Here is a 230,686-nt window from a genome sequence, read left to right as displayed (position 1 = left end):
TTAATTCGATTCATAATTTGCATGGCGGCATCCCGCCTCATTTCACTGTAAATTAGTGTTTCTTCAGCATTTGAACCCAAAATTCTATTGTTATTCACTGTAAGTTGCCGGGTTACTGAAACCTGGTTGGAGGACATTAAGGGTTCACCATTTGTTTTAACCAGAGAATAGTGGACCGTGTAAATGAGCTGATATTGACGGGGCGTTGTGCTTGCCCCTACGCTCGTGATTTGCTCCTGAATACTATCTTTTTCTAGAATAAGCATAAAGGAAGAACCTTTTGCATTAGGCAGAACGCGTATTCCATAGGATTGAAGTTGATCCTTTAGTTGCAGATGCAAGTCAGGTTGTGCACCCTGGTTTATCAGTGCAACATTGTTAAACCAGGATGGAATGTCAAAGGACCCGCGCAATTTGAAACCACAGCCCGCCAGCAAGAATAATAATGGAATCAGAACGTAGCGTTTAAGCATTAGCTGACCACCAGATTAATCAACTGACGATGCGTGACAACAATTGCTTTCCTGACCGCTTTGCCTTCAATGAAGGCATGGGCTTCTTTCTTTGCGGTGTCTATCAGTTCCTGTTCAGGAGCATCACTTTGTGCAGTAAACTGCGCTCTTAATTTACCATTTACCTGAACAACGAAATCAACCTGATCTGTTTTTAATGCGCTCTTATCCACTTTAGGCCATGAGGCATCGATAATTGCTTTCTCATATCCAAGTTGTTGCCAGAGGTGATGGCAGATATGCGGTGTTATTGGTGCAAGCAAGCGCAATAGAATACTCATACTGGAGTGGATAAAGTATTTATCATGCTCAGTTTCAATTGAGTAATCGGATATTTCATTAAACAGCTTCATGCAGCCCGATACGACCGTATTAAACTGCTGTTTTTCATAATCATTGGACGCCTGAGCAAGAATCTGATTCACCGCCAGACGCGATTTTTTTAATCGGTTATCCGCTTGTTGCCAATCGACATTGCCATTTCCATTGCAGATCGCATTATTCACTTCAATAAATAGCTGATTGTTTTTGTGCGCAAAAGCCCAAATACGTTTTAAGAAGCGATGAGCACCCTCAACCGCTGTATCAGACCATTCCAGTGATTGCTCGGGCGGAGCGGCAAACATTACAAAAAGACGGGCCGTATCTGCGCCATATTTTTCAATCAAATGATTGGGGTCAACAACATTACCCAATGATTTTGACATTTTATGGCCGTCCTTCAGAACCATACCCTGGGTTAGCAGCGCTTTGAATGGCTCATCGGAATTAACCAGGCCTTCGTCACGCATTAGCTTATGAAAAAAACGGGCGTATAGCAGATGCATTACAGCGTGCTCAATACCACCGATATATTGATCAACGGGTGTCCAGTATTTGGCGCGATCATCAAGCATGGCATTGTCTTGCCCCTTGCAGGCAAAACGGGCGTAGTACCAGGAAGACTCAATGAATGTATCGAAAGTATCCGTTTCCCTGGTCGCATCTTGTCCGCACTTGGGGCATTGTGTATGTAAGAATTTGGCTGATTGCGCCAGGGGAGAGCCGCTTCCCGTAAATTCAATGTCATCCGGCAGGGTGACAGGCAAATCTTGCTCGGCCACTGGTACAATGCCGCATTCCTCACAGAAAATCATGGGAATGGGTGTTCCCCAGTAGCGTTGACGGGAAACACCCCAGTCCCGCAAACGGTAATTGACAGTAATTCTGCCCAATTCCCTGGTTTCAAGGTAATTGGCAATGGTGACGACAGCCTGAGATGAGCTGAGGCCGCTAAACTCCCCGGAGTTAATAAGCTCGCCTTCCTCTATAAAAGCCGATTTATTGTAGTCATGCCCAGTATTATCAATTGGTTTAATGACTTCTTTGACAGGCAAATTATATTTGTGGGCAAATTCCCAATCACGCTGATCATGGGCTGGAACTGCCATGACTGCGCCGGAGCCGTATTGCATTAATACAAAATTGGCGATCCAAACGGGGATGGATTCGCCGGTAATGGGGTGAGTAGCAGAAAAATGGGTTGCAATCCCTTTTTTCTCCATGGTGGCAAGATCAGCTTCTGCCATGCGAACACCCTGACAGCTTTGGATAAAATCACGAACAGCAGAATCATGATTAGCCGCTTCTTTAGCCAAGGGGTGGTCCGGTGCCACTGCAAGATAAGTGACCCCCATTAAGGTGTCAGGCCGAGTAGTATAAATTTTAAGTTTTTTAGGATAGTCGTTAACAATAAAGCCAATCTCGCAACCCTCAGAGCGGCCAATCCAGTTGCGCTGCATTTGCTTGACCTGTGCAGGCCATTCCTCAAGGCTGTCTAAATCCTTAAGCAGTTCATCGGCATATGCGGTGATTTTAATGAACCATTGCGAAATCTCGCGCCGTTCAACCAGGGCACCCGAACGCCAGCCGCGTCCATCCACGACCTGCTCATTAGCAAGAACGGTTTGATCGACAGGATCCCAGTTAACAATGGCATTTTTTTTATAAACCAGGCCTTTTTCATAAAGCTTTATGAAAAACCATTGTTCCCAACGGTAGTAGTCCGGATCACAGGTTGCAATTTCGCGTTTCCAGTCATAGGCATTACCTAGACGCAAGAACTGCTCTTTCATGGAGGCAATATTCTTTTTGGTCCACTCTGCAGGATGGATCCCATGTTTTATCGCTGCATTTTCAGCAGGCAGGCCAAATGCATCCCAGCCAATTGGCTGCAGGACATTTTTGCCCAATGCGCGCTGATATCTGGCGATTACATCACCAAGAGTATAATTCCTGACATGCCCCATATGGAGCGTTCCGCTTGGGTAGGGGAACATGGACAGACAATAGAACTTTTCTTTGTTTAAGTCCTCAGTCACATTGAAGCATTGCTTCTTATGCCAATACTGCTGCGCCTGTTCTTCTACTTCTTGTGGTTTATAACTAATATCCATAGTCACTACATTAGATTTACTCAAGCTGCTTAGGATACCCCCTCTTGTGCTTAGCAGCAATAGTTTACTGATGCTGTTTCTTAGGAAATCCTTTTATCAAAGCCCAGAGAAAAATACAGAAAGAGAGAATCAGTATCGGCCAGTCGCCAAACAGAACCCAGGGGGTGCTGCCGCTTGCAGGAAAGATGGATGCTTTAAGCAAGCCGGCATTAAATGCCGGGAGTGAAGCGATTATATCTCCTCGGGTATTAATTACTGAGGAAAGGCCATCATTATTGGATACTACCTGATACCGCCCAGTTTGCAGGGAGCGGACCTGGGCAATCTGCTGCTGCTGATACATAGCCAGCGAATGGCCAAACCAGCCGTCATCACTGATTGAAACAATCCATTCAGCACGTGGGAATTGCTTGCGCAGCAATTCCCCATACGCCAGTTCATAGCATATCAGTGTAGCGACAGGATGTTTATGCACCTTAATCAGCGACTGCGAATCTTTTCCTGCTTTCAAATTGGCATCCGGGATCTGCAGCCAGTTCATCAGCGGTTGAAAAACACCGGGTATGTATTCGCCAAATGGCACCAAATGCTGTTTTAAATAAAACCCTTTGGCTTCTCCGAGGCTGATAAGCGCATTAAAATATACGTCAGCATCAAGCGTTATGGGCTCCGGGATACCCAGAAGAATACCAGTCCCGGCTTTTTTGGCTTTTTCCCGTAAGTCTTCCAGAAAATCACTAATGTAAGAAGAGGGCAGCGGAATCGCAGATTCAGGCATAACAATAAGCTGAGTACCCAGCAGACTGATTATATCCTGTTGATATCGATCCAGGAGTCTCCAAAAGAGGCTTTCGTCCCATTTGTCCCGCATCGACAGATTGGCCTGAATCACTCCGATTGAAACTGGCGTTTTTCCAATTTCAACCCATTGTATTGGTTTTAATGCGAGAGGGGCCAGAATAATAAAGACAAATAGAGCGAGTTGAAGAAATTGCTTCCTTCGATCAGACCAGAATGCATTGACCAGGACTGTGGCTGCAAAAACAGTTAAAAAACTGGCTCCGTAAACGCCTAACACCGGTAAAATATATTTAACCGGTGCATCAAACTGGCCAAAACCAAGTAATAACCAGGGAAAACCGCTCAGAAGAGTGGCGCGTAAAAACTCTCCGATGACCCAGAGTGAACTAAAAAGAAACCCGGCAGCCAATCCAGGACGCCGTGGAGAAAGGTAAGTAAAGGCAAGTGCTGCAAGTGCCGGGAAAGATGAAAGATAGAGAGTAAAAAGCAGGGTGATAAAAGCGGATATCAGAGGGTTCAAATGGCCATATTCATTGATGCTGACATAAATCCAGGACACCCCCAGTCCGAAAAACCCCAATCCAAAAAACAGGCCGCGAAGGAAGCTGGAGCCTTTGGAGTGAACACAAAGTCCATGATAAAACAGGGCAATACCCAGAATAGCCATTCCAGGAATATGGAAGGGTGCAAAACCAAGAGGTAATAGCAAACCATATATAAGAAACTGTAAATAATGCTTCCAGGTCATTTTTTTTGCTTTAATCTGCAATTGCTTTACAGTTGTGGCTTATCCGAGTATCAGCAATAGCTAGAAATAGTATTTGGCGTTAAATTCTGAATGAGGTGATTTATACAGAGATATTGGCCGTTAAGCAAGCTCATCATGATTGACGGCAGGCCGGACAGGCAGCAGACAGAAAAACATAGCTAAAAATAATTTGAGTAAATGACACGCAGTTTAAGATGAACCGTCTATACTTGTCTTGTTTTTGATCATTATATCCGGGTTGTTATTACTACATAAAAATCGTTTTTCAAAGGTATGCAAATTGGTTTTATTTGTGTAGGATGAACAACTGTTTTCAAACGGAAGGGAATAACTATGTATAATGTTATGATTACAGGTGCAGGTAAAATTGGAAGTCTCATCGCTTGTTTACTGGCGAGCAGCAAGGATTACCAGATTCACCTGGCAGATTTGGAGTTTTCTGGTACAGATGTGACGCGCTTGCTGCAAACAATGCCGCAGGTCAAAACGGTCGCACTGGATGTTACTGATGAAGAGTCAACCCAATCCTATATTGAAAAAAATAAAATCGTTGCTGTCATTTCAAGCCTCCCTTATTTTCTGAATACGCATGTTGCCAGAGCGGCCAAACTTGCAAAAGCACACTATTTTGATCTCACTGAAGATACTTCAGTAACCGATGCAGTCAAGCAAATTGCTGAAGGTGCTGAAACTGCGTTTGTTCCGCAATGCGGACTTGCCCCTGGATTCATCAGCATTGCAGCGAATAGCCTGATGCAGGAGTTCGATGAGTGTTTTCATGCAAAACTTCGAGTAGGCGCCTTGCCCCAGCGCGCAAATAATGCCTTTCACTATTCCTTAACCTGGTCTACGGATGGGGTCATTAATGAATATGGAAACCCTTGCTATGGGATTGAAGGAGGCAAGCCAGTGGTTGTCCAGCCTCTGGAAGGTCTGGAATCCATTCAGATTGATGGTTGCGAGTATGAAGCATTCAATACATCCGGTGGATTAGGCAGTCTGGCCGATCTTTACAGGGGAAAAATTCAAACCCTGAATTATAAAACAATGCGCTATCCGGGGCATTGCGAAAAAATGCGTCTGTTAATGAATGATTTAAAACTAAATGAAGACAGGGGCACATTAAAACGTATTCTGGAAAAGGCTATTCCTAAAACCTATCAGGATATTGTTATTGTGTATGTGACTGTTGAAGGAATTAAGCACGGCGAGTTAACTGAGAAAAGCTACGTCAAAAAGGTCTATCCAGAAAATATTCTGGGCCTGGAGTGGTCAGCTATTCAGGTCAGTACCGCATCGGGTGTTTGTGCGGTAGTGGATTTGGTTCTGGGACAGGCTAATGAATACCATGGATTTGTCCTCCAGGAAAAGTTCCATTTGACCGACGTGCTGTCCAATCGCTTTGGTAAATATTACGCTTAGGAGAAATTAATGGATTTTTTGAAGCATTTAGGCATCCAGGATACAAATGCCGGCGCATATAGCGGCCAGGGTTGGCAGAGCGAATGTGAAGGTGAAAAGCTGATTTCCTATTCTCCGGCTACTGGAGAAAAAATTGCTGAAGTCGCTGCCTGTTCTATGGATGACTATCAAAAAATTATGAACCGGGCTGAAGAAGCTGCCCTGGCCTGGCGTAAGTACCCCGCACCGAAGCGGGGAGAAATTATCCGGCAAATGGGACAGGCTCTAAGAGAGCATAAAGACTGGCTTGGAAGTCTGGTCTCCCTTGAAATGGGCAAATCCAAACAAGAGGGCGATGGTGAAGTTCAGGAAATGATTGATATTGCTGATTTTGCAGTCGGCCAGTCCCGTATGCTTTATGGTAATACCATGCATTCAGAACGTCCCAACCACCGGATGTATGAACAATGGCATCCTTATGGTGTGGTAGGTGTGATTTCTGCTTTTAATTTTCCAGTTGCTGTCTGGTCCTGGAATGCATTTTTAGCAGCCATCTGTGGGAATGTGACCCTATGGAAACCTTCTGCGAAAACCCCGCTTTGCGCTGTAGCGGTGCAAAACATCTGCAATAAAGTACTAAAGGCCAATAATTGCCCGGAAATTTTCAGCCTGTTTATCCCTTCAAGCCATGATGTGGTTGATGCGATGGTTGAAGATAAGCGTATTCCCTTAATTTCATTCACCGGTTCAACTGCAGTAGGCAAAATAGTGGCTGCCAAAGTCGCTGCCCGACTTGGCAAAACAATTCTGGAACTGGGGGGGAACAACGCGATTATTCTCGACGAGTCCGCCGATCTTAATCTGGCGATTCCAGGTATTGTTTTCGGTGCTGTAGGAACCGCTGGACAGCGTTGTACCACTACAAGACGCTTATTTGTCCACCAGTCCATGTATAAAGAAGTAGTACGAAGACTCCAGCATGCTTATGAGCAAATAACCATAGGCGATCCATTGGATCCGAAAAATTTAATGGGCCCTTTAATTGATGAGCAGGCCGTATCTCAGTTCAGCAAAACCATTTCACGCATTAAAAAAGCAGGCGGACAAATTGTAGCAGGAGGGGACAGTCTAAATCGGGCAGGTTATTTTGTTCAGCCAACGCTTGTCACTGATGTTGAAAACAATTGGGATGTGGTTCAGGAAGAAACATTTGCGCCTATTTTATATGTCATGCCTTTTGACAGTATCGAAGAAGCGATTGAGTTGCAAAATGGCGTACCGCAGGGGCTTTCCTCGGCCATGTTTACTCAGAATCTTAAACATGCAGAGCGTTTCCTCAGTGCAATGGGCAGTGATTGTGGTATCGCTAATATCAATATTGGCACATCCGGTGCTGAAATCGGCGGTGCCTTCGGCGGAGAAAAAGAAACCGGCGGCGGCAGGGAGTCTGGTTCAGATTCGTGGAAGGCGTATATGCGTCGTCAAACCAATACCATTAACTGGGGAAATGAGCTGCCTCTTGCCCAAGGTATTAAGTTTAATTTATCCTGAAATTCTTCAATACTCGTATGCATCCAGGCCGTCGGGTTGTTTCCCGACAGGCCAGGATTATAACTGGCGTTTAAGCTTTCAACAGGTCGTTTAGGCCAATCACTCAATCTGATAAAAGGATATGATTATGCAGGAACCATTTTATATAAAAAAAATTGCCGTTTTGGGCGCCGGTGTCATGGGAGCACAAATCGCTGCCCATTGCGTTAATGCCGGTATATCCTGTCTCTTGTATGATTTGCCGGCGAAAGATACGAATAAAAACAGCCTTGTTGAAAAAGCAATTGCTAACCTCGCTAAATTGAAGCCAGCCCCCTTAGGGACTGCCAGAGTTGCAGCTCAGTTAATGGCCAGGAATTATGATGAGGATTTGGAAGAACTTAAATCCTGCGATTTAATTATTGAAGCCATCGCCGAGAGAATGGATTGGAAAGAAGCGCTTTATAAGAAGATTGCTCCATTTCTTGATGAGAAAGCTATTCTGGTTAGCAACACATCCGGATTAAGCATTAATGCTCTGGCGGGCGTATTGCCTGTTTCATTGCATGAACGTTTTTGCGGCGTACACTTTTTTAATCCACCTCGCTATATGCATCTTGCTGAATTAATTCCGACTTCAGCGACATCAACTACTTTATTAACACATTTGGAAACCTGGTTAACAAGTTATCTGGGCAAAGGCGTAATCCATGCCAAAGATACACCGAATTTTATTGCCAATCGCATAGGTGTTTTCTCTTTATTAGCCACTTTACATCATGCTGAAGCGATGCAGATTGGATTGGATGAGGTGGATGCCATTACTGGTTCTTTATTGGGGCGCCCCAAGTCGGCAACTTTCCGAACGATGGATGTTGTAGGCCTGGATACAATGCAGCATGTTGTGCATACAATGTATGAGCAGCTCAAAGATGATCCATGGCATGGTCGTTTCGTGCTGCCTTCCTGGCTGGAAAAAATGATTGAGCAAGGTCATCTTGGTCAGAAGTCAGGACAGGGGATTTACCGGAAAGCAGGCAAAGTTATCGAGGTTTTTGACCGCCAGACAGAGGAGTACCGTCCTTCTGCTGGTGAAGTCAGCCCGGAACTTAAATCAATTATGACTGAGAGGGAACCCCAGAAGCGTATGGCAGCCTTGCTCTCCTCACAAGACCGTCAGGCCCAGTTTTTGGCTGCATGTTTTATTGATCTATTCCACTATTGTGCTTTTCACCTTGAATCAATTGCTAATAATGTGCGCGATGTCGATTTGGCCATTCGCTGGGGATTCGGCTGGGCACAGGGCCCGTTTGAAACCTGGCAACAGGCGGGACTTGAGTCTATGATGACGTCGATAAGAGAAGCGATAGCGAAAGGCTCTTCAATGAGCCAGGCTGATTTGCCCGCATGGCTTTCCCGCGTGCATCAATTCTATCATGAGGGCGGCGCCTTTTCTCCTCAGAGCATGAGTTTTATTCCGAGAAGCTCGCTTTCTGTATATCACAAGCAATATTTCCCTGAGCTTGTTTTAACAGAGCATCCCGAAAAACTGGATAAATTATTTGAAAACGATGGGCTGACTTTATCACGCTTCAAAAATGATATTGGTTTAATTTCCTTCAAAAGTAAGTCAAATACAATTGGACAGGCAGTACTCGATGGTTTTGCAGCAGCAATGGATGTCGCTGAAAAACATTGTCGAGGGCTTATCGTTTATCAGCATGATGCTGGAAATTTCAGTTCAGGAGCCGATCTGAAGGGGGTTGGTGGTCTGATACAGAACAATGATTTTGACGCATTGGAAAAAATGCTGGAACAGTTCCAGCAAACGGTCCTGCGTTTGAAATACAGTCCCATTCCGGTAATTGCTGCGTTACGAGGGCGTGCTTTGGGCGGTGGTTGTGAGTTGTTAATGCACTGTGATGCTGTTGTTGCTGCTTTTGAATCCTATCCTGGTTTGGTTGAGGCGGGAGTCGGTCTAATTCCTGCTGGCGGCGGAACAAAAGAAATGGCTATGCGCGCTGCAGAAAAAGCGCAGGATGCGGATTTAATGGTATTTCTAAGCCCTTATTTTCAGCAAATTGCTACAGCGGCTGTTGCTGGAAGTGCTATGGACGCGCAGCAATTAGGTTATCTGAAAGCCACTGATACCTGGGTCATGAATAGCCACGAGGTATTATTTGCAGCACTCGCAAAAATGGAATCTCTACTGGCAAATAATTATCAGCCACCCATTCGAGGCGGCGTTTTTAAAGTCGCTGGAAGAGAAGGTTATGCCAGACTGCAGGCGGGTTTGGTTAATTGGATGGAAGGCGGATTTATCTCTAAATACGATTATTATCTTGTCAGCCAGCTTGCATTTGCTATCTGTGGGGGTGATGTTAATAACGGTACGCTGGTTAATGAAGACTGGATGCTTAAGCTTGAACGTGAAGCATTTATGAAATTGGCACGCAATCCATTAACCCATGCAAGAATCAGCTCTTTGCTGGAAACAGGGAAGCCATTGCGCAATTAATAGGAGACTTGATAATGACAAATGTTTATGTAGTGGATGTATTGCGTACACCCGTTGGTAAAGCTCCTCGCGGCGTATTCAGGCATACTCTGCCAGATGATTTGCTGGCCCATACGATTAAGGCTTTAAGAAATCGAAACGTCACCGTGGATTGGGAAACTGTTTGTGACGTGGTCATTGGCTGTGCCATGCCTGAGGCCGAGCAGGGCATGAATGTCGCACGAATTGCTTCATTACTGGCTGGTATGCCGCAATCGGTACCCGCAATGACCATTAACCGCTTTTGCTCTTCTGGAGTGCAAAGTATTGCAACAGCGGCTGCATCACTTATCCAGGGCAAACATTCTTTTGCAATGGCAGGAGGTGTCGAAAGTATGTCGATGGTTCCTTTAGGTGGAAATAAATACACAGCCAATCCGTCCATTTTTGAAAATGAGCATGTCGCCATTGCATATGGTATGGGAATTACTGCGGAAAATGTAGCGAAGCAGTGGAATGTTTCCCGCGAAGAACAGGATCAATTCGCTGCTCAAAGTCATGCCAAAGCAATCGCTGCCCAGCAAAAAGGGTATTTTAATTCTGAAATTGTTCCTGTTGAGATTATTGATCGAAAGGCTAATCTGAATACACTGGAAGTTGAGCAGCAGAAGCGATTAATTGACAAGGACGAAGGACCTCGGGCTGATACATCTTATGATGTGATTTCCCGTCTAAGACCCGTTTTTGCAGCACGTGGCAGCGTGACTGCTGGAAATAGTTCGCAGACTAGTGATGGGGCAGGCATTGCTTTATTGGCAAGCGAACAGGCGCTCAAGCAATATGATCTGCAGCCTATGGGACGACTCTTAGGCTATGCTGTGGCTGGTGTTGCCCCCGAAGTGATGGGAATAGGACCTATCGCTGCGGTACCCTTGGCACTAAAGCAGGCTGGAATCACGCTTGATCAACTGGACTGGATTGAGCTCAACGAAGCATTTGCAGCACAGGCAATTGCAGTAATAAAAACACTGGGATTGCCGCCAGAGAAAGTCAATCCTCTTGGAGGCGCAATTGCTTTGGGTCATCCACTGGGGGCAACCGGTACAATAAGAACAGCAACTCTGCTTCATGGACTTCGCAGAATTAAAGGTAAATACGGTATGGTTACAATGTGTATCGGCACAGGTATGGGAGCAGCTGCAATATTTGAAGCATTGTGAGAAGACTGAGTCTGGAATTCTACACAAGTGCATGAGAATTAAAAGTTGTCGAATCCCCGCGGCTGCGACCGTGGGGTCCAATAAATCTAATTCAAAGCCCCAATTTAATAAGCAGTCCATTCAATCTGTTGCTCTGGCAGGATTGTAGTTTTTCTGAGCTCTTTTTTGAATCCACCGTGGGCCCCGCGGTCGGTGCCGCGGGGATGCGGTGGTCGGTGCAGGGGGGGGCGGTGGTCGGTGCAGGGGGGGCGGTGGTCGGTGCAGGGGGGCGGTGGTCGCAGCCGCGGGGATTCGAAGGGCTGCGCCGCGAGTTCGGGAATATATCATGTAAATCCATCAAAAATATTGGCTATAAGTTATTAAATTGGTTGAATTGTGGGCGGCATGTCCTACTCTTGTATTAATAGGGGGATTATTTCATGGAGTGTCCATGCCCATGCGTTCTTTAATTTTGGCGGCGTGCCTGGTGACCAATCTGGCATTCGCCGATGAAGTTGTTGGTTTTTCTGCATTTGAAAATGGTGACTACACCACCGCGTATCCACACTTAGTGCAATCTGCTGAAAAAGGGAACGATGACTCAATGTATTTACTGGGTCGAATGTTTCAATATGGTTATGGCGTAAATCAGGATCCTGGAAAGGCAGCAGAATGGTACCGTAAAGCAGCCGAAAAAAATAATGCGCTCGCTCAGTTAAGTCTGGGTTTTCTTTACGATACGGGCCAGGGGATGAAGCAGGATTATAAAGAAGCCTTTAACTGGTATATGAAATCCGCGGAGCAAGGCAATGCAATTGCCCAGCGGAATGTAGCATTAATGTATGCTACCGGTGATGGAGTAAGGAACCCTGACGATGCAAAGGCATTTCAATGGTTTAAAAAATCTGCAGAGCAGGGATATGCCAAGGCTCAGGTTAACCTGGGTTATCAGTACATGATGGGAATGGGAACTGATAAAGATGTAGAAAAGGCATTTTACTGGTATGACAAGGCTGCCTCCCAAGGGGACGCGAAGGGCGAATACAGTATTGCGCTTTTATATACTGGAAAATATGGCATTACCGAGGATCAGGCTGCAGCAACCTATTGGTTTTCAAAAGCAGCAGTTCAGGGGCATCGAAACGCACAGGCTTATCTGGCCTACCAATATTTAAATGGATTGGGTATCGCGGCAGATTCCAGAAAAGCGGCATACTGGTATCAGTTGGCTGCTGAAAAGGGCCACTCCCAGGCTCAGACCGAACTGGGGCAGTTGTTATTAAGCGGTAATGGTATCGACAAGGATTATCAGCAGGCCGCTTATTGGTTTACCAAGGCCGCGGCACAGGGCAATGTGACCGCACAGGGTAAACTGGGCTATTTGTATTTGGCGGGTTTAGGCGTTGCACAAGACAATTCTAAAGCCTATGCCTGGTTAAAACTGGCATCAATTAATAACAATGAGCAGGCCAAGAAGGAATTAGCTCGTCTGGAACCTCGTTTAACTTCGAACGAAAAACAATCCGGGGATCAGCTTTATTATGTTCTTAAAAATACCAAGCCAGTTCCTGAAGGTCAGGAAGATGAGTAGCGAAATCTGATTCCTTGTATAGATACCGCGCATAAAGCGCGGTACGTGGGAACTCCTATGGTGTGTTCAATTTTGTGAGGATCTCAGCACCATTCGCAGCATCCATGCTCTACCCTCGACTTCCCGCGACCTGTTCGGGATCCAAATCTTAGCTCCCAGGGCTCTCACAAGCTATTAATACTTTCACTAATCAGACTAATCGAAAGCTTTCCATCTTTATTCTTTTGGCGTTTAAAAATAGAATAGCTCACCATATTTAAATCCTCGCCGCTTACAGAAGCTACGCTTAGAAAGAATTCACTTTCAATGGTAATAAGCTCGGTACGGATATTCAATTTTTGCAACAACTTTGTTACTTTCTTCAAACTGGTAAACCCTTTTTCACCGCGGGCTTCAATGATCTCATTAACCTGATTTTTGTCCAGATTATTTCCCAATGCGGCGAGCACTGGCCGGGTAGCTGTGTTTAAGTTAATGGTAGTAATTTCTGGCAGACTAATTGTATAGGGTTCTAAAGCCTTATAAACAGTTGCATCGACCCCTTTTATTAAGCGTAACTCGGTCACACTGGTTATGAATTGCTGGCTTGGATAGTAGGGGGGGTTTTGTTTTAAATAATAGGATACAAACTGATCTTGCCCGCGTCCTGGTTGATAAGGGCTAATCCATTGCTGAATGGCATCGGCGATTGCCAAGCGCTGTGGCTTGTTTAACTTAGGTAAGGTTTCTTGCAGAAGATTAAAAAACAACAAGTTATAGCGTTTATCGGCAATATTATTTAGATTAAAGCGTCCCTGTAAATCATAGAGCCCGCCCTGAATGCGGATGTCTGGATAAATTCCTTGCATTTTTGCAGGAAAATCCAATAGTTTGCCATTGGCATCAGAGGCTGAAAATTGTCTGGATTTATTGCTTAACTCGCCCATTGCCCAAAATGTTACAGCCTGGGATGCAAGATAAAGATTATCACTTTGGATTGTAATCCTAGCATGATAAATATCCAGCTGCAGCCGGCTGCTCATTGCTGTGGCAGCAATTGCTACCAGTGTCATAATGAATAATGCTGAAATCAGGGCGCTGCCCCGACGAGTCAGGGATTGCTGCTTACGCCTGTATCGTATTGAGGGATCAGGAAATTTTTGCATACAATCCTTCTGGTAAAATAAATAAGAAGCTGGCATTTCCCCAATCAGAAAGTGTTATTTTCAGCTGTACTGCCTTAGGCAAGACAGGTGTATTGCCTGGGCTTGTCACATTGGCTTCCCGCCATTCGGATAAGATCTGCAGATTCTGATCCAGATAGCCAAACTTACAGGTTTTAACATTTACCAGCATTGTTTTATCGTGATAATTATTACGATTGGTGGTATCCAGCACATCCCAGTTTCTTCTGACTAATTTACCATCCTTGCAAAGCCAGGCAACCCGGCTCATGCTGCTTTTTTTCTCAACACTAAACGGATTGGTTAAACCGCCGCGAGTCAACTCAATATAGAGAGGCTGGCCTGTAAACGCGGGGAATAAACGCATTTCATTACCTCGCACGGGACGGGTGATAACCTGTTCTGTGTCTCTTTCTATCATTATAATTGCCATCTGCAATTCAGATAGGCGTTCAGCTTGTTCAGTGACTCTGCTTCGCGTGTTGAATGCATAATACATGGCGGATGAGGTAAGGGTCGCCAGAACAGCGAATACCACCAGTGCAATTAAAATTTCAATTAAAGTAAAGCCCTGCTTATTACTCATTTCCATATCTGAACGCCATGACTGGATTTGTAAACGGCCCAGCCTGATTTTTACTGGTAGTAATAATTAATTGTTGTACTGATTTAATTGGGGTTTGAGCCAGTTTGACCCGCCAATACCAGCGCTGTCCAAACATTGTGGTCACCTGGGTCACCTCCTGTGTCGTGCTGACGGATAAAAGCCCTAGCTGTACCATGGCAATTCCCTGTGTACTAATCCATTGTGTAATCATTTTTTCTTTAAGTCGTTGCGTATGCGCTACATCCTGGGCAGTTGCTTTTACCAGTGCTGTGAGCGAGATGGCAATGACTGCCAAAGCAAGTAACACTTCAATTAATGTAAACGCCTGAACTGTGTTTCTCAGTGGAGATTTCATTTTTTCCCTGGCCTGATAATCACTTCACCGTTATGCGCCCCGATTACACTAACCAAGTCAGGTTCTGTTTCTGTGCCAAAGCTTAACGTAAAAGCAGACAGATTGCCGGTTGGGCTGATAATGATATCAGGAGATTTTGTATTGTTTTTTATAGTGGTTTTGAGACTAACGTGAATGCTTTTAGGGAATGTTTGCCAATGAAAAAGGCTTTTGCCAGGCATTGGCTCCCAGGTCTTTGCCTGCACAAAACGGTAAGTGCCATAACCATCCTTATTGATATTAACACCTAGTGTATTCATTTCAAGGATGGCGCGTTGCTGAACCAGCTTAAGATAAGTCACAAACTGCTCTGCGCTAAGCTGGACTCGACGGCTGGCACCGAAATCGCCAAAGGCAAGAAGAGTAACACTGGCTGCAATTCCCACAATCAGAATAACCACCAGTATTTCAATTAATGTAAATCCCCGCTCATTTGGCATCCCAGTTTCCGATTTCAGCATTGATCCCTGTCCCGCCTGGCTCTCCTTCAGCGCCCAGTGTAAACACATCGACATCGCCATGTTCGCCAGGGTTCAGATAGAGATAATCACGTCCCCAGGGATCTTTGGGTAAAGATTTAAGGTATTGCTTCCAATCGCGGGGAGCTGGGTTGGTTGTCGGTTTTTCAACCAAAGCCATCAGGCCCTGATCTGTGCTGGGATAAAAACCATTGTCAAGCTTATACAGATCCAGGGCATTTTGTATTGCAAGAACATCCTGTTTGGCTTTTACAACACGCGCTTCATCTGGCCTGCTGATAATCTTGGGAACAACAATAGAGGCGAGAATACCTAGAATCACGACTACAACCATAATTTCAATTAATGAAAAACCCTTTTGAAACTTCATACCTGCTCCTGGTAATGTCTGAATTTTATTATAACGTATGAAAAATGATTCTGGCTATACATGGCTAACTCACCAGCTGCTCCATTGAAAATATGGGGAGTAGGGTGGCTAACACAATGAACAATACGACAGCGCCCATAAATAAGATCACCAGGGGCTCAAGTAAGGTCAATGCCGTATCAATCAGCCGGCGGACTTCTGCATCCATATGTGATGCAGCCCGCTCCATCATGGTGGCGATCTGGCCGCTTTTTTCACCGCTTGCGATCAGATGGATTGCCATTGGATTTAAAAAACCTGTTTCTTTTAAAGCATGGCTGATTGACATCCCTTCACGTACACGGGTGGCAGCGACATCAAAAGCCTGGCGCATAACCAGATTCGTCACGAGACTTGCTGAAACGCGCATGGTTTCCAAAACGCTGACACCAGCGGCAAAAAGAATACCAAAGGTATGAATATAACGGGCTACGTTCACCGACCGGCTTAGATAGGCGATGATGGGCAGGCGCAATAACAACCGATGCCATGCAGTTTTGATTTTGATGTTCCTCAGGCTGCGCCTGAATCCAAAAATAGCAAGCGCCAATGCTCCAAGAACGTATAAGCCATAGGATTTAATAAAATCACTCAGGGTTATGAGGAGTTTTGTCATCTCTGGGAGTGATTGGCCGCTGCTGGTAAATACTTCAATAATTTTGGGTACTACGAATGCAAGGAGAAAACTAATAATCGCAGTTGAGACAATAATCATAAGAGAGGGATAAATCAAAGCCTGCTGGATCTTCTGTCTTGTTTCCTGCTGGTTTTCTGTGTAGTCAGCCAGCTTTTCAAGCACCAGGTCGAGACGTCCGGTTTGCTCGCCGGCACCGACTGTTGCCCGGTATAATTCAGGAAAGGCATGAGGAAACTCCCCCAAAGCCTGGGCCAATGAGTAACCTTCGAGGACTTTTGCCCGCACCCCGATAACCAGCTCTCTAGCCTTGTCTTTTTCGGTTTGTTCGCTAACTCCTTGCAGGGATTCTTCTACAGGGATGCCGGCAGCGAGCAAGGTCGCTAACTGACGGGTCAGTAATGATAAATCCTGGGCGGAAAGACGCCCTTTAACATGGTTTTGTTGTTTATGTACAGCTTTGATTTGAGTGGGGATTAATCCTTTTTCTCGTAAAAGCTGACGGGCCTGGCGTTCGGAATCTGCCTCGATTACGCCCTTGGTATTTGCACCGGATTTGTTTAATGCCTGGTATTGATAGGCTGCCATAACTATTTTGCATTCAATTGCTTTTGGGGAGTGTAATCTATTAGTTTTAATCTGTCACTTGGGTTACACTTTACGAAGGGCTATCTTGGAGAAGACAATGAGTAAAAAAGCAGTATTTGATGCAATAAAGGAACACGAAGCAAAATTTGTTGATCTGCGCTTTACTGACACCATAGGAAAAGAGCAGCACATCAGTATTCCGGTTTCAGCAATTGATGATGATTTTCTTGAAAATGGAAAAATGATTGATGGTTCTTCCATAAAAGGTTGGCAGAAAATTCATCAGTCTGATCTGGCGCTGGTACCTGACTGCAGCAATATTCTGCTTGACCCTTTCTACCAGGATAATACTTTAATCATCCGCTGCAATGTCGTTGACCCGCTTACCATGATGGGTTATGACCGCGATCCGCGCTCCCTGGCTCAAAGAGCGGAAGCTTATTTGAAATCTACAGGAATTGCCGATACTGCTTATTTTGGCCCTGAACCCGAATTTTTCCTTTTTGATGATGTGCGCTGGAAAACCAGCATTAACGGGGCTTTTTATGCAATTGATTCAGATGAAGCTCACTGGAACTCAGATAAAGTGTTTGAAGGCGGAAATATTGGCCACCGGCCATCGGTCAAGGGGGGGTATTTCCCTGTCCCGCCTGTTGACTCTTCTCAGGATATCCGCTCGGCAATCTGCCTGACCCTTGAATCTCTGGGCATGCATGTGGAAGCCCATCACCACGAAGTAGCGACTGGCAACCAGTGTGAAGTTGCGACCCGCTACGATTCGCTGGTCAACAAAGCGGACCAGATGCAAACTCTGAAATATGTTATTCAGAATGTCGCGCATAACTATGGCAAAACCGCCACATTTATGCCCAAGCCGCTGGTAGGCGACAATGGCAACGGAATGCACTGCCATCAGTCCTTGTCAAAGGACGGGGTGAATCTGTTTACTGGCGATAAGTATGCAGGGCTTTCCGAAACAGCGCTCTATTATATTGGCGGTATCATTAAGCATGCGCGCGCGCTGAACGCATTTACCAATCCCGCTACAAACAGCTACAAACGGCTTGTTCCTGGCTTTGAAGCGCCTGTGCTTCTTGCTTATTCTGCAAGAAACCGTTCTGCGGCAATTCGTATTCCCCATGTGAGCAATCCCAAAGGGCGCCGTATCGAAGTTCGCTTCCCGGATCCAATGGCCAACCCTTATCTTGCATTTTCGGCAATGATGATGGCGGGGTTAGATGGTATTCAAAATAAAATTCATCCAGGCCAGGCAATGGACAAGGACTTGTATGACCTGCCTCCCGAAGAGTTGGTGGATGTACCTACAGTTTGCTCTTCACTTGAAGAGGCCATTCGTCATTTGAGAGCGGATCAGGAGTTCTTGCTGCAGGGTGATGTATTCAGTAAAGACTTCATCGAAAGCTACATTGCTTTGAGAGAAGCTGAAATAGCCTTGGTGCGCAGTCTGGTTCACCCATTTGAGTTTGAGCTTTATTATAGTCTTTAAAATTCGTCTTTGCGAGCCTCTGGCGAAGCAATCCAGAACGGAGTTGAAATGTGGCACCGAAACTGGATTGCTTCACTTTGTTCGCAAAGACGAAAACTCAACAGGAAATAAACATGTGGAAATATGGATGGGGGCTGTTGCTATTTTTAACTGTCAACGTTGTGCATGCAGATATCTATAAATGGGTAGATAGTAATGGCAATGTCCATTTTACAGATAAACCGCATCCCGGGGCTGAGAAGATTGAACTGCCTGAAGCACAGACATATAGTCCCGCCACCAATCAACCCGCCGAAACTGAACAAATAGAAAAGCCGGCAGATGAGGAAGAGAAAGAGACCTATAGCTATCTCGCCGTCAGCCAGCCTCAGAATGAGGCGACTATCCGAAATAATCAGGGCTATGTGCCGATTATTATTGAAATTAAGCCTGATTTAAGAAAAGGCGATTTACTCCAGATCCTTTACGATGGCGAGCCATTGGGAGATCCGCAGGCTACAACAATTTTTGCATTGAATGATGTGAAACGCGGCAGCCATACCATAGCCGTTCAAATTGTAGACGCTGAGGGTAACGTTTTAAATACCAGCGAAGCGATCACCATCTACATGCAGCGGCCCCGTGTCGGAATGGGTCAGGTTAAACCGGTCCCTCATTAAATCCTTGTATCTTTTGTTTAAAGCTCTTGAAATTTGCATTCTAAGCCCTATATTAACCGGCAGTGCGGATTATTGTGTCTAATGGGTTTCCACCTGCGTTCAAATGACATAGTCAATCTATCAATTACACATCATTAGCTGGAGAGTGACTTAAATGGCGAGCAAGCAGCAGACAATGGGGTTTCAAACCGAAGTAAAACAAATGTTGAATATAGTGATCCATTCACTATATTCAAATAAGGAAATCTTTTTGCGGGAGTTAATCTCCAATGCCTCGGACGCACTGGATAAACTACGCTTCCTGGCATTATCCGACGCATCCCTGTATGAAGGAGATTCCGACCTCAAAATCACTATTGAATGCAATGAAAAATTAAAAACCATTACGATAAAAGATAATGGAATAGGAATGAGCTGGGATGAAGCAGTTAGTAATCTGGGCACAATTGCCAAGTCAGGTACTAAAGAATTCCTCAGCCAGTTGACTGGCGAAAAAGCAAAAGACTCTCACCTGATCGGTCAGTTTGGCGTTGGTTTTTATTCCGCATTTATTGTGGCAGACAAAGTGACGGTTAAAAGCCGTCGTGCAGGTTTAAAGACAGAGGACGGCATTGTCTGGGAATCAACAGGCGATGGCGAATTTACGATTGCCCAGGAGAATAAACAGCATCATGGCACAGAGATTACTCTCCATCTTAAAGAGGAGGATCTGGAGTTTGCTAGTGACTGGCGTATTCGCAGTATTATAACCAAATATTCCGATCATATCTGTTGGCCAATTGTCATGAAGAAAGCGGACGATGAAGAGAAAGAGTCGTCTGAGTTTGAAACTGTGAATAAAGCGACGGCATTATGGACATTGCAAAAATCTGAAATCAGCGATGAAGAGTACAAAACTTTATACAAGCATATTTCCCATGATTTCCAGGAGCCATTATGCTGGTCACATAATCATGTCGAAGGTAAGAATAACTATATCAGCTTACTTTATATCCCCTCTCATGCCCCCTATGATTTATGGCAGCAAGAAACCAAGCATGGGTTAAAATTATATGTCAAACGCGTATTTATTCTAGATGATGCTGCGCAATTTTTGCCCCGTTATTTGCGTTTTGTGAAGGGAATTATCGATGCCAGCGATCTCCCTTTAAATATTTCTCGCGAGATCCTTCAGGATAACAAGCAGGTTGATTCAATCCGTGCTGCCTGTACTAAACGTATATTGGGCATGCTTGATAAATTGGCGGAGCAGGAGCCAGAAAAATACCAGAAATTCTGGGATGAGTTCGGCCAGGTTCTTAAAGAAGGCCCCGTTGAGGATTTTGCTAATCGGGAAGCTATTGCCAAGCTATTACGCTTCACCAGTACTCATAGTAATTCTGAAAAACAAAATGTAACGCTGACTGAATACGTTTCGCGAATGAAGGAAGGACAGGATAAAATCTATTACATCACTGCTTCCAGCTATAATGCTGCAAAACATAGCCCCCATCTTGAAATATTCAGGAAAAAAGGCATTGAAGTATTATTGATGAGTGATCGGATTGATGAGTGGCTGGTAGGTTATCTCAGTGAGTTTGACGGCAAAAAGCTGCAATCCATTAGCAAGGGAAAAATCGACTTGGATGTTGAAGATACGGAAGAGGCTAAAAAAGAGGAAGAATCCTTAACACCCATGCTTAAACAAATCAAGGAGGTATTGGGTGATAAAGTTAAAGATGTCGTCATTACGCACCGCCTGACTGACTCACCAGCCTGCATTGTTGCCGATGAACAGGATATGGGCCTGGAAATGCAAAGGATTCTGCAGGCTGCAGGCCAACAGGTACCTGTTTCCAAACCAGTATTTGAAATCAATCCTCATCATGCATTAATTAAGCGTCTGCATGGCGTCGAGGATGATTCCTGGTTCGGCGAATGGGTTACCGTATTATTTGAACAGGCCGTTTTGGCAGAGGGCGGTCATTTGGACAATCCTGCTGATTTTGTCAGCCGCGTCAATAAGCTATTGCTCTCGGCTTAAGTTGGAAGAAGCCTTGATTACCCCTGCGAAGCATGGGGTAATCAAGGTATGGCGTGGGTTTGAACAATCAAGGAGGGAGTATTACTCGTCAGTTAGGCGAAAATACTTTGTACCGAAGTAACGTTGCAATTTTTTTCTGATTGTACCACGACTTATTCCCAGCATCTTGGCAGCTTGCAGCTGATTGCCACGGCGTTTTTCCATTACGGCTTTTAAAAGAGGTGGTTCGACTTCAGAAAGAATCATGTCATAGAGATCAGTTATGGATTTAGTTTTATTTTCAGCCAGAAAGCGAGTCACAAGGCTGTAAACCAAATCCTGGAGACCTTGCTCTTGTCGTGTTGTTTGAGAAGAGTTTTGTGTATCAATGACATTCATCATAACTTCCTTATTTTAGTTAAATCTATCAATCCAAATGCCTTTATAGACTAAAAGCAAAATTAATTGTACATGAAGGTTAATTGATAATCTACTACCCTTTTTCACAAAGCAAAGGGCTATTTTTGATAAAGATGAAGCTGAATTAATACAATTAAACCGATAATTTATCATCTAAAAGCCTGGCAGCCTGTTCACGGTCAAATTCATTCTCCAGGTTGGCAATCGTAATTGTGGCAATTCCATTTCCAATCAGATTGGTAATAGAACGGGCTTCCGACATAAAACGATCAATTCCTAAAATTAACACCAAGCCCTCAACAGGGAGTGTGTGCAAGGTAGACAGGGTGGCTGCTAAAACGATAAAACCGCCGCCAGTAACCGCAGCCGCGCCTTTTGAGGTAAGCATTAGAATAAGCATTAAAAGAAGCTCATCTTTTATGCTCAAATCAATATTAAATGCCTGGGCAATGAATACGGTGGCTATACCTAAATAAATGGTGGTGCCATCCAGATTGAAGGAGTAGCCAGTAGGAAGTACAAGCCCGACTACAGATTTTTCGCAGCCGAGTTTTTCCAGCTTGCTAATCATTCGCGGTAAAACAGCTTCAGAAGAAGAGGTAGCCAGAACTATCAGAAGCTCCTCTCTGATAAAGATTAGGAAACGCCAGAGACTAATACCATTCAGGCGGGCAATGCTACCCAATATAATGAATATAAACAGAAAGCAGCTGAGATAGACAGTAAGTAATAACTTACCTAGTGAAAAAAGTGTGTCGATCCCATAGGTGCCGACGGTAAAGGCCATCGCTCCAAAAGCACCAATTGGCGCCAGTTTCATAATCAGATTGACCATGGTAAACAGCAGGGAGGATAGCTCGCTGAGGTTGTTCATCAGATTCGGCAGATTTCGGTATCGGATGATGGCAAAGGCTGTCAGCAAAGAGATCAAAAGAATGGGCAAAATATCCCCTTTGCTAAATGCGGATATCAGCGTGTCCGGTATCAGGTTGAGAAAGAAGTGGGTTGAGTCGAACTGCTGTGCCTGGGACACATAGGAGGAAATCGCCTGGGTGTTAATATTCGTAATGTCGATATTCATACCAGCACCGGGCTGAAGCCACTTAGCTGTAAAGATAGCAATTACCAGAGCAAACGTAGTGATCAGTTCGAAGTAGAGAATCGCATTAATTCCTATACGTCCGACCTCTTTTATATCATTTGCCTGAGTGATCCCGGTGATTATGGTGACAAAAATAATCGGCCCAATCATCATTCGGATTAGTTTAATGAATCCATCCCCCCAGGGGCTGCATTTTAATTGCAAGGGCGGGTAAAAAATATCCCAGAAGAATTCCTGAAAAAATGCCAAGGAGAACTTTAAAATAAAGCTGATGATAGATTCGTTTGCTCATTTGTTTTTTTCGTTGACTGATGGCTTAAATAGTTTGAAAATTAAGTGATTTTATAAGGACGCTTAAGCATGTTAACCCATTCTTTAGCTGCTTTCCAATTGCAAGGACTTAATTATGAATGTTTCTGAGTGGCTTGGCCATTTAATTGCTTTTGATACCACTTCAAGAAATTCCAATCTTGAACTAATCCACTCTGTGCAGAGTTATTTGGAGTCTCATGGCCTTCATTCCTGTCTTATTCATAACAGTAAGCAGCCAAAGGCGAATCTATTCGCTAGCTTGCCGGCTGTTAATGGCAGCGTAGAAGGGGGCATTATTCTTTCTGGCCATACCGATGTAGTGCCTGTTGATGGACAGCAATGGGAAACCGATCCGTTCGAGGCCACTGAAATTGATGGAAAAATTTATGGGAGAGGCGCTTGCGATATGAAGGGGTTTATCGCAGTGGCCCTGGCAATGCTTCCCCGATTTAAAGAAATGAAGTTGAGCCATCCTGTTCATTTTGCTTTTTCCTATGATGAAGAAGTAGGCTGTTTAGGAGCTCCATTTATGATTGACCATATCAGCAATCAGGGCATTAAGCCCCTGGCTTGTATCGTTGGCGAGCCAACCAGCATGCGGCCTGTCATTGCACATAAGGGAAAGGAGTCATTCCGCTGCAGTGTGCATGGTATTGCAGCCCATTCCTCTTTAACCCAGCAGGGTTGTAATGCGATTGAATATGCTGCTGATTTAATTTGCCATATCAGGAGGATGGCCGATCGTTTCAAGCAATCGGGTAATCAGGACAGGCACTACGACATGCCCTGTACGAGTTTGACAACTAATCTGATCAATGGTGGAAACGCTTACAATACTATTCCGGCTCTGTGTGAGTTTATTTTTGAATTTCGTAATTTGCCTGAAGATAATGCGAATGAGATTCGTGGCGAAATCAGCAATTATATCGATGAGCATTTGCTGCCGCGGATGAAGAAAGAAAATCCAGCGGCCAATATCAGGCTCGACAGACTTGCGGCAACCGCCGGCCTGGATACACCAGTGGACGCTGAGCTTAGCCAATGGGCAAGAATGATTACTGGTGAACAGGAACAATTAAAAGTAGCCTATGCCACTGAGGCTGGTTTGTTCCAAAAAGCAAGTGTCCCGACGATTGTCTGTGGACCGGGAAGTATTGAGCAGGCACATCGTGCGAATGAATATGTATCCATTTCGCAACTCAATGCTTGTCAGGATTTTTTAACAAAGATGGTACAAATGAAGTTCTCCAGAGAAGCATCATGTCAATAAAAAATCTGATAATTTTTGTATGCGTTCTATTTGCGAATTCAGTCGCATTTGCTTTTACACCTAAACTTGAGCAATTTAAACTAGGCTTAAGCTGGGCATTTTGTTAAGCCCGATATTGCAGCAAGCCGTTCTGTGCCTGGTCAGAGCTCCGATCTGGCTTGCTTCTCACGGTTTGCAAAAACATTTTAACCTTGCATTTTTCCCACATTCAGCTAAATTTAATAAGCGGTTAAACGCATTAAGTTACTCCAGGTTACTCCAAACTGAGGGATTTTCCCTTTCTGTATTCCGTATTTGTACTTATTAAATCAGCTGTTTCTATATACATACATCTAACTAAGGAGTAGTTATTATGGATAATCATTCTGAAATGGTAGTAAGAACCGACGATGTAATTGGTGTGGACGTTAAATCTCCCTCCCTTGAAGATCTTGGCGAAGTAAAAGAAATCGTGCTCGATAAATTCAGCGGACAGGCTCGCTATGTAGTCGTCGGTTTCGGTGGATTCATGGGACTTGGCGAAGAATACTATGCATTTCCCTGGAAAAGCATCAGCTACAACAAAGCTGAAGAGTGTTTTATTTTGAATGTAGATAAATCCAAACTGAAACGCGAATATGGTTTTGATAAAGACAATTGGCCAGATATGGCAACTTGGCCAAATACTGTTGACAAGTATTACGTTTAAGTTTTTAAAGTAGAATCTTGATTGCGTTGCACTCCAAAAGAGACAAACGTAATCAAGGTTTTCAATCGATTAGGGCACATTCTCGTGTTGACAGTAGAATTTGCTTTCCCAATGCAGTCAAAATTCCTAGTTTATCTGCAGTCGTATACGCCGCCTTATATTTCTTTTCCAGGTCAGCAATGCATGCTTCAAGCTGCTTACTGTCATGCAAATTCAACTGCTTCATACGCTTAAAAACACGTATTACCCGGCTTAAAACAAAGCTTGCATGATAAATTCCCAGCATGGGCCGTAACTCACTTCGGATGGGTGATGAAAAACGTTCCTCTTCTTCATTTAAAATCAAAGGATCGAAAGCAAGAATTGTATTCAGGAACAAGTGCGAAGTTTCGTGTACTAAATGTTCCACTAAAAATAAGCTGGAAAGTTCTGATAGATTCCCATTTGGCGCAGACAAATATATTGCTCCGAAAAATTTGGGGGAAGTTGCACCTATATTCATGTCACTTTTAACGAGATGAATAGTAGATACCAAAGAACTAATTTCCGCAGTAATCCCACTATCGGTAGCTGATATCAGTTGTAATGCCTTTAAAACTTCGGATTGAAAGCCTTGTAACTCGTCTTGACTGGGTGTAAAAGCATTCAGTTTTTGGGGGCCAAATGCAGTAGTCACTTCCTCAGCAAAGGCTTTTTTTTCCCAGTCTTCCTGTAATCCCAAGGTTATTTGAATTTCATTGCCAGTCCATTGCGTACTATAAATTATACTGCGAATAACCAGATTGACTTCAATAACAGAATCCTTCCTCATAGCCTCTAAAAGCCAGAAATACTGAGTGTAAAGCCAGGGAGAAATATATTTTTTTTCAGTAATTTCTAATCGGTCCAATCGACTAATGAGTCCGCTATAATCCTTGTCCAAAACTTGCTGCGCATAGTCAATCAGTTTGATGAGGCTATGCAGGAATCGATGTTTATAGGCCTGATGCAAGATTCCAGGCATATTTTGCTGCGGCACAGCCGTGATTTGCTCATAGGGCAGATGGTAGAAATTCATCATTACAACCCAGGTGCACTGGCTGTAGGTGCAACAGAATGGGCTTCTTCATCCTGCTGTTCCTCTGGGCGGTCTAAAAGAATAATTATTCGATTTATCATCGTCGGAATTGTTTCCTGAAGCACATCCTCAGGAATATTTCTGAAAAATTTATTCTGATTGGAATTTGTTTTTTTATTAACTGTCATAACTACCTCCCTGATTATTCCATGAATTCTAGCAATAGTAATATCTCACTTCAAACGATTTAAAATTTAAATACTGCAGGTTGTTCCTGTGGATCGATATAACTTTAAATTAATAAAAGAAACCAATTAGACCCGTTCGGCTTGAGGAGGAGCATAGCTTCTTCTCGAAAGCTCGGGCGCAGCCAATAGCTATCTATCTACACCAATATTTTCCCCGTCCGAATCCCCGCGGCACTGACCGCGGGGCCCATGCCTGGTGGAGTAGCATGATCCTCAGACAAGTTTCAATGTTGCCAAAAATAGGGTTTAACAGGTAGTCATAAACAAGTGTGATTAACATTCAATTGGCTTCGTGTGGGCCCCGCGGTCAAAGCCGCGGGGATTCGATAGCTTTTAATTCTCATGCGCTTGTGTAGATAGCTATGGGTCGCACCCCGGGCTGAGGAATCCCCTCATTTTTATATAGTTAGCGTATGACTTAACATTGCTCAAACAGATCTATTATCGTGTCGTTTCCGCGTAGGCGGGAATCTATTTCTCAAGATAATTCTAACTTTGTTTGCAAGATGGATTTCCACCTACGCGGAAACGACATTGTTTAAAGTCATTTTGACCTAATAAGGTACGTATTTTTTGAATGAAAAAACGAGGGGATTACTCAGTCCTCAGGGCGAACGGATTGATGAATGATGGATTTGTCTGGAGTAGGTAACGACTAAAGCAGGAATATGTACCTCTTTATGGATATATTCTGCTATGGATCAATAAAAGTGTTATAATTCCATGATTAAAATACAGCATAAGCTGCCTTGAATTAGAAGCGATTACCTATGATAGACCTGCACTGCCACAGCACCTTTTCTGACGGCTTACATAACCCTGAAGAGTTATTAAATAAAGCATTACATGCAGAGCTTAAGTTAATGGCTTTGACCGATCACGACACCATAGATGGCAGTCTTGCGCTGGTTGAAATGGCATCACAGCATGCTATCCGAATAATTCCTGGAATTGAAATCAGTACAAGATGGAAGAAGTATGACATTCATATTCTTGGTTATCAGCTTGATTTGCGAAGTGAACACCTGGATGCCCTCATCAGGGAGCAGGAAGCTAATCGTCAGCATCGTGCTGTACAAATAGCAGAAAAGCTTTCACAACTTGGTATCGAAGATGTATTCAGTAAAGTCTCTGCAATTACAGGCCATGGCCGTATCGGACGCCCTCATTTTGCCCAGCTTTTGATTAATGAAGGTCTCGTGACAGACAAACAGGCCGCATTCAGCCGGTTTCTGGGAATGAGAAAACCAGCCTATGTGCCCACTCCCTGGGTGTCCATTGAGCACGCGGTACAAACAATCATCCATGCCGGTGGACAGGCAGTATTAGCCCATCCAATGAAATACAAATTAACCCGCAGCAAACTGCATGAACTGATTTCGCTTTTTAAGGAAGCAGGCGGCGAGGGGATGGAGGTAGTTTCCGGCGAAGGAATGACGAGGGAATGGCAGGAGTTGGCAGGGCTATGCCTGCGCTATGAACTCCTAGCCTCAAGCGGCTCTGATTTCCATGGTGACGGGATCTCCCGCATATCCCTTGGACGTCAGGCAAGGCTTCCCGAGCACTGCTCCCCCATTTGGGAGCAGTGGTTAGAGTAAATATTAATCAAAAACCATAATCCATGCCTGATTTCTCATCAGTCTCAATGGCTATGTCAGGGAACAAGTCATGCAGTAAGGTCTGTTGTGACGCCTGGGCGGAAAACGAATCATCGGGTGTTTTCTCTGTGGAGCTTGTTGCAATCTCAGAAGACTCAGTTAAACGGAATCTCTTGGCCGGGGAAGGGCCTTCTGCGCCAGCTCTGCGCTTGTAACCGTTAAAAAATGATTGGGGATTACGCCCGGGTGATTCTATCCCCATGGATTCTCTAAGTGCTGGCATATATTTCGCCAGAGTCAGCAGTTCCCCTTGTGGAAGACAGTATATTAACTCATCACAGTCCTGAGTCGATAGATTGAGGGCTGCCAATGATGGAGCGGCGACTTCCAGAAATAGTTTAATATCAAGAGACATACGCCTTTTCATAAAGAAGATAACATCAGCAACAGACCAGAGCCAATACGATAAGGGGAATCGCTGATTATTACAAAAGGCTATAAACTTTTCCTGTTCTGCGTTGAAACACTCCAGCATACTGCAAAAAATAATTTGGGCAGTTTGCTTTGTGAGTATTTGGACTAGCTCGGGGAAAACCAGACAGGCCTGTTGAACGTCCAGTTTTTTTAGCAGTTCAACATAAGAGTTTATTGTGGTGAAACTGCTTGAGATTTTGTCAAGTACTGCCAGAAATAATCTGCGACATTGTTCAGGGGTTAAATAAATGCTCAGCGATATAAAATCATCCAGTGTGTCAATTGACGCCGGTAAAATATCAAATATTGTATCTAAAACCAACTGACGTTCAGTTGGTTCAAGTTTTTCCAGAGATTCTAGCGTTCCACTCATAGAATACTTTGAATGCGTTAATTCAAGTTTAGGCATGATACGACGAATCTGCGCCTTGCTTAAATAAACTGAAATAGAAATTAAATCCGATAAATAAACAATTCTTTTGTGAATAAACCGCTCTAATAGTTTAAATGCATCATTTCGTTTATTGTCATCCAAATGAGCAAGAATGACGGTAATTCTTTGAGCGTTCTTATCGGTCCATCCGGTCATTCCATCTTTGAATATTTCAAATAGGGCGCCGCATTCTTTTTTTGAAAGCGCGTTATTGCTGATAAAATTCGAAAGGTCATAGAAGGAGTGGATCGATTGGGTTAATCTATACTTAAATGTTTGAAAAATATCAAGCCGCTGTTTTTCACTCAGGTATTTGAATGGTCCGCAAATGACATCACTCGCCCGCACAAACATCTTTGGCAGCAATTTCCTGCGATAGACAAAATCATTGACAGTTTGCCGTTGGCTGACTGAAAGATTGCTTAGTAAAATATTCCAGCTTTCTGCCGAATCTACAATGGTGCCCAAGTTGGGTAAAATGAACTGACTAAATAGAAATTCTCTTTGTTCAGGATTAATACTTTGAAGAACCGAGGACAGACTATAAACAGTATCCAAACCGAATTCTGGCAGGCGCTTTTGTACCTTTGAAAAAAGGGAAGCGACCTGCTCTCGTGACTTAAGCAGAAATTGACGCTGCTCCTCGCCAAGCTTTTCCTCGTGCTCGGAAGTGATTTCTGCAACTGCAGTAAGGCGGACTGGCGCAATCGCTTTATTGACAAGGCGTAATTGTTCAGTGACGACAGGTTCAATAGCGTGTCTTAAAAATTCGTAAGTCCAAATATTGTCTTCATCTGTTAATGGAATCAATAGCGAAAGATATCGATGAGGGATTGGAATCCAATATTTATCCCTTAAAGTGGTATATATTTGCGCTGGAGTGTCTATTTTTTTTAGCTTGCCAATTTCCAAAGTGTCGAGTAATTCATTAAAATGCTCGGTGGCCAGGGCTTTGTAAACGTCCAACAGGTTACGGGATGTTTCAATCCAGCCCCTTAGATGCTGTTTATATTCCGAAAACAAATTCGCTGCTTCCTCAGGGCTGAGTGAACCATAGAGGCTGATAAATCCCTTGAGCGTTTTTATATTCTCCAATTTATCTTTTAACCCCTGAGGGAATATGATCGTTCTGTGATCGGGTAAAAGCGTACCGTAAAGACGAGTAGTCTCCTTTATGTCTTTTGGCAGTTTTGGAAGCCTTGCTTTCATATCCTCGAATAAGGACTGCTTCAGCGGAGTGTCTTTTAAAATACGGGATGAATATATTTTACAGAAAGACGGGAGTGTTTTTATCGCTTTAGGCAGTTCATCCTTTATCGAATTCAAAACAACGCTTCGTTTATCGGAATCCAGTTCTCTGAGTGAGTTTGAAAATTTGCCTGTCTTTTGAATAAAAAGTTTAATGAGGTATGGTTTCAACTGCTGGCAGATAGCCTGGCATTTCTCTGTGTCCAAAGCGCTTAAAAGATGGATCAGCAAAGGAACTAAACGATCCAATATTTTTCTTTCGCGATGAAGAAGTGATTGACTTAAAGCAGTCAATAGCGCATTCATTTTGGCTGGGGAAGTGGTCAATGCAAAAAGGACAAGAGGCTCTGTATTCTCTGATTTTAGTAAGGAATCTGCTATTTCCCAATCAGCACAAATACTGGCAATTTCATCTTCTCCTAAGAGTTCAAGCACTTCAAAATCCTGGGGATGGTTAAAACTGAGTTTTAATGAAAAATAGCTCCGCAGCCCACTGGTTAAATTTAGCTTGTCCCGACCGTCTAATGGTTGCTTAAGATTGAGTTTATCCTTTAAGGCGGTTTTTGCATCCCTGAAGGATTGGACCACCTCAGCAATTAATAGTTTCTTCCTCTCATTACTGATACCGATTTTGCTTAATTCTGGAGCATGCTTTTTTATCAGTTCTTCCAGCTGATCCCCTAGGATCTTAAGGCAGGTATTGGGATCTTCCTGGTTACTTTTTTTAAAGGCATACTTTCTCAGTTTTAAAAGTAATCCCTCAACTGCTGGGGGTATATCGACTCCGGCCGCTGATTTATTGGTAATGATACCTAGCTTTAGCAGAACATCATAAATGACCTGACGTGCCTGTTCCAGTTGCTCCTGATCAGGTTCTTCCATATTCAGCAAGGGTTTGAGGGGGGCTATATAATTTTGAAATTCGGATGGCAAATTAGTAGCTGTAGTTATAATCTTACTAATTAGCTCTTTGTCGAAAGCTCTTACACTAGGACTGGTAAAATTACGTATTTTCTGGATAAAGGCTCTGATTGCCCCGGGTTCCTCACTGTGATTGTCCAGGTGATCATACCAAGCCAGGAAATCATAAATATTTTTATCAAAGAATTGACCGGCAGTAAACTCTTTCCCTACGCCATGGACGCTGTTTTCGCGCATTTTTTGGCGTAAGAGATTAAGCTGGCCTAATAAATTACCATTATCCAGAGTCAATGCATCTAGACGTTGTTTGGCTTCATAAATTGTCTGGGATTCAAGGCAGTGCTTAGATAATCGATAAATTTCATCTTTGCTCATTTCCACTGAACCGGGCTCAGTATTGTCATCGATATAGGGATTATAAATTGTGGGGCTCCCTGCATTTTCATCAAACACCAGCATAGCGCGTAATGGCAGCAAGTGAGTGCCGGCATCATTTAAAATGTGAGTGGAAAGAATATTAACCAGGTCAATATCCCACTCATTGGCTTCGTTAAGGGCAGGTGTTAAATAAGGATAGTCGTCATGAACGGATTCGACACATTGCAGGCTGGGGATTAAAAATAACAGAGGATTGGCGGGCTCGCCATTTTCGGCATGCGGTTTGTTTGAGGCGACAACTTTGGCCGCATCGCACCAGATTCTGGTGACAGGATGATGCGGTAAAGCAGTATAGCAAAGCAGGTTGCCTGTGATGACTTTCCAGTTTTCAATCAGCGCGTTTTCGAGTGCGGCTAAGGGATTTTCTGATTGAAAAACGCTGCGAAGCAGTTTGAAGCTGTGAATAGTATAGGCATGTATCGCTTTCTCATGTAGAGTATGCGCTGGGCCTGCTGCTTCAAAGTCTTCAATCAGTTGCGGAAAAATTGTCTCAATGCTATTGAATAATAATTGCTGTTGTTTATCCATTGTGCTCTTTCATGAATCTTAGTGATTGCTGATATTGCGTTATGATAATTTAGATATCCACTTTGCGCAAGAGTTGTTCAGCGGTGTCTTTTAAAGTCAAGCTGCGCATTGGCTTTAAAATCATGGTATAATTGCCGCTAAAATAGTCACTTTGAATTGAAATTCCCTGCTGGCTTACAACAATTGAGGAAATCATATGAGTTTTAAAGAGCTGGGATTAATAGAACCCCTGGTGTTATCTACCAGTGAACTGGGATATCAACAACCTTCACCTATCCAGAGCCAGGCAATTCCCGCCATTTTGCAGGGAAGGGATGTATTGGCTTCTGCGCAAACGGGAACAGGGAAAACGGCAAGCTTTGTTCTGCCTCTTCTCCAAAAAATACATGACAAGCCTCGCGCCAAACACAACCGTGCGCTGGTTTTAATACTGACGCCTACCAGAGAGTTGGCAGCCCAGGTTCATGAAAGCATCCTGCAATACGGGCGTCACTTGTCTTCGCGCGCGGCTGTCGTTTTCGGCGGGGTTAAAATCAATCCGCAGATGATGAAGTTGAGGGGAGGGGTAGAGTTTCTCGTTGCGACGCCTGGCCGGTTGCTGGATTTGCATCAGCAGCGCGCCATTTCCTTAGATCAGATAGATACTCTGGTTCTTGACGAAGCCGATCGCATGCTGGATATGGGCTTTATTCATGACATCAAACGGATTATCAATTTACTTCCCCGAAACCGTCAAAATTTATTATTCTCTGCAACGTTTTCGGATGAGATTCGCTTGCTGGTCAAAAATATTTTGAATAATCCTGTTGAAATCGATGTAGCACCTAGGAATACGACGGTAGCTGCAATCAAGCAAACCGTTCATCCCGTAGATAAAAGCCGTAAATCGTCATTACTTAGCCATTTGATCCATAAAAATAAATGGGGCCAAACGCTGGTATTCGCAAGGACAAAACACGGGGCTAACAAACTGGTTAAGCAGCTGGGAGAGCAGCAGATTTATGCAGCAGCGATTCATGGAAACAAATCGCAATCCCAGCGTACTAAAGCGCTGGCTGATTTTAAATCGGGTAAATTACATATCCTCGTAGCGACCGATATTGCCGCTCGCGGAATTGATATTGATCAGTTACCATGCGTGGTTAACTTTGATTTACCCCAGGTCGCAGAAGATTATGTACATCGAATTGGCCGTACAGGTCGGGCAGGTGCTGCCGGCCTTGCTGTTTCGCTGGTAAGTGCTGATGAAGTCGGCCAGCTCAATGCTATAGAAAAATTAATTAAACGGAAATTGAGCCGGGTTGAAATCGAAGATTTTGAGCCCAACCACAGCTTGCCGGCCTCTGCCCCTGTTACTAAACCCCCGCGCAGGAATGTTCCATTCAAAAAGAAACCAGCTAATGCTGCAAGCCAGGAAAGGCGTAAATCGTTTAGGTAGTAATGAGATTATTTCCGCTGTATTGGATATAACTTGAACCCCTACGTACCGCGCTTTATGCGCGGTATCCAGGCAATGTTTGTGATCAATAAGTATCAATACGCCTATTATGGTTACCGCGCATAAAGCGCGGTACGTAGAGAGGTGGTACGTAGAGAGGTAGGTATATAGTGCGTTACGCAAGCACTAGCAAAATACTCCACTATTTGAAAACTGGCATAGAAACAAAATTAAGTGATACAATCAGCCCCCTAAATTGTATCGCGCGTCAATGGACATTTAACAGGGGACCTTAATGAGTCAGTTTTTTGCAATTCATCCAGACAATCCACAGGCAAGATTGCTAAGAAAAGCAGCTAACATTATTGAAGAAGGCGGGTTAATTGTCTATCCGACGGATTCTGGTTACGCTCTGGGATGCCGTTTAGGCAATAAGGCCGCATTAGAGCGGATCAGACGGCTGCGTCACCTGGATAAAAACCATAATATGACACTGGTCTGTCGCGATCTTTCTCAACTAGGTACCTATGCTCGCGTTTCCAATCCGATTTTTCGTCTCTTAAAAGCGTTTACTCCTGGCTCCTATACCTTTATCTTGAATGCAACCCATGAAGTGCCGCGGCTCATGCTGCATCCCAAGAAGAAAACCCTGGGATTAAGGGTTCCTGATAATAATATTACTTTGTCTTTACTGGAATGCCTTGAAGCCCCCTTAATGAGCACCACTTTAATTCTACCTGGCGCAGATGCTCCTTTGAGCCAACCTGAGGCGATCAGGGATTTGCTTGGGAATCAGATCGATTTGATTATTGATGGCGGTGATTGTGGTCACGAGCCTACCACTGTAGTGGATTTGACGGGTGATTACCCTGTGATAATTCGGGAGGGCAAGGGTGATCCCGAGCCTTTTCGCTGATTTTTTATAACCAGAGGTTTTAGATGTCTTTATTTAGTGCTAACAAACGTGTGGTTTCCGGTATGCGTGCCAGTGGCCGTTTGCATTTGGGTCATTACCATGGTGTTCTAAAAAACTGGTTGAAGCTTCAACACCAGTATGATTGCTATTTTTTTGTGGCCGATTGGCATGGATTAACGACCTCTTATGAAGAGCCAGGATTTATTGAAAATATTTTATGGGACATGGTTGTCGATTGGCTGGCCTGCGGCATTAATCCAAGCCTGTCAAAAGTTTTCATCCAGTCCTGGGTACCGGAGCACGCCGAGTTACACCTGCTTTTATCCATGATAACCCCACTCGGTTGGTTGGAAAGAGTGCCTACTTATAAAGATCAGCAGGAAAAACTTCGCGAAAAAGACTTGTCGACTTATGGTTTTCTCGGCTATCCGCTTTTACAAAGCGCCGATGTGCTGCTCTATAATGCGGATTGGGTGCCTGTGGGTGAAGATCAGGTTGCCCATATTGAGTTGACCCGTGAAATCGCCCGCCGCTTTAACTTTATCTATGGCCGGGAACCTAATTTCGAAGTACAGGCTGCCGAAGCAATTAAAAAAATGGGAAAGAAAAATGGGGCCTTGTATAGTGAGTTGCGTAAAAAGTTTCAGCAGGATGGCTGCCATGAATCGCTTAACACGGCCAAGGCCCTGATTGGAAACCAGCATAATTTATCGATCGGTGATAAAGAGCGTTTAATGGGGTATCTTGATGGTTCAGGCAAAATCATTCTTTCTGAGCCGCAGCCTTTACTGACTGAAACTCCCAAAATGCCGGGCACAGACGGGCAAAAAATGTCCAAGTCCTATGGTAACACGATTAGCTTAAGAGAGGATTTGACCCAGGTCGAAAAGAAAATTTTTACGATGCCGACCGATCCGGCACGGGTAAAACGCAGTGATCCCGGCGAGCCTGAGAAATGCCCCGTTTGGCAGTTACATAAAATTTATTCTTCGGAAGATGTGAAAGATTGGGTTCAGACGGGTTGCCGCTCTGCAGGGATTGGCTGTATTGACTGCAAACGCCCAGTGGTGGACTCGATCAAGCAGGAACTAATTCCAATTCAGGAATCGATAAAGAATTATGAATCCGATTTGAGTTCGGTGAAGCGTTTGGTAGCAGAGGGAAGTGAGGCCGCGAGAGATGAAGCGAATAAAACCTTAAAAGATGTACGTGAAGTCATGGGTCTTGATTATTAATGCATGCAGCTGAAACTGAATTAGAGCAAACGGTATTCGCGACGATTGGGGGCAAGCCTTTTACAGACTTGCCTCCTGATTTATTTATACCGCCTGACGCCCTGGAGGTTTTGCTCGATTCATTTACTGGCCCGCTTGATTTATTACTTTATTTAATCAGAAAACAGAACCTGGATATTCTCGATATCCCCATTGCATTGATTACGCGTCAATACATGCAATACATCGAGTTGATGCAAGATCGAATGGAACTGGCGGCTGATTATCTGGTAATGGCTGCCATGTTAGCTGAAATCAAATCACGGATGTTATTGCCTCAGACAAGCACAGAAGAGGAAATGGAAGAAGATCCGCGTGCGGCACTGGTTAGAAAATTGCAATTGTACGAGCAATTCAAAGAGGCTGCGCTACAATTGGATGAATTACCACGTGAAGAACGTGATTTCTTCAATGTCAATTTGCCAGTGGATGGTGCAGAGAAGTTAAGGCTGCACCCTGATGTATCCCTTGATTCCTTAATCGAGGCAATGGCTGAGTTAATTACCCGCCAGGGCCATCAGCTGCACCACCAGATAATGCGCGAACCGCTTTCAGTTCGTGAAAGAATGGCTATAGTGCTTGAGCGTTTGCAGCAGGCTGGGGGGTTATCCTTTGTTGCCTTGTTGAACAAAGAAGAAGGGCGGATGGGAATTGCTGTGACACTCCTGGCAGTTTTGGAATTGGCTCGGCAATCAATTGTTCTTATTATCCAGACGGCCGCCTTTGAGCCCATTCATATTCGAGAGTTTGATAATGGATGAAATTAATTTAAGAGGAATTCTGGAAGCTTTATTAATGAGCTCCAACAATCCCCTAACTATCGAACAGCTACAGGCCGTTTTTGATGAATGCCCTCCTGAAAAGGAAGTGATACGGCAGGAGCTGCAAAATCTGGCTAAACAGTATGAAGAAAGTGGTATTGAGTTAAAGCAATTGGCCAGTGGTTACTGCATCCAGACCCGTGGGAAATACAGTTACTGGATTAATCGCCTGAATGCTGAAAAACCGGTTAAATATTCCCGGGCCTTGCTGGAAACGCTAGCGATTATTGCCTACAGGCAGCCCGTTACGCGTGCTGACATTGAAGAAATCCGCGGGGTTGCGGTAAGTACTGCCATTATTAAAACATTGCTGGAGCGCAACTGGATCCGCGCTGCCGGCTATCGTGATGTTCCGGGGAAACCGGCGGTGTATATAACCACCAAATTTTTTCTCGATTATTTTAATTTATCATCCATCCATCAGCTGCCTCCCTTGCCTCATTTTGAGGACATGCCAACATCAAAAAATGAGCAGCCTGAAGATGTAGAAGAAGAGTGTGTTGAATCATGAAAGAACGTTTACAAAAGATATTAAGTCAGGCAGGCCTGGGGTCACGCCGTGAAATGGAGAAGTGGATTGAGCAGGGTTTAGTTTCGGTGAATGGGCAGGTTTCCAAAATAGGCGATTCAGCCGGTGCCGAAGATAAAATTGCAGTAAAAGGCAAGCTTATTAATAACCCGCTCAAACACAAACCCCGAACCAGGGTGTTGATGTATCATAAGCCAATCGGTGAAATTTCCAGCCGCCGTGATCCCAAGCACAGTAAAACGGTGTTTGATAAACTGCCCCCTCTGCGTGAAGGGCGTTGGGTACAGGTGGGTCGGCTGGATATTAATACCTCTGGCTTACTCCTGTTTACCAATAACGGAGAAGTGGCGAACCATTTAATGCATCCCAAACATCAGTTGGAAAGAGAATATGCTGTCCGTGTGCATGGCCAGGTCAGTGATGAGGCGGTCAGCGCCTTGCTCAAGGGGGTTACGCTGGAGGATGGCTTTGCCAAATTTAAAAAAGTCGAGTACAAAGGGGGCGAGGGCAGCAATGCCTGGTACCACGTTACTCTGACTGAAGGAAGAAATCGTGAAGTCAGGCGTCTCTGGCAATCCCAGGGCGTTGAAGTAAGCCGTTTGATTCGAATCCGCTATGGACGCGTTACTATGCCGCGCTCTTTAGCAAGAGGCTGTGCCCAGGAAATGACTGATAAAGAAGTACGCGCTTTCCTGGCTTCCATTGGTATGAATGACGCCTGATTATTCAATTAGTAATGACCACGCCCTGTGTTCAGGGCCCTAAAGACAGATGTAAAATGACAAAAAATCGCCAGACTCAACCCCTTGTAACTGCAGTTATTGAAAAATTTAGCCATGATGGCCGAGGAATCGCCCGTATCAATGGCAAGACAACTTTTATCGATGGGGCGTTACCTGAAGAAACCGTATCATTTCAATATACACGTAATAAAAAAGATTACGATGAGGGGCGCCTTGTTGAGGTAATAACAGCCTCCGCCCATCGCGCAAAGCCTCGCTGTGACCATTATCAGCTATGCGGCGGTTGTTCATTACAGCATCTGGATGAAAAAATTCAGATCCTTGAGAAACAGAGTTTATTATTAGATATGCTTCAGCGTATCGGTCATTGTCAACCGGATACGATTCTTGAGCCGCTCAGTGCCGGAAGCTGGAATTATCGTAATAAGGCGCGTTTGAGTGTACGCTATGTCCAGAAAAAGCAGTCAACGCTGGTGGGCTTTCGCGAAAAAAATAATCCACGGTATATAACAGAAATCAGCCATTGCCCTGTCCTGCATAAAAAAGTGGATGACAATATTCAGGCATTGCGCAAGCTCATGGACTCCCTTGAATCGCCTGAAAAAATAGCACAGATTGAAGTGGCAGCAGGTGATGAGGAAGTGGCTTTGATTCTAAGGAATCTTTCCCCATTATCCGCTCAGGAAGAAGAGCAGTTAAGAGATTTTGCTGATGTAAGCGGTTTTATTTTTTATCTGCAGCCTGGCAATAGCGAAACGGTGAAGCGTTTTTATCCTGAATCTGATGATGAGTTTCTGCATTACGAGCTGCCGGATGAAGGAATTCATTATCAATTTCATCCCACGGATTTTACGCAGATTAACCCCGGGTTGAACAGATTGATGATTGGGAAGGCGCTTGAGCTATTACAGTTAGACAAGGATGATACTGTATTGGATTTATTTTGTGGCCTGGGAAATTTTTCATTGCCTATTGCCAGGCGTTGCCGCCAGGTCATTGGCTTTGAGGGCAGTGAGTTGATGGTCAGGCGTGCATCGATGAACGCAAGCCTGAACCAGATTGATAATGTCCAATTTCATGCGGCTAATCTTGATGAGCCGAATGTGCTGGCTAATTTTAAGCTTCCGACGATAAGTAAAATTTTAATTGACCCACCACGTTCCGGAGCACTGGAAATTATGCGGCAAATCGATAAACTTAAACCAGGGCGGATTGTTTATGTTTCCTGTAATCCAGCAACACTGGCTCGTGATAGCGATATTCTGGTGAATCAACAGGGTTATCATCTAAAGGCAGCAGGTGTCATGGATATGTTTCCACATACTTCCCACGTGGAATCGATTGCGATGTTTGAAAAGGAAAAGTAGTTATGGTAAAGGTTAAAGAAGATACTCCCTGGTTAAGCGACAGCGGTATAGATTTGGAGCAATGGCTGCATCAGTTAGGGAGCAAGGGGTATTTTCAGGATCTTGATTTGATTCGTAATGCCTGTACCTTAAGCCAGCTTGCAGGTTATGACCATGCGACTGAAACAGGAATATCCTGCCTGCAGCAAGGGCTGCAAATGGCCGATCTTTTGGCTGATCTGGAAGTAGACCAGGAAACGCTAAGCGCCGCGATTATTTTTGAAAACGTCCACTATGCCGAATTATCCCTGGATGATGTCGAAGAGCAGTTAGGCCACTCAATTGCCAAACTGGTGAAAGGCATTGAAAAAATGAGTGCCATTCATAATCTCCAGGCACTTAATAAATACCCGCAAAACAAACATCAGATTGATAATGTGCGTAAAATGCTCCTGGCAATGGTTGATGATGCGCGGGTGGTACTTATCAAATTGGCCGAACGCCTATGCGTTTTGAGAACCTGTTCACAGCTCCCTGAAGCGATACGCCGGCAAATTGCGACTGAAGTCATGGAGATATATGCGCCTTTAGCCAATCGTCTGGGTATTGGCGCGATTAAATGGGAAATGGAAGACCTCGCTTTCCGCTATCTGCATCCTGAAGAATATAAGTCGATTGCCAAAGGGTTAAAAGCCAAGCGTCTTGATCGGGACCGCTATGTTAATTTAATCGTTCAGGAACTGAATAAACGCATTAAGGCAACCGGAGCTTCTCATTTTGCTGTTTACGGACGATCAAAGCATATTCATAGCATCTATAAAAAAATGAAGCGGAAAAATGTACCCTTGGAAGAGATTTATGATGCGACTGCTGTTCGGGTTTTAGTGGAGACCAAAGAGCAGTGCTATGATGTTTTAAGCATGGTTCATGCAGTCTGGAAACAAATTCCAGCTGAATTTGACGATTATATTATTAACCCTAAGCCGAATGGTTATCAGTCCTTACATACTGCAGTGGAAGGACCGGAGGATCGCGTATTTGAAGTGCAAATCAGGACGTTTCATATGCATGATCTGGCCGAAATGGGGGTCGCTGCCCACTGGAAATATAAAGAAGGCGGGTTCCAGCAGAAGGAAAGCCACGAGCGCAAAATTGAATGGCTGCGGGATGTATTGGCCTGGCATAAAGAAATGGCCGCTTCAAGCGGGGTGTCGGAAGCAATCGAAACAGAGTTCCTGGAAGATCGGGTTTATGTGTTTACCCCTGACGGCGACGTGCTTGACCTTCCCAATGGCGTAACACCTCTTGATTTTGCCTATCATGTACATAGCCAGTTAGGGCACCGTTGCCGCGGGGCAAAGGTAAATGGTTCCATCGTACCCTTGACCTACCAATTGCAGACAGGGGATCGCGTAGAGGTTTTGGCAGGAAAGGAGTCGCGGCCTTCGCGTGACTGGATTAACCCCCATCTGAATTACTTACGTACCTCCCGGGCTCGGGCCAAGGTTTTGCATTGGTTCAAAATGCAGGATTATGACAAAAACAAGGCTGAAGGCCATGAAATTCTCGACAAAGAATTGAAAAACCTGGGCATAAAGATGGAGCGCCTTGGTGATGTAGTGTCCTCGTTTAATTTCAAGCGACTCGACGATATGCTGGCTGCATTAGGACGTGGCGATATTAAGCTGGGTCAAATATTACATCGTTTGACGCCCGCTGAAGAGGAAGAGACGCAGATACACACAATAGTCAAACCGCAGGCGATTCCCCAGGTCAAGGGCAGTGATTTGCGAATTGAGGGAGTAGGTAATCTGCTCACCAATATGGCTAGATGCTGCCAACCGCTGCCCGGAGATGACGTGGTGGGCTATATTACTGTCGGTCGCGGTGTTTCCGTACATCGCAAGGATTGCGCGAATATCCTTCATGCCAGCCCCAGGCAGAAACAGCGTTTTCTCGAAGTCTCATGGGGTTCTGCAACACGTGATCATTATGTGGTAGACGTACTTATCAAAGCCTTTGATCGTTCAGGTCTACTGCGTGATGTGACTTCATTATTATCGAATGAGAAAGCGCATGTTTATGCTTTGCAGACGTTTAGCGATAAGCAGGAGAATACCGCGACTATCAAATTAACGGTAGAAATCGACGGTTTAAACAGCCTTTCGAGATTGCTAAATAAACTTGAGCAGATTCCTAACGTTCTGGAGGCCAGAAGGCAGGTATGATGATCTGTAGGTTGGGCTGTAAAGCCCAACATCTATCGCTGGGCTTCACAGCCCAGCCTACAAAGAAGTGAACCCCTATTTACGCCCTAGAAGCGATTGATGTTCGCCCTGGGGTGGCTGTTCATCCGATTTTAACCACCCTACAATTGAGGAGAGGTTTGGTAAGCCAGAGAACTTGAAAGAGGGGCTCCAGCTTAGTCCGGCCGGCTTGGTGGTTGTTGCAGGACCGCCAGACAGTGAGGTGACCTCATGTTTTAGCACTGACTCACTTGTAATGCCGTAGTTGTACTCAAGATGCTTCTGGTATGTTGATGGAAACCCTTTTTTGATTTGATCTTTAGTCATGCTCATTGGGAATCGAATGGCAAACCAATTACGATCAGCATCAGACAAATTGACTCTAAGGGGATTCTGGTTGCATTCATCCATTGCCAAGCCGAAGACAGTAATATTATGACTTTTGAAGCCTCCAACACATTCTATTACTTCAGCGAGATATCGTGGAATAGCTTCGCCTTGAACAATTAAATAAATATGAGTATCCATTTTCTCAAAATCTGTTTTATCTGTAACTTGAATGCTGGCAAAAAACTCTGAGACACTGTTATATTTCGCTTTAAAATTCTCAAGCGCAATAAGGTTATCGAAAACGACTCCGGACTCAGATTCATTATCTGCTACAAAGAAAACCGATTGCATGTTGTTTTCATCAGAGGATTGGGCTTGTATCAATTCAGCACCCGAGAGTCCCTTGTTTGAATTATTCATATAAACTGTAAAAGGCGCCAACATGCTAACTTTTACGGGGGGTAATTGCTGTGTTCTTGATTCAAATATTGGCTGAAATGAGAGGGGTAATAGAATTGCCTCATCCCTTGATGAGCCAGAAAAGACATCATTTCCGTAAACTTTATTGTGTGATCCATTGTAAAGTTCATCTTCATTTGCAAAAGAAACAGCAGTTTGTCTGGATAACCAGCTGGGAGGAACATAAAAAGTTTGTGTTAGCATTTTATTTACTTCGATTTGAACAGGGTGTGCATTATATCATCAAAAGGTGCGTCCAATCAAATATTTGATTGCAATTTGTTCATTGCTGAGCCTCGTCATTGCGAGCCTCTGGCGAAGTAATCCAGAACGGAGCGCTGTTCGGGCACCGGACTGGATTGATTACAACAGTTTTGGCCGGTTTATTTACTGCCCCCCGAATAAGACATACCAGCAGCCGGTACCTGTCCTTCTTTCCTGGTGGGAGCCGGGGCAGCCATGAGCGTATGTTTGCTTCTTCCGGGATTAGTCAACTTTTCTGCCTCAACAAGTGCTAACTTGCTTTCCAGCTTACGTTTTTCATCATGCAGTTGTTTGAGCTGGGAATTTAACGGTTTTACTGTTTCTATCGCTGCCATTTTCTCCTTATCCAGTTCAAAACCAACGGTTCGAATGTCACAGGTATTTCTCAGCTGCTTACAAAAATCAAGGCCATAACCGATCAGAAAGAGACGTCCTGCTTTAAAGCCTGTATATTCAGGAACATAATTATCTTTTCGTGGCTTGGGGGGTTCTTTATCCACTAAAGCCATTAACGCCAAACTTGCAGGAACGTTATTTTCTAACTGGGATCGGACTTCCATCCAGGTATGGGCGCTATCGCAAACATCGTCCAGTACAACAACATGTCGTCCACCTAAGGGCACTTTGGATTCGCTGGTAATTTTGACTTCACCGCCTTCCATTTTGTTATCATAGCTGGCAACTTGCATTGTGGCAGGTGTATAGATATAGCCGCGCGAGTCCAGCTCCTTCTGCAGATCTCGCGCAAAAGGGATTCCGCCATCGAGAAGTGTGATGAGAACGGGATCTGTACCCTGTTGATAATTCTCTATCAATTGATCGGCCAATTCCTTGATCCGTGCTTGTATCTGTTCTGCAGTAAACACTACAGCGCTTTTTTCCCTCACCTCTGCCGCGTATTCTCGAGTCAGCTTATGAACTTTTTGCAGCTCAGTGCTTACGGATTTGATTTCACTATTAATTTTAGCAATTGTTTCCATTATTGTTTTTCGTCCCACAGCACACCTCATTTTTAAAATAGATATATGAAAAACAGCCTGCGGGATCTTTATTCATTCAATAAAAAATAGCAATTATTTTGAATGCTGAACGTCCAAAATAATACCTAATGCGACTCGCCTCTGCTCACTTAGCAGAACATTGTACGTGCGGCAGGCAGCACCAATCGACATGGACTCCAAACCTATCCGTTTTTGTGTTAATTGCTGCAGAATAACAGGCGGTGGAAATTTGCCTGATTGTGTATGGCCAATAATGATAATTTCCGGCTGGACAGTTAAAAAACGTTCAAGCGATTGAGCTGTCATTTCAGTGAGTTTAGCCAGCGGCCAGTCAGTTATGATTCCCTGCGCAGAGACAATGAGGCTTTGCTGGTAAATTTCATCATCGATTTTAATTTCCGAATCGCTGTAAGCTTGGACAGCAAATTTATCTGAAGTTTCCAAATGTAAGTGCATGGTTTTTAGTCACACAATAATTTATAATATTGCCATTATACCATAGAGGTGAATCATGAGTCAGTTTCCACGCATTAAACGCTTGCCCCCTTATGTATTTAATACCATGACCCAACTAAAGTCAGAGGCGAGAGCGCGCGGGGAAGATGTCATTGATTTTGGGATGGGGAATCCTGACCAGCCAACACCGCAGCATATCGTTGACAAGCTAATTGAAACAGCGCAGCGTCCGGATACCCACCGCTATTCGATGTCCAAGGGAATACCCCGGTTAAGACGCGCAATGGCTGCCTGGTACAAGCGTAACTATAATGTTGAGCTTGATAGCGAGAAACAGGTGCTGACCACTATTGGTTCGAAAGAAGGCCTGGCACATCTGGCCCTTGCAATCAGCGGCCCGGGAGATACCGTTATTGTTCCGGATCCTGCTTATCCTATCCACACCTATGGGTTTATTATTGCCGGTGCCAATGTCAAGCAAATTCCCCTGATCGATGAAAACCAGTTCCTGCAGGATATTGAAGTGGCCATTGAGCAAACCTGGCCCCGCCCCAAAGCGCTGGTTATCAATTTTCCTGCCAATCCCAGCACACACTGTGTAGAGTATGGTTTTTTTGAGAAAATTGTTGAATTAGCGAAGCGGCACCACATCTGGATTATTCATGATCTGGCCTACGCCGATATTGTATTTGACGGTTATAAGGCACCCTCCATTTTGCAGGTTCCCGGCGCTATCGACATCGCCATTGAAACCTATTCGATGTCCAAATCCTACAACATGCCGGGTTGGCGGGTTGGATTTGCCTGTGGTAATGAGGAATTGGTTGCCGCGTTAACGAGAATTAAATCCTATCTGGATTATGGTACCTTTACTCCTATCCAGGTTGCGGCAATTACTGCGCTCGAAGGTCCCGATGATTGTGTGCATGCGATCCGCGCCTTGTATGAAAAACGCCGTAATGTGCTTTGCGAAGGCTTGTGTGAAATAGGCTGGTTTGTTGAAAAACCCAAGGCTACCATGTTTGTATGGGCAAAAATTCCTCCTTTTTATCGCCATATGGGTTCCCTTGAGTTTTCCAAGTATTTGCTGCAGGAAGCGCATGTTGCTGTGTCCCCGGGAATTGGTTTTGGACCACAGGGTGATCAGTATGTACGCTTTGGTCTGATTGAAAATACTCAGCGGACTCGTCAGGCGCTTCGTAATTTAAAAACTCTGTTTAAAAAGGATGGTTACGCTGAGGCAGTATAATGGATATTATCATCAACGGATTGGCTGATGATTGTCCTTCAAATGGCAAAGCTTTAGCAACACTGGGTAATTACTGGTTCAATGTTCTGAATATTCTGGACAGCAATCCAAAAAATCCTGCACTCGGTGATTTTCTGCGCCGCTACCATCAGTTATCTGGCGATTGGATTGTTGCCTCTCCCATTCATTGGGAGGCAACGCATAACGATGCCATGATTGTGGCTATCGGCGAGATGCTGGAGTTAAGCGATGCCGAGGCCCGCGATTTATTTCAGGAAGTGCAGCAATTCTTAAAGCAGGACAATTTGACGGCTTATTTTCATGATACACACCTATGGCTTATTCAATTAAATGATAAGCCGTATTTGGCCAGTCAATCGCTTCCCCATATTTTACATCATTCCCTGCTGCCGATACTGAAAAATTTGGACGAATCCCTCTATTGGCAGCGTCTGTTTACAGAAATGCAGATGTTGTTTTCAAGCCGAAGCGGGTTAAGCCTGAAAGATGGTTTTAACGCGAATGGCTTATGGTTCCATGGCGAAGGGGAGTTTCATTTTTCAGCAAAAAGACAAATTTTAACAGACGATAAGCGCTTGATTGAGGCATTTCCAGGGTTTATACAAGCGCTTGAATCGACTGACAAGCTGAATAAAAACACCGTTATTTGTTTACAAAATCCACAATGGTTGGCAGCACTTCTCGATAAGGCAAAAAATAAAGGTTTGGCAGTTCAATGTTACTGGAATAATATTGCCTGCCAGATACCAAAACAAAATCGATTGATTCGACTGTGGAGATCCCTGATTCATGCAAATAAAAAGAAGAGCGATTGCTGAAATACCTTCATCCCTAACAGCAATACCCAAGCTGTTACAGCGAATATATACAGCCAGAGGCATTCAGGATGAGAGCCAACTGGACAAGCGATTGCAATCACTGCTTCCCTATAATCAATTAAGCGGCATTGATAAAGCCAGTGATCGTCTGGAAAAAGCACTCAGGCACAAGCAGAGAATATTAGTGATTGGTGATTTTGATGCGGATGGCGCAACATCCACTGCGGTTGCCATATCCGCATTAAAAACAATGGGGGCGTCCCATGTTGATTACCTGGTGCCCAATCGCTTTGAGTTTGGCTATGGCTTAACTCCCGCAATTGTTGAAGTTGCCAGACAGCGAGCCCCCGATTTATTGATTACCGTTGATAACGGGATCGCCAGCATTGACGGTGTCGAGGCGGCCAATCAGGCTGGAATCGATGTTTTAATTACAGATCATCATTTGCCAGGCGAGCAACTACCCAAGGCCTGTGCGATTGTGAATCCTAACCAGTCTGGCGATCAGTTCAGCAGTAAATCAATGGCAGGCGTCGGCGTTATCTTCTATGTAATGCTCGCTTTAAGAAGGCAATTGGTTAATTCCAATTGGTTTACTGAGCAGGGTATAGAGGCCCCTAACATGGCACAATTTCTTGATCTGGTGGCCTTGGGCACAGTAGCGGATGTGGTTTCCCTGGATCAAAACAATCGAATTATGGTTAGCCAGGGTCTTGCCCGTATCCGTCAAGGCCATTGCCGGCCTGGTATTCGTGCCTTGCTGGAAGCGGCAGGCAAGAGCACGGAAAATATCCGCGAATCGGACATGGGGTTTTCTGTGGCACCGCGTTTGAATGCTGCTGGCCGGCTTGACGATATGTCCCTGGGGATTGAATGCCTGTTGTGTGAGGACATGAACAGAGCCAGAAATTATGCTGCCCAGCTGGATGAACTTAATCAGGAGCGACGCCAGATTGAAGCCGAAATGAAAGAGCAGGCTTTGGCGGTAGTCAATCAGATGACTAGAAAAATGGATCAGAGCGTTCATCTTCCTCCCGCTTTGTGTCTGATGGATGAAAACTGGCATCAGGGAGTGATTGGCATTCTGGCAGGGCGGTTAAAAGATCGTTTTCATCGCCCGGTTATTGCTTTTGCTGTGGTTAGCGAAACTGAAATGAAGGGCTCGGCACGTTCGGTTACGGGTCTGAATATTCGTGATGTACTCGCTGAAATAGATACTCATTATCCGGGTCTTATCAACCGGTTTGGGGGGCATGCAATGGCAGCCGGATTAAGTTTGCATCCCGGCGCATTCTCTGATTTTCAAAAAGTGTTTATCGAAGAAGTCGCCAGGCATGTCCATGTGCTGGATCCGGAAGGCGTTTTATTAACCGATGGTTCGCTGTCATCCTCTGAGCTACATTTGGAAACAGCCTTAATGCTGCAGCAGGCAGGGCCTTGGGGACAGCAATTTCCCGAGCCCTGTTTTGATGATGTTTTTGAAATTATCGAGCAGCGGCTGGTGGGAAAAAACCACCTTAAGCTTAGCCTGATACATGAGCAGGGCGGTGAAACGATTGATGCAATTGCATTCAATGTCGATTTGAATCAATGGCCCAATCACCGTTTACGAAAGCTTCATATGGCTTATAAGCTCGATGTTAATGTTTTTCAGAGGCGCTCTCGTTTGCAATTGATAGCAGAAGTGTTGAGTCCTTTAGATTAAATTAATCGCTTAGAGAGCGGCCTAATGGTTCTATTTTGCCGGTGAGGGCCTATAAATTATGATAGGGAGAATCATGACTTCGAATTCAATAATTAAGGATCCATCACAAACCTGGCATGACCAACCTATAAAAAGAGTAGTTGCTGTTTTAAAAAGTTCCTTGACCGGTCTAACTCAGGATGAGGCTCAATCACGACTGAAAACCTTCGGTTATAATCGGCTGCCAGAGCCTCCCAGGCACAGTGCGCTGCTTCGATTTTTTTTGCAGTTTCATAACGTTCTGATTTATGTGTTACTCGGTGCTGCGGTGATTACTGCCCTATTGGATCACGTGATTGATACCATAGTGATTTTAGCGGTAGTCATTATCAATGCACTGATTGGATTTATACAGGAAGGTAAGGCTGAACAAGCTCTGGCCGCACTTCGCCAAATGCTCACTCCAATTGCAACCGTGCTTCGGAATGGGGAGCGTTATTGTATACCCGGAGAAGAACTGGTACCTGGTGATGTCGTTTTGTTAGAAGCGGGGGACAAGGTTCCTGCTGATGTACGCTTATTTAAAACCCATGGCCTCACTGTTCAAGAAGCTCTGCTTACTGGTGAATCAGTTCCTGTGGAGAAACAGACCACATCAGTGAATACGAATGCTCCTCTTGGGGATCGCTCGTGCATGGCATTTAGTGGTACCCTGGTGACTAATGGCCAAGGCAGGGGCATTGTAGTTGCAACCAGTGAGACAACTCAAATTGGGCGCATCAGCGGTATGTTATTGACTGTACACATGTTAACTACGCCCTTGATAGTGCAGATGGGGTTATTTGCCCGATGGCTTACTACGCTGATTTTACTGATTGCTGCATTGCTGCTTGCCTATGGTTATTTTGTTCAGCACCATCAGTTTGGCGAACTGTTCATGATTATTGTGGGCTTATCTGTGGCCGCCATCCCGGAAGGTCTCCCTGCAGTTCTTTCCATTACACTTGCCATTGGCGTACAGGCTATGGCCCGTCGAAATGCGATTATACGTCGTTTACCTGCTATTGAAACCTTAGGTTCAGTATCAGTTATTTGTACAGATAAAACCGGTACACTCACCCTGAATGAAATGATAGTCTCATCGGTTGTCACAACCGAACATGAATTTACATTAGACGGCACAGGATATGAGCCGAAAGGCAGCATTCAATTAAATAAAAAAAACATTAATAACCATCAGTACCCTTTATTAACAGAACTCGCCAGAGCAGCCATTCACTGTAATGATGCGGCACTTCATGAGCATGAAGGAAATTGGCGAGTAGAAGGTGACCCTATGGAAGGCGCTTTATTGAGCTTGGCCGGAAAAATAAATCCAGTCCTTTTGGAAGAGCGAAATACCTGGATGCGTACTGATGTGATTCCTTTTGATTCCAAATACCGCTTTATGGCGACACTTCATCATAATCATTTAAAGCAAGCCTTTATTTTTATTAAAGGAGCCCCTGAACAGATTCTCAGTCATTGTGAGAAACAAAAAACAGAAGACGGTAGAGTGGAGCCTATAAATAAAGTCTACTGGCACCATCAAATAGAGCAGATCGCTGCCAAGGGACAGCGAGTATTGGCTTTAGCTATGAAACCAATAAATCCAGAACATACAGTACTTGAATTTTCCGATGTGGAGAATGAGTTGATTTTGCTTGGGATGGTGGGTCTGATTGATCCGCCGCGCCCAGAAGCAATTGCTGCAATTAATCAATGCTATAAAGCCGGTATTGCTGTCAAGATGATCACAGGGGATCATGCGCGTACTTCTATTGCCATAGCCCAGCAAATTGGGCTTAAAAATCCAAATAAAGTGCTGACCGGTAACGATTTGGATCACATGAATGACGAGGAACTTGCCAACACAGTATTAACAACGGACGTATATGCCCGCACAAGCCCTGAGCATAAATTAAGATTGGTTATGGCCTTACAATCCCATGGAATGACAGTTGCCATGACCGGTGATGGAGTGAATGATGCGCCAGCTTTAAAACGAGCCGATGCGGGCATAGCAATGGGTAGAAAAGGCAGTGAGGTAGCGAAGGAAGCTGCTGAGTTAATATTGGCGGATGATAACTTTGCGTCTATAGTCGCTGCAGTTCGTGAGGGTCGGACAGTCTATGATAATTTAAAAAAAGTCATCAGCTGGACTTTACCCACCAATGCAGGTGAAGCAATGACCATCATTGTCGCTTTACTGTTCGGGATGAGTTTACCGGTAACGCCTATTCAGATTTTATGGATTAACCTGATTACTGCTATTACTCTGGGCCTTACTTTAGCCTTTGAGCCAACAGAAGAAACTACGATGCAACGCCTCCCACGCTCCCGGGATGAACCGCTTCTCAGCAGTGTTCTGGTTTGGCATATTATTCTTGTTTCTATTCTTTTTCTGTGTGGCGTATTTGGACTTTATTTCCATGCACTAGAACGCGGTTATTCAGAAGTTCTTGCTCAGACCATTGCGCTTAATACCTTGGTGGTTATGGAAATTTTTCATTTGTTTTTCATTCGAAATATGTATGGTACTTCAATAACCTGGAGAGCTGTTAAAGGCACCAAAGTAATCTGGCTAGCTGTAATAATCATTACTGTAGCGCAATTTACCATTACTTATCTGCCTTTCTTTCAGCAAGTATTTATTACAGAATCAATCCCTTTTACAGAAGGATTGCTTATAGTCATCACGGGTATTCTATTTTTTGCAGTTATTGAAATTGAAAAGCAGATTCGATTACTTATTAGTCGGAAAAACCATTTCAATTCAGATTCATTGTAATATGCCTGGTACATTTAATGAGATGGTGGATGACATTGAACTAAAGGATAGTTGGTTATGAAAGATTCTGGATGGTTTTTAATTGTAATTGCCTTTCTCTTAGGCATACGTCATGGTTTTGATTTGGATCATCTGGCAACTATTGATTCCATAACAAGAACTGTTAGTGATAATCGATACTTATCCAGAATCATAGGTTTTTTATTTTCACTGGGGCATGGTTTGGTAGTGATATTAATTAGTTTAATCATAGGTAGCGGGCTTAAGCCATCAGCTGTTCCAGAATGGTTGAATTGGGTTGGGGATATTATTTCTATCTCTTTTCTTTTCCTATTTGGATTATCGAACCTTTGGAATATCGTTCAGCACCCATCAAAAAAGAGCCTGCCAACCAGTTTTAAAAGTTATTTATCAGGAAAGTTAATCCATAAAAATTTTAATCCTGTTTGTATAATATTTATTGGGGTACTCTTTGCCTTATCTTTTGATACAGTTAGCCAGGTTGTATTATTTTCACTTTCGGCCAGTGCTTTAGCAGGGTGTTTATTTTCAGTAGTATTGGGTGTTGTTTTTATGTTAGGAATGATGATGTCAGATGGATTAAATGGACTGTTTGTTTCAATTTTGATCCAACGCGCTGATAGGGTATCTTTTTTATTCTCGCGTATTGCAGGCCTAATGATTGCGTCATTCAGCCTAATCATTGGTATTATTAATTGTTTCAAAATGTTTAATTATGCATGAATTATGGTTATGTAAGAGTATTCTCGAAATTATTGAGCAGAATGCGATTAAAAAAAATTGTACTCGCGTAAAAAAAGTGGTTATAGAGCTTGGCCAATTGGCTGCAGTTGAAAAAGACGCTTTATTTTTTAGTTTTAATGTCATTACCGAGGGAACTGTGGCTGAAAATGCCGAACTTCACATCGTTGATATCCCTGGAGAAGCATTATGCGAGTCTTGCCAAAAAAAGGTGCCTCTGCGACAGTATTATGATGAGTGCCAAGCCTGCGGCAGTCATTCATTAAGGGTCACTCAGGGTGAAGAATTACGGGTTAAATCAATGGTGGTTGAATAATGTGCGGAATATGCGGTTGTACCGAAGAGATTAATGAGATTGAACATCATAAGCATGAACACGGCCATCATTCGCATGATGAACATCTGATCCATATTGAACAAAATATTTTAGCCAAGAATCAGCAGTTTGCTCTTCAGAATAAACGCTATTTATCAAATAAAGATATTTTGGCATTAAATATCATGTCAAGCCCGGGCTCGGGTAAAACAACTCTTCTGGCAAAAACAATTTTAGATTTAAAACATGAAATGGATATAGCTGTTGTTGTCGGTGATCAACAAACGAATTACGATGCAGAGTTAATTAAATCAAGTGGCGGCCGTGCCATACAGATAAATACTGGTAAAGTCTGTCACCTGGATGCACATATGGTTGGTCATGCCTTAGAAGCGCTTTCTTTAAAGCAAAAATCATTATTATTTATTGAAAATATAGGAAATCTTGTTTGTCCTGCATTATTTGATTTAGGCGAACAATTTAAGGTGGTCATCCTGTCAGTTAGTGAAGGGGATAACAAACCGCTTAAATATCCTGATATGTTTCGCTGCGCTGATTTAATGCTAATTACTAAAGCAGATTTACTCCCTTACGTAGATTTTGATTTAAGTAAATGCATGGAATATGCGCGCCAGATTAAACCCAATATTGAAATGTTAACTCTTTCAACGGTTAATAATCATGGTTTGAATGACTGGTACAACTGGTTGAAACAAAAGCTGATGTAGGGAATCTCCAAATGGGCATATTATTTCTTTTGGGGCTCTAAATGGAAGTGGAACGATTACAGCTTATCATTCAGGGACAGGTCCAGGGAGTTGGCTTTAGACCCTGTGTTTTTCGAGTGGCCAAACGGCTTCGCTTAACTGGATGGATACAGAATAATGCTTCGGGTGTTTTGATTGAAGTTCAAGGGGCCTTGGCTTGTGAATTTGAAGCCCATTTAAAAGAAAATTTACCGCCACTGGCCAAAGTGAATACCATTCAGCAAAAGATTATTCCTTTAAAAATAAATGAAACCTTTTTTGAAATTATTGAAAGTGAGAACGGTAAAGCGAATACTATTATTTCCCCGGACACCTGTATTTGCTCAGAATGTTTGCAGGATCTTTTTGACCCTCAAAGTCGCTACTTTCGATATCCCTTTTTAAATTGTACCCAGTGTGGCCCTAGATTCTCAATCACGCAAACGCTTCCTTATGATCGTTGCCATACCTCCATGGAGCCTTTCCCTTTTTGCCAGGATTGTTATACAGATTATACAAACCCTGAGAATCGACGTTATCATGCTCAACCTACTGCATGCGTGAATTGCGGCCCTCAACTTTCACTATCCATTGAAGACATTGCAGAGTGCATTTTGCAAGGGGAAATTATCGCTTTAAAAGGATTGGGTGGATATCAGCTTATTTGCGATGCAAAAAACGAGAAAACCCTGCTAAAACTTCGGGAAAGAAAAAATCGTGAAACAAAACCATTGGCGCTGATGGTGGCTAATAGCAAAAGTGCCGAGCCAATTGTTGAAATCAGTAAACAAGCTCAAATCTTATTAGAAGGGGCTGCACGCCCAATAGTATTGCTGAGAAAAAAGGAAGGCTTGGGGGGTATAGAAAAAATAGCGCCTGGTTTAAACCATCTTGGAATAATGCTTCCTTATACGCCATTACATTATTTACTTTTTAATGCTTTTGCTGGAAATCTAAATGGTTGCGGCTGGTTGGATGAATTTCAATCAACAGTTTTAGTGGTTACCAGCGCCAATCCAGGAGGCGAGCCGATCATTATTGATGATTATAGGGCAGATTGTGAGCTTAAAAGTATAGCGGATAAAATTGTGTCCTATAATCGTCTAATTATCGCCCGTGAAGATGATTCTGTCCTGCGTATTGTCAATGATGCACCGATGTTTATCCGGCGCTCTCGTGGATTTGTGCCTGCGCCAATTCAACTGCCTTATAGTATTCCACCAACCCTGGCCGTTGGTGGACATCTTAAAAATACCTTTTGTATTACTCGCGGTGATGAAGCATTTGTTTCACAGCATATTGGCAGTTTAACTAATAAAGCGACCATTGATTTCTTTCATGAATCATTAACTCATTTATTAGACTTTTTGGATGTTGAACCTGAACGAATTGCCCATGATTTGCATCCTGATTTTTACACCACTCGATTTGCTGAAGACTATGGTGTACCTGCCTTTGCAATACAGCATCACCATGCCCATTTGGCTTCGGTTGCCGCAGAGCATGGTATCAAGAAGCAGGTTTTAGGTTTGGCCCTGGATGGATATGGGTATGGTGCAAATGGCGAAGCTTGGGGTGGGGAGCTTTTGTTATTAGAAAATGCTGCTTTTGAACGGCTTGGATCGTTTTATCCTTTTTTACAGCCTGGAGGGGAAATCGTAGCACGAGAACCTTGGAGAATGGCAGCAAGTGTTTTACATCGATTAGGCCGCGGCAATGACATCAGTAAACGATTTTCAGGTTTTACTCAAGCATCGGCGATGCATCAGCTTCTGGATAAAGAAATAATCTGTCCCAGCACGAGTAGCTGTGGGCGTTTATTTGATGCTGCAAGTGCTTTATTAGGGATTCAATTGATGTCCCAATATGAAGGGCAGGCAGCAATGCAATTAGAAAGTTTAGTCACAGAATTGCTAATACTCCCTAAGGGATGGCGGATACAAGAGAATAATTTTGACCTGCTGCCCTTGTTAGAAGTGCTATCAGAGCTCGCAGACCCCATTAAAGGCGCTAATCTGTTTCACGGAACTCTTATTGCTGGCCTTAGCGAATGGATTAAGGATATGTGTCGAGAACAGAGGATTGATATGGTAGTATTGAGCGGCGGTTGCTTTTTGAATCAAATATTGGCAGAAGGATTAACTAAGGCATTAATTGAGTCCGGTATCAAACCCTTTTTACCGAGAAGTCTTCCGCCCAATGATGGCGGAATTTCCCTCGGACAAGCATGGATTACTGGAATACTGCAAGGATAGTCTATGTGTTTAGCTTTACCCGCTCAAATTACCCAGCTTCTTGAAAATGACAGAGCCATCATCAATATAGGCGGCATCACAAAAGATATCTCAACTGTATTATTAGATGAGGTCGCTGAGGGCGATTACGTCATTATTCATGTAGGATATGCTTTAACACGATTAGATGAACAAGAAGCCCGTAAAACCTTAAATTTATTTGCACAAATGTTGAAGGATGCTTCTGAATGAAATACATCGAAGAATTCCGCAATAATGATTATGCAAAAATACTTGCCCAGGAAATTGCGGCCATAGTTGACTCGAATCGGCACTATCAGTTCATGGAGTTTTGCGGGGGGCATACCCACGCTATCCATCGCTATGGAATTCCAGGTTTACTTCCAGGGAATGTTGAAATGATTCATGGGCCAGGATGTCCTGTTTGTGTATTACCTATGGCAAGAACAGATAAAGCTATCACACTGGCATCTTTCCCGGACGTTATCCTATGTAGTTATGCTGACATGTTGCGAGTACCAGGTACAGGGCAGAAAAGTCTATTGCAGGCTAAAGCCTCGGGTGCTGATGTTCGAATGATCTATTCGGCGGATGATGCTTTAAAAATTGCTAAAGAAAACCCGCGGAAAGAAGTGGTTTTTTTTGCTATTGGTTTTGAAACGACAACCCCGCCAACAGCTTTTGTAATCAAACAAGCCAGAAAATTGAAACTCGCTAATTTTAGTGTCTTTTGTAATCATGTTTTAACCCCTGTTGCCATGGACAGCTTGCTGCAATCCAATGAGGTCAAGCTGGATGGATTTGTCGGGCCCGCCCATGTCAGCATTGTGATTGGGAGTCAACCCTATGAAGCCGTGTGTAATAAATACCAAAAGCCTATTGTGATTTCAGGTTTTGAACCTTTAGATGTATTGCATTCTATTTTACTGTTAATTCAACAAATCAATGAAGGCCGATGTGAAGTTGAAATTCAGTATACCCGCGCCGTCAATCGCTTAGGCAATGTGATATCCCAACAGGTTATGGCGGAAGTTTTGGAGTTAAGGGACCAATTCGAATGGCGTGGTTTAGGGTATATTCCTAAAAGTGCATTACAAATAAGGGCAGAGTATTCTGAATTTGATGCAGAAAAACGTTTTGAGTTACCCGATTTTATAGCAGAAGAACATAAACAATGTCTTTGCGGGGCAGTACTTCGAGGTGTAAAAAAACCAATGGAATGTAAATTATTTGCCAAACTGTGTGTGCCAGAAAATCCTTTAGGCTCGTGCATGGTTTCATCAGAGGGTGCATGTGCTGCAGTGTATGCCTACGGAAGGTTGACTTCATGATGACAAAAGCCTTGATAAGTAAAAAAATAAGAGGCCCGAAACTGAACTTTAAAGAGGGAACTATCAATTTAAATCACGGCAGCGGTGGGCGGGTTATGGCCCAATTAATTGATCAACTATTTTTGGCAGCTTTTGATAATGAGTGGCTTGCTCAAAAAAACGATCAAGCCTGTTTTTTAGTATCATCTGGTCGAATGGTCATGGCTACCGATGCCCATGTGGTTTCACCTTTGTTTTTTCCAGGCGGTGATATTGGGTCTTTGTCTGTCCATGGAACTATTAATGATATTGCTATGTCTGGGGCAAAACCATTGTATTTATCGGCCAGCTTTATTTTAGAAGAAGGATTCCCACTTGCAAATTTGCAAAAAATCGTAGAATCAATGGCCCATGCTGCAAGGCAGGCCAATGTGGCAATTATCACGGGGGATACCAAAGTAGTCGAGCGTGGTAAAGGTGATGGTGTCTTCATTACAACCACTGGCGTTGGGATAGTACCTGAAGGAATTCATATTTCAGGTAATAGAGCAAAGCCAGGCGATCACGTGCTTGTGAGTGGTTATATTGGTGATCATGGTGTTGCCATAATGGCTCATCGCAATAATTTGCAATTTCAAACAAGCATCCAGTCCGACACTGCTTCACTGCATGATTTGGTCTCCCGTATGATAGCTTGCGTACCTGATATTCATTGCTTGCGTGATCCCACTCGAGGGGGGCTTGCAACAACATTAAATGAACTGGCACTGCAATCAAAGGTTGGATTTATGATTGATGAAAGTAAAATTCCAATTCGTACTGAAGTCGCTAGTGCTTGCGAATTGCTAGGGCTCGATGCTTTATATGTTGCAAATGAAGGAAAATTAATTGCAATTTGCTCCCCAAAGGATACAGATAAATTGTTAGCCGCTATGCGCTCACATGCCCTGGGCTTACATGCAGAAGTCATTGGGGAAGTCATTGAAGATACGCGTCATTTTGTTCAGCTTAAAACAAAATTGGGCGGTATGAGGATTGTGGATTGGTTGGCAGGAGAGCAATTGCCAAGAATTTGTTAAAAGGGTTTATGAAGATGGATGACAAAATAAGCTATTTTTTACCGCATGTTCAAGTACAGGCGCTTCTTGATGCTTTACAGCATGCAGGGTACTCCTGTGTCGGCCCGCAAGTACGTGATGAGGCAATAGTGTACGATGTGCTCAATCACGCGGAGCAATTACCTTGGGGCATCCGTGATCACCAAACGCCAGGAAGCTATTGCCTGGAGAACATTCCCGAACGAAAAGCCTTTGCTTTTGCAAATGGTCCCCAGGCAATAAAACCCATTTTATTTAAACCGGCAGAAACTGTATGGAAAGTAGTTCGTGATAACGAAGGGAAATTAATTTTTCAACCGCATCAGCCCAGTGAACTACCCGTTGCCATTATCGGAGCACGCGCCTGTGATATAGCAGCGATGGTTATTCAGGATAAAGTCTTTATTGAGGGTAAATACCCTGATCCACGGTATAAGAGCCGTCGTGAACAATTATTTGTAGTGGCAGTGAATTGTACTTATTCATCTGAAAATTGTTTTTGTGTTTCAGCAGGAACCGGGCCAGAGGTCAGGAATCCTTTTGATATCCTTATGACTGAGGTTGAGAATGGGTTTGTGGTTAAAACAGGGAGTGAACGAGGTCATGCAATTCTTATGAATTTAAAATTACCCAAGGCAAACACCAGTCAATGCAAGGATGCTATAACCAATGTGGACCAGGCAGGAGCAATGCAAACGAAAAGAATTCCTTTGGATAATAAACCTTCTCTACGTGATTTATTGTTCGCAAATTTAAATCACTCGCGTTGGGAAGAAGTGGCTGAACGCTGTTTATCCTGTGGTAATTGTACTTCTGTATGCCCCACTTGTTTTTGTCATAGTGAAGTAGAAAAACCAGGTTTGGATGGTACAAGTAGTGAACATCAGCGCGAATGGGACTCATGTTTCACCTCTGGACACAGCGCTTTAAACGGGACAGTTGTTCGTGATGATACCCGTAAACAATATCGACAATGGCTAACCCACAAAGTAGGCAGCTGGTTTGATCAGTTTGATACAAGTGGATGCGTAGGATGCGGGCGTTGTACCACCTGGTGTCCCGTTGGAATTGATATTACTGAAGAATTGGCAGCTATTTCGGGAGAATCCAATATAAGGATAACAAAAAAGTGATTAATCCGGATGTGGATCCCTATTTGCCGATAGAAGCCGAGATTATAGAACGAACTCAAGAATCGGCTACTATTTTTACTCTGCATCTGCGGTTTACTGAGCCAGAATATCACGAACGATTTATCTTTTATCCTGGCCAATTCAATATGCTTTATCTTTATGGCGTGGGTGAGGTTGCTATTTCCATTGTTTCGGATCCTGAAAACAAGCAAACTCTTACCCACACCATCAGAGCTATAGGGCGAGTGACCAGAGCATTACAAAAGCTACAACCTGGGGATAGAATTGGTGTCCGCGGACCTTATGGGCGGGGCTGGCCGCTCGAAGAAGTAAGGGGCAAGGATGTTGTTGTGGTAACAGGCGGACTAGGTTGTGCCCCTTCTGTATCGATTATCGATTATATTTTGGCAAGAAGATCACAATACGGAAATTTAAGTATTTTGCAGGGCGTAAAACACAGCGATGATTTTATTTTTAGAAAGCGTTATGCATTATGGCAGAAATCACCTCATACTAAAATTTATATTGCAGCAGATCAAGCAGGACCAAAATGGCCATGGAGTGTTGGCTATGTTACGGATATGATTGATAAAATAGAACTGGATCTGCAAAACACAGTTGCAATGATGTGTGGACCTGAAATGATGATGAAGACTGCAATTAATTTGCTCAGTAAAAAAGGAGTTTCAGAACATCAGATTTATCTGAGCATGGAGCGAAATATGGAATGCGGTATAGGACAATGCGGTCATTGCCAGTACGGTGGTTTTTTTATATGTAAAGACGGTCCTGTATTTGCATACTCACAAATCAAACAATTGTTCCATGAACCAGGATTTTAATCATTATGAAGCCCCGTTTGGCTGTGCACAAATTTACATCATGTGATGGATGTCAATTGGCATTTTTAAATGCAGGTGAAGCACTTCTAACATTGTCAGAACTTTTGGATATGGTTCATTTTGCTGAAGCGGGAGCGGTAGATATTGAGGCTAAGGTCGATATAGCTTTCGTTGAAGGCAGTATTTCAACGCCAGATGAAATTGAGCGCATCAAAAAAATTCGTGAAAACAGCAAATACATTATTACCATAGGCTCTTGTGCCACGGCTGGTGGAATCCAGGCTTTGCGTAATATTGCTGATTCTAAAGACTGGGTGTCCAATATTTATGCCTCTCCAGAATATGTTAAAAGTTTAGCCACTTCAACTGCGATTTCCCAGCATGTTAGGGTCGATTACGAACTATGGGGATGTCCTGTTAATGGGCAGCAAGTATTAGACGCAATTCGTTTTTTATTATCGAACGCCACGCCACGCATCAAGCGAGACTCTGAGTGTATGGAATGCAAGCGCAAAGGTAATGTATGTGTGTTGGTTACCAAAAAACAAGCCTGCATGGGGCCTGTAACCCAAACGGGTTGCGGCTCGTTATGTCCCTCGACAGGGCGAGGATGTTATGCTTGTTATGGTCCAAAAGAAAACCCGAATACACAATCTCTGGGGCATTGGTTTGAACAACTTGGGCTAACAAAAGAAGCCATTGCGCAAAAATTTTTACATATTAATAATCAGGCACCGCCATTTAATAAAGCGGGAAACTATTTTAAGGGAATTAAAATCAGTAATGAGTAAAAACATCTCAATTAATGTTCCCATTTTAGCGCGGGTAGAGGGTGAAGGGGCTCTTGAGCTTCATATTCGTAATCACAAAATTAAAACACTAAAATTAAAAATTTACGAACCGCCAAGGCTTTTTGAAAAATTTTTGGAAGGCCGTAGTTACACCGATGTTTTAGATTTCGTGGCTCGTATCTGTGGCATTTGCCCCGTTGCCTATCAGATGAGCTCTGCCCAGGCTATCGAACATTGTTTTGGTATCCAACCGACTCCTTGGGTGCGAACCATGCGCCGTTTATTTTACTGCGGTGAATGGTTGGAAAGCCATAGCATGCATATTCATTTTTTAGCCTTGCCTGATTTTCTGGGATTTAAATCCGTACTGGAAATGGCAAAAGTGTATCCAGATGAAGTACGTTGTGGAATGCGTTTACAAGCATTGGGCAATGACTTAATTAAATTACTTGGCGGTCGTTCTGTTCATCCAGTAGGGGCTTGTGTTGGCGGCTTTTTTAAAGCACCGAATCGTTCTGAAATAAATAGAATCCTAGATACAGCGAAAGAAAGACTTAAGGATTGTGAGCAGTTAATTTCCTGGCTTGCCGGACTTTCATTGCCTGATAATTCCCATGAGTTTACTTCTGTTTCACTGTATCATCCGACAGAATATCCCCTCAACGAAGGCAGATTGGTATCGGATCATGGATTAAACATTAATATTGAGGAATTCGACACCTATTTTAAAGAAAGCCAGGTGCCTTATTCCAATGCTTTGCACTGTTTGTTACAGGACAAGCCTTATTTAGTGGGGCCGCTGGCTCGGGTCAATAATTGTTTCGGCCATCTGCCAACAGCAATACATCTTCTTTTACAACATTTAAAAATTAATTTTCCTTCCCGTAATATGTTTCACAGCATCATCGCTCGGGCTGTGGAAATTTATTACAGTGTTTTAGAATCCATTCGCATTTTAGAACAGTACGAAACTCCCAACCAATCTTGTCAAGAAATCACAGCGCATGCTGGAATAGGCTTTGGTTGTACAGAAGCGCCCAGAGGCATTTTATGGCAGCGATATCAATTTGATGACAAAGGCCAGGTTGTCTCAGCTCGCATCGTTCCACCTACTAGCCAAAATCAAGCCCGGATTGAAGAAGATTTACGTATATCTTTAGGCCAATTTGGCATAGATAAAGAGGAAGAGACTTTACGTTCCTACTGTGAAATGATTATACGTAATTATGATCCCTGTATTTCCTGTTCGACCCATTTTTTAAAAATAAAAGTAAATCGGGATGAGGAATGAATTATATAAAAGTTTTAGGCATTGGGTCGCCGTTTGGAGATGATCAGGTCGGGTGGAGGGTAGCAGAGTCTTTAAAAAATCAAATCGCTTTGCAGGTTAATATATCTCAATACGTGTTCATAGAAACTCATGATCGTCCAGGGATTCGGTTAATCGAGTTGATGAAAGAAGCCAGTACGATTTTTATAATTGACGCAGTAAACTCAAATAGTGAGATCGGAACAATTCATCGGTTTAATAACGATGACATTTTTGAGTCAGAAAATAAATTTTCAACTCACGATATCGGAATTTCACAAGCGCTTCAGTTGGGTTGCGCACTTAATCTCTTGCCAGAGAACATAATATTTTATGGAATAGAAATTAATACGATTGAATTCGGAACAAATCTTTCCAAACCTGTTGAAGCTGCAATTGAACAGGTAGTTGCCCAATTAAAACATGAAATTATTAATATGCTCAGCCCATTTTTTCCAGCATTCTAACACCTTATCCTGATCTCGACGAGCAATAACAGCCGTAATTTTTGGAGGGTTTCTAAAGGAATATTTTTATGTTAACTGTATTTTTACAAACTCTTTTTGCAATTGGATTTATTAGTCTATTATGCTTTGTGACTTATAAAATTACGCTTTTTCTTTGTTTTAACATCATTGATCTTTGTTTTGCATCATCTCTTTTTCGTAGAGGGATGTGCTTATTTTTAGCATTATTTTTCTGTGTAGTGGGGGGATTGCAGCTCCATGATTTTATTCAGGAATCCAAACCTGATTTGTCCCGATTTTTTCCTCTTTCCTTTTTTGTTTCTGGAATTTTTTTGATATTAACATTCCGTAAGCAGAGACTGGCCTACTTCAATGATATCTCGGAAAAAAATTGAAAATACTCACTGACAAGTTTGGTGAAGTTAGCGAGTCGAACAGTTTTTCCCTAAGGCTGGTGTGCCGAATACTATCGGTTTCAATGAGTGGCTATTAAACTGGTTTTTGTTTATTAGTAAAATAATTGGATTTAAATAATATTCATTGCAGTCCAATTATTGTTCAATATGGGATTGCACCATTGACAAGGTGCTGTCTTTTGACCCAAAATGAAGCAATTTTACTGTATAAGTGCCCTGCAGTAATAACTGATTTGATTGGGAGGTCATGTCACAAGCAGCAGTAGAATGCAGCTATATCGGAAGCACTTTATTAAATTAAAATAGTCATTAGGTTTTTCCAGAGCCCGCCGCGCGCGCAGTTTGTATTTATTCCCAAGATCTCAAGTGTTTGCATATTGGAAAACTAATATTAATTATTCATGGAGTATTTATGCTTAGACCAAACAATAATATGGCATTAATAGTTGATACGGCTTACTTATGACAACTCAAACAGCTTATAAGTCGGATAAGGCGAGGGTAAAGGCACTTGCATCCTATGCAGAGATTCTTACTCAATGGCCAGTTCCCTACGAAGATCATGTAGTTGAAACTAGCTTCGGGGAAACGTACATGATTGTATCAGGGGCTCAGGAGGCTAAGCCACTCATACTATTACATGGAGGCGGCGGAAACTCTACAATGTTTATTGATAATGTTGCTGCTCTCTCTAAACACTTTCGAATTTATGCGATAGATATTATTGGTGAAGCAGGTAAAAGTGCTGGAACCAGACCCTCCAAGATTACTGAATATTCCATTTGGTTAAAAGAGGTTTTAGATGCACTAGATATTAGCAAAGCCGCGCTATGTGGTGCGTCTCTTGGGGGGACGTTTGCTCATCAATTTGCATTAGCATTTCCTCAATACGTTGACTCGCTTATATTGCTTGCACCACCCTCACTCTTAAAAATGCGATTCTCATTTATATTTCGCTTTATTCTCGCAAATATGTTACCCACCACACTGTTTGCTAAAAATTTTTTACACTACATGTCCTCAAGAGGTTTCGAATTTCCAGAACAATCAGTACAAGCTTTTGTAATTCAAGTGCAAGCATACAAGCTTAATACAACTAAAATTCCTATTATTTCAGATTATGATTTAGCTCATCTTCCAGCTCGTACACTGCTATTTATTGGTGAAGATGAAGTACTCTATGACACAGAAAAAGTTGCATCGCGCGTCCGTTCAGTTGCTCCATTTGTTACAATTGCTATCATTGCAGAGGCAAAACATATGGTTTCTGTGGATCAACCTGACCTGGTCAATGAAAGAATTATTCAATTTTTGAGTTAATTGGAGATTTGATCAGAGCAATCTCATAAAGCATATTGAGTGAACGTCAGTACACTTAAACAGTGGGATGGAGGAACTAAGTATCAGAAATTCTTTACTTTGTTCGCATAAACGGACGATTAAATGTATAATATGTCCTTTTTAATAGCTTTCCTGATATCCATCCATGTCAAGCGATGCAATTTTCTCTCCATTGGCCATTGCACCAATGATCGATTGGACGAATACCCATTTTCGGGTCTTAATGCGTCTGATAGCGCCAAAAGCATTGCTTTATACGGAGATGCAAACCCCCGGGGCTATTCGTCATAAGCCAGAGCGTGCACTTGGCTTTGATGCCTGCGAACAACCACTGGCTCTACAACTGGGCGGATCAGTTCCTGAAGTGCTGGCTGAATGTGCCAGAATTGCGGAAGAAAAAGGCTTTGCTGAAGTAAACCTGAATCTGGGTTGCCCCAGTGACCGTGTTTTGGCAGGCCGTTTCGGCGCCTGCATGATGCAGGAGCCACAGTTGGTAAGCGAGTGTATTGCCGCGATGAAGGAAGCGGTCAGTATTCCGGTTAGCGCTAAAACCCGGATAGGTATTGATTTACAGGACAGTTATGAGTTTTTCGCGCAATTTGCTGAAAAAATTATTTCTGCCGGCGCCGATAAACTGATCATCCATGCACGTAAAGCCTGGCTGCATGGGCTTAATCCAAAGCAGAATCGAACAATTCCCCCAATTAACTATGACTATGTGTATCGTTTAAAGAAAGAATTTTCAACTGTTCCTGTCATTGTTAATGGAAATATATCAACGATTTCTGCAATTGAGTCGCATCTGGAGCACGTGGATGGCGTGATGCTGGGTCGACTGGCCTGTGATAATCCTTATGCCCTTGCAGAAATACACAGACGTATTTATCCTGATATCTTAATCTCAAGTCGGTTTGTCATTTTCCAAAAATATAGTGACTATGCAAAAGCCCAATTAGATAAATCTGTCCCTCTCTCTGTCCTGTTAAAGCCTGTTTTCAATTTATGTCATGGCCAGCCAGGGAATAAACAGTGGAAGGCTTTGCTGCAGTCCATGTTGCAGAATAAAGATGCCTCTCTGCTGGATATTGCAGCGGAGTGGCTGGCGAATCAAGGGTGTGTTAAAACTGAACAGGAGGAAATGTGTTAAGAACAATAACAGGAATCGGCCTATCTCTACTGATAAGCTTAATCCCTTTTGCAGCGAATGCTTATTTTTGTCTGCCTGGCTATCATTACAGTGAAAACTATTCATTCGAAGCAACTTGCGATTATTATAGGATCCAGGATTTATTTAGAAACAAAACCTATAATACAAGTTGCTACAAGGGATTGATTTTTTATTACTACTGTCAGAAAGATGGAAATATAACAACTGACGCTAAGAAGTAATTAGCTTTCCTTTACCCATTCATAGACTTTCTGTTCGTCAATAATATTGCGGGTTTCGGTAAATCCCTGCCTGTTTTTTAATGGCTCGATTGCCGAACCTGCAATGTTTATTGTATCAGGCTTGGCATGTTTTTGCATATGCCCGGCTATATCGATAGCCCTATCGCTTACCTGTTCCAAAGGGGTATCTTCATCAATATAGACAAAGCCGCCGTTTATACCGCAACGTATATGAAATTCCCGTTTAATTTGTTTGGTATTCTGATTAAAGTCGACTAGCCTATCGAGAAGCATCTTTGCAGCAGCTACTGCTTCATCCATTTTTTGAAAACAACTCATAATACCATCCGGGGTCATCGCGTATTTAACCACATTACATTCTTTGAGGCATTGGATGACCAGCTCGTTATAGCGATCAAAATCATAGGCAGCCAGGTATTTATCTTCATTTCGCTTCATACCGGTTGAATCCACCACATCAATGGATAAAAATGCCAAATGCTGTCCCATTGCATCCAGTTTACTTTTAAGCGTAGCGAATTCCCTAAGCATTTTTTTTCGTTCGGACGCTGAGAGTGAGGAGTTTAATTGAGAAAATTTCTCATCCACTTCTCGCATTTGCTCCCTGGGAATACGTTCATGGATCATTTTTCGCCATTTCTGGTATTGAATGCGCTCACGTAGATGACTGATTTTAAGAATTAGCTTGTCCTGGATAACACTTAATACATGCATAACGCCTGAAATCAATGCTGCAAGGATAATCTGACTGAAATCCGTACCGGAAAAACGGTAGGGGACTGTTTTTTTTATAAATGCAATTAATCCCGAGGTATGGAAATCAGTGAACTGGTTCAGTTTCATTAAGACAGGATAGGCTTTGGGATTTGATATAAATTGACTGAGGAAGGAAACTAAAATGAGGATGAGCGCCACAGTTAAAAGCAGCTTAATAAACCGGATGAGATAGATAAATCCATTTGCAACGGTGATCTGCATATCGATGGCCTCTTTTGAAACTGTCCATAATGTCCCGCAAAAAGATTTATAGCCTGCGGGACTTCTCTTAAAAATTCTAGCCTAGAATTCATTATTTGCAGAGTGGTTCCCAGCCTGAAGTTTAGCCTCGATACCTCTATCTATCCTGCCTGATCTATCCTCCAGGCAATCTAGTCCTGCATCAGAATGTTTTTACAGTGTACATTTTACCAAAGAAAGTGCCAGGCGTATCGCTAAAGCCTTTACTAGGGCTCAAATAGTAAGGCGGATTGCAATCAAACACACACACGGTAAAATATTAGACATTGATGTGCTCGCCGGTTATAAATAATGCCTCTTTTAAATGTTACCATTCCCGAACAATTTAAATGCGCTCTAACTCGTCAACTAATGATAAAGGTATATCTGGCAGCAGATGGACATTATTATGACGAGAATGTCTATAACGAGTACATCACTTCACAAGGGGCTTTAAGGTATTCGGATCATAGTCACATTGTTAGTCCTCTTACTGGTCAGTTATTAAAGCCTAAACCGAACGATGATTTTCAACAGCGACAAGCATTGGGATGTTCTCTACAAAAACAAATCACTGACTTTCTAATGACACACAATATTTGTAGCCTGCAAAAATTTTATACTGACTTGTATAAGGGGAATGCAACCCCACTACAGCATTTGAATTATTTATCGGTTTATATTACCTATCCCTATGGTGGAAAGTCGGCTCTAATACATGCTATTGAGAATAATTTTGTCCAGGTTTTTGCCGAGCTCATTCAAAACGTGGATGCTCTATCAGAAGATGAATCGGGCTTAAATGTATTTCACCGTGTCGCGCTGCAAGGCAATGTCTTAATGATGAGAATACTCATTGCTCAGAGTGCACAACATGTCAATTGTTTATCAAAAAATAATAAAACCCCCCTTTATATCGCTGCATATAGGCAGCATAGCGCTATGGTTAGCTATTTGTTAAGTGTCGGTGGTGATGTAACCATTAGAGATTATGAGGGTAAATCTCCCCTGCATGTAGCTCTGGATTTTGAAATTTACCAAGATTTACTCAATGCTGGAGCAGCAGTCAATAGTACGGACGATTTAGGCAATACTCCTCTGCATTTTGTGCCTCATTATACAACTGACGCTAAACAATGTATTACGTTGTTATTAAATCGTGGCGCTAATCCTTTGGCGCTTAATGCCGCACAAAAAACACCTTTGGAGATGGCAAAAGAAGCGGGTAAACCAGAGCATGTTCAATTAATGGAAGGATATCAAAAACCGCAAGGGTTACCAACCTCTTCCGACTCCATGCAGTATTTAATAAACAAAGTGAACATGCTAGAAACTCAACTGGGACAAATGCATTTGTTGCTGCAGCAGTTAGTTGCAAAAGAAAAGAGTGAAAAGCAACCCAGTAGCTCTACGCCTACTTTCTTCAACTGATCTTCAATGCTGTATTCGATAAGGTACACACCAGCAAGGGCTCTAGGATCAATTAGAAAGGAAAAGGAGGTTCCCTTGCCCCACGTTTTTTAACTTACTGAAGGAGTGTGACTTGTCTCTTCTGTTGTGCAGGTATCGCTTAAGGAAGAGTCGCTTATCTTTTTAATCCGATTATAACCATTTGTCACCATTGTAAAAAATGAAAAGGGTCTTTTGGGTGCGCTGCTTGCTACGAAAGAAAACACCTGAGCGATAATTTCTGGCGGAAGCACTTCAAATTGGCTCTTCTCTTGACAATAGCCCATCCAAACATTCGCACATCGCTGAGCATTTAAAGCTGTTTCTCGGCATAATTTTTTTAATTCTTCGCGCTGTTCTTCGCTGCCACTCTTACCTACATTCAAGTATAAGCCTATTGCTGGGCTGTGTGCTTTGAAGGTATCGATAAACTGCTTAACTGCTGCCTCATCAAGCAGACAGGGATTATGATGTTCAGGATCCCTTTGCCTGTTTCTCTCAGAACCCATATATAGCATTAGGTTTTTAGGGCAATCAGGCGAAACCAGGGCATCAGCCAATAACTGAAGCGATAAATTAAGCTCATTATCCTGTAAATCAAGACAAAGCGAACCAGGTAATAAGCCATCATTAATACTAGTTGCTAATGGTTTAATACTATCCGAAGTAATGCTGCAGTCAGATAAGTAAATGTGCTCGAAGCGAGCCCGGCATGTCTTAGCGGTTAAAAGCTCTAGCATGTGATTAAAACCAGTATCACCTAAATTATTTTGTGCCAAATTTAATGCAATTGTTTGATTGCCTTGAAACGCACGGAGTTTGGTTAACAAATGCTGCGTCGTTTCACTACTTAAATCATTGCTAGCGAGACACAGATTGAAATTATTAGCCATGTCTGGGGTCATAGCGTCAATAATTGATTTAGCTCCGGCATCGGTAATTGTGTTACTCTGAACGTTTAACCTAAATTCAGAAAGCGAGTTAGTTGACGCAATTATTTGAGACAAATGCGCGGCACTTTCAACAGTTAAGTGATTATTGCCGAAATTGAGCCACAGTCTAGTTAAGCCTTTATTAGGCTTAAAATGCTGGGCAAATGTAGCAATGCTTTCATCAAGCAAAGCATTGCTATCCAAATTAATATTAATGCTTGAGCTAACGCTGTTGGTTAATGTTTTTGCCAGCAAAGTGGTTGAGTTGTGAGTGATTCGATTTTTACTTAGGGAAAGGTTTATTTCTTTCGGACAATTTGCTGAGGTTAAAAATTCAAGTAATGGCCGCAATGACTCATCAGTTACCTGGCAATCATAAAAACTAAAACGAAAATTGCTAGCCAGAGGAACGTCATTAAGTAAGGAAAGAATGCTTTTCATCAATTCTGTGTTAACGGGTTGCTGAAAAAAGGATATGGTTTTAAGCGGGTGCTCGACAGTGGCAGATTTTATTTCGTGGAGAAGTGTTGCATAATCCATGAGTTATCCCAATTAATAAATGGCTAATTTTAACACAATTAGTTAAAGTTTAAAATAGTTTCATAATGGTTAATAATTGCATGCCAATAAAAAAATCCAACACATCTTATTTTATGATTCTATGAAGCTGGCCTGGAAATAGGTTAATAGGTTATTAGTCATAATCCATTTTTGCTTAACATAAACTCTCTTACAAATACAAACCGTACAGCAAATTGGAGTGGACTGGGTTCCAAACAGCTCATACGCTTAAAAGCCGGTGTGAGCAGTGGGGGAAAGCTCTCTTGAGACAACTGAGCATCTAAACGCCAGAATATTATTCCACATCATTATTTAATGAGAGGCTTTATGCTGAAGGGCAGTTTTGCAGGTTTGCGTGTGAAAATAATGGTATATTCCATTTATAATTCATACGCTGTATTACATTGGATTGTATCGGGGAAAGTGAAAGCACAATCAGGTTGTGTTTAAATAATTGTGCCGTTTCTCTTGCTATAAAAAATAAGCTCTAACTTTATCAATCAGCTGCGATTTCGTCCTTACCTTAAGCTTTAATTTGCAGCTTGCCAGATATTGCTCTATTGTTCGATGGGACAAGCCCAATATTTTTCCCATTTCTGGTGCTGATTTACCTTTGGTGAGAAGCGTCAGACATTCAAACTCTCGTTTTGAGAAATAAATATTACCAATTTGTCTTCCGGTCACTGAGGCATAATTATCCACTAAATCCACCGCTGGTTTTACAAAACCATTCTTCATCAACAAAGTAAGAGACTCTGCTAAAGGCTGCTGGCCAATAACAATAGACCAACCAAATATTCCTATTGTTTTATTGTTGTCATCATACCAAGGTAGTTTGATTGATAAGGTCTGCCATCCTGTACCGTCCTGGTCATAAATCCTCTCTTCGATCATTTTTAATCGATTCGATTTGATAATGTCCTGGTTGGTATTAAAACATATTTGATTAGATTCATTATTAACATAAGGGCTGTCAAAAATAGATTTACCGATCGCTTCCTTAACCGATTTATAGCCACAGGAAACAGCACAAGCTTCATTACATTGCTCAGTAATTCCTTCGCCATTGGAAAAATAAACATTCATAGGCATACACATTATATCTGCGACAGTCAATGCGTTACCAATATTATTGGATCGCGGCTTTATTAACCTAATACCGTGACCTGAGCGTTGCAAAAGAAGCTGACTACTAATATCCATTTAATAGTCTGCAACTTTTATAGAGATCTTCTGAGGAAAGCCTGGTATAGATTTCTAATAATATTTCTATAGGGATCTCAGAAAAAAAGCTAAGGTTATTCGCTGATTTCATTAGATTTTAAGGAGGGTAAATGAAAATAATATAATTTAAATGCTGAACATAAATAATTATAGAAAGCTATACCTATTGAGATGGTTTGTTAATTTTAAAGTCGATTTTGAATTAATTATAATAATTTAATCGAAGAAAAATGACGGGCGAAAAACTCACCTAATTGAAAATGTGTTTTACAATTGGTTTTCTCTTTGATGTTGGCAATTGTTTTATTCACCGTAATCTCAGCAATATTATTCACATGAGCGATTTGGCTAATAGTATTGCCTGCATGCAGTGCTTTTAGGATCGAAATTTCACGTTTCGTTAAGGGTTTAGTGCATTGAGGAAAGTTAAATTTCTTTAATTCAAAATTAGGTATTATGAGTTTATAATCTTCTTCATTAAATGAAAAACCTGGCACATCCTTATTTAAGGTGAATTCTAATTCATAGGCTTTATTCAAGTGTTTGTTAGACTTCATTGTATCTTTAAAATAGAGTATAAATAATTTTAAGAAATCTAATTGGCTTAAATAAACCTGATTAATTGCGGTACCTGGCTTATTGGTAGCAAAATGAAAAAATTGATAAACATTTTCTTCTTTTTCTATAATAGAAAAAGTATGTAATACCCCAAATTGACCCGCTTCAATATGCATTTTTTCACTTAATCCATAACGGGTAATGCCATCCCACAGCACATACGAGCCTAAGTAGGTTGAATTCGCGGTATGAATATCAACATTGTAATAATGTTGCTGTAAATAATGTTCAATAAGTGCTGGATTGTTGCTGATAGCTGAAAACTTACTCCCAATAACTTTAACATGCGCAAAGTAGGTAATGCCCAGTACCTCTAATGGTCTACAAATGACCTGAATATCCTCTTGAAAATTCAATGTAGGATGCAACTGAATTTTTCTATTATGATTCATCATGGAGCCAACAGTTCCTTGAATAATGCAAGTTAAAATTTTAACAATATGACTTACTATAATCAATCATGAATTCTATCCAGTTCAGGACTGGAGTGTCTATAAATTCATCTCGGTTCTTGTGTGAAGAAGCTAATACCTCTTTGCCTGGTTTTTTCCTCATAATAAAAAGAACAACATCTTAAAATATATAGTTTTCTATAATCATCTAAATTTAATATTTAAATTATAATTATAATTATTTAAATTTAATCATCGAAATTCCAATGAATCAGCGATTAATTTGGTTTTCTTTCTCGGAGGCGTATAGAAATGTTAATAGATAATATGAACCCAAATTACGCATTAATGCATTTAATGAAATTTCCTCTTCAACGTATGTTTCAATTCTTTGTTGATGGCTCTATGCATTCAAAGGAAGCAGGGGAGTGTGGCTTTGAAAGTCGAGAGCCAGGTTGTATGTCTGCTTTTTATAACGCTTTCAATTTTGCACTGGAAAATTTAGATCAAGAGCTGAGTCTAGAAATTATTTTCAAAATACATTCTTTGGCTTCTGAAAATGTATCCGGCGATTTTGGAGTAATAAGCACGGGGGAATTTAGAGACGGACCTATGAAACCGTTTCGTGTTCCATCTGAACGGTTTACAGCGTCCGGGATTATTTCTTTCATGAATACAGCTGCAGAAACAGCAATTGGAGAGCTTAGTGGGTATTCAAAACGAGGACGCTCATTAGATTTTAATTCAAGAGATAAGCATACTCTGGAGCTTGTTGCTGAAAATGCAATCGAACCCAATGTATACTTTTTACCACCATTTGAAAGGCAAACTGACATCTATGCTAGGGCAACGTTTCTTTTGAATCAACTTAACAGTGATTTAGCAAAGGCTAGAGCAGAAAGTAATAATGATAATATTATTAAAGCGATTGTTCATTTTGTTAGATACATGGAGTTGTTACACCCTTTCAATGATGCTAATGGCAGAGTTTTTGTTAATATAGTTCTCAATTTCTTGTTGATAAAAAACAATTTTTTGCCAGCAACTTTCTATGAACCAAATGTTTTTGATTTATATTCAGACGAGGAACTAGTAAATGTAGTAAAAGATGGTATGAGCCATACATTATTTGTAATAAAGAACCCGGATAAGCCCTTATTTAATTATACAGCCCCTTCAAAATCTGATGAATGTATCGAAACTATTAAGGACACCATTGCCCGTGGCTGTATTGACCATAAAATGGACGCATTAGTAGATACACATTTTTCAGAGCTTGAGTCTTATTTTGATAGTGCATGGGATAAGAAGTTTAATCTTCACCGATTTAGCGCAACCGGAGATGTAACAAAATTTGAAACGCTTCCTGATAAAGAGTGTATGTGTATGGTAATAGCTCCTCAATCAGTTGCACCGCTTTACAAGGGATTAGCACCATTACATGTTGCCTGTAAAATGAATCATCCCGAAATTGCCGCCGCACTGATAAGGATAAACCCAGAAGCAGTAAACCAAAAAGATTACTACGGGAATACTCCATTGTATTATGCAATACAGTCTAAAAATTTATCATTAGTTCAGCTCTTATTGGAAAGTGGTGCTGCCGAATTAAAGGTAAAGAATTTGAAAGCTGAATCCCCATTGGAATGGGCAGCCCAATATCTGGGACCTGATGCGTTTAATTAGATTTTAGCTCAATCAAAGTCCTGTCAGTTTATTGAGATTGACAATGAAATCAAACTAAACTTAATTAAAATTGCAGCAACGCATAATAATCTTGATTTACTTGAATGGATAATAAACGAGCAACATATAAACCTTGTAGAACTAATGGAAACATTAAATGAGGAGTTCGGTTCTTATAATTGCCCAATACTATCGGCATTAAAAGGAAGAGCTACTCAATCATTTCGGTTTTTATTGAGTAGTGTATTCCCAAAAAGAAACATGCCATTTTCTCTTTTTGAAAGCTATCTGTCCGGGATAGCCAAGCATGATGACTATCAACTTTTTGAGTTTGCATTAAGCTATACTGATTTGAGCACTAAATCAAATCCAATTGATTTTGATATTCTTGCGGAGATATTTTTTAAAAACCATAGAGATTATCGAATACCCAACCGACTAATAGAATTAGAAGCTAATATTGCAAATATTACAGACGGTTCGGGGTATTCTCTTGCTTCTTGGGCTGCTGCATACGGTTTAAAAGAAGTTGTTATTATGCTAGTAGAGGAGGCAGGATGTGACCCACTTCATAATACTGATGGAGAAACACCCTTAAGTTTGGCTGTGCGGAATAACAGACTAGATCTTATAAAATATTTTGTAGAGAGTCTAAAAATAGATGTTGATTACACTCCCAATCCAATAACAAAAAAAAACGTGCAAAATCCATTTTTTTGGTTCTCCAATTCCATCCCGGACTCTAAGCCCTTATCACCTTTGGCTACTGCTGTTCATTATGGGAAAAAAGAATCAGTGCAATTATTGCTTGAGCTAGGGGCTAGAGTCACTGAGCAAGTCAAAGATACTTTATCTGAATGCTTAGAAAACCAATGTGATATTAAACAATTAATTGAATCTAAACAGATGGCGCCAGAGTAAAAGCTATAAAGTTAAACCTATTTGCAAGTTTTCCGAAGGTTATTTTATGCCTATACAAGTTAGGAACCCAAATAGAACCACCATGTTTTTCCCGAAAACTGATTGTTATTTGAATGAGTTGGTCTAACCGTGATATAATTGGTTAGTTATAGATTAATTGAGGTCCGAGATGCCGAATCAATTTTTTGCTGTAAGAAACCCTGTTAAACACGAAAAAATGTTGGAAATAATAAAATCAAAAGGCCAATATCAGTTTGATGCTTCGACCACAGCTTCTTATTTTTCATTTATAAATACGGCTGATTTTTTTTATTTCGATGATTTAAATAAAGCAGCAGCGTATGCTGCTTTATTTTGTAAAGATGGTGCTACTCAAGCTGAGATTTGCCCTATTTACCAAGTTAGCTGTGACTTTTCCCCGGCGGGTGTAGTAAAGGCAAATCTTCCTCTAAAACACAAAGGATCACCAGCGGGGTTGGAATTTTACAGATTGAATGGATCTGCTCTTAGAATCAAAGGCTCTGCCGTTGGCGAAACGACCATTGAACAGGTATTTTTTAAAGTTCGTCCAGATACAACTACACCGGATAACGATTTAATTTCTCCTGTCTACTTTAACCCTTTAAAAGAAGGAAAAGTACAAACAGTTATGACACCCGAACAAACAGCATTGTTAGGGCAAATTAGCCAAATATGCGCTGATGAAAATTTTTGGTCTGATAAAGTAAGAAGATCTACTAATGGAAAGGCAATTCCTGCTGGTGTACAAAAAATAAATGAGTATATAGCCCAATCCATAAACCCTTTTCATGAAATTATTGAACATTCAAAATACAAGTACAGTGCTCATTTTCAATTTTTGCATTCCGTTTTTCGTGGTAGAGCAGATGAAACTAATCAGTTTTATTCAATCCTAAGTAAGTTGGATATAAAAAATCCTGCTTCAATGACTTCTGTCAGTTATGCACTCGCACAGTTTTATCATTCCGAACCACAGAATACTAAGAATCCAGCAAGCAATAGTAGAGAATAGGCATTCAAAATATACTGGAGGATTTACACATCTCAGTTATTACCCAGCCCTGCTGTTAAACGGTTAGCTTGAGCAGATAATGCCTGGATAAATTCTGTTACGGTATGTACAGGATGGCCAATGATGTCATTAGCTTTACCGTCTTTTACGAATGCGCGGATACCTTTTCCTAATTCGCCCTGGCGCAGCACACTTAAATGCTCCATCAGGTCTTTTCCTTCTCCAGGATCGGCAAGTGCAAGTTTCAATGCATGTACCGCTTTTTCTTTTTGGAATAAACTTTTCTGAAACATACCAGCAAAACCGGCTTGGTATTGGCGCGTATCTTTTGTTCTTTCATCCAGATATCCAGCGAGGAGCTGACTCAGTTCACTGATTGAGGAAGACGCTTTGAACTCTGTCAGATTTTCATAACCAAGATGTTTTGTTAGATAATTTAAATAGGTATTACGGACTGCGGGTTCTTCCTCACTTTCAGGTAAAAAATTAGCTTCCGGTGTATCGGCACGAATTGCTTGAAATCCCGCTGCCGCCATTAGATCGTATACCCCTTTTTTATCATCTAACATAAGTACTTCATTAGGGGCCAATTCGCGAAAGTCAGGAGGGGTTTCTAACGCCTCAATTCCTAAATGCTTTAATTCATCCGTTAATTTAAGTTTCAACCTTAATTGGTCCATGGCTTCAATGGCCATAAGAAGCTTATTGTCCCCGCCGCCGTGTAGATTTCTTGCGTTCAGCCAGTTTAATGTATTCATTCTCAGTGTGGTGTTGCCAAGCTTGAGCTTAAAAGTAGAGTGAGCGGGGACTTTTACCTGAATCTTATATTCATTATCTGTTCTTGGTACAGGTATTGACAAATTAATTATGCCCTTTGAATCAATTTCACCCTGGATAAGAGCCTGAAATAATAAATCATCTGCCAGTTGCTTTTTCTGATCTTCAGAAATAGCCAGGCCAGTTGGATAATCAATTTGAGTTTCAATGTGGCTAATAGCTAAAGAAGGTCCTTGCCGCATTGCGCGCAGGGTGCTGGAATTACCACTCCCCAACGATGGATAGGCACAAATGTTGATATCGCCGACAGCTGTTTTAATTGCTGCAACTCCGGGGCAAAAATTAACTTCCGACCCCCCTGTAGAAACAATACCCCATGGATGATAGCTGGTTATTTCTTTCAGGAAGGGAATCATGATATGGGGATTAAATAACTGATTATTTCTGTCAATAAGACTCGAATCTCGATCAAATAAAAATAATTTTATTTGGCTTCTGGGCATGGGTCTGTACTCTGAAAATTGTTTACACGATTATACAATATCCTGCATAAATTGGCCAATGTTTAGTCATATACTGCCTAAGGTGTATCCAGAAACACATCAATTGTCCCAATAAAGCTAAGATGAAAGGAATTATCCTGGACAAAGTCAATTTAAACGCTGCTGTCAAGAGAGTTATAGTCGAAAGTGGTGTATGACAAAATAAATTAGGTGGCGTATTCTGTTGCTTGTTCTTGTCGGAACACAAATCAACAAAGGAGATACGCCATGAAGGATTGTAATCTAAAGCAGTCATCGACACCAGCGGTAGCCAAGGGCTTTGAAGACCCGTTAACGGAGGTGTTGAGACAAGGAGCAAAAGAGTTGATAAGGAAAGCGGTTGAGGCCGAACTATCAGAGATGCTCTCAGCGTACTCAGACGTGCGTTTACTGGATGGTCGTCCAGCAGTAGTCAGGAATGGTTATCTCCCCGCGAGACAGCTTCAGACGGGGATAGGAGAAGTAGAGGTTCAAGTCCCGAAGGTACGAGATCGTAGCGGTTCAGGTATTCATTTTAGCAGTCAGTTGTTGCCGCCCTACTTGAGACGGACGAAGAGCATGGAAGAACTCATTCCTTGGCTGTATTTAAAAGGGTTATCAACAGGAGATTATACAGAAGCCTTATCCGCGTTAGTTGGCGAGAGTGCGCGCGGACTGTCAGCCAATACAGTGTCGCGATTAAAAGAAAAATGGCTTGATGAACACAAAGAGTGGCAACGCCAGGATTTAAGCGACAAACGCTATGTTTATTGGTGGGCTGATGGTATTTACAGCAAGGTTCGCATGGATGACAAGGTGTGCCTTCTAGTCATCATTGGTGTTACTGAGAGCGGGGTAAAAGAGCTTGTAGCGGTTAATGATGGGTATCGAGAGTCCGCAGCGAGCTGGAGTGAGGTGCTTACTGACCTGCGCCAACGAGGCCTTCCAACGGCTCCGAAGTTAGCCGTGGGGGATGGGGCATTGGGATTCTGGAGTGCCCTTGGAGCCATTTACCCTGAAACACGGCAACAGCGGTGCTGGGTGCACAAAACAGCGAATGTATTAAACAAGCTACCCAAATCGATGCAGCCAAAGGTAAAGGCCGCTTTGCATGAGATTTGGATGGCATCGACCAAAGAAGAGGCCTATAAGGCGTTTGATAATACGGTGGAGCTTTACAGCGCTAAGTACCCAAAAGCGATGGAGTGCCTGGCCAAGGACAAAGAGGAACTGTTGGCCTTCTACGATTTTCCGGCCGAACACTGGATTCACATACGGACAACCAATCCCATTGAATCTGCCTTCGCTACAGTGCGTCTGAGGACTAATAAGTCCAGAAACTGTGGCTCCAGAGACACCACCCTGGCAATGGTCTTTAAGCTCATGGAAGTGGCTCAAAAACGATGGATTAAAATTAGAGGGTTTAACCTATTAACATTAGTTGTTAATAATGTGAAATTTGTAAACGGAGTGCAAGTTAATGAGCAGTCAAACAGAGTGGCCGCCTAATGGGCATACACCAGATTTGACAATAACTCCTGTCAAGACTGGTTCTTCTAAAAAAAAGACGATACAATGCGTTTCCGAAATTTTTATCCTAAGCCTTGCGTTTGTGGATAAGTTTTCAACCACATCCCTATATTTTCTCCTCCTTTACTTTTTATCTATGCAAAACCCCATGATTACTAAGGTCTCTTCCTTTTTATAGCCAAGAAATCACCTTGTCACTTATCCACAAAATCTGTGGATAACGATGTGTATAGAATGTTAGGGCGCTGATTGCAAAAGAAAAAAGGCCACTGTCCAGACATTTTTCAATCTGTGCCTAGTGCTTTGAAAGAAAAGGGCTCACAGCACTGTACTTATGGCGGGTCCCTTAAATTTGAAACCGAGAGCAATGGGCATTTTCAGGTTGGAAAATGTATAGTCAATCAAAACTATACCCAGTTCAAGTAAATTATACACAGAAGCTAGTCTGGTATTATGGGCACTCATTGATCAATACGACGCATGCAGGAACATTTTGGTTATGTTTTATGGTACAATCCAATTTTTAAAATTTAGACACATGAGTTTACATGTTCACCCAAACACCCACAAATAGTCTATTTGAAGCCTTGCGCGAGAATGATGAGGGACAATTCAAAAAGCTTTTGAATATTAGTGATCCCCATGCAAAATATGAAGGCATCCCATTATTGCATTTAGTGGTGCGCAATGCGGGCCCTAAACACCTTAATGCCTTAATTGAGTCTGGAATTAACGTTAATATTCTTTCAGAGCAAAATATGCCTGCAAGCGCTTTGCAGTGGATAACCGGCATGATGTATCCAAATGGTTTTTGCTGGGGATGGCCTCGAAATTATAAGTCTCATGAAAATCAAATTACCTCCATAGGCATAGATGGTCCGCGAGAGCTAGATGGATTTATTGGAACAGCTCATGCAATTATGATTAATATTTCAACAATATTAATATCGCATGGTGCTGCTATAGATTTCTACAGTGCCTGTGCATTAGGTTATCTAGATGGTGTGAAAAAACATTTAGCGGGTAATCCTGATTTGCTTTTTATCCCCGGACCTGATGGCGCCTCAGCATTAGCATGGGCCGCACGCCGAGCACAAAATCAGGTCATATCCTTATTACTTGAGTTAGGTGCTGATATCAATCAACTTAACTCTGAGTCTTCTTTAACCCCCTTGGAAGAAGCAGTTCAATTTCATGGCACAAAAGAAACACTAAACCTTCTTTTTGCGAAAGGAGCATGGCTTAGGAGAGGTATTATTGGCGCTTGCTGTAAAAACCGCATTGAAATAATTGATTATTTACTCAGTTGCGTAAGCAGCCCCTCTGACTTGATAGAAGCAAGCGATATAAAAGCGATTCAATCAACTACAACCTACGTGGATATGTTGAACGTCTTTGCAAAACATCGTATATCTTTGACTAAAATCGATAAAGAAATTACTTCATCAGGTTTGGAACGGCCATTAATTTTTGATGGCTGCACAAATAATATAGGCTTATTAAGACTGTTAATTTCAATGGGTTGCAATATTAACGCTGGTTTTCCTAGGCAATTTGTTACAGGCCAAGATAGAGAAAATAATAAGTTAAACGGTGCAACCCCGTTGTGTTTTCTTTTTTTACATCTCCAAACTAAAACAACAGAAAAAGAGAAATTAAAATTATTACACAAAATGGCTTTATTATTTCTTAATGGCTCAGAGGTTAGTCCAGCACACGCCCATCAGCCGCATCCAATTAATGATTTATCTGCAATTGATTTAATCAGTTTTTTAATATGTATTTATGATGAGATAAAACAATCTCAAATAAACAGAACAGAGGCATTCTCTAAACTAAGTCGTGATTCAATTTCGTTATTAGAAGACAAAATAGAGCAAGCATTAATAACTACGGGGGATAGCGGTATTCGGGGTAAATTGGAATACCTTGGTTCCTGTTGCCGATTTCCTAGCTTATTGACACTTTGTATACGTACTCTTACCAAATATAATTTATTCAAAGAAACACAAAAATCAAATGTACCTGATGAGTTGGCAGAACAGTTAACCATAAGTTGTTAATTTAAAGCCTAGAACATTGGGGTATACTGCCAGGGCCATCGGGTATATATGTATAAAATGACTGAATGCTGATATTAGCAGTGTGTTGCCAGGGAGAAAATAAAGAGTGCAACTTGACCGGGACGGCAAGATATTCCATCCCGAAGCGTTTTGCAACTCTTCAACTCTTTACGACATTTTGAGGCGTTTAATTAGTAAAAGTATTTTCTTTCTGAGTTTCATGTTCCTGCCCATGAGTAAGGATGTCGCTGACATCGACTAAAGGCTCCTGATAACCAAAAAAATGAATGCGAGAATTCTTCGTGATTTGAGGTTTAGATGCCTTTACTTCTGGTTGAAGCTGTCGAATAGCCTCAGCTTGCTCCATAAATGTGTGGGCAAGGTTATAGCTATCGATGGCTTTTTTATTACCTTGGCTATGACGTTCTAAATAATCTTCTGATAATTTGCCACGCACTAATAACTCAAGCAATTCGGGATAAACGTCTGGATGGTCAGCGCTAATACTGTGTTTACTATCAAAATTGATCTCAGTTAATGACTCAGGTAATTGTTCGTACAATAAACTAGCATTTATGCGCGGTTCTGCGACATAGTCTCTCGACCCAGAAACACAGCAAATAGGCAAAGCCTGGTATAGCCCTTTATGTGCAGAAATTTTCTCCAGTAAATTAAATTGATTGAAGTGATGACTGAAAAAGTAATTAAGCACATCCAGAGAACAACCGGTTAATGAATCATACATTTCTGCACAAGAGGGGGAAACCCAACTGAAACACCATAAGAGATTGCGGGTTAAATCAGGGTGATTCATCATCAATTGGCCAACCCGCTCTTCTTTCAGGTTTTCATATTTATCTGCATATAAGGGAGCCAAGCCGCAGGCAATATGTTGTTGATAATCCAATGCGTTTTGAATAGTGCCTGTCATGAGCTTATTAACTGAGAATTTTAATTCCTCGAAATCGGTGCGATAGGTATAATTCTGCTCAACATAAGTAGTACTTTGTTCAATTGCGTGATGACTTATTGGACCAACAATAGAGACAAGTTGATTTAATCTAATGGTTGAGTCTGGATCATTTATCCACTGAGGCCGACAGGGAGGCATCGACATTGCCGTCATACTACCGAAAGAACGTCCCATTAAACGCAAATCCATTTTTGAAAGATTTAATTTTTCTTGTACGGCCTCCACGACCTGGGCAGCAATTTCAGCATAATTTTCAACATTAAACTCAGCCTCAAAATTCTTTGCCTTATCACTTCGGCCACAATGTAAAGGGTCAAATAATATAAAATGCGGAGGTTGGCGGCCTGCTTTTTTACTTGTCTTGGTCAAGCTTTCAGCCAGTTCTTCCATAGCAACATGAGTAAATCCTGGTCCGCCAGGAATAAGCAGAACATAGGGCCTGCCATCTGCTTTATTGCCTGTAACCTGGCAATAAATTTCATAGCCTTGTTTGATTTTTAATTTCTGTTTGAGCAAATAGCCTGTCATCTTTATCCTTAAAAAATAATCCCTGTGGACGATTGAATCATATTCAAATTTGAAATCCAAGTATTTCCTACTAACAGGCAACTAATTTTCGATTTCTTTCGATGAAATGGCTGTTTCTTTTGTATTTGCAGGCTTCGGATGAAGCATTATTTGCTCCCGAATTGATATCCTATTTTGCGGAGTTCTTTTATTAAATGCCCTGAAATGTTCTTGTGGACATCAGTCATCGGATGCCAGGCATCCCACCACATCCAGCGTTTAGGGTCTGGATATTGGTAGGTACCTAACCATGGCTGAGTGGTGTTTTTATAATTTCCAGTTTGCTGATTTAGAAAGTTGGAAAAATCAATTAACTGGATGTTGATGTGACTCCCGTTATGTTTAACCGATTCTTTTTTTAAATTAACCAGAAAAACCAGGCGTTGATTGAAGCTGTAAATCTGGTTTTTTACCTGTTCTTTTATTGCGGCATAATGCGCATAGTCAGGCAGGCTCTGATCATTATAAGCAGGCGCCAGAGTAATGTCCGGTAGTGTTAATATGACAAGATGCCTCGCGCCTTTCTCAGTTAATCCGTCGATTGCGTTAATGATATTTTGGGCCGATTGCCCTGGATTGGCATCTGCCTCAATTAAATCATTAACACCGCACCAAATGACAATCAACGAATGGGAGGGATCATTAGCGGGGTGATAGCGATCGATTTGCCATTGTAAGCCAGACCAGTTCATACCATTGTAGTTGCCACTGTCTGTTTTTGCCCCTCCCCAGGCATAGTCTTCTAACTGCAGCCCAGGATAGTTGTGGATGAAGTATTCTGGCCATACGGGTCCGTTAGAATACCGGTTAAATCCACCATATTTGCTGTAACCCTGATCTGAAAGGCTGTCCCCAAATACAATTAAATGATGGATAACAGGATTGGCGAGTACATAAGAAGGGAATAAAAAACAAATAATGATTAGACAATGGCACAGAATATTCATAATGCGACCTTGGTTTATGTTGTTATACTGGTTTTAAGGCTTAATTTACACTGAAACCAGTCTTATTCATGGCAATTTTTCTTTAATTCTAGTAAATTAAGCGCTTTTGGTGTGCAAAAAATCACAGGGGATTATTAGGCCATGCTAAATACATTGATGAAAAAAATGTTTGGTAGTCGAAATGAGCGTACCTTGAGGCGCATGGAAAAGGTTGTGCAGGCTATCAATGCATTTGAACCAATGATGCAAAGCTTGAATGATGAGCAGTTGGCGGCTAAAACCCAGGAGTTTAAAGCTCGTCTGGAGCAGGGTGAAACGCTGGATGAAATGTTGGCTGAAGCCTTTGCCGTGGTGCGGGAAGTGTCTGTGCGAACCATGGGGCTGCGGCATTTTGATGTGCAATTGATTGGTGGAATGGTCCTGCATGAAGGCAATATTGCCGAGATGAGAACCGGGGAAGGTAAAACACTGGTAGCCACTTTACCCGCTTACTTGAATGCAATTAGCGGCTTGGGTGTCCACGTGGTTACAGTAAACGACTATCTGGCTCGACGTGACAGCCAGTGGATGAAGCCGATTTATGAATTTCTTGGTTTGACTGTAGGAGTTATTACACCGGACATGCAGCATGCTGCCAAGCAGGAAGCGTATAAAGCGGATATTGTGTATGGTACTAATAATGAATTCGGCTTTGATTATCTGCGCGACAACATGGCTTTCAGCCTCGCTGATAAAGTACAGCGGGAATTAAATTTTGCTATTGTCGACGAAGTCGATTCTATTCTCATTGACGAAGCGCGGACACCCTTGATTATTTCAGGTGCTGCCGAAGGCAGTTCTGACTTTTATGTTAAAGTGAACAAGTTAATTCCCCAATTAAAGAAGCAGGAAGAGGAAGGGGATAACGGCCATTATACCGTTGATGAAAAACAAAAGCAGGCGCATCTCACAGAGTCCGGCCATCAACTGATTGAGGAGTTACTCACTAATGAGGGTTTGCTGGATCCGGGTGAGAGCCTCTACCATGCCAGTAACATCATCCTGATGCATCATGTGAATGCAGCTTTACGTGCCCATGCTATGTTTCACCGTGATGTGGATTATATTGTCAAAGACAATCAGGTTGTTATTGTTGATGAGCACACCGGGCGTACCATGCCTGGCCGCCGCTGGTCTGAAGGCCTCCACCAGGCCGTCGAAGCGAAAGAGCGTGTTGCGATTCAACATGAAAACCAAACCCTGGCTTCCATCACCTTCCAGAATTTTTTCCGTCTGTATAACAAACTGGCTGGTATGACTGGAACAGCGGATACGGAAGCTTATGAATTCCAGCAAATTTATAATTTGGAAGTTGTTGTTATTCCCACTAACCGACAAATGCAACGCCAGGATCAAGCGGATTTGGTTTATCTGACCCAGCAGGATAAGTATGAAGCTATCATCGAAGATATTCGGGATTGCATCACCAGACGCCAGCCTGTGCTCGTAGGAACGGCTTCAATTGAAGCCTCTGAACTGGTCAGCCGATTATTAAATAAGGCTGCCATTAAGCATCAGGTGCTTAACGCCAAATTCCACGAGAAAGAAGCCCATATTATTGCTGAAGCAGGCCGGCCAGGTGTAGTAACGATTGCTACCAATATGGCAGGCCGCGGAACCGATATTGTGTTAGGTGGAAGTCTGTCGGCCGCCCTGGCTGAACTGCCTCCCGAAGCTTCGGAAGCTGATCGTGAGAAAGTGAAATCTGAATGGCAGCAGCGTCATGATGAAGTATTGAAAGCAGGGGGGTTAAGGATCATTGGCTCTGAGCGCCATGAGTCCCGTCGTATCGATAACCAGTTGCGCGGAAGGGCGGGCCGGCAAGGTGATCCAGGCAGCAGCCGGTTTTACCTGTCGCTGGAAGATAATTTAATGCGTATCTTCGCATCAGAGCGGGTTGCCAATATGATGCGCCGCCTGGGGATGAAGCCGGGCGAACCGATTGAGCATAATCTGGTTACAAAAGCCATTGAGAATGCGCAGCGTAAATTGGAAGGGCATCATTTTGATGTGCGTAAACAATTGCTTGATTACGATAATGTCGCTAATAATCAGCGTAAAGTGATCTATAGCCAACGTGCTGAAATTATGGCGATGGATGATCCTAAAGATGTGGTCAATTCCATGCGGGAAGATGTCATATTTGGGCTGGTTGATAGTTACATACCCCCGCAAAGCCTTGAAGATCAATGGGATTTAAAAGGTTTATCGACTACTCTGCAGGAAGATTTCCAAATCAAAGCGGATGTTGAAGGCTGGGTTGAAAATGATCACTCACTGCAACCAGAGGAAATCCGCGATCGCATTTTTGCTTTATGTTTGAACCGTTATGAAGAGAAAGAGAAACTGGCAGGGCGGGAAGTACTAGCTCAATTTGAAAAATCGGTCATTCTGCAAACCATGGATACACAATGGCGAGAACATTTAGCTGCAATGGACCATTTGCGTCAGGGAATACATCTGCGCGGATATGCCCAGAAAGATCCCAAGCAGGAGTATAAGCGAGAAGCATTTACCCTGTTTACGATGATGCTCGACAATCTGAAATACGATATTATTCGCCTGTTAACTTCTGTCCAGGTGCAGACTGAAGAGGATGTCAATGCCGTTGAGGAGCAACGCCGTTCTGAGCAAGTTCAGAAAATGCAGTTTATCCATGAAGACGAATCTGCTATGGCTCAAAGCAATCAGGAAGAAGCCGGACAAACTACATTTCGCCGGACTGAGCAAAAAGTCGGGCGCAATGAACCTTGTCCCTGTGGTTCCGGCAAGAAATACAAAAGCTGCCACGGAAGTTTAGTGTGAAAGTAGCGGTTGCGGTTATTCTGGATAGCGCCAAGAAAATTTTAATTACCCAAAGGCCTCTGCATGTTCCACATCCAGGGGCTTGGGAATTTCCGGGCGGTAAGGTAGAAGACCTTGAAAGCCCATCGGAGGCATTGATTCGGGAAGTGTATGAAGAGGTGGGGTTGGCTGTAGAGCGTTTTGATTTTCTAGGCGAAGTGGTTCATTCCTATGGGCCAAAATTAGTGCAGCTTCAGGTGTTCCTAATTTCCAAATTTGCAGGCACTGCAGCCTGTAATGAGTCCCAACTTGATTTAAGATGGGTAAGTTTCCAGGAGCTGAATGATTTTGAGTTTCCGGAAGCCAATCTTAAGATTATTTCTATGATTGAGGATAGCTTTTCGTCAGCAGTGTCTGAATAGGGATTGCTTCGCCATGGGCTCGCAATGACGGCGGATCGTCTTTGCGAACAAAGTGAAGCAATCCAGCATAGTGCCGGTAGGGTGGAGAGTCTTTACAAGCCGCTTCTTAAAGTGAGCACATCACAAGCCGCATGATGCATCACTGCATTGGCCGTGCTGCCTAAAAAGGAAGGCATATTGGAGCTATGGCTGCCTAGAATGACTAAATCACAGCCTAATTCATTAATTTTCTCTAAAATGTGCTGAGAGGCAGAACCAATTTCAATATACTGTTGCGCAACGGGAACATCCAGACTTTCACCTAGCAAACCCATAACCGTTTGTGCATCCTCCTTGGAAGGCTTGGCAATTTCAGCAAATCCTAGGCTTTGTGCAAATTGAAGTGATTTGGGTGGTTCAATTACATGAAGAAAATAAATTTGTGCATCAAATGCTTTCGCCAGCTTAACCGCTTGCTGGCACCATGCCATATGATTTTCCCTTAAGTCTGTCGCGTGTAGGATTTTTTTATACACGATAGCATCATCCATAAAACAATTGTCTCTATCATTGTAGTTTCTTTAATATAAAACAACAACCTGCGGATTCGACTTCGCTGAGATTTATAGCCCAGCTTATTGGTATTTATGCAGGGAAGGTGAATATGTCCCCCGGTGTATCCGTAGGTTCTGCGGGAGGTAAATAAGAAGTTTGTTTGATAGAGAGGAATCCTTTTTTCACCAGCATCATTGCAGTACTTATTTTGTGTTCTGAGCGCATTGCGGCCGGCTTTAATTTCTTGACATTGGCATTCTCCTCATTACCCCCAGAATCAACCGATCGTTTCGATAAAGGCTCCTGCGTATCATCTGTCAGATGATCCTGGAATATTGGCGAAGACATGTCCAGCAAAGCAGATGCAGCAGCGAATTCGTCGCTTGATTGTGTAAAACTGGTTGCCTCTGTTGTGGGTAAGCAGAAGGGAGCTTCCAAGTGATTGTCACCAGTAAAACGAAATAATATGGTTGGGGTAGAGATTTTTCCGCGCGTATTTAAAAATTCGCCAAGTCCCTGCAGGAATATGCATTTGCTTACATAGCTTCGGATATCGTTTGAAATGTTGAACGATTTATTCACAGCATTACCCATTTCAATGGCAATAAATCCACCGACGCTCAGTCCATTGCATGCTTGTTTAATCAATGTATACAGAAAATTTTCACGCCATGTTTCGTAATTATTATACAGAACGTGGGATTGATTATTTCCTGGATACTTTTCTAAATTAAAATAAGGGGGAGAAGTATACATTAATTCATTAGTCTGATTATTCGGACAAAGCTCCGCGGAGGTGCAATTTTCCATTGGCTTATTGTATATGAAGGATTGAAAGCCTTGTGGCTGATGCTCGTCAACAAGCCCTTTATAGGCCGACTCCAAGCTGGTGTTAGGATCTGTGCCTACATAGCGCTCGAGACCCAGCACGGCGGCGCCAAATGCACCAACAAGGCGATCGCCCCAGCCCATGCACAAGTCAAGATAGCGTTTAATATCTGCATTGTATGTCTTTGTCAGAAAATGAATCAGAACACCTACATAAAGCGGATGGGATTGATTGACACCATATTTTCTCATAAGTTCAAATCGGATTTTCGCTGGTGTGAGCTCCATAGAAAATCTGTCAAATTGATAGGAATCCAGTGTTTCTGTTGCCCTTCTTGCCTTCATTGCTTTTTGACGAAGAATTCCACAGAACATGGAGGTCATGTTGTCCTGACTCCATACACTGATGGGGGAATGATTTGCATCTCCCCGCCGCCCAGTACTGACTGCATAACGCTGTAAGTGGGTATAGCTCCGTGAAAGCATAGCGCCAGCCATGTCTTGTGGAAAGCTGCTATCGAACTTCACTGGTCTAAGCTTGGCATTTCCGCTGCGAATCTGAGTTAAAAGTTTTTGTAAATCTTTCAAATCACTTGCAGCATCAAGCTGGCTTATTTTTTCAAAAGGAAATGGAATATTTTGCGCTCTGATTTCTTTAACCAACCTTAAACCAATCATTTGACAGACCAGGAATTCTATCGCATCCACTTTCAGGGCACGTTGCGCTGGCGTGTAGGAGGGATAACTGCTTTTAACGTAATCCTGAACTTTTGATAATTTGCTTTTGAAATAGTCTGCTGAGATTAAAGTTTGTTCATTCATAAATGCGAAAGAATCGCTAATTAAGATTGAAATGATTAGTGTTCGCAATGGTTCGTTTTTTATAAATTCTTTTTCAGTGGGGATATAATCCAAAGGTTCAAAATTATTCTTGTTTTTATTCTGGGAAAAATAAATAAAATCATTCATATCCTGGAATTTGATATTCCTATAAGCTGAGCAATCAATATTGTAATAAGTACCAAGCAATTTTATTATTTGCTCCGCGTGCATTAAAGTTCGAGACATTACCCATTTCACCAAGCTTGAAAGCCTGTATTTTATTCAGTAGCGGGATGGGTTGTCAATAAATGGGGCAGCTAATGCATGTTTTGTTATTTCGATGTAAAGCAGGTTCGAATGGGGTATTTGGCGATTGAGTCAGAAACCTTACTGCCGTTGGGTAGACAAAGATCCGGTGCAATTTCCAGTAAAGGAAGGAACATAAAGTCGCGCTCTAACAAGCGAGGGTGTGGGATTTGGAGCTCCGGGTGTTGTGAGTCAATTGAACCGAAAATGAGTATATCAATATCCAATGTGCGGGAGCCCCAGCGTATTCTTCGAATTCTACCAAATCTTTTTTCAATTTGTTGGCATTTCTGCAGCAAAACAAAAGGGGATAGCTGAGTTTTGACTTGAACAACCGTGTTACAAAATGAAGGTTGTACTTTTCTGCCCCAGGCGAGGCTCTTATAAAACCCGGCTTTTTTTAGAAGCCGGGTTTTGGGTAAACGGGCAACTGCCTGAATGGCAGTTCGGATTTGCCTTTCAGGCCTTTTCAAATTACTCCCCAAAGCTAGATAGCAAATCATTATGAAACCGATTTGCTTCGGTATCTTCGTCTGGGTTTGCGCGAAGGCGGAGGCGATATTTCGCTGATCATCTCATGCTGTCGTGTCTCGTCAGCATCCTGAAAACTCGTCCACCATTGGGCAAGATCCATAGACTCATCACCAGCAAGTGCACGTAAGGCTAGAAAATCAAAAGCAGCTCTAAAACGAGGGTGCTGTAAAAGATTAAACGCCCGGCCTCCATGCCGCTTGGTAAAGCGGAATTGGAGAAGCCAGATTTCACGAATGACCTGGGTATAGCGTTTGGGAATAGCAATGACTTTATTCTGCTCAAAAATAACATGGTTCATTGCTTTTTCAAGTGCCGCTAAAGGTGGCAAATTTTCTGCCTCTTGATAAATACTGGCCTGTCGTTTCAAAGGGAACCATAGTAGTACGGCAAACAGGAATGCTGGAGTTACCGGCTTATTGCCCTGGATTCTGGTATCAGTACTTTCCAGTGCAATACCTAATAATGCACTGACTGGATACTCCGAGCTGAGCAGCTGGGAGGTTTGTGTAAATAACTCTTCGAATAATCCATGCTCAATCAGAAGGCGTTGAACAGCTTCACCTTGGCCGCACTGATAAAGTTTGGTTATTTCATCAAATAACCTTGAACTGGAAACATGACGAATCAGTGAGCTCATTTTCTTTAATGGCTTTGCAGTTGCCGCTTCCAGATCAAAATTCAATTTGGCGCTAAAGCGAATCGCGCGCAGCATTCGGACAGGATCTTCCTGATAGCGAACGTCAGGATTACCAATCATGCGTAGTTGCCTGCGATGGATGTCTTCGACACCGCCGGTGAAGTCCACTATCGAAGAATCTTCAATGTTATAATAAAGTGAATTCACGGTAAAATCCCGGCGCCAGGCATCCTCGTCAAGACTGCCATAGACATTATCACGAACCAGCATGCCGCGTTCATTGACCTCCTGGCTTTCATCAACTGACTGATTACCGCGGAATGTAGCTACTTCAATAATATCACGGTGAAAAATGATATGAACTAATTTGAAGCGGCGGCCAATAATGCGGGCGTTTCTGAATAAACTTCTTATTTGATTAGGAGTAGCATTAGTGGCAACATCAAAATCTTTAGGAGCCTGGCCTAATAACAGATCCCGGACGCTTCCACCTACCAAATAGGCCTGAAACCCTGCACCATTCAGGCGATTTAAAACCTTCAAGGCATTTGGGCTAATATCCGTTTTCGAAACATTATGATGACTGCGCGGTATAATGAAGCTGGCTTCAATGGGAATATGCTTTCCTCTGCTCTTCCGCAGCAGCTTTTTGATTAACTTAATTATTGTGGTCACCTAAATAAAGATTGTATAACGCTGTCTATTATAGCTAAGATATGTAATAAAGTGAAATGGTTATGTGTAAATTTAAGTCAGATGTTTATTCCTGTTAAAAGTTCAGCTTTTATAGTCACGTTTTCAAGCCGATGAGAATTAAGAAATGGATATATTGGAAATTATTTTTAGTCTGTTAGCGCTAATTATATTGGAAATTGTTTTAGGGATAGACAATCTGATTTTTCTATCGATACTGACTGAAAAATTACCAGCAGAACAACGCCGATCCGCGAGGCGATGGGGACTTACATTTGCATGGGTAACCCGATTATGTTTGCTGGCTTCAGCAATCTGGCTGGCAAAACTTCAGCATCCATTATTTTCAATTGGGGAATTCTCTTTTTCTGGACGGGATATTTTTCTTTTCGCTGGCGGCGCATTTCTAATTGTTAAGGCTACTCAGGAAATTCATGATGAAGTGGGTGAAGAACCTGCAATGATGATTAATAAGTCGACCAGAAAAACAACATTTAAAGGTGTTATTACGCAAGTTGCAATAATGGATGTGGTATTTTCGCTGGATAGTGTTTTAACGGCAATTGGGTTGACTACCCGCTTTTGGGTAATGGCGATTGCAATCTCCTGTGCTATTTTGGTTATGATCTATGCCAGTGAGTCTGTCAGCCGTTTCATTGATAAACATCCAACCATTAAAATGCTGGCTTTATCATTCCTTATTCTGATTGGGACGGTTCTGATTGCCGACAGCTTCTCTTTTCATGTTCCGCGAGGCTATATTTATTTTGCTATGGGTTTTTCAATTAGTGTGGAATTGCTCAATATATTTAGACGTTCTCGACGCAAACAAAGAAAAGCCAGTAAATAAGTACGTTGCAGATTAAGGTCTTTCATCTTGAGGCAATGGCAACCTGGTTTACCGGGCTTTTAAGCCATTGTATTCATTACATCTTCAAGGACTGCGAAATTTTTGCAGACAGGACAGAAAATAAAAGCTTTATTTTAGGTTGTTGAAAAGCGATTTGCCTTAGTTTAAGAAAAGCCTTGGTAAATTTAAAGATACCGTCTTTCAAAAGTGCATAAGCTGCTTTATTTTGTGCCAGTGCCTGTAAAAACTCCTCTCGGTTGGAATAATTAATTAATGCTGGTTCAGGGTTTGAGGCAATATATTGAAGCTTCCTGGTTACAGGATCGTCGCTTTTCATCAGTTCATTTAAAATATCAGGTGGAACAGTCATTAAATTGACTCCTGCCACTGAGAGCACCTGTTGCTTGTCTCTAAAACTGGCTGCCATGATTTCAGTAGACATTGAGTGGCCCGTATAATAGTTAATGATACTTTGTATTAACTCTACCCCAGGCGATTGAGGGGATGGAATATTATGGCTGGAAAAATAATCGTTTAATCTGCCTACGAAAGGGGAGATTAATGTCGCTTTGGCCTGAGCGCAGGCGGCTGCCTGAATTAATGAAAAAACCAGTGTCAAATTACAATGAATTTCCTGTTTTTCCAATTCTTCCGCTGCTTTAATGCCTTCCCAACTGGCAGCTATTTTGATTAAAATCCGGTTTCGAGAGATGCCTTTCTTCTCATAGAGAGATATCAGGTATTGCGCTCGCCTCACCGTTTCTTTTGTATTGAAGGATAAACGAGGATCCAGTTCGCTTGAAATTCTGCCAGGAATAATCTGTAAGAGTTCTGCACCAATTTCTGTAATAAAGCCTGCGGCAAAGCGGATGGATTGCGGATAGCCAGAGTTATCGTCCTGTTTCGATTCTGCGAGAATTTTATTTAATATTGGCTGGTAACCAGTATTCAATGCTGCATCGAGGATCAGTTTCGGGTTGGTGGTAGCATCACGGGTTTGAAATAGTTTGAGCAGTTGAATATCGCCTGTATCGGCAACTATCTCCGAATATTGCTTGAGTTGTTCTAACTGATTCATTAGCGCCTTCACTTATAATCGCTTTTTCTAGCTGTCTGGAAAAAGCGATTAACTATTCCCGGATATTTCAAGAATAGCAATAATTTGTGAAAACTGCGGAGAATCTAAAATTATTCTTCTATTTCAATCATCTCGAAATCTTCTTTCCCGGCACCGCAATCTGGACAGAACCAATTTTCGGGAACATCTTCCCAGCGAGTACCCGGCTCAATCCCGTCTTCGGGCCAGCCTTCCTGTTCGTCGTAAATAAAGCCACAAATGACACAAATGTATTTTTTGAATTCCTGCATGGATAAGAATCTCTAAATTTAAAAAAGCTGTAATTTAACGATTGTCTATAGTCTTGTAAAGTTACAAGTATAGGTGGGTGGTTATTTTTGATCAAATGGTTAAAAAAAGGTAGAATTAAGTCCTTTCTTAGGCAAGGAGTAGTCATGAGTTATTCGCAACAACTTTTCAATGAGGCTCAGGCCGTAATTCCTGGCGGTGTTAATTCGCCTGTTCGTGCATTCAGAGGGGTAGGTGGAGAGCCTGTTTTTTTTAAACAGGGGAAGGGCGCTTATTTAATCGATGCGGATAACCGTCATTACATCGACTATGTTGGCTCATGGGGCCCCTTAATTTTAGGCCATTGTCATCCCAAGGTCATCGAAGCAGTTACTGAGGCTTTACAAAATGGGATGAGTTTTGGAGCGCCTACTGAGTTGGAAGTTCGCCTCGCAGAGAAAATTATTCAATTAATGCCTTCCATTGAGAAAGTACGAATGGTTAATTCTGGCACAGAGGCCACCATGACCGCTATTCGATTAGCCAGAGGCTTTACCGGCAAGAATAAAATTATCAAGTTTAATGGCTGTTATCATGGCCATAATGATAGCTTATTGGTTAAAGCAGGATCTGGCCTGCTAACGCTGGGCATCCCTTCAACTCCTGGAATTCCTGCAAGTATTACAGAGCATACCCTGACTGCAGACTTCAACGATCTCGCCTGCACGGCCCAGTTATTTGAAACATATCAAAATGACATTGCAGCAGTTATTCTTGAGCCGGTTGCTGGCAATATGGGCTTTGTTCTACCTCGCCCAGAATTCCTTAATGGTTTACGCGAGCTTTGTGATCACTATAATGCCTTGCTGATTTTTGACGAAGTAATGACTGGATTTCGTGTCGCCTTGGGAGGTGCGCAGTCTGTTTTCAACATCGAACCTGATTTAACTACCTTGGGTAAAGTGATTGGCGGAGGCATGCCGGTAGGTGCGGTTGGCGGCAAGGCGTCCATTATGAGCCATCTTGCTCCGGAAGGTAAGGTTTATCAGGCTGGAACTTTGTCTGGCAACCCTCTGGCCATGGCTGCTGGCCTGGCAACCTTGACAGAGATTGAAAAGCCTGGTTTTTTTGAGAATCTTGACTTGACTACCAAAGCATTGATTCAGGCTTTGGCTGAAGCAGCAAAGTCTCTGAATGTTCCGTTTTGTTCAGCCTCTTTAGGGGGAATGTTTGGTTTCTGCTTTAGTGAACTCCCACAGGTCTTTAGCTATGCGGACATCGCCTCATCCGATGAAGAACTGTTCAAACGCTTTTATCATGGCATGCTAAGAAAAGGCGTGTATTTTGCACCTTCTTTATATGAAGCCGGCTTTGTCTCCTCTGCGCATCAAAAAGAAGAAATTCGATTGACTCAGGAAGCTGCAGTTGATGTGTTGGATGAGTGCCTGAAGGTTCGCGCTTAGTCAGCTGAACCCCGAATTTCCGGGGCTTTGACCGCGGGGATTCGGGGGCGGTCAGGTCAGGCGGCCTGGATGCAGAATATGAGACTCGGGGTTGCCATCATTCTTTTAAAGAAAAGACCTTTTCCGCAATCATTGCTTCTTCATCACCCCGTATAACCAGAATATTATGGCCAACATCCGAGATATTAAGGCAAGCCTCCACTGTTTCAGCATTTTTTTCTTCATCGATAAAAAAATTGAAATGCTTCAACGGGGTCAAAATCATTTTACGGATTAATGAAGCATTTTCCCCGACACCGCCGGTAAAAATAAGGGCATCGAGCTGTTCTAACTGGCTTAAATAAGCACCGATAAACTTTTGGATACTATACACATACATATGAACTGCCAATTTTGCATCCGGATCGCCTTCGGCAAAGCGCTTTGTCAGATTGCGCATGTCATTATCCCGGGCAATCCCGTAAAGACCGCTATTTTTGTTTAATAACGAGTCAACTTCACCGGCGCTAAGGCCTTTATCCAGGAGGTAGAGAGGAATGGCAGGATCAATATCACCGCAACGTGTTCCCATGACCAGGCCGGCCAGTGGGGTTAATCCCATTGATGTATCAGCAGATACTCCCCGTTTGATTAAGCAAGCGCTTGCACCATTTCCCAAGTGAAGGCTGATAAAATTACAGGCACTGAGCGGCTTATCGAGAAACTGGGCGGCGCATCTGGCTACATATTCATGATTAATTCCATGAAATCCATAACGTCTGATTTGGTATTGCCTGCTTACATCCATGTTGATTGGATAATGATAAACATGAGCAGGCATCTGATGATGAAAACCTGTATCAAATACCGCAACGTGAATTGCTTCAGGAAAATTCTCCTGCGCTAGTTCAATCCCCAGTACATTGACAGGGTTATGAATAGGGGCCAGAAAGTTTAATTCTTTGATCTGTTTAAGTTTTTCAGGCGTAATAAGAGTCGGTTCGAACAAATCCGTACCCCCATGCACGACGCGATGACCTATGCGGGAGATGGGATGATCAACCAGATCTGAGTTCAGGCGGGAAGATAATAAGGCGAAAGCCTCTGCGTGGTTGCTAAACTGATGTTCTTCCACTGAACTTTTTTTAAAATGATGATGCCATTTACCTAAAGGCTCGCCAATACCCTCCATCAAACCGCCAAGCAAAAGCTTATGTTTTTTATTTGATAAACTATAGGCTTTATATTTAATGGAAGAACTGCCCGCATTGATTGAAAGAATATTCATAATTTTTCCCGGTTAACCTGAATGGCAGTCACCAGAATGGTATTGATGACATCCTGGGGTGTGCAGCCTCTGCTTAAATCATTAATGGGTTTATTAAGTCCGAGTAAAACAGGGCCGATGGCCAAGGCGCCGCTTTCTCGCTGTACTGCTTTGTAAGTATTATTACCGGTGTTTAGGTCCGGAAAGATAAGAACATTAGCTCTACCCGCCACTTTTGAATCAGGCATTTTTTTCGCAGCCACTTCGGGATCAACAGCAGCATCATATTGTAAAGGACCTTCCGCTGCTAATTTGGGATGTTTTTTACGAAGAATATCCATGGCGTTTGCTACTTTTTCAACACTTTGCCCTTTACCCGATTCGCCGGAAGAATAAGACAATAATGCCACTTTAGGACTGATCCCAAGTCGTCTTGCCATGTCGACCGCCTGCTCTGCAATCTCCGCCAGGGTCTGGCTGTCCGGCTCTGGATTTATCGCGCAATCCCCATAGATTAAAACCCGGGTAGGCATGCACATGATAAAAACTGAGGAAACTTTGGATATGCCCTGTTTTGTTTTAATAATCTCCAGGGCAGGGCGGACTGTATCCGCAGTAGTATGAGCGGCACCTGAAACCATGCCGTCCGCTTCCCCGATGTAAACCATCATGGCAGCAAAATAATTGACATCTGTCATCCGTTCAAGGGCAATAGGAAAATTAATATTTTTATGTTGTCTTAATTTGAAATATTCATTCGCGAAAATTACTTTATCAGTTGATTTCTCAATATCAATAATGCGGACATTGGGAAGTTCCAGCTCAAGACGCTTAGAGTGCATTTTAATTTTCTGCGGATCACCAAGCAGGGTAATTTTTACAACATTGCGCTTAAGTAAATAATCAGCCGCAATCAGAATACGGCTGTCCTCTCCTTCGGGTAGAACAATATGGCATTTTCTTTCCCTTGCTTTTCGAATCAACTCATAGAGGAAGATAGCAGGGCTCATTGAGGGAGTATGTGCTTTGCTGCTCAGCATTCTTAAGAGAGGTTGTGATAAATAGGGGACCATGGCCTGAGCCGCGATTTTAACCCGTCCCTCATCAGAAACATCCAGGCTAAATTTGGCCGAATACAATCGGGTAGCTGTCTCATAGGTCTTGTATTCTACCAGCAATACCGGAAAGCAATGTTCCAGACCGGAAATAATGTTTCGTATAATGATGCCGGGCTTTTCCCCGCCAGTCAGAACAATTCCGGCGATTTTGGGATAGTTTGCGGACTGCTCGGCAAGCAATGCCCCTAAAAGAACATCGATTCGGTCATCAGGGGTAATAATCAGCATACCATTGCGATCTAAGCGTGATTCCAGAAAATTACCGATAGTCTTGGCTGCAACGGTAAACTCACGCACAGGACGATCCAGTTCATTCCTGCCGCATAGTACGTCGGCATTTAGCAATTGAGCAATGGCCCGGACTGATGGGCTGGATAATTGTTCAAACTCTGGAATAATAACTACAAAGGGAATAAATGGAAAATGCCCGGTGAATAATAATTCTGCTTCCGTTTCATCGTGAACGCGGCTGACAATAATGCCGGCTACAGCAACATGCGAGCGTTTGCACATTTCAATTGCTGTATTCAACACAGCAAGCGTATGATCAAGTGTGCGGTCTTTTGAAGAGACAACCAGAAACAAAGAGCAATTTAACTGATAAGCCATGTTTATATTAAACTGGAACTCATAAACATCATTGTCGCTTTCAAAATCAGTTCCTTCAAAATAATCAAGTACTGATGAATTCTCAACCTGTGTTTTCTCTAAAACCATTCCCAGAAGATCATCCGGCTGTGTTCGCATCAGGGAAATAGCCTGATTAACGTCCATTATTGCTGGAACTGGTGAACCGGTCGTTTTTTCCAATAAGCATTTCTGAGCATCGTCTTTTTCACTGAAAAGCTTAAAACAGCGGAAGGCAATTTGTTCTGCAATGAAGGTTGAAACTATGCCAAGGGAAATAAATGATTTTCCAGCTCGTTTCTCAATACCGGTAAGATATATCTTTTTATGCATATTGTTTCTACCGTGGTCAGTCTTAGTTGATTTTAGACTATATGAATGCTTAAGTTAAGAAAAAATAATACAGTTTTTATGAATTATATACTTCCTCATAAAGGTAGTAATATCCCCATACTATAAATTTATCGATCCCGCATAGACAGCTTTCTCATTGCATGGCATAGTCATTTGGAACAATCTAAGAAAAGGATGTATTGTGCCGGCAGAGGACAGAATCAAATCAGCTTCAATTAATTGGCCGCAAGGTGTGTTTGCTCTGTTTTGTATTCAGATTTTCTCTACTTTAAGCTTTAGTGTCCTCTATTCTACCCTGGTCCTTTATATGACGGGCCCTTTGACACTGACGGCGCAGAATGCCAACAGTATTATGGGGGTATTCGTTGCTTTCAATTTCGCCCTCCACTTACTGGGCGGATGTATGGGCGGGCGTTATTTCTCCAACCGCATGTTATTCAGTATTGGTATGCTTGCGCAGATTATTGGCTGTGTTCTGCTCTCAACAGAAAGCATGACCTGTCTTTATTATGGGCTTGCTGCATTTCTTACTGGTTGTGGTTTGAATGTCACTTGTATCAACTGCATATTAACGCAGCTGTTCACGCCTGAGGATACGCGAAGGGAAACCGCTTTTTTGTATAATTATGCAGGCATGAATATCGGTTTCTTCGTTGGTTTTAGCCTAAGCGGCTATTTCCAGCTTTTTCAGGGCTATGAACGCCTGTTTTTATTAAGCAGTCTGGGAAACCTCATAGCACTGGTGATTTGCCTCTATAATTGGTCGTCATTGGCGGATAAGGACACAAGTTATGCACGCTTATCCAAACCGAAACAGAAAAAATCCCTTCTGTTGGGCATGCTTATGGTTGTACTGTTATTCCTGGCATTACAGCCGTTACTTCATTTTGCAGAATTTGCAAACAAACTCGTATTAATAACCGGTGCGATAATGCTGCTCGTTATTTACTGTCTTGCACGAGCACAAGACAGTGCTGCAGCTCGTGAAAAAATTTATGCCTTTATTGTACTAATGGCCGTCAGTGTGGTGTTTTGGACCTTATATCAAATAGGCCCAATGGGATTGACTCATTTCATCGATCATAATGTGCAGCGTCATTGGTTATTTGTGACCATCCCGCCTCAGTGGTTTCAAAATATTAATACCATCTGTATCGTTTTGGGAGGTCCGCTCTTAAGCATTATCCTTAACAGGCTAAGGTCAAGAAATATCGGTGTAAATATCCCTACCCAGTTTGCTATCGCCCTGGTCTTCATCGGCATTGCCTTTTCAATATTGCCAGTGGGCATTAGCCATGCGGACGCAAGAGGTTTAACTTCACCGCTCTGGGTTATCAGCAGCTTTGTTTTACAAAGCGCAGGTGAGTTATTAATTTCACCCATAGGTTATGCCATGATAGGCAGCCTGGCACCCGCTTCCCTTCAAGGAGTAATGATGGGAATGTGGATGCTCACCAGCGGGGTTGGCGCAACACTATCCAGCTACAGTTCAAACTGGATGACGGCAGGCATGGATAGTTTCGATCCTGCCTTCACAAATCCCGGATACAGCCGCGTCTTCCTTATCCTGGGCCTATCAGCCATTGCTGCCGGCTTTTTGCTATTTGTTTTAGCACCGATGCTGAAAAGATGGATGATTAATCAATCCACTACTATTAATTCCCAGGGAGCAGACCAGCCGATCTCTCTAGCGAAGGCTAACCGAATTCCCGCAGCCATAGACCAATCGAATTCCCGCGGCATAGACCGCGGGACCCATTTGAGCGGATAGATAGGCTCCGCGGTCGGTGCCCATAGCTATCTACACAAATGCATTAGCTAACGAATAGAAACAGTCTAACCCAAATTGAGATATAAGCTGAGTTTGGCTGTCTAAAATTTGTGAGGCTCACTCAGACATGGATCCCCCGGTCGAAGCCGCGCGAATTCGTTCTGTTTGGCACGGGGATTCTTAAGGCCTGCTTGTCCTCCCTGCGCTAATCAGGATAAACTCCCGATTGTTGTTATCAACTGAGCGGCTGCGGTGAGTAATCCCTTTATACCTGTAGAAACTGCCAAACCTCCTAAAGTGAATAGTCCAGCTTCTCTTGCTGAGATAAGTCATGCTTTTCTTGAAGCGAATGATCTGGTTAATCGCTGGCTTGCGCTTTGTCCGCAAAAGTATTTTTGCATTGGGGAGACAGGATTTGGCAATGCCTTGAATTTTCTTTCAACATGGCATGCCTGGCTAAGATACGCGCCAGAAGAAGCGATATTATATTATTACAGTTGCGAAAAGCATCCTCTCAAGGCAGGGGACTTAAAAAACTATCTGGAGCAGTGGAGTGAATTTGATGCACTTGCCGGCGAACTGGTAAAACAATATCCTGTCCTGACCCCCGGTTTTCATTTTCTTTCATTATCTAATGGCCGTGTCAGATTAATCCTAATGTTAGGAGAGGCCAGTTCGTGTTTCCAGCAGCTGCTATGCTCTGGCGATCTTAAGCTTGACTCTAATCTGGAGTGCGCTCAATTCGATGCCTGGTATTTGCCTGGTAATAGTGAAACCCTGACACAGGACCTATTTAAAACAATTGCCTTATTATCCAGACCTGGATGTACATTTGCCGGGTTCTTGGAAGAGAACGCTGTTAAAGATAATTTGCACAACTGTGGTTTCAGGATAAATCAACAAAAGCAAATGCCGGCAGGTGAGTTTTTAGAAGCGCGTTATAGCGCAAGCAGGCGGATAACCGCATGGCACGCTTCAGTAAAACGGGAGTTTAAAGAAAAGAAGGCCATTATTGTCGGTGCAGGACTTGCGGGGGCAATGACTGCCTGCGCATTGGCAAAGCGGGGCTGGGAAGTAAGGTTGATTGAACAGCGGGCAAGTCATGCCCAGGGCGCATCAGGGAATAGCCAGGCGATTTTATACCCTCAATTATCTGCTTTTAAGTCACCTTTGACAGATTTTATGCTGATGGCCTATTTATACGCTGTACGATTTTATCAGCAGATTCCTTCAATTAATGACTTTGCCGATTTAAGCGGGATTTTACAAGTCGCATATAGCGGCAAGGAACGCAAATTACAATCAAGCCTCAAAAACTGGCTCGTCCTTTATCCCGAACTGGCGTCTTGGATTAACGCCAATGAAGCATCATTGAAAGCAGGAATTGCCTTAAGTGAGGGGGGGCTATTTATCCCGGCTTCAGGCTGGATTGATATACCGCAATTATGCGGTTCTTTGCTGCAGCATCCACAAATCGAAATTTACGCGAACTCAACGGTTTCCGAAATCAATCATGAAAACGGACAATGGTTTACCAACAATTTACAGGCTGATGTACTTGTATTGGCAAATGGGTACCAGGCCGGCGAATTTACTCCGACGCAGTGGTTACCCCTAAAACGTATTAAAGGCCAAATGACCTGGATAGATCAATCAACTGAAAGCAGCGCCCTGAAACGCCCGATATGCGGTGAGGGCCATGTTCTTCCCGCCAGGAATGGTTTGCATGCATTAGGAGCGACCTATGAGCTGCAGTTTGACCATTTGGATACGAATGAAAGGGCTAATCAAGTGAACCTGCAAAAGCTCGATCAACTTGCGGGAAATATAAACTGGCACCGAGCTGCCAAAGACCAATGGGCAGGTATCCGGACGGCGGCGCCTGATTATCTTCCTGTAGTCGGACCTGTACCGGATAAGCCGCTCTTTCAGCAGCGTTTTGCAAGGCTTGTCGATGATTCCAAACGCTGGCTGGCGGTAGAAGGGGCCTTTTTACCTGGATTATACATTTGTGCAGGATTTGGCTCACGCGGCCTCACCAGTGTCCCTGTTTGCGCGGAGTGGCTTGCTTCTGTAATAAATAATGAGCCAGGTTTTATGCCCAGAGATATTGTGAGGGCACTTTCAGCGGGCCGGTTTTTAATAAAAGACATTGTTTTGGGTAAGAACGGAAATGCTGGTCAAAAAATGGATGTGACGTTCAAATAATTTTTTCTTGCTTATATGGGCTGAGATAGTTAATCTTCGCCCCATTAGTCTATGAGCGAGGTTTTTGTTGTGTTAAGTATTGAAATTTTTCAAATTGATGCATTCACTGACAAGATTTTTCATGGCAACCCTGCAGCAGTCTGTCTTCTAAGTGATTGGTTAAATGATGAATTAATGCAAGCCATTGCCGTTGAAAATAATTTATCAGAGACTGCGTTTGTAATAGAAACAAGCAATGGATTCCACATCCGCTGGTTTACACCTAAAGGTGAAATCACCCTCTGCGGCCATGCAACCTTAGCCGCCGGTTTTGTACTGTTTGAACTAGGCAAGTGCAACGGTGATATTGTTCATTTTTCCAGCATGGGCGGACAATTGAGCGTTAAAAAGAAAGCTGATCGCTTTACACTTGATTTCCCAAAGTTAGCTTATTCCCAGATACAGGCGACTGAGCCGTATGAGGGCCTGATTGATCAGAATGTATTGGCATTTTTTGAGAGCGAGCTGGATTATGTCTTTCTACTTCATGATGAAAACGACGTAGCGCAGGCGCAGATTGATTATAGATCCCTTAGCCTCTTACCCAAACGGGGTTTAATTATCACCGCCTGTGCCGAAGGCTATGATTTTTATTCCCGCTGTTTTTACCCCAGGCATAATATAGCTGAAGACCCGGTAACCGGATCGGCACATTGTGTGCTCGCCCCATTCTGGTCCGATCGTTTGCATAAAACCTCGCTGAAAGCAATTCAGGGCTCGTTTCGGAAAGGGGAACTGTGGTGCGAGGTGTCGGCTGATAGAGTGTATATCTCTGGCAGCTGTAAATGGTATCTGAAAGGACATTTGGTGATTTAAATTTATTGCATGGCAAGTTCCAATATTTTGGTTTATGCTGAATAAGTCGTCGGTAAAGACGATTTTCAAAAATAAACTAAGGATAGTTAAAATGATGATGAATGATTGGAACAGTGTTATTTTTTTAAAAACTGATAAAACCTCTTCTGATATGATGAAGGGCATGTCTAAATGGGAAGGTGTTGAAGGCATGTGGTCTACAACAGGTGATTGGGACTGGTGCATTAAACTCGATAGCAAATCCTCATCTCCTGAAAAAACTGAAGAATTCGTAAACCGTATGCGTGAAGGCCACTGGGCTACTGAAACCAAAACTAACTGGTGGAAGCAAGTTTCAGGTAAGTAAGCAATAAAGCGCTCCCGGTTGCCCTGCAGCCGGGATGCATAATAAGCGCTTGGTATTTCTCACTATTCATTTTATGCTTCTGTGTTTTTTCTTATTGCTATACGTCATCTCTCATGTAAAAATGCCAGACACACTTCAGGATGGAATGAGATTATGACGGAGTCCGCAGGGAAACGATTTAGGTTACTCGTAAAAACTCAAACCCCGCTTCAGGTAATGGGAACGATTAATGCCTACTGTGCCATGCTGGCAGAACGTGCTGGCGGGCAGGCTATCTATTTATCAGGCGCAGGGGTTGCCAATGCTTCCCATGGATTGCCTGACCTTGGTATGACCAGCTTGCAGGAAGTCGCAGAAGATGCCAGACGAATCACCGCGGTTAGCGAACTGCCCCTCCTGGTAGATGTTGATACCGGCTGGGGCCATGCCTTTAATATTGCCAGAACAGTCAAAACACTGGAAGATGCCAAAGTTGCTGCTATTCATATCGAAGATCAGGTTATCGCAAAACGTTGTGGCCATCGCCCCAATAAAGCAATTGTCAGCTCGTCTGAAATGGGTGATCGAATAAAAGCGGCTGTTGATGCGCGTACCGATGAAAACTTTGTGATTATGGCGCGAACTGATGCCTATGCGGTGGAGGGTATGGCTGCGGCTATTGAGCGGGCGCAGCTCTGCGTTGAGTTGGGTGCCGATATGATTTTTCCTGAGGCAATGACTTCGCTGGATGAGTATAAACAATTCACTAGCAGCCTGCATGTACCCGTTTTAGCAAATATTACCGAGTTCGGTAAAACACCAATGTTTACCCGTGAGGAATTAAAAGAAGCGGGTATAGGGCTCATTCTTTATCCGCTAAGCGCTTTCAGGGCAATGTCAAAAGCGGCCTTACATGTGTACGAAACAATTCTAAGTCAGGGCACTCAATCCCCAGTACTCAATGCAATGCAGAGCAGGGAAGAATTATATGAGGTTTTGGGTTATCACCGATACGAACAAATTTTAGATCAATTGAGGGAGAAAGAGGATGGTCAATAATACAGCCGGATTAGCTGGAGTTGTTGCTGGCGAGTCAGCAATTTGTACAGTAGGTAAAGCAGGAAAAGGCTTGAATTACCGTGGGTATTCAATTGATGATTTAGCCATGTATGCCAGTTTTGAAGAGGTTGCCTATCTTCTTCATTACGGCCACTTACCCACTCAGAAAGAACTCGATGCCTATAAAGACAAGTTGATGAGCTTGCGCAAATTGCCTGAATCCTTAAAGCAAGTGCTTAAAATGATCCCGAAAGACTCTCATCCCATGGACGTATTGAGAACTGCTTGCTCCTTTCTGGGGAATGTCGAACCTGAAACTGACTTCAAACAACAGTACGACATTGCCGATCGCTTGCTGGCCTTATTTCCCGGCATGATCTGTTATTGGTATGCCTATCATTTCGAAGGCAAGGAAATCAGTGTAGAGACGGATGAAACCACCATAGGTGGACATTTTCTGTCGATGCTGCATGGCAGAAAGCCCGATAAGCTGGAACGGGATATGATGAATGTATCCTTAATACTCTATGCTGAACATGAGTTTAATGCCTCTACTTTTGCAGCAAGGGTTACTGCAGCAACCTTATCTGATTTTTATTCTGCAATCACTTCAGCAATTGGCACCCTGCGCGGGCCCCTCCATGGCGGTGCAAATGAAGCTGCAATGGAAATGCTTGAACAATTCAAGAACCCTGATGATGCAGAAACCCGCTTAATGGAAATGCTGGCGAATAAAGCCAAAATTATGGGTTTTGGTCATCGAGTATACACAGTAAGTGATCCCCGTTCGGATATCATTAAAACCTGGTCAAAAAAACTGGCAGAAGCACGAAGCAGCACCCAGTTATTTGAAATTTCTGAACGCGTTGAGGCAGTTATGCGCAGGGAAAAGAAATTATTCCCTAATCTGGATTTTTATAGCGCCTCTGCTTATCACTATGCAGGAATACCCACCGGCTTGTTTACACCAATTTTTGTAATGTCCCGTATCACTGGCTGGTCTGCCCATGTCTTTGAGCAACGGGCAGATAATAAGTTGATTCGGCCAACTTCAGAATATACCGGCCCTGAACCCAAAGCTTATCTGCCAATTGAAAAACGAGGTTAAAATGCATTCCTATGTTGAAGATAATATAAAACCTGATTATGACTCAGTGATTCAGGACATTGTCGATTATGTTTTGAATTACCAGATTAGTAGCCCTGATGCTTATGAAACAGCGCGGCTGTGTCTAATGGATACCTTGGGTTGCGGTATGCTGGCGCTTAATTTCTCAGAATGCAGTAAATTGCTAGGTCCGATTGTGCCTGGTGCAGGCTTGCCAGGAGGCGCCAGAGTACCCGGCACTTCCTATGAGCTGGATCCGGTCCAGGCAGCCTTCAATATAGGTGCCATGATTCGCTGGCTGGATTTTAATGATACCTGGCTTGCAGCTGAATGGGGACATCCCTCTGATAACCTGGGGGCTATCCTTGCCGTGGCTGATTATGTCAGCAGACGAAATCTTCAGCAGGGTAAACCATCGCTTCTTGTACAGGATGTGTTGACAGCGATGATCAAAGCGCATGAGATACAAGGTTGCCTGGCGCTTGAAAACAGTTTTAACCGCGTTGGTTTGGACCATGTTCTCCTGGTCAAAATCGCGAGTGCTGCAGTTGCTGCCCAATTGCTGGGTGGTGATCGGGATATGCTGTTGAGAACATTGTCACAGGTTTTTGTGGATGGTCAAAGTCTACGTACTTATCGTCATGCACCCAATGCTGGCTCAAGAAAGTCCTGGGCTGCCGGTGACGCCACTTCGCGTGCAGTCCGCCTTGCCTTAATTAGCCAGGCCGGGGAAATGGGGTATCCCAGTGCATTGTCTGCCCCAAAATGGGGGTTTTACGATGTTTTGTTTAAAGGAAATACTTTCAGCTTCCAAAGACCCTATGGAAGCTATGTCATGGAAAATGTATTATTCAAATTGTCTTATCCAGCAGAGTTTCATGCGCAAACCGCTGTAGAATGCGCAGTTAAATTGCATCCGGAAGTCACTGCCAGATTTGATGAGATTAGCCGGATAGAGATGATAACCCATGAGTCTGCGATCCGTATTATCAGCAAGCAGGGAAAACTGCACAATCCTGCTGACCGGGATCATTGCTTGCAATATATGGCGGCTGTTGCCTTATTGCATGGTGATTTACGTGCTGAGCATTATGAGGATGAATATGCTTCCGATCCTCGCATTGACCAGTTGCGCGAAATGATGCATGTTACTGAAAATCAGACCTTTTCCCGAGACTATCATGATCCGGAGAAACGCTCGATAGCAAACAGCATGCAGCTCATCTATAAAGATGGCAGCAAATCGGATGTGATAACCGTTGAATATCCAATTGGGCATAAACGTCGTCGTGAAGAAGGGATCCCAGTGTTAAACGACAAATTCATGCGCAATCTCAAAACCCGATTCTCTACTCCGCAAACAGAAAAGATAGCCTCCGCGATGTATGACACAAACTCACTGGCGGCAATGTCTGTGGATCAGTTTATGGGAATGTGGCAGGTGAAGTAGTCCTATTTAGAATCCATAAAGCTCCCAAATCCCCGCGGCTGCGACTCCCAAATCCCCGCGGGCTGCGACATCCGAATCCCCGCGGCTGTGTGTGACCGCGGAACCCAATGAATCTAATTCAGAACCCCCAATTTACTAAGCAGTCACCTCGATACTGATTCCTGCTAAAAACCAGCACAATCAGGCAATCATTAGAATAGGGCAAATCATTATTTTTCCCTAATACTATCCGGAAAATAGCGACTTGAGTTCCCTGGCTGATAAGGCTAATTTTAAACTGGTCTTTTTGGATCAATTGAGTAATTCCAATACTCCCCAGGCATTGGCTGTCGGTTATTCAACAATGAACAGGCCGGTGGATTTGTAATGAGTATTCAGATACTTGGATCCATCACTGGAAGTGTCCAATAAATGAACTATATTTAGGTTAGGATACTTTTAAGGACGCACCATGGAAGCAAGAAACCTCCGCAAGCTCTTTGCCCTTTTTTTTATTTTTTTCAGCATCAACGCCTCTTACGCAGATAACTCATTTACTATGACCAATGGGCCCTATATCAATGTCGCCTCCAATACGTTCATATTTAACCCCAGGAAATTAAGCTGGGTTGCTGTATCCAGCAATGGAAAAGTCGTAAGAAGTGGCAAAGCATCCGGGGGAAGTCATTACTGTCGTGATATACGACGTTCCTGTAAAACCCCTTCAGGAACCTATCGTATCTTTAGTAAAAGTGGTGCAGGATGTCGTTCCAGTCGTTACCCATTAGGCAAAGGCGGGGCACCAATGCCATATTGTATGTTCTTTAGTAAATACTATGCAATTCATGGTTCTCCTGATGTTCCAAACTATAATGCCAGTCATGGTTGCATTCGTGTAAGACCTGGCGATGCCAAATGGTTGAACCAGAATTTTATCAAGATTGGAACGAAGGTTATTGTTCAACCTTATTAATTTGGGATGTTGATCCCGCGGTCGACGCCGCGGGGATTCGGATGGTCTGACGTCACGGGGTAAATAGCCTACTCGTCTTCATCAATACTAAATGACGAACCACAGCCGCAAGTAGTTTTTGCATTGGGATTGCGGATAACAAACTGCTCTCCCTGTATACCCTTGACATAGTCAATTTCTGCATCAGAAAGATATTGATAGCTCGTTGAATCAATCAGTAATTTAATTTTAGACCGACCATCAGAACTTTGTTGTGAAATAATTGTATCGTCTTCGTTAATGACATCATCAAAGGTAAACCCGTATTGATAACCCGAACAGCCGCCGCCGCTAATAAAAACACGCAGATTCAGATTAGGGTTATCTTCTTCGGCCAGTAAAGAGGCTACTTTGTCGGCAGCGCTGACTGTAAAATGAACGGAGGATGCTTCATTAGTTGTTGCGTCCATCAATGACTCCAATTTATAAATAAGTATTATCGAATATTTTGCTCAATTATAGCACCACCCAGGCATTGATTCTTATCGTAGAACACAATATATTGGCCTGGTGTAACCGCGCGCTGTGGATCTGCAAACATAATATAGTGTTTTTTATTATCCTCGGGAGAAATCATGCAGGCCTGTTCCACTTGTCGATATCTGGTTTTGGCATAACAGGTTAACGGTAATTTGTCTTTACAATCCGCAAGCCAATGTATTTCACCACAAATTAAACCTTGGGAATATAGCATGGGATGACTTTGCCCCTGGGCAACAATCAGTTCATTGTTTTCCAGATCTTTATCAACGACATACCATGGCTGATCACTTGCGTTTGCAAGACCTCCAATTCCCAGACCCTGTCTTTGTCCTAAAGTGTAGAACATCAGACCATCATGTCGGCCAATGATTTCTCCAGCGACGGTTTTTATGGCACCGGGTTTGGCAAGAATAAACTCATTTAAAAAGCTTTTGAATTTTTTTTCACCAATAAAGCAAATCCCGGTAGAATCTTTTTTATCATGGGTAATCAATCCCGTCTCTTTGGCCATTTGCCTTATTTCGGCTTTATGATAATCACCTACTGGAAAAAGAGTTTTCGAAAGGGCAGAGGGTTCTACTGCATGCAAAAAATAAGTTTGATCCTTCTCCCGGTCTTTGGCTTTCAGTAAAGCGGGAAAAGGGGATTCATGTTTGATTTTTGCATAATGGCCTGTTGCAATAAAATCAGCGCCCATTCCAAGGGCGTGATCCAGAAAAGCTTTGAATTTAATCTCTTTATTGCAGAGAACATCTGGATTTGGAGTTCTTCCGGATTCGTACTCATGCAAAAAATGAGTAAAAACACGATCCCAATATTCGCCAGCGAAATTCACACAGTGCAGAGGAATATTCAATTTGCCAGCTACCGCTTCAGCGTCTGCCAAATCCTCTGCCGCAGGACAATAATCATCTTGATCATCCTGTTCCCAATTTTTCATGAACAGGCCTTCCACCTGATAGCCTTGCTCTTTCAATAACCAGGCTGCCACAGAGGAGTCAACACCTCCAGACATACCCACAATCACTTTTGCTTTCATAATTACACAAATGTCTAAAATATATCTATTTTAAGCCAAGCAGCACTACACTAAAACCCTATTGGCAAAAAAATATGGAATAAACAGGAAGAATTTAACAATTAAAAATATACTTATAGAATAATACAGTAAAATATCTGAGTGATTATGCCAGAAATCTCCAGGCTGACTAAATTTTTTAATAAAATTGAGCATACCTATCGGGAAAGTGCATTAATTAAGAAGTTAATCGAAAGCGGGGAGGTTATCCAGGCTTCGCACAGCGAAATTAATTTTATAATACTTCTTATTTCCAAATTGCGGCTCGACTTTAATCAAAACCAGGAACTAACAACCAATATTCTCGAGGAGATGCTAAAAGGTGCGCATTTAAAGTTTGAAGATGAGGGTGCCTTTTACAAGGCTATAGTGGAGCAATATAGAACCCGGCTAAGCAAGCGCCATTCCTCTCACCAGTCTATTTGCCAGCAATATTCATTCTCCGGGCTGGTTTTGAAAGAGATTTTACTGGGTGTTGCTGAGGGCAAATCAGGAAACAAGGCTTCGTGGATTCAGTTTGAGAGACATAATACGAGAACCATTGCTGCATTGATGCTGCATGTAATTGATTACCTTCGTTATCGTTGCACGGGTAAAAATATAGGTCCTTTTGGTGTCTCCGCCCATACCGATCGGGAACCACTGGTGATAACACCTTCTATAACATGAATGAAGATAAGTCCTGAATATTTTGCTAGAATCAGGATATGAGTCACTCATATGAATTCGCGCATTCCGCGGAATAATAGACACACGCTCATTGCCTATAACCCTTCTTGGAATTGTATTTCTATGTTAATAAATTTAAAAAAACATCCTGAATATAAGGAATATCAAAAGGCTTCGATTGAACTAACAGAACGCTTACCGCCTCATATTCAGCCGCCTTGTCATCTGACTTGTCAATTTAAAATAGGGTTTTGCCAATATTACTATTTACTAAGTATGACTGTGTCAGGAAACATCCAGGTTATCTGTCAGCGGTGTCTGAATGAATTCAGCCATGAATATGTTAATTCGACTGAACTTGCTCTGTGCGCCTCCGAGGCCATCGCTGAAAAACTAATGGCTGATTTTGAAAGTGTTGTATACGAAAAAGAAGAGATCGATCTCCGGGAGCTAGTGACCGATGAGCTATACCTGTATAGCCCCACAACTCATGAAGATATCCATGAATGCAATTCGGATATTAAACAGTATCTGGAAATTTCCGAATAATTGAAAATTGGAGTATAATACGGAGCAATTTTTGCTAATTTCCAATATTAGTTGCACTAAGACTTGGATTATAGAGAAAAAATGGGTAATATTTCGCCCAACATTAGACTATTCGCCTAGGAGTAATACAATGGCTGTTCAACAGAATAAAAAATCACGCTCACGCCGTGATCAACGACGTTCACACGATGCATTAACCGGACCTACTTTATCCGTTGATAGCACAACAGGTGAAACTCACCGTCGTCACCACATCACCCCTGATGGTTATTATCGTGGTCGTAAAGTGATCGATACCGATAATGTTTATGAAGACGAGAAAGAGTAATTCGCTTGAAAAGCATAACGATTGCCGTTGACGCGATGGGAGGGGATCATGGCCTTAAGGTAGTGATTCCCGCTTGTGTTCGAGCAATTCAGCAAAATCCTGAATTGAAGTTAATCCTGACTGGTGATCAAGCCCAGGTGACCGCTTCACTTAAAAAACATGGCGCTAATCCAGAGCAGTTTACGATTGTACACGCTTCCGAAATTGTTGGAATGGATGAGTTGCCATCTCAGGCTATGCGTAATAAAAAAGATTCATCAATGCGTGTCGCGATTAATCTGGTAAAAGAGGGAAGGGCGCAGGCTTGCGTAAGTGCTGGAAATACCGGTGCATTAATGGCAACTGCCCGTTTCGTCCTGAAAACTTTACCCGGAATTGATCGTCCTGCAATTATTGCAACATTACCCACGCAACAGGGAAAAACTCGGGTTATTGATCTTGGCGCCAATGTGGATTCTTGTGCTGAACACCTTTTTCAGTTTGCGGTAATGGGCTCTGCCCTTATCCAGGCGGTTGAGAAAAAGCCTCAGCCAAAGATTGCACTTCTAAATATTGGTGTTGAAGAAATTAAGGGAAATGACCAGGTTAAGCGCACTGCCCACATGCTGGCGGAGTGCGGTCTGATGAATTATGTTGGTTATGTTGAAGGTGATCAATTTTATTCAGGAGAAGTGGACCTGGTTGTTTGCGATGGTTTTGTAGGAAATGTTGCCTTAAAAGCGAGTGAGGGATTGGCAAAGTTGATGTTGTCGGTTCTCAAAGAGTCTTTCTCCCGTTCATTTTCGACCAAACTGGCCGGATTGATAGCCAAGCCCGCCTTAAGTCATTTAAAAACCCGAATGGATCCTGCCCGATACAATGGGGCCAGTATGCTGGGGTTGAATGGTATCGTCATTAAAAGTCATGGCGGTGCGAACGAACTGGCCTTTCAGAATGCAATTGAAGAAGCTGTTTCACAAGCTAAAAACAACGTAGTAGACCTTGTACGTGAGCAAATAACCGATTTTATCAATCAAGGGTTATTGTTATGAAAAATGCTGTAATCAATGGGACTGGCAGTTACTTACCAAAACGTCAGTTGAGCAATTTTGAGCTGGAATCCAAGCTGGATACTACTCATGAGTGGATTCATTCCCGCACGGGTATTAGCAGCAGATATATTGCTGATGAACAGGAAACCGTATTCTTTATGGCCTCTGAAGCGGCCAGAAATGCAATCGAATCGTCTACTATTGATGCAGATGATATTGATGTCATTATTGTGGCAACCTGCACACCCGATCATTTTTTCCCGAGTATGGCTTGTCACGTCCAAAAAGCCCTGAACATTAAAAAACCAATTCCAGCGTTTGATATCAGTGCAGCCTGCAGTGGTTTTGTTTATGCCATGGATACTGCCTGGAACTATATCCGTTCAGGTGCTGCAAAGCATGTACTCGTTATTGGCAGTGAACGCATGTCGCATGCAGTTAACTGGGAAGATCGCTCCACCTGCATCCTTTTTGGTGACGGCGCAGGCGCAGTTGTATTATCTGCTGACTCAGAGAAAGAGGGAATTATTGCAAGTAAGCTGCACTCTTCTTTTGATGCAGATGGTCTGCTTACCTATGAAAATTTCACTACCGCTGGCCAGCGTTCTTATGTCGGGATGCGCGGCAATGAGGTCTTTAAGATCGCAGTGAATATTATGGGCGATATTGTGGACGAAATTCTTGAAGCAAGTCAGCTCGAGAAATCTGATATAAACTGGCTAATCCCTCACCAGGCGAATATTCGAATTATTCGGGGAATTGCAAAAAAACTTAATTTGCCAATGTCCCAGGTCATTGTGACCATTGAAAACCAAGGCAACACCTCTGCTGCCTCTATTCCCCTGGCTCTTGATTTTGCAATTAAAAACGGTTCTGTCAAGCGTGATGAATTATTGCTTCTTGAATCCTTTGGTGCCGGCATGACCTGGGGCGCGTTGGTCATCCGTTACTAATCTATCCTGGAGATTTCACTTAATATGGCTAATCTGGCATTTGTATTTCCCGGTCAAGGCTCTCAATCAGTGGGTATGCTGGCTGAACTGGGTGAAGCTTATCCCCTTGTAAAAGACACGTTTAAGCTGGTATCTGACGAATTGGGCTATGACTTGTGGCAACTGGTTCAAAATGGACCTGAGTCTCGTCTTAGCCAGACAGAATATACACAGGTTGCTATGCTGACTGCGGATGTTGCTGTCTTTAATGTACTGAAACAGCATGACATTCCCCGCCCACGGTTTATGGCTGGACATAGTCTTGGTGAATATGCAGCACTTGTCTGCGCCAAGGCATTGGATCTTCGTACTGCAGCAAAACTGGTTGAAAAGCGCGGCCAGCTTATGCAACAGACTGTACCGCTGGGTGCAGGTGCAATGGCGGCGATTGTTGGCCTCAGCGATGAACAGGTTATTGAACTATGCCAGCAATCTAGTGATCAGCAGTTTAAAGTCAGTCCTGCCAACTATAATGCAATTGGACAGGTGGTTATTGCGGGTCATAGTAGTGCAGTAGAGAAAGCAATCCTTCAAGCCGAGAAAAGCGGTGCCAAGCTTGCGAAGCTGATTCCGGTTAGTGTTCCCTGTCATTGTGACTTGTTGATGGATGCTGCACAGGCCTTCGAAGCTCATTTGAATGCTGCGAATTTCAGGACTCCCGAATTACCCGTAGTTAGTAATGTAAATCTTGCTGTCTATCAATCAATTCAACAGATTAAATCGCTTTTAAAAGAGCAGTTATATAGCCCTGTCCGCTGGGTGGAAACTATCCAGTTATTTAAGGCTAATGGGGTAGAACATATTATTGAGTGCGGCCCAGGAAGGGTTCTATCCGGTTTGACCAAGCGCATAGATCGTTCACTATCGGCTGCCTGTGTGTACGATACAGAGTCAATGGATGCCGCTTTGTCGCAATGGGAAACGAGTGAATGTTGTTAAATCAGGAGTTTTTGAATGATTAATCTTCAGGGTAAAATTGCACTGGTAACCGGCGCAACACGTGGTATTGGAATGGCTATTTCAAAAACGCTGGCCAGACAAGGTGCTTATGTTATTGGCACAGCTACAACAGATAATGGCAGCCTGGTTATTTCTGATTACTTCAAACAGGAAGGTTTAACAGGAAAAGGTGTGACCCTGGATGTGACTGATAAAGATGCCATCGAACACTTGATGTCGCAGCTTTCCGATGAAGAAAAACTGCCAGGTATCCTGGTCAATAACGCAGGCATCACTTGTGACAATTTATTATTGCGCATGGATGATGAAGAATGGATTAAGGTGATTGAAACCAATTTGACCTCTGTTTTCCGAATGAGTAAAGCCTGCATAAAACCAATGTTTCGCGCACGTTGGGGACGTATTATTACAGTAGGCTCAGTTGTGGGATCCAGCGGTAATTCCGGGCAAACCAATTATACTGCTGCAAAAGCAGGAATTGTCGGTTTTAGTAAATCGCTTGCCCAGGAAATGGCCAGTCGCGGTATTACTGTGAATGTGGTGGCTCCGGGCTTTATTGATACCGATATGACCAGCAGCTTGCCTGATATGGTTAAAGACGAAATGCTTAAAAGGATACCAATGAAACGTCTTGGTTCAGTAGATGATATTGCTCAAGCAGTGGCTTTTTTGGCTTCAGATTGTGCTAAATATATTACGGGCGAGACTATCCATGTGAATGGTGGAATGTACATGGATTAATTAACTTGCGTTCTTGCAAGAATTGAATAAACTACCTTCATAAATTATTTTAACAAAGAGGAAACACTAGTTATGAGTACAGTTGAAGAGCGAGTTCGTAAGATTGTTGTCGAACAATTAGGCGTTAAAGAAGAAGAGTTGAAAAACAATGCTTCTTTCGTTGATGATTTGGGTGCTGATTCATTAGACACTGTTGAACTCGTAATGGCTTTGGAAGAGGAATTCGAGACTGAAATTCCTGATGAGAAAGCAGAGAAAATTACTACTATTCAGGAAGCAATTGATTACATCGAGTCAAACCTGAATAAAGAAGAAGCCTGATAATTGAGGAGCATTCATTGAGTAAGCGGCGTGTTGTAGTCACTGGGATGGGTATGGTTACCCCGGTTGGACTTAATGTCGAGGAAACCTGGCAAAATATTCTGGCGGGTAAAAGCGGTGTTGGTCAAGTCGAAGGATTTGATACTACTGACTATACAACCAAAATATGGGCCAAGGTTAAAAATTTTAACATTGAGGATTACGTGCCGCTGAAAGATGCCCGCAAAATGGATGTGTTTACCCAATATGGAGTTGCGGCTGCTGATGAGGCTTTGTCGGATTCCGGGTTAATTATCGATGAAAAGCTTGGCCTTCGCACCGGCGTAGCTGTTGGTGCAGGGATTGGCGGTATTGAAACAATCACCAATAACCAGGATAAGCTGGTAACAGGCGGCCCAAGAAAAGTATCCCCTTTCTTTATCCCTGCTGGCATTATTAATATGGTGGCTGGGCAAATATCCATTCGCCACGGCCTGAAGGGGCCTAATATATCAGTAGTTACCGCGTGCACTACCGGAACCCACAATATTGGCCTGGCAGGCAGAATGATTGCCTATGGCGATGCGGATGTAATGGTTTGTGGTGGCGCAGAAATGACTACAACGCCTCTTTGTCTGGCTGGTTTTTCAGCGGTTCGCTCTTTATCAAAGCGAAATGATGAACCAGAGAAGGCATCACGCCCCTGGGACAAGGATCGTGACGGATTTGTAATGGGAGAAGGCGCAGGAATTTTAATTCTGGAAGAATACGAGCATGCGAAGGCTCGTGGCGCCAAAATTTATGCGGAACTCGTTGGTTTCGGTATGTCTGGTGATGCTTATCATATTACCGCACCTGATGAAGATGCAGATGGCGCTTCGAGATCAATGCAGGCGGCCATTGAGGATGCAGGTATTAGCCCTGATCTGGTTGACTACATTAACGCACACGGAACCTCTACTTATCTTAATGATATGAATGAAACGAAAGCCGTTAAGCGTGTGTTTAGCGAACATGCCTATGAGTTGGCAATTAGCTCTACCAAGTCAATGACGGGCCACTTGCTTGGGGCAGCAGGCGCTGTTGAGGCAATATTCAGTGTCCTGGCAATTAAGGATCAGATTGTACCGCCCACAATTAATCTGGATAATCCCGACGAAGGCTGCGATTTAAATTATGTCCCACATACACCGCAGAAACGAAAAGTTGACTATGCATTAAGTAATTCGCTTGGGTTTGGCGGAACGAACGGTTCTCTGCTGTTTAAGCGTGTATAAATGTTTGGCCGAGTTATCAAACCATTGGTATTCCTCCTTATTACTTTTGGTTTGATTCTACTTGGTTATAAAGCTTACTATGTACATAATGATTTACATTCTGCCATGCTCAATGATGGCAAGCCTGTTATCATTGAAGTTAAACCCAACTCAACAGCCAGTGCAATTGTCCACTTATTAAAATCTCAAGGACTTATTCAGTCTGATCAGGCCTTGCTTCAGTATATCAGATGGAAAAAAATTGCCTCTCAATTTAAAGCCGGCGTATATAAAATAGAAGCTGGCGATTCAGCCCTTGATTTTCTTGACAAGCTAATGCAGGGTAAAGTGCTTATCGAGTCAATCACGATCATTGAAGGAACCACGCTGGCGCAGGTTGAAAAGCAATTTAGTGAAACGACCTATCTCCATTTCAGCCCTGACGATTTTGAACCAATTCTCAATAATCATGAGACTGCAGAAGGCTTGTTACTGGCAGATACGTATCGTTATAATGCAGGCAGTGATGCAAAAAAAATAATCCTCTTAGCCAATAAAAATCTTGAACAAGTGCTCAATGAAGCATGGCAGCAGCGAACTCCCGGCTTGCCTTATAAAACACCCTATGAATTGCTTATTGCTGCATCAATTTTAGAGAAAGAAGCATCAATTCAACAGGAGCGTGGCATTATATCCGGTGTTATTGTTAATCGTTTAAAAAAACATATGCCGCTGCAAATGGATCCAACCGTTATTTATGCAATGGGACCTGCTTTTAAGGGAAAATTGACTCACGCCGATCTTGCTGTCAATTCGCCTTATAATACCTATAGAAATAAAGGCCTTCCGCCTACGCCCATCGCGATGGTTGGGAGAAGCGCAATTTTTGCAGCTGCGCAACCTGAAAAAACCGATTATTTATATTATGTGGCAAAGGGAGATGGTTCCCATTTTTTTTCAACCAACTATGAAGAGCAGCGGCGTGCAGTTTCACGCTATCTGATTAAGGGGCGCGAATGACTGCAAAAGGTAAATTTATTGTTGTAGAAGGGATGGAGGGTGCAGGTAAATCCACTGTAATCCATACAATCAGGGAATTTCTGTTATCTAAAATTGAATCCGTTATTCTTACCCGGGAGCCAGGCGGCACTCGCATTGGCGAGAAAATCCGTGAAATCATTAAGGAAAATTATCCGGGTGAAACCTTGGCCTCCCGCAGCGAATTGCTTCTCATGTATGCAGCGCGCGTCCAGCTTCTCGAAGAGTTGATACTTCCTGCGCTTAATAAAGGAAGCTGGGTCATTGCGGATCGTTTTGAGCTGTCCAGTTTTGCTTACCAGGGCGGCGGTCGTGGGGTTAATGCAGTATTTTTAAATCAACTATCGGCTTTTTGCCTGGATAATTTTCAAGCTGACCTGACTTTTTTTCTTGATATTTCTCCAGAGAATGGATTAGCCCGCACCAGAGGCAGGGGGGAGGCTGATCGTATTGAGCGTGAATCGATAGATTTCTTTAATCGCGTGTATGGGGCTTATCATCAGAAAATCAGCAGTATGGACAATGTAGTGATTATTGATGCTGAACAACCCCTGGAGGATGTACAGCAGCAGGTTTTGTCTCAATTAAATTCTTTTTTAAATTAATATATGAATTTCACCGAGCCTAAAGATATCACTCCTGCGCATTCTGCTCATTGGCGGCGGTTTGTGGACATATCGCGAAGAGGCAAGCTAAGCCATTCTTTGCTGCTGGTCGGTTCTGCCTATCTGTCGCTTGAGTCATTTTCGCTGCAATTAGCACGAAGCATCTTATGTCCATTCGAGCACCCAAGCCGAGACCCTTGCCAATCCTGCGCATTGGCAAGAAATAAGGAACATCCCGATTTGCAGCTTGTTGCACCGGAGAAAGCGGGCTCCGGGATTAAGGTGGAGCAGATCCGAGACTTGCAAACCAGTATTTATACCAGCCCACAATTGGGCCGTTCGCGAGTAATAATTATTCAGGCAGCGGAAAGGATGAACCATTTTGCAGCGAATGCCTTACTAAAAATTCTGGAAGAGCCTCCCGCAGGAGTATATTTTATTTTACTAGCTGAGCAATTGGGTACCGTCCTGCCTACCATTATCAGCCGTTGCCAATTGTGGCGATTTAGTCAACCGATAATTCAGAATAACTGCCTGACCCAGGTTTCTCAATATCATCAGGAAAGCGAGTACGGAAAGCTTGCAGCTGATTTAAACAAAATCATCGACGACCTGCTGAAATTATGTAAGCGAGAGTATTCTGCTTGCGAGCTTGCTGCAAAGTGGATAGCTTATCCTTTTAAAGAGCTAATGGGGCTGTTATATTTAATTTATGCTGAGATGATTGAAGGGAAACTGCTTAAACAATATTATACCTCGGTCCTTGACCAAGTCGCCTCTCACTTTCAAATAGCATCATTGTTTGGACTTTTGGATCAAATCTGCCTCATTACTAAAAATTTGAACCATAATATGAATGTGAACCCGCTATTAGCCTTGGAGAGTCTATTAATCCGAACAGAACAGGGATGCAAGAATGAGCGAAGAAGTCCCGATCATTAATTGCGCATATTCTTCAGAAAGCGCATTGTACATGGCCTACATGCCCTTTTTAACTAATGGGGGGCTGTTTGTTCGAACCTTGCAAAGCTATCCCATTGGCAGCAAAGTAGTTCTTCTGGTTAATCTGCCCAATGAAGCGGAGGCATATCGGGTTAACGCGAAAGTGGCCTGGGTTACGCCAAGAGGTTCTCAGGGCAGTAAGCCCCCTGGGTTGGGATTTCAATTTATTGATCCGGATTCGCGTAATTTTGCGAATAAAATAGAAACCCACCTTGCCGGCATGCTAAAATCCTCTCAAATGACCGATACGATGTAATGCGATGCTGATTGATTCCCACTGCCACTTAAACTTTATCGATTTAGCCGAGTTTAACAATGATCTGGATAACGTTATCCGCCAGGCAAATGACAATGATGTACAGCACTTCCTCTGTGTCTGCGTCGATTTGTCTGATTATGAGACCTTGTGCGCTATCGCCAGCCGTTATAATCAGGTAAGCATCTCTGTGGGTCTTCATCCTAATAGTCATATTGAACAAGAGCCTGATGCTGCTTTATTAGTAAAAATGGCAAGCCATCCTGCCTGTATAGCCATCGGGGAAACTGGACTTGATTATTATCGAACTGAAGAGGAATCCGGACTCGAATTGCAACGGTCCAGGTTTCGTGAACATATTCGGGCGGCTATTCAATCCAATAAGCCTTTGATTATCCATACTCGCCAGGCTGCCGAGGATACACTTCGGGTTATGAAGGAGGAGGGCGCCGAACAGATTGGCGGGGTGATGCATTGTTTTTCTGAAACCTGGGATATTGCCAGGCAAGCGCTCGATATGAATTTTTATATCTCAATGTCTGGAATTGTCAGTTTTAAGAATGCAAGCGTTTTGCACGACGTTGCCCGAAAACTGCCGCTTGATCGTTTACTGATTGAAACCGATTCGCCATATCTTGCCCCGGTTCCCTTCAGAGGCAAACAAAACCATCCGGCACTGGTCAAATACGTAGCTCAGGCAGTGGCTGATCTAAGGCAGATGGACTATGCGGAGATTGCACAAATCACTACTGAAAACTTTTACCGCTGTTTTAAAATAGTCTCTAACATACAATAATGGCAGCAGTTTATTGCAGGCAGGTTTATAAAATTGCCAAAATTACTTACGGCTTAATGCCTGCGATTTATCCTTATCATGGTGTTCTGCCTCTTCATCACCCCTAATTTCACTGACCCTGCTTCTAAAATTCTGGGTGGTTTCCAGCTGAGGTTTTGCTGGTTCCTGCTGCTCAACATTCTCCTGCAGGCAGGATTTAAATGAGTTAACCAGGGTGCTAAACCCTTTTTTTATCCCTTCCCACAATGACTGCATAATTTGTGTGAAGCTGGGTAGTTTCGAAACATATTCTTTTATTTCCTCTTGGGTTTGAGGGGCAGTAGATTGTTGATCTGCATCAAGTGCCGCCTGGTTTGTACCTTGGTGTTGCTCCTGCTCGTTCTGGGGGGAGATCAAGGCATCCAGTATTTTAAAACCTTGATCACCTAGATCAGTGCCTTGATACTTATCTTTGTGTGGCTTTATTAACTTGGCAATATCAATACCCGGTACGGCTTTATCCAAATAAGCAACAACTGCGTGTATACATTCAGCATCATTAGAAAAGACAGCAGCCTTAAGTGTCTCAAGCTGGTAGTTCTCGTAAGCTTTCGGGTTAGATTGCTGAAGTTCTTCAAAGGTTGCGCGTATATGATTATCGTTAATCAGCTTTTCAAAAGCGTCCAGTTGGCCTGCGCGCAGGGCGTTTCTGATCGACGCTGCATAAATTGAACTGAGACTTCTCTCTCCAGCGCTTAGATATTTGCGGTGTTTTTCATCCAGCAATATGGTCATCGCTTCCAGATTGTTCTTACTCGCCGCTACTTCTAAAGCTAAATAGGATTTATTTGACCCATTTATTAACCAGGCTTCTAATGACTCTATATCATTCTGAGCGACTGCAATCACAAGCGGATTTGAATACGGGTCATTTTGCCTGTTAACATGTTCAGGGTGATTGCGTTTAATATCCTGGATAATCTGTTCTTTGTCCGGGAAATTATGCGTAATGGTTGATTGAGGATGTGCCATCACGTTGATAGCCAGAGGGATTGGTTCGTGACTATCAAAACGGAATGCTTCACTGAATAAATAATTTGATAGCAAGGCTGCAGCTGTGTTTTCTTCACTATCTTTGAAAACAGAAAACTTATTATCACTGGGATTGTATACTTGAAAATCCCCATCTTTATTTACGGAAATGGTAACGGTATGATGATGTGTCCTGACCGTCCAGGCAGTATCCGGTGTTCTCATGTTGTTAAAAATAGTAGCCCAGTCCTCTTTTCCAGCCGCCATACCCAGATGATAAACCCGCTGAAGTTTTACTGGGGCATCGGCGGCTGTTAGATCACCCTCAGGTTGTGGTGCTGATTGAGCAGGGGGGACTTCAAGATTGAGCACTGGATCTTCAATGTTGTGTTTCTTATTGGACTCTTGAAATAAATAAGCGCATAGAACTTCCTGTATAAAATCGTCAATCTCTCTGTCGCTAACCTGCTGCGGTTCGTTGAAAGGATCTTTTTTTTGCGAAAGCAATTCTCCTTTCCTGATAATAGCATTTATAACATCTTCAAAATGATCGGATTTTCCCTCCAGCGCATATTTAGCACTAATCGCAGCCAGGGTATCGGATATTCTATTTTTATCGTGAATCCGTTTAGTATTTCGTTCGCGGAGAATCAAATCGATCATAGTAATAGCGTGGTTTTTATCATACAAATTCGTATATGCAGGATGTTTGCTTCTCATTACATATCCTCCTGTCACTGTATATAATTAGTGTAGAGCATATATTTGAGACAGACGGTGCAAATAGTGTATCTGGCTGATTGATTACTGTATAACCATTGCAAAGGAGGGCTCATGATGGCTGACCTTACAGAAGTAATTAGTCTGAAACCGGATGGACTTTATTGTACTCCTGGCGACTTCTATATTGATCCTATGGCTCCAGTGAAAAGGGCAGTGATAACGCATGCCCATTCGGATCATGCGCGAGCCGATCACCAATCGGTATTGGCTACACCGGACACTGTGGATTTAATGAAGATCCGCTATGCCGGCAACTCTTCAGCTAGCTATCAGGCCCTTGATTACCACCAAACGCTGCATCTCAATGATGTACAAATCTATTTTCTGCCTGCCGGTCATATTTTGGGAAGCGCCCAGTTGGTTATTTCTTATCGGGATAGGCGTATAATTATTTCAGGAGATTATAAGCGCTCGATAGATCCCACCTGTGTTCCATTTGAACCCGAGACTGCGGATTTGTTCATTACTGAGGCTACTTTTGGTTTGCCGGTTTTCAAACATCCGCCAATTGAAACAGAATTAAACCACCTGCTATGGTCAATAAAAACATACACACATTCCTGTCATATTATTGCCGCTTATGCTTTAGGAAAGGCGCAACGCTTAATCCGAAGCCTCAGACTGCTTGGGTACGAAGATAGAATCTATATTCACGGCGCACTAACATTGTTTTGTGATTTTTACCAGGAAAAGGGGATTGAGCTGGGAGATTTGCAGCCAGCGCTTGAACTCAACCCGCAATCGGCAGCTGGAAAATTGGTTATTTGCCCTCCCAGTGCACTGCAGGACAGATGGAACCGCCGATTTGGCGATATTCGCTTAGGCTATGCGTCTGGCTGGATGCGGATTCGTGCACGGGCCAAACAAAAGGGAGTGGATTTACCCTTAATCATTTCAGATCATGCGGATTGGAATGAATTAACGCAAACCATTGACGAAGTTAATCCGAAATCGGTTTGGGTCACACATGGCAGCGAGGAGGCGCTGGTCTATTATGCGAGACAGAAGGGATACCAGGCAGAGGCCTTGCATTTGCTGGGCTATGAAGAAAATACGGAGTGACAATGCAAAAATTTGCCCAGTTACTCAATAATCTCTATTTTACTTACAGCAATCTGGCTAAAACTGAATTGTTAAAAAACTATTTTTTAACCGTACCAGATCCGGAGCGTGGTTATGGCCTGGCAATACTCGCGGGAACGCTGACATTCCCTACATTCAAATGGACAATGATTAAAGACCTCCTAAATCAATACATTGATCCGGTCTTATTCTCCTTGTCTTATGATTATGTGGGAGACTTATCCGATACGATTGCCTTACTCTGGCCAAATCAACCATCCAATAAATCGCTTCCGCTGTTAAGTGAAATCATTCAGAAATTTAATCAACTACCTGAAGAGGAGATCGCTTCCTGGCTTAACGAACTTTTAAATCGGTCCAATACCAATGAACGATGGGCATTGATAAAAATAGGCACTGGCAGTCTTCGTGTTGGTGTCTCAGCCCGTTTTATAAAAAATGCGCTTGCAAAGTATGGACGGGTCGATGTGAAAGAAATTGAGCATGTATGGCATGCATTAAAGCCGCCTTATATTGATTTGTTTGCATGGTTGGAAGGGAGCGCAGATTACCCACGGATTGATGAGCAGATTTTCTATCATCCTGTAATGCTCTCTCATCCATTAAGTGAAAAAGAGCTGGCTTCTTTAGAGCTTCAGCAATTTGCGGTCGAGAGGAAGTTTGACGGAATCCGTGTTCAATTGATTTGTACTGAATCAGATAAGCGTTTGTTTACCCGCACAGGAGAAGATATCAGTCATTCTTTTCCAGACATTCTTTCTGAAATTAAGGGACAAGTGGTACTTGATGGAGAGCTGGTTATCCGAAATCAGCAGAACGTCGGTAGTTTTAACGAGCTGCAACAGCGTTTGAACCGGAAAAAACCAACAAAAGAGTTAATCAGTAAATTTCCAGCAGCCATTGTTTTTTACGATCTGCTTTCCATACAAGGTCGCGATATACGATCGCTTGATTTTATGGAGAGAAGATTGCAGCTTGAGTCCTGGTATAAGGAAAACCAAAATCCCTGCTGGTTTTTATCCGAGTTGCTTGATGTCGATAAAGACAATATTTTTGCTGTAAAGGAGCGGATTCTGGCGGAAAAACAGGTTGCTGTAGAGGGGCTGATGTTGAAACACAAAGCCAGCCCCTATATTGCTGGCAGGCCAAAAGGTTATTGGTATAAGTGGAAACGTGACCCCATGTTAGTTGACGCAGTGCTGATGTATGCGCAGCGCGGCCATGGGAAACGATCCTCATTTTATTCTGATTACACCTTTGGCCTATGGGTTGATATGGAGGTTGTCCCTATCGGCAAAGCCTATTTCGGATTTACCGATAAGGAACTTTATGAGCTGGATCAATGGATCAGGCACCATACCATACAGCGATTTGGCCCTGTGCGTGAGGTTGAGAAGAAACTGGTATTTGAGGTTGCTTTCGATGAAGTACGGCTATCAGCCCGCCATAAGTCCGGGCTTGCACTGCGCTTCCCGAGAATACACCGTATACGCTGGGATAAGCCAGCGGAAGAGGCAGATACGCTGGAAAGTTTGAAACAGTTCATAAGATTCTGACTCTATGAAGTCTGAAGTATCCCTATGGATCAACCCTCTCCGAATCCCGCGGCTTCCCCTCCGAATCCCCGCGGCTTCGACCGCGGGGCCCATGTCTGTTGATGGAGCATACTCCCCAAATGAGTTTAAATGTTGGCGAAAAGAGACTGAATAAGCAATCAAAAAAACACTACCCTTAATTAGGAAAGACCAATATTCTAAATAGGCTCCGTGTGGGCCCCCGCGGTCGATGCCGCGGGGTTTCGGAAAGAATACTAAAAAACACGCGCTAAAAGCCAAATCAAGACAAGCACACTAAGAGGGACACCTAGCAGCCAGGCAATGAGGTATTTCCACATAGTACTCTCCTGTAATAGTTCCATTAAGACAGTAAAGCTTCTCTTTAGTATAGTTCATCCGTTCAATCACTTATTCTTTACAAAAGAGGCTGGCTATTAAACCAATCAGGGAGCAGGATAAAAGGCTAATGCCAAACAGAGAGGGATAGGCTATCTGGAAGGCAGCAACAAAACCTCCCAGCAAGGATGACATGCAGAGGCGAAATGTATTGACAAAGGCCAGGACTGTGGCGGCTTGCTGGGTATAGTCAGCCATAATTAATGAAACTGTCGGAGGGTTTGAAATGCTTAATCCGAAAGTGAGCAATAAAACAGGACTTAATGAAACAATACTAATCCCATATAGGTAATACAACAGTAGGAGCAATGATGCACCAGCCACCATCAATGCGTTACCAAATCGAATATTCCAGACTAAAGATTGGTATTCCCGCAACCCAATCCCAACAAAATTACCCACGATGATGCTTAGGCCATTACATGCAAAAATAACTGCAAAAAGCTGAGGTGAATAGCTTAAATTATCGATGATCAAATACGCTGCATTCACTACAACAATCATTAAACAAGTGTAGGTAAATGTGACCGTAATGTTTCCTATCCACAACTTTTTATGCCACAAAATTTCCTTATAATATTTAAAAAAATGCCAGACATTATTCTCTGTCTTTTGCCAATAATGGGACTCTTTTAAAAAAGGGATCGAGGTGAGGAACAATGCGACAGCGAGAAAGCCCATAAACACAAAATTCGCCCGCCAGCCAAAGTTTACAAATATAATTGAGCCGATAAGGGGGGCAAAAATGGGGGAGGCTGTTACAATCATGGAAAGATGAGATAACAAACGCGCCCTGTCGTTATTGCCCTCTACATCCCGGGCAGTGGAAAATGCAATGATATTGGAACTGCAGGCAGCGAAACCTTGAACAATGCGGGCAAAAATCAGTATTTCTATACTGTTTGCGAAAGTACAAATTACGGTTGCAATGATGAATAGGTAAAGGCTTGAAAAAAGCGCTTTCCGCCGTCCAAAATAGTCAATAATGGGACCCCAAAAGAGTTGGGCTACACCAAAGGCGAAGAAAAAAAGACTTAATGTGAGCTGTCCCAATGCGGGGGTTGTCTGGAAGTAAGCCGTTATAGCAGGCAGGGCGGGTTGATAAGAGTCGAAGGTTAATAAGCAAAAAGAGGAGAGGAATCCCAGATAAATCAGCTTATTATTTGTCATTCATAACAACCTGTAACTCATTTTTACAATTATCTTAGCATAGCATGCAATTGTAATTCATATTAAACTAAAGGATTCGCACCATTAAAAATAAACGACTGGAAATCTGATGAAATTTTATCTGGGGTTGATGTCTGGTACCAGTATGGATGGTATTGATGCCGCCATTATCGATGAAAATAATAATTTTATTGACGGGTTGACCAGACCCTATAGTGATCAGGTTAAAAATAGCATACTTTCTGCCTCCCAAGGGGAAAAAAAAAGCGCTGCCGAGTTTAACCAACTGCATACTCTAATCGGACGAGAGTTTGCTGATGCAGCCCAGGCGCTTATCGCCAGGAATCAGGATAAGAGGCATTCGATTCATGCCATTGGCAGTCATGGGCAAACACTTTGTCATGATTCCAGCGCCTCAATTCCCTACACCGTTCAGTTTGGCTGCGCACATACGATTGCTGAAAACACAGGAATTAGCGTTGTTGCGGATTTTCGAACCAGGGATTTAATCGTCGGAGGCGAAGGTGCTCCATTTGCACCGGCTTATCACCAGGAGATTTTCAAACAGTTGGGCACTCCTTTAGCCGTAGTGAATATTGGCGGCATCAGTAATATCACCTGTTTATTCAATAAAACGGAAGTAACGGGCTTTGATCTGGGGCCTGGCAATTGCCTGATGGATCAGTGGATAAGGCATCATTTAGGCAGAAGTTATGATCATGGTGGCGAGTGGGCACAGGGGGGCAAGCCAATCCCTGAGTTGATTGAACAATTAATGCAGGATACCTATTTTAAACGGCCATCGCCTAAAAGCATTGGTAAAGAGTATTTCACTATTGATTGGTTAAAACGCTGTCTGCAGGCCGATTATAACCCTCAGGATGTTCAGGCCAGTTTATTATTTCTGACGGCGAAAACAATAGCTCTTGGAATCAAGGATGCATTTAAAGAACCCGTCACTGCACTAATTTGCGGAGGGGGGGCACATAACGACGCTTTAATGCAGCATTTGCAGGAGCTGCTTTTTGATTGTACTGTCAAAACAAGCAATGATTTCAATGTGCATGCCGACTACATTGAAGCAATGATGTTTGCCTGGTTTGCCGCTAAAACCATAAATCATATTCCTTCCAATTTAAAATCAATTACAGGGGCAAAATATCCTGCTGTTCTGGGGGCAATTTATCCTGCGGGGATTGACAAAAGAAATACGAATGGGTGTAATGTGCCTTTTGATTCGACACTCAGGACATTGGTGTGACAGCGCACTATCCCCATTATCAACAGGCAAATAAATTTAGTGCCTACATCATTTTTTTATTGTCTGCCAGCTTTTATCTGTATGAGTTTGTATTACAGGTAGCCCCCAGTGTAATGGCTGATCCGATGATGAATACCTTCCAGGTTGGTGCCGCAGGTTTTGGGATTGTTTCTGCTTTTTATTTCTATGCCTATGCACCCATGCAGCTGCCTGCGGGACTGCTTTTTGATCGCTATGGGCCACGAAAACTAATGACCTATGCGCTAATCCTCTGCGCCCTGGGTTCCTTTTTTTTTGCATTAACTGACAGTCTTACTACTGCGGCTCTGGGGCGTTTTCTAATCGGTATCGGTTCTGCTTTTTCTTTTATTGGCGTACTGGTATTACTTTCCAGATGGTTTCCTCCCCATCAATTCGCTATTTTAGCCGGTGTTGCCCAGTTGATGAGTTCTGTAGGGGCTATGTTTGGTGAAATGCCATTGGCTGCCTTAATTGAATTAGTGGGTTGGCGGGCTGCCAGTTTTATTCTTTCTGGAGTAGGGTTAGCCTTGGCAGCGCTGATTTGGTTTGTCATCAGGGATTACCCTAATCAGCAGACGCAATCGCCCTCCAACCGTCGCTTCAGGGACGAGTGGCGCCGCCTGCTTCAGGTTTGTGGACGCCGCTACACCTGGATAACGGGTTTATATGCTTGCGCCATCTGGACGCCAATCGCCGTATTTGCTGCCCTTTGGGGGGTACCGTATCTGCAACAGAAATTTCAAATTTCAGTAATCGCTGCATCGGGTTTATGCAGTATGATTTGGCTGGGAATTGGTGTTGGCAGCCCCTTGCTTGGCTGGGTTAGCGATCGAATCTACAGCCGGAAACTGGCCTTGGGAATCAGTTCTGTCTGCGGATTAATCGCCACCGTATTTCTGCTGTATGTTCCACAGGCCAGCATTAATATGATGTATTTTATTTTATTCCTTTTAGGCCTCGGAGCGGGTGGGCAGACGGTCAGTTTTGCAGTGGTCAAGGATAATAATCCACCTGAATTAGTCGGTACGGCATCCGGATTTAACAATTTATCGGTTCTTATAGGCGGCGCTGTGTTTCAACCCCTGGTTGGCGTCTTCCTTCACAAAAGTGCAGACCTGATCAATGTAAGAGGCGTTCATATCTATACTGTAGCCAGTTACAACAAAGCCTTATTGGTCATGCCCCTTTGTTTTCTGATTAGCCTTATTGCAGTATTAATCATGCGTGAATCACATCCGCAGAAATGGCATCCATAGCTCGTCAATACGGGTTGGACTATGCAGGGAATACAATTTTGAATGAACGATTTCATCTTTAGTCTACATCAGAAACTACCTTGGGGTGGTTTTTTGTTTTTCTGTCACAAACATCGGAGAAACTATGAGCTTAGGCATAGCTATCTACATAAATGTTTTTCCCGCTCCGTATCCCCGCGGCGGCGACCCATAGCTATCCACATAAATACAGTCGAATCCCCGCGGCATCGACCGCGGGGCCCATGTCTTGTGGCTGAATGCTCTCAATAAATCCAATGTTGCCGTAGATAGCAATTAAAAGCAGTTAGGAACAAGTCTTTCAAATATGATCCTTCAATTAGCAAAATCGGTATTCTAAATAGGCTTCGTGTGGGCCCCGCGGTCGTTGCCGCGGGGATTCGATAGCTAATGCATTTGTGAAGATAGCTATGGAACTTAGGACGGGTTCGCGATCAAAGAAATTTTCCCGCATCCGTGAGCCTGGTTCTGTTCAATAAATTATCAAAATATTTCAACTTACTTAACATTCTTTTAAGCCTCATGCATTAAACTAACAGTATGAACACCTGTTAATGTGTATGAAAATGCCAGAGAAAACTCAAAAAGAAATGAAACTCACTACAGCAGTTGAGTTAATTGATTTAATTTTAAAAACCATAGATGACCCCGCATTAATGGCTAAGGCTATTGACGGCCCCAAAGGGCTTTGGAATGGTACGAGTAAAATCAAGATCACTGATCCTAAGTTAGGCCTTTATTTTGACTCCAATGGCAATTTGAAAGAAGGCTATGGATTTGATTCCCGAATTGATGAATTTTTAAAAAATCTACCAAAAGACGATGCACTTAGTTCACGCGACCAATTTGTTCTCTATGGCTTATTTTTTTCAGGACCAGCAGAACTATTCGAAACGAAGATGCCTACAGACTTCATAGCCTCCGGAGGGTCAACCAATAGCCCCGAGTTTGAGGCATGGAACGCAATGGGCCCTGTCTGCACTGTTGAAGCTCCACACGCTATCTACAGTGAATTGAAGCCTGTTCAATCCATAGACAACCTGAAAACACAATTGCTAGCGGTTAGGCAGCGATTTATAAATAAAATTGGCTATGATGATATCTCTATTGCTGCAACACAGAATCCACAATTACTGAATAATCGTCGTAATTTAGAAGAAATAGCCGAAATTAAGGAAAATGATAAACCCCAGATGCTAAAGGACTTGGAAAGAAATCTGACGATTAATGGACAAAAGCTAGATCTGGAAAAGAATTCTGCCCTAGCTGGGCAAATTGCAACAGCTTTGGATATTTCGGAAGATGAAGCAGAAAAGCTCATTAAAGCACAATCACAGCATATTTATTACGCAGCAAACTGCTTTATCAGCCCGCAGCAGGGGGCGGCAATTCACGAGCAATTATCGGAGAGGGGGATATTTGTTCAATGGAATACCGATTCAATAGTATGGGACATTAGCAAGGAAGGGGATGAGCTTGCCCAAACTGTTATTGTTAAAAATATGGAGTTTTACGATGACAGGAAAACATTAATTCATACCATCGACTGCTCATTGCGTATTGATTTTACATTTAACAAAGAAGAAGGGGTCTGGAAGCGTAATGATCTGGTTCATTTTAAGGGTGATGAGGCAGCGAAGGAATTCATGACTCAATTGATGACTGAGCAAGCATTTAAGATCAATAATCAGCCTGTGCTTAAACCGCTTGTTCCTTATCAGTTTCCAAAAATTGATACCTTGCTGGGTTTCTACCGTTTTGATCGCGATCTTTTTGCGCAGCGTTTAAAAGGCATTGTTCCGGATCATGCTGAATCGATTATGGGCTTTTTACACGGTATGGAAGATGAATTGGCTAAAAAGAATTTAACTCTCCGCGACTTTCTTGAAAATAACAATCCCCAGGCGCTTCCTGGATTTTTAAGTGAAAACCCTGAGATTAAATCATTTCTGGAAAATGGAGAAATTGTTATTAGCAGTTTGATACAGAATCAAAAGAAGCTTATGCCATCTCCGAAAGAAGATGCTCTTGTCTGGAAATATGATGCCCTGCAAAGAATTCCTTTTGCCAATGAAGCTGGTTTAAAAAAATATTTGGATGTAGTGGGCAAACTCTTAACAGCAGGTGAAGTATTGGATGCTCTGATGACAAATGCCAAAGGCATTGAGAAGCCGGAGAACGCCTGGAAACTGGAAAAGATGGTTGGGCTCTGGAAGCAGACTTATCCTGATTACGCCAGTATCCCTGAGGAAAACATCAAATCGATTCTGGTAAAATTAAGCCAGTTTAGTGACTTCGCAGTGAGCAACTCTCCTGTGTTTGAGCAACTAATTACACATCTGGTGATGCTTGATGATTTACAAAGTAAAGAAATTCCCTCTAAATTAGGCTGCAGAGTACTGATTGCTCATTTAATGAGTCTGGTAGATGGGCTGCCTGATAAAGAAAAAAATGAGTTTACTGCTATCTACAAAAATACAATTCTGGATCACGACATTGCTATGCAGGAAGCGCTGATTGCCGCTAAGATTCCGCTGAAACATTCCCTGGCAGCATTAGCGCAGCAATATAATATTTTTCCGATGCATTCGGTCAATGATGTCCTTCATTTTGAACGGGAAGAAGAAAACCAGCGTGCCTTTTTTACAGCAATTGCCGACTTAAGAATGCAGGCTGAATCCCCCCTAGTCTCAAATGCCGATAGGGCGATTATTAAAAACATGGCCGATAATCTAACCATGCATGGCATGGTGTATTTTACGGGGGAGTCGCATGATAAAAAGGATCTCAATGAGTTCAAGCAGACAGCCAGGAATCTGGTCGAAAACGCAGAGAATCACTTATCATCGACCAGTAAAAGCTGGCTTGGCCGCCAAATCCAGAAATTACTGGCCTGGATAGGAAACTATATATCCTTCCTGAAACCCAAAGAAGAACCCGCACAGCATAGTGTTTCAACTGTGAAGAACACAATTTCATTTTTGAACTTCAAAGCTGAAGTGAAGGCGGTAAGAGAAGAGGGTGTGGAAGCTGAACCTGAGCCACAAGCTCCATCTCCCTCCTAGATCGGCTTTGCGAACAAAGTGAGGCAATCCAGAACCATGCCTGCACGAAGCTTCGATCTGGATTCTTAACGCCAAGGCTCGCAATGATGGCTAGCTTCGTAGTCTTAGCGCATTAATAATTACTGATACCGAACTCAGGGACATCGCTGCGGCTGCAATCATAGGATTAAGCAGTGTACCCGTCAATGGATAGAGTATTCCAGCGGCAATCGGAACGCCCAAAGCATTATAAATAAAAGCAAAAAACAAATTCTGTTTAATATTTCTGACCGTGGATTTGGAAAGATCATAGGCCTTTAAAATGCCCGCCAAATCACCTTTTAACAAGGTTAAGTCAGCACTTTCGATGGCTATTTCACTGCCAGTTCCCATGGCGATGCCAACGTCCGCCTGGTTCAAGGCGATAGAGTCATTTATCCCATCGCCAGCCATGGCCACGATGCGATGTTCTGATTGCAAACCGCTTATCACCTTGCTTTTGTCTTGAGGTAAAACATTGGAAATAACATTTTCAATTTCAAGCTTTTCAGCAACTGCCTGTGCTGTTTTCTGGCGATCGCCAGTAAGCATAATGACCGTAATGCCACGCCCTTTTAATGCAGCGACAAGGTCACTGCTATTGGGTTTGATTGCATCAGCAATGGCGAAAACAGCAACCGGTTTGCGATCTAATGCCATATAGATACAGATCGCTTCTTTCTGATGCGAATTGCTATATTCGGAAGCCGTGTCAACTAGTCGATTATTACCGATACTTATCGCTTGTCCATTTATGATTCCGCGTACACCTTCGCCGGGAATTGCTTCGAAATCCTGAACCTCTGGCAAGGTTAAAGATCGCGCTTTAGCTGCTGTGATAATCGCATGGGCCAGAGGATGTTCACTGGAAGATTCGAGGGCTGCCGCCATGGCAAGTAATTGATTTTCGGTCGCTTCAGAGAGTGATATGATTTCCACCAGGCTGGGTTTTCCCTCTGTCAGGGTACCTGTTTTATCAACCACCAGCGTATCTATTTTACTCATTATCTCCAGGGCTTTAGCGTTTTTAATTAAGATACCTCGTTTTGCTGCTTCACCGACACCAACCATAATTGACATTGGCGTCGCCAATCCAAGCGCACAGGGACAGGCAATAATTAATACCGAGATTGCCGATAAAAGGGCATAGCTCAGTGCTGGTTCAGGCCCAAAGAAAAGCCACCCTATAAAAGCAGCGATACTTATCGCAATTACCAGTGGAACAAACCAGGCAGACACCAGATCAGCAAGTCCCTGAATTGGAGCCCGGCTGCGCTGTGCCTCACTTACCAGGGTGATTATTCGAGAAAGCAAGGTGTCAGCGCCGACTCGTGTTGCTTTCATAATAAAACTGCCATTTTGATTGAGGGTAGCGCCAATCACTTCGCTATTGCCGACTTTTTCAACGGGTATCGCTTCGCCAGTGAGCATTGATTCATCCACATAGCTTTGCCCGCTGATGATTACGCCATCCACAGGAATTTTCTCTCCAGGTTTAACGCGGAGCATGTCATCCATTGCAATCTGATCCAGAGGGATTTCTTCTTCATTACCCTCTTTCAAACGATGGGCTGTCGCCGGGCTTAGGGACAGGAGGCTGCGAATGGCTGTGCTTGTCTCTGCGCGCGCTTTTAATTCCATTAGCTGTCCTAAAATAACCAGTGTGGTAATGACTGCTGCTGCTTCAAAATACAATGGGGGGTATCCTGCTGCTGTATAAAGCTTTACAGGGAACCCGTTTGGAACAATAAGGGCTGCCATGCTATATATCCAGGCTGCTCCAGTGCCGATGCTAATAAGGCTAAACATATTGAGATGGCCTGTTTTAAATGATTGCCAGCCACGAAGAAAAAAAGGCCAGCCACAGTATAAAACGACGATACTGGTCAATATTGCCTGTAGCCAGGCTGATATTGTTGGGGACAGTTTCCAGGAAATGAAGTGTTCGGACATTGCAACAATAAATACGGGAATTGTGCCAATAAGAGCAATAAGAAAACGCTTCTTCATGTCCTGATATTCAATATTCTCCTGTGGTTCGAGACTAAGTGTCAGGGGCTCCAGAGCCATGCCGCAGATTGGACAGCTGCCTGGGGTGCTTTGTTGAATTTCAGGATGCATGGGGCAGGTGTATATTGACCCTGGAGGCGCTTTAATAGGAGTAGTTTGTTGGTGAGAATGACAGCATTTTTTTATAGGGGGTTGACCGTCCCGGGATGGTTCCATGGCAAAGCCTCAAAAGTTGAATATCCTGTTTGATTATATCAGTATCATCTCGGGCTTTGTAGCTGCGATCGCCAGCTAGAAAAATTGCCTTAACACAGAAAAGATTTAACCTTTTACACACAGGATTTGCTTTAAGGTGAAAATAATTTCGACCAAATCATTCTGTGCCTCCATCACTTTCTCAATGTTTTTATAGGCTGAAGGAGTTTCGTCCAAAGTTGATTCATTTTTTCTGCATTCCACATCAACAAGTGATTGCCTGTGTTCTGAGAGTGAAATGCTTTTTTTGGCTTTTGTACGAGACATCAGGCGTCCAGCGCCGTGACTGCAGCTGTGGAAGCTATCGGGATTTCCTAATCCTCGCACAATGAATGATTTTGCGCCCATACTTCCGGGAATAATTCCATATTCGCCTTTTTTAGCGGATACAGTTCCTTTGCGTGTTAAATACACCTTACGGTTAAAATGTTCTTCGATCTGTACATAATTATGATGGCAATTAACAGCAAATAAATTTGTTTTTACCGGGCGATTAAGCACTCGGGAAAGGCTGGTGATTAATGCGGTCATCATAAGTTCCCTATTTGCCCTGGCAAAATCCTGTGCCCAGTAAACTGCCATGAGATAATCATCAAAATAACGGCTGCCTTCAGATAAATAGGCCATATCACTATCCGGTAAATACACACCCAGCCGCTGCATGTCCTGTTTGGCCAATTCTATAAAATAAGTGCCAATTACATTGCCGACACCGCGGGAACCGCTGTGAAGCATTAACCATACATTCTGTTCCTCGTCGAGGCAAATTTCGATAAAGTGATTGCCCCCGCCTAACGTGCCTAATTGGTTAATATTATTGCTATTTTTAATGCGTGGATGGCGTTCGCATAGCTGCTTAAAGCGATTTTCCAGGGGAAGCCAGTGCGCTGATATCAGAGAGGAAATTGATTTCCATTGACCAATCGTTTTCCCCGGCTGGCTGCCATGTGGAATTGACTGTTCTATTTCAGAACGCAGCAACTGTAAGTTATCAGGAAGATCTGTGGCGCACAAATCCGTTTTACAAGCCATCATTCCACAGCCAATATCGACCCCAACAGCGGCAGGGATTACTGCTTTTAAGGTAGGGAGAACGGTACCAATAGTGGAGCCTTTTCCGCAATGCACATCAGGCATCACTGAAATCCAGCGGTAAATAAACGGCAATCTGGCCAGTCTTTCCAATTGTTCCTGCGCTTCTTTTTCAAAGGCAACCCCACGGGTCCAGGCTTTAATGGGGACTCCAGATGTTTCGATCAAATTATAATTAACGGTCATTGAATTCTTACTGTGAAATACGTGTTTACAAAGATGAACTGCCGTCATTGCGAGCCATGCGAAGGACCACTATTCTGAATGTTTCACTTTCTTCACAAAGACGGTATTTAATTATAGGGCATCTGTATCATGAAAGCGAAATTGAGTTTTTCCAGGAAAACATAGTATAGTGGCTGACCTGCAGTTTCAGGAGAATTAAGCAATGTCAGGGTGGTTTTCAGAGTACTATAAGTCTTCATCAACGCATCGCCAGAGCCAAAAAATTTCTGCTTTTGCGACGGTTGTGGAAAAAGCAATCAGCAATACCGATGTCACTTCAATCCCAACAAAAATAGTGCAAGCCGGATCATCTCTTTATACGATGTTTTGCACTTCAACACATCTGAGTGAAAAGATTCTGAATGGATTGGAGGCTGGAATTGCCTTATCCCAGATTGGATTGCTTATTGCCCTTTATTTTGAAGGCCAGGAATGTGTGACCGATGAGCACTCTCTATGCAAGGCCTATCTATTACTGGAAATGGGATACAATGGATTTCTTGCTTTGGGAATGGGCACTGCAGAGGTGTCTAAAGAACCTGTAGCACCGGCAGCCACGGCGCCGACTGTCTAACACTCATTATTTTGAAAGGAGGTCAATGTGCGGATTGCCATTATATTCAGCACTTTTCTATTATTTACTTCTGCGCTTTATGCAGAGTCCAATAACAAGATCGAACAGCTGATTCAAAAAAAATTACCCCAGGCTACTGTGGCTGTTCTGGTAAAAGATCTGAAATCCAACGAAGTTGTATACAGCAGGAATGCTGAAAAATTATTGGCACCAGCTAGCAGTATGAAGCTGTTGACAGCTGCTGCAGCACTGTATCAATTAAGTCCTGGCTATAAATTTGAAACACGATTAATGAGCAAAGGGGATGATGTATATATTGTTTTTAACGGCTCGCCCTCATTGACCAGCAATGATTTGACATTGCTGCTTGCAAAACTGCCCAAAAACATAAAGGGCGATCTGATTGTCGATGTCTCCCATTTTAAACCGCCGTATTATCCCAGTGGAACCTCCTTTGATGATTTGGGCTGGTATTATGCTGCACCGGACACCGCTGCAATTCTCGATGAAAATGCAGTGGCATTTAAATTCATCAGTGCGAAGGAGTTGGGAAAACCTGTCCAGATTAAATCGCAGTCACCTAATAACCCGATACACATTATTAATGAAGTGCGTAGTGTATCGGCTCAAACTGAAAAAAATCACTGCAATATGAATATTGATGTGCTGACGGGTAATACTTTGAAATTATATGGCTGCCTGACTCAATACAAAGATCCTTTATTAATGAAATTGGCTATTCCAGAGCCTGTTGGCAGAGCCAAGGAACTTATCCGAGACTATTTGAAGCAGAAGCATATCATTCTAAAAGGGCATATCATCACTGGTAAAGTGCCGGCGGATGCTAAAACAATATCCCGGCTGGAATCGCCTGGTTTAACACAGTTGGTTACTCACATGCTTCTTGAATCAGATAATCTTTACGCCAACAGCCTTACCAAGGAACTAGGTTATCGTGTGACTGGCGAGGGGTCTTATAAGCAGGGTGTTTTCGCAATAAAGCAGATCCTTAGTAAAAATACCCAGGTTGATGTGAATAAGATTTCAGTTTATGACGGCGTAGGTACCCGCTACAATCTGGTGACAGCAGAACAAATGGTTAACTTGCTGACAGATTTATATCAAAATGAGGAATTACGCAGTATCCTGTTAAACGCATTGCCCCAATCAGGAAGTACTGGCAGCCTCAAAGCACGTATGAATAAAACAGTTTTGAATCAGCTTGTCTATGCCAAAACAGGAACACTTCATGATGTATCGTCCTTATCCGGTTTTCTCATACGCCCAGGGAAAAACCCTCTGGCATTTTCGATCATAATTAACGGTGTCGATAAACCGATTGCTGTGGCTAAAGCGCTTGAAGAGGAGATTTTACTGGCAGTTTATGGGGAGTAATACGGATGATTGCCGTGCCCAGAGATGGGTCCCGCGGTCAAAGCCGCGGGAATACGGCTGCTCCTCGCCGCAGGAATATGGTTGCTCCTCGCCGAGGGAATATGGTTGCTCCTCGCCGCGGGAATACGGCTGCTCCTCGCCGCGGGAATACGGCTGCTCTTCGCCGCGGGAATATGGTTGCTCCTCGCCGCGGGAATATGGTTGCTCCTCGCCGAGGGAATATGGTTGCTCCTCGCCGCGGGAATACGGCTGCTCCTCGCCGCGGGAATACGGCTGCTCTTCGCCGTGGGAATGCGGTTGCTCCTCGCCGTGGGAATGCGGTTGCTCCTCGCCGTGGGAATGTGATGCGACTCCCCGTGGCGAAGACCACGGGGTCCATCTCTGTGGTGGTACAAAGTAGGTAGCCAGTAGGTATTATTTAGTCAGCGGAGGATGATCCATCGGCTCCGGCAATTCAGGCCGTTTAACAGGGATCTTGCCTGGTATTTTGCGGCTTATATCACGGCTTAGGCGAGTAAAATTAGCATTCATACTGCTGACTAATGTTTGCTGATTAACCACAGGCAATTTAATGCAATAGTAGACGCTGTATTTCCTGCTATCTACAGTCTCACCATAAAGAACATAGTCTGCCTGAAGAATACTATTCCCCTGAACATCGACTTTAAACTCATTAATATTCACCTGAAGCTGGAGTCCAGGATCAAATTTTGGATCCCAGGGGGCTACCTCAACCACTGTATTAGGAAGTAGTGCTGAAAGATTGCTGCGTAAAACGCGTTTTACATTGCTTTGCAAGCCCTCTGCCCATTGATGATCATCGTCCATCTGGCTTTGATTGGAGGAGGTAAAAAGCATCAACTGCGGTTTTGCCAGATATTCTGGAATGCTGACATCGTCGATGCCGAGACGAATTGTTGAAGGTCCTGATGCCTGAAACTTGGTATTGGGAATAGGATTGATTACATAAAGGAGTGGTTCCTTGCTTTTCCCGCAGGCGCCCAAGAACAAAACCATAACCAGTATGATGATTCGTTGCATTATCTGCCCCTTAGCAAGGCTTCAGGATGACGCGCCAGATAATCAGTTAAAGTGCGGACTGAATAAGCCATCTTTGAAACCTCTTTTAAGCTTTCGTTCCAATAGATTAAGGCACTTGGTATTTGTCCGGTCATCAGATCCGCAAACTGATTAATACTGTCTGCCATTGTCTGGATAGCAATGATCGCCTCTTTTAATTCCCTGGATTTCACGAAATTGCTAATGTCATTCAAGGTCCTTCTTGCAGTTCTCATCGTATCTTTGGCGCTCATATCATCTTCCACCGATGCCTCGGTAGGGAATAAGGGAACGCCGTGGAAGGTCCTCGCCTTAACAGAAGTTTGTTTTTTCTCTGCAAGAACCAGCTCGATAGTCGATGTACCAGTAAGCAGGTTAGGGGAAGAGATTGTCGCAACGATTCCATTTTGAATCAGAATCTGAATAGGGTTATCGCCTGGTTCAAAAGATTTCTCCACAAAAAACTCAACATAAACTGGAATAGAGACATTGGTTTTTGATTTGGTCGCTGTTAATTCCACACGTTTAACCTCGCCAATTTTAACGCCTCTGTAGGTGATGGGGGAGGTGGCATCTAGTCCGCTTAAAGACCCTTTGAATAGCATGACGTAAGTTTCAATTTTACCATGCAAGTACTGGTTATAAACGAATAAAGTCCCAAAAACGGCTAAAATGAGGGCAAAGAAGACGAAAATACCCGTTCCAATATAAAACCTTTCCTGTTCCATGGGTTTCCTAAATTCTAAGTAAAATTCAGTTTTACTAAAACACTAATGACCACCAGCCAAAATAAACCCCGGGTTATGATTCGTGAGACTGCTTTTCTAACCGGCATTACCTTATTTGTGACATAGTAATAATAATAACCTGCAGTATAACTGGCAATCGTTGCATACAGAATAGTTTTAACCAGAGAGGTAATGACATCGGCCGGATTAATAATTTCCGAAAGGCGAAGCACATATTCATCGGTACTCATATGCAAAAGATAGGAGAAGGTGAGGAATACACTTAAAAAAAATGTTGCAGAGATATAAGTATAAAGCAGCATTGCGGTGATATTAACACCCACTATTAAAGGAAGAATTGTCTCAAGCATTACTCTATCAGGCGTATGGTTAAGGCTGGGATGGTCAGGATTAATCAGATTGAGACCGCATTGCACGCAGAAAATAAAACCTATCGGCAGCGGGGCCATATCTCTGATAATTGTGCTTTGGGCAATAAATAAAGCCTGGTTTTGTAGATTAAAGGGGGCCAGAATGTAATTGATGCTATAAGCCAGGGATGTCCCGATAAGACCGCTTAATATTATTAAGGGGAAAACCAGCACGGAGCCTGCATGCAAGGTATTGAGAATAGTGTGTTTCCATCGCACATCTTGCCATTTAAAGATAAAGATGTATGATAAATGACCTAAATAAATAAAAAAAAGCGTAATTGCTCGCTGCAAGTTAAAGAATTTTTTACCTGTATGAAAAAAAAATTTTGACATTAAGTTTCAACTGGTCCCTGTTTATTAGTGTGAGGATAATAGCAGTTATAAGGCTATTAGTCTCATGAGATTTAATTCAGCTAGCATTTTGAATATACTAAATTATAAGGACTTCACGTCCTTATGAAAATACTTAAATGGAATTAATTAAGGCATACGGAACAATATGACACCCTGGTATAAACTACTGCTTACTCCCATAATCAAAAGAATGAATCGGGATGAGATGGAAGCTGCTGTGACATTTATAAATGCAGTTTTCGCGCATTTAGAAAAAATGATTTTTGATTCTGAGTTACCCCTGCAGGTTCCTTTTGGCATCGTTTATCATATTCACCGGGAATACAGTTCTCCGGAAAAAAAGGTGCTTCTCAAAGATCTCGCCCGTCTGATGCTTGGGCTTTCCATACTTTATACAAAATATGCTGAAGAAGCCTCTGTATATACCAGCGACTTCTATGAACTTGTGAATGAACCAGCCCTCCGCCTGCCACAGGACTACGCCCGACCACTTATTGCGAAAAGACTGGCGGCAAACTATTCAGAAGAAGAAGTCTACCTTTATATTAAGGATAATAAGCTCCATTGCTTTTTTCTATATAAAGATGATCCCTATGTTTTTTGCCTGGATAATTTGACTGAAGCCCCCAGCGACAAGGAATTAACAAGGGCAATAGCGCAAAAGCAGGCGGAGCCTATTGCAGCAAATGGTGCTCTGACATTCATAACGGACTCTTATCCTGAATGGATCGAATCAGAGAATAAAGCGTATCTGAAGATCAGAAACGGGGAAATTTATTGTTTTTTTAGGCATAAAAAAGATTTATTCGAGTTTTGTGTGGATAATCTTACCAGGCAGGCTAAATTAAGCATTCAAGCTAAAATAAGACGGGGGGAAGGGATAGGCGGTGTCTTTGCCGGAGTATTAAAGAAAGCCCTTGCGCTTAAAACACAAGAGAAAATTGAACAGGGGTTTAAACGAGTTTTTAAAACCAATGTAACGCCGAACTGGACTGAACTGCGATCTGACAAATTATCGCTTATTGAAAAAGCTTATCTTTTTCGCGTCATTGAAAATGAAACTTTAGCCAAGTTAAAATTCCAGTTAAATATTGGCTTTACATCTGCAGAGAAATTATTATTCCAACAGGACAATCCACAATTCGAGCAAGTCTATTCAGACGATTTCTTCATTTCGCTGTATAAGGATTATTTTCAGGTGGAGGTTGAGCCAGGGGAATTACAGCGCCTGATAAAAAATGTGATACCAGAGCATATTCAACGGCAGTGGGAATTGATATTCAGATCTTTGCTTCCATGGAAAGCGCTTTTTATGAAGTATAACTGGAATATTGATCTTCTTGCTTTAATGCGAAAACATCAGGTAGAGGATGCAGAACTACATGCTATTCCTGGACGAATAAGCAGGTACTGGGCACCTGTTTTCAGTGCCGTATCCCCTTTGAACGAACTTTTTGCAATTGAGGATATTTCTTCCTTTGCAGAGCAGTTCAAAAAGATATTGCGCCTCCTGCTAGACGATATGCTTTTAAGCCCTTCCCCGGAAAGTATAATCAGGAAAAAACAATTCCTTGATTTTTTACACTCCCGCGATTGTACTTATCAATCAAGCTGGGCCAGTGTAATCTCATGGGGATTTTCTATTGGCGATATCTCTGCCGCAATAACTGAACCTGAAGATACCCAGCTTGTTAGTATCAACCGCTTGCTGGCCTTAGTCAGCATGGAGGGAAGAGGCCTATGCGATAAAGATAAACTTGCTTTTGCACAATGGCTTAGCAAATTAAGAGAGGGCATATATAACAGTTACATCGAGAGTGATCCGACCTTATTTCCAGATAAACTCCTGAATGATTATCCATTTGCTGATGTTCTCGGACCAAAGCTTAAACCGTTAATTAGCATTTTTTCTATGCTGAGACAAATACCGCCTATCATTGATAGCAAACTGCTTGATGCTATATTGCTTCTCCTCTCCAGATTCCCCTCTGAAATTGCTGATTACTTTCCAGAATTTTCAAATCAATTACTAAGTCTTTTTTTGCAATTGCAGGAGGCTTATACAAATGCCCAACTAAACCCTGAAGAAATTAAACGGAAGTTGCTGCTGCACATTCACCGTTTTGATATGTGTTTTACTGATCAGGCTTGGGGCAGGGCGGCTGAGGAAGTTGAATGTCAGTTAATTCAAAATACGGTTTATACTCAAATATTTTCTCAAATCAGCAGCCTCAGTAAAATAAATAGAAATATGTTTGTTTTTCAAAATGACTTACGGGATCTGGTTTATACCCTTTATTTAGAAGGAATGAAGACACCTTTTAACGCGGCAAGCTATTTCCAGTGCTATTTGCTGCTGCTCAAGGATTTTGAAAAGGAGAGCTTGTCAACGTCAGTGTACGGTCATGCGTTAATCAAGAGCCTGCTGGATATTGGAAAACAGGTTTATCAGCATTCATTAGCAAAGGAAGCAAATAGCAGTGAGCTTGTTCAAGCCAGGACAAGGCTCAGAAGACAACTGTTTTTCCATGCCCTTAGTCAGCTCAAAAGTCAAAATACGAATGTACTCTCCCAAGAGGCCTCTGAAAAATATCAAGAAAATATTGCACGAAAAATACATTTGGTTATCAAAGTGGAAGTAAATTGGGATGTATCAGAAAAAGAAATTATTTCCGCTAAACAATCATTTATAAAATCTGTTTTTGTACAGGAGCATACCAGGCAGGGTATACTTAGCCATTTCATTGACGGTAAAGACTATCTGGCGAGCACTCTTTTTTTTAACAATTCAGATAGTCGTAAATTGTTCGGAGCGATATCACAGATTGATCGGTTCGCGATGTCTCTTATGAAAAAGTATCCTTATAGAGTGGAACTGCTGGACTCACTTGCCTGCGATTTAAGAGTCGCCGCTGTCGAACTGTTGGAAAGTAATCAAATAAGTTCTAATCAAGTGAAAAAAATCGTCAGTAATTTTATACGCTTATTGAATAGCAAGAATGAATTATTATCCGTGGTTAAAAACAGATGGGCGAATGTTCGTGCCGATTTGGTGAAGACCTTATCGGAATTGGAGATTATAAAAGCATTAGGCGCATCATTTCAGTTAGCCCTAATCAAATCATCGTCGATGCCCGAAAATACCAACCTATTTTTTACCAGAAGTATTTCTCAGAAAAACTTGCAGGATTCAGGGAGCCGTCTTGAACCCCCTAGCCCCTGAAGAACTTACTGGACTTTAAGTGAAACTCTTTTAAAATTGTGAATTTGCGCTTGGGGTTCCAGAGAAAATTATGGGTGCTATTGATGCGGTGATTTCTTGGGTAGATGGTTATGACCCTGTTTATTTGCACAAACTCAATTCATTCTGTGAAGAACAGGGTATTCAACGTCATATCGCGGTAGAGCCGACACGCATCAACCACTGCAATGAAATCCATTATTGCCTCCTGGCTCTTGAACGTTTTGCCCCCTGGCTTAGAAGCATTTTTATTATCACAAACCAGCAGACTCCTCCTGCCGTATCTGATTTGAGAAACACCCGGCTTGGCAGCAAAATTCAAATTATTGATCAAAATGAACTCTTGCAGCAGTTTGGATCGACCGCACCGGTTTTTAATAGCATCAGCATTGAATGGCTTATCTGGCATATTCCGGGATTGTCCGAGCAATTTATTTATTTAAACGATGACTTTTTTATTATTCGTGATGTCTTTCCTGAAGATTTTTTCCAGAATAAACAATTGATACTACGCGGCGAATGGAAAGTTCAGGCAGACAAAAAGCTATCTTATCAGTTTAAAAAGCAATTCAGTAAATGTCTGGGCCAGACAGTACCTCTTCCAAAAACCAATCCGCATCGTGCCTGGCAGGAAAAAAGCGCTCAGCTGGCAGGTTGGGATAAGCGGTTTTATTTGCTTCCTCATGCACCATTTCCATTATTTAAAAGTTCATTTACAAAACAAATTACAACGGATTCAGAACTATTCAACGCAAATATTCGTTTCCCATTCCGCCATCCCGATCAGGTATCCAGTATTCCCCTAATCGTTCACCATGATCTCAAGCAGAAAAGGGCGGTACATGACATAAAAAAGCAAGCGCTGATGGTTAATGGAGAGAGTCACAGTTTTTCAAAAATAAGGACCCGTCTGACGCAGGCTCAAAAGAATAACAATGTGGCATTTGTCTGTATGCAGAGCATTGATCAGGCGCCCGCTAAAGTTCAGGCCTATATGCTGAACTGGCTTGAACAACATATCGTATAGGATAATGCCGCCAAGGATTTCGCAAATGAAAGTTATTATAGATGTTACCCGACTAATGCGCCGCACCGCTAAAAGGCAAACTATTACGGGAATTGATCGCGTCACCATGGCATTTGTCAGTCATTATGCTGAGAAAGCGCAGGCGCTCGTCCGCTGGGGCGGCCGTAGTTGGGTATTACCCCAGGCTCAATCACAAGCCTTATTTAAATGGCTGGACTCCCGCGGATCAAAGGTTCAGTTGGCAAGATACATTCTCAGTGGAATATTATTACGCCGTAAAATAAATGAAAAAACCGTCTTATTAAATACGGGACATGTCGGTCTGGGACAATCGGACTACCAACGAATTATCAAAAAACAAGGCGCCAAATCTGTTTTTATAGTACATGATACGATTCCAGTTACCTACCCAGAATATTGCAGTCCTGGTGAAGATCAAAGATATCATGAGAAAATGAGTTCTATCTTATCGCTGGCAAGCGCGATTATTACTAATTCACAGGCCACACTGAATGATTTGAGCAGTTATTTAGATCAAAAAAATCATGCACTCCCTCCTTGCAAGGTCATTCTGTTGGGTTCTGGTATTCCTGCAGCAATAAAGCCAGGCCTAAGGCCCATGCAAAAGCCTTATTTTGTGATGTTAAGCACTATTGAGCCTCGTAAAAATCATTTATTGATGTTGCAGATATGGCGGCAACTGGTGGAGGAGATGGGGGAAGCAGCGCCTCATCTTGTCGTTATTGGAAAAAGAGGATGGGAGTGTGAAAACGTTATCGATATTCTTGAGCGCTGCCAGGTATTGAAAAATTACATCACTGAACTCTCCCAATGTTCCGATGCGGATTTGGTTAATTATCTTCATCATAGCCAAGCACTTCTGTTCCCTTCTTTCAGTGAAGGATTCGGTCTGCCTCTTATCGAAGCTTTAAGTTTAAAAGTGCCGGTCATTGCAAGTGATTTGCCGGTGTTTAAGGAAATCGCCGGCGATATTCCTGAATACATTAATCCTTTGGATGGCAGGCGATGGAAAGAGTTAATCTGTGAATATGCCGATTCGAAAAGCCTTCGCAGAACCCAGCAAGTGGAGCGTATTAGCAGTTTTAATTACCCTACATGGAGCGATTATTTTAGGCAAGTGGATTTATTGCTCAATGAGCTGTAAATCCTGCCAGTTGAAAGCTAAAGTTTTTGTACAAATGACATTGTTTATTAAGGAGATGCACTGTAAAATGTTTGGCCAGTTATTTAATGGGTAATTGGCAATGGCTGTGCACTACAATTTACAAGCAAGAAGAAATCTTAGATCATTTATTAAGAAACAAAATCAGTCTTATGATTTACAAGTCATTCATGAGGCGGCTAGGAAGCTTGTTGATGATTATGAGAGAAACATAGAAGAAAGTCTAAGCGCAAGAGCTGATTTTTTGCTTCAAATTTCTAATAAAACCGCTTCTTTCTATGATGAGGAAATTTATAATAAGAAGTCGTTCTGGGGAAAAATTCTCTATTTTTTTGGATGGCTTCCACCAAAAGAACGAAAGCTGCTTTCATTGACGAAAAATCTTGAAAAAAGAGCCCGTACTATTGAAGCAGAAAAAGTTAAATGGGGCTTTCTGGATAGTTTGGTTCTTTCTTTAGCCGACGACGCGATTCAATCAGCTACTGATGACGAACAAAACACTGATGTTCTTCTCAAGACTTTATCCCATCGTTCCTTGCTAGCTGTCACCGATGTGCCTGACAGTCTCCAGGGAACTTTTCGTACTAATGCCTATCGCCAGCACATACTTGATTTACAGGATTATTTAACTACACTACCTCCGAACTCACCCTCTCGTATGCGCTATGAGGGAATCCTTAAACAATTACTCAATTGCCAGGAATATGAGAAAAGACTCTGGCAATATAGCGCTCGATTCAAATACCTTCAATCATCTGGACGCTTTAAAGATGCCCTTATTTTTCAAGAAGAGTTTCTCAGTGAAATGGTATTCAATACGGTAAGGGCTATCGACGAGCTGGAGCCGGGAGAAACAGCTCTTTTTAGTCATGGTTTTACCAGTCTTGCAGGCTCCCACGCAACTTTGTTTGAGGCTGAGCGACAAGACGCGGATGATTCTGCTGTTTTAATGTTTATAAATACAGGCTACGGGGTTGAGAAAAACTATAGTTGGACTACCGCTTTTAAAAGTATTTTCAGTTCAGGCAAAAGCCCGGCAAAAGTGACCGCGCCCATTTCCATAGACGAACTGGCAACTGCTCCGCTGGTACCCGAATTGCTGGCACCGTGGATTATACCTTCACCGAGCTTGGAGTCGGGCTTGCAACAGATGTTAAAACCCTTATCCGACTTACAAACACGAGGAATTTTATTTGATGGCAAACCGCAAGTCCGCCATCAGGTGATGGGATCCTGTGCCCAGTCTTGCATTGATGCCTGGCAGGAAATGAAATGCACTGAAACAGAGTCAATCTCTTTTCAAATTTTTCGCTTAAAGAAAACACTGGATCAGATTAACACTCTGTTGAGAAGGACTGACTTGAATTTTCACCAGGCAGAGTCATGCAGACGCATGCAGGTAGCGGTATATGTTGAGCTTAATAGCTTGCAGTCAAGATTAAGCGCTATCAGTGAAAAAACTAGAAAGAGTATTGATACCTGCCTTAGAAGTTTAGATAAGGCACGTGAAGAAAATGCTGAGGCAAAAGATAAAAAACCTAAAGAAATCGATCTGAAGGATGAAAAGGTTCTGGAGAGTTATTCACAAAAAAAATTATCGTCCAGTCAGGCCAAGTTTTCTCGAGCCGAACAAGACAAAATTAACAAAGTTACTTTAGAGGATACGATTTCTGTAATAACAGCTCCGAGAAGCTTTTTTAAGATGGGCAAGAAAAGAAAGCTTACTGAGGAAGAAGTTAAGGAAAATAAACTCAATAAAGTATTGCTCACTAAGCAAATTACGTTGTTTAAAGCTTGGGATAAACACCACCAATCCTTACGGCAAAGCGCCATTAAACCGGGGGATTTAAATCAGGAGCAGTTAAAAAGGGTAGAAGAGCTAGCCAATCTGCGAAAAAACGATGGTTCTATTCAATATTCACAGTTGGTAATGTAGCGTTTCTGCTGCACGAATCCCCCGAGGCACAACTTTTCGAACCCCTGCGGTGCAACTTTTCGAATCCCCGCGGCGCGACTTTTCGAATCCCCGCGGCGCGACCGCGGGGCCCATGTAATAGCTTGGTAATAGGCCCCGCGGTCGCGCCGCGGGGATCCGGATAGGTCTCCGCCGCGGGGATTCGGGTAGGTCACCGCCGCGTCCGGCTTGTCAAATTAGAGCATTCCAGACAAACAGTTAAGAGTGGATGTCAGTGAAAAGGCAAGATTCATCGTATCATCCTGATTGCATCTTTCATAAAATTCACTATGCATTTGTTTTGTTTCTTCCAAAATAGCCTGAGTATTGGTTCTGATCTTACATTTACATTGCAGCATACCCGATAGGGCATCAGTAATAACAGGATCTATTACTTCTGATAAATATTCCACTATTTGTTTTTCTGATGTCTTTAAATCGATCTGGAACAATTTTTGGGCCGTTTCTGCAGGAAGATTCACTAGTGAAGGAAGCATTAACCAGTAATACTGGAAAAACTGGATTTTCAATAATCCTGTCATGGCAATGCGTTGCTGCTCCTGAAAGAATTTGGGCTGATTTGCTTTGAACTCCTCGAGACTGGCAGGTTGGGCAGGCATTAAGCCGTTCACAGTGCATTGCAGCAATTGTGAATAATCAACTAATTTAGCGTTGAGAACGTCCTGATAGACGCCAGTTACTCCCCCAAAAAAAGCAGGATCATCAGAACTTAAGGTGACCACCTGAGCAGCTAGTAATTTTTTTAGCTGGATGTGTTGATCCAGATCGGGGATCTCTTCATAAACAGCGATGTCGCTCTTTGGACAAATTTCAAAACGCATTCCTTTAGCAATCATGGCATTCAGACAATCTTCACTGTCTACAGCGTTTCGTCCATGCGCTATCCAGTCAAGAAGCCTTGTCGCCTCTAATATGGTTTGTGAGTCCGAGTATTTTTCCATATGCGCAGTTAAAAAATAGGGCTGATTACCTGCTATCGCACGATGCTCCCGTACTTTTTCATAAAAAGGGATAAATTTCCCAAAAGGATGATTTAGCTCATCACCGGCCAAACCTATGGTAGTAATTAGTCGATTGGGAAGTGCCCTCAGATTTTGCCAGATTTCCTCATTTTCTTCTTCTGTAACCTGGCGTTCCATGTAGTAGCGCAGCCTTAAAATACTAACCTCCCCAAATTCACGCATGCCATTTAAAAGTGCGTTGTTATAAGCCTGGATAAATTCTGGAAACCCCATTTTATCTTTGCATTGGATCCAGGATATCCCCGGCAATGCGAAAATAACATTATTTTTATAGCAATATTTATAAAATGCATAGGTGATGTCCTCAACATCCTGAGGCGTTTGAATCAGCTTGGATATTGCGCGAAAATCCTTAAGAAATTGGCAAAAATCTTCTAGCCCGCGGTACATCCATAAATCGCTTTCTGGATCAATGAGATACTCTGGAAATTCAACTTTATTGCGCTCAGCAAGTTTGCGTGCCAGTTGCATATCCATTAAAAAGCCAGCCTCGGCATGTACATGAAGATCTGTCTTGGGCATTTTTTTAACTAATTCATCATTGAGGGAGTATATATTTAAATGTCTTTGCAGAGCCTGTACGAGCTCTTCCGATAAAGGCGGTAAATGTACAAGGGGTCTTTGTTTCGAGCTGCCTTCACATTTATTCAAGTCGATAACCTGACCATCCAGTGATGAAGAAGCAGGTTTTGTTTTTCCAAAAAAAAATTCCAGCATGATTTTTTCCCTAATTCATTAATACCGCGCCATTCTTTCATAAACAGACAAGAAGTTCCATAAATAGCTTCTGTGCGGTAAGTTTGCTCATGCGGATGGAATAATGGGCTTAGTAAGACCTGTACCATCAGTCTAGGTTTTTCAGATTAAATCGCGTGGCGTAAGCATTTGTTTTTTGCTCTTCTGTCAAACGGACATACGCTTTTTCAAGAAAGTTCTGCATTTTATCTTCTGGCAGATTATGAATAATTTTATAAAATGCATCAGAAGAGAGTGATAAAAAAAGGCACGTTGAATTTGTTTTTACTGTGGCATTTCGTTCACAGTGATAGAGTAATCCAATTTCTCCAAAGAAATCTCCATCACTTAAACTGGCGATATGTTTTTCTGTAGCATTCTTCTCTAAGAAAACGTCAACCATCCCTATAGCAATAATATAGAATTTGTCTTCAGGATCGCCTTGTTTAAATACAATCTCACCTTTGTCCCAGCGCTCAGTAATCATACTGTCAGCTATTTCCCTCTTTGTATTGTCGTCCAAATCAGCAATCAGGGGGATATGTTTAAGCCAGTCGGGATTCACTTTTACGAAACCCTGTTCGGGTATCAATGTAAATCCTTGTTGTTTATTCCATAGCTGCGCATAGAAACCATTCTGCTTCAGTAACGAAATGTGATTGCCGCTTTCAATAATCTGACCTTGGTTCATTACCAGTATAGAGTCAGCGTTAACTACAGATCCTAGTCTATGCGTGATCGAAATAATAGTATGCAGACCCGCCAACTCGGAAATCGTTTGATCTATCAATGATGAAGAAAATGGATCAAGTGACGAGCTTGCTTCATCCAGGCAGAGAATGGCGGGATTGGCAATTAATGCACGGGCGATGCAGATTCTTTGTTTCTGACCACCCGACAAATTCGAATGTTTGCGCCCAATCATAGTATTGTATCCTTGTGGCAACTTGATAATTTCTTCATGAACTCCAGCTTTCTTTGCCGCCTGAATTACTTCATCCTCTGATGCGCCAAGCTTACCCATTTCAATATTTTTTAAAATACTTCCTTCGAATAATTTAGGTTCCTGCATTACGACTGAAGTTTGTGCAAGGAGCGATTCCTGGGGAATATTACTATAATTCTGATTATCAAAAAAAATATTACCTGTAGTTGGTTTTAGCTCCTTTAATATCAGTTTTAAAAGTGTGCTCTTCCCGGAGCCGCTTAAACCAACTATTCCTACAAACTGACCCGCTTTAATCTTAAAACTTAAAGATTTTAAGGATGGCATTCCGCTATTGTAATTAAAGGAAACCTCTTCGAATGCGAGCGCGTTTTCAATGCGTGGCAAATTAGTTTCACGAGGCGATGTTTGTCTGGTTTTTAATAATCCGTCAATCACCTCAAAGCTGGCAGCACAGCGCATGATCAGGGGAAGCGTGTTGCTGATGTTGTTAATTGCACCTAAAAAAGTCCTGAATAAGAGGATGAATCCAACGAAAGCTCCCATACTTAACACTTTGTAGAAAACCAGTACGCCTCCCAGGCTATAAATCAGAAGTATTGAGAAAGTTACCCCCAATAATAAGGAGATACTGGATAAGCCCAGATTGAGATTGTATCTGCAGTTAATATTAATCGATTCATTGATTATGGATTTAAACAGATTTTTTCTATAATTTTTGAGCAGCTCCAGACGGATCACGTCTTGCATCGAAATGTTTTCCTGAACCGTGTCAATAATTTCTGCATCGACTAGCTGCTTGTTTTTAGTTTCTTTGGCGGTTTGTCTAAAAAAGAACCTGGATAAACTTAGTATCAATATTACACAAGGTAAAAGAATGAGTGTAATAAGCCAGTCAAAATAAAATAAAACGGCCGCGGCGGATATGCAAAGAAAGAAATCACCTATTATACTCCATGTAATAAAAAGGGTAGTGCTCTCAATAAGGGATAAATGCTCACTGAAATAAGAAATAAGAGGAGTGGTTTTTGTCTTGTAATACTCATCGAGATCCATGTCCTGGAGTCGTGAAAATAGCTGACATCTAATGTCTGCCATAATCCTTGCGCCCATTGACGATAAAATTTTAATGCGCATTATAAAAACAAGACAGAAAAATAAAAAATTGATGGATAAAAGTGATATGGCGATTGCTAATAGGAAAGTGTCCTGGCTGCTTATTACTTTGTTAATCAACCATTCCACAATGACTGGTTGCAGGCATTGGAACAAAACGGCTCCAAAAACCGAGAAAATTAACAATGCAAATAGCATGGGCTGTTGCATTTGATATTTAAACATCTTCTGATAAAGCCCATAGATACTCATTTTATTCTCTGCAACCGATCATAATTTGAGTATATCAAAGACAGGCAGAATTGCTTTGCATTGGGTTATGAGACTTGTAATAAAGCCCATGCTAGATTAAAATTTGGTCAAACTGATACAATGACAAAATTCATGCCAATTACTTCAACAGACAAAGATATTACATCCATACCATCAGAAATACGGGAGCAGGGCGGTAAACCTGAGCAGGGCTTCGGCTTTACCGAGTTAATGGGAAAGCGGCACCGACAAGAGGATACCCTCGCCTGGTCGGAATTTAATCCAGAAGCATTAAGTGGACTGACTCCCGAACAAATCGGACAACGCTTGTGGACTGCCCATAGGCAGATAAATGCGGAAATTATCAACAAGAAGGAATTAGATCATGCTGGATCGACAGCAGTAACCACGGTGATCAAGAATAATTTTTTGATCACGGCTTTACTGGCCGATGCCGCAGCATTTGTTGCTATCTATAATGAGAACGCGGAAGTTATTTCTGCCACCCGATTAAATCGAAGAACACATACGCCTAATCTGGAAAGAGAGCGAATAATAGAAGCAGGTGGATGTGTGCTCTCTGGCAGAGTGTTTGGCAGTCTGGCAGTAGCAAGGGCATTGGGTGATGCCCTATATGCACCGTCAGTCATTGCAGATTCTGATATTAGTATTGCTGACTTGTCTAATATTCCACCTGGGTATTCGGTCCAGTTAATTAGTAGTTGTGACGGATTCACCGATGGGGCGAAAGCAGAGGAAAAAGCGGAAGATAGAAAAATAGACGAAACGCCTCAGGAAAAGCAGGGTAGGGAGAAGCAGGTTCAGGAACAATATTTGATGAATGCTCTTAAAGCATTTAATAATGGGAAACCTAAATTGGCTTCAGAAATGTCCCTGTCTGAGCATCTTGCTGAATGGGCAATAGGAAAGGGTTCTGCCGATAATGTCAGCGTTTTAATTCAAACTGTAAAAGAGTCAGGTAAACCCGCATGCTTTAATGGAATTGCTGCTATCTATGATGGTCATGGCGGCCAACAGGTTGCAGCCTTTGCGGCTGACAATATTCGGGCTACCCTGGAAGGGCTTTTTAAATTAACCGAGGAAGAATATCAGATACTGGAGCATAGTGCGGTTTCGCAGAAAGACTGTTTTCTTCGAGACAATGCCAGCATACCTGTACTGGATTTAAATACCATAATAAAAAAACCAGAGCCTGCTAGCAATCCAGCGCCTGCCTTGGAAAAAATTGCTGCCCCACATAGTCCAGGTTTCTTTACCAATACCAATGGATCACCTCAAAAAGAGAAAGGAGCTCCGCGGCGCCAATTGAAGAGGACTCAATCTGTACTGGATCTAAGTGATATACTTGAGGGAGAAAATTTACAAGAGGGTAAAAGGGTTAAATTCTAAACCGCGTTTAATACTCATTCGAATTCAAGCGCCAAAGCCCATCCAACTGCGGACGAAGCCCATCGAATCCCCGCGGGCGAAAACCACCGAATCCCCGCGGCTTCGACCGCGGGGCCCATGGTGGGCTTAAGCAAGAGCTTAGAAAACTACAATCCTGCCAGAAGTAAACATTGAATGAACTGCCCAGTAAATTGGGGATCCGAATAAGATTCATTGGACCCCGCGGCCGAAGCCGCGGGGATTCGAAGGGGCTGCGCAGGGAGAGCCTCGACCAAGCACTATCTCACATCAGGAATTAGTATCAAGCACCCACTCATGCTTTTCATCCGGAACAAAAATAACGGTGGATGTGTACCAGTATGACGTTTGCAGTAACCAGCCATTAGGCACTTCCAGCCGGCATACTAATATATCTTTAACGGAGCTTTTAACATCTTCCCAGGGGGTAACACATTTTGCAAAACATAAGACGGGTAATAGAGCCAAAGCCAGAAATACTTTTTTCATTTGAAAATCCTGATGTAAATAATGTGGTACAAGCAGGGAATATTAACACTAACAACTATAAACTCAACCTGAACAATCATTTGAATCAGTTTTCAATTGTTGGGCGGATGGCCGCATGTTTTGCCAATAAGGTGATATTGCCAACACAAGTACAAAAATTTGCATATAATAAAGTAGGTGCATATCAATTAAACAACAAGGACGGGGAATGTAATATGCCTACCATATCAAGTGAGACCTTCAAATCCATCATGGAAGATAAGAATATCAAGAGCCTTCGAAATGTATTGCAGAATTTGACTGATCTTAAAGATTTAATTGATCAGTATCCTGAGGAAAAACATGAATTGCTGAATTTATTGTCCTCCGATCTCAAAACCATAGGGCAATTAATTAAAAGTGAAAACGATATAGAAGATTTTGCAGATATGGTTGATTTTAATATGAGAGATCAATTGACTAATTCTTCTGAGGAGAGGGGTAACGCATTCGTTCAACCCGAAGCTAAGATAATAATGAGTGCCGAGCTTATCAATGCCGATCCTGAGGAAATGCTGGAGATGTTTTTTCAAGGTCCAAGCGACGATAATATGCGAATGCTCGAATATTCCTTAGTGCAATTCACCAGGCATTTTCCAGAAAACATTCATATTAACGGTGAAAACAGGGAAGTTGTCCTTAAAAAACTAAAAGTCTTAACCCATAAATTATTGAATGAATATTCTGATTCTAATTTAGCTGATAATTTAAGGGATCTTCATGAAAGTATTATTAAACTAGAACAGCCTACTTCAGTATTTAGAGGTTCAGCAGGCCATTTTAAAGCCGCTTCAGGCACTAAAACCTATCAAGTAGCCAAGGATAAACAAACCCCTGATTCTCCGAAGATTTGAAAAAATCCGGAGTCAGAGACATAGACTCCATTTTGTCGCCTTCGCCACATCATCCACTTATGAGTTTTGATAATGTGGCCGCTGGCCTAAAAGTGCCCCAAAGGCAGGCTTCTACCTGTATTTTTGAATCGGATCTGGAAGCCGAGCCTTTTTCTTGCAATCCATATCAGAAATGGCCTAAGGGGCAAAGTGAATATAAAGATCAGCTTCCGCAAATGACTTATTAGATATGGCCTCAGAAGATGTGAAAATCCACAAAATGTATTCCGGGTTATCATAAACTATTCCTGTTAATATGAAATTTACCCCAGGCCAATCCAGATACAGCAGCACAAAGGGAACCAATTAATACACCTAGCTTAGCCGCATTAAGCAAACTCTCATCATCAAAAGCCAACATTGCAATAAAAATTGACATGGTAAATCCGATACCTGCGAGAAGGCCTACCAACCCGATACCTTTCCAGGTTATTCCACGCGTCAATTTACACCATCCCATTTTCACACACACCCAACTCATGCCGACAATTCCAAGTGGTTTTCCGATCACCAAAGCTAGGGCAACACCAATAATAATTCTCAGTTCATTCTCATCAGAGAACGCGCCGCTACTCATGCTGACACCAGCATTTGCTAAAGCAAATAACGGCATTACTCCATAGGCAATCCATGGATGTAAAGCTCTTTGCACTCGAACAACAGGCGGTAACAATTCCCTCTGGGCTAGCTGAAGCTTTCTAAGCGACCGCGACATTTTGTGTTTGTCTTTCATCTTGACATCTTGACCAGTAAGCTCTTTAACAATGCGCGATAGTATATCTAATGGGCGTTCGGACATACGCACCGAAACGATTGGTGTCATCAGGCCAAGCACAACGCCGGCTAAGGTGGGGTGAGCCCCAGTCATAAACAATCCAATCCAGATGATCGCTCCCGGAATAATATAGGCAAATGCTGAACCAAAACCGATGCGTTGAAAACCCAATACTAGCAAGATACCAAGCCCGGCGATCAGAAAGCCTGCATAATTAAGACCTCCTGAATAGAACACTGCAATAATGATCACAGCAACAATGTCGTCTATAATAGCCAGAGTGAGTAAGAATATTCTAATATTTCCAGGGATAGCGCGCCCTAGCAATGCGAGCACGCCGACTGCAAACGCAATATCCGTTGCTGTCGGAACTGCCCAGCCATTAAGCAGCATCGGCTGCGAATTAAATCCAAGAAAAATTAATGCGGGGACGATAACACCACCAAAGGCTGCCATGATTGGAAGAGTCGCCTGCTTAATATTGTTTAATGCGCCTTCATGGATTTCACGACGGATTTCCATTCCTACTACTAAAAAGAAAAAAGTCATTAGAACATCGTTGATCCAGAAATGTAGAGGCCAGGATATTTCAAACTTTCCTAACCCGATAAAAAAAGGTGTATGCCATAGATTTTTATAGCTAAGCGCCCAATGTGAGTTAGCCCATATTAATGCGATAGCTGCGGCAAGAAGAAGGACAATGCCACTAACCGCTTCAATATGCAGGAAGTTCTCAATTGATGCAAAAGCCCGCTCTGCCAGTATCTGAGCTCGGGGCAGCTTGTGCTGGCTGTGTTTATTCATAAATTCTCACAATCCTGATTAAAAGGGGGCTACTCCAATAGTATCCACGATTTATATTAAAAACGTAAGAATCGATATAAATTTGGAAATAATAAGAGGTTTTGGTCCTGCTCGATGAGCAGTAAAGCCTGTAAACATAATAAAGTTAGGATTAATAGACAAGTTCTACTGTAAACCCAAATAAAATACTGTATAATATGCGATAATTTTTTTCCCATTACTTTTAATAAGAGCACTATGACTGACTTAAACCTTTACAGAAATATTGGTATCTTCGCACACGTAGATGCCGGAAAAACAACCACTACAGAACGTATTCTGAAGCTTACTGGAAGAATCCACAGAATGGGAGAGGTTCATGAAGGTGAATCGACAACCGACTTTATGGAACAGGAAGCAGAGCGTGGTATTACTATTCAATCAGCAGCAGTAAGCTGTTACTGGAAAGGTCATCGCTTTAACGTTATTGATACCCCAGGACACGTTGACTTCACTGTTGAAGTATACCGTTCACTGAAAGTACTCGATGGGGGAATTGGCGTATTCTGCGGTTCCGGCGGTGTTGAACCTCAGTCAGAAACGAACTGGCGTTATGCGAACAATGCAAAAGTATCCCGTCTTATTTTTGTCAACAAGCTGGATCGTATTGGTGCGAACTTCCTGAGAGTTACTGAGCAGATCAAAAAAGTATTGGGCGCAAATCCATTAATCATGACCTTACCGATAGGATTTGAAGACAGTTTCGTTGGTGTTGTTGATTTATTGACCCGCAAAGCCTATGTTTGGGATGAATCTGGCCAGCCAGAGAATTACAACATCACTGATGTACCGGCAGATATGCACGACGATGTTGAAATGTACAGAGCACAGTTGATTGAAACAGCACTGGAAATGGATGATGAGCTGTTAATGGCGTATCTGGAAGGTGTTGAGCCTTCTGTCGAAGACGTTAAGCGTTGCATCCGTAAAGGAACGCTTGAACTGGCTTTCTTCCCCACCTATTGTGGTTCTGCCTTTAAAAACAAAGGGATGCAGTTATTGCTTGATGCGGTGGTTGATTATTTACCCGCTCCGCACGAAGTGAATCCACAACCATTGACCAATGCTGAAGGTGAGCCCAACGGTCAATTCGCCATTGTTTCTCCTGATGAGCCATTCCGCGCACTGGCCTTCAAGATTATGGATGATCGTTTTGGCGCCCTGACTTTCGTTCGTATCTATTCAGGAAAATTAAATAAAGGGGATACTATTCTCAACTCCTTTACCGGTAAGACTGAACGTGTTGGCCGTATGGTGGAGATGCAGGCGAATGAGCGTAATGAGTTACAAAGCGCTGAAGCCGGTGACATTATTGCTATTGTTGGTATGAAGAATGTTCGTACTGGCCACACACTCTGTGATCCTAATCATGAATGTACACTGGAAGCAATGGTGTTTCCTGAGCCTGTAATTTCTATTGCTGTTACGCCAAAAGATAAAGGTTCTACTGAAAAAATGAGTATTGCCATCGGCAAGATGGTTGCAGAAGATCCTACATTCAGAGTTGAAACTGACGAAGATTCTGGTGAAACCATTCTTCGCGGAATGGGTGAGTTACATCTTGATATTAAAGTGGATATTCTGAAACGTACTTATGATGTTGAATTGATAGTAGGTCAGCCACAGGTTGCTTATCGTGAAACCATTACCAAATCGATTCAGGACAGCTACACCCATAAGAAACAATCAGGTGGTGCGGGTCAATATGGTAAAATTGATTACACAATTGAGCCAGGCGAGCCAAACTCTGGATTTACTTTCATGACATCAGTTGTCGGCGGAAATGTTCCTAAAGAATTCTTCCCTGCAATTGAAAAAGGCTTCCGTTCAATGATGGATACTGGTCCATTAGCTGGATTCCCGGTATTAGATGTTGTTATCAACCTAACTGACGGGGGCTACCATGCGGTCGACTCTTCTGCGATTGCCTTCGAGATTGCAGCAAAAGGGGCGTTCCGTCAGTCAATGCCAAAAGCCGGCCCACAACTGCTGGAACCCATTATGAAAGTTGACGTTTACAGTACCGAAGAAGATGTAGGTAACGTAATTGGTGACTTGAACCGTCGCCGTGGAATGATCTCTGGTCAGGAACCAAGTGCTGCAGGTGTTCGCATCAAAGCCGATGTTCCCCTTTCAGAAATGTTTGGATATATCAGTACATTACGTACGCTTACCTCAGGCCGTGGCCAGTTTTCAATGGAATTCTCTCACTATGCGCCTTGTCCGGCCAGCGTAGCTGAAGCTGTAATTGCCAAAGAAAAAGAAAAGAAAGCCGCCGCTGCAGCCAAGTAAGATCGTCAGTCATTTTGAAAAGCTCTGTCAGTTATGCTGATGGGGCTTTTTTATTATGAACGCTTTAGTCTGCGTGTTAAATTTTAGGGAAACCGTATGGCAGGAACCAGCTTATTAACACTGATAGATGATATCGCCAATGCACTTGACGATATCGCATTGATGACTAAAATAGCCAGCAAGAAAACTGCGGGTGTATTGGGAGATGATCTCGCGCTCAATGCCGAGCAGGTGATTGGCCTGCATGCCCATCGAGAACTCCCCGTTGTGTTTGCAGTAGCCAAGGGCTCGGCTATTAACAAGTTAATATTAATCCCATTGGCTCTCCTTATCAGTTTTTTTATCCCTCCACTGGTTACAGTTTTACTAATGCTAGGAGGCTTGTATCTATGCTTCGAGGGATTTGAAAAAATTTTACATAAGCTTCATAAAGCGCACGCTCATAGCACCCAAGAAGTATTAACAATCCAAGAAATGGACGAGCATCAATTCGAAAGGGAAAAGATTAGGGGAGCAGTGCGCACTGATTTTATATTGTCAGCGGAAATTATCGTCATTACTTTAGGCACTGTTACTCACACATCCTTGGTCAATCAAATTATGGTTTTGGTTGCAATTTCCCTTATTATGACTATTGGAGTGTATGGTTTGGTTGCATTTATTGTAAAACTGGATGATCTGGGTTTCATTTTACGCGAGAAAAGAAAGCCGATAAAGCAGATTGGGCTTATGCTAATTGGTGCAGCCCCAATTCTAATGAAGTTTCTGGCGATGGCTGGAACCATCGCTATGTTTTTAGTCGGAGGAAGTATTATTGCGCATGGACTGCCATTTCTTCATCAGTATACGACTGGTGTTTCATTCCCTGTTTCAATAGGCATGGATCTTCTGACTGGTTTATTATCTGGAGCCGCCGCAACTGCAGTCTATGTTCTTTTCAGTAAAATTAAAGGGGCATTTAAGCAGCCTACGCGCTAACCCGCTACGTACCGCGATTGTTCGCGGTATCCAAATCATCTCCATGTAAATCTTCGCATTAGCCAAAATAAATTTATCACTAATTATTAAAGAGATACGAAAATAGGTGCATGCAAATACAACAGCTTGAAATTGTCAAGACTGTTTCTTTCTAAAAAAAGAAGATACAATGCACTTCCAAAAACCATATCCAATTCCTTGATATTGTGGATAAGTTTACCTCACCTGTGCACCACAAGTAGCTTTTTACTTATCATACATTTTATAACTCCTTGATAATAGCAGGTTATTAGGCTTAATATCTTGATTGTCAAGAAATCAGTTATCCACAAAATCTGTGGATAACTGTGTGAATAGACTGTTACGTACAAACTATATCAGCCTCCTATTTTTGCGAATAAGAAACTAAACATGTATAAATTTTCTGATTTTTTTAAAGACAGTCAAAACCGAGTAGTCATATTCCAGCTTCCCAACTGGCCTTTAATCCTGTGGTTTGTATTCGCGCTATTAGATTTACTTTGGAGTAGTAGTCAGCCAAAAATGCATTTAATTTTTCATATGCTCCGGTTTGGGTTTATCTTTACATGGGCATGGCTGGAGATAACCTGTGGGGTGAATTACTTTCGCCGCACCCTGGGATTTCTGGTCTTAATTGCTGTTGTTGTTTCTAATCTATGATTTAGAGATTACAATCCTAAGGCCTGTATGTCCCCGAGCGTGCTAACTGTTCAATGTCATCCATTTCACGTACATTAGTAATTTTATTTCCATGAAACAATATATCCAGTTTAGAGAAATCATTTTTAAGACGAAATAATTCAATGGCTCCTGATTTGCCAATCTTATTATACTGAATACTAATTTCTTGAACATCGCTAAACTCGCGAAAATAGTCGCTTAAGGTTTTGGCCCCTTTATCAGTAATATGATTATTATCCAAATCAATCTTGATAGCAGCAGGTTTATTTATTTTTATATACGCCATTATTTCTGAAATCTCACTATCCTTTATGTTTAATCCAGCAAGATTAACCTTAAGGGGATTTTGATTAGCAGCTAGTTTGGTTGATATTTCGGGTCTCATGTTTTTCCTTATTTTCTCATAGTAGTAAAGTTTAGCCTATTTTAATCAAGTCCCTAAATTGACACTTTGGGATTGGTCTCGGATAAATATTTTTCTTGTTGTTCCAGCATCTTTTCGAGTGCTTTTTGCGAAGTAGTTTTAAGGCTAAATTTTTCGGTAACCCAGCCTTGCGCTTTCTTTAACACATCTACCTCATAGGAATGCGCTAATTCTTCTTTTAAATCGGCTAATTCTTTTTTTGTAGTAGTGCCTTCTATTCGCTTTTGCAAGTCATCTAAAATAAGAGTTTTTAGATAATCCCCTTTATGAGCCTGATATTTGTTTTTAAAAGTGGCAAAATCAGCGCTAGTTTGTGATTTTTGGAATTCGACCTTATCAAGGGAAACGGTATAGGATTTATGATCGCGTCCTCCCGATGGATTTGTTGTCTTATAGGCATAAGTATTTTTTACATAATCGACGAGAAGATGAACTTTCTCACCCACAACATTAAAAACAGTAACCAGGTCATTGCCAAATTCAAGCTTGCGTGGAGCGCTTTTCTGTTGAGCAATTCCTTGTTTGCATCCTTGTGGTGAACAGACAGGATCAACATGCATTACAGAGGAGCCAAGAGAGTTAGTTTTATCTATAGGGATCCAGTTAGATACCACAACATGAGAAATGGGTTGCTTTAAAATTTCAGGATCTTTTTTTATTAGCTCCTGATAGTTTTTTTTTGCAACACCATAGTCGTGGTCTAAGCATATGTCTACAGCTGTTAAAAATTGAGTACCGCCAGGCGTTTTGCAAGAAATTATATTATTAAAGCCGAAGTCTTTAACTTTGCCGTCAATGGTAATTTGCGGCATAGGTATTGACGGTTTCCGATTATCTAACACAGGAAGTGTATCCATTCCCCCCATACCATCGGGTTCTTTATAACGGACGTCTACAGATGAGGTATTACTTTTGACAATGAGCTGGAATTCGGGTGGGTTTCCACAACTAATATGTGGAGTCACATTCATCACTTTACCATCATCTGTCTTTACTCCAAAGGAGCCGAGAATTAATTGAACCCCTTCAGACATGGATTTAGCTCTATTTGCAATATTGTTTTGTAGCTCTTCAAATTCCTTTAAAGTCAGTGGCTCTTTAGTATAAAAAAAGAACTCATTAGTGCTCAAGCGAGTAATATGGTCAGGATCATTATGCATTAGATTATTGGCTTCATGGGCATCCTTGGCTTCATCCATGAGAGTAGAAATACTTTTTTCTAATCGCTCGACCATTTCTTGCCGCTCTTGCAGAGGCATTACAGATACGGGTTGAGGATCACCTGCTTTAGGCGCCTCTCCTACCGGGCTTCCCTTGAGTGAATGAGCTATCACAGCTTTTTCATGTATGACAGGAAATTTTCTGGCCATCATGTAATCTCAATAACTATTAATATTCATAATAGCACTTAAAGATTATGCGATGATTAACGTGTATGTTAGTTGACCAGAAAGCCCCGGGATTGGTGATTGTTTATTATTTTTTACCTTAATTTAATGTGATGCCATCAGGTGTGTTTAGATCAGCAGCCCCTGAAACCATACAGTCAAAAAAGTTTCCTGTAACGGGATTAATCTGACATTTTGAAACACCTAAGTTATCACTGATGTAAATAAGGTTATTAGGCTCATCTATCGCAATATTTTGAGGATTAGTAACTGCCCCTCCCGCGGTAAAGCAGCCACTTAACACTCCGGTATTGAGCACATTGCATTTGGCAACCGAGTTCAAAGAAGTTACGGCTACATAGGCAAGGGTTTCATTGGCATAAAATGCTAGGCTCCCATTTGCAAAAGTAATTGCTGCAGATGGGGGGTTAACACAACCGATTAATTGCCCGGTGCCAGGATCAACATCACATATTGTAGTCTGGAATTGATTGACAATATAAGCACGCGTTCCTGCGGCATTGAGAGTAATTCCTGTGTGAGCTTGCCCTGCAGGCGGTGTAGCCCCTGAATTGATACAGCCTGCAGTATTGATCATGCCCACTCCATCGATCGGGCATTTTATTAAGGGAGTAGCTCCGGATGAATTAAGAATGTAGAGGAAGGAGCCTGTTGGGTTCAGTGATAGTCCGGATGAGTTAGTTAACCCGCCTATAATCGAATCTGTACAATTTGTTAAGGTACCTGTTAAGGGGGCTACAGAACACTGAGTGACGGTGTTACTCGAGGAGTTGCTAATATAAGCCTGCGTGTCGGTCTGATTAAAAACAATATAGCTAGGGTTATTGATGGCTGGAAATGGACCCATAACACTACAATTGCTTAATTCACCGGTTACAGAATTTTTTAAACATTGAGTGATATTTCCGGACGGGACATTGTTGGTAATATAAGCAAAAGGGGAGGTTACAGAAATGTTAGCATTTACAGCAAGAGTATTTGAACCAAATATGGGAAAATTTGTAGGCGGCACGACTGTGTTAATAGCAGTGTAGGTAATCATACAGTTTGCCCCAGGCGCTACCGCAGCACATGTATTCGCCGATTCAACCACTTGCCCATCCAATGCCGTGCCGGTGAAATTCGAATGAATGGCATAAGCGGGATAATTTGATGTATTAGTAATCGTTAACGAGCGGTTATCACCTTTAGGTATAACCAGCGGTGAACCTGCTACGTTAATACTCAATGTAGTGGGGGGCAGCACCTCCATAGTAACATAAGTTGTGGCGGCATTTGTGCCTATTATAGCTACAGAAACTTGAGGATAGATATTAGTGCCTGGGAGAAAACGTAAACTGCAGCTCGCTAATGGCAGTAAAATTGCACAGCCTGTAGCGTCTTGGGTGACCCCCATATTCGGAGGCAAGATAGCTTGAATAGCATAAGCGGTAACTCGTCTTGAGCGATTAACTATTGTTAACGCCACTGGGGTATTGGAGCCAGCAATCATGTTTAAACATGCTTGGAAATTATTGTTACCATAGCAGAAAGAGTTTTCAGGTTTAACGAATAAGAGGGCTTCAGCTTGATCATCTGCTTCCAGTGTAAGCACATTTTCTTTGTCAGCATAACATGCTTGTATCAAGATTAAAAAAACGAGTAATAGCTTTGACAGCTCGTTAGAGAAAAATCTTTTTATTTTTACCATACCTTTCAAATCCATTTCAGAATACTGGCTTGGAGCTTACATAGGAAAAGAACCTTGATGCATATGCTTCAAGATCTATCTGTGAAGTCTAGCTATCTTACTTAATTCCCGGAATATCGCGAACGAGCGGCGACACGACGAATAGCAACATACCAGATTTCATTTGACTTGGCAATCGCGAAATAAATCACTATCTCTGGCTGTAGAAAGGGCATAACCCTTACCAGGATTCTTCCAATGCTGATTAGTGTGTAAAGTTGAGCCAGCAAGAGGTATTGAATAGAAAGGGTAAATGGATAAAATTATATTTTATCTCTAATAATTAAAGAGATATAAAAAAAATAAATTAAATAATACATCTACAGCTTGTCAAGACTGTTTATTTTAATAAAAAGGAGATACAATTCACTTCCCAAGATTACATTGTAATTTTGGGCGCTGTGGATAAGTTTTCCGCAGCTGTTCACAACAATAAACTCTCTCCTTATTCTTCTGTTTGCAACTCCTTGATAATAAAGACTTATAAGCGCAATCCCTAATATTATTCACAATATTGTTATCCGCAAAATCTGTGGATAACAATGTGTATAGAATGTTACAGTCCTGTATGCAAAGGGAGAAAAGACGATGCACAGCCATTTCTCAATCTGTTCTGTGCATAAAAGCGGGGTTATATTATTGATGGCTAAAACCCGGTGTTGCGGGAACAGTACTGCTATTTTCATTGCCTGGTTTAAAAAAGCGATTCCTGTTTACCGCTTCTGTAACCTGCGGGGAAGATGATTGCTGATTATCGAGTTGTTTATTTAGGAATGAAACAAGGAAGTTTATTTCCTTATCGCCAACTAAAGGTTCAAACGTTTCCCATTTTTCATAGATCAACTTCGCGCCACCAGATACACAAAGAAAATTCTCAAATATTGTGATTTCCCGGTTATAGGTTTTGGACCAGAACGGTGTATGCAAGTCCTTCTTAGTAAATAAATGAGCAAACTCCTCCCAATACTCTTTGAGCAATGTATGTCCATATGATGTTGAGCATAACCAGTAGAAAAAGCTAATATTCTCACCCTCAGAAACGAATGGCCTGGAAAAAAGGGGCCAACGTTTCTGAATTAGTATTCTTCCCTCTTTAGAGTCTAATAGGGTGCGTATTGGTGTTATACGTTGATTCGCGTGGTTTACCGTCACATTTAACAGATTCTGTGTTATTAACAGGGGCTCGAAAAAGTCCCAATGCGTGTCCAATAATTCCAAACCTGCGGCATTTCTAAATAATAAATGCAGAACACTTAATCCTTTCTCCTTAACGGCTCCAGTTGCAGTCTGTTTCAAGGCTTCTGCTGTAATTAGCGGCTCAAAAAAATCCCAGTGTTTTTGAATAAGATTAATTCCATGCCCACTTTGGCACAGGAAATAAAAAGGTGTTTTCCCTGTAGACGTGTTGCTACCTGTAATTGGCAGGTGCAGTGACTCTTCGGTAATAAAACGGGCAAAATCATCCCAGTGGTCATCTATCAGTGCAACTCGCTCGGCGTAGTCACAAATTAAATGAAGAGGCGTTTGACGGCTTCCTGTAAAATGTTCAGATAAATGCGTTTTTTTAAGATAAGGGGCGAAATCAGACCAATGCTTATTTAGAAAGGCAAGTCCCTCAGGATGCGTGCATAAATGGTAGATACAACTAATTCCAGTTGAGGGATAATCACGATAAGGTTTTGCTATGAAACTTTTTTCATTGATAATAGATTTGAAAAAATCCCATTTCTCTTCCAGAAAAGCCACTCCCTCAGGGGAGGAACTCAATCCAAATAAAATCGCTTCACTAACCCGCTCATCAGGGCTTTGCATTTCTTTTTGAATAAGTGATAAAAAGTGGGGCCAGTGTTTTTTAATTAATTCAATACCATTTCTGTAAAATAATACTTGAAAAATGGATAGTGGATGCTTGTTTCCTAAGGGCTTAAAAATTTCTTCGCTAAAGAAGGGTTCAAAAAAATCCCAGTGATTATCCAGAAATTTGATTCCCTCTGGGATTATGCACAAGCGATACAGCGGACTTTTTCCTTCATGGGTTTCATCTGAGCCTGTAATTTCCTGAAACAGCAATTCTTTTGTTATCGAAGGCATAAAAATATGCCAATACTGATCCAGGATCTCGATGCCTATATCTGAACATAGCCAATAAAATGAGGATGCCCCTTTATATGGGGAGTCTGCACATATTTGATGCAAGTTTTCTTTCGTCACAAAACCTGCAAGATCCTTCCACAATGCCCTTAGCTTTGCTTTGTTGTCGGTACCACAACCACATAATAAATAAAAAGCGGATACTCCACCCGGTATCCGCTTATTTAACATCTCCTCATTAATCCGTGATTTGAAGAAATCCCAGCGTTGACTGACAAAATCGATATCCATAGCAAAAAAATAAAATACATTGACATCGCGAAACTCAGGGATGTGTTTAGTCAACTCTTCGGCTAATAACTCATTGGTAATTACCTCTGAAAACCGCCCCCACTCTTTCTGGAGCAGAGCTTTCCATTCCTTAATAAAATTTAAAACCTCAAAAGAGTTAGTTTGTTTTGCTAAACCCTGGACAAGCGTCTGATACATAACTGGGCAACTAAGCTTACGCTGAAGATAGTTTTGCCATTCCTTAATCGTTCCTTGTTCCATAACCGTTATCAGCTTATCGACAGTTTTCTGCTGTAGTGGGGACACATTCATCGCGCTGTTCTTGGCAGGTTTAGCGGTTTTTCCCTCAATTGCTCCGGTCCTGGGCTGAAGTGAGAGTCCCGCTGTAGTTCTTGGTTCCGCAGCTGCTTTCTTCCTGGAGCGCTTTTTTTTCTTCTTCCTTGGGCAAGCTTCGCTTGTTTGCTCCTCAGCAGCTGGATTTGGCTCTGGTTTTGGCTCCGGCTTTATTTCAGGCTCAGGCCAAGCTTGCGCTTCGATTTTTTCGGGAACTAACTTTTGTGCGATTAGAAAGGACTCAAAATCGGCCTGCGGTATTTTATTCTTCAAGCATTGTTCATAGATATTTTTGGAAATATCAATATTGCCTTCCTCATATTGACGGCGGGCCTCCTCTGTCCAGTCGGCCAATCGCTCAGCCTCTGTTTTAGGGGCTTTATTCTGCACGGGCAACTCAGCGGCTTTTATCCCCTTTTTAAAAAACCGGGTCAGATTCCTGGTGGCATGCTTCTCTGGCTGGTCAATGTATAAGTCCGCGGTCGAACGGGTACAACTGGTAAAAAACTTGTTGAATGGAGGGCCAAATTGATCTTCTTCACAACCCTCTTTGGCACGGTTGGTCAGGCAATTTAACTCCTCATCCGACAGGCCATTGATTTTTTTATTCGCCTCATAGCAAAGCTCGTCATCGAGCATGCGGTAGAGCAGCACTTTCTTATATTCGAGCCCTTTGATTTGTTCGGGAGTAAAAATCAGGGCGGATCCGTATTTACGACGCGCCTCTTCAACGTATTGGGGCAGGGTTATGATGGCAAAATCACTTTCCTTTGCCGCTTCTTTTAAGCGTTCAAACTCTTCTTCCTTGTCTACCCAGACCACCGTACCAGGGATTTTTTCCTGCTCCGGAGAAGGGATAATCTCGGCTTGCTCGAGCTTGTCGGCACGACCGCCAACCAGCCAGTTTTTAAGGCGGATAACCCTATTGGCAAAATGAACAACATTTGCAGGGCAGCGGTAGGAATGGGGCAATTCGATATGCTTTGCATTGGAACCCATTAAACCCAGCAGATAGGGACGTTTGGACTTATTATCAAAAAGGCTTTGATGCGTATCCATCAGATAGCATACCCGTTTTTCCTTTGCCAGATGCAGTATTTCCTTCAAGGGTAATCGCGATAAATCCTGTGCCTCATCAACCACTACTGAATGGTATTTTCCTTTTTCATTCAGATGGAGAAAGTCAAAATTAACCAGTTGGCTGCCGTCAAGATGATTGAGATAGGCTTTGTAGGCGCGGTAGATCCAAAGTCTGTCCTCTTCATTTTTGTAAATACTCTGTTTCTTGCCCAGCTTGATATATTCTTTTTTTTAGTAACCCGACAGCAGGCGAAACTCCTGGTAAATCGTCTGCTGATTTTTTAAAAACCCATCCAGTTTCAGGAAGGGATCATCCTGGGTTTTGCCTTTTTTACCCTTGGTGTTCGCCATGCTGGGTTGAGTTCATTTCTTCGGTCACTGACATACTTTTTAAACCAGTGTTCAAATTCCAGTTTGGTGCAGACTGTCCGGTCTTTTACATACTCGGCACGGCTTTCCGCCGCCTGCATGGCATAGGTTTTAAACTCAACCCGCCTTTGCATGTCCCGGGGAAGCTCAAGTGACTCCCAAATGGCCTGCATCTCTTTTAACAAACGGGGGGATTCTGTCAAGTAAAGGATCTTTTCCTCAGATCCCTCAGGCAGCTGCGCTGCCAATTGCCGCAGCATGGAAATGGCCACGCAGGATTTACCAGAGCCCGGTGCACCGCTGACGACAAGGGGCAAGCCCGATTGCAAAACGGATTGCTGGCTTAAATTCAGGCGGATGAATTGCTGGTTATAATAATCCAGGATGACTGGCTCGGGCTTGCCGGCAGGGGGCTTAGGCGACTGCGCGGCTGCAGCCTCTTCCGCCATCATTTCGCGAATGCGTTTTTCAATGGACTCTTTATTTTTGACGAGATAATTCTTTACACCATTTTTATCATTATAAGCAGGCGATTTTTTATATTCATGCCATTCGGCTGCATCGATGACCAACAGATTGTTTTGACCGTCGAGCTCGTAATTCGTTAATAAAATTCTATCCGCATCGTTTAAACGCGCGCTCGCCAAATCATCCCGTAATTTTTCATAATTCGTTCCATGGGTTCCATTGTTTAATAAAGCCTTGACAGCCTCTATTATCTTTTGCTCATCCTTGGAATAGCGGTCAAAAACCTTTCTGTCTATTAAAGCCCGTCTCCAGAAAAGGCCTTTGGATCTATTTCTTGGCATGCGATACCCATTAAAACTTTTGTGACCAGCAATTATACAGAATAAGCATAATAAGTGAAGAGCTGGGTCTCGTTTTTTTAAAATAAAAAGCAGGGTGCGCTTATTAAATACAGCTTTTATATGCTGATATTCAAGTTTCCATGGACTTGTTTTGGACTCTGCACATCATTGAACAGGCTCTCTGATCCAGTGCTGTAATTTCTACATGGGTATGCCAATCCCTGGATTGGCATACCCACAGGAATAGCTGTCTCAGATTTCAGAAGCTGATAGTCTTTGATAACATTCATGGTGGGTCTGAAACTTTTCATCGTATTGGGATTGGCTAAACCGGTTGCTCCCTTGAAGCAGTATTGCCAAAAAGGCCTTTTGTCTGGATTCGTCCAGTTTTTCAACACCACAATAATTCTTGAATTTTTCATCGTCCTGCATAAAATCATTGAGATTTACCCTCTTAACGGAGCCGTCTTCCTTCCTCCAGGCATAAGCCAGAAAATCATTCTTATCCGCTCTGCAGATATACATCATTCCAGGTTTTATTTCTGAATCTAACAGCGTTCTGTCTTCAAAGTGACACTCTGTAATTGAGGTACTTTGGCTATTCATAAAGAAAGGTATGCTCGAATCCACTAGCGTTAGTGTTTTGCTAATGGCTTTTATTGCCTCACCGGCAGAACTACCGATCTTTTCCAGTATTTTCATGGATTCTGGCAGTAAACTTTCAGCCCCCGAGAGACCCGCATAGTGGTTTGTTTTTGAACCCAGGTAACCTCCGCCAAACATCAAAAATAATGCACCTACTGGCCCTGATAAAGCAGCTCCTGCCGCAATACCTGCTCCCATAGAACCATATAGAATAACCTGCTTGATATTATTGCGGGTACCATTCCTGAACGTTAATAAAGTTTGTATATGATGTATGGAGATTTTGGCAATGACACGGTGAATTTCAATTAATAATTCCCTGACTTCCCTCAACTCTTTCCCAGGATCGCTTTGTGGGCCTCTGTCATTAAATTCAGCGATTAAGGTATCAATGTCCTTTAAAATTTTTTGAAGTATTTGGTATTTATCATACGATAGTGAACCCACATCCATGGCCGAAGCTTGCATGCCCCGTGTGCGTGTGCGAAGTGTTGTTAAATGATTTCCCACCTTATTCAACTCAATCCGATCCGTAAATCGGGTGCTTGTATCCTCACGCTTACTAAACATCCTATCTCCTTGTTATAAAGCTGATTGCAAGTTAATCCATGCGGAGGTAATTATACATGCTTATACAGGTCAGTCATCACGGACGCTTACAGTTTAATAAAAAGAGTTTGAATCCTATGATATAATTTTGAAAAAATTAAAATAACAGCCGTCCAATTATGTTTTCTCCCTACGATCAAACAGTCTATTCCTCCTTGAAAATGCAAGCGCTGGAAGCAATTGACCAGGACAATGTTGAGCAGTTACAAGAACTGCTCAAGCTATCCTATCTTGGAGATCAGCCGCAATATGAGCGAAAGGGTTTTATAATTCAAAGTTATGGGCAGACACAGGGATTAATACCTTATTTAAATAATTATAAAGATAAAAAATTTCTAAGGGATGAGGCAATTCAGAAAGATCGTTTAGCTGTAGTCGATTTTTTATTTAATGATGGCATGGGGTTGTGGAACGAATTGAAACCTGTCTCAGTGACTCAGAGAAGACGCGCGAGTGAATCCTACAGAAATGAATTTTTAAATATTGCAGTGAAGTATAATAGCCGGGAAGTTATTAATTATTTACTCGCAAAAGGTTTTTCTTTAACCCTGGAGCAGCTTCAAGAATACGCGCTGAAGAATCATGCAGAAAAAGCTTTCGGCGCCATTTCACCCATTGTAAATAAAATTCCTTTATTAACTCTAAAAGCAAAGAACCTGGCGGGGCGAGGGTTTGAGCTGGAGTCAAAGCAGATAGGCGAGCTTGAGCTGTTTATCCGAAAGGAAATTAAAAATTATTTAGATTCATGTATTGCCGAACCTGAAAAAACCAGTGACCTGCTTGAAAAGAATTTTAAGACTAATTGTACCAGGGAAACCTCCAATGTTCAGGAAAAGCTTAAACACCATCGAGGATATAAAGAATTCCTGGCAAATTTTATGATAACACTTGTCTCTCTTTCCATCGCAAATTTAGGAAATTTGTTTGCAACACAAGGACGATGTTTTTTCTTTCAATTTAATACTGATTCGGTGACCAAATTAAATGAAGTAAAAACAGCGGTAATTGAGTGCAGTTTTTGATTTCGGATAACTTTTCCCGCAATTTACGGGTAAAACTAAAACTAGTGGTTTGCAGGGGGCATAATCAACCCTATAAATTAAAATCCCCAGACTAAATTTTCTAGTTTTTTCATAGAGGATGCTAGCAATTCTTATTTGAATTTCCAGATTGCTATATTTATGGAGAAGCATTAATGCAGTTAACTGTTGACTCAGTTCGCCATTAAGCTTGTCTACCCGAAATCCATAAGCCCGTAAAAATGTCTGTAATAGTTCTTTATCACCCTGTATCAAAAATGCACCTGGCCCTAATAAATCATACTTATAATGACCTAGCATTGCATCGCCAAAATCGATCAAGCCTGTTATATGCCAGGTTCCGTCGGTATTTGTGACCAAAAAATTCATCGGCGTGTATTCTCCAGTTAAAATAACCGGCTTTTCAATTTGAAGTAAAGATTCATTAACCGATTCAATATAAGAAGGGATTTGTTTTAATAAGGAAGTAGGTAAACCTTTAGTTCTATGATGTGCTACGCAGGATGTTATTTGACTTCGAATAAAGGACTTCCACTGGCCGTCTATCGATTCCAAACCCTGTGTCGGGAGAGTATGAACTTCCCGTAGTAATGAACCAAGCTCCTTAATAATGACTAATTTATTGTCATGATCCATGGCATGCCAAAGCTCTTCTAACAATGTTCCTTCTAGCTGGGTCATTGTATTTTATTCATAATTGGCCCATGGGTCGGGTGAAGACGCTTCATCTCGCTGGCGATATACTAGCACTATATGAAAACTGGATCCTGGGAATTTTTAGGAAGTGAGTCGAAACGGAGCAGGGGAGTGCCACCTGTTTGATAGAACGTCAGCGAAATACACCGCGATACTGGCTGATAACTTCACCGGACTGGAATTGATAAACGCATTTATCGTCCAGAAAGAATTAAAAAAACAGGCAAACATAATAAAGTGAGAGTTGGATTTTTTGATGAAGCCATTGTGTGGATGAAGAGCCTCTGGTGGGCAAACCAGAATATTAATATAATTCAACCGAGCGGTGACATTGAATATCCTATTATTTTCGAGAGAAGGGAACATTTGTATGGATGATGAAATGTTGAATGCAACAAGTTAAAACGGACTGCCACGACTTGAGTACGCATTTATTAGTTTATCGAGGAAGCAATAATGAATTACAATGAGTTTTTTAAAGAATTTAATCAGTATTTATCTACCACTTATTCTATCCGCTTAGATACAGGACATGTTTTTGAACATGCTTTATTTAAATTAGCAGAATCACCTGAATTTAAACCCGAATTACATCACGATAGTTATGTGGAGAGTGTGGTAGAAGAGCATAATTATCAACGAAGAAAAAAATTATTGCCCGAACATGTATGTATTCGTATTGCACTAACCAAAGAGATAGGCTCTCAGTATGTAGCGGCTTTAAAAAGATATTTTAATGTAGAAACCATCACAGGCATTTTCAGCAATTATTATGGTTATTACTACATTAAAATTCCATTGCAGTTAATTGCTGAGCACAAAGATAAAATTTATGAAAAAATAGCAGAGTTAATGCAAGAGCCACGCGCAGCATTTGCTTATAGATGCCATACTAATCAAACTGATTTCTACCGGGACTTTAAATTTAAACTGGACCAAATACTGTCAGAATTTGGTTTGGATAAATTCAAGTGCGATATAGTGGGAATGGTTTTATTAAACATGTTTCAAAGCAAAGCAAAATTAACTAAGTCTCATTTTGACCGGGGCGCTCATAATTTCGGCTACCTTTTAGAGACATATTTTTATTTAAATATATCAAAAAATGAAGCAAAGCAACTAGTAGAGTCGATAACTAGCGAGTTTCCCCCTATAGATAATAATGCATTTGGTCCATTGGCCCGATTGGTAAGCTCGGATGCTTTTGTGACAGTTGGCAATGAAAATCGGGGGCCTTTTAGAAAAATTATTATTGATACACGCTTATTGACCAGCGAATTATTTTTACATAAGTTTAAAGAAACATTAAAAAGATGCAGAGCCTTTTTTGCACGATGAATTGAAGCAAGCTTGCGGAACTCAACAATATAAAACGAGCCATTACGCCACTCGCTTGCGATTGGTGACTAGTTTTAAGGATTATGTGAGTCATGAAAGTAATCCTAAAAAAGAAACAAAATTATTAAAAGCAAAAACATCGTTATCAAAAGCTATAGATTCACTCGCTGATGCTTTAACTAAGCCCACTGAAGGTGAAGCGGTACAAACCCTTTCGGAGCGGCGTTCAAGGGCTGAAAAATTACGCCGGAAAGTGTGCTTTTTTGAAAGTCGATTATCAAATGAAACCTATAAGGCTTTTCAAGGAACGGATAAAAAAGTCATAGAAGACGTCGTAACCAATTTAGGCTTGCAATAAATAACAGGGCTGCGCTCATAACATAACTACAGAGCACTAGTTCATTCAAGCTGCTATTCCTGTTGAACTTTTAAAGCAGGTGGTAACTTGGAGTGTGACTAGCATGATTGGGGGGCCACGATGATGAAGCTCCAGTTTTTCTGCCTGGTTCGACTTTTGGGTGACGATGAGGATCCGCCTTAAGGATTATTAGGATCTCTTTTAGTGACCTTAATTACAGGCTGATTTTTTCTTCGGCTCATTCTTATTTATCTCGGGTGAAGACTCTTGATCTCGCTTGCCATATATTAGCACTATATAAGAACTGGATCTTGGGAATTTTTAGGAAGCTGGTCGAAAGATAAAGGGGCAGGGAGTGTCCACCTGTTTGACAAAGAGTCCGGGCATCTTGCTCATCAATACCCAGACAAATATGATTAGCGTCCTAAATTAATGGCATTAGTGATTTCGTTTTGTGATTCTTCAATACGTAGGTCATGTTTTACAACCATGCGTATGAATGGATTGCCGGGTGATTAAAATATGAATACAATAGGCAATTAAGGGTCATTGAGGCCTGGTTTTATCAATTTATTTAGGATCACACTATGAAAAATCCCGTCAGTTTCTTTAATGCAATGAAAAAAAATGTCCATTCATTAGAGAGTTACCGTAATACAGATACAAAACCTTCTATGGAAGAGCTGAAGAAAAGTCTGGCTTTAGCCCTTACTGCGTGTGATATTGCTGAAGGTTGCGAGGACTCTGTTAGACGGGAGATTGAGGCCCAGATTGAAAAAATATATCAGCTTACAGGTGATATAGTAAACCAGCCGGCTAAGTTAGAGAAACTGACACAGGAATTAGTAACGCAACAGCAAACGCTTTTGGCCTATACGGAGTTATTTGCAGCTGGCCACTTTAAAGATGCGCAGTATCTAGACCGGCTTCTTAAGCAGAACGAAGAAAAAGGCCAGGCTGTGCTTGATCTTGCCAAAACAATAATGAGCGATAAAGTGAGTTTGGCTAATATTGTCGGAGAACTAAGCAATGAACGAATGAACCGTAACCTTAAAAAATTGAACTTCACTAATCATGATGACGAGTTAGAACATACTCTCGAAACTTCCTCAGCTTTGCGGATGTAGGATTCTTTACGATACAAGTGTAAATTATTCGCCATCGCTACGATGCTCTAGTAGCGGGTCCCGCGGTCAGTGCCGCGGGAATTCCGACGGGGAACACTAAGTCTGATTATATAGATTAAAGGTACTAATGGATTAGTGTATTCAATGTAGTCATCGTTTTATGATGCAATAATTAATCAGTGTTCTTATTACGCGCTCTGCCGGCAAAGAAAAATCCACTTCGATAGCAAGGCCTTCTCGATTGAAATCATCAAGGACATTGAATAATCGAAAAGAGCGACCATTGTCTAGTTGATCATGCATGAAATCCATAGACCAACATTCGTTGATTGCAGTGGGCTGAGCCAGTGCCTCAGACTTTTCCCTGATTAACCGCTTTTTCGGTTTTATCCGCGCGTTTATGATTCCATGCAAAACCTTCTTGTCTTAATTTATCAAACATCATCTGATTCCGTATGAAGGATAATCTTCAGCCAAACCGCTCAACTGATTACATATTGAACAGACTATGTTATAATAAACCACTTATTATGGAGCAGCTGATATGTTTATAAAAAGATTTCCTGAAAATTCACTCATTAAAAAAATTAAAATTAATGGCCGGTTTATTACAGTCTACGTGCCCTCTGACGAACTGGATAAGTTCAATGAGCGCTATAATCGTCTGGGCGTAATCTATCCCACCCTCGCCGTGGGTGAGGGTGCGATGCATGATTATGCGCACAACAAACGTAATAAGCATCTTTCCTGGTTGTTTAGCAAGAGCAAGCATGAACACTTTCATTTTATATTGCCAGGTTTAGCTACTCCATCGAATCTGGAATCGTTGTTAAATCATTTCGATGGCGATTTAACTCCGTCGCAACAGCAGGAAATACTATCAGGCTTTGAGTCCTACACTACTAATATGTCGATAGAACGAGTCCTTGAGTTTTCAAAAATACATGAATATGTAACAGCTGCAGTTTCTTATGAGGATTTTTATGCCAAAAAATTAATGCCTCTATTGAACGAATTGCTTACAGAGTTCGTCAACTACGAGCAGGCGAAAAACGAACAAAAAAAACTTCCTCTAACAATGAAGGTTGGAGATCGAACTGTTAATGCAAAAGAGGCTTTCGACATTGTTTCTAATTTTTTAGGCCATATAGCAATTATTATTAAATTTGGAAATAAATTAGGGAAACTTCCTGAACAGAAAGATGGAGAATTTGCAGATAACGCACCCTTAATCCAAGAGTTCAATAAATTATTTGAACAGGCATCGTCTATACCGCTACCTAATATGCTCAAACTGTCCCCGAAACTATACAATGAATTAGCTGATAATTTTCCCTTTATTGATGCCGGAATCAATGACTTCTATATGCATATTAAAGAGCAACTCTCAAGACGGCTAAACACTTCAGAATTAGTGTTTACTCCAAAGGAAGCAGAGCTAAGTGATTATGATAAAGCAATTACAATATTAAATAATCAGGGAAAAATAGGCCATATGGTTATAAACCTGATTGACCGCTTAGCTGAGCATCGAAATAGTTGGAACCCTTACTGGTATAATAGCAGCGAAAAAATTCAGTTAATAATTAGCGCGGTATTAAATATTGGAAAGGGGGACGATTTGGCATCGATTTTAAACGATAAACAATCCGAACTTTACACAGCACTAAATATGCAACGATTACTTCCGGTGACTTTTTTAGGTCATTTGGGTTTTTATCATGCAAAATCAGCCATAAAAGTGGATAGCGAAATGGAGAGGGACAATAGAAAAGAATTTAATTAATAAACTCCTAATTACATGGTTTAAATAGAATAACTGGTCACTCCAAAGCACAATGGGATCAAATTATCGGCTCAATTACCCATAAGCAAAAAGAATGGGAAAAAGTTTTTGATAGTACACATCCTAATAATTGTGCTTGGGAGTCGGTTTTTGTTATGTCTAAATTTGGATTTCAATCCGACATCTTCTTTTTCTTGAAACTTCCTTAGCCCTGCGGATTTAAAGTTCCTCACGAGGTTTTCCCATTCCAAATCCCCGCAGCATCGACCGCGGGGCCTACACGAAGCCTATTTAGAATATCGGTTTAACTAATTAAGGATAATATTTAAAGACTTGTTTCTAACTGCTTTTAATTGCTTTTTTCGGCAACATTTGAATTCATCCGAAGAGCATGTTCGGCCACCAGGCATGGGCCCCGCGGTCGCTGCCGCGGGGATTCGACTTAAAAAATACTTTGTTGCTTTACACATTTGTGTAGGTACCTGTGGGTCGCAGCGGCGGGGTTCGATAGTTAAGAAATCCCACTAACTTCCAAGATCACTAAGTCTGATTATCAAAATAATCAGACTTAGTAAGTGGCTGAGAGTTGAGCATCCACTCTTCTTTCAACAACTGTCCGGTTTACATTACAAATCCTGTTTCCAGCTCTATAGTGCCCTCAGTCGTGGTTTCACCCAACAACCAGTCATCGAGTGCCTCATCCATTTCAAAATTTAATAAGTCCGATGAAATTGTGGACTCGCTTTCTTTCTCAAGGTTATGTTCCTTATCTTCTAGGCGCGGCCGTTTGTTAGTTGTCGGGCAAACAGCGTCATTTTTCCGCTTAAGCCCAAAAAAAGCATTCCGATTACGCCCAGGCGAATCGGTTTGCATTCGATTTTCCTCATCCGCAGGTTTCTCTGGAAAACAGGCAATTACTTCCTTGAATTCAAATTCAGATAAATGTTGTTTTAGCTTTTCAATATCGCTGGCAGAGGGATTAATTGCTTGCAGGATGGGCCGGGCCGCTTTGAGAAGTAATTCAGTATTAAGGAATATACCTTTCTCCATAAAGAAGATAAGGTCTGGTATTGAGCGGATCCAGGTGGACAGCTGGAAATGCGCATTATTGCAAAAACCAATAAACTTCTCAGGAGATTCATTAAACGTTTCAAGCTGGAGAAGAAAAATGTGTCTGGCAAAGTGCTCGGGAAGTTTACTGACTATTAAGGAATAAATTGCACAAGCCTGTTCGAACTTCAATGACTGAAGCAGCTGCAAATAATCGCTTGCGCTTGATAAGGCAGGGGTTCTGCGGTTAATACCATTAGAATTCTGAACAGCTGTGAGCTTATCAAAACACATTAAAAATAATTCACAGTATTGGCCTGCACTTAAATACTCTCTGAGATCAGAAAGATCTTGGAGTGAGTAAATTAGCCGGGGAAGGAAGTCGAAAATACTTGCCAGTGTTGCTGCACGCTCATCAACATCCAGCCGGTTAAGTTCCGCTAATGTCACTAAAAGCGAATGCTCGTTCGTTTCAAATTTGATTCTTGATCTTATTCTACTTAGCTGTTGTTTTGTCAGATAGCGGCCAATCGAAACAAGGTCTCTTGCTGACTTGATATGTTTAGGAATGATATTTTTCAACAGCTCGAAGGCCTCCTTAATTTCTGATGGAGCCAGACAGGATAAGAGCGTGCTGATGGTGTCTGCACTCTTCCCTACCCAGCTTTTGAAACGGCCTTTAAACATATCAAATACCAATTTGTTATCTTCTTTGGGGCACCTTAATTTCCTCAGAAAAGTGGTCAAAGAGCCAAATGATTTAATATTTCTTTGTAAAACTTCTTTGCAGCTTGAGAGTATATCGCCTATCTGCTCTGACTCAAGAACCGGGAATGGCGCACGAATAAAGTCATCCAGTTTGGTGAAGAGTTGTTGCCATGGAAGATTATTGAATACATAGCGATTAACAATATTGCGTTGTTCAGGAGATATATAGAACAGCAAATTATTCCAATCGTTTGTATTTTGGATCAATGTATTTAAGTTAGGGAGTAATTTTCGGTCGAATATGACATTACGTTGCTCAATGTTGACTGCTTTGAGTACTTGGGCCATATCATAAGTTGAGTAACATGAAAATGTGTCGAGCCGAGGTTCAATACTGTTAAAAACATTTCTAATATGCTGCTGTGCTTTCATTAAAAACTGACGATCTTGTTCATCTGAACGAATTTGCATAAGATGCATCGGTTCGATAAGATTTTTTAAATCGCGAAAAGAAGATACAGCGGACAAGTCAGTTAATGTAATAAGCAAATCAATATATCGCCCGGGGATACGGCCTTCATACTTGCCTTCAAGTGCAGAACGAACCTCGCTGACAGTTGCTTTTTTTGGTAGTTTATCGATCTGAATCTCTAAAATTAATTCATCAAATTCAGCAGGATTCAATATTCTGAACAGTTGTAATAAATGAATTGAAGAGTTAATCCATCCGGGAATAGTATTTTTATGATGTTTAAACAGATTTACTTGTTGATGGAAGTGTAAGTGATCATAAACCGACATAAACTGGTTTAGTGTTCTAATATTATCGGATTGATCGGCCAGCCCATTCGGAAAAATTAATTGGCGATGATTATCTGACAGCTTCTCAAATACTAATGTGCGAGAAGTTACTGTTCTCATCAAAGCCGGAAGCCTTTCTCGCATTTGATTGAAAAAAAACTTCATTTTTTCATTATTGCTCAAAGAAAGTATTCCATAAACCTTGCAAAAAGACTCTGCTGTTGTAGTCAACCTTAAAAGCTCATCAATAATTGAGCCCCACAGGACACCTTGTTTTGCAGAGCTAATCTGATCAATCAGATTGCGTTCAAACTGGGATGTCTTGTCAATGCATAGTCTGGCAAGATAATGCTTCAGCGGATCATAAATGGTTTGACATTGTTCGACTTCCAGCGCTTCTGTGAGATGAACTATTAATGGGATTAGGTGTCCCCAATGCTTTTTGGATGATTTAAGCAGTGACTGGCTTAAACTTGTCAGAAGCGCGATTAACTTCTCAGTTGATGTAGTAAGAGCGAACAGAATGAGCTGGTCGCGATTGTTTTGATGGAGTAATGCATCCACCAACAGGGGATTTCTAAAAATTTCGATAATTTCATCAGGTGACAGGTTTTCTAAAACTACCAAATCCTGCGGTCTGTTAAATGAGATTCTTACCTGTAATTTCTTCAGAACATGATGGGTTAATGGTAGTTTGTCATGTCCATTTAATGGTTCCTTGGTATCGAGTTTTTTCTTGAACGTTTCCTTCGCCGAGCGATATATCTTAATCGCTTCTTCTGTGAGTGACTCTTGCCTATTCGCGCTGGTTCTGATATTAGCTAATACATCGCGATATGTAACGAGCAATTTATCCAGCTTACTCCCCAGAATATTGAGGCATGTGGCTGGATTTTCCCGATTGTCTTTTCTAAAAGCATAGCGTTTTAGTTTCGATGCTTTGTCCACAAGAGCCTGCGGAATCGCTCGCTCCAGAGGCTTATGAGTCAGGGAGGTGATAATGCCCAGTTGCGACAGTAATTTGTAGATAATCTCCCGAGCCTCTTCCAATTGTTGTTGATTAGGATTATCCATTGCTTCAATCGTTTTAAGCGGCTCAAAATATTCCTTAAAAAACTGATTATCCTCTGAGGGCAGTTCTGCAACCCTTTGAAGGGTTTTGGTAATAAGCACTTTGTTGAATGGATTTAGCACTGGTGCACTGAAATCGCGGAGGGTCTGTATAAACTGTTTAATTTGATATGGTTCATCTGAGTGATCCTCAATTGCGTTATACCAGGCAATAAAATCCATCAAATGTTTATCAAAAAAATCACCTGCCACGAGCTCGCTCCCACGGCCATTCGCACTATTTTCCTTCATTTTTTGGCGAAGGAAAGTCAGCTTCCCTAACAAATCATTATTATTTACTGCCATGGCATCATATTGCTGCTTGGACTCATAAATGATCTGTGTGTCCAATGAATAATGGAACAGACGCAAGGTTTCCTTTTCATTTAAACGATCCAGTGAGCGCTCAGTATCGTCATTGACGTAAGGGTTGAAAATAGGTGGAAAACCTGCCCCCCCCTCCTCTCCGAGTATGAAAATACTACCCACAGGGATAAGATGGGTGCCAGCGTCGTTTTGGATATGAGTGGATAGAATTTTTAGCAGATCCATTTCCCATTGTCCGGTCGAAGCGTTGTAAACTGGTTCCAAATCTGGAAAGGAAAAATGAATAGACTCGACACACTGTAAATCAGGAATTAAATACAAAAGCGGATTTGCAGGCTTACTGGATACCGGCTTTGACAAAGCGACCAGTTGAGCAGCTTTAGTCCATATTTTAGTCACAGGATGATACGGTAAAGCCGTGTATGACAGCAGGCTGCCTTTTATTAAATCCCAATTAGCTTTCAGGGCTTTTTCCAAGGCCTCGGCAAGGTTTGCTGAGGGTAATTCACTAAAAACCTTGCGGCAATGTTTCACATAGGCTTGAATTGTTTTTTCAGGCATTGCTTGCACAGGTCCTGTGGAGTCAAGTTCCTTCAAAAGATTTGTAAGCGATGTTTGGGTCTTGCGTAAAAACGCACGGATATCTTTGGTCATTATGCTTCTAAATATGTCTATGTGATGCGATATTGCACTGGGTATGGGATGGATAATCCAGAATTTTCAACGCAGAACCCCTGTTCTAAAATAAATAAATGCTCATATAAAATTAATTCTATTATCATTATGCACTCAAACTTGCTTGGTAGAGTGAAGCATTATGTTTCCAGATTCAGCTCAATTTATTTTCTTTCTGACGGCCACAATTATTCTGAATCTTACTCCAGGCAATGATGTTTTATATGTTGCAAGTCAAAGTCTTAATAGTTTTAAACACGGGGCGGCTGCAACAATCGGCATCGGTACCGGTATTGCACTTTATGCAATTGCTTCAGCGCTGGGTCTGTCCAGTATTTTACAGGAGTCCCCTTTTATCTTTAATTTGATAAAAATAACGGGGGCATTTTATTTATTTTACCTGGCCTGGAAAGCCCTTGGTTCACAAAAAAAATCTCTAAAAACCGAAAAGCAAACAGTGTCAGTTTGGAAGTCCTACCAGAATGGAGTGCTTACCAATCTGTTAAATCCCAAAGTGGGCATTTTCTTTATAACTTTTCTGCCGCAATTTGTTGATGTGGAGCGTGGAAGCATCTGGCTGCAATTATTATCATTAGGATGTTGTTTTGTGATATCGGGCACCATTATCAACTTTGTCTATGCTTTCTTATTTGCCTATTTAAAAGAACGCATTTTTTCCAGCGATGCAATTCAAAATTTATTTAATAAACTCACTGCGCTTATCTTTTTTGCTTTAGCTTTGAAAATACTGAGTGCCCAGCAACACATGTAATTATAAAAAGGGGAAAATTAGCAATCCGATTACATACAGGCCATATAGTGAAAGCATGATGATCCCTGAGCGCTTGGTCATCTTTCCGGTTTTCCAAAAAATTATCATCATCCCAATAATCATGATGAATACCCAAGTGAATGCATAGTATTTAGTAAAGAGATCCATCGTCAGAGGTCTAATCATTGCGGCTGTTCCAGTAATTAGGCCCAGGTTCAGGATATTAGCGCCAATAATATTGCTGATTGACAAGTCCGTAACCTGCTTCCGGGCTGCCGTAATGGCTGTAATTAATTCGGGTAGCGATGTACCAACGGCCACCGCGGTTAATCCAATAATAAATGAAGGGATTTTTAAGGCGGTTGCAATGGCAGTTCCTGAGTTAACCAGTAACCAACTTCCAGCAACCACCAAAACTGTACCTAGGAGAAAATGCATCACTGCATTTATCATTGGCACATTCATTTCAGGGGTGGCCTGTGGCTCTAAGGACTTATTTTTTTGTCGTTCAGATCTGGCTTTTATCAGATTTAACAGCAGATATATCAGTGCAGAGATAACCAGAAACAATCCGCCCCAACGGCTGATTTCAAGATTCCAGGCAAAAATAAAAACGATTGTCGTAGTCGCTAACATCCATAGTGACCGCCTTTTAAAAGGAAGAAGCTCAACAGAGACAGGCGCTAAGATTGCAGTCAGGCTTACGATTAAGCCTATATTGGCTATCGCGGAGCCCAGGGCATTACCCAGCGCTATACCTGAATCGCCAAGGTAACTTGCCGTTGCTGAAACTACAAATTCAGGCGCTGTTGTAGCAAGGCTTACTATTGTTCCTCCGATAATAAATCGTGGGATCTTCAGATGAAAAGCAATGACGGTACTTGAGCTTACGAACAGATCGCCACCCTTCAGAATAAGAACAAAGCCTATCGCAAATAAAATTAGCTGCATCATCATGATATTCTTCCAATGCTATGCGTTTAATTACAGATACTCCCTGGCAAACCGTTCATACACTTTTTCGGATATAAAAACATCTACCAAATCGGAATCGATTTTACCTTCCACTCTCATTTGATTGAGTATTGCTAGTGCTTCTTCCAATGACATAGCTTTCTTATAGGGTCTATCATTTGCAGTCAGCGCCTCAAAAATATCAGCGAGAGCGACTATACGCGCCTTTAGAGGAAATTGCTCACTGGTCAGGCCTCGGGGATAACCAGTTCCATCGATTTTTTCATGATGGCTTCCTGCATAGATTGGAATATTGCGAAGGCTTTTAGGATAAGGTAAAGACTCGAGCATTTTGATGGTTACACTGACATGATTATTAATAATTTCTTTTTCTTGAGCCGATAGAGTTCCGCGCCTTATCTCCAGCATCTGGATTTCAGCCTCGCTAAGAAAGTTTTCTGACTGATTATGCTCAGAAATCAATTGACGCCTGGCAATCTCTTTCATGGCATTTATTTCATCATCGGATGTATCTTCCCTGCCCTGATTAAGTTGATGGATTAATTCACGTTCCTGGGACAAACCGTCCAGTGCTTTCTGCAACTTCTGATCATTGGATAAATCATAGGTTTCGCCGCATAAGCCCTTAATTTGTTGTTGTAAATTTTCGATAATCATATCCCTTTTCAATACTTCAAAACGTATATCGATTAACTTTACACCATCCATAATTGTTTCAAGCTTGGTAGATTTATCCACCACAGACTCGGGTATGGAAATTTTTCCGCAATCGTGTAACCAGGCAGCGACTTCCAGTTCATATAGCTCATCTTCAGTCATGCTGAAATCCTTGAGGGGGCCGTGATTTATTGCACAAGCGGCCTCGGCGATCATCCGTGTGATAATAGGCACTCGTCGGCAATGATTTCCAGTGTAGGGTGATTTTTCATCGATTGCCTTGGCAATAAGCTGTATTAAGCCATCAAAAAGATTCTTCTGGTCGCGAATGAGCTGCTGGTTGGTAATTGTGATTGCCGCTTGCGAGGCCAGTGATTCTACCAAATGCTGTTTTAATGGCGAAAAAGTGGTGATTTTTTTGGTCTTCGGATCGATAGGATTGATCAGTTGAAGAACGCCGATTACCTCATCGAGATGGTTGGTCATGGGGACCACAAAAAATGACTGTGAATGATAATTCATCTGTTGGTCAAATTTTTTTGTACCAGACAGCTTATAGCGCTTGTTTTTATAGGCATCTTTAATATGAACTGTTTTCCTGCTGATAGCAGCCCAGGGAGCAAGCATATTCCTATTCGCTTCGCCTCTTTCATTGTATAAAGGCAGATCTTCGAGCCTAGCCTGGTTCTGACTCGTTCCACCCAGATGAAGTCCCATCGATTTATTTATCAGGATTTCAAATTTGAGTTTATTGTCATACGTGCAGGTATACAAAGTACCGCCATCTGCATTCGTAATTTCTTGCGCTTTCCTCAATATGGATTCTAATAAGACGATAGGATTCCGCTCGGCAGAAAGTGATTTTCCAATATCAGTCAGCACCTTCAGCAAATGAGAAAATTGGGAGACACTGAGGCCCATGTTTTTTTTCAATGATGAGTCTTAACAAATTATAGCCAATATTTATTAATTAACTACGATATCGGCTATAAATTAAGCAGGTGACAGGACGCCTTCATTGTCTGACTAATCGTTGATTTAGCCCCTTTACAACAGTCTTCTCTGTCGAGCGATAAGGATTAATATCCAGCCCCCCCCGTCTTGTATATCGCCCATAGACGGTCAGTTTTTCCGGTTTACAACGATTCAGAATATGTACAAAAATCCGTTCAATGCATTGTTCATGGAATTCATTATGATTACGGAAAGAAATCAGGTATTTTAGCAGCCCTTCGCGGTTTATCTGTTTACCCGTATATGCAATTTGCACTGAGCCCCAGTCCGGTTGCTTTGTAACCAGACAATTTGATTTTAATAAATCAGAATAAAGGACTTCCTCAACCTTCTCTCCCTCAGTAAAAAGATAGTTTGGTTCAACAAGGTAGACGGAGCAAGTAACATCGAGTTCATCTATGCATTCACCAGCCGGCATTGACTGGATAAAACTAAGTTCTTTATCTTTCAGGGAAAGGATTCGAACATCAACTTTCCCCCCGATACGCGCCGATAAATCACGCGCTACGATTTGCCGCAGGGTTTCGCTATCCTTAATTCGAGTGTTATTGAATGAGTTAAAATAGAGTTTTAAGGATTTTGATTCGATTATGTTAGGGGTCTCGCAATCATAAATAATTTCAGCCAGTGCAACGACAGGCTTACCTTTTTCATTAAGCCATGACACCTCATAATGGTTCCAGCAGTCAAACCCATAAAAAGGAAGCGAAGAAGAATCAACGCCAATTTCACTGCGCTTGCCCTCTCTGGAAACAGCAAAAAGGCGATCAGGATTATAATGGGTATCGTATTGCGAAGACTGCCCCAGTTCGGATTCATCTGGCTGGCTTTGATATTTTTTTCCCAATAGCAGGCTCATAATAAGGTTCTCAACCGTTAATTGCTTCTACACCAGGATGGCATTTTATCATATTAATTACAGCAGTTGTTATTGCAGAAGGCAATTCTCAACGCTCAGCTGCTGACGAACAACATCTCTATCCCTTCCATGGTTTTCTTCTGCCGGGAATAATGATGTGTAATACAGATAAGGGTTGGCACCGGAGTATTGGAAGTTTCTATCTCCGCCATTCTCCGGGCTGGTCGGATCAAGCAGGCCTGGATAGGCTTGACCAAAAACATTACCGGCATTTTGCCATTCATCAAACCAGGTGATTTGAAGCAGAAAATATTCCTTGAATAATGAACCGGTATTTGTTGCCGGACTTAGGACTCCGGTATCCGGGTCGAGGTTGGCCAGCGTATAAACAAAGGCTTCAATAGGCTGCCCTGACTGCGAATAATCAGTATCCAATCCAATAATAATGAATTTCTGGAGAACGGTATTGTAAGTCCATGAAAAACGGTAATAATTGGGCAATACCCGATGACACAAATATTGTTCCGGGTTCTCAGGATTTTGCGAAGGATACTCGGGAACAAGTGGAATGGTATACTTCTCGCCGTCAAAACCCAGCCATCCCCGGGGATTAGCCAGATTATCATTCCGATACACACAAACACCTGCAGGAGGTGCTGAACTACTAAATGCCTGCAGGTTTTGCTCGATTAATACGTAATAGTAATCCCCCCATTGGATAATATTGCTTTGTGCAAACATCCCTCCTTTGCCGCTGGTAAATGCATAAGGGGAAGCGATAAGGGGCAAATTAAAGCCAGGCTGCTGTGGATTAGTAAATACCTGGAAACTACTTCCTCCATCTGTAGACATTGCACCTATCAGATTTCCATACACATCGGTCACGTTGGATGGGATGATATGGTATTCATTATGGACAAATGTGAATATATTTTGTCCGTCACTGGTGAAAGGTGAAACCATCCATATTTCATTATTGTAACTGGCTACCGGATATTCATTGGGAGTACTATTAAATCGACTCTGAAGCCAAGCCGAGCATTGCCCATTATCCTTGTAACGTACCAGATTGGAAATAATGTCCTTAGCCCCTTGTGAAACCGGTATTCCTGCGGATTTGAAATAACCTTTTGAATTGCTGGCAAACCACCATACAGTCTGATCTGCTGCAATGAAGGGCCTGGCCGGGTTGTCAGAATAATCGCCATCTGTAATTGGACAACCTTTAGTATGATCAAATACAGTTTCTTCAGCCGAATTTTGAATCCGCACCGGACCGAGAACCGGATCACAGGCATTATAATCTAGCGGGAAAACGATTGAGGTTTTTACAAACAAAATAGCCAGTAGTCCGTATGATATCCTTCTCAAGGCAATCTCCGAAAACTGTGGATTTTAACGAAATAAGTAATACACCTCAATACAGGGGAATACTCTTAATTATTAAAATAGTGATTGACTCATCAGAAGACTCAACGTTTAATAGACGCTGTATAAATTCTTATAAATCAAAGGACAAAAGATGAGGTTGAATAAGCCAATTTCTTTAGCGATTGGGATTTTATTATCAACAAACGGTTATTCTGACGGCATTATGGAAGATGAGCCCTATTTGATTGGATGGTCTAAAGTGATCACTCTAAGTGCCGGGCCAGCTTGGGCCTGGCCTGGAGATGATCAGACTTTGGGACGTTTGTATGTTTACCCGGTTAATTTTGACGAAGTAGCTCGATTCAGAGGAAGTGAAGATGCAAGAACTCTCGGCACGGGTGAGGTATTTCTTGCCCTGCAGCATCAGGTCGCTAACAATATGATTGGCCGTCTCGGGCTTGCTTTTGCAGGCGCCAGTCAGGTGGAAGTCAATGGGACGATGGATCTGGTTGCTGTTCCTAACGTAGCGAATTATAGCTATCACATTAACCATAGCCGTGTAGCCATTAAAGGCTTATTAGCCACGGAAAATCCTGCTTATTATGTTCAACCTTATTTAAGCGGGAGTTTTGGTATCGGCTTTAATCATGCCTATAGTTTCGAGACACACCCCCCTGTTTATTTAGCTAACCCCGGGATAGCACTGGCCAAGCTGGGTTATCAGAGCAATACTACCCAGGGTTTTGCGTTTACTTTAGGCGCTGGTGTTCAGAAAAACCTGTCGCCCCATTGGCAAGTAGGTTTAGGTTATGAGTTTGCTGACTGGGGTAAAAGCAGGCTTAATAATGCCATGCCCGATCCCTGGGGCTACGGCTATCCTAAACTGTCTTATTTATATACTCACGAATTACAGTTTAGTTTGAGTTTCATTTGCTAAACCCGTCGTTGCGAACGCAGTGAAGCAACCCAGGAATAGTCAGAATCGAGCTTCGATCTGGATTGCTTCACCAAAGGCTCGCAAAGACGGCCTATCGCCCTACTACAGCGGCTGTCATCCTTGATACGCAAGTCTTCTTCCCTTCTTCATTAAAAATATCCACTTCCCAAACCTGGGTAGTACGTCCAATGTGAATTGGGGAAGCTTTTGCTGTAACAATGCCCTTGGTAACGGCACGTAAATGGTTAGCATTGATCTCAAGACCAACACAATAAAATTTTTTCGAATCGATAACACCGTTTGCTGCAGTACTGGCAATTGTTTCTGCCAGCACGACGTTAGCACCACCATGAAGCAGACCGAATGGTTGTTTAGTGCGCTCAGTAACTGGCATGCTGGCTTTCAGAAAATTATCTCCGATTTCAATAAATTGTATACCAAGAAATTCTGACATGCTGTTTTTTCCAAAGCGGTTAAGATCGTCAAGCGTAACTTCCTTGAACCAGATTGCCATTGACATCTCCCTGGACATTTAATCATTTTCATTAGCTAATTATAATAGGCTAAAATTGTAACCGGTCAAATAAGCTAAACTATATATATCAGCTAAATATATCGAAAGGGAAATCATACCATGGCATTTGTACAGCACTGTGAAAACTGCGGCCTCAAGGTCGAAATTGAAGATACAGATAATCTGGAATTTTCTGTCGAAAGAAAAGAAGAAATGGAAACGGAATCACAAAAACCTACCTTGTGTTCAAATTGCACGCAACAGCAAATTCAACCAATTATCTAAATTTCTATGGCTTTTACCGCATATGATGCTACAACCTATCGGGCAATGCAATTAAGGGCTGATATGAATAAACTCGCTTAGCTCTGCGTACAGCATTACCTCCTCCCCCTTTTCCCGTTAATTGCTGCGGAATCATTTCATGTAAGCTCTGCTCGGTATTTAAAATAATCTTTGAATGTCTTCGATTATTAAAATTGTTCTGGGTCGGTTCTGGTTGATCTTCAGGTGAATTATACTCGGTTTCTTTTCCCATACCAATATCATTGGAAGAGGCTTTAAAATAAGTTTAGTTCATGGTTACCGCAAAGCAAATTAAGGGTGATAAATCGTTTATCACCTGGCAATGCCTTCTATGCGATAAAGTAATCAACAATAAAGGGAAAGAAAATAAAAAAGAGACCCAGGCCTAAGTAAAATATGAATTGATCCTGGATTCGTTTTTGTTCGCTTTCTCTAGGCCGCAGCATATTAAAGGCGATAAAAAGCAGAATAATTCCGATTAGCGTAAAAAGAATTTGAACGAATAGAAAGAAAGACATTTATTTTCTCATTTGTCTGATATCCTCATTGGATGTAGTCCGCCTATAGACATCCGGACTACATGCAAAGGGCAATGGGGAATCATGTTTGGTGGCATGAACTATTAATGCTTATCTTTTTTATCAGCCCCTTTTTCAGAACGCTTGCCCATCTTGGTTTGCCCAACGGACCCATTACCGGCTGGTTTCAGAGGCTCTTTTTTATATCGAGGGATCCCGGCTGACTCAGCTACTTCACGAACGATCTGAGTCGGATCAATACCTTCCATTGCAGAGGAATCTAATGCTTGGCTTGCAGCATCCTGCCAGGCAGTCATGGGATTAAAATGACTCATATTCGACATTGCAGTATCAAAAGCACTTTTATGCCCTGTCTGAGAATCCTCGCGGAATTGGCCGAAACCTTTTACAAACTGAAGCATGGCGCGTTCAGTAATCTCGAATGATTTTTCAACATAATCAAGCCACTTATGACCAGACTCAATCATATTACATATCTGACGCTCCCAAAGCATTTCGGGTCGCTCAATTTTTTGTAAGTGTTCTGTTTTAGGTTGAAAGGATTGCAGTGTTTTAATATTCAGCTGCATCATTTCTTCCATCGGTTTTTGCATTTGTCTGGCCAATTGATTCAGCTGATTCATATAATTTTCCATAATCATGATATTCCCCAATTTTGTTGCATCGCACAATAAAAGATAGTCCTTTAAACTGAAAAAATCAAGTTTTGATTTTAATTGCAGGAAAGGGACACGATAATTATCGCTTATAAGGTTCGAATTCTGGTGCCGGCGTTTTCGAATTTGCGACAACGTCCAATCCGAAACCAGGGGCAACAGCTAACCGAATCCCCGCGGTCGCAGCTAACCGAATCCCCGCGGCATCGACCGCGGGGCCGACAATGCCTGTTGGAGTAGCATGGTTCTCAGACAAGTTTCAATGTTGCCAAAAATAGGATTAAAGAGGTAGTTATAAATAAGTGTTCCTTCACATTGAATGGCTTCGTGTGGGCCCCGCGGTCGCAGCCGCGGGGATTCGGTACATTCAGTGCCACAGAACTCGGTAAATTCAGTGCCGCAGGATTTGAGCATCGTTGTAACGAGATATAAATCTTGCAGGATTTGATCTGTAGATTATTTACTTTTCACCTTTTTCATCAGGCGCCTCTTCTTTTTAATCTGTCGGCCCGTTAGTTTATTTTTCTTATCTTTGAATGGATTAGCGCTACCCTTGAATTCCAGTTTTAAAGGAGTTCCGACTAATCCCAGATGTTCAACAAATGCATTGGTAAGGTATCGCTTGTAGCTGCCGGGTAAAGATTCCAGCTGGTTGCCGTGAATAACAATAATCGGGGGATTATGTCCGCCGGCATGCGCATATCTTAATTTAATACGCCGTCCCTGAACTAAAGGAGGTTCATGCTGACTGACCAGATCCTGGAGCAGTCGAGTGAGTTTTGGTGTTGAAAATGCCTGTACCGCTGAAGCAAATGCCTCTTTAATATCTTTGAATAAAGACCCTACTCCACTACCATGTAGTGCAGAGATAAAACGAATTTTGGCAAACTTTGCAAAATGAAGGCGGCGATCAATCTCGCTGCGAACATGCTCCCTGTGCTCTTCATCAAGGCCATCCCATTTATTGACAGCGATAACCAGTGCCTTACCTGCTTCAATAATAAAGCCTAGAATATGCATATCCTGCTCAGTCAGACCTTCTTTTGCATCTATCAGCATCAGACAGACGTGAGAGTTCTTAATTGCCTGCAGGGTTTTAATAACTGAAAACTTTTCAATTTTCTCATCGACACGTGCTCGGCGACGTACACCGGCTGTGTCAATTAGAATATAACGCTGCTCGTCGCGCTCAAAAGGAATAGAAATGCTATCGCGAGTGGTACCTGGCATGTCATAGACAACCACCCTCTCCTCACCCAGAATGCGATTGATTAAAGTCGACTTCCCGACATTGGGTTTACCTGCGAAGGCTATTTTTATTTCATCAGGCGACTCTTCTTCCAAATCCACAGCTGGCTCGAATTCGGCCGTAAGATGCTGCAGAAAAGAGGTCATTCCGCGACCATGGGTTGCAGAGACTGGATAGATATCTGCGAAACCCAATTGCTGAAACTCGGATATGGCTATTTCTTCATCCAAGCCATCTGTTTTATTGACGACAAGATAAACGGGTTTACTGAGTTTGCGTAATTGCATAGCAATGGTTTCATCAATTCCCGTACGCCCATCCCGGCCATCAACCAGGAACAGAATGACGTCTGCTTCTTCCAGCGCCATTGCAGACTGCTTGGACATCAGGGCATCCACTGCCAAATCATCAACACCGACACCTCCGGTATCTACTATGATAAAAGGCTTATCGTTATACTCTGCTTGCCCATACTGCCTATCCCGGGTTAATCCCGGAAAATCAGCAACCAGAGCGTCCTGAGTTTTGGTTAAACGATTAAAAAGTGTGGACTTGCCAACATTGGGCCTGCCCACTAATACAACCACTGGAATCATGCTTACCCTACTGAAAATCGGCTTAGTTTGCCGTTATTGGTCATTACATAGACATCTTTACCTGAAACGCTGGGTGTTGAGGTGATAGCACTTCCTAGTTTTGTCCTGGAAACAAATTCACCTGTTTGCGCTGACAGCACATGCAGCATGCCTGTTTTATCTCCAATAAGAAGGCGATCACCTGAAATTACTGGTTCAGTTAATCCTCGTGCTTTTAAGGCAACCTGTTTCCAATTCACCTGACCATTTTGTTTATTGATAGCCCAGACCACATCCTCACTATCAGTCAAATAGAGTGTATTTCCCTGTACTGCCATGTTTTTATAAATGGAAGCAGGTTTTCTCCAGATAAACTGGCCGTCGTTTAAGGAGAAAGCGCCTACATAGCCTTGATAGCTACCGAGGATGACTGTTTGGCCTTCAACAATAGGATCGGCATCGATATCGACCAGACGTTCAACATCGCTGGCACCACTGGCAAAAGCAATACTACGTTGCCAAATAACATGGCCTGATTGAATATCAACAGCATCCATTTTACCATCTGAATAGCCGACTAATGCGATCTGATTATTTACAATAACCGGAGAAGAACTGGCTTTTAAAACCAACCCAGGCGCACCATGATCAGAAACCCACAGTTTTTCGCCAGAAGCAAGATTGAAGGCATATAAATTGCCGTCAATCGTTTTGGCCAGTACCTTGCCCTGGGTTATTACAGGTTTTGATAAAACCTCTCCCGATACACTGGCTTGCCATGCATCGCTGCCATCTGCTTGCTTTAGAACAATTAATTTGGACGCCTCAGTACCTACAGCAATGTAGCCTCCTCCAACACTGGGGCCGCTGACTAATACATTATCCAGCTTTCTTGCCCAGATAAGCTTGCCATTGATCTTATTAATGGCCTCAATCGCACCGCTGGAATCTGCTGTGTAGATTGTATTTCCCAAGATAACAGGCTGCAATTTTAAATAATTGGCTGTTTTTTTTGCATTGCTGACTGGAACAGTCCATTTTTCAGTCAAGGCAACTTTAGGCTTAATAGGCTCAAGTTCAGCAGGAGCTGGCGTATTATCTTTACCCAGTAAATAGTCATCAACTGTAGAGCAGGCGCCTAGAGCTGAAATGAGAACTAATAATAAACTTTTTTTAAACATGTGACCTCTTTTATTATTATGCAGCCTGTAAATTGCTATTTGCTGTACTGGATTGAGATAACGCCGCTAACTCATTTGTCTTCATTTCCAGAAACAAATTACCGATACCATGGGTGCGCACTTCGGTAATCGCCTCTTTGTAAGAAGTGATTGCCTGCTGGTAATGGCCTGTTGCAGCAAAAATGTCGCCCTTTAATTCATTTACAACAGGCATATAAGCGGTATCTTCAATGGCAGTTAACGCCTCAAGTGCCTTATCGTAATTTTTTTCAGCAGCCAGAAGCCGTGCAATTCGGATACGGGCAACCTGTTTCAAAGCTTTCATTTTAGAATGGGAAGCCACGTCATCCAGCATATTTCGGGCTTTTCCAAAATGATTGTGTGCAATTAACAATTTAGCAAGGATCATTCGCGCAGCATCTGCATAGACAGTTTCACCATAATTGGTTATTAAATCATTGGCATAAGACTTAATTGATTTATTATCTTTATTGGAGTAAGCAACCATCATGTGTTCATAAGCATTGGATGCCTGCATGCTCACTTTAGCTTCATGCCAGTTCCAATATTTGTAAGCAGAGATCGCTAGCAGAATCACTGACAGTACTATAGTAATCAGGGTACTGTGGCGGTTCCACCATTTTTTGATCGCTTCTAATTGTTCTTCTTCTGTCATATACACTGACATTTATCTTCTCCTGTCATCATCCAAGATGATCTGTTAAGTATTGACCCAAAGCAGTTTGCGAGATTGTGATTTGTTCTTCATGATTACGCAAGTTCTTAATACTGACTTCATCATTGAGCAACTCGTTTTCACCAATAATAAGCGCGTAATCAGCCCCGCTTTTATCTGCTTTTTTAAACTGACTTTTAAAGCTGCCTCCTGCTGTATTGGTAAATACTTGCCATAAGGGATTAATTGCCCTTAATTGCTCTGCTATCACCAGGGCCTGAATTAATTCTTTTTCCCCGGTCGCTACAATAAAAAAGCTTGGATAAACAGGCGATTGCATCGTCAGGCCAAGCGTTTCCAATAATAACAGCATTCGTTCAACACCAATAGCAAAACCCGCTGCTGGAGTAGGATTTCCTCCCAATTGCTCGACAAGAATGTCATAACGTCCCCCAGCACAGACTGTTGCCTGGCTGCCTAATTGATCAGTAACCCATTCAAATACTGTATGGCCATAGTAATCCAGCCCTCTAACCAGTTGGGGGTTAATCGTATAATTGATACCCAGCCTCTCAAGCCCCGCACAAAGTGTCTCGAAGTGCCGTTTACTTTCTTCACCAAGCGAATCAGCTAATTTAGGGGCATTGGCCAGCAAATGCTGCATATCTGGATTTTTACTATCGAGAATACGCAAGGGGTTTTTATATAACCTGCGTTTGCTATCTTCATCAAGATTTTCAAAATGCTGATGCAAATAGTCAGTTAAAATTTCTTTGTATCGTTGCCTCTCGCGAAGCTCACCTAAACTGTTTATTTGAAGTTGGACATGTTGCCTGATGCCCAATTCTTCCCATAGTCGGTAACAAAGTGCGATCAACTCTAGCTCGATAGCGGGGCCTGCCATTCCCAATGCTTCAACACCAAATTGGTGAAACTGCCGATACCGGCCCTTTTGGGGTTTTTCATGACGGAACATTGGACCCGCATACCAAAGTTTCTGCTGCTGATTATGGAGTAAACCATGTTCCAGGCATGCTCTTAAACATCCGGCGGTGCCCTCAGGTCTTAAACTGATACTCTCCCCATTTAAATCATTGAATGTATACATTTCCTTTTCAACGATATCGGTGATTTCACCAATTGACCGTTTGAAAAGCTGTGTTGACTCAACAATTGGAAAACGGATTTCCTGATAGCCATAGCGGGTAACGCAGCGCATGAATAATTGCTCGAGCATCTGCCAACGAATACTTTGCTCAGGCAATACATCATTCATGCCCCTGATGGCTTGCATTCTCTCAACCACCTTGTACCTCCGAAGAATTACTTTCAGAATCAGTGCTAAACATGGATTGCATTTGTGAAAGTTCAGTCGATTTACTGTCAGCCTCAGTATTTACAGATAGATGTTTTTCTTCAACAGTTTTTTCTGCACTGATAATCGTTTGATTGGTCTTGTTTTTCTGCCACCATAGACCGACGGCGACCACGGCTGTCAATGCGATGATAATAGTAAACCAGCGTACGGCTTTTTCTTTTCGATTAGACTCACGTTTGCTTTGCCATAACGCTTTTTCAAGCTTTCTCTCAGAGTTAAACAGGCTATTATAAGTCGTGAGGAATGGTTCTGCAGAAATCCCCAGCAACTTGGCATAAGCACGTAAATAACCCTTGATAAATACTGGCTCAGGCATCTGTTCATAATTATCAGCTTCCAATAGCTCAATGACTCTTACTCTGAGGTGAAGCTTTCCTGCAACATATTCCTGACTAAACCCCTTTTTTTCACGTATACGAGCTAATTGCGAACCAGGAAGCTCCTGATTACTCTGATTAACTTCATCCATTAATAGTGTCGTATTCATTTTTTTCTCCGGTATAGTCCGTTGATCTTTCTAACTTGCCAAGGCGCTGTTTGTAATTCTCTTCCATGTCAAAGCGTCCTGTTTCGTGCGCCGCGTCCATTGCTTTTGTTAACAGGACAGCGTCACTGTTGACAATTTCCTTATATTGCTGCAAATAAGCAAGTGCCTTTTCTGTTTTATTTTGTTTCATTTCCAGGTTTACGAGCTCATACAGCGACTGTTTGCGCTGTGAATCATGCTCCAATGCCTTAAGAAAATATGCCTCAGCCTTGGGAATATCAGGAATCTGCTCAGCGCAAAGCCCGGCGTTTTCATATGCGCCTGCCGTGTGTATGTACTGGACATCATTTACCGCTTTCAGAAAGTATTTTTCAGCTTCCTGGTACTGGCCTTCGCGGCATAAAAAAGCACCATAATTGTTTAATTGGGAACCATTCTGGGGGGCAAGGGCAAGGGCTTTTTGGTAATATGTTTTTGCTTTACTTTTATCGCCAGTTTTCTCGAGATAATAAGCCATGGCTACATTTGCATCTGGGGAATCCGGCGTTAAATCCATTGCCATTAGCAATTTTCGTTTGGCACGAGGAATATCGCCCTGTTTCAAATAAGCCATCCCCAGCTGAACATTATATGAGGCGGCATCATTCCGTTTCTGTGTCTCCAGTTTTTTCTCAGCCTGAACCTCTGAATTATGCTGGCAAGATAGAAGCAATCCGCAAAGTATCAGTAATAAAAGCCGTGAACCGATTAACACAATTTTTTCACCACTATGATAAAGAGCGCCCATTATAACCGCGAATAAAGCAATTTAAAAAGACTTAGCTTTGATTTTCAGTTTGATTAATTGTTTTCTCTTTGGGTTGAAAGTGTAATTTTTGCCATCTCTGTGAGCGAGTGGTCCTATCCTTCACCTCGCCGGCGAGTTGGCCGCAGGCTGCATCAATATCATCGCCTCTCGTTTTTCTGGTAATGGTGTTAATCCCTTTAGAGACCAATATATCACGGAAAGTATCAATTGCCTGCTGTGAAGACCGCTCGTACTGGGTTAACGGAAAGGGATTAAACGGAATTAAATTCACTTTGGAGGGAACATCTTTTAGCAATTTAATGAGCTGCCTGGCATGCTCGGGCTGATCGTTGACGCCTTTCAGCATAACGTATTCGAATGTAACCTTGCGCTTTGGCTCATCTTTGAAGTATGACTTGCATAGCTTCATTAATTGCTCAAGTGGATATTTTTTATTAATGGGTACCAAAACATTTCTGAGCTCATCATTAGGTGCGTGCAGTGAAACAGCCAGGGCAACCGGACTGACCTTTTTCAAACGCTCGAGCTCCGGTAAAACGCCAGAGGTACTTAATGTAACTCGTCTTTTGGATAAGCCATAGGCCAGATCATCCATCATAATATCCATTGCAGCCACCACATTGTCAAAATTGAGCAATGGTTCCCCCATTCCCATCATGACCACATTGGTAATATGTTTATCATGGTGGCCATTGTCCTCGGACAATGTTCTTACTGCAAGCCAAACCTGGCCAATGATTTCAGCCGTACTGAGATTTCGGTTGAATCCCTGTTTTGCTGTGGAGCAAAAACTGCAATTTAAGGCACAGCCTACTTGTGAAGAGACACAGAGAGTCCCGCGATTGGCTTCGGGTATGAATACTGTTTCAATGCAATTACCACAGTCAAGTTTTAACAGCCATTTACAAGTACCGTCTTTTGACTGCTGACAGGTAACAATTTCAGGAAGCCTGATTTCAGCAATTTGCGAAAGACGCTCACGAAGTGCTTTCCCGAGATTCGTCATTTGAGAAAAATCATGATAGCCAGCCTGGTGAATCCATTGCATGACTTGTTGAGCACGGAACTTTTTTTCACCAATCTCCATAAAAAAGTTCTGCATTTGCTGATAATTTAAGTTCAACAAGTTAATTTTACTAGACATTATGACAACCTCAAAGAGAACAGCACGCTTCGCAGCATTAGAAAGTAAACGCTTGTTTTACATTATAGTCCGCTCACCTCTTTTGCAGCTTGTTTGCGGATACGCAAACAGGCTTATGTAACCTTGAAGCGCTGCGCTTATCAAGGTTACATTTTAAAATTTATCTGTCGCAAATTTCATGGGGTTCAAAGAAGAAAGCCACTTCAGTAGCCGCGTTTTCAGCGCTATCAGAACCGTGTACAGCATTGGCATCGATACTGTCAGCAAAATCAGCACGGATTGTACCAGGAGCTGCTTCCTTAGGATTGGTTGCACCCATCAGATCGCGGTTTTTCATTACGGCATTCTCGCCTTTTAATACCTGAATCATCACAGGGCCAGAAATCATGAAGCTAACCAGATCATTAAAGAATGGGCGGGCTTTATGAACTGCATAAAAACCTTCAGCCTGTTCTCTGCTTAATTGCATCATTTTTGCAGCAACAACCTTAAGTCCTGCGTCCTCAAATCGTGTGTAAATCTTTCCGATTACAGATTTGGCAACCGCATCGGGTTTGATAATGGACAGGGTTAATTCAGTAGACATCGTCACTCCATTCAGTTCTCATTAAAGCGCGTTATTATACACGAAACTCTTTTGAAATTCTTCCTATTTCTTATCTTCGCCTAAACTGGCATCGAATAGCAGGGATTCCTGGTTTTCCTGTACCTGTGCTTCATCAATCCGGTAATCGGGAAGTAACTTAATTAACTCGTTGATACGAATAATTAAATCGTGGTAGACCTTCCTATAATTGCGCATTTTGGAACCCATTTGAATACCCTGACCGAAGTAGTCAGTTAAACCCTGCTCCGTTTCATTGGCTATTGGCCTTAACTCACTGATTCGACTGATGATGAGCTGATGCTGTTCAGAGTCAAGCGATGTTTCCAGGGTTTTTTCTGCCCTTGCCCATACGTCTTTACTGATTGAACTATCACCTTTTGCAAAATCGTAATGAACCAAGAGACTGGTCAGAAGCTGCACGAATGTGGTTTCAGGCCTGTTGATGCCATCAGCAATTAACTTATGCTTCACTTCTTTGGCTATTTCCAAAAGCTTCTTTTGCCATTCCTCGGCATAATGCCTGAGCTTTCTCTGGCTTTCAGAAATCAGCTGTTCCTGGGCCAACTCGTCAATATGGAATGCCTCGTTTATCTTGAGAAGGGTTTGTCGTTCAGCTTCCAGATCATCGCGTGTATTACCGCCTGGGGCTTCTTCTACCTTTCCTGTTTCCCCGGATAGTAAATAATCGATAAATAATTTTTGAGCGTAAAGCTGATAGTCACGGGCCTGCTGCATGATGATCCCATTAAATACATTTTTTAAGGGCATGCGCATGATAGTATGATAGAAATTGTTTGGCGTTTTTAATGCATAAAGTAAATCCTCATCCACCAGCTTGATTTTGTAATTTTCCAGTATACGTTTTGCGGTAATCAATCCATAACTTGAAAACCATTTGGATAAATCAGTGTCTACTTTTTCTTCGCTCATCATCTGTCCAATATAAATGTAACCAGGAAATCTCAATTCGGATAATTGAGGACATACGGCTAACTATGCTATAACCCACTCTTTTGAATTATAGAATAACCACATGCTAAGCCCTATTCATAATGATTTGCAAATTTTAATTGATTTTTTACAAACACCTACGCCTGACGGATGGCTGGCTGCTGCACTGAGAAATATTCCTTTGCTGCTTTTAGATCATGCGCATTGTGAACGCAAAGCGGCAGCAACTGCAATTAATTTGATCAGCAAATATCCTGAGCTACCTGAGCTGGTTGAAATTATGTCGCCTTTAGCCAGGGAAGAGCTCTTGCATTTTGAAAAAGTACTGGATCTAATGCGGGAAAGAAATTATCCCTTCGGCCCTCTGCAGTCCTGCAATTATGCGCAGAAAATGCATGCACATGTCACTAAGGGGGGATGTCGTGATCGCTTAAGGGATCAATTAATAGTCGGCGCCATAATTGAAGCACGATCCTGTGAACGTTTTTACGCACTGGTGCCTCTACTCGATGATAGCCAGCTAACCCGCTTCTACTCCTCGCTGGTCAAATCGGAGGCACGTCATTTCCAGGATTATATGAAACTCGCGCATTTGTATGGTGAGGGAGTTGAAGAGCGTCTAGAGTTCTTTCTGGCGATTGAGAATACGATAATATTAGCTAAAGATGAAATGTTTCGATTTCATAGCGGGGTACCTGTTTGATATGCTCGCTCGGTGAATACTGAGTTGGCCCAGCATATGTATCTACACATCCCCTACGCCCTGCGGCTAGTCCGCAGGGTCCAATGATTTTCTATGAGTCTTCTGGATCCCTCGGACAAGCCGAGGGACGTAGAGGCTAGGAGCAGACTGTGTTTTCAAAGATGTGTAGATACCTATGGGCCCCGCGGTCGCAGCCGCGGGGATTCGAAGAGACTGCGCGCGGGGATTCGAAGAGATTGCGCGCCGGGATTCGAAGAGATTGCGCGCCGGGATTCGAAGAGACTGCGCCGCGGGATTCGAAGAGGCTGCGCCGCGGGGATTCTAATAAGTCTTCACCGCGGGGCAGATTTGGCTAAGGTCCACCAACGGTAGGAGTTGATACATTCTCGAAGTCCATTTTAAATCGACCTTCGAAAAAGGCTTTCAATCCGCTTTCGTCGTCCTGGTTGATGTCGTTAAAGTCAGATTCAGTCATGGTTTTTCCAGTGCTGTTGTTGACGACTGTACCGTCTTGTTCCTTTCTATATCCTTTGGCATTCAACCAGAATATAAAACCCTCATCCATGATCTTTTTGAGATCCTTATCCGGATCGGCATTAGGATCGTTTGGATCATTTTTAGGAAGTTCATCTGAAGAATAACGATAATCAATATTTATTTTACCGTCTTTGTCAAAATTGACGGCATAATCGATGTTGGCTTTTGGCTTTGGTGTGTAGACGCCTAATTTCTCCGCGCCGATTTTAGCGAAATCAACAGCCTTGGATGCAAGCGTAATAATTAAATTTTCAACCGGGTGATTGTTTTCGAAAGTAACACGTAATGCGATATTGATTGCCATAAACTTATTAGCAATCTCTGAGGCTCCTGTTGTCCACTCTGTGTATCCGTCCATTCCTCGACTGGTTAATTCTTCCGCTTTTTTTCCAACATCATCCCAGTAAGGCTGGGCATTGCTCCAAGCCTCTTCGGAAGCGACAATTTGCTGTTTGGCTTTTCTCGTGGCTTCTATTGCTGCATCGCGCTCAGCAAGCCCCTTACGCACGCGCAGATCGGCTTCAATATCGGTTTTTTTAGTACCCATAACTAGTATCCCCTCACCCAAATGAACTGTATAAAATACACTCTATTCTTGTAATAATAACACATCTTCTAACATGATATGATAAATAATTTTTACTAGAATACATTATCATATGAGCCTTCCCTTTCAAATTTAGATTTTTTTGCTATTTCTTTACACTATCCTCGTATTGACTCGCAATGACGGTGAACTAGCCCTCAGCTACTCTTCAAATCCACGTACTCCAATCCTCTTTTTTCGTCAAAGCACAGGAATTTTGGCGTATTATCCCAGTCGCTTAATACATAACGCAACAGCACAGAACTTTCCGACACCCGATACTCGCTGGTTGCAGGCTTATGGGTGTGTCCATGAATGAGTACAGGGGCATGATATGCCTGCATCTCCTTTATACAGGTTTCGGCAACCACATCCATCACATCATAAGATAGCGAACGATTGGATTGGCTTTGCTGGCGCACGCTTTCAACCATACGATTTCGAAAACTCAGGGGCAGGCTTAAAAAAAGAATATTAAATAGCCTGTTTCTTGTCAGGCGCCGGAAGCGCTGGTGGGCTTTATCTAGCGTGCAGTACCGATCCCCATGGGATAACAGGATACGTTGACCGTCCAATTCGATAATTGCTGGGTCAGGAAGTAATTTTAATCCGGCTTTTTTAATAAATTTTGAGCCAATCAGGAAATCACGGTTTCCATGCATATAAAAGGTATCAATGCCTAAGGCAGTTAGTTTCGCAAGGGACTCGGCAATTCCTTCACTCCAGGAATCCAAACTGTCATCACCTGCCCAGGCATGAAAAAAATCACCGAGAATAAAGAGCTTCCGGCTGGGATTAGTACTTATCCATGCCAGAAACGCTTCAAAACGCCGGGTGATTCCTTTTTCATCGGGGTGCAAATGCAAATCTGAAATAAAAACAGCTTCTAACATAGGGGTTCAATATGGATATGCTCATCCTGAAGATAAATTTGGCAAGGTGTGGAAGAGGGTTCAATTGCATCGCTTAAGCGATAGAAGCCGGCAATAGAAACAAGGTCTGCATCCAGTGCCTGGCAAAAGATCCGGGCATTTTTATCACCGGAAATGCCAGCTAGTGCACGCCCTCTCAAGGTGCCATAGACATGAATATTGCCATCGGCCAATAACTCAGCACCATGGCTGACAGAAGCGGTAATGATCAAATCGCCGCCTTTACTGACAACTTGCTGGCCTGAACGCACGGGCGTAGTCAGTAACTTGGTTTTAAGACTTTCCTGGTGATGCGGTTCTTCAGGCTGGTCGTCATGAATCGGTTTATCATGATTGGTGGATGCATGCAAAACTGCTAATCCATTACATTGGGCAAGAGTTGACAACAAAGGATCAGCACCCTGAACCCCTACCGGAAAAAGGTTGTGTTCCCTAAGGGTCTTGCAGAATGCCTCAAGCTCAATCGATTCACTTTGTAACTGGCTAAAATCCAATACAACCGGCGTATTATCAAATAATCTGGGGGCTTTTTCTATCAGTTCTTTTAATTGATTAAGAAATAAAGTGTTGTCTGTAGATAATAACTGGATCACCGTAAAAGTGTATAATCTTCCTTTTAATTTAAAAGCATGAGATTTCAATAAATTATCTGTCATTGTTCTGATATCCACCGTCGCATTTTTTGTTTATACTAACATGAGAGGACAGATAACAGAAGGACACAATTGTGGAGAAAGTGTGGCTTAAAAATTATCAGAAAGGCGTGCCTGCTGAAATAGATGTGAATGAATATAGCTCCCTGGCCCAGTTATTTGAAGAAGCCTGCGAGAAACATGCTGATAAGGTTGCCTATGAAAACCTTGGTCATGAAATGACCTATGGCGAATTAAATAGAAAAAGCCGTCAATTTACGCTTTTTCTGCAGCAACTCGGCCTGAAAAAAGGTGCCCGGGTTGCCATCATGATGCCAAATCTGCTGCAATACCCGGTTGCCTTATTCGGTGCTTTACGTGGCGGGTATATGGTAGTAAACACGAATCCGCTTTATACCGCTGATGAACTGATTCACCAGATGAACGATTCGGGATCCGAAGTTATTGTTGTATTGGCCAATTTCGCAAAAACTGTTGAGAAGTCTCTGCCACATACAATGCTTAAGCATATTGTGGTCACACAGATCGGCGATATGTTCCCCTTTGTAAAGCGTGTAATTGTTAATGCGGTTGTCAAATACGTTAAAAAAATGGTACCAGCCTATAATCTGCCGCAGGCTATCAGCTTTAATGAGGCGCTTAATCAGGACAGCAATAAACCCTTGCAAGCTGTTTCGCTGAACCACGACGATATTGCTTTCCTTCAATATACAGGGGGAACCACAGGAGTTGCCAAGGGAGCAATGCTGACCCATGGAAACATGGTGGCCAATGTATTGCAGGCTTTTGCCTGGATTAAGCCAATGAATTTGGGTGAACAGGATATTATTGTAACGGCCCTGCCGCTATATCATATATTTTCGCTGACAGCGAATTGCCTGACATTTTTAAAAGCGGGTGCAAAAAATATACTGATAACTAATCCGCGCGATATCTCCCATTTTATTAAGGAAATTAAAAACAGCAAATTTACCGCCATTACCGGTGTTAATACCCTGTTTAATGCCATGATGCATAACCCCGCTTTCAGTGAAATTGATTTTAGCCATGCCAAATTGGCATTGTCCGGGGGAATGTCCTTACAAAAAGCCGTGGCTTTAAAGTGGAAGGAGATGACCAATAGCCGTATTCTTGAGGCCTATGGACTAACCGAAACTTGCCCTGCTGCAACCATTAACCCAATGTATTTGGATGAATATAATGGAAGCATTGGCCTGCCCATTTCTTCTACGGACGTTTCCGTTCGAAACGATGAGGGTGAGGAGCTAGGGTTTAATCAAACTGGAGAGCTCTGTATTAAAGGTCCCCAGGTTATGGCGGGCTATTGGCAGCGTCCGGATGAAACTGCCCTGGTAATGACGGATGATGGATTTTTGCGTACTGGGGATATAGCGAAAATCGATGAAAACGGTTTCGTCTATCTAATCGATCGCAAGAAAGACATGATTGTTGTTTCTGGTTTTAACGTCTACCCCAATGAAGTAGAGCATGTGATTAGTATGATGCCGGAGGTGCTTGAGGTCGGAGTGGTTGGTGTAACCTGTGAAGAAAGCGGAGAACGCGTTAAAGCAATTATTGTTAAACGCGATCCCTCATTGACTGAAGAGCAGATTATTGCCCACTGCAAGGAACATTTGACAGGGTATAAAATTCCAAAGGTAATTCAATTCGTTAATGAGCTGCCTAAAACAAATGTTGGTAAGATCCTGAGAAGGGCATTGAAAGACCCCGCTTAATCAACCATCCCCTCCCACCGCTAGCGAATGAGAGGGGAAATCCAAGTTTACAATTGATTTGCATGCCCTTTCAAAGGGGAAAACACTTCTCTTGCATACTCTTGAAATGTTTTTTTCTTGGCTTCGTCAACCGGGCAGCCCATTAATTCGTAGAGCCAAATCATATAATGCGTTGCTTTTTCTATATCAGTTTTACAAGCATTACTGTATTTGTTTTTAATGGCTAAATACAAACAATTCTGCTGATAGGATTCAGACATAATTTCAATATTAAGCAATTGTTTCATAAATTGCCCAACCCATTCTTGATTTTCCTTTCCTGCATCATTGATAGCGCGGCGTGCCAGACGTAAATTTGAAGTCACGTTTTTTTGCCATTCAGAAATCGTTTTACAGGCTTTAGTGAATTCATCTTGGGACAAGTTTTCGACGGCATAAGCCAACCAGCAGCAATATAATAGTAGATTGACATTCGCGCCGTCACCGTCCTGTAAAGAAAGGCTAATTTCATGTATACGCGGATTATTATAAACCGAAATCGAAAACTCCCAAAAAGGGTTACTTAGAAAACCTGGTGAGTCTGTTTTATTTTCGCTCATATAAATCTCCTTTAATATCCTTATAATGAAGCAGAATTTTTCCGCTGAGTCCTCAGCTCATCCAGTAATAGCTGGGCATCACTTAAATTAACCCGCTTATTGGCGGCCAGATAAGTTTGCAGACGCTCTTTCAAAGCCTCTAACTCATCGCTGCTTGCTCCAGCGGCCATCAGCAAATTATTAATATGCAGGCGCATATGTCCTTTGACAATCCCGTCTGTGCATAAAGCTGTAAGGGCACCCAGGTTTTGCACCAGGCCGACAGCAGCAATGACTCGCGAGAGCTCATTGGCCGATTGTATTTTCATCATACTCAAACAAAGTCGGGCAGTTGGATGCAAGGTGGTCACCCCGCCTACAATACCGACTATAATAGGGGCGGTTAATTCACCTGTGAGTATTCCATCTTTATATCGCCAAACTGTAATTGCCTGATAACGCCCGTTTCGACATGCATAAGCGTGCATAGCTGATTCAACGGCACGCCAGTCATTTCCGGTAGCAATCAATACGGGATCGATACCATTCATAACCCCCTTGTTATGAGTGGCTGCACGATATTGGTCAAGCTCAGCAAAAAGGGATGCCTCTTGTAAACGATGACCAAGCTGTGGATCTACGTCGTTGATAATCACTTTCGCAGTAGTAAGTTTCTGATCATTTAAATTAGACAGAATACACATTGTTACTTTTTCATTAGTCAGACTTTCTATCGGTTCTTTTAAATATTCCAAAACCTGGTTAATCAGATTAGCTCCCATCGCATCACAGCTGTTAAGCGTTAAATGAATAATGGCCATATCCCGCTCATCATCTTTTTGTACGCGCCTCAGCGTTAAATCAGTAACTCCCCCTCCACGCTTAACCATATTTGCCGCGGCTTCTTTATTGGCCAGCTCAATCAGCCGCTGACGGTTCTCTGTAAATATATGCGTAAAAAGCTCAAAATCCCTGATATTCGCCAGCTGGATCTGACCAATAATACCCTCGCCAGTTATTCTGGTTTCAATGCTACCCTGCCGTCTAATCCAACGCGCTGTCTTCGATAAAGCCGCAATAATGGAGGTTTCTTCCACCGCCAGAGGAATCGTATAATCCTTCTGATCAATCCGAAAATTAGTCGCCACACCCAGAGGCAGCTGAAAATAACCAATGGAATTTTCAATCAGCTTCTCGGACAAATCGATATGCCGCACACCGCCGCTAGATAAATAGCTAATGTCATCCCCAGTAAGAATGCCCAGAGCGACCAGACGTTCGAAGCGCTCTTGCGTATTTAATTTGGAGAACCCGTGAAACAATTCTGATAAATCATCGTCTACGCACATAATTTCCCCTTTAAGTCACTTAATACGCGACTTCCAGTACAAAACATGGCTACCTTTAACTCATACTCAATAGTTGACATGCGCAAGTTGACTTGCTCGACAGATTGCAAGGCGACCTCCAGCATTGGTTTGGCATAACCAACAGTACTTGCGCCCAGTGCAATCAGCTTGGCAGCGTTTAAGCCGTTTAAAACGCCTCCTGAGCCCCAAATTTCAAAAGCGGGGTTCAATCCAGCTGCATTTTTCACCGCATCAACAGTATCCACGCCCCAGTCGCGAAACGTTATGCCAGCCTGATATCGGACAGGATCATTCACAGCGCGATGCCCTTCAATACGCCCCCAATGCGTGCCGCCCAGCCCACTGACATCCAAAGCGGAAATTCCAATATCTTTTAGTCTTTCTATGGTGGATGGTGAAAATCCACAACCTGTTTCCTTAACGATAATGGGTAATCCAAGATTTTTGACAGTATTTTCCAATGCAGTCCAACAGCCTTTATAAGTAGTATCCCCTTCCGGTTGAATACATTCCTGCAGAGGATTGCAGTGCACTATCAATGCTTCGGCTTGAAGCGATTCCGTAATTCGCTGGATGTCGGTGACTGGTGAAATAATTAATTGGGCAATGCCGATGTTGCTGTACAGGCTGACTTTTGGAAAATCCTGTCGTAATGAACGCCATTCAAAAGCCGCTTCTGGATCAGTCAACTCACGTCGCTGTGATCCAACGCCCATGGCCCAACCTTTTTCTGCACAGGCTTCGATTAAGTTTCTATTGATGGAAGCAGCATTTAAGTGGCCGGCGGTCATTGAACTGACTAAAAAGGGTTTTTTTACAGGTCGGCCAAAACGAGTGCTTTCAATTGAGATTTCATCAAAATCAAGATCAGGCAGGGCTTCATGTATAAAATGCAGCCTATCAAAGCTGCTTAAATCATTGGTTTGATTCTCGGGCATTAATGCTAACTTGATATGATCCTGCTTTCTTTTTTCAAACTGTTCGAACTCATTAGCCATAGAAGGTACTCACTACTAGTTGCCGCTATTGAATGATAGTTAATAAGTGGGGCCTAGGGACAAGCCAAACCCCACATCAACAGTCTCAACTCTTTATCAATATCTGAGAATTAACCCAGAGTGACTAAGAGTTCATGCATAGCCACTGCACAGTCAGCAACTTCCCTACCTTTATGGCCAAATTTGCCGCCGAGCCGATCCCAGGCTTGCTCGTGATTTTCAGTGGTTAAAACACCGAAAAGAACGGGTATACTGTGGTCGAGCGATACTCTCATACATCCGTCGCTGACTACATCACAGACGAGGTCATAGTGGCTGGTATCGCCTCTGATGACTGATCCTAAAGTAATGATAGCTTTCGCCATTTTTTTACTGGCAATGCGTTGCGCCACAAGGGGTATTTCAATTGCCCCAGGCACATCAAATAAAAGAATGTCCTTCTCTTCTATACCGCGTTTGCGCAGCTGATCAATTGCCCCTTCTTTCAGTGCTTGCGTAACATCTTCATTGAATTGACTTGTAATTATTGCGACAGGAAAAGACTTCACTGGCTTAAGATCTTCAGCCGGCTTTGAATATTGCATTATTTTCTCCCAACTTATTCAAATATACTTTATTGACTTGAAGCGAGCTGACGTCGAACATTGGTTATGGCAACAGCATAATCAACACAGTTCACCCCTTTATGTCCATAGCGCCCGCCTAATGCCTCCATCGCCTGCGATGCATGCTCAGTGGTTAATACGCCGAAAATTACAGGAATATCAAAATCTCTGGATATATCCTGGCAATCTTTACATACTTGTGGACCTACCCAGGTGTAGTGATAGGTTTCGCCATGAATGATGGATCCAAGTGCAATGATGGCTTCATACTTGTTTTCAGCCGCTAACATTCGCGCAAAAATTGGGATATCAAGAGCCCCGGGCGTCTCAACTACAGTGATATGCTCCTCTTTGAATCCTCTTTTCCGCAAGTGCTCTATAGCCCCATCAAGAAGGGGCATCGCAACTGAGGGATTAAAGAGACTAATTACTATTGCAACCGGGAATGACTCGACAATTCCCTTTTCTTCAGTGTTTTTATACTGTCTCATAACACATCCTCACCCAGGTTAAGAAAATGTCCTAATCTATCTTTTTTTGTTTTCAGATAGAAATGATTTTCCGTTGTGGAAGGCATTTGCGCGGAGATACGCTCAACGACTTTAATGCCATATTTTTCAAGGTCTTCGATTTTTGAAGGATTATTCGTTAAAAGTCTGATTGAGTCTACTTTTAAATGGCGCAGAATCTGATATGCCATTGCATAATCCCGCTTATCAACTGGCAGCCCAAGTTTGAGATTTGCATCTACTGTGTCCAAACCCTTCTCTTGCAATTCATAGGCTTTCAGCTTGTTTGCAAGACCAATTCCCCGACCTTCCTGGCGCAGATAGATTAAGACACCCCCATCCTGAGCAATTCGATCAATTGAATTCTGTAATTGCATACCGCAGTCGCAGCGGAAGGAGCCGAAAACGTCGCCAGTAATACATTCAGAGTGGATACGAACCAAGGGAGGTATATCTTTGTTAACTGATTCCTTAATGAGAACGAAGTGTTCGGAATTATCCAGTTGATTAGAGAATACAGTCATACGAAAATCTTTATAATTTTTCATTGGCAAATTAACAGTTGCCTGGGGCTGTATCAGTGTCTCATTACGGATACGATATTCCAAAAGGGCTTTAATCGTAATCATGAGCAAACCATGTTTTTTCGCAAAAAACTTCAGGGTATCCCGGCGGCTCATCGTTCCATCTGTATTCATAATTTCACAAATGACAGAAGCTGGAGTCAGGCCTGATATTCTTGCCAAATCAACACTTCCCTCTGTTTGACCGCCCCGCTCCAATACCCCGCGGTCCCGGGCGCGTAATGGGAAGATGTGTCCTGGGGAGATAAGATCCCCGCATTTACTGTTAGGATCGGCCGCCACCTGAATGGTTCTTGCACGATCATAGGCTGAAATTCCAGTTGTTACTCCTGTCGAAGCTTCAATGGAAACTGTAAAAGCTGTTCCAAAAGGCGAACCATTTTTTGCAACCATCATCGGCAAGTTAAACTTGTCGATTATTGCACCTTCCATAGCCAGGCAAATTAATCCGCGGCCATGTGTAGCCATAAAGTTTATTGCATCAGGCGTTGCGAATTGCGCAGCGATACATAAATCCCCTTCATTTTCCCGGTCCTCATCATCCATTAAAATGATCATTTGACCCGCTTTATAGGCTGAAACAGCTTCTTCTATTGATGCAAAGGCACTATTCATATTTTTTACCCCTAAAATATCTGTAAAAATTAACCTACTAGAGACAAATTGTATGCAACAATTTGTGCTATATAATCAAACTCCACATTGATTTTTTTTCCTTCTCCAATAAACTTCAGCGTGGTATTTTCGAGTGTATACGGCACAATCATTAATGAGATTTCTCGTCCTCTAACATCATTAATAGTCAAACTCACTCCGTCTAAGGTAATCGATCCTTTTGGTACGAGATATTTCCTTTGAGCTTCAGAAAAACCACTTACTACAAGTTCGGTAAAACCACTGACTTTCCTCCTTTCTTTCAAAAATGCAGTTGTATTGACATGGCCACAAACATAATGGCCCCCTAAGCGTGTTGACGCCATCATGGCTCGTTCGAGATTGACAGGCTCTCCCTCCTGCAGACTTCCCAGTGTCGTTACATCGAGTGTCTCTGGTGATACATCGAACTGTAACTGTGCAGGCGATTCAGGCAACCAGGTCAAGCAAGTCCCATTGACGGCAATACTTTCTCCCTCCTGTAATTCCGGAATAAATGCATCTATAACAAGCCTTCTCCCGGAAGCTCCAGGGGTATTGGCCAAAACCCTTCCCACCTTTTCGACTAAACCTGTGAACACTAGCATTTCCTCCAATCACAGCAAAGTATGGTTTCATCCCCCACATTTTGCCAGGTTATTAGCGCTTCTTTTTCCTGAGTTAAACTGCCTTTCATATATATATTGGCAAGATCTTCTCCTTTAAGCCCTTTTTGATTTGCGATTTTATAAATATAGGTTCTGTCGACGAGTTGTGCTTGATGAATAGCGGATAAAAGTTCAGTATCTCCCTCTACCCATATATCATGGTATCCAAGCTCACCCAAATGACTGATCATTTGGTTAAGACTTTCAAGGGTATTCACTTTTTTTATGCTGTAATAAGTAATTAAACTATTATGTAAGACGGGTTCATTTCCTTCATCGAAGTAAATCAAAACTTTTTTGGATGATTTCAGGATGTGGGCCTCAGGATTTAATTGCAAATTCTCATCAAGGATGGCAATATTTTTTGGGTAGTTAACTCCTTCTATACACGCATTAAGCGATGGATTGTAGTCGTTTACTGATTGAGCAGAGGTCAGGACGACATCCGTATTTTTTCGCTGCAAATTAAAAAAATGCAAAGCAGATAGTTTAGTATCCGCTTTGAAAGTTGTTTCGTTGATGTTCTGTTTTATTGCGGTACTGACGAATGGTTTCTTTGTGTGCCGCCAATGCCGGTAACTTTGATAAAACTCATCAATTTCTTTTAAGGGGAGATAACGGCTCTCAATCCCATGTTCAGCAAGAATAGAAGGCGTATTATTTGAAATAACAACTGGATTGGGGTCACGATAACCATACACCACTCTACTAACGCCCTGTGCAATAACGGCATTCACGCAGGGTGGCGTACGTCCCCAATGATTACAAGGCTCCAGGGTTACATAAAGGGTGACACCATCCAAATTCTTTGGATATTGCTCAAATACCAGTACTTCTGCATGAGGAGTACCTGCTCCTTTATGAAATGCCCGGGCTATAATTTCCCCATCTCGGACAGCAACTGCACCTACACTAGGATTTGGTGCACAGATTCCCCGTCCCATAGAGGCCTGTTCTAACGCGGCTAAAAGATATTTTTCGTCCATGGCTGGCAAACTTACTCTTTATTCTTTTAATTAACTATAGATTTATATTTTGATTTGTGTAGAAAAAAAGATGGTTTTTTTTATTTCAGGGATGCTGGTATAAATGCCTACCAGCTCCGAGCCCCGCGGCGATCATCCGAATCCCCGCAGCAACGATCATCCGAATCCCGTGGCAACGACCATCCGAATCCCCGCGGCAACGACCATCCGAATCCCCGCGGCAACGACCGCGGGGCCCATACGAAGCCTATTTATAATATCGGCTTTGCTAATTGAATGATGATGTTTGAAAGACTTATTCCTAATTCCTTTTAATTGCTATTTTCGGCAAAATTGGATTCATCTGAGAGCATTTTCGACTGTCAGACATGGGCCCCCGCGGACGCAGCCGCAGGGATTCGAGTGTGGAGATTCAGTTATTTTTTTAAATGTTACAGGAATCGCTGTATCAGCCTCTTAACACCACACTTTTTATCTGTGTATACATGTCAATTGACTCCTCTCCAAGCTCCCTTCCCAGTCCTGATTGCTTGTAACCGCCAAAGGGGGAGATGGCATCTGCTTCAAAATAGGTATTGACCCAAACATATCCGGCTTGCAGTTTTTTTACCATTCTGTTGACCCTGCCCATATCACGGGTCCATACAGATGCAGCCAATCCATATTCGCTCGCATTGCTTTGATGGATAGCATCTCTTTCATCCTTAAAAGGCATAATACAAAGTACCGGCCCAAAAATTTCTTCTTGAGCAATGCGCATATTCGGCAATACGTCAGTAAAAATAGCCGGTTTGAAGAAAAATCCTTTTCTTTTTTCCTGATAACCGCCAACTTTAAGAGTAGCGCCTTCAGCAACACCAATATCAACATAGCTGGACACTCGGTTTAGATGCTCATAGGAAATTAAAGGCCCCATTTGTGTTTGCTCGTCCAGAGGCGAGCCAAGCCTGATCTGACTGACGAGTGAACATATCTTATCCACCACCTTATCATAGATCTCTTCTTGTACAAATAACCGACTGCCTGCTATACAGACCTGACCCGAATTACAACAAAAGGCATTTACGGCTATCGGGATTGCTTTCTCCAAATCAGCATCGGCAAAAAGTATGTTGGGTGATTTTCCGCCTAACTCTAAAATAGTTTTTTTAAGATTATGTTTCGATTGGGCAAGTATTTCCTTACCGACTGCTGTAGAGCCAGTAAAGGAGAGCAGATCAATTTTAGGGTGTGAAGCGAGACCGGAACCGACTTCGCTCCCGGCATTGGATGTTAAAATATTAAAAACACCAGAAGGCAGACCGGCTTCTAGCATCAACTCACCCAGTTTTATGATGCTATAGGGCGTTAAAGGAGAGGGTTTGATGATTACGGTATTCCCACAGGCCAATGCTGGAGCTATTTTTTGCACGGCAACTCCAAATGGTGCATTCCAGGGAACAATGAGTGCACAAACACCTAAAGGTTCCCGCAAGGTAAAGCTCATAACGGAGGAAACCCCTGGATTTGTTTTGCCGTACATTTTTGTCGGCCATCCTGCATAATAGCGAAATAGCTCAATGGCAGAACTGGCCCACATGCGGCTTAACCCGATCGGCATACCGGTATTCAGCGTTTCAATTAAAGCCAATTCTTCAGCATCACGCTCAATTAAGCTGGCTATTTCCAGAAGGAAATTGCAGCGCTGCTGCGGAGATATATCAGCCCAGGATGCATGTTCAAAAGCAAAACGAGCTGCCTGAATCGATTTTTCCATGTCATCAAGGCCCGCATCTGAAATCTTGCCAATCACTTCCTCTGTGTATGGATTAATAACCTCATAATACTTTTCATTATGGGCTTTAACCCATTGTCCATCTATAAGCAATAAACCTGATGAGTGTTTATCCAGCCATTGTTCAGTGTGTAAATAGTGATTTCCTGCAGAAAAAGTCGAATTGTATTGCTTATCCATGCGAATCCTTTCAAGTAATAGTTCCTGACTTGAATAGTAGCATAAATTTACAGCCAAACTTTTTTATTGAACTTACAAACGGTTCTTGCACCTACAATGAAAAAAAACGCTGCTATACTTACAGTGACTTTTACTCAGTCAATATTATTTATTAATTAAAAAAGGAGCAAAAGGATGATGAATAACCCTCGCCTGATCGTGGGCATAAGTGGTGCATCTGGTATTATATATGGTATCCGCTTACTTGAAATCTTACGTCCTTTACCCATTGAAACTCATTTAGTGGTTAGTAAATCAGCACAATTAACTCGAGAATATGAAACAGAACTTACCGTTTCTGATCTTAAGAGTATGGCCGATGTCTACCATCCTATTAATGATATTGGTGCCAACATCGCAAGCGGTTCGTTTAAAGCAATAGGTATGATTGTAGCACCCTGTTCAATGAAAACTCTGGCGGAAATTGCACATGGTATCAGTACTAATCTTATCGGTCGCGCTGCTGATGTTATGTTAAAAGATCGGAGAAAACTGGTATTAATGACCAGAGAATCTCCCCTACATCTTGGTCATCTCGAAAATATGGTGAAAGTAACCATGCAAGGCGGAATCATCTGTCCGGTTATGCCTGCTTTTTACAATAACCCGCAAACAGTTGCTGATGTTGTAGAACACAGCGTTGGACGTGCACTTGATTTGTTTGATATTGAATCAGGGGTGGTAAAACGCTGGGATCCTGAATAAAGGGATTTTCAACAGGATGGCTTGCGACTATTGTAATGAGGTGCTGATATGAAGATTTTTTATGATAAGTATCCTGCAGCTGATAAAAACGAGCAATTTGCTTATTCCCAGAATCCCCGTCAGGCAAAGCCAGATGTTCCGCTCAAGGTTCATCTGGTATCAAAACACCCCGAAGCATTCTCTATTCATTTTGATGAGTTCGACAAGCTTTGCGACTGCAATCATTTCAGTCATGGACTGGAGGATGATTATCGTTATCTGGGGCGCGTTATTAAAGGAAATCAGCTCGGACGTCAATGGGGAATCCCCACAGCCAATATCGACGCTGAGCACATGTATCCCTGTCTTTCCGGAATTTTTTATGTGAAAGCAAGGCGTAAAAACGGCCAGTGCTATCAGGGAATTGCCAGTGTTGGCAGGCGGCCAACAGTTAGGGGTTCTGTGCAAGTATTGGAGGTTTTTCTTTACAATTTCTCGGGTGATTTATATGGAGAAGCCCTGGAAATTCAATTTATTCACAAAATGCGGGACGAGATTAAGTTTTCATGTATAAATGCCCTTATCGGCCAAATCTATGACGATATACATAAAACACATTTACTCTTTCCGGATTGATTTTTGTCTTTTTTTGAAACAATCCAGACTAAGGCTGTGCCTCTGCCAGTCTGGATTGCCCTCAGTTTATTTGCTCCCGTTATTTTAATTAATTCAGCAAGTTAAAAAATATGCTCCATTTTGTGAAATATCAAAAAATTATTCCTATACTGAGAGTTGAGCATAATGATTATTCTAAAACCTGATTGCATTACTCTCGATTAATAAACTGTCTCGGAAAATAAAATGAATCATATAAATAAAAGCGATTTGTTTGAACGTGCAAAAAAAGTGAAATGTCTTATCTGCGATATAGACGGAGTAATGACCGATGGTAAAGTATACATAGGCAACAGCGGCGAAGACATGCGTGCCTTTAATGCCCATGATGGCATCGGCATGCAAATGCTAATGGCCTCAGGCGTCCATCTGGCGGTCATCACTACATCCAATAATAATGTAATTTATGAGCGGATGCAGAAAATAGGCATACTATGTTATTGTGGTCAAATTGACAAACGTAAAGCATATATAGAGCTTAAAGAGGAATTGCAGTTACAGGATGATGATTTTGCCTACATTGGCGATGATTTATCTGATTTAATGATTATTAAGCAGGTCGGATTGGGTGTCACTGTTCCCAATGCAGTACAACAAGTCAAAGAATGGGCTCATTGGATTACTGAGCGCAAAGGAGGCGAAGGTGCTGTCCGCGAGATATGCGAGATTATACTCTTTGGCCAGGATAAGTTTGACATGGCATTGGAGGGATACCTTGCAAGCACAGCCTGTCTTTAATAGTTAAATAAATACACACTAAAAATTTCAAGATTAAATCGAGGAAAAATAATAAGGCTGGATCCCGGCTCATACGAATAAGGCAGAAAGATGCTAAGCTCTTCAAATAAAAAACTGTTCCCCGTGTTCCTGGTCAGCTATGAGCTAATCAGTTATTTATCGGTTGACGCCTATTTGCCGGCAATGCCGACAATTGCAACGCAGTTTGATGTCAGCGATAGTCTGGTACAGCTCACCTTGACCCTGATATTTCTAGGCAATGTCTTCGCCCAGCTTTTACTGGGAGGAATTTCAGAGCAGTATAGCCGGCGAAAGATTCTCCTGTGGGGTGGCGTGCTTTTTGTTGCTGCATCGTTTCTTGCGGCATTTTCTCCAGGAATTATAAGCTTGCTAATCGCCCGTTTTCTCCAGGGGATGGCGATAACTTCTTTAATAATCACTGGTTATAGCACTATTCATGTTTTATACGATCAGGAACAAGCAGTCAAAATCATTGCATGGATGGGTAGCATTACTGTATTTGCCCCTGCCATCGGCCCACTCCTCGGAGCCTTGATTTTGAAACTAGCCAGCTGGCGCTGGATCTTTCTTATTCTTGCCGTGGGTGCAACCTATTGCTTAATTTATTTGTTTAAATTAATGCCTGAAACAGCTAATTCGGATACACCAAAAAGCAGTTTTCAGCTTCTTGCTAAAAAATACTGGAAAACTACGATGGATCCACTGTTTATCAGACCCGCATCGGCCTGGTGTCTGCTATTTGCAGGATTGACAGCCTGGAGTATTTGCGGTCCCTTCTTCGTAATCAGTTATCTACAATATGACCCAATTACCTTCGGTATTGTCCAAGGCCTCATTTTCGCATTTTTCATTCTTGGAACCCGGTGTCTGGGCTGGCTGTTACGTTTCTATGCGCTAAGGGGCATCGCCACATTATGCAGTATAATTGTACTGGTCTCAGGCTTGCTGGCACTAATCTTCAGTATCACGGGGCTCTTCACGTTAACAACGCTTATAGCCACTCTGTTACCCATGGTATTTAGCCTGGGAGTCGGATTTCCTGTGTTTAGCCGTTTGGCAGTGGAAAGTAATGATGAACCAGTAATCATCAAAGTTTCACTCTACTCTCTTCTACTCAATTTAAGTTCGTTTTTTATGGGGATTATTGCCCTGTCATTTTTGAATAAAAATATTCTATTCTTTTTATTAGTCATGGCTTTGTTAGCATTTACGTCCTTCGCTCTGAGCTATTATAAACTGCCATTTGAAAAAGCTGAACATGCTGAAGAGCTGCCTAGTGAAAAGGAAATATAAACAAGCAGTCTCAAGAATGAGATCATAACTATGACAATGTTTAGAAAACAATCCTGGTCATCTATTGATAAGGAATCGCTGCCTGCAAATGATTCTTTATTATCCTGCCTTGTATTATTAAGCCGATTTTACCAAAATCCCTATTCGGCACAATCGCTTTCGGCACGGCTTCCCTTAAAAAGAAATCGACTAAGCCCAGCCCTGTTTGCACGAGCAGCGGCCCGAGCTTCCCTGAATGCTGAGTTAAAGGATATTGCCATTAATAAAATTACAGATGAAAACCTCCCTCTGATTTTGCTATTAAAAAATGAGGAGGCCTGTTTACTTATTCAGGATTCAAAAGGGCAAAAAAAGGTTTTCAAACCTCAGGATCCCAATCAATTGATTGCGCCAGAAGACATCCTGTCTGAATATACGGGGAAAGTGTTCCTGGTTCAACCTGAGTACAAATTCACCACCCGGTCTGAAGAGACTGTTGGCAAACGTTCCAGAAACTGGTTCTGGAAGGTATTGGTCAAATCCTGGCCGCTCTACTCTGAAGTGCTGGTTGCGTCCCTTTTGATTAACATTTTTGCATTGGTTCTCCCCCTCTTTACCATGAATGTCTATGACCGGGTAGTTCCAAACCACGCCATTGAAACAATGTGGGTCCTCGCAGGCGGAGTTGGTCTGGTATTCCTTTTTGATTTCATATTCAAAACGCTCCGCGCGCATTTTATCGATCAGGCCAGTAAGCGGAGTGATGTAGAGCTTTCTGCCTCCATATTCCAGCAGATCCTTGGCGTCAATATGAAAGAAAGGCCGAAGTCAGTAGGCGCCTTAAGTAATACGGTTCAGTCCTTTGAGGTTTTTCGCGATTTTATTACCTCAGGAACAATGACAGTGCTCGTCGATTTACCGTTTGTTGCTATTTTTATTCTGGTTATCTATTTCATAGGAGGTAATCTTTTCCTTATTCCTTTGATTATTGTGCCCATTATTTTTCTGGTTGGTTTTATATTGCAGCTGCCATTAATCCGATTGACCAAGCAATCGTATCAATTAGCCGCTGAAAAACAGGCCACCCTTTTTGAGTCCCTGGCAAATATAGAGACAGTAAAAACAGTGGGCGCAGAGTCTGCATTACAATCCCGCTGGGAGCAGCTGATTAGGCTATCCGCAAAAACGGGTATGAAATTAAGAAGCGTGTCTAATATCAGTATGAATGTAACTGCTTTTGCCCAGCAATCTGCGACCATTATTATGGTCATCGCTGGTGTATATATGATAAGTGAGGGCAATTTGACCATGGGTGCTTTGATTGCCTGTACTATTCTCACGGGCCGTGCCCTGGCTCCTATGTCGCAGGTGGCTTCCTTATTAACCCGCTACTATCAGTCAGTCAATGCGCTTAAATCCCTGAACCGGGTAATGCAGCTTCCGCTTGATGTCTCTGAGGAATCCCATTATCTGCATCGCCCTGCCCTGGCTGGTAATGTCGAATTTAGACAAGTTTCATTCGATTACGGCGATCAAAAAATACCTATCTTGAAGAACATTAATTTTGCCATAAAAGCAGGTGAAAAAGTGGCGGTAATTGGGAGGGTTGGCTCTGGTAAATCAACGCTGGCAAAGCTGATTCTAAAATTATACCTCCCTACAGATGGCGCTATTTTATTAGATGATACCGATTACCGGCAGATTAATCCTGATGACTTGCGTCAGCAGATCGGCTATGTGCCCCAGGATGTCAGCTTGTTTTATGGCAGCGTGAGGGAAAATATAATTATTGGTGCGCCATTTATCGATGACAAGTCATTAATTCGAGCCGCTAATGCAGGCGGCGTTGGCAGCTTCACTAATAAACACCCTGATGGATTTGACCGGCAGGTCGGCGAAAAAGGCAGTGAATTATCTGGAGGGCAACGCCAGTCGATTGCGATTGCCCGGGCTCTGCTCCGCAATCCTCATTTGCTCATCATGGATGAGCCGACTTCTGCAATGGATGATAATAGCGAGCGTTATGTAAAAGAACAGCTTAGTAATTTTTTAACACCTAAACACACCCTCATTTTAATTACCCATAAATTATCCATGCTTGAATTGGTTGATCGCATCATTGTTCTTGAAGAAGGCCGTCTGGTTGCTAATGGCTCCAAAGAAACGGTATTAGCAACCCTTCGTTCAGGTATGAGCATTCAGAAGGAAAAAAATAATGGCTGAGAAACCGCGTCTATTTTCGCATTTGATACTATGGGGAACAATTATTTTTGTATGCGTGGCAGTTTTATGGGCTCATTTTGCAATCCTGGATGAGGTAACCAAAGGGGAAGGTAAAGTTATCCCCTCCAGCCAGATACAGATTATTCAAAATCTTGAGGGCGGAATTGTCCATAAACTCTATGTTCGGGAAGGACAGATTGTCCAGCAAAATCAAATTTTAATGCAAATTGACAATACCCGGTTTATGGCCACTTTTAACGAAGCTCAAAAGAAAATGGCGGCCTTACAGATTCAGATTATTCGACTAAATGCCGAGATGGCTGACTCTAAAATGTCTATTCCCTCTGATCTTATCAAACAGAACCCGGGCCTGGTGGAGGCTGAAAAAGCTTTATTTAGCTCAAGAAAAGAGGAAATGGAGCAGATGAAAGAGGCTCTCAATAATGCAATTAAAGAGCTTAATTTATCAAAACCTCTGGTTGATAAGGGAGCCGTTTCCGAAGTGGAAATCCTGCGTTTGCAGCGCAGTGTGAATGAATTAAAGGGTAAAATATTTCAATTTAAATCGCAGGCCCTGGAGCAATTGAATAAAGCAAAAGGGGAGTTGGCAGCCCTTAATGAAGCGCATTTGGCTGACAAAGACCGGCTGGTCAGAACCACGGTGCGCTCACCGGTTAAAGGGATTGTGAAGCAAATTAAGGTCAATACGATTGGCGGGGTTATTCAGCCAGGAATGGATATTATTGAAATTGTTCCTTTGGATGATACCCTCCTCATTGAGGCTAAAATTAAACCCTCCGATATTGGTTTTATAAAAATGGGTCAGGAAGCCATGGTGAAAATTACCGCTTACGATTTCTCCATTTATGGCGGACTGCCGGGCAAAGTGGAGCAGATTAGTGCCGATACAATTACGGATGAAAAAAAGCAAAAAGAAGAAACTTATTATATTATTCGTGTGAGAACTGAGAAAAATTATTTAGGAACAGAAAAAAAGCCACTCTATATCATTCCTGGAATGATGGCAACCGTGGATATTTTGACCGGACATAAGTCGGTTCTGGATTATCTGCTTAAACCGATTTTAAAAGCCAAAGAAAATGCTTTGACAGAACGTTAGGCAAAAGTAGAACTCCTGGAACTCTTCCGATCAGGGTTCTACTTTTAAGATCTGATCACTCGTGTTCTGGCGCTACTACAAAAATGCCTGGTGCATTACGCAGGTATTCATTGTAGTCCATACCATAACCAAAAATATAATGATCATCGACTTCCAGGCCTACAAAATCGGCTTTCTTCAAGCCATTTGGAACCCGTTTATGGTATTTATCGACTAATACAGCGCTATAGACCGAATCTGCTCCCATTTCTTTAACAGCCTCAATAATTGCGGCCAAAGTGACACCGCCATCCAGAATATCATCGACAACCAGAACGGTACGTCCTTCCAGGTTGACACTTGGCTTAACCTTCCAAATGAGCTCCCCGCCGCGGATTTCACCGTTATAGCGGGTTGCATGAACATAATCTACCTCCAGGGGAAAATTAAGCCGGGGCAAAAGATTTCCCATAGGCACCAGGCCGCCAATCATAACGCACAAAAGGACCGGGTTTTTGTCGTGTAAGACTTCGTTAATGCTGGCAGCCATTTTATCAAGTGCTGCTTCAACTTCTTTTGTACTAAAAAGACGGGTCGATTTTTCGAAAACTTCTTTGATATTAACCGGTATTGACATCAGAATTCCTAAAATTAAATTAATTAAGTTGCAAGCGTCGTCTTTTCAGTATTATTCTCTTTTATTAGGTACTGGAAACATACTCACCTTGGCCTCCGACTTGCCATGCTCTCTAATTTTAGCTACTCCCTGTTTATTAACTTCATCGATCCGATAAATCGAATGAAGCGGGATGAATGTTTTTTTAATGTTACTGAATTCCAGCTTAAGACGTTCCTCAGATGGGTCGACTACCAGCGATGTATTTTCGCCAAATACAAAATCCTCTACTTCAAGAAAACCAAACATTTCACTCTCGTGAACTTTACGAGCATAGATCTCATACACTGTTTCCTGATGATTGAACGTAATACGGTAAATCGTTTTTTTGGACATAATTTAACCTGAAGTAGATAGTCTAAAGTGTAGTCGATGAAAGATTGATATCTTTCGCCGGGATTATACCGAATTTGCCGGATTGATGTAATCCCTTAATACAAGCCCATTAATGTCGACCTTCTGAATTACAACCCTGCTGGATGGGACGAATACGCATTTCAGCCAACTGTTCCTTGAATGTCAGAAATTGAGGCTGAATGGGTTCTTCCTGGAATTTTTTCATGACCAGGCAATAAAATCCTGAAGGAACTAGGGAAATCATTTTCCCTAAATGATTTAAAATCTGCAGCCTTTGTATCCACAGGGGGTCATCACAGGGAGGTATATAGTGAAAATACGATAAATGGCATTGAACATAACCCCGGTGAAGCATCCCTCTTTTAATAGAAAAAGCGGAACGCGGATAACTTTTGGTATGGCCAAAACAAAAATCATTTGACCAGCGCAGGCGCGCGCCCCACAGACTGACTGGATTAATGCCTATAAAAACCGCATAGCCCATTGGTTTGAGTATACGATCAATTTCATCCAGATTGACCCTGCTTAGTGTACCTTCCAATGTCAGAGGTGACAAAACGCAGTCAACCGAGTTCCTGTCTAGCGGAAGTTGGTCCAGCGCAGAAATAAAAGTGCTTGATGCAGCGTTAAAATGCGGTGTTGCAATCCACTTATGCTGGTATCGCAGTAATGGCAGCCATTCATTTTGTCCACAGCTACCCAGCTGTAACAGGCATTCCCCGTGAAGCAAGTCTTTTAAAGGATGTAATTCCTGATAAAAAGCTTTGGATACCGTCAAGCCTGGCTCTGTTGAAAACCATTCATCCAGCATTCGAAACCTGCTTTTTTGTTTTTCTACAGACAAGCGTTAATCCGGTTACACACCCAGCTTCTTTTGTATCACAAGGGCCACTGAAACAGCAAGTCACAAGTATCATTCATTCATGAGATATCCCGGCGATAAAATATCCGTATCCCCGGAACATCGACCCATAGCTAACTACACCAATGCAGTCGAATCCCCGCGGCGCAGACCGCGGGGCCCATGTCTGTTGGCCGAACAGGCTCTTCAGAAGAATCCCATATTACCGCTAGCAAATAAAAGCAGTTAGGAACAAGTCTTTCTTAAATTAGCAAAACCGATAGTCTAAATAGGCTTCGTGTGGGCCCCGCGGTCGTTGCCGCGGGGATTCGGATGGCGTTGCCGCGGGGAGTCGGATGGCGTTGCCGCGGGGATTCGGATGGCGCTGCCGCCGGAATTCAAAACGAAACGTCAGAACTTATAAACGCCGCGGATAAACCTCTCCATTTTCGTGCATTCAAGTGAGTTTTTGTCTATAGTAATCATAGAATTAACTTCTTATTGAACCAATGGCTATAACAACGGAAGAACACAGGCTACAAGGTATTGCGCAGCTAATGGTCCATGAAAATCTCATCGACAGGACCAAAGTCCTTGAATGTCAGACGCAGGCTCAACAAAATAAGCAAACTTTATTGCAGTATATGGTGCAAAATCACATTCTAAGCGCTCAGCAAGTTGCTTTAATAGTTGCCCAGAATTTTGGATTGCCCTTCCTTGATCTGGACTGTGTTGACCCTGAAGCGCTTCCCATTTCTCTGGTTAATGAAAAATTAATACGCCGTCATACAATTCTTCCTTTGTTTACCCGTGGGAACCATCTTTTTCTGGCGACTGATGACCCAAGCAAACAAGCTTCTTTTAAAGAAATCCAATTTCATACCGGTCTTCATACTAACTCCATTATTGTCGAAAGCAATAAGCTGACAAAACTGGTTGAGCGTCTGCTGAATGAAAAAGAAACCCAGGGTCTTAGTGACTACGTTCAAGACGAGCTTGATGATGTTGAAATCAATGCAGAAGAGGAAGAAACTGAACGTAATGTTGCCACCGAAGATGCGCCGGTAGTCAAGTTTGTTAATAAAATCCTCTTCGAAGCGATCAAAAAGGGAGTTTCTGACATTCATTTTGAGCCTTATGAACGGGATTACCGAATTCGATACCGCCTTGATGGAATTTTAAATGAGGTTGCGGCCCCTCCTATCAGCCTGGCAAGCCGTATTACAGCGCGGATTAAAATTATGTCCAACCTGGATATCTCTGAAAAACGGATTCCACAGGACGGACGTTTCAAAATGAAACTGTCGCGGGCCCGTTCGATCGATTTTCGGGTGAGCACTTGCCCTACTATCGCAGGTGAAAAAGTGGTAATGCGGATTCTTGACCCAGGTTCTACAAGACTTGGAATCGAAGCCTTGGGATTTAGCCCATTACAAAAAGCGCACTTCATAAAAGCGATTGAAAAACCGCAGGGAATGATTCTCGTGACCGGCCCGACAGGAAGCGGTAAAACTGTTACCTTGTATACGGCGTTGAATATTCTGAATACAAAAGAAAGTAATATTTCAACGGCTGAGGATCCCGTTGAAATTAAAGTACCTGGTATTAATCAGGTGAATATCAACCCTAAAGCCGGATTAACCTTTTCAAATACATTAAGAGCTTTCCTCCGTCAGGATCCGGACATAATAATGGTCGGGGAAATCCGTGATCTTGAAACAGCCGAGATTGCTGTTAAGGCCGCACAAACCGGACACCTCGTTCTTTCTACCTTGCATACTAATAGCGCAGCAGAGACGCTCACCAGACTGGTCAATATGGGGATCCCATCATTTAATATTGCGAGCTCAGTGAGCCTGTTAATTGCGCAAAGGCTAGCCCGTAAATTATGTGACGCCTGTAAACTTGTTCGTGATGACGTGACACCAAAAAGCCTTGTTGAACTGGGCTTTACAGAGGAAGATAGCCGGCAGGTAAAAATTTATAAGGCAGTTGGCTGCCCAATTTGCAATCAAAATGGTTATCGCGGTCGAATTGGGCTATTTGAGGTTATGCCTATGTCTAAAGCACTGGGTGAATTAATTATGTCTGGCGGCACATCCATTGATATACTTAAACAAGCCCAGGCCGAAGGAATGTGGACTATCTATCATTCAGGATTGGAAAAGATAAAACAAGGAATAACAACAATAGAAGAAGTCAACCGCGTCACAATGGATTAATCTATGGAAAAAGTAGAAAACAATTTGCGTAGCTTTCGCTGGGAAGGGATAAATCGTGCAGGAGAAAAGGTAAACGGTATTATTGACGCCAAAAGTCTTGTTCTTGCAAAAGCGGATTTATATAAGCAAGGTTATATCGTTAAGAAGATTGTAAAAAAAAGAAAACCATTGTTTGATAGAAAAAACCGAAAAATCAAACAAGCAGATATCACCATTTTTAGCCGCCAACTTGCAACAATGATAGCGGCAGGTATTCCGCTCATTCAATCGTTTGATATTGTTGCCAAAGGTCAGAGTAATGCCCGGATGATAAAACTACTGGACAATATAAAAAAAGATATTGAGTCAGGGACAGGTATGGCGGAGGCTTTATCCAAGCATCCTGCTTATTTTAATGAGTTATTCACCAATCTGGTTGATGCCGGTGAAAAATCAGGCTCTCTGGATATTATGCTGGATAAGATTGCTACCTATAAAGAAAAGATTGAAACAATTAAAAAGAAGATAAAAAAAGCACTCACCTATCCCATCGCTGTGCTCGTGGTTGCTATATTGGTAACGGCAGCTCTACTCATATTTGTTGTTCCGCAGTTTGAATCTTTATTCAAAGGTTTTGGCGCGGATTTACCGGCTTTGACCCGTGGTGTGGTCAGCTTATCCGCATTTTTTCAAAAGTACTGGTATTTAATTTTTGGCATTATGGGGGGCGCAATCTATGCCTTCGTTCATTTTAGGAATCATTCGCCGCAATTTGCCCATACTGTCGATCGGAGCATCCTTAAAATACCGGTTATCGGCACTATTATGATAAATGCCGCCATCGCCCGTTTTGCCCGCACTTTATCCATTACCTTCGCCGCCGGTTTACCGCTTGTCGATGCCCTGAAGTCTGTAGCTGGTGCAACCGGTAATATTTTATATGCTGAGGCGACCGATAAAATCCGTCAGGACGTATCCACAGGCCAGCAAATGCAGTTGGCCATGCAAAATACCCGCATGTTTCCCAACATGGTAATTCAAATGGTTGCTATCGGTGAAGAATCGGGTACCCTGGAAAAAATGTTGGGGAAAGTCGCGGATTTTTACGAGGAAGAGGTCGACAACGCGGTTGATGCATTAAGCAGTTTATTAGAACCGATAATTATGTCAATCTTGGGAATTCTGGTTGGTGGATTAGTCGTCGCTATGTATCTACCTATTTTTAAACTTGGCTCCGTGGTATAAATTGAATGTTTAATCAACTCGCTCAGCTGCCTCCCTTTGTCTTATATGTTTTTATGGCCCTGTTTACATTGTCGGTTGGCAGTGTTCTGAACATGATCATTTATCGCCTGCCGATTATGCTAAGACAGCAATGGACTGAGGAATGCGAGTGTTTATTAAACATTGAAGCATCGAAGCAGGATACGAAAATTAATCTGTTTTTACCGCGTTCATTTTGCCCCTCCTGCAAGAAAACAGTGCCTGCAATTGCCAACATCCCTCTATTCAGTTATTTTTTTCTCCGCGGGAAATGCAAATTCTGCAAGCAGCCCATTCCTTTTAAATATCCTCTCGTTGAATTTTTAACCTGCATTATTAGTCTTTATGCCACCTGGGTATTTGGATTTAACTGGTTTCTTCCGCTCATTCTTCTATTCCTGTGGATTCTGATTACCATGATCTATATCGATCTTGAACATCAGATCCTTCCCGATAATCTGACGCTCAGCTTATTGTGGCTAGGTCTTTTAGCCAATACGCAGCATTTATTTGCAGACTTGCCCAATGCCGTTTTTTCAGCTGCAGGCGCTTATCTCTTTCTCTGGATGATTATGAAGTTGTTTTATTTGGCAACAGGCAAAATCGGTATGGGAAATGGAGATTTTAAACTATTTGCAGCGCTTGGCGCATGGTTTGGCTGGATTATGCTCCCCTTGATTTTACTGGTAGCCTCGTTTAGCGGCGCGCTTGTCGGTATTATATATCTTCGAATGCATGATAAAAGCCGTGATACACCCATCCCTTTCGGGCCATTCCTTTGTCTTGCGGCAATGGTTGTATTGTTCTGGGGCAAGACAATTATTCATTGGTATCTTGGATTCTGGTTTTAATACGACCGCCGTCATTGCGAGCCCTTGGCGAAGCAGATCAGAACCCTGTCCGTGCATCGCTTCTGGATTTGCTTCGCTTTGCTCGATAAGACGGTTAAAGGACTAACCCTTGGCCCTTAACTTGGTCAAGGCCGAGAAAAACTCTGGTTTATTTAAACCCAGGGACGCGAAGATTTGAGGTACCTTATCCCAACTGTTTTCCTGATTGATACTGGCAACAATCATTTCGAAGCCTTTTTCCCGATCAGCCTCAACACCCCAGCCATTAATATAAGCCAGACCTTGCAAGCGTTTTGCCTGAATGTGATTTAATTTCTGCGCTGCAATTAAATAGGCATGGGCTTCCTCATAGAGCTGATTCATATGGCGCTCATTAATTGTACTGGCAAAAATTTTATCTTTTTCCAGTTGTTCCCTGAATTTAGCCTCATCCAGCAACTCTTTGCCTAATGTATATTGCGCTTCCGCATCATCAATTGAAGCTGCCGCCCGTAAACATTCACGAATCATTTGATCAGCAAAAGGATATTTCTTCTTCCCTCTCAGTGATTTATAAATGTCGACCAGATTTTTATATATTGCACGTTCCTTAATTAGCGCTTCTTCTGTGGGTTGAGTACTTAGACGGTTTTGCTGTAAAGCTTTTAGCTTTTTATTCAAGGACTTTATTTTATATCGTTTAAAAAAAGACATGACTACTCCTGAATTCGTTTGTGTAATTTATGAGCTCGCCAACTCATACTGAAAACATTAACCAATCAACAAAAAGAACAAGCATTATTGCCCCAATTATTAATACAAGTAATTTGCTGCTAAAGGTAACGGTTTCCAGCCGGTTTTTTGTCTGCTCTTTTTTTTCTTCTGAAGGCTCCTCCAGACCATGGATTTTGTTGTCAATTGAATTTGAGGTGATATAGGAAATATATCCGGCAATCAGACCGGGAATTAAGAACATCATAAAAATATTCCAACCGGCAGCCGCTTCACTGATTGCAAATTTTTCAACTAGCCATTGGCGGAAAGTAATTGCAAATTCAGGAACATCATAGACCCAGCTGAAAATGAGATAGGGGAAAAGGTATAACGAAAAGCAGATTAGAACCATGCCCAGGGCAAGACAAACCATTCCGATTACGAACAACTTGTTATTATATCCAAAACGACTCGGTTCCATAGCCTAATCCTCTAATCATATACTGTATATATTGAGCCGCTATCCTGTAATTTTACCAGCTTTTCGATTTGCGAAGCAGTTATTCGATAGCGCGATAATGGTGGCAAATCAGCAAGTGGGAAAAAGCCGACTTCACTAATTTCATGGCTAGCACAAAACTCCCCTTCCTCTACGCTGCAATCAAAAATACATTTATAAATGTAAGGCCAATGCGGCGGATGATCATGTTTTGCTGTATCCCATAAAGCAAGAAGTCTGTTCACCCGGCAAACCAATCCAGTTTCTTCCAGCACCTCTTTGGCGACACATTCAGAGGGCGTCATATTAACGTCTGCCCATCCGCCAGGCAAAGACCACTTACTATCCTGGGTCTCTTTCACTAGTAATAGCTGGTCATCCTTGCGGATAAATGCCCTTACATCTATTTTAGGACAGGAATAGCCAATTTCAGTCAGGAACTCTACAGATAAATGATCTGAATTCAAATCACAGAGGGGTGAAAACAACTCCGCGGCAATTCGCATTAGCTGCTGATAACGCTCAAGATCAAATTGGTCTTTACTGTACGCCAGGCCAATTTGGGCGATAGCTTGAATTTCAGTGGCAATAGCCTGCAGATTCCTTGCTTTGGGATTTGATTCTGTCATTCCTAGATATCTTGTAACTGTATGATTAAATTGAACATAGCAGAAGAACGTCCTCTTGCCAAGTTTGCCGAGTATGGATATATTCTGTAATATGGCGACAGATCGAATTTCCCAAACCAAAAGGCGCGAATAATGAAGCGGTTTGTTTTTATGATTTCTGATGGTACAGGCATTACTGCTGAAACCCTGGGCAATAGCCTAATGACCCAGTTCGAAAATATTGTGTTTGAAAAACAAACTATTCCTTATGTAGATACGCTTGAAAAAGCAGAAAATGTGGTGGAGCGTATTAATCGTTGCTACAAGGAAACTGGCGTAAAGCCCCTGCTCTTCATGACGCTTGTAAATACCGAAATTGCAAAGACCATTCGCTTGGCAGAAGGCTGTGTTTTTGATTTGTTCAATACCTTTATTGGCCCCCTTGAATCAGAACTGCATTCCAAATCATCCTACACCGTAGGCCGTACTCATGGTGTTGCCAATTCCCAATCCTACAGTAACCGAATTGAAGCTGTAGACTATGCGCTAATGCATGATGACGGTATTAAAGTGCGGGACTATGACAAAGCAGACATCATACTTGTAGGCGTATCCCGCTCTGGCAAAACACCCAGCTGCCTCTATATGGCTTTACATTTTGGCGTTTTGGCTGCAAATTACCCTTTTACGGAAGAAGATACAATCCATTATCATCTCCCGGATATATTACGGCCTTATAAAAGAAAATTATTTGGCCTAACAATTGATCCCGAACGCCTGCAACATATCCGCACCGAGCGGCGCCCAAACAGCAAATATGCGTCCGCTGAACAATGCCGTCTGGAAATTGCAGAAGTGGAGGCAATGTATAAACATGAAAATATTCCTTATCTCAATTCCACCCGATTCTCTATTGAGGAAATTGCAACGAAAATTCTTGCCGCGGCGAATATCAAGCGCAAGTTTTAAAAAACGCCGATGTCGCAACCCAACCCGCAGCACAGACCTGAGCCGAATCCCCGCGATCGCAGACCTGAGCCGAATCCCCGCAGTCGCAGACCTGAGCCGAATCCCCGCGGCTGCGACCGCGGGGTCCAATGAATCTAATTCAGAGCCCCAATTACTAAGCAGTTCATTCAATCTTTTGCTCTGGCAGGATTATAGACTTTTCTGAGCTCTGTTTTGAGCCCAGCATGGGCCCCGCGGTCGCAGCCGCGGGGATTCGGGGGCGCCACGGGGATTCGGGGGGCGCGCCGCGGGGATTCGGAGGGCGCCGCGGGGAACGAAGTTTGTCTTCGCCAGCTAAAATCACTCTGTTGTTTCTTCCCAACGATTCACCCCAGATTTTTTAACCAAAAATTCAATAAAATTACTATGCTTTGACAATTCCTCTTCACTCGCATGGTAGATGGGAATATTATGTTTTATTTCACTGATGATGGTTTCGGTTTCAATGACAATTTGCTGTTCTTCCTCAAGCTCGCTGCCAAATAGGCTGGTTTGACCACCAGTCATCGCCAGATAAACCAGAGCCAGGATTTCCGCGTCAAGAAGCGCTCCGTGCAATTGACGGTGTGAATTATCAATTTCGTATCGCTTGCAAAGTGCATCCAGACTATTTCTCTGTCCAGGATGTTTTTCCTTTGCCATTACTAATGTATCGAGAACATTGCAATATTTATTAAGTTTGTCTGGATGTTTTAGATGCATTAATTCGGCATTAATGAATCCCACGTCGAAGGGAGCATTATGAATGATAAGCTCACTATCACATATAAATTTCAGAAATTCATCGGCAATGTCTTTGAAGCGAGGCTTGTCTTGCAGAAACTCTGTACTGATACCATGAACTCGGAAAGCCCCCTCGTCTACTTCGCGATCAGGATTGATATATACATGAAAGTGATTTCCAGTTAGTTTCCGATCCAAAAGCTCGACACAACCGATTTCAATAATGCGGTGGCCTGCTTCATGGTTTATACCGGTGGTTTCTGTATCGAGGACAATTTGACGCATGAATATTCTCTCATTCTCTTATAGATTAGTTCTGTTGCAGCTCACTGATTGCGAGATTTGCCAGTTGATCAGCCAGTTCATTTTCGATATGGCCGGAATGGCCTTTAACCCAATGCCAGTTAATCTGGTGCTTTTGGGCTAATGCGTCGAGCTGCTGCCAGAGATCTGCATTTTTTACGGCTTCTTTTTTTGAGTTTTTCCAGCCGTTTTTTTTCCACTGGAAAAGCCAGCCGGTCATGCCTTGTCTGACATACTGAGAATCAGTATACAATTCAACCTGGCAAGAGCGTTTCAAAACTGCTAATGCCTGGATGGCCGCCATCAGCTCCATTCTGTTATTGGTTGTGTGATTTTCACCGCCGTATATCTTTTTTTCCTGACCTTTATAGCGCAGCAGCGCACCCCATCCGCCAGGACCGGGGTTGCCTTTGCATGCTCCATCTGTATAAATTTCAACAATCATGATTCATTCGTTTTTTAATAAAGCGGGGAGTGTAACATCATTTCAGGAATTCTGAATTCTCCCTGGGATATTTTCTGTTTTACTGCTTCAATATCGGGAGCAAAATAACGATCTGACTCGTAATGCGCAACATCATTTCTCACGCTGTTATAAAAAGTTTGCAAACTGTTTGAAGTGGCCAATGGTTTATGAAAATCCAGCCCCTGGCAAGCAGCCAACAATTCGATTGCCAAAATGGTTTTTGTATTATCCAGCATCAAATGCAATCGTCTTGCGGCATTTGTAGCCATAGAGACATGATCTTCCTGGTTAGCGGATGTCGGCAGGCTATCAACTGAATGAGGATGAGCCAGGGCCTTATTGTCACTTGCGCAGGCTGCTGCTGTAACATGGGCAATCATAAAACCGGAATTTATTCCCCCTTCCCTGACCAGATACGCTGGCAACCCGCTGAAATTTTTATCGATTAACAGAGCGATGCGCCGTTCGGAATTTGCCCCAATTTCCGCAATAGCCAGCGCCAGATTATCAGCGGCCATCGCCAAGGCTTCGCCATGAAAATTCCCGCCCGATAATATTTCATGCTCTTTGGTAAAGACCAGCGGATTATCAGTGATCGCATTAACTTCAACCGACAAGGTATCTCTGACAAAGTTCATTTGATGCAGCACAGCTCCCATAATCTGCGGTTGGCAACGCAATGAGTAGGGATCCTGTACCCGCTTGCAAGCCCGGTGTGATTCTCTGATTTCGCTGCCAGCTAATAACTCGCGATAAAGCCCTGCCACCACCCGTTGCGCCTGATGGCCGCGTACCTGATGAATACGATCGTCAAAAGGCGTGTCACTTCCCTGTGCAGCATCCAAAGACAGGCAGCCGACAATGATTGCTGCTTCAAACATCTGTACACACTGATAATAAGCCTGTAAGCATAATGCAGCAGAAACCTGCAAACCATTTAATAAAGCCAGGCCTTCTTTAGGGCCTAACTCCAAAGTACTTAATCCGGCTAAAGCAAGACCCTGCTCTGCGGGCATTTCAACATTTTGGTAGCGAACATTGCCAACACCTAATAATGGCAGGCTAAGATGAGCCAAAGGCACCAAATCGCCAGAAGCGCCGACTGACCCTTTAGCAGGGACACAAGGCCAGATCTGGTGATTATACAGGGTTATAAAGGCGTGCAGCAGCGCCGGACTGACTCCGGAATATCCCTGCGCCAGACTGTTTATCTTCAGTAAGAGGATTAAGGCGACCGTTTCATCATCCAGTAACTCACCCGTTCCACAGGCATGGGACAGGACAATGTTTCGCTGTAGTTGCTTTAGATTTTCGGTGCTTATTGTTTGGGAGGCTAAGGATCCAAAACCAGTATTAATGCCATAAACAATTTTCTCATTATAAATAACCGATTCTACTTCCCTGAATGAAGCTTCTATAAGTGAATGAGATCGATCATCAAGATTTATTGGCTGTCTGGAGGTCAAAAGCTTCCTGATTCTGGCAAGGGTTAGTTCACCAGGTAGAATATTGGCAGATTCAAACATGGGCACATTCCTCTTCCATCATTGGTAACCACAATTGGTTTTCCCGGGCACATTGTTGCGCCAGTGGATATCCTGCATCCGCATGGCGCATAACGCCGGAAGCAGGATCATTGTGCAATACTCTTTCCAGTCGACGAGCAGCCGCTTCCGTGCCATCTGCAACAATGACCATGCCAGCATGTTGTGAGAACCCCATTCCAACCCCTCCCCCATGGTGGATACTCACCCAGCTTGCCCCGCTGGCGCAATTAAGCAAGGCATTAAGTAAAGGCCAATCAGAGACCGCATCACTGCCGTCCAACATGCCTTCTGTTTCCCGATTGGGACTGGCAACAGAGCCTGAATCGAGATGATCACGACCAATGACCACAGGTGCTTTTAACTCGCCATTTCTGACCATTTCGTTAAATGCCAGACCCAATCTAGCCCTGTCTTTCAGCCCTACCCAGCAGATTCTGGCCGGTAACCCCTGAAAACTGATTTTTTCTTTAGCCATATCCAGCCAGCGGTGCAGTGACTTATTGTCTGGCAATAACTGCTTTACTTTTCTATCTGTTGCATAAATATCTTCCGGATCACCCGATAAGGCAACCCAGCGAAAAGGACCTACTCCCTCGCAAAACAGGGGCCGGATATAACTGGGAACAAAGCCAGGGATTAGAAAGGCATCGCGCACACCGCTTTCAAAGGCCATTTGACGAATATTATTTCCATAATCAAAAACAGGAATTCCCTGGTTTAGAAAATAAAGCATCGCTTTGACTTGCTCAGCCATAGATAATTTTGCCGCCTCAATAACCTCGTGCGGGTGACTGATTCTCATGGCTGCCGCTTTTTCCAATGTCCATCCCCTGGGCAAATAGCCATTCAATGGATCATGTGCACTGGTTTGATCAGTGATTAAATCCGGTTTTATACCGCGCCTTACTAACTCAGGAAAAACTTCTGCAGCATTACCTAATAAACCAACAGAAACAGGCGTATTATTAAGAGTCGACTCCTCTATCCAGGCTAAAGCTTCCTCGAGATTATCAGTGCTGCGATCCAGATAGCGGGTTTGCAGACGCTTATTGATTCGATTCAGATCGCACTCCACTGCTAGCATACTGGCTCCAGCCATCGTTGCAGCAAGTGGTTGTGCACCGCCCATGCCGCCAAGCCCTGCAGTAAGAATCCATTTTCCAGCTAAATGCCCATGATAATGTTTTTTTCCCGCAGCAACGAACGTTTCAAAAGTACCTTGGACAATGCCTTGGGAACCGATATAAATCCAGCTTCCTGCGGTCATTTGGCCGTACATCATCAAGCCTTTTTTATCCAGTTCATTGAAATGGTCCCAGTTAGCCCAATGCGGAACCAAATTTGAATTCGCAATCAATACGCGAGGCGCATCTTCATGGGTTGTAAAAATACCGACTGGTTTACCGGACTGAACTAAAAGGGTCTGGTTGGATTCCAGCTTTTTCAAGACTCTGACAATGGCATCAAAACAATCCCAGTTCCTGGCTGCTTTACCAAGTCCGCCGTATACAATCAGTGAGTCAGGCTTT

General features: G+C 42.5%; 200 protein-coding genes and 1 pseudogene (2 of these 201 only partly in view). 109 read left to right on the top strand and 92 right to left on the bottom strand.

The window, feature by feature from the left end:
* The 3 genes from DYH42_RS07830 to lnt all read right to left on the bottom strand — a co-directional run.
* Window positions 1-473 carry the 5' portion of an LPS-assembly lipoprotein LptE gene (locus DYH42_RS07830; protein ID WP_058522727.1) on the bottom strand. It extends 16 nt beyond the left edge of the window, so only the first 473 of its 489 coding nucleotides appear in the window; its start codon is at window positions 471-473; its stop codon lies off the left edge, out of view.
* Window positions 473-2,947, bottom strand: coding sequence for a leucine--tRNA ligase (leuS, locus tag DYH42_RS07825; protein WP_058522728.1), 2,475 nt, complete (start codon window positions 2,945-2,947; stop codon window positions 473-475). The genes DYH42_RS07830 and leuS overlap by 1 nt, the downstream gene beginning before the upstream one ends.
* Window positions 2,948-3,011: 64 nt before the next feature.
* Window positions 3,012-4,496, bottom strand: a complete 1,485-nt coding sequence (gene lnt / locus DYH42_RS07820) for an apolipoprotein N-acyltransferase (protein WP_058522729.1) — start codon at window positions 4,494-4,496, stop codon at window positions 3,012-3,014.
* Window positions 4,497-4,850: 354 nt separating this feature from the next.
* On the opposite strand from lnt, the gene DYH42_RS07810 reads away from it, so the two are divergent.
* The 5 genes from DYH42_RS07810 (at window position 4,851) to DYH42_RS07785 (ending at window position 12,735) form a co-directional block, all read left to right on the top strand.
* Window positions 4,851-5,939, top strand: coding sequence for a saccharopine dehydrogenase family protein (locus DYH42_RS07810; protein WP_058522730.1), 1,089 nt, complete (start codon window positions 4,851-4,853; stop codon window positions 5,937-5,939).
* 9 nt (window positions 5,940-5,948) lie between these two features.
* Window positions 5,949-7,469 (top strand): L-piperidine-6-carboxylate dehydrogenase, encoded by a 1,521-nt coding sequence (gene amaB / locus DYH42_RS07805; RefSeq protein ID WP_058522731.1) that lies wholly within the window; start codon window positions 5,949-5,951, stop codon window positions 7,467-7,469.
* A gap of 127 nt (window positions 7,470-7,596) precedes the next feature.
* Window positions 7,597-9,966 carry a 3-hydroxyacyl-CoA dehydrogenase/enoyl-CoA hydratase family protein gene (locus DYH42_RS07800; protein ID WP_058522732.1) on the top strand — a complete coding sequence of 790 codons (2,370 nt, stop codon included), beginning with the start codon at window positions 7,597-7,599 and terminating at the stop codon, window positions 9,964-9,966.
* Between the two features lie 14 nt (window positions 9,967-9,980).
* Window positions 9,981-11,165 carry an acetyl-CoA C-acyltransferase gene (locus DYH42_RS07795; RefSeq protein WP_058522733.1) on the top strand — a complete coding sequence of 395 codons (1,185 nt, stop codon included), beginning with the start codon at window positions 9,981-9,983 and terminating at the stop codon, window positions 11,163-11,165.
* 436 nt (window positions 11,166-11,601) lie between these two features.
* Complete coding sequence (locus DYH42_RS07785) at window positions 11,602-12,735, top strand: tetratricopeptide repeat protein (RefSeq protein ID WP_058522797.1); 1,134 nt, start codon at window positions 11,602-11,604, stop codon at window positions 12,733-12,735.
* A gap of 164 nt (window positions 12,736-12,899) precedes the next feature.
* On the opposite strand, the gene gspK is transcribed toward DYH42_RS07785, so the two are convergent.
* From gspK to lspF, 6 genes are all read right to left on the bottom strand, one after another.
* Window positions 12,900-13,880 carry a type II secretion system minor pseudopilin GspK gene (gene gspK / locus DYH42_RS07780; RefSeq protein WP_065232787.1) on the bottom strand — a complete coding sequence of 327 codons (981 nt, stop codon included), beginning with the start codon at window positions 13,878-13,880 and terminating at the stop codon, window positions 12,900-12,902.
* Entirely contained in the window at window positions 13,864-14,484 is a 621-nt protein-coding gene (gene lspJ / locus DYH42_RS07775) for a GspJ family T2SS minor pseudopilin variant LspJ (RefSeq protein ID WP_058522795.1), read from the bottom strand. Before lspJ ends, gspK begins: the two co-directional genes overlap by 17 nt.
* Window positions 14,477-14,860, bottom strand: coding sequence for a GspI family T2SS minor pseudopilin variant LspI (gene lspI / locus DYH42_RS07770; protein WP_058522790.1), 384 nt, complete (start codon window positions 14,858-14,860; stop codon window positions 14,477-14,479). The genes lspJ and lspI overlap by 8 nt, the downstream gene beginning before the upstream one ends.
* Window positions 14,857-15,339 carry a type II secretion system minor pseudopilin GspH gene (gene gspH, locus DYH42_RS07765; protein ID WP_065232789.1) on the bottom strand — a complete coding sequence of 161 codons (483 nt, stop codon included), beginning with the start codon at window positions 15,337-15,339 and terminating at the stop codon, window positions 14,857-14,859. The genes lspI and gspH overlap by 4 nt, the downstream gene beginning before the upstream one ends.
* On the bottom strand, window positions 15,329-15,748 hold the full coding sequence (gene lspG, locus DYH42_RS07760; protein ID WP_058522788.1) for a GspG family T2SS major pseudopilin variant LspG: 420 nt from the start codon (window positions 15,746-15,748) through the stop codon (window positions 15,329-15,331). The genes gspH and lspG overlap by 11 nt, the downstream gene beginning before the upstream one ends.
* 64 nt (window positions 15,749-15,812) lie before the next feature.
* Window positions 15,813-17,009, bottom strand: a complete 1,197-nt coding sequence (gene lspF / locus DYH42_RS07755; RefSeq protein WP_058522787.1) for a GspF family T2SS innner membrane protein variant LspF — start codon at window positions 17,007-17,009, stop codon at window positions 15,813-15,815.
* 97 nt (window positions 17,010-17,106) lie between these two features.
* On the opposite strand from lspF, the gene glnA reads away from it, so the two are divergent.
* From glnA to htpG, 3 genes are all read left to right on the top strand, one after another.
* Window positions 17,107-18,516 (top strand): type I glutamate--ammonia ligase, encoded by a 1,410-nt coding sequence (gene glnA, locus DYH42_RS07750; protein WP_058522786.1) that lies wholly within the window; start codon window positions 17,107-17,109, stop codon window positions 18,514-18,516.
* Window positions 18,517-18,629: 113 nt separating this feature from the next.
* Window positions 18,630-19,175, top strand: coding sequence for a DUF4124 domain-containing protein (locus DYH42_RS07745; RefSeq protein ID WP_058522785.1), 546 nt, complete (start codon window positions 18,630-18,632; stop codon window positions 19,173-19,175).
* A 154-nt stretch (window positions 19,176-19,329) separates the two neighbouring features.
* Window positions 19,330-21,198 carry a molecular chaperone HtpG gene (htpG, locus tag DYH42_RS07740; RefSeq protein WP_058522784.1) on the top strand — a complete coding sequence of 623 codons (1,869 nt, stop codon included), beginning with the start codon at window positions 19,330-19,332 and terminating at the stop codon, window positions 21,196-21,198.
* An 81-nt stretch (window positions 21,199-21,279) separates the two neighbouring features.
* Here htpG and DYH42_RS07735 read toward each other — a convergent pair whose 3' ends face one another.
* A complete protein-coding gene (locus DYH42_RS07735; RefSeq protein WP_058522783.1) occupies window positions 21,280-21,576 on the bottom strand; it encodes a helix-turn-helix domain-containing protein in 297 nt (98 codons plus the stop codon).
* A gap of 154 nt (window positions 21,577-21,730) precedes the next feature.
* The gene (gene dctA, locus DYH42_RS07730) at window positions 21,731-22,948 is read right to left on the bottom strand and encodes a C4-dicarboxylate transporter DctA (protein ID WP_162263082.1); all 1,218 of its coding nucleotides are present in this window, start codon (window positions 22,946-22,948) and stop codon (window positions 21,731-21,733) included.
* Between the two features lie 157 nt (window positions 22,949-23,105).
* On the opposite strand from dctA, the gene argE reads away from it, so the two are divergent.
* Window positions 23,106-24,281, top strand: coding sequence for an acetylornithine deacetylase (gene argE, locus DYH42_RS07725; protein ID WP_058522782.1), 1,176 nt, complete (start codon window positions 23,106-23,108; stop codon window positions 24,279-24,281).
* Between the two features lie 352 nt (window positions 24,282-24,633).
* The gene (locus tag DYH42_RS07720; protein WP_058522781.1) at window positions 24,634-24,969 is read left to right on the top strand and encodes a PRC-barrel domain-containing protein; all 336 of its coding nucleotides are present in this window, start codon (window positions 24,634-24,636) and stop codon (window positions 24,967-24,969) included.
* A 61-nt stretch (window positions 24,970-25,030) separates the two neighbouring features.
* Here the strand turns inward: DYH42_RS07720 and DYH42_RS07715 are convergent, their stop codons facing one another.
* The gene (locus tag DYH42_RS07715; protein WP_083503068.1) at window positions 25,031-26,029 is read right to left on the bottom strand and encodes an aKG-HExxH-type peptide beta-hydroxylase; all 999 of its coding nucleotides are present in this window, start codon (window positions 26,027-26,029) and stop codon (window positions 25,031-25,033) included.
* The gene (locus tag DYH42_RS07710) at window positions 26,029-26,214 is read right to left on the bottom strand and encodes a hypothetical protein (RefSeq protein WP_058522779.1); all 186 of its coding nucleotides are present in this window, start codon (window positions 26,212-26,214) and stop codon (window positions 26,029-26,031) included. Before DYH42_RS07710 ends, DYH42_RS07715 begins: the two co-directional genes overlap by 1 nt.
* Before the next feature lie 830 nt (window positions 26,215-27,044).
* Between DYH42_RS07710 and DYH42_RS07705 the strand changes: the two genes are divergently transcribed.
* Window positions 27,045-27,872 carry a PHP domain-containing protein gene (locus DYH42_RS07705; RefSeq protein WP_058522778.1) on the top strand — a complete coding sequence of 276 codons (828 nt, stop codon included), beginning with the start codon at window positions 27,045-27,047 and terminating at the stop codon, window positions 27,870-27,872.
* Between the two features lie 7 nt (window positions 27,873-27,879).
* On the opposite strand, the gene DYH42_RS07700 is transcribed toward DYH42_RS07705, so the two are convergent.
* Window positions 27,880-31,914, bottom strand: a complete 4,035-nt coding sequence (locus tag DYH42_RS07700) for a hypothetical protein (RefSeq protein ID WP_058522777.1) — start codon at window positions 31,912-31,914, stop codon at window positions 27,880-27,882.
* A 196-nt stretch (window positions 31,915-32,110) separates the two neighbouring features.
* On the opposite strand from DYH42_RS07700, the gene DYH42_RS07695 reads away from it, so the two are divergent.
* The 8 genes from DYH42_RS07695 to relA all read left to right on the top strand — a co-directional run bounded on the left by DYH42_RS07695 (window position 32,111) and on the right by relA (window position 41,209).
* A complete protein-coding gene (locus DYH42_RS07695; protein ID WP_058522776.1) occupies window positions 32,111-33,352 on the top strand; it encodes a DEAD/DEAH box helicase in 1,242 nt (413 codons plus the stop codon).
* Between the two features lie 295 nt (window positions 33,353-33,647).
* Window positions 33,648-34,268 (top strand): L-threonylcarbamoyladenylate synthase, encoded by a 621-nt coding sequence (locus DYH42_RS07690; protein WP_058522775.1) that lies wholly within the window; start codon window positions 33,648-33,650, stop codon window positions 34,266-34,268.
* 23 nt (window positions 34,269-34,291) lie between these two features.
* On the top strand, window positions 34,292-35,503 hold the full coding sequence (locus DYH42_RS07685) for a tryptophan--tRNA ligase (protein WP_058522774.1): 1,212 nt from the start codon (window positions 34,292-34,294) through the stop codon (window positions 35,501-35,503).
* Window positions 35,503-36,303, top strand: a complete 801-nt coding sequence (locus DYH42_RS07680; RefSeq protein ID WP_058522773.1) for a segregation and condensation protein A — start codon at window positions 35,503-35,505, stop codon at window positions 36,301-36,303. The genes DYH42_RS07685 and DYH42_RS07680 overlap by 1 nt, the downstream gene beginning before the upstream one ends.
* Window positions 36,296-36,874 carry an SMC-Scp complex subunit ScpB gene (gene scpB / locus DYH42_RS07675; protein ID WP_058522772.1) on the top strand — a complete coding sequence of 193 codons (579 nt, stop codon included), beginning with the start codon at window positions 36,296-36,298 and terminating at the stop codon, window positions 36,872-36,874. Before DYH42_RS07680 ends, scpB begins: the two co-directional genes overlap by 8 nt.
* Window positions 36,868-37,614 (top strand): 23S rRNA pseudouridine(2605) synthase RluB, encoded by a 747-nt coding sequence (rluB, locus tag DYH42_RS07670; protein ID WP_115317009.1) that lies wholly within the window; start codon window positions 36,868-36,870, stop codon window positions 37,612-37,614. The genes scpB and rluB overlap by 7 nt, the downstream gene beginning before the upstream one ends.
* A gap of 56 nt (window positions 37,615-37,670) precedes the next feature.
* The gene (gene rlmD / locus DYH42_RS07665) at window positions 37,671-39,002 is read left to right on the top strand and encodes a 23S rRNA (uracil(1939)-C(5))-methyltransferase RlmD (protein ID WP_058522770.1); all 1,332 of its coding nucleotides are present in this window, start codon (window positions 37,671-37,673) and stop codon (window positions 39,000-39,002) included.
* Between the two features lie 2 nt (window positions 39,003-39,004).
* A complete protein-coding gene (relA, locus tag DYH42_RS07660; RefSeq protein WP_058522769.1) occupies window positions 39,005-41,209 on the top strand; it encodes a GTP diphosphokinase in 2,205 nt (734 codons plus the stop codon).
* A gap of 75 nt (window positions 41,210-41,284) precedes the next feature.
* Here the strand turns inward: relA and DYH42_RS07655 are convergent, their stop codons facing one another.
* The 3 genes from DYH42_RS07655 to DYH42_RS07645 all read right to left on the bottom strand — a co-directional run bounded on the left by DYH42_RS07655 (window position 41,285) and on the right by DYH42_RS07645 (window position 43,737).
* Window positions 41,285-42,220, bottom strand: coding sequence for a hypothetical protein (locus DYH42_RS07655; protein ID WP_058522768.1), 936 nt, complete (start codon window positions 42,218-42,220; stop codon window positions 41,285-41,287).
* 179 nt (window positions 42,221-42,399) lie between these two features.
* A complete protein-coding gene (locus DYH42_RS07650; RefSeq protein ID WP_162263081.1) occupies window positions 42,400-43,278 on the bottom strand; it encodes a phosphoribosyltransferase in 879 nt (292 codons plus the stop codon).
* Between the two features lie 75 nt (window positions 43,279-43,353).
* Window positions 43,354-43,737, bottom strand: a complete 384-nt coding sequence (locus DYH42_RS07645; protein ID WP_058522766.1) for an Mth938-like domain-containing protein — start codon at window positions 43,735-43,737, stop codon at window positions 43,354-43,356.
* A 55-nt stretch (window positions 43,738-43,792) separates the two neighbouring features.
* Between DYH42_RS07645 and alaC the strand changes: the two genes are divergently transcribed.
* The 20 genes from alaC to DYH42_RS07545 all read left to right on the top strand — a co-directional run bounded on the left by alaC (window position 43,793) and on the right by DYH42_RS07545 (window position 64,513).
* Window positions 43,793-44,986: an alanine transaminase gene (gene alaC, locus DYH42_RS07640; RefSeq protein WP_058522765.1), complete on the top strand. Its 1,194-nt coding sequence runs from the start codon at window positions 43,793-43,795 to the stop codon at window positions 44,984-44,986.
* Window positions 44,986-45,825, top strand: coding sequence for a hypothetical protein (locus DYH42_RS07635; protein ID WP_058522764.1), 840 nt, complete (start codon window positions 44,986-44,988; stop codon window positions 45,823-45,825). The genes alaC and DYH42_RS07635 overlap by 1 nt, the downstream gene beginning before the upstream one ends.
* Window positions 45,797-47,530, top strand: coding sequence for a single-stranded-DNA-specific exonuclease RecJ (recJ, locus tag DYH42_RS07630; protein ID WP_058522763.1), 1,734 nt, complete (start codon window positions 45,797-45,799; stop codon window positions 47,528-47,530). Before DYH42_RS07635 ends, recJ begins: the two co-directional genes overlap by 29 nt.
* A gap of 73 nt (window positions 47,531-47,603) precedes the next feature.
* Window positions 47,604-50,339 (top strand): cation-transporting P-type ATPase, encoded by a 2,736-nt coding sequence (locus DYH42_RS07625; protein WP_058522762.1) that lies wholly within the window; start codon window positions 47,604-47,606, stop codon window positions 50,337-50,339.
* Between the two features lie 57 nt (window positions 50,340-50,396).
* On the top strand, window positions 50,397-51,083 hold the full coding sequence (locus DYH42_RS07620) for a HoxN/HupN/NixA family nickel/cobalt transporter (RefSeq protein WP_058522761.1): 687 nt from the start codon (window positions 50,397-50,399) through the stop codon (window positions 51,081-51,083).
* Window positions 51,076-51,417, top strand: a complete 342-nt coding sequence (hypA, locus tag DYH42_RS07615; RefSeq protein ID WP_058522760.1) for a hydrogenase maturation nickel metallochaperone HypA — start codon at window positions 51,076-51,078, stop codon at window positions 51,415-51,417. Before DYH42_RS07620 ends, hypA begins: the two co-directional genes overlap by 8 nt.
* A complete protein-coding gene (gene hypB / locus DYH42_RS07610; RefSeq protein WP_058522759.1) occupies window positions 51,417-52,145 on the top strand; it encodes a hydrogenase nickel incorporation protein HypB in 729 nt (242 codons plus the stop codon). Before hypA ends, hypB begins: the two co-directional genes overlap by 1 nt.
* A gap of 41 nt (window positions 52,146-52,186) precedes the next feature.
* Complete coding sequence (gene hypF, locus DYH42_RS07605; RefSeq protein ID WP_115317007.1) at window positions 52,187-54,418, top strand: carbamoyltransferase HypF; 2,232 nt, start codon at window positions 52,187-52,189, stop codon at window positions 54,416-54,418.
* Between the two features lie 3 nt (window positions 54,419-54,421).
* On the top strand, window positions 54,422-54,649 hold the full coding sequence (locus tag DYH42_RS07600; protein ID WP_058522758.1) for a HypC/HybG/HupF family hydrogenase formation chaperone: 228 nt from the start codon (window positions 54,422-54,424) through the stop codon (window positions 54,647-54,649).
* Entirely contained in the window at window positions 54,646-55,749 is a 1,104-nt protein-coding gene (hypD, locus tag DYH42_RS07595) for a hydrogenase formation protein HypD (protein ID WP_058522757.1), read from the top strand. The genes DYH42_RS07600 and hypD overlap by 4 nt, the downstream gene beginning before the upstream one ends.
* Complete coding sequence (gene hypE, locus DYH42_RS07590) at window positions 55,749-56,807, top strand: hydrogenase expression/formation protein HypE (protein ID WP_058522793.1); 1,059 nt, start codon at window positions 55,749-55,751, stop codon at window positions 56,805-56,807. Before hypD ends, hypE begins: the two co-directional genes overlap by 1 nt.
* A 14-nt stretch (window positions 56,808-56,821) precedes the next feature.
* Window positions 56,822-57,958 (top strand): 4Fe-4S dicluster domain-containing protein, encoded by a 1,137-nt coding sequence (locus DYH42_RS07585; RefSeq protein ID WP_058522792.1) that lies wholly within the window; start codon window positions 56,822-56,824, stop codon window positions 57,956-57,958.
* On the top strand, window positions 57,955-58,800 hold the full coding sequence (locus tag DYH42_RS07580) for an FAD/NAD(P)-binding protein (protein ID WP_115317002.1): 846 nt from the start codon (window positions 57,955-57,957) through the stop codon (window positions 58,798-58,800). The genes DYH42_RS07585 and DYH42_RS07580 overlap by 4 nt, the downstream gene beginning before the upstream one ends.
* 5 nt (window positions 58,801-58,805) lie before the next feature.
* Window positions 58,806-59,591, top strand: coding sequence for an NADH-quinone oxidoreductase subunit B family protein (locus DYH42_RS07575; RefSeq protein ID WP_058522756.1), 786 nt, complete (start codon window positions 58,806-58,808; stop codon window positions 59,589-59,591).
* Complete coding sequence (locus tag DYH42_RS07570) at window positions 59,584-60,882, top strand: Ni/Fe hydrogenase subunit alpha (RefSeq protein ID WP_058522755.1); 1,299 nt, start codon at window positions 59,584-59,586, stop codon at window positions 60,880-60,882. The genes DYH42_RS07575 and DYH42_RS07570 overlap by 8 nt, the downstream gene beginning before the upstream one ends.
* On the top strand, window positions 60,879-61,367 hold the full coding sequence (locus tag DYH42_RS07565; protein ID WP_058522754.1) for a hydrogenase maturation protease: 489 nt from the start codon (window positions 60,879-60,881) through the stop codon (window positions 61,365-61,367). Before DYH42_RS07570 ends, DYH42_RS07565 begins: the two co-directional genes overlap by 4 nt.
* Before the next feature lie 68 nt (window positions 61,368-61,435).
* Complete coding sequence (locus DYH42_RS07560) at window positions 61,436-61,762, top strand: hypothetical protein (RefSeq protein ID WP_058522753.1); 327 nt, start codon at window positions 61,436-61,438, stop codon at window positions 61,760-61,762.
* A gap of 483 nt (window positions 61,763-62,245) precedes the next feature.
* Window positions 62,246-63,103 carry an alpha/beta fold hydrolase gene (locus DYH42_RS07555; RefSeq protein ID WP_058522752.1) on the top strand — a complete coding sequence of 286 codons (858 nt, stop codon included), beginning with the start codon at window positions 62,246-62,248 and terminating at the stop codon, window positions 63,101-63,103.
* A 166-nt stretch (window positions 63,104-63,269) separates the two neighbouring features.
* Window positions 63,270-64,271: a tRNA dihydrouridine(20/20a) synthase DusA gene (dusA, locus tag DYH42_RS07550; protein WP_058522751.1), complete on the top strand. Its 1,002-nt coding sequence runs from the start codon at window positions 63,270-63,272 to the stop codon at window positions 64,269-64,271.
* A complete protein-coding gene (locus DYH42_RS07545) occupies window positions 64,265-64,513 on the top strand; it encodes a hypothetical protein (protein ID WP_058522750.1) in 249 nt (82 codons plus the stop codon). The genes dusA and DYH42_RS07545 overlap by 7 nt, the downstream gene beginning before the upstream one ends.
* Here DYH42_RS07545 and DYH42_RS07540 read toward each other — a convergent pair whose 3' ends face one another.
* The gene (locus DYH42_RS07540; RefSeq protein WP_058522749.1) at window positions 64,514-65,512 is read right to left on the bottom strand and encodes an adenylate/guanylate cyclase domain-containing protein; all 999 of its coding nucleotides are present in this window, start codon (window positions 65,510-65,512) and stop codon (window positions 64,514-64,516) included.
* A gap of 330 nt (window positions 65,513-65,842) precedes the next feature.
* On the opposite strand from DYH42_RS07540, the gene DYH42_RS07535 reads away from it, so the two are divergent.
* Entirely contained in the window at window positions 65,843-66,961 is a 1,119-nt protein-coding gene (locus DYH42_RS07535) for an ankyrin repeat domain-containing protein (RefSeq protein WP_058522748.1), read from the top strand.
* 89 nt (window positions 66,962-67,050) lie between these two features.
* Here DYH42_RS07535 and DYH42_RS07530 read toward each other — a convergent pair whose 3' ends face one another.
* From DYH42_RS07530 to DYH42_RS07520, 3 genes are all read right to left on the bottom strand, one after another.
* A complete protein-coding gene (locus DYH42_RS07530; protein WP_058522747.1) occupies window positions 67,051-68,451 on the bottom strand; it encodes a leucine-rich repeat domain-containing protein in 1,401 nt (466 codons plus the stop codon).
* A 492-nt stretch (window positions 68,452-68,943) separates the two neighbouring features.
* On the bottom strand, window positions 68,944-69,558 hold the full coding sequence (locus tag DYH42_RS07525) for a helix-turn-helix domain-containing protein (RefSeq protein WP_058522746.1): 615 nt from the start codon (window positions 69,556-69,558) through the stop codon (window positions 68,944-68,946).
* 344 nt (window positions 69,559-69,902) lie between these two features.
* The gene (locus DYH42_RS07520; protein WP_058522745.1) at window positions 69,903-70,709 is read right to left on the bottom strand and encodes a helix-turn-helix transcriptional regulator; all 807 of its coding nucleotides are present in this window, start codon (window positions 70,707-70,709) and stop codon (window positions 69,903-69,905) included.
* 309 nt (window positions 70,710-71,018) lie between these two features.
* Here DYH42_RS07520 and DYH42_RS07515 point away from each other — a divergent pair, with 309 nt between their 5' ends.
* The 3 genes from DYH42_RS07515 (at window position 71,019) to DYH42_RS07505 (ending at window position 74,346) form a co-directional block, all read left to right on the top strand.
* A complete protein-coding gene (locus DYH42_RS07515; RefSeq protein WP_058522744.1) occupies window positions 71,019-72,392 on the top strand; it encodes an ankyrin repeat domain-containing protein in 1,374 nt (457 codons plus the stop codon).
* 144 nt (window positions 72,393-72,536) lie between these two features.
* Complete coding sequence (locus DYH42_RS07510) at window positions 72,537-73,313, top strand: ankyrin repeat domain-containing protein (RefSeq protein WP_083503065.1); 777 nt, start codon at window positions 72,537-72,539, stop codon at window positions 73,311-73,313.
* A 169-nt stretch (window positions 73,314-73,482) separates the two neighbouring features.
* Complete coding sequence (locus tag DYH42_RS07505) at window positions 73,483-74,346, top strand: hypothetical protein (RefSeq protein ID WP_058522742.1); 864 nt, start codon at window positions 73,483-73,485, stop codon at window positions 74,344-74,346.
* A gap of 32 nt (window positions 74,347-74,378) precedes the next feature.
* Here DYH42_RS07505 and DYH42_RS07500 read toward each other — a convergent pair whose 3' ends face one another.
* Window positions 74,379-75,626: a hypothetical protein gene (locus tag DYH42_RS07500; RefSeq protein ID WP_058522741.1), complete on the bottom strand. Its 1,248-nt coding sequence runs from the start codon at window positions 75,624-75,626 to the stop codon at window positions 74,379-74,381.
* Between the two features lie 267 nt (window positions 75,627-75,893).
* Between DYH42_RS07500 and DYH42_RS07495 the strand changes: the two genes are divergently transcribed.
* Together DYH42_RS07495 and DYH42_RS07490 are read left to right on the top strand one after the other, a co-directional pair.
* On the top strand, window positions 75,894-77,153 hold the full coding sequence (locus DYH42_RS07495; protein ID WP_115316897.1) for an IS256 family transposase: 1,260 nt from the start codon (window positions 75,894-75,896) through the stop codon (window positions 77,151-77,153).
* Between the two features lie 569 nt (window positions 77,154-77,722).
* Window positions 77,723-79,237: an ankyrin repeat domain-containing protein gene (locus DYH42_RS07490; protein ID WP_058522921.1), complete on the top strand. Its 1,515-nt coding sequence runs from the start codon at window positions 77,723-77,725 to the stop codon at window positions 79,235-79,237.
* A 187-nt stretch (window positions 79,238-79,424) separates the two neighbouring features.
* Here DYH42_RS07490 and DYH42_RS07485 read toward each other — a convergent pair whose 3' ends face one another.
* Together DYH42_RS07485 and DYH42_RS07480 are read right to left on the bottom strand one after the other, a co-directional pair.
* Window positions 79,425-80,738: an alpha/beta fold hydrolase gene (locus tag DYH42_RS07485; protein WP_058522922.1), complete on the bottom strand. Its 1,314-nt coding sequence runs from the start codon at window positions 80,736-80,738 to the stop codon at window positions 79,425-79,427.
* Window positions 80,739-80,884: 146 nt separating this feature from the next.
* On the bottom strand, window positions 80,885-81,724 hold the full coding sequence (locus DYH42_RS07480; protein WP_058522923.1) for an SGNH/GDSL hydrolase family protein: 840 nt from the start codon (window positions 81,722-81,724) through the stop codon (window positions 80,885-80,887).
* Between the two features lie 141 nt (window positions 81,725-81,865).
* Here DYH42_RS07480 and secA point away from each other — a divergent pair, with 141 nt between their 5' ends.
* The gene (gene secA, locus DYH42_RS07475; protein WP_058522924.1) at window positions 81,866-84,568 is read left to right on the top strand and encodes a preprotein translocase subunit SecA; all 2,703 of its coding nucleotides are present in this window, start codon (window positions 81,866-81,868) and stop codon (window positions 84,566-84,568) included.
* Window positions 84,565-84,969: a (deoxy)nucleoside triphosphate pyrophosphohydrolase gene (locus DYH42_RS07470; RefSeq protein WP_058522925.1), complete on the top strand. Its 405-nt coding sequence runs from the start codon at window positions 84,565-84,567 to the stop codon at window positions 84,967-84,969. The genes secA and DYH42_RS07470 overlap by 4 nt, the downstream gene beginning before the upstream one ends.
* A gap of 92 nt (window positions 84,970-85,061) precedes the next feature.
* Here DYH42_RS07470 and DYH42_RS07465 read toward each other — a convergent pair whose 3' ends face one another.
* The 4 genes from DYH42_RS07465 to pcnB form a co-directional block, all read right to left on the bottom strand.
* Window positions 85,062-85,499: a universal stress protein gene (locus tag DYH42_RS07465; protein ID WP_115317000.1), complete on the bottom strand. Its 438-nt coding sequence runs from the start codon at window positions 85,497-85,499 to the stop codon at window positions 85,062-85,064.
* A gap of 94 nt (window positions 85,500-85,593) precedes the next feature.
* The gene (locus DYH42_RS07460) at window positions 85,594-87,300 is read right to left on the bottom strand and encodes a hypothetical protein (protein ID WP_218564101.1); all 1,707 of its coding nucleotides are present in this window, start codon (window positions 87,298-87,300) and stop codon (window positions 85,594-85,596) included.
* A gap of 185 nt (window positions 87,301-87,485) precedes the next feature.
* Window positions 87,486-87,962, bottom strand: coding sequence for a 2-amino-4-hydroxy-6-hydroxymethyldihydropteridine diphosphokinase (gene folK / locus DYH42_RS07455; protein ID WP_058522927.1), 477 nt, complete (start codon window positions 87,960-87,962; stop codon window positions 87,486-87,488).
* The gene (gene pcnB / locus DYH42_RS07450; protein WP_058522965.1) at window positions 87,962-89,275 is read right to left on the bottom strand and encodes a polynucleotide adenylyltransferase PcnB; all 1,314 of its coding nucleotides are present in this window, start codon (window positions 89,273-89,275) and stop codon (window positions 87,962-87,964) included. The genes folK and pcnB overlap by 1 nt, the downstream gene beginning before the upstream one ends.
* 175 nt (window positions 89,276-89,450) lie before the next feature.
* Between pcnB and DYH42_RS07445 the strand changes: the two genes are divergently transcribed.
* Window positions 89,451-90,173 carry a TerC family protein gene (locus DYH42_RS07445; RefSeq protein WP_058522928.1) on the top strand — a complete coding sequence of 241 codons (723 nt, stop codon included), beginning with the start codon at window positions 89,451-89,453 and terminating at the stop codon, window positions 90,171-90,173.
* Between the two features lie 76 nt (window positions 90,174-90,249).
* Here DYH42_RS07445 and DYH42_RS07440 read toward each other — a convergent pair whose 3' ends face one another.
* A complete protein-coding gene (locus DYH42_RS07440; protein WP_058522929.1) occupies window positions 90,250-91,251 on the bottom strand; it encodes a transaldolase family protein in 1,002 nt (333 codons plus the stop codon).
* A gap of 110 nt (window positions 91,252-91,361) precedes the next feature.
* Window positions 91,362-91,541, bottom strand: a complete 180-nt coding sequence (locus tag DYH42_RS07435) for a rubredoxin (RefSeq protein ID WP_058522930.1) — start codon at window positions 91,539-91,541, stop codon at window positions 91,362-91,364.
* Window positions 91,542-91,685: 144 nt separating this feature from the next.
* On the opposite strand from DYH42_RS07435, the gene hemL reads away from it, so the two are divergent.
* On the top strand, window positions 91,686-92,981 hold the full coding sequence (gene hemL / locus DYH42_RS07430) for a glutamate-1-semialdehyde 2,1-aminomutase (protein WP_058522931.1): 1,296 nt from the start codon (window positions 91,686-91,688) through the stop codon (window positions 92,979-92,981).
* Window positions 92,982-93,078: 97 nt separating this feature from the next.
* Here hemL and DYH42_RS07425 read toward each other — a convergent pair whose 3' ends face one another.
* Window positions 93,079-94,248 (bottom strand): acetate/propionate family kinase, encoded by a 1,170-nt coding sequence (locus tag DYH42_RS07425; RefSeq protein WP_058522932.1) that lies wholly within the window; start codon window positions 94,246-94,248, stop codon window positions 93,079-93,081.
* Entirely contained in the window at window positions 94,245-96,305 is a 2,061-nt protein-coding gene (pta, locus tag DYH42_RS07420) for a phosphate acetyltransferase (protein ID WP_058522933.1), read from the bottom strand. The genes DYH42_RS07425 and pta overlap by 4 nt, the downstream gene beginning before the upstream one ends.
* Window positions 96,306-96,507: 202 nt before the next feature.
* On the opposite strand from pta, the gene DYH42_RS07415 reads away from it, so the two are divergent.
* From DYH42_RS07415 to DYH42_RS07380, 8 genes are all read left to right on the top strand, one after another.
* On the top strand, window positions 96,508-98,097 hold the full coding sequence (locus DYH42_RS07415; protein WP_065232793.1) for a peptide MFS transporter: 1,590 nt from the start codon (window positions 96,508-96,510) through the stop codon (window positions 98,095-98,097).
* Window positions 98,098-98,349: 252 nt separating this feature from the next.
* On the top strand, window positions 98,350-100,305 hold the full coding sequence (gene mnmC1, locus DYH42_RS07410) for an FAD-dependent 5-carboxymethylaminomethyl-2-thiouridine(34) oxidoreductase MnmC1 (RefSeq protein WP_058522934.1): 1,956 nt from the start codon (window positions 98,350-98,352) through the stop codon (window positions 100,303-100,305).
* 69 nt (window positions 100,306-100,374) lie between these two features.
* Complete coding sequence (locus DYH42_RS07405; RefSeq protein ID WP_058522966.1) at window positions 100,375-101,160, top strand: PhzF family phenazine biosynthesis protein; 786 nt, start codon at window positions 100,375-100,377, stop codon at window positions 101,158-101,160.
* 97 nt (window positions 101,161-101,257) lie between these two features.
* Window positions 101,258-101,506, top strand: a complete 249-nt coding sequence (locus DYH42_RS07400) for a hypothetical protein (protein ID WP_058522967.1) — start codon at window positions 101,258-101,260, stop codon at window positions 101,504-101,506.
* 153 nt (window positions 101,507-101,659) lie between these two features.
* The gene (prpB, locus tag DYH42_RS07395; RefSeq protein ID WP_058522935.1) at window positions 101,660-102,544 is read left to right on the top strand and encodes a methylisocitrate lyase; all 885 of its coding nucleotides are present in this window, start codon (window positions 101,660-101,662) and stop codon (window positions 102,542-102,544) included.
* A complete protein-coding gene (prpC, locus tag DYH42_RS07390; RefSeq protein ID WP_058522936.1) occupies window positions 102,534-103,652 on the top strand; it encodes a bifunctional 2-methylcitrate synthase/citrate synthase in 1,119 nt (372 codons plus the stop codon). Before prpB ends, prpC begins: the two co-directional genes overlap by 11 nt.
* Window position 103,653: 1 nt before the next feature.
* On the top strand, window positions 103,654-105,102 hold the full coding sequence (locus DYH42_RS07385) for a bifunctional 2-methylcitrate dehydratase/aconitate hydratase (RefSeq protein ID WP_058522937.1): 1,449 nt from the start codon (window positions 103,654-103,656) through the stop codon (window positions 105,100-105,102).
* Window positions 105,103-105,553: 451 nt separating this feature from the next.
* Window positions 105,554-106,054: a L,D-transpeptidase gene (locus DYH42_RS07380; protein WP_083503073.1), complete on the top strand. Its 501-nt coding sequence runs from the start codon at window positions 105,554-105,556 to the stop codon at window positions 106,052-106,054.
* A gap of 68 nt (window positions 106,055-106,122) precedes the next feature.
* On the opposite strand, the gene erpA is transcribed toward DYH42_RS07380, so the two are convergent.
* On the bottom strand, window positions 106,123-106,503 hold the full coding sequence (erpA, locus tag DYH42_RS07375; RefSeq protein ID WP_058522938.1) for an iron-sulfur cluster insertion protein ErpA: 381 nt from the start codon (window positions 106,501-106,503) through the stop codon (window positions 106,123-106,125).
* Between the two features lie 26 nt (window positions 106,504-106,529).
* The gene (mnmA, locus tag DYH42_RS07370; protein WP_058522939.1) at window positions 106,530-107,615 is read right to left on the bottom strand and encodes a tRNA 2-thiouridine(34) synthase MnmA; all 1,086 of its coding nucleotides are present in this window, start codon (window positions 107,613-107,615) and stop codon (window positions 106,530-106,532) included.
* Window positions 107,616-107,762: 147 nt separating this feature from the next.
* Between mnmA and DYH42_RS07365 the strand changes: the two genes are divergently transcribed.
* The 14 genes from DYH42_RS07365 to DYH42_RS07300 all read left to right on the top strand — a co-directional run bounded on the left by DYH42_RS07365 (window position 107,763) and on the right by DYH42_RS07300 (window position 118,177).
* The gene (locus tag DYH42_RS07365; RefSeq protein WP_058522940.1) at window positions 107,763-108,323 is read left to right on the top strand and encodes a hypothetical protein; all 561 of its coding nucleotides are present in this window, start codon (window positions 107,763-107,765) and stop codon (window positions 108,321-108,323) included.
* A gap of 123 nt (window positions 108,324-108,446) precedes the next feature.
* Complete coding sequence (locus DYH42_RS07360; RefSeq protein WP_058522941.1) at window positions 108,447-108,872, top strand: YceD family protein; 426 nt, start codon at window positions 108,447-108,449, stop codon at window positions 108,870-108,872.
* Between the two features lie 130 nt (window positions 108,873-109,002).
* Window positions 109,003-109,200: a 50S ribosomal protein L32 gene (gene rpmF / locus DYH42_RS07355; RefSeq protein WP_058522942.1), complete on the top strand. Its 198-nt coding sequence runs from the start codon at window positions 109,003-109,005 to the stop codon at window positions 109,198-109,200.
* A 5-nt stretch (window positions 109,201-109,205) separates the two neighbouring features.
* Complete coding sequence (gene plsX, locus DYH42_RS07350) at window positions 109,206-110,231, top strand: phosphate acyltransferase PlsX (protein ID WP_058522943.1); 1,026 nt, start codon at window positions 109,206-109,208, stop codon at window positions 110,229-110,231.
* A complete protein-coding gene (locus DYH42_RS07345; protein WP_058522944.1) occupies window positions 110,228-111,184 on the top strand; it encodes a beta-ketoacyl-ACP synthase III in 957 nt (318 codons plus the stop codon). The genes plsX and DYH42_RS07345 overlap by 4 nt, the downstream gene beginning before the upstream one ends.
* 24 nt (window positions 111,185-111,208) lie before the next feature.
* Window positions 111,209-112,162, top strand: coding sequence for an ACP S-malonyltransferase (gene fabD, locus DYH42_RS07340; protein WP_058522945.1), 954 nt, complete (start codon window positions 111,209-111,211; stop codon window positions 112,160-112,162).
* A 15-nt stretch (window positions 112,163-112,177) separates the two neighbouring features.
* Window positions 112,178-112,924: a 3-oxoacyl-ACP reductase FabG gene (gene fabG, locus DYH42_RS07335; protein ID WP_058522946.1), complete on the top strand. Its 747-nt coding sequence runs from the start codon at window positions 112,178-112,180 to the stop codon at window positions 112,922-112,924.
* Between the two features lie 72 nt (window positions 112,925-112,996).
* The gene (gene acpP / locus DYH42_RS07330) at window positions 112,997-113,245 is read left to right on the top strand and encodes an acyl carrier protein (protein ID WP_058506471.1); all 249 of its coding nucleotides are present in this window, start codon (window positions 112,997-112,999) and stop codon (window positions 113,243-113,245) included.
* A gap of 17 nt (window positions 113,246-113,262) precedes the next feature.
* Complete coding sequence (gene fabF / locus DYH42_RS07325; protein ID WP_058522947.1) at window positions 113,263-114,501, top strand: beta-ketoacyl-ACP synthase II; 1,239 nt, start codon at window positions 113,263-113,265, stop codon at window positions 114,499-114,501.
* Complete coding sequence (gene mltG, locus DYH42_RS07320) at window positions 114,502-115,500, top strand: endolytic transglycosylase MltG (RefSeq protein ID WP_058522948.1); 999 nt, start codon at window positions 114,502-114,504, stop codon at window positions 115,498-115,500. It begins immediately after the preceding gene.
* Complete coding sequence (tmk, locus tag DYH42_RS07315) at window positions 115,497-116,123, top strand: dTMP kinase (protein ID WP_058522949.1); 627 nt, start codon at window positions 115,497-115,499, stop codon at window positions 116,121-116,123. The genes mltG and tmk overlap by 4 nt, the downstream gene beginning before the upstream one ends.
* Before the next feature lie 3 nt (window positions 116,124-116,126).
* Window positions 116,127-117,065, top strand: a complete 939-nt coding sequence (locus DYH42_RS07310) for a DNA polymerase III subunit delta' C-terminal domain-containing protein (RefSeq protein WP_058522950.1) — start codon at window positions 116,127-116,129, stop codon at window positions 117,063-117,065.
* Window positions 117,040-117,381 carry a PilZ domain-containing protein gene (locus DYH42_RS07305; RefSeq protein ID WP_058522951.1) on the top strand — a complete coding sequence of 114 codons (342 nt, stop codon included), beginning with the start codon at window positions 117,040-117,042 and terminating at the stop codon, window positions 117,379-117,381. Before DYH42_RS07310 ends, DYH42_RS07305 begins: the two co-directional genes overlap by 26 nt.
* A 4-nt stretch (window positions 117,382-117,385) precedes the next feature.
* Window positions 117,386-118,177: a TatD family hydrolase gene (locus DYH42_RS07300; protein WP_058522952.1), complete on the top strand. Its 792-nt coding sequence runs from the start codon at window positions 117,386-117,388 to the stop codon at window positions 118,175-118,177.
* A gap of 42 nt (window positions 118,178-118,219) precedes the next feature.
* On the opposite strand, the gene DYH42_RS07295 is transcribed toward DYH42_RS07300, so the two are convergent.
* On the bottom strand, window positions 118,220-119,908 hold the full coding sequence (locus DYH42_RS07295) for an ankyrin repeat domain-containing protein (RefSeq protein ID WP_058522953.1): 1,689 nt from the start codon (window positions 119,906-119,908) through the stop codon (window positions 118,220-118,222).
* 114 nt (window positions 119,909-120,022) lie between these two features.
* Here DYH42_RS07295 and DYH42_RS07290 point away from each other — a divergent pair, with 114 nt between their 5' ends.
* Both DYH42_RS07290 and DYH42_RS07285 read left to right on the top strand, forming a co-directional pair.
* Window positions 120,023-121,033 carry a ligase-associated DNA damage response exonuclease gene (locus DYH42_RS07290; RefSeq protein WP_058522954.1) on the top strand — a complete coding sequence of 337 codons (1,011 nt, stop codon included), beginning with the start codon at window positions 120,023-120,025 and terminating at the stop codon, window positions 121,031-121,033.
* 2 nt (window positions 121,034-121,035) lie between these two features.
* On the top strand, window positions 121,036-122,610 hold the full coding sequence (locus DYH42_RS07285) for a cisplatin damage response ATP-dependent DNA ligase (RefSeq protein WP_058522955.1): 1,575 nt from the start codon (window positions 121,036-121,038) through the stop codon (window positions 122,608-122,610).
* Between the two features lie 408 nt (window positions 122,611-123,018).
* Here DYH42_RS07285 and DYH42_RS07280 read toward each other — a convergent pair whose 3' ends face one another.
* Window positions 123,019-124,176, bottom strand: a complete 1,158-nt coding sequence (locus DYH42_RS07280) for a multidrug effflux MFS transporter (RefSeq protein ID WP_058522956.1) — start codon at window positions 124,174-124,176, stop codon at window positions 123,019-123,021.
* Window positions 124,177-124,285: 109 nt separating this feature from the next.
* On the opposite strand from DYH42_RS07280, the gene DYH42_RS07275 reads away from it, so the two are divergent.
* The 3 genes from DYH42_RS07275 (at window position 124,286) to DYH42_RS07265 (ending at window position 129,797) form a co-directional block, all read left to right on the top strand.
* Window positions 124,286-125,437 carry an anhydro-N-acetylmuramic acid kinase gene (locus tag DYH42_RS07275; protein ID WP_058522957.1) on the top strand — a complete coding sequence of 384 codons (1,152 nt, stop codon included), beginning with the start codon at window positions 124,286-124,288 and terminating at the stop codon, window positions 125,435-125,437.
* A complete protein-coding gene (locus DYH42_RS07270) occupies window positions 125,434-126,714 on the top strand; it encodes an MFS transporter (protein ID WP_237758979.1) in 1,281 nt (426 codons plus the stop codon). The genes DYH42_RS07275 and DYH42_RS07270 overlap by 4 nt, the downstream gene beginning before the upstream one ends.
* Before the next feature lie 584 nt (window positions 126,715-127,298).
* Entirely contained in the window at window positions 127,299-129,797 is a 2,499-nt protein-coding gene (locus tag DYH42_RS07265) for a hypothetical protein (protein ID WP_058522959.1), read from the top strand.
* A gap of 90 nt (window positions 129,798-129,887) precedes the next feature.
* Here the strand turns inward: DYH42_RS07265 and DYH42_RS07260 are convergent, their stop codons facing one another.
* Together DYH42_RS07260 and DYH42_RS07255 are read right to left on the bottom strand one after the other, a co-directional pair.
* Window positions 129,888-132,041 (bottom strand): copper-transporting P-type ATPase, encoded by a 2,154-nt coding sequence (locus tag DYH42_RS07260; RefSeq protein ID WP_058522960.1) that lies wholly within the window; start codon window positions 132,039-132,041, stop codon window positions 129,888-129,890.
* 105 nt (window positions 132,042-132,146) lie between these two features.
* Window positions 132,147-133,358: an RtcB family protein gene (locus tag DYH42_RS07255; RefSeq protein ID WP_058522961.1), complete on the bottom strand. Its 1,212-nt coding sequence runs from the start codon at window positions 133,356-133,358 to the stop codon at window positions 132,147-132,149.
* 202 nt (window positions 133,359-133,560) lie between these two features.
* On the opposite strand from DYH42_RS07255, the gene DYH42_RS07250 reads away from it, so the two are divergent.
* The 3 genes from DYH42_RS07250 to DYH42_RS07240 all read left to right on the top strand — a co-directional run bounded on the left by DYH42_RS07250 (window position 133,561) and on the right by DYH42_RS07240 (window position 135,711).
* On the top strand, window positions 133,561-133,971 hold the full coding sequence (locus DYH42_RS07250; RefSeq protein WP_058522962.1) for a hypothetical protein: 411 nt from the start codon (window positions 133,561-133,563) through the stop codon (window positions 133,969-133,971).
* 27 nt (window positions 133,972-133,998) lie between these two features.
* Window positions 133,999-135,366: a D-alanyl-D-alanine carboxypeptidase/D-alanyl-D-alanine endopeptidase gene (dacB, locus tag DYH42_RS07245; protein ID WP_058522963.1), complete on the top strand. Its 1,368-nt coding sequence runs from the start codon at window positions 133,999-134,001 to the stop codon at window positions 135,364-135,366.
* 81 nt (window positions 135,367-135,447) lie between these two features.
* Window positions 135,448-135,711, top strand: coding sequence for a hypothetical protein (locus tag DYH42_RS07240; RefSeq protein ID WP_172464989.1), 264 nt, complete (start codon window positions 135,448-135,450; stop codon window positions 135,709-135,711).
* Window positions 135,712-135,780: 69 nt separating this feature from the next.
* Here the strand turns inward: DYH42_RS07240 and DYH42_RS07235 are convergent, their stop codons facing one another.
* From DYH42_RS07235 to DYH42_RS07225, 3 genes are read right to left on the bottom strand one after another with little or no spacing between them, the layout of a single operon-like run.
* Window positions 135,781-136,407 (bottom strand): PqiC family protein, encoded by a 627-nt coding sequence (locus DYH42_RS07235; RefSeq protein ID WP_058524184.1) that lies wholly within the window; start codon window positions 136,405-136,407, stop codon window positions 135,781-135,783.
* Window positions 136,407-137,153, bottom strand: a complete 747-nt coding sequence (locus DYH42_RS07230) for an MlaD family protein (protein ID WP_058524183.1) — start codon at window positions 137,151-137,153, stop codon at window positions 136,407-136,409. Before DYH42_RS07230 ends, DYH42_RS07235 begins: the two co-directional genes overlap by 1 nt.
* Before the next feature lie 14 nt (window positions 137,154-137,167).
* Window positions 137,168-137,803: an ABC transporter permease gene (locus DYH42_RS07225; RefSeq protein ID WP_162263104.1), complete on the bottom strand. Its 636-nt coding sequence runs from the start codon at window positions 137,801-137,803 to the stop codon at window positions 137,168-137,170.
* 283 nt (window positions 137,804-138,086) lie between these two features.
* Between DYH42_RS07225 and DYH42_RS07220 the strand changes: the two genes are divergently transcribed.
* The 4 genes from DYH42_RS07220 to DYH42_RS07205 all read left to right on the top strand — a co-directional run bounded on the left by DYH42_RS07220 (window position 138,087) and on the right by DYH42_RS07205 (window position 145,328).
* Window positions 138,087-141,164, top strand: a complete 3,078-nt coding sequence (locus DYH42_RS07220) for a hypothetical protein (RefSeq protein ID WP_058524181.1) — start codon at window positions 138,087-138,089, stop codon at window positions 141,162-141,164.
* 70 nt (window positions 141,165-141,234) lie between these two features.
* Entirely contained in the window at window positions 141,235-142,209 is a 975-nt protein-coding gene (locus DYH42_RS07215) for a hypothetical protein (RefSeq protein ID WP_058524180.1), read from the top strand.
* Window positions 142,210-142,234: 25 nt separating this feature from the next.
* The gene (locus DYH42_RS07210) at window positions 142,235-143,374 is read left to right on the top strand and encodes a glycosyltransferase family 4 protein (protein ID WP_058524179.1); all 1,140 of its coding nucleotides are present in this window, start codon (window positions 142,235-142,237) and stop codon (window positions 143,372-143,374) included.
* A 100-nt stretch (window positions 143,375-143,474) separates the two neighbouring features.
* Entirely contained in the window at window positions 143,475-145,328 is a 1,854-nt protein-coding gene (locus DYH42_RS07205) for a hypothetical protein (RefSeq protein ID WP_058524178.1), read from the top strand.
* Between the two features lie 215 nt (window positions 145,329-145,543).
* On the opposite strand, the gene DYH42_RS07200 is transcribed toward DYH42_RS07205, so the two are convergent.
* Together DYH42_RS07200 and DYH42_RS07195 are read right to left on the bottom strand one after the other, a co-directional pair.
* Window positions 145,544-147,106: an amidohydrolase family protein gene (locus tag DYH42_RS07200; protein ID WP_058524177.1), complete on the bottom strand. Its 1,563-nt coding sequence runs from the start codon at window positions 147,104-147,106 to the stop codon at window positions 145,544-145,546.
* 127 nt (window positions 147,107-147,233) lie between these two features.
* Window positions 147,234-149,438 carry an ATP-binding cassette domain-containing protein gene (locus DYH42_RS07195; protein ID WP_083503152.1) on the bottom strand — a complete coding sequence of 735 codons (2,205 nt, stop codon included), beginning with the start codon at window positions 149,436-149,438 and terminating at the stop codon, window positions 147,234-147,236.
* 132 nt (window positions 149,439-149,570) lie between these two features.
* Between DYH42_RS07195 and DYH42_RS07190 the strand changes: the two genes are divergently transcribed.
* A complete protein-coding gene (locus DYH42_RS07190; RefSeq protein ID WP_058524174.1) occupies window positions 149,571-150,848 on the top strand; it encodes a PP2C family serine/threonine-protein phosphatase in 1,278 nt (425 codons plus the stop codon).
* 288 nt (window positions 150,849-151,136) lie between these two features.
* On the opposite strand, the gene DYH42_RS07185 is transcribed toward DYH42_RS07190, so the two are convergent.
* Window positions 151,137-151,355, bottom strand: a complete 219-nt coding sequence (locus tag DYH42_RS07185; RefSeq protein WP_058524173.1) for a hypothetical protein — start codon at window positions 151,353-151,355, stop codon at window positions 151,137-151,139.
* 80 nt (window positions 151,356-151,435) lie between these two features.
* Here DYH42_RS07185 and DYH42_RS07180 point away from each other — a divergent pair, with 80 nt between their 5' ends.
* Both DYH42_RS07180 and DYH42_RS16580 read left to right on the top strand, forming a co-directional pair.
* Complete coding sequence (locus DYH42_RS07180) at window positions 151,436-152,248, top strand: hypothetical protein (RefSeq protein WP_131793005.1); 813 nt, start codon at window positions 151,436-151,438, stop codon at window positions 152,246-152,248.
* A gap of 59 nt (window positions 152,249-152,307) precedes the next feature.
* The gene (locus tag DYH42_RS16580) at window positions 152,308-152,475 is read left to right on the top strand and encodes a hypothetical protein (RefSeq protein ID WP_157062403.1); all 168 of its coding nucleotides are present in this window, start codon (window positions 152,308-152,310) and stop codon (window positions 152,473-152,475) included.
* Window positions 152,476-152,522: 47 nt separating this feature from the next.
* Here the strand turns inward: DYH42_RS16580 and nhaA are convergent, their stop codons facing one another.
* Complete coding sequence (nhaA, locus tag DYH42_RS07175; RefSeq protein ID WP_058524171.1) at window positions 152,523-153,866, bottom strand: Na+/H+ antiporter NhaA; 1,344 nt, start codon at window positions 153,864-153,866, stop codon at window positions 152,523-152,525.
* Window positions 153,867-154,103: 237 nt separating this feature from the next.
* On the opposite strand from nhaA, the gene fusA reads away from it, so the two are divergent.
* On the top strand, window positions 154,104-156,197 hold the full coding sequence (fusA, locus tag DYH42_RS07170; RefSeq protein WP_058524170.1) for an elongation factor G: 2,094 nt from the start codon (window positions 154,104-154,106) through the stop codon (window positions 156,195-156,197).
* Between the two features lie 96 nt (window positions 156,198-156,293).
* A complete protein-coding gene (locus DYH42_RS07165) occupies window positions 156,294-157,175 on the top strand; it encodes a DUF808 domain-containing protein (RefSeq protein ID WP_058524169.1) in 882 nt (293 codons plus the stop codon).
* A 697-nt stretch (window positions 157,176-157,872) separates the two neighbouring features.
* Here the strand turns inward: DYH42_RS07165 and DYH42_RS07155 are convergent.
* The 4 genes from DYH42_RS07155 to DYH42_RS07140 form a co-directional block, all read right to left on the bottom strand.
* Window positions 157,873-158,262 (bottom strand): leucine-rich repeat domain-containing protein, encoded by a 390-nt coding sequence (locus DYH42_RS07155; RefSeq protein WP_058524167.1) that lies wholly within the window; start codon window positions 158,260-158,262, stop codon window positions 157,873-157,875.
* Between the two features lie 53 nt (window positions 158,263-158,315).
* Window positions 158,316-159,674, bottom strand: a complete 1,359-nt coding sequence (locus DYH42_RS07150) for a hypothetical protein (protein ID WP_058524166.1) — start codon at window positions 159,672-159,674, stop codon at window positions 158,316-158,318.
* A gap of 115 nt (window positions 159,675-159,789) precedes the next feature.
* Window positions 159,790-161,415 (bottom strand): lactonase family protein, encoded by a 1,626-nt coding sequence (locus DYH42_RS07145; protein WP_157062402.1) that lies wholly within the window; start codon window positions 161,413-161,415, stop codon window positions 159,790-159,792.
* Between the two features lie 660 nt (window positions 161,416-162,075).
* Window positions 162,076-165,297: a DEAD/DEAH box helicase gene (locus DYH42_RS07140; RefSeq protein WP_058524164.1), complete on the bottom strand. Its 3,222-nt coding sequence runs from the start codon at window positions 165,295-165,297 to the stop codon at window positions 162,076-162,078.
* A 6-nt stretch (window positions 165,298-165,303) separates the two neighbouring features.
* Here DYH42_RS07140 and DYH42_RS16575 point away from each other — a divergent pair, with 6 nt between their 5' ends.
* A complete protein-coding gene (locus tag DYH42_RS16575; protein WP_172464988.1) occupies window positions 165,304-165,519 on the top strand; it encodes a hypothetical protein in 216 nt (71 codons plus the stop codon).
* 14 nt (window positions 165,520-165,533) lie between these two features.
* On the opposite strand, the gene DYH42_RS07135 is transcribed toward DYH42_RS16575, so the two are convergent.
* Together DYH42_RS07135 and DYH42_RS07130 are read right to left on the bottom strand one after the other, a co-directional pair.
* Window positions 165,534-166,412 carry a hypothetical protein gene (locus DYH42_RS07135; RefSeq protein ID WP_115316992.1) on the bottom strand — a complete coding sequence of 293 codons (879 nt, stop codon included), beginning with the start codon at window positions 166,410-166,412 and terminating at the stop codon, window positions 165,534-165,536.
* A gap of 252 nt (window positions 166,413-166,664) precedes the next feature.
* Window positions 166,665-167,627, bottom strand: coding sequence for a hypothetical protein (locus tag DYH42_RS07130; protein WP_058524146.1), 963 nt, complete (start codon window positions 167,625-167,627; stop codon window positions 166,665-166,667).
* A 158-nt stretch (window positions 167,628-167,785) separates the two neighbouring features.
* Between DYH42_RS07130 and DYH42_RS07125 the strand changes: the two genes are divergently transcribed.
* On the top strand, window positions 167,786-168,688 hold the full coding sequence (locus DYH42_RS07125; protein ID WP_058524145.1) for a hypothetical protein: 903 nt from the start codon (window positions 167,786-167,788) through the stop codon (window positions 168,686-168,688).
* Here the strand turns inward: DYH42_RS07125 and DYH42_RS07120 are convergent.
* Window positions 168,647-169,387: an aminoglycoside phosphotransferase family protein gene (locus DYH42_RS07120; protein ID WP_058524144.1), complete on the bottom strand. Its 741-nt coding sequence runs from the start codon at window positions 169,385-169,387 to the stop codon at window positions 168,647-168,649. The two genes, DYH42_RS07125 and DYH42_RS07120, sit on opposite strands and share 42 nt — an antisense overlap.
* Before the next feature lie 471 nt (window positions 169,388-169,858).
* Here DYH42_RS07120 and DYH42_RS07115 point away from each other — a divergent pair, with 471 nt between their 5' ends.
* The 3 genes from DYH42_RS07115 to DYH42_RS07105 all read left to right on the top strand — a co-directional run bounded on the left by DYH42_RS07115 (window position 169,859) and on the right by DYH42_RS07105 (window position 172,225).
* Window positions 169,859-170,740, top strand: coding sequence for a hypothetical protein (locus DYH42_RS07115; RefSeq protein ID WP_058524143.1), 882 nt, complete (start codon window positions 169,859-169,861; stop codon window positions 170,738-170,740).
* Entirely contained in the window at window positions 170,730-171,098 is a 369-nt protein-coding gene (locus tag DYH42_RS07110) for a hypothetical protein (RefSeq protein ID WP_131793017.1), read from the top strand. The genes DYH42_RS07115 and DYH42_RS07110 overlap by 11 nt, the downstream gene beginning before the upstream one ends.
* A gap of 587 nt (window positions 171,099-171,685) precedes the next feature.
* Window positions 171,686-172,225 carry a hypothetical protein gene (locus tag DYH42_RS07105; RefSeq protein WP_058524141.1) on the top strand — a complete coding sequence of 180 codons (540 nt, stop codon included), beginning with the start codon at window positions 171,686-171,688 and terminating at the stop codon, window positions 172,223-172,225.
* Between the two features lie 177 nt (window positions 172,226-172,402).
* Here the strand turns inward: DYH42_RS07105 and DYH42_RS07100 are convergent.
* Window positions 172,403-172,627, bottom strand: a pseudogene (locus DYH42_RS07100) (IS3 family transposase); the annotation flags it as partial.
* A gap of 142 nt (window positions 172,628-172,769) precedes the next feature.
* On the opposite strand from DYH42_RS07100, the gene DYH42_RS07095 reads away from it, so the two are divergent.
* On the top strand, window positions 172,770-174,011 hold the full coding sequence (locus DYH42_RS07095; protein WP_058524140.1) for a hypothetical protein: 1,242 nt from the start codon (window positions 172,770-172,772) through the stop codon (window positions 174,009-174,011).
* A gap of 621 nt (window positions 174,012-174,632) precedes the next feature.
* Here the strand turns inward: DYH42_RS07095 and DYH42_RS07090 are convergent.
* Window positions 174,633-178,661 carry a hypothetical protein gene (locus tag DYH42_RS07090; protein ID WP_058524139.1) on the bottom strand — a complete coding sequence of 1,343 codons (4,029 nt, stop codon included), beginning with the start codon at window positions 178,659-178,661 and terminating at the stop codon, window positions 174,633-174,635.
* A gap of 163 nt (window positions 178,662-178,824) precedes the next feature.
* Here DYH42_RS07090 and DYH42_RS07085 point away from each other — a divergent pair, with 163 nt between their 5' ends.
* Window positions 178,825-179,454, top strand: a complete 630-nt coding sequence (locus DYH42_RS07085; RefSeq protein ID WP_058524138.1) for a LysE family translocator — start codon at window positions 178,825-178,827, stop codon at window positions 179,452-179,454.
* Here DYH42_RS07085 and DYH42_RS07080 read toward each other — a convergent pair whose 3' ends face one another.
* The 4 genes from DYH42_RS07080 to DYH42_RS07065 all read right to left on the bottom strand — a co-directional run bounded on the left by DYH42_RS07080 (window position 179,455) and on the right by DYH42_RS07065 (window position 184,330).
* Window positions 179,455-180,411 carry a calcium/sodium antiporter gene (locus DYH42_RS07080; RefSeq protein ID WP_058524137.1) on the bottom strand — a complete coding sequence of 319 codons (957 nt, stop codon included), beginning with the start codon at window positions 180,409-180,411 and terminating at the stop codon, window positions 179,455-179,457.
* A 27-nt stretch (window positions 180,412-180,438) separates the two neighbouring features.
* Window positions 180,439-182,007 (bottom strand): HD domain-containing phosphohydrolase, encoded by a 1,569-nt coding sequence (locus tag DYH42_RS07075; RefSeq protein ID WP_058524136.1) that lies wholly within the window; start codon window positions 182,005-182,007, stop codon window positions 180,439-180,441.
* A 94-nt stretch (window positions 182,008-182,101) separates the two neighbouring features.
* On the bottom strand, window positions 182,102-182,959 hold the full coding sequence (gene queF / locus DYH42_RS07070; protein ID WP_058524135.1) for an NADPH-dependent 7-cyano-7-deazaguanine reductase QueF: 858 nt from the start codon (window positions 182,957-182,959) through the stop codon (window positions 182,102-182,104).
* A gap of 69 nt (window positions 182,960-183,028) precedes the next feature.
* Window positions 183,029-184,330, bottom strand: a complete 1,302-nt coding sequence (locus tag DYH42_RS07065) for a hypothetical protein (protein WP_131793018.1) — start codon at window positions 184,328-184,330, stop codon at window positions 183,029-183,031.
* 151 nt (window positions 184,331-184,481) lie between these two features.
* On the opposite strand from DYH42_RS07065, the gene DYH42_RS07060 reads away from it, so the two are divergent.
* A complete protein-coding gene (locus DYH42_RS07060; RefSeq protein WP_058524133.1) occupies window positions 184,482-185,267 on the top strand; it encodes an outer membrane protein in 786 nt (261 codons plus the stop codon).
* A 91-nt stretch (window positions 185,268-185,358) separates the two neighbouring features.
* Here DYH42_RS07060 and DYH42_RS07055 read toward each other — a convergent pair whose 3' ends face one another.
* Window positions 185,359-185,781: a hotdog fold thioesterase gene (locus DYH42_RS07055; RefSeq protein WP_058524132.1), complete on the bottom strand. Its 423-nt coding sequence runs from the start codon at window positions 185,779-185,781 to the stop codon at window positions 185,359-185,361.
* Window positions 185,782-185,901: 120 nt separating this feature from the next.
* Here DYH42_RS07055 and DYH42_RS16570 point away from each other — a divergent pair, with 120 nt between their 5' ends.
* Complete coding sequence (locus tag DYH42_RS16570) at window positions 185,902-186,066, top strand: hypothetical protein (RefSeq protein ID WP_157062401.1); 165 nt, start codon at window positions 185,902-185,904, stop codon at window positions 186,064-186,066.
* A gap of 28 nt (window positions 186,067-186,094) precedes the next feature.
* Here DYH42_RS16570 and DYH42_RS07050 read toward each other — a convergent pair whose 3' ends face one another.
* From DYH42_RS07050 to DYH42_RS06995, 11 genes are all read right to left on the bottom strand, one after another.
* Window positions 186,095-186,319 (bottom strand): hypothetical protein, encoded by a 225-nt coding sequence (locus DYH42_RS07050; RefSeq protein WP_058524131.1) that lies wholly within the window; start codon window positions 186,317-186,319, stop codon window positions 186,095-186,097.
* A gap of 390 nt (window positions 186,320-186,709) precedes the next feature.
* A complete protein-coding gene (locus DYH42_RS07040) occupies window positions 186,710-187,249 on the bottom strand; it encodes a hypothetical protein (protein ID WP_131793019.1) in 540 nt (179 codons plus the stop codon).
* Between the two features lie 489 nt (window positions 187,250-187,738).
* Window positions 187,739-189,127, bottom strand: coding sequence for a ribosome biogenesis GTPase Der (der, locus tag DYH42_RS07035; RefSeq protein WP_058524128.1), 1,389 nt, complete (start codon window positions 189,125-189,127; stop codon window positions 187,739-187,741).
* Window positions 189,128-189,129: 2 nt separating this feature from the next.
* On the bottom strand, window positions 189,130-190,287 hold the full coding sequence (gene bamB / locus DYH42_RS07030; RefSeq protein ID WP_058524127.1) for an outer membrane protein assembly factor BamB: 1,158 nt from the start codon (window positions 190,285-190,287) through the stop codon (window positions 189,130-189,132).
* Between the two features lie 16 nt (window positions 190,288-190,303).
* Window positions 190,304-190,975 carry a YfgM family protein gene (locus tag DYH42_RS07025; RefSeq protein ID WP_058524126.1) on the bottom strand — a complete coding sequence of 224 codons (672 nt, stop codon included), beginning with the start codon at window positions 190,973-190,975 and terminating at the stop codon, window positions 190,304-190,306.
* A 16-nt stretch (window positions 190,976-190,991) separates the two neighbouring features.
* The gene (hisS, locus tag DYH42_RS07020) at window positions 190,992-192,257 is read right to left on the bottom strand and encodes a histidine--tRNA ligase (RefSeq protein WP_172464987.1); all 1,266 of its coding nucleotides are present in this window, start codon (window positions 192,255-192,257) and stop codon (window positions 190,992-190,994) included.
* Window positions 192,258-192,261: 4 nt separating this feature from the next.
* The gene (locus DYH42_RS07015; protein ID WP_058524124.1) at window positions 192,262-192,828 is read right to left on the bottom strand and encodes a helix-turn-helix domain-containing protein; all 567 of its coding nucleotides are present in this window, start codon (window positions 192,826-192,828) and stop codon (window positions 192,262-192,264) included.
* The gene (gene pilW / locus DYH42_RS07010; protein ID WP_065232830.1) at window positions 192,803-193,615 is read right to left on the bottom strand and encodes a type IV pilus biogenesis/stability protein PilW; all 813 of its coding nucleotides are present in this window, start codon (window positions 193,613-193,615) and stop codon (window positions 192,803-192,805) included. The genes DYH42_RS07015 and pilW overlap by 26 nt, the downstream gene beginning before the upstream one ends.
* Before the next feature lie 31 nt (window positions 193,616-193,646).
* Complete coding sequence (gene rlmN, locus DYH42_RS07005; RefSeq protein ID WP_058524123.1) at window positions 193,647-194,780, bottom strand: dual-specificity RNA methyltransferase RlmN; 1,134 nt, start codon at window positions 194,778-194,780, stop codon at window positions 193,647-193,649.
* Between the two features lie 160 nt (window positions 194,781-194,940).
* Window positions 194,941-195,366 (bottom strand): nucleoside-diphosphate kinase, encoded by a 426-nt coding sequence (gene ndk, locus DYH42_RS07000; protein ID WP_058524122.1) that lies wholly within the window; start codon window positions 195,364-195,366, stop codon window positions 194,941-194,943.
* Window positions 195,367-195,429: 63 nt separating this feature from the next.
* On the bottom strand, window positions 195,430-196,317 hold the full coding sequence (locus DYH42_RS06995) for a hypothetical protein (protein WP_058524121.1): 888 nt from the start codon (window positions 196,315-196,317) through the stop codon (window positions 195,430-195,432).
* A gap of 103 nt (window positions 196,318-196,420) precedes the next feature.
* Between DYH42_RS06995 and DYH42_RS06990 the strand changes: the two genes are divergently transcribed.
* Entirely contained in the window at window positions 196,421-197,041 is a 621-nt protein-coding gene (locus DYH42_RS06990; protein ID WP_058524120.1) for a MiaE family protein, read from the top strand.
* A 352-nt stretch (window positions 197,042-197,393) separates the two neighbouring features.
* On the opposite strand, the gene DYH42_RS06985 is transcribed toward DYH42_RS06990, so the two are convergent.
* The 3 genes from DYH42_RS06985 to minC form a co-directional block, all read right to left on the bottom strand.
* Window positions 197,394-198,125, bottom strand: coding sequence for a hypothetical protein (locus DYH42_RS06985; RefSeq protein ID WP_058524119.1), 732 nt, complete (start codon window positions 198,123-198,125; stop codon window positions 197,394-197,396).
* A gap of 197 nt (window positions 198,126-198,322) precedes the next feature.
* Window positions 198,323-199,057 (bottom strand): UDP-2,3-diacylglucosamine diphosphatase, encoded by a 735-nt coding sequence (locus DYH42_RS06980; RefSeq protein ID WP_058524118.1) that lies wholly within the window; start codon window positions 199,055-199,057, stop codon window positions 198,323-198,325.
* Window positions 199,051-199,752, bottom strand: coding sequence for a septum site-determining protein MinC (minC, locus tag DYH42_RS06975; RefSeq protein ID WP_058524117.1), 702 nt, complete (start codon window positions 199,750-199,752; stop codon window positions 199,051-199,053). The genes DYH42_RS06980 and minC overlap by 7 nt, the downstream gene beginning before the upstream one ends.
* A gap of 71 nt (window positions 199,753-199,823) precedes the next feature.
* Here minC and DYH42_RS06970 point away from each other — a divergent pair, with 71 nt between their 5' ends.
* Window positions 199,824-201,485: an AMP-binding protein gene (locus DYH42_RS06970; protein WP_058524116.1), complete on the top strand. Its 1,662-nt coding sequence runs from the start codon at window positions 199,824-199,826 to the stop codon at window positions 201,483-201,485.
* A 47-nt stretch (window positions 201,486-201,532) separates the two neighbouring features.
* On the opposite strand, the gene DYH42_RS06965 is transcribed toward DYH42_RS06970, so the two are convergent.
* The 9 genes from DYH42_RS06965 to DYH42_RS06925 form a co-directional block, all read right to left on the bottom strand.
* A complete protein-coding gene (locus DYH42_RS06965) occupies window positions 201,533-202,084 on the bottom strand; it encodes a TIGR02444 family protein (protein WP_058524115.1) in 552 nt (183 codons plus the stop codon).
* Window positions 202,085-202,104: 20 nt separating this feature from the next.
* Window positions 202,105-203,412, bottom strand: a complete 1,308-nt coding sequence (locus DYH42_RS06960) for a hydroxymethylglutaryl-CoA reductase, degradative (protein ID WP_058524114.1) — start codon at window positions 203,410-203,412, stop codon at window positions 202,105-202,107.
* Complete coding sequence (gene fni, locus DYH42_RS06955; protein ID WP_058524113.1) at window positions 203,403-204,431, bottom strand: type 2 isopentenyl-diphosphate Delta-isomerase; 1,029 nt, start codon at window positions 204,429-204,431, stop codon at window positions 203,403-203,405. Before fni ends, DYH42_RS06960 begins: the two co-directional genes overlap by 10 nt.
* Before the next feature lie 110 nt (window positions 204,432-204,541).
* Window positions 204,542-205,015, bottom strand: coding sequence for a 6,7-dimethyl-8-ribityllumazine synthase (gene ribH, locus DYH42_RS06950; protein WP_058524112.1), 474 nt, complete (start codon window positions 205,013-205,015; stop codon window positions 204,542-204,544).
* Between the two features lie 29 nt (window positions 205,016-205,044).
* The gene (gene ribH, locus DYH42_RS06945; RefSeq protein ID WP_058524111.1) at window positions 205,045-205,527 is read right to left on the bottom strand and encodes a 6,7-dimethyl-8-ribityllumazine synthase; all 483 of its coding nucleotides are present in this window, start codon (window positions 205,525-205,527) and stop codon (window positions 205,045-205,047) included.
* Window positions 205,524-206,744: a bifunctional 3,4-dihydroxy-2-butanone-4-phosphate synthase/GTP cyclohydrolase II gene (locus tag DYH42_RS06940; RefSeq protein WP_058524110.1), complete on the bottom strand. Its 1,221-nt coding sequence runs from the start codon at window positions 206,742-206,744 to the stop codon at window positions 205,524-205,526. The genes ribH (DYH42_RS06945) and DYH42_RS06940 overlap by 4 nt, the downstream gene beginning before the upstream one ends.
* A 29-nt stretch (window positions 206,745-206,773) precedes the next feature.
* A complete protein-coding gene (locus DYH42_RS06935; RefSeq protein ID WP_058524193.1) occupies window positions 206,774-207,364 on the bottom strand; it encodes a riboflavin synthase in 591 nt (196 codons plus the stop codon).
* Window positions 207,364-208,416, bottom strand: coding sequence for a bifunctional diaminohydroxyphosphoribosylaminopyrimidine deaminase/5-amino-6-(5-phosphoribosylamino)uracil reductase RibD (ribD, locus tag DYH42_RS06930; RefSeq protein ID WP_058524109.1), 1,053 nt, complete (start codon window positions 208,414-208,416; stop codon window positions 207,364-207,366). The genes DYH42_RS06935 and ribD overlap by 1 nt, the downstream gene beginning before the upstream one ends.
* Before the next feature lie 448 nt (window positions 208,417-208,864).
* Complete coding sequence (locus DYH42_RS06925; RefSeq protein ID WP_058524108.1) at window positions 208,865-210,370, bottom strand: aldehyde dehydrogenase family protein; 1,506 nt, start codon at window positions 210,368-210,370, stop codon at window positions 208,865-208,867.
* A 174-nt stretch (window positions 210,371-210,544) separates the two neighbouring features.
* On the opposite strand from DYH42_RS06925, the gene DYH42_RS06920 reads away from it, so the two are divergent.
* The 6 genes from DYH42_RS06920 to DYH42_RS06895 all read left to right on the top strand — a co-directional run bounded on the left by DYH42_RS06920 (window position 210,545) and on the right by DYH42_RS06895 (window position 217,142).
* The gene (locus tag DYH42_RS06920; RefSeq protein WP_058524107.1) at window positions 210,545-211,114 is read left to right on the top strand and encodes a UbiX family flavin prenyltransferase; all 570 of its coding nucleotides are present in this window, start codon (window positions 210,545-210,547) and stop codon (window positions 211,112-211,114) included.
* A 48-nt stretch (window positions 211,115-211,162) separates the two neighbouring features.
* A complete protein-coding gene (locus DYH42_RS06915; protein WP_058524106.1) occupies window positions 211,163-211,729 on the top strand; it encodes a riboflavin kinase in 567 nt (188 codons plus the stop codon).
* Window positions 211,730-211,954: 225 nt separating this feature from the next.
* Window positions 211,955-212,506, top strand: coding sequence for a KdsC family phosphatase (locus tag DYH42_RS06910; RefSeq protein WP_058524105.1), 552 nt, complete (start codon window positions 211,955-211,957; stop codon window positions 212,504-212,506).
* 90 nt (window positions 212,507-212,596) lie between these two features.
* Window positions 212,597-213,820 (top strand): MFS transporter, encoded by a 1,224-nt coding sequence (locus DYH42_RS06905; RefSeq protein ID WP_058524104.1) that lies wholly within the window; start codon window positions 212,597-212,599, stop codon window positions 213,818-213,820.
* Between the two features lie 30 nt (window positions 213,821-213,850).
* The gene (locus DYH42_RS06900) at window positions 213,851-216,022 is read left to right on the top strand and encodes a type I secretion system permease/ATPase (protein ID WP_058524103.1); all 2,172 of its coding nucleotides are present in this window, start codon (window positions 213,851-213,853) and stop codon (window positions 216,020-216,022) included.
* The gene (locus tag DYH42_RS06895) at window positions 216,015-217,142 is read left to right on the top strand and encodes an HlyD family type I secretion periplasmic adaptor subunit (protein ID WP_058524102.1); all 1,128 of its coding nucleotides are present in this window, start codon (window positions 216,015-216,017) and stop codon (window positions 217,140-217,142) included. Before DYH42_RS06900 ends, DYH42_RS06895 begins: the two co-directional genes overlap by 8 nt.
* A gap of 55 nt (window positions 217,143-217,197) precedes the next feature.
* On the opposite strand, the gene DYH42_RS06890 is transcribed toward DYH42_RS06895, so the two are convergent.
* The 3 genes from DYH42_RS06890 to DYH42_RS06880 form a co-directional block, all read right to left on the bottom strand.
* Window positions 217,198-217,758, bottom strand: coding sequence for a hypoxanthine-guanine phosphoribosyltransferase (locus DYH42_RS06890; protein ID WP_058524101.1), 561 nt, complete (start codon window positions 217,756-217,758; stop codon window positions 217,198-217,200).
* A 51-nt stretch (window positions 217,759-217,809) separates the two neighbouring features.
* Entirely contained in the window at window positions 217,810-218,133 is a 324-nt protein-coding gene (locus DYH42_RS06885) for a DUF1820 family protein (protein ID WP_058524100.1), read from the bottom strand.
* 109 nt (window positions 218,134-218,242) lie between these two features.
* Entirely contained in the window at window positions 218,243-218,965 is a 723-nt protein-coding gene (locus tag DYH42_RS06880; RefSeq protein WP_058524099.1) for a methyltransferase domain-containing protein, read from the bottom strand.
* A 539-nt stretch (window positions 218,966-219,504) separates the two neighbouring features.
* Between DYH42_RS06880 and pilB the strand changes: the two genes are divergently transcribed.
* The 3 genes from pilB to DYH42_RS06865 are packed head-to-tail and all read left to right on the top strand — an operon-like array spanning window position 219,505 to window position 223,310.
* Window positions 219,505-221,217: a type IV-A pilus assembly ATPase PilB gene (pilB, locus tag DYH42_RS06875; protein WP_058524098.1), complete on the top strand. Its 1,713-nt coding sequence runs from the start codon at window positions 219,505-219,507 to the stop codon at window positions 221,215-221,217.
* A gap of 3 nt (window positions 221,218-221,220) precedes the next feature.
* On the top strand, window positions 221,221-222,441 hold the full coding sequence (locus DYH42_RS06870) for a type II secretion system F family protein (protein WP_058524097.1): 1,221 nt from the start codon (window positions 221,221-221,223) through the stop codon (window positions 222,439-222,441).
* Window positions 222,442-222,446: 5 nt separating this feature from the next.
* Window positions 222,447-223,310, top strand: coding sequence for a prepilin peptidase (locus tag DYH42_RS06865; protein WP_058524096.1), 864 nt, complete (start codon window positions 222,447-222,449; stop codon window positions 223,308-223,310).
* Window positions 223,311-223,412: 102 nt separating this feature from the next.
* On the opposite strand, the gene DYH42_RS06860 is transcribed toward DYH42_RS06865, so the two are convergent.
* Genes DYH42_RS06860 through DYH42_RS06850 form a run of 3 tightly spaced genes read right to left on the bottom strand, consistent with a single transcriptional unit; the run spans window position 223,413 to window position 225,131 of the window.
* The gene (locus DYH42_RS06860; protein ID WP_058524095.1) at window positions 223,413-224,003 is read right to left on the bottom strand and encodes an SEL1-like repeat protein; all 591 of its coding nucleotides are present in this window, start codon (window positions 224,001-224,003) and stop codon (window positions 223,413-223,415) included.
* A gap of 43 nt (window positions 224,004-224,046) precedes the next feature.
* Window positions 224,047-224,484 (bottom strand): hypothetical protein, encoded by a 438-nt coding sequence (locus DYH42_RS06855; RefSeq protein WP_058524094.1) that lies wholly within the window; start codon window positions 224,482-224,484, stop codon window positions 224,047-224,049.
* Window positions 224,485-224,495: 11 nt separating this feature from the next.
* On the bottom strand, window positions 224,496-225,131 hold the full coding sequence (locus tag DYH42_RS06850; RefSeq protein ID WP_058524093.1) for an NUDIX hydrolase: 636 nt from the start codon (window positions 225,129-225,131) through the stop codon (window positions 224,496-224,498).
* Window positions 225,132-225,263: 132 nt separating this feature from the next.
* On the opposite strand from DYH42_RS06850, the gene ppsR reads away from it, so the two are divergent.
* Window positions 225,264-226,079: a posphoenolpyruvate synthetase regulatory kinase/phosphorylase PpsR gene (gene ppsR / locus DYH42_RS06845; RefSeq protein WP_058524092.1), complete on the top strand. Its 816-nt coding sequence runs from the start codon at window positions 225,264-225,266 to the stop codon at window positions 226,077-226,079.
* Between the two features lie 339 nt (window positions 226,080-226,418).
* On the opposite strand, the gene dnaQ is transcribed toward ppsR, so the two are convergent.
* The 4 genes in view from dnaQ to hutU are tightly spaced (at most 25 nt apart) and all read right to left on the bottom strand, a layout consistent with a single transcriptional unit that may run on beyond the window.
* Window positions 226,419-227,126 (bottom strand): DNA polymerase III subunit epsilon, encoded by a 708-nt coding sequence (gene dnaQ / locus DYH42_RS06835; protein ID WP_058524090.1) that lies wholly within the window; start codon window positions 227,124-227,126, stop codon window positions 226,419-226,421.
* 25 nt (window positions 227,127-227,151) lie between these two features.
* Window positions 227,152-227,589 carry a ribonuclease HI gene (gene rnhA / locus DYH42_RS06830; protein WP_058524089.1) on the bottom strand — a complete coding sequence of 146 codons (438 nt, stop codon included), beginning with the start codon at window positions 227,587-227,589 and terminating at the stop codon, window positions 227,152-227,154.
* Window positions 227,590-227,603: 14 nt separating this feature from the next.
* Window positions 227,604-229,136, bottom strand: coding sequence for a histidine ammonia-lyase (gene hutH / locus DYH42_RS06825; protein ID WP_058524088.1), 1,533 nt, complete (start codon window positions 229,134-229,136; stop codon window positions 227,604-227,606).
* Window positions 229,129-230,686, bottom strand: the 3' portion of a protein-coding gene (gene hutU, locus DYH42_RS06820; protein WP_058524087.1) for a urocanate hydratase. 128 nt of this gene lie beyond the right edge of the window; 1,558 of the gene's 1,686 nt are visible here — the last part of the coding sequence; its start codon lies off the right edge, out of view; its stop codon occupies window positions 229,129-229,131. Before hutU ends, hutH begins: the two co-directional genes overlap by 8 nt.

The organism is Legionella birminghamensis, from assembly GCF_900452515.1.
Lineage (GTDB): Bacteria > Pseudomonadota > Gammaproteobacteria > Legionellales > Legionellaceae > Legionella_C > Legionella_C birminghamensis.
This window is presented reverse-complemented; position numbering and strand designations above follow the sequence as displayed.

What these genes read in the sequence shown, in the direction of transcription:
- leuS (WP_058522728.1), bottom strand. Translation starts at nt 2,947, where the DNA reads ATGGATATTAGTTATAAACCACAAGAAGTAGAAGAACAGGCGCAGCAG.
- lnt (WP_058522729.1), bottom strand. Translation starts at nt 4,496, where the DNA reads ATGACCTGGAAGCATTATTTACAGTTTCTTATATATGGTTTGCTATTA.
- DYH42_RS07810 (WP_058522730.1), top strand. Translation starts at nt 4,851, where the DNA reads ATGTATAATGTTATGATTACAGGTGCAGGTAAAATTGGAAGTCTCATC.
- amaB (WP_058522731.1), top strand. Translation starts at nt 5,949, where the DNA reads ATGGATTTTTTGAAGCATTTAGGCATCCAGGATACAAATGCCGGCGCA.
- DYH42_RS07800 (WP_058522732.1), top strand. Translation starts at nt 7,597, where the DNA reads ATGCAGGAACCATTTTATATAAAAAAAATTGCCGTTTTGGGCGCCGGT.
- DYH42_RS07795 (WP_058522733.1), top strand. Translation starts at nt 9,981, where the DNA reads ATGACAAATGTTTATGTAGTGGATGTATTGCGTACACCCGTTGGTAAA.
- DYH42_RS07785 (WP_058522797.1), top strand. Translation starts at nt 11,602, where the DNA reads ATGCGTTCTTTAATTTTGGCGGCGTGCCTGGTGACCAATCTGGCATTC.
- gspK (WP_065232787.1), bottom strand. Translation starts at nt 13,880, where the DNA reads ATGCAAAAATTTCCTGATCCCTCAATACGATACAGGCGTAAGCAGCAA.
- lspJ (WP_058522795.1), bottom strand. Translation starts at nt 14,484, where the DNA reads ATGAGTAATAAGCAGGGCTTTACTTTAATTGAAATTTTAATTGCACTG.
- lspI (WP_058522790.1), bottom strand. Translation starts at nt 14,860, where the DNA reads ATGAAATCTCCACTGAGAAACACAGTTCAGGCGTTTACATTAATTGAA.
- gspH (WP_065232789.1), bottom strand. Translation starts at nt 15,339, where the DNA reads ATGCCAAATGAGCGGGGATTTACATTAATTGAAATACTGGTGGTTATT.
- lspG (WP_058522788.1), bottom strand. Translation starts at nt 15,748, where the DNA reads ATGAAGTTTCAAAAGGGTTTTTCATTAATTGAAATTATGGTTGTAGTC.
- lspF (WP_058522787.1), bottom strand. Translation starts at nt 17,009, where the DNA reads ATGGCAGCCTATCAATACCAGGCATTAAACAAATCCGGTGCAAATACC.
- glnA (WP_058522786.1), top strand. Translation starts at nt 17,107, where the DNA reads ATGAGTAAAAAAGCAGTATTTGATGCAATAAAGGAACACGAAGCAAAA.
- DYH42_RS07745 (WP_058522785.1), top strand. Translation starts at nt 18,630, where the DNA reads ATGTGGAAATATGGATGGGGGCTGTTGCTATTTTTAACTGTCAACGTT.
- htpG (WP_058522784.1), top strand. Translation starts at nt 19,330, where the DNA reads ATGGCGAGCAAGCAGCAGACAATGGGGTTTCAAACCGAAGTAAAACAA.
- DYH42_RS07735 (WP_058522783.1), bottom strand. Translation starts at nt 21,576, where the DNA reads ATGAATGTCATTGATACACAAAACTCTTCTCAAACAACACGACAAGAG.
- argE (WP_058522782.1), top strand. Translation starts at nt 23,106, where the DNA reads ATGAATGTTTCTGAGTGGCTTGGCCATTTAATTGCTTTTGATACCACT.
- DYH42_RS07720 (WP_058522781.1), top strand. Translation starts at nt 24,634, where the DNA reads ATGGATAATCATTCTGAAATGGTAGTAAGAACCGACGATGTAATTGGT.
- DYH42_RS07715 (WP_083503068.1), bottom strand. Translation starts at nt 26,029, where the DNA reads ATGATGAATTTCTACCATCTGCCCTATGAGCAAATCACGGCTGTGCCG.
- DYH42_RS07710 (WP_058522779.1), bottom strand. Translation starts at nt 26,214, where the DNA reads ATGACAGTTAATAAAAAAACAAATTCCAATCAGAATAAATTTTTCAGA.
- DYH42_RS07705 (WP_058522778.1), top strand. Translation starts at nt 27,045, where the DNA reads ATGATAGACCTGCACTGCCACAGCACCTTTTCTGACGGCTTACATAAC.
- DYH42_RS07700 (WP_058522777.1), bottom strand. Translation starts at nt 31,914, where the DNA reads ATGGATAAACAACAGCAATTATTATTCAATAGCATTGAGACAATTTTT.
- DYH42_RS07695 (WP_058522776.1), top strand. Translation starts at nt 32,111, where the DNA reads ATGAGTTTTAAAGAGCTGGGATTAATAGAACCCCTGGTGTTATCTACC.
- DYH42_RS07690 (WP_058522775.1), top strand. Translation starts at nt 33,648, where the DNA reads ATGAGTCAGTTTTTTGCAATTCATCCAGACAATCCACAGGCAAGATTG.
- DYH42_RS07685 (WP_058522774.1), top strand. Translation starts at nt 34,292, where the DNA reads ATGTCTTTATTTAGTGCTAACAAACGTGTGGTTTCCGGTATGCGTGCC.
- DYH42_RS07680 (WP_058522773.1), top strand. Translation starts at nt 35,503, where the DNA reads ATGCATGCAGCTGAAACTGAATTAGAGCAAACGGTATTCGCGACGATT.
- scpB (WP_058522772.1), top strand. Translation starts at nt 36,296, where the DNA reads ATGGATGAAATTAATTTAAGAGGAATTCTGGAAGCTTTATTAATGAGC.
- rlmD (WP_058522770.1), top strand. Translation starts at nt 37,671, where the DNA reads ATGACAAAAAATCGCCAGACTCAACCCCTTGTAACTGCAGTTATTGAA.
- relA (WP_058522769.1), top strand. Translation starts at nt 39,005, where the DNA reads ATGGTAAAGGTTAAAGAAGATACTCCCTGGTTAAGCGACAGCGGTATA.
- DYH42_RS07655 (WP_058522768.1), bottom strand. Translation starts at nt 42,220, where the DNA reads ATGCTAACACAAACTTTTTATGTTCCTCCCAGCTGGTTATCCAGACAA.
- DYH42_RS07645 (WP_058522766.1), bottom strand. Translation starts at nt 43,737, where the DNA reads ATGCACTTACATTTGGAAACTTCAGATAAATTTGCTGTCCAAGCTTAC.
- alaC (WP_058522765.1), top strand. Translation starts at nt 43,793, where the DNA reads ATGAGTCAGTTTCCACGCATTAAACGCTTGCCCCCTTATGTATTTAAT.
- DYH42_RS07635 (WP_058522764.1), top strand. Translation starts at nt 44,986, where the DNA reads ATGGATATTATCATCAACGGATTGGCTGATGATTGTCCTTCAAATGGC.
- recJ (WP_058522763.1), top strand. Translation starts at nt 45,797, where the DNA reads ATGCAAATAAAAAGAAGAGCGATTGCTGAAATACCTTCATCCCTAACA.
- DYH42_RS07625 (WP_058522762.1), top strand. Translation starts at nt 47,604, where the DNA reads ATGACTTCGAATTCAATAATTAAGGATCCATCACAAACCTGGCATGAC.
- DYH42_RS07620 (WP_058522761.1), top strand. Translation starts at nt 50,397, where the DNA reads ATGAAAGATTCTGGATGGTTTTTAATTGTAATTGCCTTTCTCTTAGGC.
- hypA (WP_058522760.1), top strand. Translation starts at nt 51,076, where the DNA reads ATGCATGAATTATGGTTATGTAAGAGTATTCTCGAAATTATTGAGCAG.
- hypB (WP_058522759.1), top strand. Translation starts at nt 51,417, where the DNA reads ATGTGCGGAATATGCGGTTGTACCGAAGAGATTAATGAGATTGAACAT.
- hypF (WP_115317007.1), top strand. Translation starts at nt 52,187, where the DNA reads ATGGAAGTGGAACGATTACAGCTTATCATTCAGGGACAGGTCCAGGGA.
- DYH42_RS07600 (WP_058522758.1), top strand. Translation starts at nt 54,422, where the DNA reads ATGTGTTTAGCTTTACCCGCTCAAATTACCCAGCTTCTTGAAAATGAC.
- hypD (WP_058522757.1), top strand. Translation starts at nt 54,646, where the DNA reads ATGAAATACATCGAAGAATTCCGCAATAATGATTATGCAAAAATACTT.
- hypE (WP_058522793.1), top strand. Translation starts at nt 55,749, where the DNA reads ATGACAAAAGCCTTGATAAGTAAAAAAATAAGAGGCCCGAAACTGAAC.
- DYH42_RS07585 (WP_058522792.1), top strand. Translation starts at nt 56,822, where the DNA reads ATGGATGACAAAATAAGCTATTTTTTACCGCATGTTCAAGTACAGGCG.
- DYH42_RS07575 (WP_058522756.1), top strand. Translation starts at nt 58,806, where the DNA reads ATGAAGCCCCGTTTGGCTGTGCACAAATTTACATCATGTGATGGATGT.
- DYH42_RS07570 (WP_058522755.1), top strand. Translation starts at nt 59,584, where the DNA reads ATGAGTAAAAACATCTCAATTAATGTTCCCATTTTAGCGCGGGTAGAG.
- DYH42_RS07565 (WP_058522754.1), top strand. Translation starts at nt 60,879, where the DNA reads ATGAATTATATAAAAGTTTTAGGCATTGGGTCGCCGTTTGGAGATGAT.
- DYH42_RS07560 (WP_058522753.1), top strand. Translation starts at nt 61,436, where the DNA reads ATGTTAACTGTATTTTTACAAACTCTTTTTGCAATTGGATTTATTAGT.
- DYH42_RS07555 (WP_058522752.1), top strand. Translation starts at nt 62,246, where the DNA reads ATGACAACTCAAACAGCTTATAAGTCGGATAAGGCGAGGGTAAAGGCA.
- dusA (WP_058522751.1), top strand. Translation starts at nt 63,270, where the DNA reads ATGTCAAGCGATGCAATTTTCTCTCCATTGGCCATTGCACCAATGATC.
- DYH42_RS07540 (WP_058522749.1), bottom strand. Translation starts at nt 65,512, where the DNA reads ATGCAGATCACCGTTGCAAATGGATTTATCTATCTCATCCGGTTTATT.
- DYH42_RS07535 (WP_058522748.1), top strand. Translation starts at nt 65,843, where the DNA reads ATGCCTCTTTTAAATGTTACCATTCCCGAACAATTTAAATGCGCTCTA.
- DYH42_RS07530 (WP_058522747.1), bottom strand. Translation starts at nt 68,451, where the DNA reads ATGGATTATGCAACACTTCTCCACGAAATAAAATCTGCCACTGTCGAG.
- DYH42_RS07525 (WP_058522746.1), bottom strand. Translation starts at nt 69,558, where the DNA reads ATGAATGTTTATTTTTCCAATGGCGAAGGAATTACTGAGCAATGTAAT.
- DYH42_RS07520 (WP_058522745.1), bottom strand. Translation starts at nt 70,709, where the DNA reads ATGATGAATCATAATAGAAAAATTCAGTTGCATCCTACATTGAATTTT.
- DYH42_RS07515 (WP_058522744.1), top strand. Translation starts at nt 71,019, where the DNA reads ATGTTAATAGATAATATGAACCCAAATTACGCATTAATGCATTTAATG.
- DYH42_RS07510 (WP_083503065.1), top strand. Translation starts at nt 72,537, where the DNA reads ATGGAAACATTAAATGAGGAGTTCGGTTCTTATAATTGCCCAATACTA.
- DYH42_RS07505 (WP_058522742.1), top strand. Translation starts at nt 73,483, where the DNA reads ATGCCGAATCAATTTTTTGCTGTAAGAAACCCTGTTAAACACGAAAAA.
- DYH42_RS07500 (WP_058522741.1), bottom strand. Translation starts at nt 75,626, where the DNA reads ATGCCCAGAAGCCAAATAAAATTATTTTTATTTGATCGAGATTCGAGT.
- DYH42_RS07495 (WP_115316897.1), top strand. Translation starts at nt 75,894, where the DNA reads ATGAAGGATTGTAATCTAAAGCAGTCATCGACACCAGCGGTAGCCAAG.
- DYH42_RS07490 (WP_058522921.1), top strand. Translation starts at nt 77,723, where the DNA reads ATGTTCACCCAAACACCCACAAATAGTCTATTTGAAGCCTTGCGCGAG.
- DYH42_RS07485 (WP_058522922.1), bottom strand. Translation starts at nt 80,738, where the DNA reads ATGACAGGCTATTTGCTCAAACAGAAATTAAAAATCAAACAAGGCTAT.
- DYH42_RS07480 (WP_058522923.1), bottom strand. Translation starts at nt 81,724, where the DNA reads ATGAATATTCTGTGCCATTGTCTAATCATTATTTGTTTTTTATTCCCT.
- secA (WP_058522924.1), top strand. Translation starts at nt 81,866, where the DNA reads ATGCTAAATACATTGATGAAAAAAATGTTTGGTAGTCGAAATGAGCGT.
- DYH42_RS07465 (WP_115317000.1), bottom strand. Translation starts at nt 85,499, where the DNA reads ATGGATGATGCTATCGTGTATAAAAAAATCCTACACGCGACAGACTTA.
- DYH42_RS07460 (WP_218564101.1), bottom strand. Translation starts at nt 87,300, where the DNA reads ATGAATGATTTTATTTATTTTTCCCAGAATAAAAACAAGAATAATTTT.
- folK (WP_058522927.1), bottom strand. Translation starts at nt 87,962, where the DNA reads ATGATTTGCTATCTAGCTTTGGGGAGTAATTTGAAAAGGCCTGAAAGG.
- DYH42_RS07445 (WP_058522928.1), top strand. Translation starts at nt 89,451, where the DNA reads ATGGATATATTGGAAATTATTTTTAGTCTGTTAGCGCTAATTATATTG.
- DYH42_RS07440 (WP_058522929.1), bottom strand. Translation starts at nt 91,251, where the DNA reads ATGAATCAGTTAGAACAACTCAAGCAATATTCGGAGATAGTTGCCGAT.
- DYH42_RS07435 (WP_058522930.1), bottom strand. Translation starts at nt 91,541, where the DNA reads ATGCAGGAATTCAAAAAATACATTTGTGTCATTTGTGGCTTTATTTAC.
- hemL (WP_058522931.1), top strand. Translation starts at nt 91,686, where the DNA reads ATGAGTTATTCGCAACAACTTTTCAATGAGGCTCAGGCCGTAATTCCT.
- DYH42_RS07425 (WP_058522932.1), bottom strand. Translation starts at nt 94,248, where the DNA reads ATGAATATTCTTTCAATCAATGCGGGCAGTTCTTCCATTAAATATAAA.
- pta (WP_058522933.1), bottom strand. Translation starts at nt 96,305, where the DNA reads ATGCATAAAAAGATATATCTTACCGGTATTGAGAAACGAGCTGGAAAA.
- DYH42_RS07400 (WP_058522967.1), top strand. Translation starts at nt 101,258, where the DNA reads ATGAATGATTGGAACAGTGTTATTTTTTTAAAAACTGATAAAACCTCT.
- prpB (WP_058522935.1), top strand. Translation starts at nt 101,660, where the DNA reads ATGACGGAGTCCGCAGGGAAACGATTTAGGTTACTCGTAAAAACTCAA.
- prpC (WP_058522936.1), top strand. Translation starts at nt 102,534, where the DNA reads ATGGTCAATAATACAGCCGGATTAGCTGGAGTTGTTGCTGGCGAGTCA.
- DYH42_RS07385 (WP_058522937.1), top strand. Translation starts at nt 103,654, where the DNA reads ATGCATTCCTATGTTGAAGATAATATAAAACCTGATTATGACTCAGTG.
- DYH42_RS07380 (WP_083503073.1), top strand. Translation starts at nt 105,554, where the DNA reads ATGGAAGCAAGAAACCTCCGCAAGCTCTTTGCCCTTTTTTTTATTTTT.
- erpA (WP_058522938.1), bottom strand. Translation starts at nt 106,503, where the DNA reads ATGGACGCAACAACTAATGAAGCATCCTCCGTTCATTTTACAGTCAGC.
- mnmA (WP_058522939.1), bottom strand. Translation starts at nt 107,615, where the DNA reads ATGAAAGCAAAAGTGATTGTGGGTATGTCTGGAGGTGTTGACTCCTCT.
- DYH42_RS07365 (WP_058522940.1), top strand. Translation starts at nt 107,763, where the DNA reads ATGCCAGAAATCTCCAGGCTGACTAAATTTTTTAATAAAATTGAGCAT.
- DYH42_RS07360 (WP_058522941.1), top strand. Translation starts at nt 108,447, where the DNA reads ATGTTAATAAATTTAAAAAAACATCCTGAATATAAGGAATATCAAAAG.
- rpmF (WP_058522942.1), top strand. Translation starts at nt 109,003, where the DNA reads ATGGCTGTTCAACAGAATAAAAAATCACGCTCACGCCGTGATCAACGA.
- DYH42_RS07345 (WP_058522944.1), top strand. Translation starts at nt 110,228, where the DNA reads ATGAAAAATGCTGTAATCAATGGGACTGGCAGTTACTTACCAAAACGT.
- fabD (WP_058522945.1), top strand. Translation starts at nt 111,209, where the DNA reads ATGGCTAATCTGGCATTTGTATTTCCCGGTCAAGGCTCTCAATCAGTG.
- fabG (WP_058522946.1), top strand. Translation starts at nt 112,178, where the DNA reads ATGATTAATCTTCAGGGTAAAATTGCACTGGTAACCGGCGCAACACGT.
- acpP (WP_058506471.1), top strand. Translation starts at nt 112,997, where the DNA reads ATGAGTACAGTTGAAGAGCGAGTTCGTAAGATTGTTGTCGAACAATTA.
- mltG (WP_058522948.1), top strand. Translation starts at nt 114,502, where the DNA reads ATGTTTGGCCGAGTTATCAAACCATTGGTATTCCTCCTTATTACTTTT.
- tmk (WP_058522949.1), top strand. Translation starts at nt 115,497, where the DNA reads ATGACTGCAAAAGGTAAATTTATTGTTGTAGAAGGGATGGAGGGTGCA.
- DYH42_RS07310 (WP_058522950.1), top strand. Translation starts at nt 116,127, where the DNA reads ATGAATTTCACCGAGCCTAAAGATATCACTCCTGCGCATTCTGCTCAT.
- DYH42_RS07305 (WP_058522951.1), top strand. Translation starts at nt 117,040, where the DNA reads ATGAGCGAAGAAGTCCCGATCATTAATTGCGCATATTCTTCAGAAAGC.
- DYH42_RS07300 (WP_058522952.1), top strand. Translation starts at nt 117,386, where the DNA reads ATGCTGATTGATTCCCACTGCCACTTAAACTTTATCGATTTAGCCGAG.
- DYH42_RS07295 (WP_058522953.1), bottom strand. Translation starts at nt 119,908, where the DNA reads ATGAGAAGCAAACATCCTGCATATACGAATTTGTATGATAAAAACCAC.
- DYH42_RS07290 (WP_058522954.1), top strand. Translation starts at nt 120,023, where the DNA reads ATGATGGCTGACCTTACAGAAGTAATTAGTCTGAAACCGGATGGACTT.
- DYH42_RS07285 (WP_058522955.1), top strand. Translation starts at nt 121,036, where the DNA reads ATGCAAAAATTTGCCCAGTTACTCAATAATCTCTATTTTACTTACAGC.
- DYH42_RS07280 (WP_058522956.1), bottom strand. Translation starts at nt 124,176, where the DNA reads ATGACAAATAATAAGCTGATTTATCTGGGATTCCTCTCCTCTTTTTGC.
- DYH42_RS07275 (WP_058522957.1), top strand. Translation starts at nt 124,286, where the DNA reads ATGAAATTTTATCTGGGGTTGATGTCTGGTACCAGTATGGATGGTATT.
- DYH42_RS07265 (WP_058522959.1), top strand. Translation starts at nt 127,299, where the DNA reads ATGCCAGAGAAAACTCAAAAAGAAATGAAACTCACTACAGCAGTTGAG.
- DYH42_RS07260 (WP_058522960.1), bottom strand. Translation starts at nt 132,041, where the DNA reads ATGGAACCATCCCGGGACGGTCAACCCCCTATAAAAAAATGCTGTCAT.
- DYH42_RS07255 (WP_058522961.1), bottom strand. Translation starts at nt 133,358, where the DNA reads ATGACCGTTAATTATAATTTGATCGAAACATCTGGAGTCCCCATTAAA.
- DYH42_RS07250 (WP_058522962.1), top strand. Translation starts at nt 133,561, where the DNA reads ATGTCAGGGTGGTTTTCAGAGTACTATAAGTCTTCATCAACGCATCGC.
- DYH42_RS07235 (WP_058524184.1), bottom strand. Translation starts at nt 136,407, where the DNA reads ATGCAACGAATCATCATACTGGTTATGGTTTTGTTCTTGGGCGCCTGC.
- DYH42_RS07230 (WP_058524183.1), bottom strand. Translation starts at nt 137,153, where the DNA reads ATGGAACAGGAAAGGTTTTATATTGGAACGGGTATTTTCGTCTTCTTT.
- DYH42_RS07220 (WP_058524181.1), top strand. Translation starts at nt 138,087, where the DNA reads ATGACACCCTGGTATAAACTACTGCTTACTCCCATAATCAAAAGAATG.
- DYH42_RS07215 (WP_058524180.1), top strand. Translation starts at nt 141,235, where the DNA reads ATGGGTGCTATTGATGCGGTGATTTCTTGGGTAGATGGTTATGACCCT.
- DYH42_RS07210 (WP_058524179.1), top strand. Translation starts at nt 142,235, where the DNA reads ATGAAAGTTATTATAGATGTTACCCGACTAATGCGCCGCACCGCTAAA.
- DYH42_RS07205 (WP_058524178.1), top strand. Translation starts at nt 143,475, where the DNA reads ATGGCTGTGCACTACAATTTACAAGCAAGAAGAAATCTTAGATCATTT.
- DYH42_RS07200 (WP_058524177.1), bottom strand. Translation starts at nt 147,106, where the DNA reads ATGCTGGAATTTTTTTTTGGAAAAACAAAACCTGCTTCTTCATCACTG.
- DYH42_RS07195 (WP_083503152.1), bottom strand. Translation starts at nt 149,438, where the DNA reads ATGAGTATCTATGGGCTTTATCAGAAGATGTTTAAATATCAAATGCAA.
- DYH42_RS07190 (WP_058524174.1), top strand. Translation starts at nt 149,571, where the DNA reads ATGCCAATTACTTCAACAGACAAAGATATTACATCCATACCATCAGAA.
- DYH42_RS07185 (WP_058524173.1), bottom strand. Translation starts at nt 151,355, where the DNA reads ATGAAAAAAGTATTTCTGGCTTTGGCTCTATTACCCGTCTTATGTTTT.
- DYH42_RS16580 (WP_157062403.1), top strand. Translation starts at nt 152,308, where the DNA reads ATGAGTTTTGATAATGTGGCCGCTGGCCTAAAAGTGCCCCAAAGGCAG.
- nhaA (WP_058524171.1), bottom strand. Translation starts at nt 153,866, where the DNA reads ATGAATAAACACAGCCAGCACAAGCTGCCCCGAGCTCAGATACTGGCA.
- fusA (WP_058524170.1), top strand. Translation starts at nt 154,104, where the DNA reads ATGACTGACTTAAACCTTTACAGAAATATTGGTATCTTCGCACACGTA.
- DYH42_RS07165 (WP_058524169.1), top strand. Translation starts at nt 156,294, where the DNA reads ATGGCAGGAACCAGCTTATTAACACTGATAGATGATATCGCCAATGCA.
- DYH42_RS07155 (WP_058524167.1), bottom strand. Translation starts at nt 158,262, where the DNA reads ATGAGACCCGAAATATCAACCAAACTAGCTGCTAATCAAAATCCCCTT.
- DYH42_RS07150 (WP_058524166.1), bottom strand. Translation starts at nt 159,674, where the DNA reads ATGATGGCCAGAAAATTTCCTGTCATACATGAAAAAGCTGTGATAGCT.
- DYH42_RS07145 (WP_157062402.1), bottom strand. Translation starts at nt 161,415, where the DNA reads ATGGATTTGAAAGGTATGGTAAAAATAAAAAGATTTTTCTCTAACGAG.
- DYH42_RS16575 (WP_172464988.1), top strand. Translation starts at nt 165,304, where the DNA reads ATGGTATTTTCCTTTTTCATTCAGATGGAGAAAGTCAAAATTAACCAG.
- DYH42_RS07135 (WP_115316992.1), bottom strand. Translation starts at nt 166,412, where the DNA reads ATGCCAAGAAATAGATCCAAAGGCCTTTTCTGGAGACGGGCTTTAATA.
- DYH42_RS07130 (WP_058524146.1), bottom strand. Translation starts at nt 167,627, where the DNA reads ATGTTTAGTAAGCGTGAGGATACAAGCACCCGATTTACGGATCGGATT.
- DYH42_RS07125 (WP_058524145.1), top strand. Translation starts at nt 167,786, where the DNA reads ATGTTTTCTCCCTACGATCAAACAGTCTATTCCTCCTTGAAAATGCAA.
- DYH42_RS07120 (WP_058524144.1), bottom strand. Translation starts at nt 169,387, where the DNA reads ATGACCCAGCTAGAAGGAACATTGTTAGAAGAGCTTTGGCATGCCATG.
- DYH42_RS07115 (WP_058524143.1), top strand. Translation starts at nt 169,859, where the DNA reads ATGAATTACAATGAGTTTTTTAAAGAATTTAATCAGTATTTATCTACC.
- DYH42_RS07105 (WP_058524141.1), top strand. Translation starts at nt 171,686, where the DNA reads ATGAAAAATCCCGTCAGTTTCTTTAATGCAATGAAAAAAAATGTCCAT.
- DYH42_RS07095 (WP_058524140.1), top strand. Translation starts at nt 172,770, where the DNA reads ATGTTTATAAAAAGATTTCCTGAAAATTCACTCATTAAAAAAATTAAA.
- DYH42_RS07090 (WP_058524139.1), bottom strand. Translation starts at nt 178,661, where the DNA reads ATGACCAAAGATATCCGTGCGTTTTTACGCAAGACCCAAACATCGCTT.
- DYH42_RS07085 (WP_058524138.1), top strand. Translation starts at nt 178,825, where the DNA reads ATGTTTCCAGATTCAGCTCAATTTATTTTCTTTCTGACGGCCACAATT.
- DYH42_RS07080 (WP_058524137.1), bottom strand. Translation starts at nt 180,411, where the DNA reads ATGATGATGCAGCTAATTTTATTTGCGATAGGCTTTGTTCTTATTCTG.
- DYH42_RS07075 (WP_058524136.1), bottom strand. Translation starts at nt 182,007, where the DNA reads ATGGGCCTCAGTGTCTCCCAATTTTCTCATTTGCTGAAGGTGCTGACT.
- queF (WP_058524135.1), bottom strand. Translation starts at nt 182,959, where the DNA reads ATGAGCCTGCTATTGGGAAAAAAATATCAAAGCCAGCCAGATGAATCC.
- DYH42_RS07060 (WP_058524133.1), top strand. Translation starts at nt 184,482, where the DNA reads ATGAGGTTGAATAAGCCAATTTCTTTAGCGATTGGGATTTTATTATCA.
- DYH42_RS07055 (WP_058524132.1), bottom strand. Translation starts at nt 185,781, where the DNA reads ATGGCAATCTGGTTCAAGGAAGTTACGCTTGACGATCTTAACCGCTTT.
- DYH42_RS16570 (WP_157062401.1), top strand. Translation starts at nt 185,902, where the DNA reads ATGGCATTTGTACAGCACTGTGAAAACTGCGGCCTCAAGGTCGAAATT.
- DYH42_RS07050 (WP_058524131.1), bottom strand. Translation starts at nt 186,319, where the DNA reads ATGGGAAAAGAAACCGAGTATAATTCACCTGAAGATCAACCAGAACCG.
- DYH42_RS07040 (WP_131793019.1), bottom strand. Translation starts at nt 187,249, where the DNA reads ATGAATCAGCTGAATCAATTGGCCAGACAAATGCAAAAACCGATGGAA.
- der (WP_058524128.1), bottom strand. Translation starts at nt 189,127, where the DNA reads ATGATTCCAGTGGTTGTATTAGTGGGCAGGCCCAATGTTGGCAAGTCC.
- bamB (WP_058524127.1), bottom strand. Translation starts at nt 190,287, where the DNA reads ATGTTTAAAAAAAGTTTATTATTAGTTCTCATTTCAGCTCTAGGCGCC.
- DYH42_RS07025 (WP_058524126.1), bottom strand. Translation starts at nt 190,975, where the DNA reads ATGTCAGTGTATATGACAGAAGAAGAACAATTAGAAGCGATCAAAAAA.
- hisS (WP_172464987.1), bottom strand. Translation starts at nt 192,257, where the DNA reads ATGCAAGCCATCAGGGGCATGAATGATGTATTGCCTGAGCAAAGTATT.
- DYH42_RS07015 (WP_058524124.1), bottom strand. Translation starts at nt 192,828, where the DNA reads ATGAATACGACACTATTAATGGATGAAGTTAATCAGAGTAATCAGGAG.
- pilW (WP_065232830.1), bottom strand. Translation starts at nt 193,615, where the DNA reads ATGGGCGCTCTTTATCATAGTGGTGAAAAAATTGTGTTAATCGGTTCA.
- rlmN (WP_058524123.1), bottom strand. Translation starts at nt 194,780, where the DNA reads ATGTCTAGTAAAATTAACTTGTTGAACTTAAATTATCAGCAAATGCAG.
- ndk (WP_058524122.1), bottom strand. Translation starts at nt 195,366, where the DNA reads ATGTCTACTGAATTAACCCTGTCCATTATCAAACCCGATGCGGTTGCC.
- DYH42_RS06995 (WP_058524121.1), bottom strand. Translation starts at nt 196,317, where the DNA reads ATGAGCGAAGAAAAAGTAGACACTGATTTATCCAAATGGTTTTCAAGT.
- DYH42_RS06990 (WP_058524120.1), top strand. Translation starts at nt 196,421, where the DNA reads ATGCTAAGCCCTATTCATAATGATTTGCAAATTTTAATTGATTTTTTA.
- DYH42_RS06985 (WP_058524119.1), bottom strand. Translation starts at nt 198,125, where the DNA reads ATGGGTACTAAAAAAACCGATATTGAAGCCGATCTGCGCGTGCGTAAG.
- DYH42_RS06980 (WP_058524118.1), bottom strand. Translation starts at nt 199,057, where the DNA reads ATGTTAGAAGCTGTTTTTATTTCAGATTTGCATTTGCACCCCGATGAA.
- minC (WP_058524117.1), bottom strand. Translation starts at nt 199,752, where the DNA reads ATGACAGATAATTTATTGAAATCTCATGCTTTTAAATTAAAAGGAAGA.
- DYH42_RS06965 (WP_058524115.1), bottom strand. Translation starts at nt 202,084, where the DNA reads ATGAGCGAAAATAAAACAGACTCACCAGGTTTTCTAAGTAACCCTTTT.
- DYH42_RS06960 (WP_058524114.1), bottom strand. Translation starts at nt 203,412, where the DNA reads ATGTGCGTAGACGATGATTTATCAGAATTGTTTCACGGGTTCTCCAAA.
- fni (WP_058524113.1), bottom strand. Translation starts at nt 204,431, where the DNA reads ATGGCTAATGAGTTCGAACAGTTTGAAAAAAGAAAGCAGGATCATATC.
- ribH (WP_058524112.1), bottom strand. Translation starts at nt 205,015, where the DNA reads ATGCAATATTCAAAGCCGGCTGAAGATCTTAAGCCAGTGAAGTCTTTT.
- ribH (WP_058524111.1), bottom strand. Translation starts at nt 205,527, where the DNA reads ATGAGACAGTATAAAAACACTGAAGAAAAGGGAATTGTCGAGTCATTC.
- DYH42_RS06940 (WP_058524110.1), bottom strand. Translation starts at nt 206,744, where the DNA reads ATGAATAGTGCCTTTGCATCAATAGAAGAAGCTGTTTCAGCCTATAAA.
- ribD (WP_058524109.1), bottom strand. Translation starts at nt 208,416, where the DNA reads ATGGACGAAAAATATCTTTTAGCCGCGTTAGAACAGGCCTCTATGGGA.
- DYH42_RS06925 (WP_058524108.1), bottom strand. Translation starts at nt 210,370, where the DNA reads ATGGATAAGCAATACAATTCGACTTTTTCTGCAGGAAATCACTATTTA.
- DYH42_RS06920 (WP_058524107.1), top strand. Translation starts at nt 210,545, where the DNA reads ATGATGAATAACCCTCGCCTGATCGTGGGCATAAGTGGTGCATCTGGT.
- DYH42_RS06915 (WP_058524106.1), top strand. Translation starts at nt 211,163, where the DNA reads ATGAAGATTTTTTATGATAAGTATCCTGCAGCTGATAAAAACGAGCAA.
- DYH42_RS06910 (WP_058524105.1), top strand. Translation starts at nt 211,955, where the DNA reads ATGAATCATATAAATAAAAGCGATTTGTTTGAACGTGCAAAAAAAGTG.
- DYH42_RS06905 (WP_058524104.1), top strand. Translation starts at nt 212,597, where the DNA reads ATGCTAAGCTCTTCAAATAAAAAACTGTTCCCCGTGTTCCTGGTCAGC.
- DYH42_RS06900 (WP_058524103.1), top strand. Translation starts at nt 213,851, where the DNA reads ATGACAATGTTTAGAAAACAATCCTGGTCATCTATTGATAAGGAATCG.
- DYH42_RS06895 (WP_058524102.1), top strand. Translation starts at nt 216,015, where the DNA reads ATGGCTGAGAAACCGCGTCTATTTTCGCATTTGATACTATGGGGAACA.
- DYH42_RS06890 (WP_058524101.1), bottom strand. Translation starts at nt 217,758, where the DNA reads ATGTCAATACCGGTTAATATCAAAGAAGTTTTCGAAAAATCGACCCGT.
- DYH42_RS06885 (WP_058524100.1), bottom strand. Translation starts at nt 218,133, where the DNA reads ATGTCCAAAAAAACGATTTACCGTATTACGTTCAATCATCAGGAAACA.
- DYH42_RS06880 (WP_058524099.1), bottom strand. Translation starts at nt 218,965, where the DNA reads ATGCTGGATGAATGGTTTTCAACAGAGCCAGGCTTGACGGTATCCAAA.
- pilB (WP_058524098.1), top strand. Translation starts at nt 219,505, where the DNA reads ATGGCTATAACAACGGAAGAACACAGGCTACAAGGTATTGCGCAGCTA.
- DYH42_RS06870 (WP_058524097.1), top strand. Translation starts at nt 221,221, where the DNA reads ATGGAAAAAGTAGAAAACAATTTGCGTAGCTTTCGCTGGGAAGGGATA.
- DYH42_RS06865 (WP_058524096.1), top strand. Translation starts at nt 222,447, where the DNA reads ATGTTTAATCAACTCGCTCAGCTGCCTCCCTTTGTCTTATATGTTTTT.
- DYH42_RS06860 (WP_058524095.1), bottom strand. Translation starts at nt 224,003, where the DNA reads ATGTCTTTTTTTAAACGATATAAAATAAAGTCCTTGAATAAAAAGCTA.
- DYH42_RS06855 (WP_058524094.1), bottom strand. Translation starts at nt 224,484, where the DNA reads ATGGAACCGAGTCGTTTTGGATATAATAACAAGTTGTTCGTAATCGGA.
- DYH42_RS06850 (WP_058524093.1), bottom strand. Translation starts at nt 225,131, where the DNA reads ATGACAGAATCAAATCCCAAAGCAAGGAATCTGCAGGCTATTGCCACT.
- ppsR (WP_058524092.1), top strand. Translation starts at nt 225,264, where the DNA reads ATGAAGCGGTTTGTTTTTATGATTTCTGATGGTACAGGCATTACTGCT.
- dnaQ (WP_058524090.1), bottom strand. Translation starts at nt 227,126, where the DNA reads ATGCGTCAAATTGTCCTCGATACAGAAACCACCGGTATAAACCATGAA.
- rnhA (WP_058524089.1), bottom strand. Translation starts at nt 227,589, where the DNA reads ATGATTGTTGAAATTTATACAGATGGAGCATGCAAAGGCAACCCCGGT.
- hutH (WP_058524088.1), bottom strand. Translation starts at nt 229,136, where the DNA reads ATGTTTGAATCTGCCAATATTCTACCTGGTGAACTAACCCTTGCCAGA.